The organism is Rhizobium sp. BK377 (assembly GCF_014193935.1).
Classification (GTDB): Bacteria; Pseudomonadota; Alphaproteobacteria; order Rhizobiales; family Rhizobiaceae; genus Rhizobium.
On sequence record NZ_JACIAC010000001.1, the window covers coordinates 680,783 to 900,926 of the forward strand.

At 60.7% G+C, this 220,144-nt stretch carries 229 protein-coding genes, 2 tRNA genes and 3 pseudogenes (2 of these 234 cut by a window edge); 107 read left to right on the top strand and 127 right to left on the bottom strand.

Annotated features, from left to right (window positions below; translation table 11 throughout):
- Window positions 1–44, bottom strand: the 5' portion of a protein-coding gene (locus FHT92_RS03365; RefSeq protein WP_183822511.1) for an ABATE domain-containing protein. Its footprint begins 577 nt before the window's first position; only the first 44 of its 621 coding nucleotides appear in the window; it begins with the start codon at window positions 42–44; the stop codon falls past the left edge of the window.
- 239 nt (window positions 45–283) lie between these two features.
- Here FHT92_RS03365 and FHT92_RS03370 point away from each other — a divergent pair, with 239 nt between their 5' ends.
- Window positions 284–1,123, top strand: coding sequence for an alpha/beta fold hydrolase (locus FHT92_RS03370; RefSeq protein ID WP_183822513.1), 840 nt, complete (start codon window positions 284–286; stop codon window positions 1,121–1,123).
- Between the two features lie 10 nt (window positions 1,124–1,133).
- Here the strand turns inward: FHT92_RS03370 and FHT92_RS03375 are convergent, their stop codons facing one another.
- From FHT92_RS03375 to FHT92_RS03390, 4 genes are all read right to left on the bottom strand, one after another.
- A complete protein-coding gene (locus FHT92_RS03375) occupies window positions 1,134–1,508 on the bottom strand; it encodes a VOC family protein (protein ID WP_183822515.1) in 375 nt (124 codons plus the stop codon).
- A 6-nt stretch (window positions 1,509–1,514) separates the two neighbouring features.
- Window positions 1,515–1,691 carry a hypothetical protein gene (locus FHT92_RS03380; protein WP_183822517.1) on the bottom strand — a complete coding sequence of 59 codons (177 nt, stop codon included), beginning with the start codon at window positions 1,689–1,691 and terminating at the stop codon, window positions 1,515–1,517.
- A 91-nt stretch (window positions 1,692–1,782) separates the two neighbouring features.
- Window positions 1,783–2,217, bottom strand: a complete 435-nt coding sequence (locus FHT92_RS03385; protein WP_409527142.1) for a DUF1801 domain-containing protein — start codon at window positions 2,215–2,217, stop codon at window positions 1,783–1,785.
- A gap of 10 nt (window positions 2,218–2,227) precedes the next feature.
- The gene (locus tag FHT92_RS03390; protein ID WP_183822519.1) at window positions 2,228–2,668 is read right to left on the bottom strand and encodes a DUF1801 domain-containing protein; all 441 of its coding nucleotides are present in this window, start codon (window positions 2,666–2,668) and stop codon (window positions 2,228–2,230) included.
- Between the two features lie 165 nt (window positions 2,669–2,833).
- Here FHT92_RS03390 and FHT92_RS03395 point away from each other — a divergent pair, with 165 nt between their 5' ends.
- Window positions 2,834–4,456, top strand: coding sequence for an ABC-F family ATP-binding cassette domain-containing protein (locus FHT92_RS03395; protein WP_183822520.1), 1,623 nt, complete (start codon window positions 2,834–2,836; stop codon window positions 4,454–4,456).
- On the opposite strand, the gene FHT92_RS03400 is transcribed toward FHT92_RS03395, so the two are convergent.
- Window positions 4,453–5,409 carry an SDR family NAD(P)-dependent oxidoreductase gene (locus FHT92_RS03400; RefSeq protein WP_183822521.1) on the bottom strand — a complete coding sequence of 319 codons (957 nt, stop codon included), beginning with the start codon at window positions 5,407–5,409 and terminating at the stop codon, window positions 4,453–4,455. The genes FHT92_RS03395 and FHT92_RS03400 overlap by 4 nt on opposite strands.
- A 115-nt stretch (window positions 5,410–5,524) precedes the next feature.
- Here FHT92_RS03400 and FHT92_RS03405 point away from each other — a divergent pair, with 115 nt between their 5' ends.
- Together FHT92_RS03405 and FHT92_RS03410 are read left to right on the top strand one after the other, a co-directional pair.
- Window positions 5,525–6,436, top strand: coding sequence for an AraC family transcriptional regulator (locus FHT92_RS03405; RefSeq protein ID WP_183823811.1), 912 nt, complete (start codon window positions 5,525–5,527; stop codon window positions 6,434–6,436).
- Between the two features lie 129 nt (window positions 6,437–6,565).
- Window positions 6,566–7,471 (top strand): S1C family serine protease, encoded by a 906-nt coding sequence (locus FHT92_RS03410; protein ID WP_183822522.1) that lies wholly within the window; start codon window positions 6,566–6,568, stop codon window positions 7,469–7,471.
- A 62-nt stretch (window positions 7,472–7,533) separates the two neighbouring features.
- On the opposite strand, the gene FHT92_RS03415 is transcribed toward FHT92_RS03410, so the two are convergent.
- Window positions 7,534–8,262: an esterase family protein gene (locus FHT92_RS03415; RefSeq protein ID WP_183822523.1), complete on the bottom strand. Its 729-nt coding sequence runs from the start codon at window positions 8,260–8,262 to the stop codon at window positions 7,534–7,536.
- Window positions 8,259–9,224: an acetylxylan esterase gene (locus FHT92_RS03420; RefSeq protein WP_183822524.1), complete on the bottom strand. Its 966-nt coding sequence runs from the start codon at window positions 9,222–9,224 to the stop codon at window positions 8,259–8,261. Before FHT92_RS03420 ends, FHT92_RS03415 begins: the two co-directional genes overlap by 4 nt.
- A 322-nt stretch (window positions 9,225–9,546) precedes the next feature.
- On the opposite strand from FHT92_RS03420, the gene otnK reads away from it, so the two are divergent.
- The gene (otnK, locus tag FHT92_RS03425; protein ID WP_183822525.1) at window positions 9,547–10,809 is read left to right on the top strand and encodes a 3-oxo-tetronate kinase; all 1,263 of its coding nucleotides are present in this window, start codon (window positions 9,547–9,549) and stop codon (window positions 10,807–10,809) included.
- Complete coding sequence (locus FHT92_RS03430; RefSeq protein WP_183822527.1) at window positions 10,802–11,437, top strand: aldolase; 636 nt, start codon at window positions 10,802–10,804, stop codon at window positions 11,435–11,437. The genes otnK and FHT92_RS03430 overlap by 8 nt, the downstream gene beginning before the upstream one ends.
- Here the strand turns inward: FHT92_RS03430 and FHT92_RS03435 are convergent.
- Window positions 11,434–12,237, bottom strand: coding sequence for an endonuclease/exonuclease/phosphatase family protein (locus FHT92_RS03435; RefSeq protein ID WP_183822529.1), 804 nt, complete (start codon window positions 12,235–12,237; stop codon window positions 11,434–11,436). The genes FHT92_RS03430 and FHT92_RS03435 overlap by 4 nt on opposite strands.
- Window positions 12,238–12,338: 101 nt before the next feature.
- Here FHT92_RS03435 and FHT92_RS03440 point away from each other — a divergent pair, with 101 nt between their 5' ends.
- A complete protein-coding gene (locus FHT92_RS03440) occupies window positions 12,339–12,542 on the top strand; it encodes a hypothetical protein (protein WP_183744687.1) in 204 nt (67 codons plus the stop codon).
- Window positions 12,543–12,657: 115 nt separating this feature from the next.
- Here the strand turns inward: FHT92_RS03440 and FHT92_RS03445 are convergent, their stop codons facing one another.
- Window positions 12,658–13,572 (bottom strand): SDR family oxidoreductase, encoded by a 915-nt coding sequence (locus tag FHT92_RS03445; protein ID WP_183822531.1) that lies wholly within the window; start codon window positions 13,570–13,572, stop codon window positions 12,658–12,660.
- A gap of 103 nt (window positions 13,573–13,675) precedes the next feature.
- Here FHT92_RS03445 and FHT92_RS03450 point away from each other — a divergent pair, with 103 nt between their 5' ends.
- The 3 genes from FHT92_RS03450 (at window position 13,676) to FHT92_RS03460 (ending at window position 17,145) form a co-directional block, all read left to right on the top strand.
- On the top strand, window positions 13,676–14,245 hold the full coding sequence (locus FHT92_RS03450) for a TetR family transcriptional regulator (protein WP_183744694.1): 570 nt from the start codon (window positions 13,676–13,678) through the stop codon (window positions 14,243–14,245).
- Window positions 14,246–14,342: 97 nt separating this feature from the next.
- Window positions 14,343–15,500: a class C beta-lactamase gene (gene ampC, locus FHT92_RS03455; protein ID WP_183822533.1), complete on the top strand. Its 1,158-nt coding sequence runs from the start codon at window positions 14,343–14,345 to the stop codon at window positions 15,498–15,500.
- Window positions 15,501–15,636: 136 nt separating this feature from the next.
- Window positions 15,637–17,145, top strand: coding sequence for a mechanosensitive ion channel family protein (locus FHT92_RS03460; protein WP_183744700.1), 1,509 nt, complete (start codon window positions 15,637–15,639; stop codon window positions 17,143–17,145).
- Between the two features lie 3 nt (window positions 17,146–17,148).
- Here FHT92_RS03460 and FHT92_RS03465 read toward each other — a convergent pair whose 3' ends face one another.
- Window positions 17,149–17,634, bottom strand: a complete 486-nt coding sequence (locus FHT92_RS03465) for a YcgN family cysteine cluster protein (RefSeq protein ID WP_183822535.1) — start codon at window positions 17,632–17,634, stop codon at window positions 17,149–17,151.
- A gap of 187 nt (window positions 17,635–17,821) precedes the next feature.
- Here FHT92_RS03465 and FHT92_RS03470 point away from each other — a divergent pair, with 187 nt between their 5' ends.
- The 3 genes from FHT92_RS03470 to FHT92_RS03480 all read left to right on the top strand — a co-directional run bounded on the left by FHT92_RS03470 (window position 17,822) and on the right by FHT92_RS03480 (window position 21,277).
- Window positions 17,822–20,005, top strand: a complete 2,184-nt coding sequence (locus FHT92_RS03470; protein ID WP_183744706.1) for a transglycosylase domain-containing protein — start codon at window positions 17,822–17,824, stop codon at window positions 20,003–20,005.
- Window positions 20,006–20,148: 143 nt separating this feature from the next.
- Window positions 20,149–20,736, top strand: coding sequence for a DUF1214 domain-containing protein (locus tag FHT92_RS03475; RefSeq protein ID WP_183744709.1), 588 nt, complete (start codon window positions 20,149–20,151; stop codon window positions 20,734–20,736).
- Entirely contained in the window at window positions 20,729–21,277 is a 549-nt protein-coding gene (locus FHT92_RS03480) for a DUF1254 domain-containing protein (protein ID WP_183822537.1), read from the top strand. Before FHT92_RS03475 ends, FHT92_RS03480 begins: the two co-directional genes overlap by 8 nt.
- Before the next feature lie 15 nt (window positions 21,278–21,292).
- On the opposite strand, the gene FHT92_RS03485 is transcribed toward FHT92_RS03480, so the two are convergent.
- Window positions 21,293–21,463 carry a hypothetical protein gene (locus FHT92_RS03485; RefSeq protein ID WP_183822539.1) on the bottom strand — a complete coding sequence of 57 codons (171 nt, stop codon included), beginning with the start codon at window positions 21,461–21,463 and terminating at the stop codon, window positions 21,293–21,295.
- Window positions 21,464–21,994: 531 nt separating this feature from the next.
- Here FHT92_RS03485 and FHT92_RS03490 point away from each other — a divergent pair.
- Both FHT92_RS03490 and FHT92_RS03495 read left to right on the top strand, forming a co-directional pair.
- Window positions 21,995–22,201: a hypothetical protein gene (locus tag FHT92_RS03490; RefSeq protein ID WP_183744717.1), complete on the top strand. Its 207-nt coding sequence runs from the start codon at window positions 21,995–21,997 to the stop codon at window positions 22,199–22,201.
- 256 nt (window positions 22,202–22,457) lie between these two features.
- A complete protein-coding gene (locus FHT92_RS03495; protein WP_183822541.1) occupies window positions 22,458–23,507 on the top strand; it encodes a DUF2336 domain-containing protein in 1,050 nt (349 codons plus the stop codon).
- A gap of 125 nt (window positions 23,508–23,632) precedes the next feature.
- Here FHT92_RS03495 and FHT92_RS03500 read toward each other — a convergent pair whose 3' ends face one another.
- The 4 genes from FHT92_RS03500 to FHT92_RS03515 all read right to left on the bottom strand — a co-directional run bounded on the left by FHT92_RS03500 (window position 23,633) and on the right by FHT92_RS03515 (window position 28,240).
- Window positions 23,633–25,219, bottom strand: coding sequence for an ABC-F family ATP-binding cassette domain-containing protein (locus tag FHT92_RS03500; protein WP_183822543.1), 1,587 nt, complete (start codon window positions 25,217–25,219; stop codon window positions 23,633–23,635).
- Window positions 25,220–25,343: 124 nt separating this feature from the next.
- A complete protein-coding gene (locus FHT92_RS03505) occupies window positions 25,344–25,682 on the bottom strand; it encodes a DUF1491 family protein (protein ID WP_183822544.1) in 339 nt (112 codons plus the stop codon).
- Window positions 25,683–25,719: 37 nt separating this feature from the next.
- The gene (locus FHT92_RS03510) at window positions 25,720–27,168 is read right to left on the bottom strand and encodes a methyl-accepting chemotaxis protein (RefSeq protein ID WP_183822546.1); all 1,449 of its coding nucleotides are present in this window, start codon (window positions 27,166–27,168) and stop codon (window positions 25,720–25,722) included.
- Window positions 27,169–27,265: 97 nt separating this feature from the next.
- Complete coding sequence (locus FHT92_RS03515; RefSeq protein ID WP_183822548.1) at window positions 27,266–28,240, bottom strand: oxidoreductase; 975 nt, start codon at window positions 28,238–28,240, stop codon at window positions 27,266–27,268.
- Window positions 28,241–28,293: 53 nt separating this feature from the next.
- On the opposite strand from FHT92_RS03515, the gene FHT92_RS03520 reads away from it, so the two are divergent.
- Window positions 28,294–29,358, top strand: coding sequence for an AraC family transcriptional regulator (locus FHT92_RS03520; RefSeq protein WP_183822550.1), 1,065 nt, complete (start codon window positions 28,294–28,296; stop codon window positions 29,356–29,358).
- A gap of 90 nt (window positions 29,359–29,448) precedes the next feature.
- Here the strand turns inward: FHT92_RS03520 and FHT92_RS03525 are convergent, their stop codons facing one another.
- A complete protein-coding gene (locus tag FHT92_RS03525) occupies window positions 29,449–30,402 on the bottom strand; it encodes a peptidoglycan-binding domain-containing protein (protein WP_183744738.1) in 954 nt (317 codons plus the stop codon).
- A complete protein-coding gene (locus FHT92_RS03530) occupies window positions 30,374–31,912 on the bottom strand; it encodes a HAMP domain-containing sensor histidine kinase (RefSeq protein ID WP_183744741.1) in 1,539 nt (512 codons plus the stop codon). The genes FHT92_RS03525 and FHT92_RS03530 overlap by 29 nt, the downstream gene beginning before the upstream one ends.
- A 450-nt stretch (window positions 31,913–32,362) precedes the next feature.
- Between FHT92_RS03530 and FHT92_RS03535 the strand changes: the two genes are divergently transcribed.
- A complete protein-coding gene (locus tag FHT92_RS03535) occupies window positions 32,363–32,881 on the top strand; it encodes a DUF5330 domain-containing protein (RefSeq protein ID WP_183745362.1) in 519 nt (172 codons plus the stop codon).
- 210 nt (window positions 32,882–33,091) lie between these two features.
- Window positions 33,092–33,514 (top strand): SufE family protein, encoded by a 423-nt coding sequence (locus FHT92_RS03540; RefSeq protein ID WP_183822552.1) that lies wholly within the window; start codon window positions 33,092–33,094, stop codon window positions 33,512–33,514.
- 91 nt (window positions 33,515–33,605) lie between these two features.
- Here the strand turns inward: FHT92_RS03540 and FHT92_RS03545 are convergent, their stop codons facing one another.
- From FHT92_RS03545 to FHT92_RS03590, 10 genes are all read right to left on the bottom strand, one after another.
- Window positions 33,606–34,031: a YciI family protein gene (locus FHT92_RS03545; protein ID WP_183744747.1), complete on the bottom strand. Its 426-nt coding sequence runs from the start codon at window positions 34,029–34,031 to the stop codon at window positions 33,606–33,608.
- Between the two features lie 304 nt (window positions 34,032–34,335).
- A complete protein-coding gene (locus tag FHT92_RS03550; RefSeq protein WP_007821525.1) occupies window positions 34,336–34,767 on the bottom strand; it encodes a MucR family transcriptional regulator in 432 nt (143 codons plus the stop codon).
- A gap of 439 nt (window positions 34,768–35,206) precedes the next feature.
- Window positions 35,207–35,539, bottom strand: a complete 333-nt coding sequence (gene mnhG / locus FHT92_RS03555; protein WP_183745365.1) for a monovalent cation/H(+) antiporter subunit G — start codon at window positions 35,537–35,539, stop codon at window positions 35,207–35,209.
- Window positions 35,539–35,859 (bottom strand): cation:proton antiporter, encoded by a 321-nt coding sequence (locus tag FHT92_RS03560; protein WP_183744750.1) that lies wholly within the window; start codon window positions 35,857–35,859, stop codon window positions 35,539–35,541. Before FHT92_RS03560 ends, mnhG begins: the two co-directional genes overlap by 1 nt.
- Entirely contained in the window at window positions 35,856–36,335 is a 480-nt protein-coding gene (locus FHT92_RS03565; RefSeq protein WP_183822554.1) for a Na+/H+ antiporter subunit E, read from the bottom strand. Before FHT92_RS03565 ends, FHT92_RS03560 begins: the two co-directional genes overlap by 4 nt.
- The gene (locus tag FHT92_RS03570; protein WP_183822557.1) at window positions 36,332–37,879 is read right to left on the bottom strand and encodes a Na+/H+ antiporter subunit D; all 1,548 of its coding nucleotides are present in this window, start codon (window positions 37,877–37,879) and stop codon (window positions 36,332–36,334) included. The genes FHT92_RS03565 and FHT92_RS03570 overlap by 4 nt, the downstream gene beginning before the upstream one ends.
- Window positions 37,880–37,938: 59 nt before the next feature.
- Window positions 37,939–38,316 carry a Na+/H+ antiporter subunit C gene (locus FHT92_RS03575; RefSeq protein WP_183822559.1) on the bottom strand — a complete coding sequence of 126 codons (378 nt, stop codon included), beginning with the start codon at window positions 38,314–38,316 and terminating at the stop codon, window positions 37,939–37,941.
- A complete protein-coding gene (locus FHT92_RS03580; RefSeq protein ID WP_183822561.1) occupies window positions 38,316–38,735 on the bottom strand; it encodes a Na(+)/H(+) antiporter subunit B in 420 nt (139 codons plus the stop codon). The genes FHT92_RS03575 and FHT92_RS03580 overlap by 1 nt, the downstream gene beginning before the upstream one ends.
- A 283-nt stretch (window positions 38,736–39,018) precedes the next feature.
- Window positions 39,019–41,376, bottom strand: coding sequence for a putative monovalent cation/H+ antiporter subunit A (locus tag FHT92_RS03585; RefSeq protein ID WP_183822563.1), 2,358 nt, complete (start codon window positions 41,374–41,376; stop codon window positions 39,019–39,021).
- A gap of 132 nt (window positions 41,377–41,508) precedes the next feature.
- Complete coding sequence (locus FHT92_RS03590; protein WP_183744768.1) at window positions 41,509–41,712, bottom strand: hypothetical protein; 204 nt, start codon at window positions 41,710–41,712, stop codon at window positions 41,509–41,511.
- Window positions 41,713–41,927: 215 nt separating this feature from the next.
- On the opposite strand from FHT92_RS03590, the gene msrB reads away from it, so the two are divergent.
- Window positions 41,928–42,341, top strand: coding sequence for a peptide-methionine (R)-S-oxide reductase MsrB (gene msrB, locus FHT92_RS03595; RefSeq protein WP_183822565.1), 414 nt, complete (start codon window positions 41,928–41,930; stop codon window positions 42,339–42,341).
- 46 nt (window positions 42,342–42,387) lie between these two features.
- On the opposite strand, the gene FHT92_RS03600 is transcribed toward msrB, so the two are convergent.
- Window positions 42,388–43,455, bottom strand: coding sequence for an NAD(P)/FAD-dependent oxidoreductase (locus FHT92_RS03600; RefSeq protein WP_183822567.1), 1,068 nt, complete (start codon window positions 43,453–43,455; stop codon window positions 42,388–42,390).
- Window positions 43,456–43,528: 73 nt separating this feature from the next.
- Here FHT92_RS03600 and FHT92_RS03605 point away from each other — a divergent pair.
- A pseudogene (locus FHT92_RS03605) lies at window positions 43,529–44,066 on the top strand (GNAT family N-acetyltransferase).
- 150 nt (window positions 44,067–44,216) lie between these two features.
- Here the strand turns inward: FHT92_RS03605 and FHT92_RS03610 are convergent.
- The 5 genes from FHT92_RS03610 to FHT92_RS03630 all read right to left on the bottom strand — a co-directional run bounded on the left by FHT92_RS03610 (window position 44,217) and on the right by FHT92_RS03630 (window position 47,149).
- Window positions 44,217–44,915, bottom strand: a complete 699-nt coding sequence (locus tag FHT92_RS03610; protein WP_183744779.1) for a pentapeptide repeat-containing protein — start codon at window positions 44,913–44,915, stop codon at window positions 44,217–44,219.
- Between the two features lie 104 nt (window positions 44,916–45,019).
- Window positions 45,020–45,529, bottom strand: a complete 510-nt coding sequence (locus tag FHT92_RS03615) for a GNAT family N-acetyltransferase (RefSeq protein WP_183822569.1) — start codon at window positions 45,527–45,529, stop codon at window positions 45,020–45,022.
- 88 nt (window positions 45,530–45,617) lie between these two features.
- A complete protein-coding gene (gene trhA / locus FHT92_RS03620; RefSeq protein ID WP_183822571.1) occupies window positions 45,618–46,286 on the bottom strand; it encodes a PAQR family membrane homeostasis protein TrhA in 669 nt (222 codons plus the stop codon).
- A gap of 120 nt (window positions 46,287–46,406) precedes the next feature.
- A complete protein-coding gene (locus tag FHT92_RS03625; protein ID WP_183822573.1) occupies window positions 46,407–46,727 on the bottom strand; it encodes a TraR/DksA family transcriptional regulator in 321 nt (106 codons plus the stop codon).
- 11 nt (window positions 46,728–46,738) lie between these two features.
- The gene (locus tag FHT92_RS03630; protein ID WP_183744789.1) at window positions 46,739–47,149 is read right to left on the bottom strand and encodes a universal stress protein; all 411 of its coding nucleotides are present in this window, start codon (window positions 47,147–47,149) and stop codon (window positions 46,739–46,741) included.
- A gap of 198 nt (window positions 47,150–47,347) precedes the next feature.
- On the opposite strand from FHT92_RS03630, the gene FHT92_RS03635 reads away from it, so the two are divergent.
- The gene (locus FHT92_RS03635; RefSeq protein WP_183822575.1) at window positions 47,348–48,304 is read left to right on the top strand and encodes a VOC family protein; all 957 of its coding nucleotides are present in this window, start codon (window positions 47,348–47,350) and stop codon (window positions 48,302–48,304) included.
- A 117-nt stretch (window positions 48,305–48,421) separates the two neighbouring features.
- Here the strand turns inward: FHT92_RS03635 and FHT92_RS03640 are convergent, their stop codons facing one another.
- Complete coding sequence (locus tag FHT92_RS03640; protein WP_183822577.1) at window positions 48,422–49,507, bottom strand: aldo/keto reductase; 1,086 nt, start codon at window positions 49,505–49,507, stop codon at window positions 48,422–48,424.
- A 98-nt stretch (window positions 49,508–49,605) separates the two neighbouring features.
- Between FHT92_RS03640 and FHT92_RS03645 the strand changes: the two genes are divergently transcribed.
- Together FHT92_RS03645 and FHT92_RS03650 are read left to right on the top strand one after the other, a co-directional pair.
- The gene (locus FHT92_RS03645) at window positions 49,606–50,505 is read left to right on the top strand and encodes a LysR family transcriptional regulator (protein WP_183744798.1); all 900 of its coding nucleotides are present in this window, start codon (window positions 49,606–49,608) and stop codon (window positions 50,503–50,505) included.
- 82 nt (window positions 50,506–50,587) lie between these two features.
- Window positions 50,588–51,754, top strand: coding sequence for an AI-2E family transporter (locus FHT92_RS03650; RefSeq protein WP_183744801.1), 1,167 nt, complete (start codon window positions 50,588–50,590; stop codon window positions 51,752–51,754).
- Between the two features lie 102 nt (window positions 51,755–51,856).
- Here FHT92_RS03650 and FHT92_RS03655 read toward each other — a convergent pair whose 3' ends face one another.
- Complete coding sequence (locus tag FHT92_RS03655; protein ID WP_183822579.1) at window positions 51,857–52,639, bottom strand: polysaccharide deacetylase family protein; 783 nt, start codon at window positions 52,637–52,639, stop codon at window positions 51,857–51,859.
- 161 nt (window positions 52,640–52,800) lie between these two features.
- Window positions 52,801–53,193, bottom strand: coding sequence for a DUF930 domain-containing protein (locus FHT92_RS03660; protein WP_183822581.1), 393 nt, complete (start codon window positions 53,191–53,193; stop codon window positions 52,801–52,803).
- 230 nt (window positions 53,194–53,423) lie between these two features.
- Here FHT92_RS03660 and FHT92_RS03665 point away from each other — a divergent pair, with 230 nt between their 5' ends.
- Entirely contained in the window at window positions 53,424–55,532 is a 2,109-nt protein-coding gene (locus FHT92_RS03665; RefSeq protein ID WP_183822583.1) for a S9 family peptidase, read from the top strand.
- A gap of 50 nt (window positions 55,533–55,582) precedes the next feature.
- Window positions 55,583–56,110, top strand: coding sequence for a DUF1697 domain-containing protein (locus FHT92_RS03670; RefSeq protein ID WP_183822585.1), 528 nt, complete (start codon window positions 55,583–55,585; stop codon window positions 56,108–56,110).
- 96 nt (window positions 56,111–56,206) lie between these two features.
- Here the strand turns inward: FHT92_RS03670 and FHT92_RS03675 are convergent, their stop codons facing one another.
- Complete coding sequence (locus FHT92_RS03675; protein WP_183822587.1) at window positions 56,207–57,634, bottom strand: DHA2 family efflux MFS transporter permease subunit; 1,428 nt, start codon at window positions 57,632–57,634, stop codon at window positions 56,207–56,209.
- 260 nt (window positions 57,635–57,894) lie between these two features.
- On the opposite strand from FHT92_RS03675, the gene FHT92_RS03680 reads away from it, so the two are divergent.
- The 4 genes from FHT92_RS03680 to FHT92_RS29180 all read left to right on the top strand — a co-directional run bounded on the left by FHT92_RS03680 (window position 57,895) and on the right by FHT92_RS29180 (window position 63,027).
- On the top strand, window positions 57,895–59,397 hold the full coding sequence (locus tag FHT92_RS03680) for a protein adenylyltransferase SelO (RefSeq protein WP_183822589.1): 1,503 nt from the start codon (window positions 57,895–57,897) through the stop codon (window positions 59,395–59,397).
- A 43-nt stretch (window positions 59,398–59,440) separates the two neighbouring features.
- Window positions 59,441–59,989, top strand: a complete 549-nt coding sequence (locus FHT92_RS03685; RefSeq protein ID WP_281412851.1) for a glutathione peroxidase — start codon at window positions 59,441–59,443, stop codon at window positions 59,987–59,989.
- Window positions 59,990–60,110: 121 nt separating this feature from the next.
- Entirely contained in the window at window positions 60,111–62,450 is a 2,340-nt protein-coding gene (locus tag FHT92_RS03690) for a glucose/quinate/shikimate family membrane-bound PQQ-dependent dehydrogenase (protein WP_183822591.1), read from the top strand.
- Window positions 62,356–63,027 (top strand): hypothetical protein, encoded by a 672-nt coding sequence (locus FHT92_RS29180; RefSeq protein WP_246735122.1) that lies wholly within the window; start codon window positions 62,356–62,358, stop codon window positions 63,025–63,027. Before FHT92_RS03690 ends, FHT92_RS29180 begins: the two co-directional genes overlap by 95 nt.
- Before the next feature lie 120 nt (window positions 63,028–63,147).
- Here FHT92_RS29180 and bla read toward each other — a convergent pair whose 3' ends face one another.
- The 3 genes from bla to dmeR form a co-directional block, all read right to left on the bottom strand.
- Window positions 63,148–64,032, bottom strand: coding sequence for a class A beta-lactamase (gene bla / locus FHT92_RS03700; RefSeq protein ID WP_183822593.1), 885 nt, complete (start codon window positions 64,030–64,032; stop codon window positions 63,148–63,150).
- Between the two features lie 71 nt (window positions 64,033–64,103).
- A complete protein-coding gene (gene dmeF, locus FHT92_RS03705; RefSeq protein ID WP_183822596.1) occupies window positions 64,104–65,063 on the bottom strand; it encodes a CDF family Co(II)/Ni(II) efflux transporter DmeF in 960 nt (319 codons plus the stop codon).
- A 30-nt stretch (window positions 65,064–65,093) separates the two neighbouring features.
- Window positions 65,094–65,366, bottom strand: coding sequence for a Ni(II)/Co(II)-sensing transcriptional repressor DmeR (dmeR, locus tag FHT92_RS03710; RefSeq protein ID WP_183822598.1), 273 nt, complete (start codon window positions 65,364–65,366; stop codon window positions 65,094–65,096).
- 113 nt (window positions 65,367–65,479) lie between these two features.
- On the opposite strand from dmeR, the gene FHT92_RS03715 reads away from it, so the two are divergent.
- The 5 genes from FHT92_RS03715 to FHT92_RS03735 all read left to right on the top strand — a co-directional run bounded on the left by FHT92_RS03715 (window position 65,480) and on the right by FHT92_RS03735 (window position 68,906).
- Window positions 65,480–66,121: a MarR family winged helix-turn-helix transcriptional regulator gene (locus tag FHT92_RS03715; RefSeq protein WP_183822600.1), complete on the top strand. Its 642-nt coding sequence runs from the start codon at window positions 65,480–65,482 to the stop codon at window positions 66,119–66,121.
- A 40-nt stretch (window positions 66,122–66,161) separates the two neighbouring features.
- Window positions 66,162–66,878: a hypothetical protein gene (locus FHT92_RS03720; protein ID WP_183744829.1), complete on the top strand. Its 717-nt coding sequence runs from the start codon at window positions 66,162–66,164 to the stop codon at window positions 66,876–66,878.
- A 152-nt stretch (window positions 66,879–67,030) separates the two neighbouring features.
- Window positions 67,031–67,576 (top strand): TlpA family protein disulfide reductase, encoded by a 546-nt coding sequence (locus FHT92_RS03725; protein ID WP_183822602.1) that lies wholly within the window; start codon window positions 67,031–67,033, stop codon window positions 67,574–67,576.
- Window positions 67,577–67,792: 216 nt separating this feature from the next.
- Window positions 67,793–68,287: a GNAT family N-acetyltransferase gene (locus FHT92_RS03730; RefSeq protein ID WP_183744835.1), complete on the top strand. Its 495-nt coding sequence runs from the start codon at window positions 67,793–67,795 to the stop codon at window positions 68,285–68,287.
- A 40-nt stretch (window positions 68,288–68,327) separates the two neighbouring features.
- Entirely contained in the window at window positions 68,328–68,906 is a 579-nt protein-coding gene (locus FHT92_RS03735) for a type 1 glutamine amidotransferase family protein (protein ID WP_183822604.1), read from the top strand.
- A gap of 17 nt (window positions 68,907–68,923) precedes the next feature.
- On the opposite strand, the gene FHT92_RS03740 is transcribed toward FHT92_RS03735, so the two are convergent.
- The 4 genes from FHT92_RS03740 to FHT92_RS03755 form a co-directional block, all read right to left on the bottom strand.
- The gene (locus FHT92_RS03740; RefSeq protein ID WP_183822606.1) at window positions 68,924–69,202 is read right to left on the bottom strand and encodes a hypothetical protein; all 279 of its coding nucleotides are present in this window, start codon (window positions 69,200–69,202) and stop codon (window positions 68,924–68,926) included.
- Window positions 69,203–69,241: 39 nt separating this feature from the next.
- Window positions 69,242–70,156 carry a c-type cytochrome gene (locus FHT92_RS03745; RefSeq protein WP_183822608.1) on the bottom strand — a complete coding sequence of 305 codons (915 nt, stop codon included), beginning with the start codon at window positions 70,154–70,156 and terminating at the stop codon, window positions 69,242–69,244.
- Window positions 70,157–70,280: 124 nt separating this feature from the next.
- Window positions 70,281–70,724, bottom strand: a complete 444-nt coding sequence (locus FHT92_RS03750; protein ID WP_183822610.1) for a c-type cytochrome — start codon at window positions 70,722–70,724, stop codon at window positions 70,281–70,283.
- Window positions 70,725–70,859: 135 nt separating this feature from the next.
- A complete protein-coding gene (locus FHT92_RS03755) occupies window positions 70,860–71,495 on the bottom strand; it encodes a LysE family translocator (RefSeq protein ID WP_183744850.1) in 636 nt (211 codons plus the stop codon).
- 127 nt (window positions 71,496–71,622) lie between these two features.
- Here FHT92_RS03755 and FHT92_RS03760 point away from each other — a divergent pair, with 127 nt between their 5' ends.
- Complete coding sequence (locus FHT92_RS03760) at window positions 71,623–72,324, top strand: YafY family protein (RefSeq protein WP_183744853.1); 702 nt, start codon at window positions 71,623–71,625, stop codon at window positions 72,322–72,324.
- Window positions 72,325–72,429: 105 nt separating this feature from the next.
- On the opposite strand, the gene FHT92_RS03765 is transcribed toward FHT92_RS03760, so the two are convergent.
- The 5 genes from FHT92_RS03765 to FHT92_RS03785 all read right to left on the bottom strand — a co-directional run bounded on the left by FHT92_RS03765 (window position 72,430) and on the right by FHT92_RS03785 (window position 75,091).
- Entirely contained in the window at window positions 72,430–73,275 is an 846-nt protein-coding gene (locus tag FHT92_RS03765; protein WP_183823813.1) for a metallophosphoesterase, read from the bottom strand.
- Window positions 73,276–73,350: 75 nt separating this feature from the next.
- On the bottom strand, window positions 73,351–73,572 hold the full coding sequence (locus FHT92_RS03770; RefSeq protein WP_183822612.1) for a hypothetical protein: 222 nt from the start codon (window positions 73,570–73,572) through the stop codon (window positions 73,351–73,353).
- Between the two features lie 35 nt (window positions 73,573–73,607).
- Complete coding sequence (locus FHT92_RS03775) at window positions 73,608–74,018, bottom strand: SRPBCC domain-containing protein (protein ID WP_183822614.1); 411 nt, start codon at window positions 74,016–74,018, stop codon at window positions 73,608–73,610.
- Complete coding sequence (locus FHT92_RS03780) at window positions 74,015–74,338, bottom strand: helix-turn-helix transcriptional regulator (protein ID WP_183822616.1); 324 nt, start codon at window positions 74,336–74,338, stop codon at window positions 74,015–74,017. Before FHT92_RS03780 ends, FHT92_RS03775 begins: the two co-directional genes overlap by 4 nt.
- A gap of 150 nt (window positions 74,339–74,488) precedes the next feature.
- Window positions 74,489–75,091, bottom strand: coding sequence for a superoxide dismutase (locus FHT92_RS03785; protein WP_183822618.1), 603 nt, complete (start codon window positions 75,089–75,091; stop codon window positions 74,489–74,491).
- Between the two features lie 272 nt (window positions 75,092–75,363).
- On the opposite strand from FHT92_RS03785, the gene FHT92_RS03790 reads away from it, so the two are divergent.
- Complete coding sequence (locus FHT92_RS03790; RefSeq protein WP_183822620.1) at window positions 75,364–76,014, top strand: class I SAM-dependent methyltransferase; 651 nt, start codon at window positions 75,364–75,366, stop codon at window positions 76,012–76,014.
- Between the two features lie 60 nt (window positions 76,015–76,074).
- Entirely contained in the window at window positions 76,075–76,806 is a 732-nt protein-coding gene (locus FHT92_RS03795; protein ID WP_183822621.1) for a sulfite exporter TauE/SafE family protein, read from the top strand.
- Here the strand turns inward: FHT92_RS03795 and FHT92_RS03800 are convergent.
- Complete coding sequence (locus tag FHT92_RS03800) at window positions 76,803–77,150, bottom strand: nuclear transport factor 2 family protein (protein ID WP_183822623.1); 348 nt, start codon at window positions 77,148–77,150, stop codon at window positions 76,803–76,805. The genes FHT92_RS03795 and FHT92_RS03800 overlap by 4 nt on opposite strands.
- Window positions 77,151–77,338: 188 nt before the next feature.
- Between FHT92_RS03800 and FHT92_RS03805 the strand changes: the two genes are divergently transcribed.
- On the top strand, window positions 77,339–78,568 hold the full coding sequence (locus tag FHT92_RS03805) for an MFS transporter (protein WP_183822625.1): 1,230 nt from the start codon (window positions 77,339–77,341) through the stop codon (window positions 78,566–78,568).
- Window positions 78,569–78,571: 3 nt separating this feature from the next.
- Here the strand turns inward: FHT92_RS03805 and FHT92_RS03810 are convergent, their stop codons facing one another.
- Entirely contained in the window at window positions 78,572–79,180 is a 609-nt protein-coding gene (locus FHT92_RS03810; protein ID WP_183822627.1) for a TetR/AcrR family transcriptional regulator, read from the bottom strand.
- Window positions 79,181–79,289: 109 nt separating this feature from the next.
- On the opposite strand from FHT92_RS03810, the gene FHT92_RS03815 reads away from it, so the two are divergent.
- Window positions 79,290–79,973, top strand: coding sequence for a glutathione binding-like protein (locus FHT92_RS03815; RefSeq protein ID WP_183822629.1), 684 nt, complete (start codon window positions 79,290–79,292; stop codon window positions 79,971–79,973).
- A gap of 150 nt (window positions 79,974–80,123) precedes the next feature.
- On the opposite strand, the gene FHT92_RS03820 is transcribed toward FHT92_RS03815, so the two are convergent.
- Complete coding sequence (locus FHT92_RS03820; protein ID WP_183822631.1) at window positions 80,124–81,011, bottom strand: branched-chain amino acid aminotransferase; 888 nt, start codon at window positions 81,009–81,011, stop codon at window positions 80,124–80,126.
- A 251-nt stretch (window positions 81,012–81,262) separates the two neighbouring features.
- Here FHT92_RS03820 and FHT92_RS03825 point away from each other — a divergent pair, with 251 nt between their 5' ends.
- On the top strand, window positions 81,263–82,303 hold the full coding sequence (locus FHT92_RS03825; protein WP_183744880.1) for a zinc-dependent alcohol dehydrogenase family protein: 1,041 nt from the start codon (window positions 81,263–81,265) through the stop codon (window positions 82,301–82,303).
- A 98-nt stretch (window positions 82,304–82,401) separates the two neighbouring features.
- Window positions 82,402–83,316, top strand: coding sequence for an adenylate/guanylate cyclase domain-containing protein (locus FHT92_RS03830; RefSeq protein WP_183822633.1), 915 nt, complete (start codon window positions 82,402–82,404; stop codon window positions 83,314–83,316).
- A gap of 3 nt (window positions 83,317–83,319) precedes the next feature.
- Here FHT92_RS03830 and tetR read toward each other — a convergent pair whose 3' ends face one another.
- Entirely contained in the window at window positions 83,320–83,931 is a 612-nt protein-coding gene (gene tetR, locus FHT92_RS03835; protein ID WP_183822634.1) for a tetracycline resistance transcriptional repressor TetR, read from the bottom strand.
- A gap of 77 nt (window positions 83,932–84,008) precedes the next feature.
- Between tetR and tet the strand changes: the two genes are divergently transcribed.
- The gene (gene tet / locus FHT92_RS03840) at window positions 84,009–85,187 is read left to right on the top strand and encodes a Tet(A)/Tet(B)/Tet(C) family tetracycline efflux MFS transporter (RefSeq protein WP_183822636.1); all 1,179 of its coding nucleotides are present in this window, start codon (window positions 84,009–84,011) and stop codon (window positions 85,185–85,187) included.
- A 41-nt stretch (window positions 85,188–85,228) separates the two neighbouring features.
- Here the strand turns inward: tet and FHT92_RS03845 are convergent, their stop codons facing one another.
- Window positions 85,229–86,047, bottom strand: coding sequence for a sugar phosphate isomerase/epimerase family protein (locus FHT92_RS03845; RefSeq protein ID WP_183822638.1), 819 nt, complete (start codon window positions 86,045–86,047; stop codon window positions 85,229–85,231).
- 269 nt (window positions 86,048–86,316) lie between these two features.
- Between FHT92_RS03845 and FHT92_RS03850 the strand changes: the two genes are divergently transcribed.
- From FHT92_RS03850 to FHT92_RS03870, 5 genes are all read left to right on the top strand, one after another.
- Window positions 86,317–86,781: a cupin domain-containing protein gene (locus FHT92_RS03850; protein ID WP_183822641.1), complete on the top strand. Its 465-nt coding sequence runs from the start codon at window positions 86,317–86,319 to the stop codon at window positions 86,779–86,781.
- Window positions 86,782–86,919: 138 nt separating this feature from the next.
- Entirely contained in the window at window positions 86,920–87,507 is a 588-nt protein-coding gene (locus tag FHT92_RS03855) for a hypothetical protein (RefSeq protein ID WP_246735124.1), read from the top strand.
- An 848-nt stretch (window positions 87,508–88,355) separates the two neighbouring features.
- A complete protein-coding gene (locus FHT92_RS03860) occupies window positions 88,356–90,695 on the top strand; it encodes a PBP1A family penicillin-binding protein (protein WP_183822643.1) in 2,340 nt (779 codons plus the stop codon).
- A gap of 173 nt (window positions 90,696–90,868) precedes the next feature.
- Window positions 90,869–91,639, top strand: coding sequence for a trans-aconitate 2-methyltransferase (tam, locus tag FHT92_RS03865; protein ID WP_183822645.1), 771 nt, complete (start codon window positions 90,869–90,871; stop codon window positions 91,637–91,639).
- 224 nt (window positions 91,640–91,863) lie between these two features.
- Window positions 91,864–92,520, top strand: a complete 657-nt coding sequence (locus FHT92_RS03870; protein ID WP_183822647.1) for a hypothetical protein — start codon at window positions 91,864–91,866, stop codon at window positions 92,518–92,520.
- A gap of 57 nt (window positions 92,521–92,577) precedes the next feature.
- Here FHT92_RS03870 and FHT92_RS03875 read toward each other — a convergent pair whose 3' ends face one another.
- The gene (locus FHT92_RS03875; protein ID WP_183822649.1) at window positions 92,578–93,195 is read right to left on the bottom strand and encodes a LysE family translocator; all 618 of its coding nucleotides are present in this window, start codon (window positions 93,193–93,195) and stop codon (window positions 92,578–92,580) included.
- 157 nt (window positions 93,196–93,352) lie between these two features.
- Between FHT92_RS03875 and zwf the strand changes: the two genes are divergently transcribed.
- Window positions 93,353–94,861, top strand: coding sequence for a glucose-6-phosphate dehydrogenase (gene zwf / locus FHT92_RS03880; RefSeq protein ID WP_183822651.1), 1,509 nt, complete (start codon window positions 93,353–93,355; stop codon window positions 94,859–94,861).
- A gap of 34 nt (window positions 94,862–94,895) precedes the next feature.
- On the opposite strand, the gene FHT92_RS03885 is transcribed toward zwf, so the two are convergent.
- The 3 genes from FHT92_RS03885 to FHT92_RS03895 form a co-directional block, all read right to left on the bottom strand.
- Window positions 94,896–95,186, bottom strand: a complete 291-nt coding sequence (locus FHT92_RS03885) for a hypothetical protein (RefSeq protein ID WP_183744910.1) — start codon at window positions 95,184–95,186, stop codon at window positions 94,896–94,898.
- Window positions 95,187–95,443: 257 nt separating this feature from the next.
- Window positions 95,444–96,802, bottom strand: coding sequence for a metallophosphoesterase (locus FHT92_RS03890; RefSeq protein ID WP_183822653.1), 1,359 nt, complete (start codon window positions 96,800–96,802; stop codon window positions 95,444–95,446).
- An 85-nt stretch (window positions 96,803–96,887) separates the two neighbouring features.
- Window positions 96,888–97,283 (bottom strand): hypothetical protein, encoded by a 396-nt coding sequence (locus tag FHT92_RS03895; protein WP_183822655.1) that lies wholly within the window; start codon window positions 97,281–97,283, stop codon window positions 96,888–96,890.
- A gap of 226 nt (window positions 97,284–97,509) precedes the next feature.
- Between FHT92_RS03895 and FHT92_RS03900 the strand changes: the two genes are divergently transcribed.
- A complete protein-coding gene (locus FHT92_RS03900; protein ID WP_183822657.1) occupies window positions 97,510–99,072 on the top strand; it encodes a helicase HerA-like C-terminal domain-containing protein in 1,563 nt (520 codons plus the stop codon).
- Window positions 99,073–99,174: 102 nt separating this feature from the next.
- On the opposite strand, the gene FHT92_RS03905 is transcribed toward FHT92_RS03900, so the two are convergent.
- Both FHT92_RS03905 and FHT92_RS03910 read right to left on the bottom strand, forming a co-directional pair.
- A complete protein-coding gene (locus FHT92_RS03905) occupies window positions 99,175–99,477 on the bottom strand; it encodes an alkylphosphonate utilization protein (RefSeq protein ID WP_183822658.1) in 303 nt (100 codons plus the stop codon).
- Between the two features lie 124 nt (window positions 99,478–99,601).
- A complete protein-coding gene (locus FHT92_RS03910) occupies window positions 99,602–100,105 on the bottom strand; it encodes a GNAT family N-acetyltransferase (RefSeq protein WP_183822660.1) in 504 nt (167 codons plus the stop codon).
- A gap of 380 nt (window positions 100,106–100,485) precedes the next feature.
- Here FHT92_RS03910 and FHT92_RS03915 point away from each other — a divergent pair, with 380 nt between their 5' ends.
- Window positions 100,486–102,012 (top strand): ABC-F family ATP-binding cassette domain-containing protein, encoded by a 1,527-nt coding sequence (locus FHT92_RS03915; protein WP_183822662.1) that lies wholly within the window; start codon window positions 100,486–100,488, stop codon window positions 102,010–102,012.
- Between the two features lie 279 nt (window positions 102,013–102,291).
- Here FHT92_RS03915 and FHT92_RS03920 read toward each other — a convergent pair whose 3' ends face one another.
- From FHT92_RS03920 to FHT92_RS03930, 3 genes are all read right to left on the bottom strand, one after another.
- Window positions 102,292–103,068 carry a VOC family protein gene (locus FHT92_RS03920; RefSeq protein ID WP_183822664.1) on the bottom strand — a complete coding sequence of 259 codons (777 nt, stop codon included), beginning with the start codon at window positions 103,066–103,068 and terminating at the stop codon, window positions 102,292–102,294.
- A 52-nt stretch (window positions 103,069–103,120) separates the two neighbouring features.
- Window positions 103,121–103,585: a DUF1579 domain-containing protein gene (locus FHT92_RS03925; protein WP_183822666.1), complete on the bottom strand. Its 465-nt coding sequence runs from the start codon at window positions 103,583–103,585 to the stop codon at window positions 103,121–103,123.
- A 129-nt stretch (window positions 103,586–103,714) separates the two neighbouring features.
- Window positions 103,715–104,443, bottom strand: coding sequence for a thioredoxin family protein (locus FHT92_RS03930; protein ID WP_183823815.1), 729 nt, complete (start codon window positions 104,441–104,443; stop codon window positions 103,715–103,717).
- A gap of 105 nt (window positions 104,444–104,548) precedes the next feature.
- On the opposite strand from FHT92_RS03930, the gene FHT92_RS03935 reads away from it, so the two are divergent.
- The 3 genes from FHT92_RS03935 (at window position 104,549) to FHT92_RS03945 (ending at window position 106,467) form a co-directional block, all read left to right on the top strand.
- Entirely contained in the window at window positions 104,549–104,992 is a 444-nt protein-coding gene (locus FHT92_RS03935) for a MarR family winged helix-turn-helix transcriptional regulator (protein WP_183744928.1), read from the top strand.
- Between the two features lie 109 nt (window positions 104,993–105,101).
- Window positions 105,102–105,509, top strand: coding sequence for a MerR family transcriptional regulator (locus FHT92_RS03940; protein ID WP_183744931.1), 408 nt, complete (start codon window positions 105,102–105,104; stop codon window positions 105,507–105,509).
- Entirely contained in the window at window positions 105,478–106,467 is a 990-nt protein-coding gene (locus FHT92_RS03945; protein WP_183823817.1) for an aldo/keto reductase, read from the top strand. Before FHT92_RS03940 ends, FHT92_RS03945 begins: the two co-directional genes overlap by 32 nt.
- Window positions 106,468–106,561: 94 nt before the next feature.
- On the opposite strand, the gene FHT92_RS03950 is transcribed toward FHT92_RS03945, so the two are convergent.
- Window positions 106,562–106,984 carry an organic hydroperoxide resistance protein gene (locus FHT92_RS03950; protein WP_007818814.1) on the bottom strand — a complete coding sequence of 141 codons (423 nt, stop codon included), beginning with the start codon at window positions 106,982–106,984 and terminating at the stop codon, window positions 106,562–106,564.
- Window positions 106,985–107,112: 128 nt separating this feature from the next.
- Here FHT92_RS03950 and FHT92_RS03955 point away from each other — a divergent pair, with 128 nt between their 5' ends.
- Window positions 107,113–107,589 carry a MarR family winged helix-turn-helix transcriptional regulator gene (locus FHT92_RS03955; protein ID WP_183822668.1) on the top strand — a complete coding sequence of 159 codons (477 nt, stop codon included), beginning with the start codon at window positions 107,113–107,115 and terminating at the stop codon, window positions 107,587–107,589.
- A 60-nt stretch (window positions 107,590–107,649) separates the two neighbouring features.
- Here FHT92_RS03955 and FHT92_RS03960 read toward each other — a convergent pair whose 3' ends face one another.
- Window positions 107,650–109,050, bottom strand: coding sequence for an MFS transporter (locus tag FHT92_RS03960; RefSeq protein ID WP_183822670.1), 1,401 nt, complete (start codon window positions 109,048–109,050; stop codon window positions 107,650–107,652).
- 123 nt (window positions 109,051–109,173) lie between these two features.
- On the opposite strand from FHT92_RS03960, the gene FHT92_RS03965 reads away from it, so the two are divergent.
- Complete coding sequence (locus FHT92_RS03965; protein WP_183822672.1) at window positions 109,174–110,136, top strand: LysR family transcriptional regulator; 963 nt, start codon at window positions 109,174–109,176, stop codon at window positions 110,134–110,136.
- A gap of 153 nt (window positions 110,137–110,289) precedes the next feature.
- On the opposite strand, the gene FHT92_RS03970 is transcribed toward FHT92_RS03965, so the two are convergent.
- From FHT92_RS03970 to FHT92_RS03990, 5 genes are all read right to left on the bottom strand, one after another.
- Window positions 110,290–111,015 (bottom strand): L,D-transpeptidase, encoded by a 726-nt coding sequence (locus FHT92_RS03970; protein WP_183744941.1) that lies wholly within the window; start codon window positions 111,013–111,015, stop codon window positions 110,290–110,292.
- Between the two features lie 175 nt (window positions 111,016–111,190).
- Window positions 111,191–112,003, bottom strand: coding sequence for a L,D-transpeptidase (locus FHT92_RS03975; RefSeq protein WP_183822674.1), 813 nt, complete (start codon window positions 112,001–112,003; stop codon window positions 111,191–111,193).
- A 148-nt stretch (window positions 112,004–112,151) separates the two neighbouring features.
- A complete protein-coding gene (locus FHT92_RS03980) occupies window positions 112,152–113,075 on the bottom strand; it encodes an alpha/beta hydrolase family protein (protein ID WP_183822676.1) in 924 nt (307 codons plus the stop codon).
- Between the two features lie 115 nt (window positions 113,076–113,190).
- Window positions 113,191–114,816 (bottom strand): cisplatin damage response ATP-dependent DNA ligase, encoded by a 1,626-nt coding sequence (locus FHT92_RS03985; protein ID WP_183744948.1) that lies wholly within the window; start codon window positions 114,814–114,816, stop codon window positions 113,191–113,193.
- A gap of 175 nt (window positions 114,817–114,991) precedes the next feature.
- Window positions 114,992–116,002, bottom strand: a complete 1,011-nt coding sequence (locus tag FHT92_RS03990; protein WP_183823819.1) for a ligase-associated DNA damage response exonuclease — start codon at window positions 116,000–116,002, stop codon at window positions 114,992–114,994.
- 128 nt (window positions 116,003–116,130) lie between these two features.
- On the opposite strand from FHT92_RS03990, the gene FHT92_RS03995 reads away from it, so the two are divergent.
- On the top strand, window positions 116,131–116,727 hold the full coding sequence (locus tag FHT92_RS03995) for a DUF922 domain-containing Zn-dependent protease (RefSeq protein WP_183744954.1): 597 nt from the start codon (window positions 116,131–116,133) through the stop codon (window positions 116,725–116,727).
- A gap of 5 nt (window positions 116,728–116,732) precedes the next feature.
- Here the strand turns inward: FHT92_RS03995 and FHT92_RS04000 are convergent, their stop codons facing one another.
- Entirely contained in the window at window positions 116,733–117,299 is a 567-nt protein-coding gene (locus FHT92_RS04000) for a dienelactone hydrolase family protein (protein ID WP_183822678.1), read from the bottom strand.
- A 140-nt stretch (window positions 117,300–117,439) separates the two neighbouring features.
- Here FHT92_RS04000 and FHT92_RS04005 point away from each other — a divergent pair.
- Window positions 117,440–118,402: pseudogene (locus FHT92_RS04005) on the top strand (glycerophosphodiester phosphodiesterase family protein); the annotation flags it as partial.
- Window positions 118,403–118,410: 8 nt separating this feature from the next.
- Here FHT92_RS04005 and FHT92_RS04010 read toward each other — a convergent pair.
- On the bottom strand, window positions 118,411–120,708 hold the full coding sequence (locus FHT92_RS04010) for a putative bifunctional diguanylate cyclase/phosphodiesterase (protein ID WP_183822682.1): 2,298 nt from the start codon (window positions 120,706–120,708) through the stop codon (window positions 118,411–118,413).
- A gap of 221 nt (window positions 120,709–120,929) precedes the next feature.
- Here FHT92_RS04010 and FHT92_RS04015 point away from each other — a divergent pair, with 221 nt between their 5' ends.
- Window positions 120,930–122,312, top strand: coding sequence for a TIGR03808 family TAT-translocated repetitive protein (locus FHT92_RS04015; protein WP_183822684.1), 1,383 nt, complete (start codon window positions 120,930–120,932; stop codon window positions 122,310–122,312).
- Between the two features lie 96 nt (window positions 122,313–122,408).
- Complete coding sequence (locus tag FHT92_RS04020) at window positions 122,409–123,074, top strand: glutathione S-transferase family protein (protein ID WP_183822686.1); 666 nt, start codon at window positions 122,409–122,411, stop codon at window positions 123,072–123,074.
- Window positions 123,075–123,077: 3 nt separating this feature from the next.
- Here the strand turns inward: FHT92_RS04020 and FHT92_RS04025 are convergent, their stop codons facing one another.
- The 3 genes from FHT92_RS04025 to FHT92_RS04035 all read right to left on the bottom strand — a co-directional run bounded on the left by FHT92_RS04025 (window position 123,078) and on the right by FHT92_RS04035 (window position 126,361).
- A complete protein-coding gene (locus tag FHT92_RS04025; RefSeq protein WP_183822688.1) occupies window positions 123,078–123,974 on the bottom strand; it encodes a LysR substrate-binding domain-containing protein in 897 nt (298 codons plus the stop codon).
- A gap of 371 nt (window positions 123,975–124,345) precedes the next feature.
- The gene (locus FHT92_RS04030) at window positions 124,346–124,963 is read right to left on the bottom strand and encodes a DUF4142 domain-containing protein (protein ID WP_183822690.1); all 618 of its coding nucleotides are present in this window, start codon (window positions 124,961–124,963) and stop codon (window positions 124,346–124,348) included.
- 9 nt (window positions 124,964–124,972) lie between these two features.
- Entirely contained in the window at window positions 124,973–126,361 is a 1,389-nt protein-coding gene (locus FHT92_RS04035) for a cytochrome B6 (protein WP_246735155.1), read from the bottom strand.
- A 209-nt stretch (window positions 126,362–126,570) separates the two neighbouring features.
- On the opposite strand from FHT92_RS04035, the gene FHT92_RS04040 reads away from it, so the two are divergent.
- Window positions 126,571–126,924, top strand: coding sequence for an MmcQ/YjbR family DNA-binding protein (locus FHT92_RS04040; RefSeq protein ID WP_183822692.1), 354 nt, complete (start codon window positions 126,571–126,573; stop codon window positions 126,922–126,924).
- Here the strand turns inward: FHT92_RS04040 and FHT92_RS04045 are convergent.
- Together FHT92_RS04045 and FHT92_RS04050 are read right to left on the bottom strand one after the other, a co-directional pair.
- Window positions 126,921–127,541, bottom strand: a complete 621-nt coding sequence (locus tag FHT92_RS04045) for a glutathione S-transferase family protein (RefSeq protein WP_183822694.1) — start codon at window positions 127,539–127,541, stop codon at window positions 126,921–126,923. The two genes, FHT92_RS04040 and FHT92_RS04045, sit on opposite strands and share 4 nt — an antisense overlap.
- A gap of 104 nt (window positions 127,542–127,645) precedes the next feature.
- The gene (locus tag FHT92_RS04050) at window positions 127,646–128,002 is read right to left on the bottom strand and encodes a DUF4406 domain-containing protein (protein WP_183822696.1); all 357 of its coding nucleotides are present in this window, start codon (window positions 128,000–128,002) and stop codon (window positions 127,646–127,648) included.
- Window positions 128,003–128,125: 123 nt separating this feature from the next.
- Between FHT92_RS04050 and FHT92_RS04055 the strand changes: the two genes are divergently transcribed.
- Window positions 128,126–128,881, top strand: a complete 756-nt coding sequence (locus tag FHT92_RS04055; protein ID WP_183822698.1) for a DeoR/GlpR family DNA-binding transcription regulator — start codon at window positions 128,126–128,128, stop codon at window positions 128,879–128,881.
- A 60-nt stretch (window positions 128,882–128,941) separates the two neighbouring features.
- Here FHT92_RS04055 and FHT92_RS04060 read toward each other — a convergent pair whose 3' ends face one another.
- Window positions 128,942–129,946, bottom strand: coding sequence for an asparaginase (locus FHT92_RS04060; RefSeq protein ID WP_183822700.1), 1,005 nt, complete (start codon window positions 129,944–129,946; stop codon window positions 128,942–128,944).
- 197 nt (window positions 129,947–130,143) lie between these two features.
- Here FHT92_RS04060 and FHT92_RS04065 point away from each other — a divergent pair, with 197 nt between their 5' ends.
- Window positions 130,144–131,355 (top strand): MFS transporter, encoded by a 1,212-nt coding sequence (locus FHT92_RS04065; protein ID WP_183822702.1) that lies wholly within the window; start codon window positions 130,144–130,146, stop codon window positions 131,353–131,355.
- Window position 131,356: 1 nt separating this feature from the next.
- Here the strand turns inward: FHT92_RS04065 and FHT92_RS04070 are convergent, their stop codons facing one another.
- Window positions 131,357–131,980, bottom strand: a complete 624-nt coding sequence (locus tag FHT92_RS04070) for a helix-turn-helix transcriptional regulator (RefSeq protein ID WP_183822705.1) — start codon at window positions 131,978–131,980, stop codon at window positions 131,357–131,359.
- A 101-nt stretch (window positions 131,981–132,081) separates the two neighbouring features.
- Here FHT92_RS04070 and FHT92_RS04075 point away from each other — a divergent pair, with 101 nt between their 5' ends.
- Entirely contained in the window at window positions 132,082–133,506 is a 1,425-nt protein-coding gene (locus tag FHT92_RS04075) for an MFS transporter (protein ID WP_183822707.1), read from the top strand.
- Here the strand turns inward: FHT92_RS04075 and FHT92_RS04080 are convergent.
- The 4 genes from FHT92_RS04080 to FHT92_RS04095 form a co-directional block, all read right to left on the bottom strand.
- Window positions 133,487–134,485 carry an NAD(P)H-quinone oxidoreductase gene (locus FHT92_RS04080; protein WP_183822709.1) on the bottom strand — a complete coding sequence of 333 codons (999 nt, stop codon included), beginning with the start codon at window positions 134,483–134,485 and terminating at the stop codon, window positions 133,487–133,489. The genes FHT92_RS04075 and FHT92_RS04080 overlap by 20 nt on opposite strands.
- A 78-nt stretch (window positions 134,486–134,563) precedes the next feature.
- Window positions 134,564–136,369: a GGDEF domain-containing protein gene (locus FHT92_RS04085; protein WP_210278342.1), complete on the bottom strand. Its 1,806-nt coding sequence runs from the start codon at window positions 136,367–136,369 to the stop codon at window positions 134,564–134,566.
- A gap of 153 nt (window positions 136,370–136,522) precedes the next feature.
- Window positions 136,523–136,765 carry a type II toxin-antitoxin system ParD family antitoxin gene (locus tag FHT92_RS04090; RefSeq protein WP_183744993.1) on the bottom strand — a complete coding sequence of 81 codons (243 nt, stop codon included), beginning with the start codon at window positions 136,763–136,765 and terminating at the stop codon, window positions 136,523–136,525.
- 212 nt (window positions 136,766–136,977) lie between these two features.
- Window positions 136,978–137,526, bottom strand: coding sequence for an HdeD family acid-resistance protein (locus FHT92_RS04095; RefSeq protein WP_183822711.1), 549 nt, complete (start codon window positions 137,524–137,526; stop codon window positions 136,978–136,980).
- A gap of 141 nt (window positions 137,527–137,667) precedes the next feature.
- On the opposite strand from FHT92_RS04095, the gene betI reads away from it, so the two are divergent.
- The 3 genes from betI to betA are packed head-to-tail and all read left to right on the top strand — an operon-like array spanning window position 137,668 to window position 141,458.
- Window positions 137,668–138,255 carry a transcriptional regulator BetI gene (gene betI / locus FHT92_RS04100; protein WP_183822713.1) on the top strand — a complete coding sequence of 196 codons (588 nt, stop codon included), beginning with the start codon at window positions 137,668–137,670 and terminating at the stop codon, window positions 138,253–138,255.
- A 34-nt stretch (window positions 138,256–138,289) separates the two neighbouring features.
- Window positions 138,290–139,753 carry a betaine-aldehyde dehydrogenase gene (betB, locus tag FHT92_RS04105; RefSeq protein ID WP_183822715.1) on the top strand — a complete coding sequence of 488 codons (1,464 nt, stop codon included), beginning with the start codon at window positions 138,290–138,292 and terminating at the stop codon, window positions 139,751–139,753.
- Between the two features lie 52 nt (window positions 139,754–139,805).
- Window positions 139,806–141,458, top strand: coding sequence for a choline dehydrogenase (gene betA, locus FHT92_RS04110; RefSeq protein WP_183822717.1), 1,653 nt, complete (start codon window positions 139,806–139,808; stop codon window positions 141,456–141,458).
- Window positions 141,459–141,656: 198 nt separating this feature from the next.
- Here betA and FHT92_RS04115 read toward each other — a convergent pair whose 3' ends face one another.
- From FHT92_RS04115 to FHT92_RS04130, 4 genes are all read right to left on the bottom strand, one after another.
- The gene (locus FHT92_RS04115) at window positions 141,657–143,813 is read right to left on the bottom strand and encodes a methyl-accepting chemotaxis protein (protein ID WP_246735125.1); all 2,157 of its coding nucleotides are present in this window, start codon (window positions 143,811–143,813) and stop codon (window positions 141,657–141,659) included.
- Window positions 143,814–144,168: 355 nt separating this feature from the next.
- Window positions 144,169–144,639, bottom strand: a complete 471-nt coding sequence (locus tag FHT92_RS04120) for a DUF6644 family protein (RefSeq protein ID WP_183822721.1) — start codon at window positions 144,637–144,639, stop codon at window positions 144,169–144,171.
- A 9-nt stretch (window positions 144,640–144,648) separates the two neighbouring features.
- Window positions 144,649–145,035: a DUF6152 family protein gene (locus tag FHT92_RS04125; protein ID WP_183822723.1), complete on the bottom strand. Its 387-nt coding sequence runs from the start codon at window positions 145,033–145,035 to the stop codon at window positions 144,649–144,651.
- A 102-nt stretch (window positions 145,036–145,137) separates the two neighbouring features.
- Window positions 145,138–145,584 (bottom strand): RrF2 family transcriptional regulator, encoded by a 447-nt coding sequence (locus FHT92_RS04130; protein ID WP_183745013.1) that lies wholly within the window; start codon window positions 145,582–145,584, stop codon window positions 145,138–145,140.
- Window positions 145,585–146,002: 418 nt separating this feature from the next.
- Here FHT92_RS04130 and FHT92_RS04135 point away from each other — a divergent pair, with 418 nt between their 5' ends.
- The 4 genes from FHT92_RS04135 to FHT92_RS04150 all read left to right on the top strand — a co-directional run bounded on the left by FHT92_RS04135 (window position 146,003) and on the right by FHT92_RS04150 (window position 151,169).
- Window positions 146,003–146,746: a phosphoadenylyl-sulfate reductase gene (locus FHT92_RS04135; protein ID WP_183822725.1), complete on the top strand. Its 744-nt coding sequence runs from the start codon at window positions 146,003–146,005 to the stop codon at window positions 146,744–146,746.
- Window positions 146,747–146,763: 17 nt separating this feature from the next.
- The gene (cysD, locus tag FHT92_RS04140; RefSeq protein ID WP_183822727.1) at window positions 146,764–147,717 is read left to right on the top strand and encodes a sulfate adenylyltransferase subunit CysD; all 954 of its coding nucleotides are present in this window, start codon (window positions 146,764–146,766) and stop codon (window positions 147,715–147,717) included.
- 1 nt (window position 147,718) lies between these two features.
- Window positions 147,719–149,203 (top strand): sulfate adenylyltransferase subunit CysN, encoded by a 1,485-nt coding sequence (cysN, locus tag FHT92_RS04145; protein ID WP_183822729.1) that lies wholly within the window; start codon window positions 147,719–147,721, stop codon window positions 149,201–149,203.
- 463 nt (window positions 149,204–149,666) lie between these two features.
- A complete protein-coding gene (locus FHT92_RS04150) occupies window positions 149,667–151,169 on the top strand; it encodes a DegQ family serine endoprotease (RefSeq protein WP_183822731.1) in 1,503 nt (500 codons plus the stop codon).
- A gap of 51 nt (window positions 151,170–151,220) precedes the next feature.
- On the opposite strand, the gene FHT92_RS04155 is transcribed toward FHT92_RS04150, so the two are convergent.
- Window positions 151,221–152,639: a PLP-dependent aminotransferase family protein gene (locus FHT92_RS04155; RefSeq protein WP_183822733.1), complete on the bottom strand. Its 1,419-nt coding sequence runs from the start codon at window positions 152,637–152,639 to the stop codon at window positions 151,221–151,223.
- A 106-nt stretch (window positions 152,640–152,745) separates the two neighbouring features.
- On the opposite strand from FHT92_RS04155, the gene FHT92_RS04160 reads away from it, so the two are divergent.
- Both FHT92_RS04160 and yghU read left to right on the top strand, forming a co-directional pair.
- The gene (locus FHT92_RS04160) at window positions 152,746–153,411 is read left to right on the top strand and encodes a GNAT family N-acetyltransferase (protein WP_183822735.1); all 666 of its coding nucleotides are present in this window, start codon (window positions 152,746–152,748) and stop codon (window positions 153,409–153,411) included.
- 163 nt (window positions 153,412–153,574) lie between these two features.
- The gene (gene yghU / locus FHT92_RS04165) at window positions 153,575–154,453 is read left to right on the top strand and encodes a glutathione-dependent disulfide-bond oxidoreductase (protein WP_183745030.1); all 879 of its coding nucleotides are present in this window, start codon (window positions 153,575–153,577) and stop codon (window positions 154,451–154,453) included.
- Window positions 154,454–154,786: 333 nt separating this feature from the next.
- On the opposite strand, the gene FHT92_RS04170 is transcribed toward yghU, so the two are convergent.
- Both FHT92_RS04170 and FHT92_RS04175 read right to left on the bottom strand, forming a co-directional pair.
- Window positions 154,787–154,972 (bottom strand): hypothetical protein, encoded by a 186-nt coding sequence (locus FHT92_RS04170; RefSeq protein ID WP_183745033.1) that lies wholly within the window; start codon window positions 154,970–154,972, stop codon window positions 154,787–154,789.
- 212 nt (window positions 154,973–155,184) lie between these two features.
- Window positions 155,185–155,261, bottom strand: a tRNA-Pro gene (locus tag FHT92_RS04175).
- Between the two features lie 262 nt (window positions 155,262–155,523).
- Between FHT92_RS04175 and FHT92_RS04180 the strand changes: the two genes are divergently transcribed.
- Window positions 155,524–155,934 (top strand): hypothetical protein, encoded by a 411-nt coding sequence (locus tag FHT92_RS04180; RefSeq protein WP_183822737.1) that lies wholly within the window; start codon window positions 155,524–155,526, stop codon window positions 155,932–155,934.
- A 127-nt stretch (window positions 155,935–156,061) separates the two neighbouring features.
- On the opposite strand, the gene FHT92_RS04185 is transcribed toward FHT92_RS04180, so the two are convergent.
- Window positions 156,062–156,136: transfer RNA gene (locus FHT92_RS04185), tRNA-Gln, on the bottom strand.
- A gap of 158 nt (window positions 156,137–156,294) precedes the next feature.
- Between FHT92_RS04185 and FHT92_RS04190 the strand changes: the two genes are divergently transcribed.
- Genes FHT92_RS04190 through FHT92_RS04200 form a run of 3 tightly spaced genes read left to right on the top strand, consistent with a single transcriptional unit; the run spans window position 156,295 to window position 157,966 of the window.
- Window positions 156,295–156,591 carry a cupin domain-containing protein gene (locus tag FHT92_RS04190; protein ID WP_183822739.1) on the top strand — a complete coding sequence of 99 codons (297 nt, stop codon included), beginning with the start codon at window positions 156,295–156,297 and terminating at the stop codon, window positions 156,589–156,591.
- 2 nt (window positions 156,592–156,593) lie between these two features.
- Window positions 156,594–157,508 (top strand): MBL fold metallo-hydrolase, encoded by a 915-nt coding sequence (locus FHT92_RS04195; protein WP_183822741.1) that lies wholly within the window; start codon window positions 156,594–156,596, stop codon window positions 157,506–157,508.
- Between the two features lie 2 nt (window positions 157,509–157,510).
- On the top strand, window positions 157,511–157,966 hold the full coding sequence (locus FHT92_RS04200; protein WP_183822742.1) for a thiol-disulfide oxidoreductase DCC family protein: 456 nt from the start codon (window positions 157,511–157,513) through the stop codon (window positions 157,964–157,966).
- Between the two features lie 167 nt (window positions 157,967–158,133).
- Here FHT92_RS04200 and FHT92_RS04205 read toward each other — a convergent pair whose 3' ends face one another.
- Entirely contained in the window at window positions 158,134–159,039 is a 906-nt protein-coding gene (locus FHT92_RS04205) for a DUF1499 domain-containing protein (protein ID WP_183822743.1), read from the bottom strand.
- A gap of 331 nt (window positions 159,040–159,370) precedes the next feature.
- Here FHT92_RS04205 and FHT92_RS04210 point away from each other — a divergent pair, with 331 nt between their 5' ends.
- Complete coding sequence (locus FHT92_RS04210) at window positions 159,371–159,760, top strand: hypothetical protein (protein WP_183822744.1); 390 nt, start codon at window positions 159,371–159,373, stop codon at window positions 159,758–159,760.
- Between the two features lie 210 nt (window positions 159,761–159,970).
- Here FHT92_RS04210 and FHT92_RS04215 read toward each other — a convergent pair whose 3' ends face one another.
- Window positions 159,971–160,216, bottom strand: coding sequence for a hypothetical protein (locus FHT92_RS04215; RefSeq protein ID WP_183745064.1), 246 nt, complete (start codon window positions 160,214–160,216; stop codon window positions 159,971–159,973).
- 108 nt (window positions 160,217–160,324) lie between these two features.
- On the opposite strand from FHT92_RS04215, the gene FHT92_RS04220 reads away from it, so the two are divergent.
- On the top strand, window positions 160,325–160,522 hold the full coding sequence (locus FHT92_RS04220) for a hypothetical protein (RefSeq protein ID WP_183822745.1): 198 nt from the start codon (window positions 160,325–160,327) through the stop codon (window positions 160,520–160,522).
- A 70-nt stretch (window positions 160,523–160,592) separates the two neighbouring features.
- Window positions 160,593–160,868, top strand: coding sequence for a hypothetical protein (locus FHT92_RS04225; RefSeq protein ID WP_183822746.1), 276 nt, complete (start codon window positions 160,593–160,595; stop codon window positions 160,866–160,868).
- Here the strand turns inward: FHT92_RS04225 and ppdK are convergent.
- The 4 genes from ppdK to FHT92_RS04245 all read right to left on the bottom strand — a co-directional run bounded on the left by ppdK (window position 160,862) and on the right by FHT92_RS04245 (window position 168,887).
- A complete protein-coding gene (gene ppdK / locus FHT92_RS04230; RefSeq protein ID WP_183822747.1) occupies window positions 160,862–163,528 on the bottom strand; it encodes a pyruvate, phosphate dikinase in 2,667 nt (888 codons plus the stop codon). The genes FHT92_RS04225 and ppdK overlap by 7 nt on opposite strands.
- Before the next feature lie 437 nt (window positions 163,529–163,965).
- Entirely contained in the window at window positions 163,966–167,424 is a 3,459-nt protein-coding gene (locus FHT92_RS04235; protein ID WP_183822748.1) for a chromosome segregation SMC family protein, read from the bottom strand.
- Window positions 167,425–167,496: 72 nt separating this feature from the next.
- Window positions 167,497–168,189: a DsbA family protein gene (locus FHT92_RS04240; protein WP_183745076.1), complete on the bottom strand. Its 693-nt coding sequence runs from the start codon at window positions 168,187–168,189 to the stop codon at window positions 167,497–167,499.
- A gap of 212 nt (window positions 168,190–168,401) precedes the next feature.
- Window positions 168,402–168,887, bottom strand: coding sequence for a DUF721 domain-containing protein (locus tag FHT92_RS04245; RefSeq protein ID WP_183822749.1), 486 nt, complete (start codon window positions 168,885–168,887; stop codon window positions 168,402–168,404).
- 97 nt (window positions 168,888–168,984) lie between these two features.
- On the opposite strand from FHT92_RS04245, the gene mutY reads away from it, so the two are divergent.
- The 3 genes from mutY to FHT92_RS04260 are packed head-to-tail and all read left to right on the top strand — an operon-like array spanning window position 168,985 to window position 171,062.
- A complete protein-coding gene (gene mutY / locus FHT92_RS04250; protein ID WP_183822751.1) occupies window positions 168,985–170,076 on the top strand; it encodes an A/G-specific adenine glycosylase in 1,092 nt (363 codons plus the stop codon).
- Between the two features lie 2 nt (window positions 170,077–170,078).
- Window positions 170,079–170,693: an HAD family hydrolase gene (locus FHT92_RS04255; RefSeq protein WP_183822753.1), complete on the top strand. Its 615-nt coding sequence runs from the start codon at window positions 170,079–170,081 to the stop codon at window positions 170,691–170,693.
- A gap of 3 nt (window positions 170,694–170,696) precedes the next feature.
- Window positions 170,697–171,062 carry a nuclear transport factor 2 family protein gene (locus tag FHT92_RS04260; protein ID WP_183745087.1) on the top strand — a complete coding sequence of 122 codons (366 nt, stop codon included), beginning with the start codon at window positions 170,697–170,699 and terminating at the stop codon, window positions 171,060–171,062.
- A gap of 122 nt (window positions 171,063–171,184) precedes the next feature.
- Here FHT92_RS04260 and FHT92_RS04265 read toward each other — a convergent pair whose 3' ends face one another.
- The 3 genes from FHT92_RS04265 to FHT92_RS04275 all read right to left on the bottom strand — a co-directional run bounded on the left by FHT92_RS04265 (window position 171,185) and on the right by FHT92_RS04275 (window position 173,152).
- Window positions 171,185–172,315 (bottom strand): site-specific DNA-methyltransferase, encoded by a 1,131-nt coding sequence (locus FHT92_RS04265; RefSeq protein ID WP_183822755.1) that lies wholly within the window; start codon window positions 172,313–172,315, stop codon window positions 171,185–171,187.
- A 151-nt stretch (window positions 172,316–172,466) separates the two neighbouring features.
- Entirely contained in the window at window positions 172,467–172,826 is a 360-nt protein-coding gene (locus tag FHT92_RS04270; RefSeq protein ID WP_183822757.1) for an antibiotic biosynthesis monooxygenase family protein, read from the bottom strand.
- Window positions 172,823–173,152 carry an NIPSNAP family protein gene (locus FHT92_RS04275; protein WP_183745096.1) on the bottom strand — a complete coding sequence of 110 codons (330 nt, stop codon included), beginning with the start codon at window positions 173,150–173,152 and terminating at the stop codon, window positions 172,823–172,825. Before FHT92_RS04275 ends, FHT92_RS04270 begins: the two co-directional genes overlap by 4 nt.
- Before the next feature lie 70 nt (window positions 173,153–173,222).
- Between FHT92_RS04275 and FHT92_RS04280 the strand changes: the two are divergent.
- Window positions 173,223–173,898 (top strand): annotated as a pseudogene (locus tag FHT92_RS04280) (ArsR/SmtB family transcription factor).
- Here the strand turns inward: FHT92_RS04280 and FHT92_RS04285 are convergent.
- The 3 genes from FHT92_RS04285 to FHT92_RS04295 form a co-directional block, all read right to left on the bottom strand.
- Window positions 173,795–174,283: a DUF1284 domain-containing protein gene (locus FHT92_RS04285; RefSeq protein ID WP_312858750.1), complete on the bottom strand. Its 489-nt coding sequence runs from the start codon at window positions 174,281–174,283 to the stop codon at window positions 173,795–173,797. The pseudogene FHT92_RS04280 and the gene FHT92_RS04285 sit on opposite strands and share 104 nt — an antisense overlap.
- Window positions 174,284–174,315: 32 nt before the next feature.
- Window positions 174,316–174,906 carry a biotin transporter BioY gene (locus tag FHT92_RS04290; protein WP_183822761.1) on the bottom strand — a complete coding sequence of 197 codons (591 nt, stop codon included), beginning with the start codon at window positions 174,904–174,906 and terminating at the stop codon, window positions 174,316–174,318.
- 185 nt (window positions 174,907–175,091) lie between these two features.
- The gene (locus FHT92_RS04295) at window positions 175,092–175,763 is read right to left on the bottom strand and encodes a GntR family transcriptional regulator (protein WP_409527130.1); all 672 of its coding nucleotides are present in this window, start codon (window positions 175,761–175,763) and stop codon (window positions 175,092–175,094) included.
- A gap of 160 nt (window positions 175,764–175,923) precedes the next feature.
- Here FHT92_RS04295 and FHT92_RS04300 point away from each other — a divergent pair, with 160 nt between their 5' ends.
- A complete protein-coding gene (locus tag FHT92_RS04300) occupies window positions 175,924–176,613 on the top strand; it encodes an HAD family hydrolase (protein ID WP_183822765.1) in 690 nt (229 codons plus the stop codon).
- 150 nt (window positions 176,614–176,763) lie between these two features.
- On the opposite strand, the gene FHT92_RS04305 is transcribed toward FHT92_RS04300, so the two are convergent.
- Entirely contained in the window at window positions 176,764–177,450 is a 687-nt protein-coding gene (locus FHT92_RS04305) for a hypothetical protein (protein WP_183823823.1), read from the bottom strand.
- Window positions 177,451–177,724: 274 nt separating this feature from the next.
- On the opposite strand from FHT92_RS04305, the gene thrC reads away from it, so the two are divergent.
- The 5 genes from thrC (at window position 177,725) to FHT92_RS04330 (ending at window position 184,392) form a co-directional block, all read left to right on the top strand.
- On the top strand, window positions 177,725–179,125 hold the full coding sequence (gene thrC / locus FHT92_RS04310) for a threonine synthase (RefSeq protein ID WP_183822767.1): 1,401 nt from the start codon (window positions 177,725–177,727) through the stop codon (window positions 179,123–179,125).
- Between the two features lie 27 nt (window positions 179,126–179,152).
- Window positions 179,153–180,451 (top strand): M16 family metallopeptidase, encoded by a 1,299-nt coding sequence (locus FHT92_RS04315; RefSeq protein WP_183822769.1) that lies wholly within the window; start codon window positions 179,153–179,155, stop codon window positions 180,449–180,451.
- Window positions 180,452–180,481: 30 nt separating this feature from the next.
- On the top strand, window positions 180,482–181,096 hold the full coding sequence (locus FHT92_RS04320) for a GNAT family N-acetyltransferase (protein ID WP_183822771.1): 615 nt from the start codon (window positions 180,482–180,484) through the stop codon (window positions 181,094–181,096).
- Window positions 181,093–184,005 carry a sensor domain-containing phosphodiesterase gene (locus tag FHT92_RS04325; RefSeq protein WP_183822773.1) on the top strand — a complete coding sequence of 971 codons (2,913 nt, stop codon included), beginning with the start codon at window positions 181,093–181,095 and terminating at the stop codon, window positions 184,003–184,005. The genes FHT92_RS04320 and FHT92_RS04325 overlap by 4 nt, the downstream gene beginning before the upstream one ends.
- A 78-nt stretch (window positions 184,006–184,083) precedes the next feature.
- Window positions 184,084–184,392 carry a Dabb family protein gene (locus tag FHT92_RS04330; protein ID WP_183745126.1) on the top strand — a complete coding sequence of 103 codons (309 nt, stop codon included), beginning with the start codon at window positions 184,084–184,086 and terminating at the stop codon, window positions 184,390–184,392.
- Between the two features lie 12 nt (window positions 184,393–184,404).
- Here FHT92_RS04330 and FHT92_RS04335 read toward each other — a convergent pair whose 3' ends face one another.
- From FHT92_RS04335 to FHT92_RS04355, 6 genes are all read right to left on the bottom strand, one after another.
- A complete protein-coding gene (locus FHT92_RS04335) occupies window positions 184,405–185,304 on the bottom strand; it encodes a metal ABC transporter solute-binding protein, Zn/Mn family (protein WP_183822775.1) in 900 nt (299 codons plus the stop codon).
- A 15-nt stretch (window positions 185,305–185,319) separates the two neighbouring features.
- Window positions 185,320–186,192, bottom strand: coding sequence for a metal ABC transporter permease (locus tag FHT92_RS04340; RefSeq protein WP_183822777.1), 873 nt, complete (start codon window positions 186,190–186,192; stop codon window positions 185,320–185,322).
- A complete protein-coding gene (locus FHT92_RS04345) occupies window positions 186,189–186,929 on the bottom strand; it encodes a metal ABC transporter ATP-binding protein (RefSeq protein ID WP_183822779.1) in 741 nt (246 codons plus the stop codon). Before FHT92_RS04345 ends, FHT92_RS04340 begins: the two co-directional genes overlap by 4 nt.
- Complete coding sequence (locus tag FHT92_RS29610) at window positions 186,926–187,054, bottom strand: hypothetical protein (protein ID WP_281412852.1); 129 nt, start codon at window positions 187,052–187,054, stop codon at window positions 186,926–186,928. The genes FHT92_RS04345 and FHT92_RS29610 overlap by 4 nt, the downstream gene beginning before the upstream one ends.
- Window positions 187,055–187,211: 157 nt before the next feature.
- Entirely contained in the window at window positions 187,212–187,697 is a 486-nt protein-coding gene (locus FHT92_RS04350) for a peroxiredoxin (RefSeq protein WP_183745137.1), read from the bottom strand.
- A 70-nt stretch (window positions 187,698–187,767) separates the two neighbouring features.
- Complete coding sequence (locus FHT92_RS04355) at window positions 187,768–188,607, bottom strand: protein-disulfide reductase DsbD domain-containing protein (RefSeq protein ID WP_183823824.1); 840 nt, start codon at window positions 188,605–188,607, stop codon at window positions 187,768–187,770.
- A 141-nt stretch (window positions 188,608–188,748) separates the two neighbouring features.
- On the opposite strand from FHT92_RS04355, the gene FHT92_RS04360 reads away from it, so the two are divergent.
- The 3 genes from FHT92_RS04360 (at window position 188,749) to FHT92_RS04370 (ending at window position 190,803) form a co-directional block, all read left to right on the top strand.
- A complete protein-coding gene (locus tag FHT92_RS04360) occupies window positions 188,749–189,354 on the top strand; it encodes a YqgE/AlgH family protein (RefSeq protein ID WP_183745141.1) in 606 nt (201 codons plus the stop codon).
- A 93-nt stretch (window positions 189,355–189,447) separates the two neighbouring features.
- Entirely contained in the window at window positions 189,448–189,639 is a 192-nt protein-coding gene (locus FHT92_RS04365; protein ID WP_183745143.1) for a CsbD family protein, read from the top strand.
- Window positions 189,640–189,726: 87 nt separating this feature from the next.
- Window positions 189,727–190,803 carry a putative zinc-binding metallopeptidase gene (locus FHT92_RS04370; protein WP_183745144.1) on the top strand — a complete coding sequence of 359 codons (1,077 nt, stop codon included), beginning with the start codon at window positions 189,727–189,729 and terminating at the stop codon, window positions 190,801–190,803.
- On the opposite strand, the gene rnhA is transcribed toward FHT92_RS04370, so the two are convergent.
- The 5 genes from rnhA to FHT92_RS04395 all read right to left on the bottom strand — a co-directional run bounded on the left by rnhA (window position 190,804) and on the right by FHT92_RS04395 (window position 194,475).
- Window positions 190,804–191,256, bottom strand: a complete 453-nt coding sequence (gene rnhA, locus FHT92_RS04375) for a ribonuclease HI (RefSeq protein ID WP_183745146.1) — start codon at window positions 191,254–191,256, stop codon at window positions 190,804–190,806.
- Window positions 191,253–192,218 carry a homoserine kinase gene (locus FHT92_RS04380; protein ID WP_183822781.1) on the bottom strand — a complete coding sequence of 322 codons (966 nt, stop codon included), beginning with the start codon at window positions 192,216–192,218 and terminating at the stop codon, window positions 191,253–191,255. Before FHT92_RS04380 ends, rnhA begins: the two co-directional genes overlap by 4 nt.
- 65 nt (window positions 192,219–192,283) lie before the next feature.
- Entirely contained in the window at window positions 192,284–193,288 is a 1,005-nt protein-coding gene (ispH, locus tag FHT92_RS04385) for a 4-hydroxy-3-methylbut-2-enyl diphosphate reductase (RefSeq protein WP_183822783.1), read from the bottom strand.
- 61 nt (window positions 193,289–193,349) lie between these two features.
- On the bottom strand, window positions 193,350–194,102 hold the full coding sequence (locus FHT92_RS04390; protein WP_183822785.1) for an SURF1 family protein: 753 nt from the start codon (window positions 194,100–194,102) through the stop codon (window positions 193,350–193,352).
- A complete protein-coding gene (locus FHT92_RS04395; protein WP_183745157.1) occupies window positions 194,095–194,475 on the bottom strand; it encodes a DUF983 domain-containing protein in 381 nt (126 codons plus the stop codon). Before FHT92_RS04395 ends, FHT92_RS04390 begins: the two co-directional genes overlap by 8 nt.
- A 222-nt stretch (window positions 194,476–194,697) precedes the next feature.
- On the opposite strand from FHT92_RS04395, the gene FHT92_RS04400 reads away from it, so the two are divergent.
- Window positions 194,698–195,339, top strand: coding sequence for a chloramphenicol phosphotransferase CPT family protein (locus FHT92_RS04400; RefSeq protein WP_183822787.1), 642 nt, complete (start codon window positions 194,698–194,700; stop codon window positions 195,337–195,339).
- Window positions 195,340–195,413: 74 nt separating this feature from the next.
- Here the strand turns inward: FHT92_RS04400 and FHT92_RS04405 are convergent, their stop codons facing one another.
- The 6 genes from FHT92_RS04405 to coxB form a co-directional block, all read right to left on the bottom strand.
- Window positions 195,414–196,292, bottom strand: a complete 879-nt coding sequence (locus FHT92_RS04405; protein ID WP_183745163.1) for a cytochrome c oxidase subunit 3 — start codon at window positions 196,290–196,292, stop codon at window positions 195,414–195,416.
- A gap of 57 nt (window positions 196,293–196,349) precedes the next feature.
- The gene (locus FHT92_RS04410) at window positions 196,350–196,955 is read right to left on the bottom strand and encodes a cytochrome c oxidase assembly protein (protein WP_183822789.1); all 606 of its coding nucleotides are present in this window, start codon (window positions 196,953–196,955) and stop codon (window positions 196,350–196,352) included.
- Window positions 196,956–196,959: 4 nt separating this feature from the next.
- Entirely contained in the window at window positions 196,960–197,097 is a 138-nt protein-coding gene (locus FHT92_RS04415; RefSeq protein WP_183822791.1) for a hypothetical protein, read from the bottom strand.
- The gene (locus tag FHT92_RS04420) at window positions 197,097–198,053 is read right to left on the bottom strand and encodes a heme o synthase (RefSeq protein WP_183822793.1); all 957 of its coding nucleotides are present in this window, start codon (window positions 198,051–198,053) and stop codon (window positions 197,097–197,099) included. The genes FHT92_RS04415 and FHT92_RS04420 overlap by 1 nt, the downstream gene beginning before the upstream one ends.
- A gap of 65 nt (window positions 198,054–198,118) precedes the next feature.
- Window positions 198,119–199,822 (bottom strand): cytochrome c oxidase subunit I, encoded by a 1,704-nt coding sequence (gene ctaD, locus FHT92_RS04425; RefSeq protein WP_183745172.1) that lies wholly within the window; start codon window positions 199,820–199,822, stop codon window positions 198,119–198,121.
- A 17-nt stretch (window positions 199,823–199,839) separates the two neighbouring features.
- Window positions 199,840–200,733 carry a cytochrome c oxidase subunit II gene (gene coxB / locus FHT92_RS04430; RefSeq protein WP_183745175.1) on the bottom strand — a complete coding sequence of 298 codons (894 nt, stop codon included), beginning with the start codon at window positions 200,731–200,733 and terminating at the stop codon, window positions 199,840–199,842.
- Window positions 200,734–201,047: 314 nt separating this feature from the next.
- Here coxB and FHT92_RS04435 point away from each other — a divergent pair, with 314 nt between their 5' ends.
- The 3 genes from FHT92_RS04435 to FHT92_RS04445 all read left to right on the top strand — a co-directional run bounded on the left by FHT92_RS04435 (window position 201,048) and on the right by FHT92_RS04445 (window position 203,717).
- Window positions 201,048–201,710 carry an invasion associated locus B family protein gene (locus tag FHT92_RS04435; RefSeq protein WP_183745178.1) on the top strand — a complete coding sequence of 221 codons (663 nt, stop codon included), beginning with the start codon at window positions 201,048–201,050 and terminating at the stop codon, window positions 201,708–201,710.
- A gap of 81 nt (window positions 201,711–201,791) precedes the next feature.
- Window positions 201,792–203,207, top strand: a complete 1,416-nt coding sequence (gene tldD, locus FHT92_RS04440; protein WP_183822795.1) for a metalloprotease TldD — start codon at window positions 201,792–201,794, stop codon at window positions 203,205–203,207.
- Window positions 203,208–203,219: 12 nt separating this feature from the next.
- The gene (locus tag FHT92_RS04445; protein WP_183822797.1) at window positions 203,220–203,717 is read left to right on the top strand and encodes a GNAT family N-acetyltransferase; all 498 of its coding nucleotides are present in this window, start codon (window positions 203,220–203,222) and stop codon (window positions 203,715–203,717) included.
- Here the strand turns inward: FHT92_RS04445 and FHT92_RS04450 are convergent.
- Together FHT92_RS04450 and FHT92_RS04455 are read right to left on the bottom strand one after the other, a co-directional pair.
- Window positions 203,690–204,034, bottom strand: a complete 345-nt coding sequence (locus FHT92_RS04450) for a pyrophosphatase (RefSeq protein ID WP_183822799.1) — start codon at window positions 204,032–204,034, stop codon at window positions 203,690–203,692. The two genes, FHT92_RS04445 and FHT92_RS04450, sit on opposite strands and share 28 nt — an antisense overlap.
- 62 nt (window positions 204,035–204,096) lie before the next feature.
- A complete protein-coding gene (locus tag FHT92_RS04455) occupies window positions 204,097–205,398 on the bottom strand; it encodes a D-alanyl-D-alanine carboxypeptidase family protein (RefSeq protein ID WP_183822801.1) in 1,302 nt (433 codons plus the stop codon).
- 234 nt (window positions 205,399–205,632) lie between these two features.
- On the opposite strand from FHT92_RS04455, the gene FHT92_RS04460 reads away from it, so the two are divergent.
- Window positions 205,633–206,667 (top strand): polysaccharide deacetylase family protein, encoded by a 1,035-nt coding sequence (locus tag FHT92_RS04460; RefSeq protein ID WP_183822803.1) that lies wholly within the window; start codon window positions 205,633–205,635, stop codon window positions 206,665–206,667.
- 5 nt (window positions 206,668–206,672) lie between these two features.
- Here FHT92_RS04460 and pdxH read toward each other — a convergent pair whose 3' ends face one another.
- On the bottom strand, window positions 206,673–207,293 hold the full coding sequence (gene pdxH, locus FHT92_RS04465) for a pyridoxamine 5'-phosphate oxidase (protein ID WP_183822805.1): 621 nt from the start codon (window positions 207,291–207,293) through the stop codon (window positions 206,673–206,675).
- 64 nt (window positions 207,294–207,357) lie between these two features.
- Between pdxH and FHT92_RS04470 the strand changes: the two genes are divergently transcribed.
- From FHT92_RS04470 to FHT92_RS04485, 4 genes are all read left to right on the top strand, one after another.
- Complete coding sequence (locus tag FHT92_RS04470) at window positions 207,358–207,816, top strand: RT0821/Lpp0805 family surface protein (RefSeq protein WP_183745198.1); 459 nt, start codon at window positions 207,358–207,360, stop codon at window positions 207,814–207,816.
- 289 nt (window positions 207,817–208,105) lie between these two features.
- Window positions 208,106–209,314 carry a DnaJ C-terminal domain-containing protein gene (locus FHT92_RS04475; protein WP_183822807.1) on the top strand — a complete coding sequence of 403 codons (1,209 nt, stop codon included), beginning with the start codon at window positions 208,106–208,108 and terminating at the stop codon, window positions 209,312–209,314.
- Window positions 209,315–209,436: 122 nt separating this feature from the next.
- Window positions 209,437–210,255, top strand: coding sequence for an enoyl-ACP reductase FabI (gene fabI / locus FHT92_RS04480; RefSeq protein ID WP_112573377.1), 819 nt, complete (start codon window positions 209,437–209,439; stop codon window positions 210,253–210,255).
- A gap of 30 nt (window positions 210,256–210,285) precedes the next feature.
- On the top strand, window positions 210,286–210,876 hold the full coding sequence (locus tag FHT92_RS04485; protein WP_183745204.1) for a histidine phosphatase family protein: 591 nt from the start codon (window positions 210,286–210,288) through the stop codon (window positions 210,874–210,876).
- Between the two features lie 23 nt (window positions 210,877–210,899).
- Here FHT92_RS04485 and FHT92_RS04490 read toward each other — a convergent pair whose 3' ends face one another.
- Window positions 210,900–211,160 carry a DUF1344 domain-containing protein gene (locus FHT92_RS04490; protein WP_112542941.1) on the bottom strand — a complete coding sequence of 87 codons (261 nt, stop codon included), beginning with the start codon at window positions 211,158–211,160 and terminating at the stop codon, window positions 210,900–210,902.
- A 246-nt stretch (window positions 211,161–211,406) separates the two neighbouring features.
- On the opposite strand from FHT92_RS04490, the gene FHT92_RS04495 reads away from it, so the two are divergent.
- The 3 genes from FHT92_RS04495 (at window position 211,407) to ribB (ending at window position 216,961) form a co-directional block, all read left to right on the top strand.
- Entirely contained in the window at window positions 211,407–214,580 is a 3,174-nt protein-coding gene (locus tag FHT92_RS04495) for an EAL domain-containing protein (protein ID WP_183823827.1), read from the top strand.
- 169 nt (window positions 214,581–214,749) lie between these two features.
- The gene (aroC, locus tag FHT92_RS04500; RefSeq protein ID WP_183745210.1) at window positions 214,750–215,847 is read left to right on the top strand and encodes a chorismate synthase; all 1,098 of its coding nucleotides are present in this window, start codon (window positions 214,750–214,752) and stop codon (window positions 215,845–215,847) included.
- 10 nt (window positions 215,848–215,857) lie between these two features.
- Window positions 215,858–216,961 carry a 3,4-dihydroxy-2-butanone-4-phosphate synthase gene (ribB, locus tag FHT92_RS04505; RefSeq protein WP_183822809.1) on the top strand — a complete coding sequence of 368 codons (1,104 nt, stop codon included), beginning with the start codon at window positions 215,858–215,860 and terminating at the stop codon, window positions 216,959–216,961.
- A gap of 29 nt (window positions 216,962–216,990) precedes the next feature.
- Here ribB and FHT92_RS04510 read toward each other — a convergent pair whose 3' ends face one another.
- Window positions 216,991–218,181 (bottom strand): winged helix-turn-helix domain-containing protein, encoded by a 1,191-nt coding sequence (locus FHT92_RS04510; protein WP_183822811.1) that lies wholly within the window; start codon window positions 218,179–218,181, stop codon window positions 216,991–216,993.
- Between the two features lie 126 nt (window positions 218,182–218,307).
- Between FHT92_RS04510 and FHT92_RS04515 the strand changes: the two genes are divergently transcribed.
- The 3 genes in view from FHT92_RS04515 to FHT92_RS04525 are tightly spaced (at most 23 nt apart) and all read left to right on the top strand, a layout consistent with a single transcriptional unit that may run on beyond the window.
- Window positions 218,308–218,982: an energy-coupling factor ABC transporter ATP-binding protein gene (locus FHT92_RS04515; protein ID WP_183822813.1), complete on the top strand. Its 675-nt coding sequence runs from the start codon at window positions 218,308–218,310 to the stop codon at window positions 218,980–218,982.
- Complete coding sequence (locus FHT92_RS04520; RefSeq protein WP_183745222.1) at window positions 218,982–219,590, top strand: energy-coupling factor transporter transmembrane protein EcfT; 609 nt, start codon at window positions 218,982–218,984, stop codon at window positions 219,588–219,590. The genes FHT92_RS04515 and FHT92_RS04520 overlap by 1 nt, the downstream gene beginning before the upstream one ends.
- 23 nt (window positions 219,591–219,613) lie before the next feature.
- Window positions 219,614–220,144, top strand: the 5' portion of a protein-coding gene (locus tag FHT92_RS04525) for a biotin transporter BioY (protein WP_183745225.1). 33 nt of this gene lie beyond the right edge of the window; only the first 531 of its 564 coding nucleotides appear in the window; its start codon is at window positions 219,614–219,616; its stop codon lies beyond the right edge, outside the window.

Here is a 220,144-nt window from a genome sequence, read left to right on the forward strand (position 1 = left end):
GCCGGTGCGTCACCCAGAAAAAGGGCGGGAGAGGGGTTAGCCATCACAGGTCCTATTCCGGCTGCCGGTTGCAATCGAAAGCAGCCTCTTTCGAAACGTGATTAACACGTAACCACTCAAAAGGCCGTTGACAAGTTACTTTATTCGAGAGTAACCGTTCTATATCGATTTAAACAGTTACAAGCTGAAAACGAAGAAGAAGGTCATCCGCGAGCGGCGGCAACAGTGGCCCGCAACCCGAACGACCGACATATCGCCCCTCACCTCAACCGAAGGAAACATGATGACCAAGATCAGCTACCGCAACACCACCGTCGACGGCATCAAGATCGCCTATCGCGAGGCCGGCCCCAAAGGCGCGCAAAAGCTCCTGCTGCTGCATGGCTTCCCGACCTCCGGCCACATGTTTCGCGATCTGATCCCGCTGCTGGCCGACCGTTACCATATTATCGCACCCGACCTTCCAGGCTTCGGCCAGTCGGACGATCCCGCGGTTAACAGCTTCGACAGCATTGCAGACACGATCGACCACTTCACAGAGATCGTCGGCTTCGATCGCTACGCAGTCTATGTCTTCGACTATGGCGCTCCGACCGGCTTCCGCCTGGCTGTGAAGCACCCAGAGCGGATCACGGGCATCATCTCGCAGAATGGCAATGCCTATGTCGATGGCCTCAGCGATGCATGGAACCCGGTGCAGGCCTATTGGCAGGACGCCAGCGCAGAAAACCGTGCCGTGCTGAAGGCGTTCCTCGGGCCGGAAACGACGATCTGGCAGTATACGCATGGCGTTGCCGATACGACCAGGATTTCGCCCGACGGTTATTCGCTCGACAATTTCTATCTCTCGCGTCCGGGCGCGGAAGACGTACAGCTCGATCTGATGGGCGACTACAAGAGCAATGTGGCGCTCTACCCTGCCTTCCAGGACTATTTCCGCACGTACAAGCCGCGTTTCCTCGCCGTTTGGGGCAAGAACGATCCCTTCTTCCTGCCGCCGGGCGCGGAAGCCTTCGCCCGCGATATTCCCGACGCCACGATCAAGTTCTTCGATACGGGCCACTTCGCGCTCGAAACGCATGCGGACGAGATTGCCGCTGCGATCCGCGATTTCCTCGGCTGAGGTTGACTGATTAGTCGGAAGTGACACAGAAATTGTTGCCTTCGGGATCGTTCAGCACGGTGTAGTCAGCCGTCTCCCGCACGAAGGTCGCGCCCAGGGATATCAGGCGCGCGACCTCTTTTACCCGGTCGTCGGCAGCGATATCGAGATGAACGCGGTTGCGAGCGGGCCGCTCTCCTTGGCGAAGGTGGAAGCACAGGCGCGGGCCCGGCCCCTTCACCATTACCACCGGGTCGGTCTCGGGTGTCAGGCCGAGCGCTGCAAGGCGGGCGATTTCCTCGTCGTCGTAAGGCAGCACCGCGTAGCCATCGAGTGCGGCGGCCCAGAAGCGGGCGACGCGGGAGGGCACATCGCAGTCGATGACGATTTCCTTCAGCCGCCCCATCGGTTCCTACGAATTGCCGGAGCGGCGCTGAACGAGATGTTCAAGGACCGCACCGCCGGCGGCCGGCAGCAGGGCGAAAACGATGAGCTGTGGCGTTCCCGTCAGCGCCAACAGGCTGGACAGGAGAATGGCGACGAGCATTCCCGCCAGTCCGCCGATCAGATAGGGAAGATAACCCTTCAAGAGAGCCTCCGTCTTATCGGGTTTCAGTGAAAGTGAACTCGCATCGTCCCACATAGGATGGCCCGAGGAATCGACGCTTTCGCCCACGAAACTAGGCGCTCGCTTTCTTCGATGCCGGTTTGCGCGCCGTGTTCAGCGCCACTGCCGCCTGCACCAACGCCTTCAATGCCGCTTCATTAATCTCCTCCCCTTCGTGAATATCGATCGCGCGGCGCGTATTGCCTTCGAGGCTGGAATTAAAGAGGTTGGACGGGTCTTCCACGGAAGCGCCCTTGGCGAAGGTCAGCTTGACGACCGCCTTATAGGTTTCGCCGGTGCAGATGATGCCGGCATGTTCCCAAACGGGGACGCCGCGCCATTTCCACGTTTCCTCTACCTCCGGGTCAGCCTCGCGGATGATGGCCCTGATGCGGGCGAGCGTTTGGCCGCGCCAGTCGCCGAGCTCCTCGATCTTCGCATCGATGCGCTCGGAGGGAGAGGCTTCCTTCTTCTCGGTTTCCTTTTTCGTCGTCGCGGCTTTCATCAGACTCTCTTCCTTACATTTTCTCGCCGGGCAGCAGGCTTGCCTGTTTCACCCATGATGTAAACTGCGCCTCGTCAATCTCATCCTGTTCGTGGATGTGGAAATAGCGTGTTTGCGCTGTCCTGGATTCTTCTGGCGGTACAGGCTGCAAGGCAGCGCCGCGGAAGAAGGCGACCTTGATATATTTGTTGTAGCAATGGATGCCGAGGAACCAGCCGTCGCCCTTCACGCCGTAGAACGGCGAGTTCCATTTGACGGCCTTGTGGGCATCGGGAACGGTTTGCATGATCAATGCATCGAGGCGTCGGCCGACATCACTTTTCCAGCCGGGCATCGCGGCGATATAGGCCTGCACCGGGCCATCGCCCTCGCCTTTGACGATCTGCGGATTGCCGCCGAATAGCAGCTTGGGCTCTGCCGGTTTTGCCGGTTTGGCGGATATCTTGTTGGTCATAGGCACCTCCCCTTGGTGATAATAAGGAAGGATGTCTCGATTTCCAGTCGTGCGTAATGGACACAGGCTGCAAAGATCACAGCTTGCTGACGCGGAAAACCTGCGACACGGCGGCGAACCCGTGGCATAAGGGCGCCAAAATTCTCCCAAGCTTCCGCGTTAGACATGATCCGTATCGAAAATATCAGCAAGCAGAACAGCCACCGCATCCTCTTCATTGAAGCCACAGCCGCCCTCAATCGCGGCGAAAAGATCGGTCTCGTCGGTCCGAACGGCGCCGGCAAGACGACGCTTTTCCGCATGATCAACGGCGAAGAACTGCCGGATGAAGGCCAGGTCTCGGTCGAAAAGCATGTGACCATCGGCTATTTCAACCAGGATGTCGGCGAAATGTCCGGCCGCAGCGCGGTTGCCGAGGTGATGGAGGGCGCCGGCCCGGTCAGCATCGTTGCCGAGGAACTGCGCGAGCTGGAAGCGGCCATGTCCGACCCGGATCGTATGGACGAGATGGACCAGATCATCGAGCGCTACGGCGAGGTGCAGGCGCGCTACGAGGAACTGGATGGCTATGCGCTGGAAGGCCGTGCACGCGAGGTCCTGGACGGCTTGAGCTTCAGCCAGGAAATGATGGACGGCGATGTCGGCGCGCTCTCGGGCGGCTGGAAGATGCGCGTGGCGCTCGCCCGCATCCTGCTGATGCGCCCGGACGTCATGCTGCTCGACGAACCGAGCAACCATCTGGATCTCGAGAGCCTGATCTGGCTCGAGGAATTCCTGAAGACCTACGAGGGCGCGCTCTTGATGACCTCGCACGACCGCGAGTTCATGAACCGTATCGTCACCAAGATCATCGAAATCGATGCCGGCTCCCTCAACAGCTATTCCGGCGACTACGGCTTCTACGAACAACAGCGGGCACAGAACGAAAAGCAGCAGCAGGCGCAGTTCGAGCGCCAGCAGGCGATGCTTGCCAAAGAAATCAAGTTCATCGAGCGCTTCAAGGCGCGTGCCAGCCATGCCTCGCAGGTGCAGAGCCGCGTCAAGAAGCTGGAAAAGATCGAGCGCGTCGAGCCGCCGAAGCGCCGCCAGACGGTGGCTTTCGAATTCCAGCCGGCGCCGCGCTCGGGCGAAGATGTCGTCAATCTCAAGAATGTGCACAAGAAATACGGCAGCCGCACCATCTATGAAGGGCTGGACTTCATGGTGCGGCGCAAGGAGCGCTGGTGTATCATGGGTGTCAATGGCGCCGGCAAGTCCACGCTTCTGAAGCTGGTGACCGGTACGGCCGAACCGGATGCCGGCAGCGTGGCGCTAGGCGCCAGCGTCAAGCTCGGCTATTTCGCTCAGCATGCCATGGATCTGCTGGACGGCGAGCGCACCGTGTTGGAATGGCTTGAAGATTCCTTTCCGCTTGCCGGCCAGGCGCCACTGAGGGCGCTTGCCGGCTGCTTCGGCTTTTCGGGTGATGATGTCGACAAGCGCTGCCGCGTGCTGTCCGGCGGCGAGAAGGCGCGCCTCGTCATGGCCCACATGCTGTTCGACCCGCCGAACTTCCTCGTGCTCGACGAGCCGACCAACCACCTCGACCTCGACACCAAGGAAATGCTCATCAAGGCGCTCGCTGACTTCGAGGGCACGATGCTCTTCGTCTCGCACGATCGCCATTTCCTGGCAGCACTTTCCAACCGGGTGCTGGAACTGACACCCGATGGCATTCACCAGTATGGCGGCGGCTACACGGAATATGTCGAGCGCACCGGCTACGAGGCGCCCGGCATCCACGCCTAGGATCTAGCGAAGGCGTCTACACCGGTCAGTTCCGCCGAGAGCGCCCAGAGCCGGGCCGCCTCGTCGGGATCGACGGCGTAGGCGCGCACGCTGGTTTCGGCGCCGTCATCCGAGATGACAGCGACATCACAGTCTGCGCAATAGAGGCCGCCGAGCCCTTCGAGCTGCGGCGAGGTTGCAGCCCAGACCTGTGTGGCGGCACCCTGTTCTGGGGTCTTGAAACTCGGGTCGTTGGCATTGCCCTCGGCATCGATCCAGCCGGCGGCGACCATATCCTCTTTCTGCAAATGGCGCTGCAGCGGCGTCAGGATCTTGCCGGGATGCAGTGAGAAGGCGCGTATGCCGGCATCCCTGCCCAGCCTGTCGAGATGCACCGCAAAGAGTGCGTTTGCGGTCTTCGATTGTCCATAGGCCTGCCACCGGTCATAACCCTCCGAGAACTGGATGTCGTTCCAGCGGATAGGCGTGATGCCATGCGCACCGGAGGAGACGGCAACCACACGGGCTCCCCTTGCAATTGTCGGCCGGAGACGGTTGATGAGCGCGAAATGGCCGAGATGATTGGTGGCGAACTGCGTCTCCCAGCCTGGACCCACCCTTGTCTCACGGCAGGCCATGATGCCAGCGTTGTTGATGATAATGTCGGCCTTGCGGCCGGAAGCGACGAAACGCTCGGCAAACTGCCGCACACTTTCGAGATTGGAAAGATCGAGCCTGTCGACCTCGACATTGGCGACGCCGGAGAGCGCCTTGGCCGCCGCTTCCGGCTGACGCGCGCCGACCAGCACATGGGCGCCCGCCCGCGACAGCGCCTTCGTCGTCTCCAGCCCAAGGCCGGAATGGCCGCCGGTGACGATTGCCAGTTTGCCTGTGAGGTCGATGCCGGCGAGCACGTCGTCGGCCGTCGAACGGGCGCCGAACCCGGAGCCGATCGGGTGTTGTGCGTTTTCCATTGATGTCTCCTTTTTGCTTCTGTCGGAGACTAATGCGGTGGCGGCCATACGATCTATGCGTTAAAGTCCATGAGATGTTTGCGATCGTCCGGATTTCCGCATGAGTTCCGTTTCCATGGATCCCCTCTCCGATGTGCTGGCGCTGTTAAAGCTCAAGAGTTATGTCTCGGTCGGGCTCGACGCCGGTCGCGACTGGGCGATCGATTTTCCGCCGCCGCAGGGCATCAAGTTCAATGCCGTGCTGTCGGGCAGTTGCTGGCTGGAGATGGATGGTATCGCTGAACCTATCCGGCTGGAGGAAGGCGATTGTTTTCTGCTGACGCAAAGCCGGCCCTTCCGGATGATGAGCGATCGCGGCCTGCCGACGATCCCGGCCCATGACATCTATGCGCATGCGAAGGACGGGATTGCCACCTGCAACGGCGGCGGCGCCTTCTTCCTGGTCGGCAGCCGCTTCGGCTTTGCCGGCGTCGGCGCGGACCTGCTTGTCGGCATGTTGCCGCCGCTTGTCCATATCAGCCAGCATTCGGAGCAAGCCTCGGTCTTGCGTTTTGCCATCGACCAGATGGCACGGGAACTGCGCGGCCGGCATCCCGGGGGCTTCCTGATGACCGAACATCTTGCGCATATCATGCTGATGCAGATCCTGCGGCTCTATCTTTCAGCACCTGAGACGGAGGGCACGGGCTGGCTCTTCGCGCTCGCCGACCGGCAGATCGGCATGGCGATCGGCGCCATGCATGCCGAGCCGGCGCGGCGCTGGACACTGCAGCAGCTTGCTGCGATGACCGGCATGTCGCGTTCCTCCTTCGCCGAGCGTTTCAAGGAAAAAGTCGGCAGCGCGCCAATGGATTATCTCACACGCTGGCGTATGATGCTGGCGGGTGAGCGGCTGGCAAACAGTCGCGAGCCGATCGGAACGATTGCGCTTTCGCTGGGCTATGAGTCAGAAAGTGCCTTCAGTACCGCCTTCAAGCGCGTGATGGCGCGCTCGCCGCGGCAATACGGCCGAGACGCAGCAGGATAAAAGACGCAAGCCGCGGTCTTGCAGAAACGGCAGTCGTTTCATACCTATAGAAGGAATGGTATGCGTCCGGCCCTTGCCGGCCCTCGCAGCATTCCAGGCCTTTGTGCCGCGCCTTACGAGGATGAAACCATGAATATCGACAGGATCCTGCGGTCAGTTGTGGCCGTTCGCGCCTCCATCCCCGAAGATGCCTTCACCGCGAATACGCTAGGCACCCGCCGGGAAGGCAGCGGCGTCGTCATCAGGGAAAACGGGCTGGTGCTCACCATCGGCTATCTGATCACCGAAGCAGACGAAATCTGGCTGACGCGCCATGACGGCAAGGTCGTACCCGGCCATGCTCTGGCCTATGACCAGGAAACCGGCTTCGGCCTCATTCAGGCTCTCGCCCCTCTCGAGCTGCCGGCCATCGAAATCGGCGACAAGGTGAAGACCACCGTCGGCGATGCAGTCGTCTTTGCCGATGGTCTCGGCGAATTCGTGCAGGCCCATATCGTCGCCAAGCAGGAATTTGCGGGCTACTGGGAATATCTGCTCGACGAAGCGATCTTCATCGCGCCCGCCCATCCCTCCTGGGGCGGGGCAGCACTCATCAGCGATGAAGGCAAGCTGCTCGGCATCGGCTCGCTGCGCCTGCAGATGGTGCAGGACGATGAAGTCGCCGACATCAACATGGTCGTGCCGATCAACCTCCTGCCGCCGATCCTCGACGATGTGCTCAACCGCGGCCAGATCGACCGGCCGCCGCGACCCTGGCTCGGTGCTTTTTCGGCCGAAAGCAATGGCGAAGTGGTGGTCATGAGCGTTGCTCAGGGCAGCCCGGCCGCACAGGCCGGCCTACAGCAGGGCGACGTGATCTCGGAAATTCGCGATGGCGAAGTGGACGGGCTTGCCGATTTCTACCGCAAGGTCTGGAAGAGCGGCCCGGCAGGGGCGGAAATTCCCATGCGTGTGCTGAGGAACGGCCGCGAAGCCTGGCTGCGCATCAAATCAGCCGATCGCAACAGCTTCCTCAAAAAGCCGCTGATGCAATAAATCAGATACAGAGCGGCGCCATTCGGCAGCGTTTAGATATAAAGCGGCGCCATCGGCGGCGTTTAAATATAAAGCGGCGCCATTCGGCGCCAGGCACCGGCGCGGTGCGCCCTACCATCCCAGAAATGCAGCCGATGGCCGACACCCTTGTCCGCAAGCAGGCGGCTGAGATAGCGGTTATTGTCGAGGAAGGGATCCTCGTTGCCGATCGTCAGGACGATCTCGACCTGCCGCAGCTTCTCCAGCCGCCAGTCAAAGGAAAGACCCGGCAGGAAATGGGTCGGCATGTGGAAATAGACCATCTCGTCATAATAGCCATCGAAAAGATCGCCGAAGGACTCGACCTTCATCGTCAGGTCATAGCGCCCGGAAAAGGCCACGAGCTTGCGGAAGAGATGCGGGTGGCGGAAGACCAGGCTGGCGGCCTGGAAGGCGCCGAGGCTGCAGCCGTGGACGATGGTGCATTCGTGGCCGTTGCGGCTCTGCATCAGCGGCAGAACCTCGTTCAGCACATATTCCTCGAAAGCGATATGGCGGCGGATGCGATCGGCCGGATGGCGGCCGAAATCGTAGAAGCTCTCGCCGGCCAGACCCTCTATGCAGAAAAGTTGCAGATGACCGGCCTCGAGCTTTTCGGCGAGGCTGGCGACGATCCCGAGATGTTCATATTCCCAAAAGCGCCCTTCCCGCGTTGGGAATACCAAGACTTTGGCGCCGGCATGCCCGAACACCAGAAGCTCCATGTCACGATGGAGCCGATCGCTGTACCAGCGCAGATATTCCCGGTTCATAGATTCCTGAAAAACCGCCCGACTCGCTCCTGCAGTGCAGCCTGTTGCACTGCACTGTCAGCATAGTCGAAATGCCCGGCATCCAGGATGAAGATTTCATTAAATTCTGATTTCGGAAGAGCGTTCGCCACCGCGAACTGACAGGGGGGTGCCACCGCCGGATCGAAGAGCGCAACAGCGGCCAGCATCGGCACAGTGATGCGGGCCGCAGCCGTTGCGGCATCGAAAAGGCGCAGCTTTTCAAAGACATCCGGATGAGCCTTCGCATATTCCTGCACCGAATGGGCGCTGCCCACCGTCGGCAATGTCAGCCAGAGCTCTCGGGCGCCGAAAGTCGGTACGGTCAGATGGCCGCGTTTGATCCTGATATCGAAGGGAATGCCGAGCGCGCCGATGCCGCCGCCGAAGCTGATGCCGCTATAGCCGATGTGGCCATCAAGCACGGGATAGAGCGACAGCAGTGTGGAAACGGCAACCCAGAGATCCTCGACGCAGCCACCGATCACGTAATGGTCGGGATCATCAATATCATGCAGAACATGGAAGGGAGCGTCAGGCGAAATTGGCGGATGAGCGCTGCGCGACAAGCCGCGGAAACAAGGAAAGAGGATTGCTGCCTCCTCGACAGGAATATCGAATTCCGGCTGATCGCGCCCGCCATAACCATGGCCGACGACGAGGCCACGCTTGACCTCGCCCTTGCGGGGCGTGAGCAGCCAGCCGCCGATGCTGATATCATCCGTGGACGTGTAGACGATATCGCGTACCTGCCAGTTTGGATGGGTATGCTTGCTTGGGCTCAGGCGCGGCTCCGGCTTTATCGCGAGAGCCCTGGCATAGCGCTTCTGCCAGAAGAGATCGAATCCCGAGGGCGATTCCGGTGGGCGGATCGCCTCCAGGTCGGCAAGCGTCATGCCGTAGGTGGGATCGAAGTCGAAAGGATAGTCCGTCGGGATGCTCATGCAATGCTTGTTGCCGTGAAACCAGCCAGGGAGCAAGGCCTGCGGCCAGCTCCAGCCCACAATCAAACCGCCCTCTCCCTGAAATTGCGTGACAGCCCTGCTCGGCAGGTTTTAACTATGATGCGCCGTCCATGCCGACTCGGGCGGCGCTCATTCGTTTTGCGTTCACTTCATCGGTCGGAGGAACCGCTTCAAATGAAAATCTCTGTCAACGGCGCGGCCGCGATGATCGGCCGGAAACTCGTCCGTGCCTCGTGCGGGCACGGGATCCGCGTCCATATCGAGCATGAATTGAGCAACAGACCACCGGAGCGCACCTGACATGCTGCTTGGAGCCATTGCCGACGATTTTACCGGCGCCAGCGATCTTGCCAATACCCTTGCCCGCGGCGGCATGGCGACGATGCAGTTCGTCGGCCCCGGCCGCGGCAAAGTCAATTGCGAAGCCGGCGTGGTGGCGCTGAAGACGCGCTCGGCATCGGTCGAGGACGCGGTGTTGCAATCCATGGATGCGGCGCGCTGGCTGCTGGATCAGGGCTGCGAGCAGATCTTCTTCAAATATTGTTCGACCTTCGATTCCACACGTGAAGGCAATATCGGCCCGGTGGCAGAAGCGCTGCAGCGGCTGACGGGCGCCGATGTCACCGTCGTCTGCCCGGCCTTTCCGGCAACCGGAAGGCGGGTGTTCATGGGCCACCTCTTCGTCAAGGACAAGCTGCTCAGCGAATCCGGTATGGAAAACCATCCGCTGACGCCGATGACCGACCCTGATATCCGCCGCTGGCTGCGGTACCAGACGCGCGGCGGCGTCGGCAGCATCACGCTCGATACGGTGCGCGAAGGTTCGGGCGCCATCCGCAGCCGGTTGCGCGACGAGCTCACCGATGGCAACCGCCTCGTCGTCGTCGATGCGATCGAGGATGAAGATCTCATGACGATCGGAGAGGCCGTCGCCGACCATGCGCTTGTGACCGGCGGGTCGGGGCTGGCGCAAGGGCTGGTCGGCAATTTCGCCAAGCGCGGCAAGCTTTCCGGCATTCCTGCCGACGTACCTGTCGTCACCGGACCGGGCGTCGTCCTCTGCGGCTCCTGCTCGCTGGCCTCGCAGAACCAGGTCGCCTGCCATCTGCAGAACCATCCCGGTCTTTCGATCGACCCGGCCGCCATCGTGCGCGGCACCATGTCGGTGGAGATCGCCGCCCGCTGGGTCGCTTCCAATGCGGCCGACAATCCGATCGTCTATTCCACCACTTCGCCCGATGTCGTGAGCTTCGTGCAGCAGCGCTTCGGCCGCGATGAATCGGCAAAGATCCTCGAAGATTTCTTCGGCAGCCTCGCCAAACGGCTTGCCGATTCCGGTACGCGCCAGATCGTCGTCGGCGGCGGGGAAACATCCGGCGCGGTCGTGGAGGCACTCGGCCTCAAGCATATGACCATCGGTGCGGAGATCGATCCCGGCGTGCCGGTTCTGGTGTCGGAGCACAGCCGGCCGATGCGCCCGATCGGGCTTGCGCTGAAGAGCGGCAATTTCGGTTCACCCGATTTCTTCGCCAAGGCTCTCGACAGGATTGCCGGCCATGAATGAGACGGCACTGCGCCAAGCCATCGTCCGCTGGGGAAAATCGCTCTTCGAGCGCGGCCTGACGGCCGGGTCCTCCGGCAATATCTCGGTGAAGACCACAGACGGCTACCTTGCGACGCCCACCAATTCCTGCCTCGGCTTCCTCGATGCCAACAGGCTTTCGAAGCTCGACAGCGACGGCGAGCATCTCTCCGGCGATGCGCCGACCAAGGAACTGCCGCTGCATTTCTCCTTTTATGAGAAGCGGCCGCAAACGGGTGCCGTGGTGCATCTGCACTCCACCTATGCAACGGCCCTTTCCTGCCTTGCCGATACCGATCCGAAGGATGCCATTCCGCCGCTGACGCCCTATGTGGTGATGCGGGTCGGCAAGGTTCCGATCGTACCCTATACCCGGCCGGGTTCGACAGAGGTGAAGCCGCTGATTGCCGAAATCGCCGGCCAGCACAGCGCCGTGCTTCTGGAAAACCACGGGCCGATCGTATCGGCCGCCACGCTCGATTCCGCCGTCTTCGCGATCGAAGAGTTGGAAGAGGCAGCAAAGCTTTCGATCATCACCCGCGGCATGAAGGTCAGACAGCTCAATGCCGAGCAGATCGGTGACCTAGAACGGCATTTCAAGCTGCGCTAAGCGAGGTCAATCAAGAGAGCCCGGTGATCGGAAACTTCGGGCTGCTCCACCACCTCGAAGCGCTCCACCACGATATCCGGTGTCGCCAGCATATAATCGGCAAAGCGTCCCTCCTTCGGATAGAGCGAAGTGCGGGTATCCGAAAAACCCTTGCCGGTGACGAGATCGTTGAGGCCGAGGCGACCGAGCTTTTCGAAGGTGATACTCTCAGGCAGCACGTTGAAATCGCCACAGACGACGAGGCGTTCATCACCGGGCCAGACGCGTTCGATCAGCTCGACCAGCGCATCCGCCTGCGTATGGCGAGCTGGAATATCGCCCTTGCCGGCGGGATCACGCAAGCCGTGGAGTTGGGCGATGGTGACCGAAAAGCCGCCGGTATAATCGAACAGCCGGATGCAATGGGCGTTGCGGGAGCGCGGATGCTCGCCCCAGCCATTGGGCGAAAAGCGGCCATGAATAAAATCCACCGCCTGGCCGATGACCGGATACGACTTGCGAACGAAAGTGGCGATGCCGAATTCGGTGGCAAACACCCTCCCGCCGTGAAAGAGATCGCCCCGCGCAAACGGGCAGAAGAAGCCGTCATGATCGGGCAGAACGGCGGCGATCTCGTCATAAAGATGGGCGCGCTGCGGCAGCACGACGTTCCCATCGCGGTATTCCAGCCACTCCGGCGCATTGGCGGCCGATCGCACCACCTCCTGCAGGCATAAAACATCGGCCTCGGCGCCCGCGAGGTAAGTGATCAGCGGCGCATGGATGCTCCCGCCCCAGACATTCAGTGAAATAATCCGCAAACCCGTGCCAGCCCCTTTCCGGTGGGAAACTAGCAGATTCTTGCGAGGAACAAATGCCGGTCCTGCCCTGTTGTTGCCTTTGGACAGCAAGGAGAAACATCATGGCATCGAACAGCCCCAAGGATGGTGCACCAGGCACTACGGATCAGTCGCCGCGTTGGGAAGGGCCTCAGGGCACAAAGCCATCAGGCTATCTGCCTGCGAAGGATGATCCGGAAAAGGCCCGCGACGCGCATGGCGAGAACCTCAACCACCCCAAGGTGAAGAAGGTTTCCGACGCCATGAAGACGAAGGAAGACGAGTAGAAAAAACGGGCTGCGGTCAACCGGCAACCTTTCATGACACCCGGAGACGGTGCCCCGCTCATCATCCTTCGAGCGCGGCCCGCGAGGCGGTGGATGTGTAACCTCAACAGCTCGATCAGCGATAGCCGGTTTCATCAGCCGGCCTGCCGGGTTCTTGTACCTCGGCCAGGTAGCGCCAGCAATCCGGCCGCGTGCCGTCGAGATCGGTTAAGTCGTAGGCTTCTGCGAGTTGGAAGCTTGAAAGCGATTGGCCGTTCCATCTGCTGCGATCGGGATCGGCGGCAAGGGCAGCTACCCCCCGGCCGGTGAAACGCGGCGTTTCGGAGATAGCGAAATGCGGCTGGACTTTGGTGGCGTCGCGCCAATTTTCTTCCTTCACGCCATAGTTATCCAGCATCATTTCCGATCGCATCCAGCCGGGAGAAACCGAGACTGACGTCGCGCCGTGGGGCGCAAGATCCCTGGCGTGCGCCCAGGCCAGGCGGTTCGTGCCCGTCTTGACGAGATCGTAGTAGGGGCAGAGCCGGTAATGCGTGGCATTGTATTGCGCCGTGCCATCGGTCATCTCCACCAGCAGGCCGCCAGGCTTTTCGATCATTAGCGCCAAAGCGTAATGGGCGGTGATGAAATGGGTGTCGATCGCAAGCCGCAGCATATGCAAGCCCTTGTCGAGAGAATGCTCCCAGACCGGCTTGTCCCACTCCGTCAGGTGCTCACCGCCCCAGATATCGTTGACGAGGATATCGAGCTTGCCCTCCTCCGCCCGGATGCGGGCAACCAGCGCTTCGACTTGCTCGGGCACCAGATGATCCACCTGCACGGCAATGCCACGACCACCCTCCGCGTTCACCAGTTCGCCTGTTTCCTCGATGGTCTCAGGCCTGCCATATTCGGATTGCTGCGTGCGAGTCGTACGGCCGGTCACATAGACCGTCGCGCCTGCCGCGCCGAGTTCCACCGCAATGCCGCGACCGGCACCGCGCGTTCCGCCGGCAACAAGCGCCACCTTTCCCTTCAAGTTCACTGTCACTTCGCTGTCCTCCCCGCTACAAACAATCAACCGGCCTGGTAGGCTTACTTGTATATAAACGAATGTTCGTTCATAAATATGGCGAGCGCAAGGGAAAAATTTCATGCCGCGTCCGCGCACGCTTTCAGATGAACAGCTACTTTCGATGGTTCTCGATGTGATCCAGTCCGAGGGGCCGGATGCGGCGACCTTTGCGGCGGTCGCCAAGGCGAGCGGGCTTTCCGGTTCGACGCTGGTGCAGCGCTTCGCCACCAAGGCCGGCATGTTGCGCGCCGCGCTGCTCCACGCCTGGGATCGGCTGGACGCGGAAACGGCGCGGCTTGCCGAAACCCTCCCGAAGACCGCGGAGGGTGCGATCGCGCTGCTGACCGGTCTTTCCCAGGACTATGGCGACAATCCCGTTTCCTACGCGGAAGGCCTGCTCCTGCTACGCGAAGATTTCCGCGATCCGGTGCTGCGCGCCCGCGGCGGGGCCTGGGGGTCCGTGCTTATCTCGGCACTTGCCGAGCGCTTCGAGGGGCACAGTCAAGCACAGACCATTGCCCGGCTGATGCTTTCGCAATGGCAGGGATCGCTGCTCTGGTGGGGGTTCTCGTCCGATGGCGCGGTCGCCGACTACGTGGAGCGGGAACTGCGGCTCTTTCTTGCCGCTCTCGAGCCCAAATTAAACTAGGGTCTCCTGCGAGTTCTTATCGTTTGTGGAGGGGCAAAGGGCCAAGCTATCGAGCGTGTGTCGGCGGTATCGCCGGATGCGCTAGGAGGAACTACCCATGAACACAAGATATTGCCTTATCGCCCTCGCCTTGTCGGCAAGCCCGCTTCACGCGGCAGACCTGACGGACAAGGCGTTCCAGGAGACGGCAGATCGCGTTTTTCAGCCGGTGATCAGGGAATACGACATCCCGGGACTAGCCGTCGGCGTGACGATCAATGGCTCGGAATTCTATTATACCCGAGGGGAAGCCTCGCGCGAAACGAAGGCGCCTGTGACCAGCGACACGATCTTCGAACTCGGCTCCGTCAGCAAAATTTTTAATGTCACGCTTGCCGCCGTTGCCGAACAACGCGGCCTGCTGTCGCTCAATCAGCCGGTTTCGACCTACCTGCCGGAGCTTAGGGACAGCGCCTTCGACCAGATCACCCTCCTCAATCTCGCCACCCATACATCGGGCGGCCTGCCGCTGCAGGTTCCCGATAGCGTGACTGATGATGCCGGGCTGATGACCTATCTCAAGAGCTGGAAGCCGGCCTACAAGGCTGGCACCATGCGCTCCTATTCCAATGTCAGCATCGGCCTTCTCGGGCGCATTGCCGGAGAGCGTTTCGACAGCACCTACAGGCAGGCCGTCGAAGGGCAGCTGTTTCCCGCCCTCGGTCTCAAAAGCACCTTCATCGCGGTTCCGTCTGATGCCATGGATCGCTACGCTTTCGGTTATGGCAAGGCCAACAAGCCGACCCGTGTTGGACCCGGCGTCCTCGACGATGAGGCCTATGGCATCAAGACCACGGCGCGTGACATGGTGCATCTGTTGGAGCTGAATTTGAAGCCGGATGCTCTGGCGCCCGAATTTAAGGCGGCGATCGAGAAGACACATACGGGCTATTTCGATACGGCCTATTACACGCAGGACATGGTCTGGGAGCAATATGCCTGGCCCGTCGCGCTCAAGCAACTCCTCGACGGCAACTCCGCCAAGATGAGCCTGGAAAGCCAGCCGGTCAAAAAGCGGACAAAGCCGCTTGCGCCGCAGACATCAGTGCTGATGAACAAGACTGGATCGACGAACGGCTTCGGCGCTTATATCGTGCTGGTGCCGAAGGCGCATATCGGGCTGACGATGCTGGCGAACCGCAACTATCCGAATATCGCACGCGCCGAAGCAGGACGGAAGCTCATCCAGGCACTCGAGGCCTACGCCGCTAAATAGCCGTCACGTCGGCCGGTCGCAGCAGCGGTTGCGGCCGGCCGACGTCACCGGTGGCGATACCCTATCCATTCGTGTCAGAGGACAGAACTTCTTCATCCGTGATATAGGGTCGAACGCCCCAACCAGGATGCAATGCATGTCATGGACTATGCTGGACGATCCGCTGTATCAGTTTATCGCTCTCGTTCTGCTCAGCGCCGTGGCACGGTTCATCTTCGGACGAAACCCGACCTTCCGGCTGATTGCCAATTTCGTCTTCTTTGCACTGCTGACGCTGCTGCTCGTTGAGAACGAGATTGCGCCCTATACATCAGACATGGGCAAAGCGACGGATCTTTTCCGGCGCACTTTCGTCGGGGTCGCAAAGGCGGTCTGGTGGATCGGCGGCGCGATGGTGCTGGCAAGCTCGGTGCGGCTCTTCCTAATCTTCGAGCGCAAGCCGCGCGAGGCGCGTCTGCTGCAGGATCTCGTCGTCGCCATCATCTATGTCGGCGCAGCACTTTCAGTCGTAGCCTATGTCTTCGGTGTGCCCGTTGCCACGTTGATCGCCACCTCGGGCGTCTTCGCCATCGTGCTCGGCCTGGCGCTGCAGAGCACGCTGAACGACGTCTTCTCGGGTATCGCACTCAATCTCGGCAGGCATTACAGCGTTGGCGACTGGATCGTCCTCGATGACGGCGTTCAAGGCCGCGTGGTGGAGACGAACTGGCGTTCAACCCACCTTTTGAACGGCACGAACGACCTCGTCATCGTTCCCAACAGCGCGCTTGCCAAGGCGCGGCTGACGAACCTGACGAGCCCTGAAGAAGCCCATGGCGTGTCGCTGAAGATCCGGGTCATGCCCTCAAGCCCGCCGGCGACCATCGAAGAGACGATGCGCACGGTGCTGCTCAGCAGCAACGCCATCCTGAAATCCCCAGCCCCCGTCGTCAGCATCACAGGGCTGGACAGCAGTGCCATCGAATTCGAACTCTCCTTCCGCGTCTCCGGATTGGGCGAAGCGACCGCCGCCCGCAACGAAGTCTACGATCTCGTCTATCGTCACATCAGGGCGGCCGGCCTGCAGCTTGCCACATCCGCGGGCTCGCCGGCCGTACCGGTTGCCGATCCGCCGGAGGAAACCGGGAAACATCCGAACTCGGCCTGGCGTCTGCTCAATGCCATCCCGCTCTTTTCGACGCTGACGGAAGACGAGAAGGAGTCGCTCGCCGCCGACATGAAACGGCTGACCTTCCGCAAGGATGCATTGATCGCGACACAGGATTCGTCGCTGACATCGCTGATGATCGTCAGGCGCGGGGTGGCCGTCGTCGAACGCAAGGAAGGCGAGGAGACGATCGAACTTGCGAGAATTGCACCGGGCGATCTGTTCGGCGAACGCGGTGTGCTGATGGGGGCGCCGGAGCCAGCCAATATCCGTGCGCTCACATCCGTCGTTGTTTATGAGATCGCCAAGGATCATCTTGCCGCCATCATGCAAGAGCGGCCGGCACTTGCCGAAGAGCTCGGCCTGCTGCTGTCGCGCCGGATCGAATCCGAGAAACATCGTTTCAGCGCCGGTGTGTCGGCCGACGCCAGTCATCCGACGACGCTGACGACACGTATAAGGCATCTGTTCCAGATCCCTCACAGCACCTGGTCGTGACGCTCAGCCGGCCTTTCCCGCAGGTTCTTCGGCGCCTTCGCCGACCGTCAGCGGCCAGTCGACGACATAATCCTCGAAATCATCGATATCGACGTCGTTTTCGCTGATGGTGCGGCCGCGGGCAGAGATGCCGGCAGCGTGGACGGTTTCAGGATCCCCTGATACCAACGGGTGCCACCAGTAGAGATCACGGCCCTCATTGACGAGGCGATAGCCGCAGGTCGGCGGCAGCCATGCAATCTCGGAGACGTTCTCCTTGGTGAGCTGAACGCAATCAGGCACGAAATCCCAGCGGTTCGGATAGCTGGAACAGCGGCAGCTTTCGCTGTCGAGCAGCTTGCAGCGGACCGAGGTGAAATAGACATCGCCGCTATCCCATTCCTCGAGCTTGTTGAGGCAACAGAGACCGCAGCCGTCGCAGAGGCTTTCCCACTCCTCGGCATTCATTTCGGCAAGCGTCTTGCGCTTCCAGAAGGGCAGATCGTTCATCGCTCGTTTCTTGCAACAGCCGCCCGCAAATTCGCGTGACGACCGTTCAACTCTCTTGTTCTTGTGCGCAAAATCAACCAATTATTCAACTTGCTCCGGCTATCCGGAGAGTGAGGCGGCCCATTCAGGCCCGCTCCGGCGTCCGGAATCCGACGGCGGCAAGCGTGTTCAAGCGGGAATACAGGACGTGCAGGATCCGGACAACCCCGAAAGCGGGCCAGATAAACCCGAAAGCGGGCAAGGCAAGACGCCAGATAAGCGGGAGGCCAGGAACCGCCACCTGCTGCTGCGCATCGATTCGTGGATCGACTCGACCGTCTGGAACGCCGGCTTCCGCGCCGCCGAAATCTGGGAAGACACCACCATCTTCTTCCGCCGCTTCCGCGTTCGCGGCTGGAAACGTATGGTTTTCGAACTCGCTGGCGAGGGATTGACGCTCGGTTCCGTCGGCATGGTGCTGATGCTGGCGCTCGCCCAGCCGGCTTTCGAGGCCACCAAGGAAGACTGGCGCAATCGCGGCGACTTCGCCGTCACCTTCCTCGACCGTTATGGAAACACCATCGGCCATCGCGGCGTCATCCATCAGAATTCCGTGCCAATCGACGAACTGCCGGATTCCCTGATCAAGTCCGTTATCGCGACCGAAGACCGCCGCTTCTTCGACCATTTCGGCATCGACGTCATCGGCCTCTTTCGCGCCATGGTCACCAATGCCCAAGCCGGCGAAGTCGTCCAGGGCGGCTCGACGCTAACGCAGCAGCTCGCCAAGAACCTGTTCCTGTCCAACGAGCGCTCGATCGACCGCAAGATCACCGAAGCCTTCCTGGCGCTCTGGCTGGAAGCCAACCTCTCCAAGAAAGAGATCCTCGCGACCTATCTCGACCGCGCCTATATGGGCGGCGGCACCTTCGGCGCTGCGGCTGCGGCGCAATTCTATTTCGGCAAGAACATCACCGACGTGAACCTTGCCGAATCCGCCATGCTCGCCGGCCTCTTCAAGGCGCCGGCCAAATATGCGCCGCATGTGAATCTGCCGGCGGCGCGCGCGCGCGCCAACGAGGTGCTGACCAACCTCGTCCAGAGCGGACTGATGACCGAGGGACAGGTGATCGCCGCGCGGCGCAATCCCGCCACCGTCGTTGACCGCAACGAGGTGGAGTCACCCGATTTCTTCCTCGACTGGGCCTTCGACGAGGTGCAGCGCCTTTCACCGCGCTTCCATCAGCGCTCGCTGATCGTGCGCACCACGATCGACATGGGCATCCAGCAGGCGGCGGACGACTCCATCGAGACGTCGCTGCGCGAATATGGCGAGGCTTATCACGCCAAGCAGGGCGCGATGGTGATGATCGAAAATGGCGGCGCCGTGCGCGCCATGGTTGGCGGACGCGACTATGGCGAGAGCCAGTTCAACCGCGCCACCAAGGCGCTACGCCAGCCGGGCTCCTCCTTCAAGGTCTATACCTATTCGGTAGCCATGGAGAGCGGGATGACGCCGAAGACGACGATCATCGATGCGCCGATCTCCTGGGGCAACTGGAGTCCGCACAATTACGCAAACCGCTATGCCGGGCGCATCACACTGGAAACTGCGATCGCCCAGTCGATCAATACTATTCCGGTCCGCCTTGCCAAGGAAAAGCTCGGCATTCAGCCGATCCGCGCCATGGCGAAGGCCATGGGTGTCGAAACGCCGATCCGCGACGACGTGACAATCCCGATCGGCACGTCCGAGGTGACGGTGCTCGACCAGGCGACCGCCTATGCCGTTTTCCCGGCCGGCGGCTTCCAGTCGCGCCGCCACGGCATCACCCAGGTCCTCGATTACGACGGGGACGTTCTCTACGATTTCGATCGTGACGAGCCACCCGCCCAGCGGGTGCTTTCCGAACAAGCCGACAGCTATATGAACCAGATGCTGTCGCGGGTGCCCTATGTCGGGACGGCGCGCAAGGCCGCGCTGGACAACGGCGTCGTCACCGCCGGCAAGACGGGAACGACGCAGGCCTATCGCGATGCCTGGTTCGTCGGCTTCACCGGCAATTACACCTGCGCCGTCTGGTTCGGGAACGACGACTATACCTCGACCAACAACATGACCGGCGGCTCGCTGCCAGCGATGACCTTCAAGCGCGCCATGGACTATGCCCATCAGGGCGTCACGCTGCGCCCCATCCCCGGCATCGAAAACCCGCTGCCGTCCGAACAGGATGTCGCAAAAGCCCAGGCCAACAAGCCGAAGGACGGCACGCCGGCCCTCATTCGCCCGCGCATGCTCTCGGTGCAATCGACAAACACCCTCAAGCGCATCGGCGAGAAGCTGAAGGATGCCGCACCGCTTGAAGTGCAGAAGGTCGCGAGCGCGGAGTGATGTTTCACCTGTTTTAGCAAAACCGGCATGGCTGGTTCCTCAAGACAGGGGGACACATCGCCTCATGGCATTCCACCCTGCCAGAATCAGTGGTAACCCTTTCAACTGATTTGATCTTCAAGTTTGATCTTCAAGGGCGCAAGGTGTTTCGGTTCCCCCTTTTCATCCTAATCACGCTGATCGTCGCCTTCGGCGGCGGGATCATGATTTCGCTTTATGCGCTGGATGCGACGCAGGGGTTCGGGGCGATCAAGCTCGGTGCCTGGGAGGCTTTTCCGGAACTCCAAACCGTCGACGCTGATCCCTATGCGAAGTCGCATCGTGCGCGTGCAGGCAAGCTGCTCTATGGCAGCGCGGAAGGGCTGATATTTATAGCAGGTGTGGACGATAGCGGCGAGCGGCTGAACGCCGCCTGCCACTACCGCATCACCGGCCAGACGCCGCCGGCGCGGCTGTGGACGCTGTTTACTGCAGACAATGCCGGCAATCCCGTTTCCCTGCAGGCGAGCCTGCCGGCGGCGCTGAATTCATGGACGGTGCTGCGACAGCCCGACAGCAGCTTCGCCATCGACATCGCCGCACGGGCTCAGCCCGGCAACTGGCTGGCACTGCCGCAGGCCGGCTCGTTCCGGCTGGTGCTGACGCTGTTCGACACGCCGACGGCCGGCAGCTCCGGCGTGATCGACCTTTCCATGCCGAAGCTGACCAAGATCGGATGCGGCAATGCTTAGGGTGTTCTTCGCCCTCCTCGCCGGGCTTTTCGGCGCAGCGCTTCTGCACCTCGTCATCATTCTCGCGCTGCCACACTTCACCGGCCGTGATGCGGCGACGCGCGTGGAGGCGGAAGGCGATCCGAACAATTTCTATCTGCTCAGCAGCCGATATGACGAGGCGGGGCTCGCCAATGGCGATCCCTTCGTGCGCACCGCCGTCTGCTCCTTCGATGTGGGCGAGGCTCCGGTGCATTTCACCGCCAAGGGCAATGTGCCTTTCTGGTCGATCGCGATCTACGACCGCGCCTCGAACGAGGTCTTCAGCATGAACGACCGCACCTCCGTCGGCGGCGCGCTCGACGTTCTCGCAGCAAGTCCCATCCAATTGACGGATCTCCGCAAGAACCTGCCGCAGGCGCTGGAGCAGACGATCATGGTGGAGATGGCGCATCCCGAGGGTTATGCGGTGCTGCGTACGTTGGCGCCGCAGTCAAGCTTCGACGAAGCGGCTCGGGCTTTTCTGACGGAAGCCGGCTGCGATGAACTCGATGCCCGCTAGGGTTGTCTTCGTGGGTTACTTGTTGTTGACGCGCGGCGCAGAATGCGTCGGGCTTTTATCAGGGGTTTCGACGATCCGTTCATAGCGGACGCCGGTGAACCAGAGGATTTTTGCTTCGCGGGGCTCCTTGCCCGTGCGGCGCGGCTCCTCACGCAGCCGGTCCGCCAATGCGACTACAATTGCCATTCTCGTCTCCTTGCACTGCCCGAGACGGATGAACTTGCGATGGATTTCACCCTGCCCGCCATGTTGCGGGCCAGCGCGTCCTCAAGCGCCGGATGAACCGGATCGAGGGCATTCGCGCCTTTCTCACGGCACCTGACTGAAATACCGTGATGTTGCGGAGCTTCCACGATCGATATTCCCAAATCGCGTCGTTCCTGTCCGAATTGAGACACACGACAGTTAACAGATTACTAATATTCTGCCATTGCTTGAGCAGTCTGCTCGGCACCGAGATAACGCGCAGAATGGTTGTTTGGTTGCAGCCGCGGAAAAGAAAAGCCAAGGCGACGTCTATCCGATAGAGTTGAAGGCAATTCAAATGGTTAGGGGTCAAAGCCGCAAGCGGGGGGCAGGTGTTGCAAATATGCGTCATGAAAATATTAATTGCAGCAGGGTTGGATCGGTGTATCCTCCTCCCATCGGCCAAAAGGGTTAAGGCGACGGCCGCTCGGGAGATCATACGTGCTCTTGCTGTCATTCGGAGCGCAGCCCATGTCCTTTCTCTATAATTCGGCCTTCACGTCAGAAGACCTGGATGTGTTGCGCGATGCACTGGATGCTTGGTGCGCGGAAAAGCGTATCGACATCAGAAGTGTCGAAGCACAATTCGCCGCTTCCACGGCGCTCGACCTTTACCAGTCCGGCCATGACGATCACGACAAACTTCTGTCGGCGCTCAGAAGCCGCAAGAGCCTTTAGATTATTGCCGGCTATTTACCTCCATCTTTAAATGCTGAGGATCGCCTCACCTCCGGCGCGGTAGATTTTATTTTGCCGGCTCATCAAGCTGCAACACGCAAAACGTGTACATTTCTGTTGCATTTTAATAAAATCTTCAGCATGCATTAACCGTACCGGTGTAGGATTTGTTCATAACCGTATGGTCCGACATGCGTTCCGCCAGCGCTTGTCAGCCCACGGTCTCCCGCTTGTTCTGCGTTTTCAGGGTGTGCTTGTGCGTGACCGGTTTCGAGACCTAGAAGGCCCCATGGCCGTCAGGAAGAAGGACGTGGTGTTAATGGCGACTGTCAGCAGTTTCGAGAACCTGTCATATCCGACACGCTCCGAACTGCGCCAGTTTGCCGAACTCTTCATGCCGCTGTTTCAGGCCTCCTCCGAAGAGGCAAGGCGTCAGGCCGTGGCAGCCCTTTCCCAGTGCGAGAACATGCCGGCAGCAGTCGCACTCTTCATCGGCAACCAGCCGATCGAAGTCTCCGCCCCTTTTCTCACCGCCTCCAAGGCGATCAGCGACGACACGCTGATCACCATTGCCCGCACACAAGGTGCTGCACATCTAAAGGCTATCGTCAGCAGGGATTCCCTCTCGCCTGCAGTCATCGATGCGCTGGTGGCCTTGCGCCAGGCAGAGCTGCGGCCGGTCGCCGCCGCACCTGCCGAGCAGCCGGCGATGCCGCTTTCGCCGATGCCTGCCCCGCCCGAAGTGAACCGGGAGGAAGCGCGGCGTCTTGCCGATGAAGCGGCGCTGCGCGAGCGCATCCGCAGCCTTGCAGGCCATCTCCGCCGCAATGATGAGGACCGGCTCGGCCTTCGCTCGTTGTCCGACATTCAGGAGGCGCTGCTGGTGCGCTTTGCCCGCTCGCGCGAGGCCACGCATTTCGCCACCGCACTTGCCGATGCGCTGTCGGCCAGCCGATGGCTTGCCGAGCGCATCATGCTCGACCTCTCGGGCCAGCAGCTCGCCATCACGCTGACCAGCCTCGGCATGAACTTTCTCGATTCCGTCTTCGTGCTGGAAAAGCTTTATCCGCATCTTGCCGAGGTACAGCACAATGTCAGCCGCGCCTTCCTCGTACTCGATGCGCTGGACCCGGAAGAGTGCCATGCACGCGTTGAGGCCTGGTGTCGGGCCGACAGCTACACCTATAATCCGGTCAAGCCGGCCGCAGCACAGCCGGTTCCCGCGGCCCAGGCGCAGGCTCCATCCTATCGCTTCATCCGGCAGGCGCCGCTGCGCGACCTCAAGAGCGTCAACCGGGCGCGCTAGCCGTTTAGCAATGAGCGCTGGCTGCGCGACGAGCCCCGGCTCGACGTCATGACGCCTATCGCGAGGTCTGCGACATTGCCGAGCTACTGTCTGCCGAGAACCAGCTCGGCATCTCCTTCGCGTGATTATCTTGCCGCCAGTTCCAGCCGGCGCGAGATGCCGACCATCTCCAGGAACACCTCGTCGTGGCTGACGATCAGCAGTGCGCCGTCATATGCCCCGAGACCTGCTTCGACGGCAGCGACGGAATCGATGTCGAGGTGGTTCGTCGGCTCGTCGAGGATCAGCAGCGACGGCGGTGTCGCGCCGCCGAGAACGCAGGCAAGGCCAGCGCGCAGAAGCTGGCCGCCAGACAAAGTGGAGACGATCTGCAGCGCCGCATCTGCCCGGAACATGAAGCGGGCAAGTGCTGCGCGGCAGGCATTCTCATCCGATTGCGGATTCAGGCGCCGGAAATTGTCGCGGATCGAGGTTTCGGGGTCGAGCAGGCTGACGCGCTGGTCGAGCATCGAAAAAGAGGTCAGCACTCGGACCGTTCCTTCCCGCGGCTGCAGATCGCCTGAAATCAGCGCCAGCAAAGTCGTCTTGCCCGAGCCGTTGGGGCCGGTCACAGCGATACGTTCGGGACCTGTAATCTCGAAGGACAGTTTGCGGATGACGGGCTCATCCGCCTCGTAACCGGCCGTGACCGCATCGATCTTCAGCACCGATCTGCCCGGCGGCAGGCCGGTCGAAGGCAGTTTGACGGAGAGCGGCTGCAGGATCTCGATGCGTTTGCGCGCCTCCTCGGCATCCGCAAGCGCCTCCGCGCGACGCCGTTCGGCGAGGCGGGCATTCTCGCCGCTGGTATTCTCCGCCTGCCGTTTCAGGCCGCCGGCAACGATACGGGGCATGTCGCCCCTGGCCGCTTTCTTCTGGCCGGCGCTGTCCTTGCGGGCCTTGCGCTCGGCCGTTTCCTGCGCGCTGCGGGAAACCTCGGCCACGCGTTTTTTGGCGTCCGCCAGATCGTGCTCGGCGGCGGCAAGTTCAAGCGCTTTGCGGGCGCGATAATCGCTCCAGTTTCCGCCGTAGCGGGTGGCGCCTAAGGTCGTCAGCTCGACGATGGCGTCCATCGTCTCCAGCAGTTCGCGGTCATGGCTGACGACCAGAGCGCCGTGGCGCCAGCCACCGAGAAGCGAGAGCACTGCCTCACGCCCGTCCCGATCCAAATTGTTGGTCGGTTCGTCGAGGATCAGAAAATCCGGATCTTCGAAGATCAGGGCGGCGAGTGCTGCGCGGGTGCGCTGGCCGCCGGAGAGCGCAGCCAGCAGCGTCTGCGGCGCGGCGGCGAGGCCGGCACGTTCCAGCGCGGCTTCGATGCGGGCTTCGAGCGTCCAGTCGGCAACGGCAAGTTCATCGGCACTCGCTTCGCCGCCTTCGGCACGACCGAGAATGGCAAGCGCCTGCGTTGCGCCGAAGAGGTCGGCGACCGTTTCATCCGGCCCGACCTGCACACTCTGGCGCAAGATGCCGATAGTGCCGGATACGGTGACGGAGCCAGTCTGCGGCTGCAACTCGCCGGCCACCAGCTTCAGAAGCGTCGTCTTGCCGACGCCGTTGCGACCGACAAGACCGGCGCGCTCAGCGTTGAAGCTCAGATCGATATTGGAAAGAAGTGGCCGGCCGTCAGGCGTGGACCACGAAAGATTGGCAAGTGTGATAAATGCAGGCATGGAAATCCCCGATGGCAAGGCGAATTGGCATTGCGATCAGGTTGGAATCCATTTTGCACCGTCCTGTTGGTATTGCGGATGGCGGTAAACTAGGTGGCAATTGGCGTAAATTCAAGGCAGACCGTCAGCCGGCCATCGGGACGAGTTCCGAGACCTTGTCTGTCTCCAGCTCGACAATCCACAAATCGGGGTCGAACTTGCGCTCGCGGTCCAGCATATCCCGCACTTTGTCCGGCTCAGCACGCTCCAGCCTGACTTCGAACAGACGGTCGCCGCTGCTCTCCTCGTCGAAGAAGCTCTGGGGGGCGGGCGCATAGAGGGTTTCGAGCCCGTCGCGGAAGCGCTGGCGGATGAAGATCGCGCCGGCTTCCTCCGCGCCCTTCTTCTCCACGGCAGCAAAATCGCCGGCGGAAAACACCCTGCGGACGAGTGCGGAGACGTAGATATCGGCGCGTAATCTCATGGGCGCGGTATAGACCGCCTAGCTGGTCGCGGCAACGCTATACCTTGATCGCCAGCCGCAGCCCGCCCCAATGCCTGCCGCGGACGGTGATCGGCGCGGAAATATCCTTCATCATCACAAAATTGCCGCCACCCATGTCTCGTCGATAGGTCTGAACGAGGAAGGGCGCGGTGCTTCTGCCGGCAGCAAGGCCGACACGATCGTTGAAGATGCGGCGGTTGCGGCAGTTGGCGGTATTCCAGACGATATCGCCCGGCCGCTGCGGCTGCGAGAACTTCTTGTTATGGGTCGGCAGGTAGCCATTTTCGTCGACGGCGGCGCAGAAGGCGATGCGCTCATCCGAGCCGGCAACCGGTTCCTGGATCGGCGGCAGCAGGCGGTCGGCGAGGCCTGTGAAGGGAACCATCATCTGCACCGGGTCGGTGCCGGGAATGGGCTGATACTGTCGATTGAACAGGCTTTCCATACCGATTGCGCCTTCGGCCACCGCACGCTCCAGAGCATGCGATATCTGGGTAGCGACGGATTGCGCCTGTTCGATCCAGCGGCGGTCGGCGGTTTCCACACCGGCGCTCGCGGTCAACTGGATCAACGTTTCCGACAGGCCGACGACGCTGTCGACGCGTTTGGCCGCCTGCTGCAGCCGGCCGTTGGAATCCAGCACCTCCGCAGACATTTCGCCGAGCTGAGCGACGAAGCCGGCGCAGTCGCGATCCACGGCCTCGGTCGTATTGGCCATGACGGCGGATGAATCGAGGATGCGGGTAATGACATGCTCCATGCTTTCGAAGGCGCCGCGCATAGCCTCGGACTTTTCGCTGACGCCGGCAGCACTCTTGCGGGCCCCGCCGCCGACAGTCGAGAGACGATCGATCTTGACGCGAAGCTGCTCCAGCGTTTCCTGAATGGAGCCCGTCGCCTTGGACGTCTGCAGCGATAAAGCCCGAATCTCAGAGGCGACGACGGCGAAGCCCTTGCCCGCCTCGCCGGCGCGGGCGGCCTCGATCGCCGCATTGAGTGCCAGAAGGTTAGTCTGGCGAGCGATGGTGCTGATTTCGGCGGCCACCTTGTCCACGTCGGTGAGCGAGCGGGAGAAGCCGGAGATTTCCGTGCTGATCTCTTCCGAGGACTGGACCATATGGCGGATTTCCTGGACCGAGCCGGACAGGCGATCGGCCGATTCCTTCAGCATGTGACGCGCCTGGGTGGCGGTGCTGTCCGTCTCGCGCAGCGAAACGGCAACGGAGCGGTTGGTCTCGGCGATGGAAAGGGCTGTGCGGGTGACATCGTCGAAGGCGGCGGCATGGCGGGCGGACATCGCCGCCATGTCCTGAATGGCGCCGGCTATATCGACGAGGTCTACTCCAAGCGTGGAGGCTTCTTCGGCGAGGCGCGAGAGAATATGGCGCAGGGTGTCGCGATCCGGTCCATCCGGCGCATGGGCTGGACCTCCCGCATTATCCTCTACGGCCTTCAGCGCCTGCATGATCGAGCTCCCCCAAGCTATATTAGAGAAGCTTCAAGCAACATGATTAACAATTGCCTAAGAATATGGCAGCTTATACTTAGGTCTTACGTGGCCTTCAGCTCGGCGTCAGGCCCGTCAGCCTTTCGCTCATCTGCCAGAGGCGCTCGGCAAGTTCCGGATCGGTCGCCCAAGGGCGCACGCCGAGCAGCTCCTGGGAATCGGAGGGTACAGCCTTTGCGATGTTGCAGTTCTCGCAATAAACGCCGCCCATGCCTTCCAATTCATCGCTGACGGCGCACCAGACGGTAGTTGCTGCGCCCTGGGCAATGGTTTTCTTGTTATTTTCGGGGTCGATGACCGGATTACCGCCCGCATCTACATAGCCGCTCGCCTGCAGATATTCGCGCGACTGGTGGCGGACGAGATCGGTCGTGACGATGCCGCCCGGATGCAGTGAGAAAGCGCGTACGCCCTCCCTTGCACCCAAAGCATCCAGCGAGACGGCAAAAAGTGCGTTGGCCGTCTTCGACTGGCCGTAGGCGATATAGGGCTGATATTCGCGGTTCTCAAACATCGGATCTTCGAAATCGACGCCGGAGCGGACATGGCCGCGCGAGGAAACGGCAACGACACGCGCGCCCTCCGCCTTCGCCAGCGCCGGCCAGAGGCGGGCGGCGAGCTGGAAGTGGCCGAGGTGATTGGTGGAGAACTGCGATTCATAGCCGCGGCTGTCGCGCGTCAGCGGGTTGGCCATGACGGCAGCGTTATTGATGAGGAAATGCAGCGGCTCACCGTCCTCGAGGAAGCGATCGGCGAAATCGTCGATGGAGTCGGGATCCATCAGATCCATGTAATCGAGCTTCAGGCCGGGGACGATTTCGCCGGCGGCTCTGGCCTTTTCGATATTGCGGGCGGGCACGATGACCTTGGCGCCGGCGGCCGCCAGCACGCGAGCGGTCTCAAGGCCGAGACCCGCATAGCCGCCGGTGACGATCGCCACCTTGCCCGTGAGATCATGGCCGGCAGCCACCTCTTCGGCCGTAGACGCCGCGCCGAAACCGGAGCCGATAGGAGCTTGTGGAGTGGACATCGAATGTTCCTTTCTGGTCGGGGAACATTTATCTCCGGCCTGCGGGATTTTGAATGCTTTTAAATCCCAATTTCTTGCGCCATCGTACAAGAATGATCAGCGACCCCCTCTCCGAAATGCTCAGTCTGCTCGATGCCCGCTGTCTGATTGCCGGCGGGCTGATTGCCGGTGGCGCCTGGGCACTTGCCTTTCCGCAGCCGAACCGCATCAAGATCAGCGCCGTCGCGAAAGGCCGCTGCTGGCTGGCGCTCGATAACGGCAGCGCACCGATCCTGCTCGAAGCCGGCGACGTCGTCCTGCTCAACGGCAAGCATTCCTTCGTGCTGACAACCGATCTTGCGGTGAAGCCGGCCGATGCCGTCACGGCTTTCAAGGAGAGGAAGGTCAACGGTATGACGCGATACGGCCTGGGCGAAGATTTCCTCTATATCGGAGGGCATATTGCGCTTGGAACGACCGGTACGGCGCTGTTGCTCGACGTGCTGCCGCCGGTCATCCATGTGCGGGCGACCCTTGCCGAGGCTGGCGTGCTGCGCTGGCTGCTGGATCAGTTGGTGCGGGAAATGGCCGCCGGCAAGCCGGGCGCGTTGCTTGCCTCGGCCCAGCTTTCGCAGCTCATCTTCGTGCAGGTGCTGCGCGCCCATATCATGACGTCGGAACCGCTGACGGTCGGCTGGCTGCGTGCCTTCGGCGACGAGAAGATCGCGCCGGCGCTGCGACTGATGCATTCGGAGCCGGCACATGACTGGCAGCTTGGAGAGCTCGCGAAGGCGGCCGGCATGTCGCGCACCAGCTTCGCGCTGCGCTTCAAGACGGTCGCAGGCGTCGCCCCACTCACCTATCTCACGGCCTGGCGCATGCGGCTCGCCGAACGGGCGCTACGGGAGGGCTCGATACCGGTTTCTGCACTGGCGCTTTCACTCGGCTACACCTCCGAAAGCGCCTTCAGCAATGCGTTCAAGCGCGTGACCGGCATCGCGCCGAAGCGCTACCGGACGTCGGCGGCCATCAATGCCGGGCCGATCGAAGAGGTGGTCGATGTCGAAGGACGGGTGCCGGTGGACTACCGGCTCCTGCGGCTGGCGAACCGGCCGTCAAGCGTGACACGGCAAGGTTAAAGACGGTCGGCGGCATGCCGGACTGGGGCTCATCGTCTGCAATTCGACGGCAACGGAAAGCGGAGACGACCTGTTTTCCTCAGGGCGCGGTCAGAGCGCGCCGATTTCCTTGAGTTTCTTCAACACGGCTTCGCTCGGTTCACCGTTTTCCGGAAGATTATAGTGCTTCTGGAAGTGCCGGATAGCAGCGCGGGTCTGTTCCCCGGCGACACCGTCGACGCCGACATTGGCGTAGGCCATGTTGACCAGGCCCTTCTGGATCTTCAGCACCAGATCGACATTGGAGATGCCTGACAGCGGTACCTGTTTCGGCCCTGATGGAGCCGTCTTGACGGTCTTTTCGGCGCTGCGGATGGCAGCTGCAACCGGGTCTTCCTCCGTCGCCTTCGACGTCACATCCTCCCGCGGCTTCTCGACAGGAACGGTCGAAGGGCCGGCGGCATCGGTTTTGAGCGCTGCGAGCACATCGGGCGTCGCTTCGCCGTTTTGTGCCATGCCGACAGTTTCCTCGAAGAAGAGGATTGCCGCACTGGTACGCGGTCCGATAACGCCGTCTGCATTGCCGTTATAAAGACCGCGGCGGATCAACTCCTTCTGGATATCCATCACGAGCTGGCTCGGCTGTGGGGCGGCCACGGCAGGCGGCGGCGTGGTTTGCGTCGTTGCAGTGGAATCGTCCGGCCGCTCGATGCGGAACGTGGTGACATTGCCCTGCAGCTCGGCCTGCGGATGGAAGCCGATGGCGTTCGGCGCACCCGGATCGCGCGTGCGGAAGATCGGATGGGGATGCGCGCCCGGCTGATACCAGAGCGCATTGGCGGCGACGAAGGAGAAGATGACGACGAAGGCGATCGTACCGCCGGCAACAGAGGGATTGCGGCCGATGACACCGCCAAGCGCACCGGCGCCCTGAAGACCCAGGCCGCCGAGCGCGGCCGCGCCTTGCAGGCCGACGCCGCCGAGCGCCGCCGCACCGGTCATCAAAAGGCCCGGCTGCTGCCGCCCCTTCCTGCCCTTAGGCGATTTTCGCTTGCGCGCGGCCATCGAAAAGCCCCTCTTCCAGTTCTGCGGTACCCACCGCGCCCTTCAGCCGCGGCGGGAATTCGACCGTTTCCGCCTGGCCGACATCTTCAACAGCCGATGCTCCGGAACCATCCGCCGCGATCTCGATGGTGATGATCGTGCCCTCGCCCGGCTGGCTGGCGATGGCGAAATGGCCACCATGCAGGGCGACGAGGCCTTTGACCAGCGAGAGGCCAAGACCCGTGCCCTCGAATCGGCGGGTATAATCATTCTGGATCTGGACGAAAGGTTGGCCGAGCGTGGCGAGCCTGTCGGCGGGAATGCCGATGCCGGTATCGCTGACCGTCAGCTTGAGAATACCGTCGCGCATGGCCGCATCGACGGTCACCACGCCGCCGGCTTCGGTGAATTTCACGGCATTCCCGACGAGATTGATGAGAACCTGCTGCAGCGCGCGCTGGTCGGCCACGACCTCTCCGATACCGCGCTGGACGCGGCTCGTGAGCGTCACGCCCTTGCTCTTGGCCTGCAGGGCCAGCATCGATTCGCAGGAGCGGATCGATGCGCCGATATCGAAAGGCTCGAGCATCAGTTCGTAGCGGCCGGCCTCGATCTTGCTCATGTCCAGCATCGTGTTGACGACGGAGAGCAGATGCGCGCCGGACTCACGGATCAGGCCGACATATTCACGCTGACGTTCGTTTTCGAACTTGCCGAAATATTCGCCGATGAGGATATCCGAAAAACCGAGAATGGCGTTCAGCGGCGTGCGCAGCTCGTGGCTGACTGCAGCAAGGAAACGGGATTTGGCATCGTTGGCCGATTCCGCATCGGCCGCGCGGGTCTGCGCCTCGGCGCGAAGCCGCTGTTCTACCGACACGTCATGCAACTGGGCGATGACGGCCGAAAGCACGCCGTCGACATCGCGCCGCGCGGTCATATCCATGCGCAGGTAAGCGAACTGCCTGTTATTACGCGAGACCGAGGGTCGCTCTAATCTCAGATCGACGATTGCCTTTTCCTCGCCCTGGCGCAGCGCATCGAGCGCCTGCAGGAAAAGGATGCGATCGGAAACATGCACCTGCTCGAAGAAGCCACGGCCCTTCAGGTCGCGCATCCAGGCGAGATAATCGCGCTTGTCGCGGCCGCCCGTCATCGTCACGCTGCCGTGCGGGTCGAGGAAGAGCACCAGGCCCGGGCTCATCTCAAGGAAGAGATCGTCGGCACTGGCTGCCGTCGTGTGCTGCGGGATAGCCTGGCGGGCCAGCGCGATGCTGCCGACAGCGGAAAAGAGAAAGGCGGCGCAGACGGTGGCGACGCCGGCCGGCAGCGCAACGGCGGGGCTGGTGACGATGGAGAGGCCGACAGGAGCGGCGATGAGAGCGGCAGAGGACAGGAAGACGAGGCGGCGCAGAATGGCGAGTTCGCTCCCGCGCACGGCTTCGCCGCCGTTCGTCCGGGAGAGCCAGCCTGCCGCTGCCCGGTCTACGAGGGCTGTCGCCCGGCCGCCAATGTCACTCAATACACGCACGCAATACCTGCCCGAAAAGGCCTTTCGTTGACCTGGACAATAGGCCCCGGCGGCTTAAGGAAAGGATAAGGCAAAGTCGCCTTCCACAGCGCAAAAACGCCAAAAGTCCCGTTTTGGGCCATCTGTGCTGCTCTTTGAATTTCGTGGTTAATAGCAGGTAAGCGACGGATTTTCCTCATATTTCGGCATTGCGTTAACTCTTGTGGCAGAGCGGCGGGCCAAAAGCCCAGCAATTGCAGGCGGCGGCTGCCACCATGCTTAACGACATCAGGTAGAATTTGACTGAAATGTTCCGAAAATACCGATCATTAAAATTTGAGACAAATTTGCCGCAAATGCCGGTGAGTTTCGAAAAGCGGCATTCGCAACTTATCGGTAGGGTGCAGACACACCGGACAACCGGCCCGATTCGGCGACAAGACCGGACGGGAAAACAGGATGGGCAAGACAATGTGGTTTCTGATCAAAGGATCATTCTGGTTTGGCCTCGTGCTCGTCGCTCTCTCCGTTTTCAGCTCGGAGAGTTCCGACAATGGCGGCCACCCGCAATTGCAGCTTTCAGACGCCTTTACGGCGGCAAGCGGCGCCTATGACTATATGACCGGCATGTGCTCCGAAAAGCCCGAGGTCTGCACCAAAGGCGGGGAGACGCTGACGGCTCTCGGCTATCGGGCTCGCGAAGGCGCCCGTGTCGCCTATGAACTGCTCGACAGCCAGTTCAGGGATGACAGCACCAAAGTGGCTTCCGCAAAGACGGCGGTGCAGCCTGTGGGGCTCGCCGCGCCTTCCCTGCCGGAAGCGGTCACCAATACGATGCGCGAGGCAGAGACTGCACTGAACCAGCCGATGCCGCACCTGCCGCAGCCCTACCGCGCGCCTGTCGATGACGACGCCTCGGCCGAACAGGTCGTAACTGGTACCATTCCGGCCGGGTCGATCCCGCTGCCGACGCCGAAACCGGCAATCTGACGAATTTCGCGGGCACCTTGCCCGTGCCCAAGCTTGCATCGGCGGTCCGCATGACGCGGAAATGCCCCATGCCTGACGTGCCTGCCCTGTTTATTTCAGCACTTTGCTGCGCCGTGAGGATGCCCATCCCTCACGGCGTTTCTTTTTGACGGGTTCAAATCTGCGGTCATTTCACCTATATCATCCGGTAACAGTGAAAGGCCTGACAGCATGGCGACCCTCGACCAGATCATCGACGACTTCTCCTTCCTGGACGATTGGGAAGACCGCTACCGATACGTCATCGAACTCGGCAAGGCGCTGCCTGATTTGGCAGACGAGAAGAAGACTTCCCAGAACAAGGTGATGGGCTGCGCCAGCCAGGTGTGGCTGGTAACGCATACGTCAGGCGATCCTGACGATCCGGTCATGACATTCGAAGGCGATTCCGATGCGCATATCGTGCGTGGCCTGGTCGCCATCGTGCTTGCCACCTATTCCGGCAAGACGGCGTTGGAAATCGCTTCGCTGGATGCCTTGGAGATCTTTTCCAGGATCGGGCTCACCGAAAACCTCTCCTCGCAGCGCTCCAACGGGCTGCGTTCGATGGTGAACCGCATCCGCGAGGAAGCACGTGTCCACGCTGCAGCCTGAAAGGCGTGAGCGGCATATTCCAGAGCTGCAATGACATTCGGCCGAGCGCCCGGAGGACATCCGCCGGGCGCCGAAGGATGATATTCCTGAATTATTTGCCGTCGGCCATCTTTTCGCGCAGGCGTTCTTCCTGTTCGGCAAGCTCCGGCGTGAAAGCCTCACCGAAATCGGCAGCTTCGAAGACCTGGCGGATCTCGATCTCGCTTGGGCCAGGCATCGGATTGGGGCAGCGCCTGACCCATTCCAGCGCCTCATCCATATCCTTGACCTGCCACAGCCAGTAGCCGGCGATGAGTTCCTTGGTTTCGGCGAAGGGGCCGTCGATGACGAGCCGCCTAGGGCCATCAAAGGCGACGCGCTTTCCCTTGGAAGACGGATGCAGGCCCTCGCCCGCCAGCATGATGCCGGCATTGACGAGATCCTCGTTATACTTGCCCATGGCCTCCAGAAGCTCGGTCGAGGGCATGACGCCCGCTTCACTGTCTGCAGTCGCCTTGACGATAACCATTACACGCATGTCTCTTCTCCTCTTATCAGCGGCGGCATGAGCGCCTGCCTGTCTTGAGATCTTCGTTTTATTCGAACACGAAGATGCTCGATCTTTTTGCTTTCACGCAATTCCGGACGCAAACTGCTACGCACTTTTGCTGGAATTGCTTTAGAGACGGATGAGCAATCGCCGGGCCGACATTTTTTGCCGCGCTTTTTGAACATAGCTGACAGAGGTTGGAAGTCATTCGAAGAGGCAACGCCACTTTGAGGACGAATAAAAAAAGCCGGGTCCCAGGCCCGGCTTTTTGTTATCCAGCGGCGCTTGAAGCTCAGCCGCGACCGCGCTTGCGACGCTGCCCCAGGCCCATTTCCTTTGCGAGGCGCGATCGCGCTTCGGCGTAGGCCGGGGCCACCATCGGGTAGTCGGCAGGCAGGTCCCACTTCTCGCGATATTCTTCCGGCGCGAGATTGTGATGCGTCATCAGGTGGCGCTTCAAGGACTTGAAGTTACCGCCGCATTCCAGGCACGTAATCTGCTCGTCCTGTACGGACTTGCGGACAGAGACTGCGGGCTTCTGCTTTTCGACGACCGCTGCCACCGGCTGCGGTACGGATGTGTTGCTCAATGCCGAGTGTACGTCGGAAATCAGATTGGCCAGATCACTGACCGGGACAACGTGGTTGCTGACATAGGCCGCGACGATATCGGCCGTCAGTTCCACAAGCAGCTCCGGCGCATTGCCGGTCGCCATATCCGTCATATTCTTTCTCCTGTTAGCATGCTCAAACGGTCCTTCTCTCAAGAGACAAAGAACCCTCGTCGTAGAGCAAAACAGCAAAAGAGCAGGTGGCAGCCTTTTGTTTCGAAAAACCGGAAATCCACCCCTAGATTCCGAAGACCGTATTCTGCACCAATACTGCCTGAAGGTGGGTTACTACGTATTCTTCCAGGCCGTTACCCAGTTAGACATTGGCAATCAAGGCAAAGGGACTTAGAAGCAGTACGATTCTAATTCACAATCAGAACTCTACTTGATTTTTCAAATAGCATCGTTTTCGCAAAAGGCCAATTATTAATTGTGATTTTCCTAGAAAAAAAAATCCCTCACAAAGAATTGGTCAGCAGTTCAGCAAGCTTTACTCGTGCTTCCGGTGCATAAGTTTGGGTAAAATTGCTTAAAATTCTGAGTAGCCCCGTCCTCAGCGCATTCGCATATCGTCACGTACTGAGATATCGGCCGGAAAGTGCCCGGTTTTATGCGCAGCTTTCGCAAGAAGGTGTGCAGAAACAGGTGCCGTCAGGATGAAAAAGAGGAAACCCGCCAGCGCTCTTGCAAGCACGGCAAGTTCGCCCGAGTAAAGCCCGGCGGCAAGCAGCAACAAGCCGGAACCGACCGTGCCGGCCTTGGAAGCGGCGTGCATGCGCGTGTAGAGATCCGGCAAGCGCAGGATACCGATCGCTGCCACCAGCGCGAAGAAGGCGCCTGCCAACAGCAGCACGGCGGTGACTATGGCGAGTGCATAGTCCATCATCATTCGCTCCTCCTTTGCGCCCCAGGCCCGGTATCTCCCACCTGTCCGCGCGAGAGCACGAAGCGAGCGAAGGCGACGGTTGCCAGGAAGCCGACGAGACCGAGCGCAATGGCAATATCGATGTAAAGCGAGAAGCCGGTACGCACCGCGACGACAGCGATGAAGCCGATGGCGATACCCGTCAGCATGTCGAGCGCCAGGATGCGATCCGGCAGGCTGGGGCCGGCAATGACCCGCCAGACCGTTATCAAGAGCGCTACGCAGAGGATGCCAAGCGCTGCGATTGCGGCAGTGGAAACGATTGCGGCGGGCGTTATCATCCGAAGGCCTCCATGATACGGCGCTCGAATCCGTCAGCAATATCGCGTCTGATAGCCAGCGGATTGGCACAGTGCAGCGCGTGCACATAGAGCGTGCGCCGATCTGCGGAAACATCGACCGAGAGTGTGCCGGGCGTGAGCGTGATGAGGTTGGCAAGCAGAGTGATCTGGAAATCATCCCTCATCGTCAACGGGAATGCGAGAATGCCGGGAGTAAGCTGCATACGCGGCGAAAGCACCGTCAGCGCCACCCGCCAGGCCGAAAGCGCCAGCTCCTTCAGGAAAAGGCCGGCAAGGAGGAGGATATGCAGCGGGCGGATACGGCGCGGCGGGGAACGGTGGGCAAAAGCCTCGCGCACGACGGCGAGCGACAGCAGCGACAGGGCCAGGCCGAAAACGAAATTATGCGGCGAGGCGCTGCCGGTCACGGCGACCCAGGCAATGGCGAGCGGCAGACTGAGGAACAGGACGCTCATCGTATAGTCCCTTCCGGAAAGACGGAGAAGATATAGGCGGAGGGATCGGCAAGCCCATCGGCGGCGGAGCGCGCGAGTTGCAGCAATTGCTCCGGCAGGACGCCGAAGCCGACGACCAGGATCGTCAATGCAGCAAGCGGCAGACCGGCCGTCCAGCCGGTCCGCACCTCCGGGAGCGCGATGAGCGCGGGACGCCAGTATGCAAGCAGGAAGACGCGGCCACAGGCGATCGTCAGCAGGAAGCCGCCAAGCAGGATCGCGCCTGCCAGCCACCAGGCGCCGACATCGAGTGAGGCCTTGACCAGCAGCACCTTCGGCCAAAAGCCGGAAAAGGGCGGCAGGCCGCAGGCGGCCAGAAGCAGCATCAGCGAAATCGCCGCGAACCAGCCGTTCTGGCGATAGAGGCCGGCGAGCGCAGCAATCGAGAAGGAGCCGCCCCGCCTGCCCGCTTCGCCGGCCAGAAGATAGAGCGCCGTCATCAGCACCACCGAATGCAGTGCATAGAAGACAGCACCGGAGAGACCGTCGGCGGTGCCGAGTGCCGCACCGACCATCATGTTGCCGATGCCCGAGATCACCACGTAGCCGAGCAGACGGCGCAGGTCGGTTTCTGCAAGCGCGCCCAATGCGCCGACGATAACGGTCAGGACCCCGACGATCGCGATCAGCAGGCTGAGTTCATCGCGCTCGGCCGGTAGCAGCATGACAAGAACACGCAGCAGCGCATAGATGCCGACCTTGGTCAGCAGGCCGGCAAAGAGCGCGGAAACAGCGATGCGCGGCGTGTGATAGGAGGCCGGCAGCCAGAAATTCACCGGAAAGGCCGCGGCCTTCATGGCGAAAGCAAGCAGGAAGAGACAGGCGAGCGTCATCAGCGGCGCCGTGCCGCTCAAACCTGCTGCCCGCTCGGCGATATCGGCCATGTTGAGCGTGCCGAAGCTCGCATAGAGGATGCCGATCGATATCAGGAACAACGTCGTGGCGATGAGGTTCAGCACTGCATATTTCAATGCGCCATCGATCTGCGCCCGCTCGGAGCCGAGGATCAGCAGGCCGAACGAGGAGATGAGCAGCACCTCGAACCAGACATAGAGGTTGAAGATATCGCCAGTCAGGAATGCGCCGGTGACGCCTGCTATCAACAGCATCAACATCGGAAAGAAACCGTAACGCCGGCCGCTTTCAGTGGTATCAGAGAGCGCATAGATGCCGGCCGAGAGGGCAGCGACCGCTGCGGCGAGCGCCATCAGCGCGCTGAAGACATCGACCGTGAAAGCAATGCCGAAGGGCGGCAGCCAGCGGCCCATGACCATGGTGAGCGGGCCGTGTTCGACGACCTGCCGCAGGAGCGCGGCGTCGAGAAACAGCAGGACGGCAAGGCCGGCGATGGCGATCCATGCCTGCAGGCGGGGAAGGCTGCGCAGCATCAGGAGCAGCGCGCCGAGGCTGATGCAAAGCGCGACCGGCAGGATCGCCAGCCAGTGGGCCGGCGGGATCGGGGTGGTGACCATAGCGGTGGCAAGATTGGAGACGGGCGCGGCCATTTAGTGGGTGCCTCCCGTGAAGGTCAGTGGATGGGTGAGCATACGCATCTTACTCACCATCAATATCCCAACGGCGGCAGCGGCCGGTCGTCGGGTTCGGCATCGTGCATGCGGGTCGTATCGTCGGTGCCGAGCTCCTGATAGGCGCGATAGGTCAGCACCAGCAGGAAGGCAAGGAAAGAAAATGAGATGACGATCGCCGTCAGGATCAGCGCCTGCGGCAACGGATTGGCGGCACCTGATGGCAGCATGTCGGCCCTGGTGGCTATGATCGGCGGCACTTCCCGCGTCACCCGTCCTGCCGTGAAAATCAACAGGTTCACGGCGTTACCGAGAATGGCGATGCCGAGCATGATGCGGATCGAGAAGCGCGACAGGATCAGATAGACGGCCGCCGAAAAGAACAGGCCGACGAGAATGGCAAAGAGCGCTTCCATCAATCCATCTCTCTTTCTTCCAGCGCCAGCGCAATCGAGGCGACGGCGCCGAGCACGACGAAATAGACGCCGAGATCAAAGAGCATGACGCTGGATAGCGGCACCTCCACGCCAAAGACGACAGGATAGATCCAGAGGCCGGTCATGAAGGGCACGGCAAAGAGGATCGAGGCCAAGCCGGCAATGCAGGAAAGCAGCAGACCGAAACCGGCAATGGTCAGGGGGTGGAAGCGGATTGCCCGGCGCACCGCTCCCACGCCAAAGGCAATGCCGTAGATCGCCAAAGCCGAAGCGGCGATCAAGCCGCCGATGAAGCCGCCACCCGGCTCGTTGTGGCCGCGCAGCAGGATGAAGACGGAAAAGAGCAGCATCAGTGCGGTGATAAAGGGCGTGACCGTGCGGAAGATGACTGTGTTCATGGGGCGCCCCTGCTTATCGGTGTGGCCGGGCGGGCAGACACAGGAAGGCGGACGCTGGTCGATCTGACTTGCCGAAACCTATTCCCTCTCATCAAGTCAACAAATGAGGAAAGCGGTGCTCGTGGCCCCCTCACCCTAACCCTCTCCCCGGTGGGTAGAGGGGACGTGCCCCACGATGCCCTTGAGAGTGCGCCGACGGTGCGGAAACTCCCCTTCTCCCCGCGGGGAGAAGGTGCCGGCAGGCGGATGAGGGGGCGGAACCGCGGTACGTCAACTACTGTGCTCATGCCTCCTCCGCATCCGGATCGTTCGTTGCCAGCCGGCGCTCCGTATTGCCGCGGATGCGGATAAGCGCGAGGATGGCGAGGCCTGTTACCGCGACGACGGCGATTTCGCCGAGCGTGTCCGTGCCGCGGAAATCGACGATGATGACGTTGACGACATTGGCGCCGTGGGCGATCAGCTTCGAATGAGCGTTGAAGAAATCGGTGAGCGCCGTGTTGAACGGTGCGTCGGTGGCGCGCATCAAAAGCAGCGCAAAGCCGAGGCCGCAGGCCAGCGAAAGGGCGATGTCGAAAAGGCGGCGGGCGCCATGGCGCGGATCGGTCGGCGACAGGCGCAGACGGGTCATGACGAGAGCGAGGATAACGACTGCGAGCGTTTCGACCATGAACTGGGTGAAGGCCAGGTCCGGGGCGCCGAAGAGCAGAAAGATCAGCGCGACAGCAAAACCCTGAATCCCGAGCGAGACGATCGCGGTGAGCCGGTCGCGGGCGATCAGCACGGCGGCAAGGCCGAACATGGCGATCAGCATGATCCCCGCTTCGTGCAGGCGCAGATCTGCAGGCCAGACAAAGCCCAGCGGCAGTTCGTCATGGCCGATCAGCGGGACGAACAGGATCGCGGCGACACAGAGGAAGGTGCAGGCGACGTAGACATCCAGCCGTTTTGGCTGGACGATTCCGATGACGTGGTACGCGAAACGGACAACCCCGGCGATGACATGATCGAAACCACGATCCGGGCCACGAACGGAGTGCAGCAAGTACGCGACAAGAGTGCGGGCACGGTCGAGCTGCCAGTAGACAGCGATGCCGAGCAGTATCGTCAGCAGCGACAAGGCAAGCGGCACGCCGATATGCGGGACAAGCGAAATGGAGACAGCCTTGCGAGTGCCGGCAACGGCGGAGGCCATGGGCGAGGAAATAGCGCCATGAATGACCCCGGAAAAGACGGCGGCAAGCAGGCCTGCCAGAGCAAGAACGGCAGGTCCGAGCCAGAGCAGGACCGGCGCTTCGTGCGGAGGTTTCGGCGTTTCCACCGGCCGGCCGAGAAACGGCCTCAACGCCACGCCAAAGGCGATCGCGAACATCAAGGCATTGCCGAAAACGGCGATGGTCGTGGCGAGGATGGAATAGAGATCGCCGCCGACGAGAGCCGTGTAGATTTCCTCTTTGGCGAGGAAACCGAAGAAGGACGGCAGGCCGGCCATGGAAAAGGCGGCAGCCATGGCGATCGCAAAGGTTAGCGGCATGGCTTTTCGCAAGCCCCGTAGCCGCGTGATATTGCGCGTGCCGGTCTCATGGTCGATGATTCCGGCGACCATGAAAAGCGCACCCTTGAAGAGCGAATGCGCCACCAGATAGAGCACCGCCGCTTCGATGGCATAATCCGAACCGAAGCCGGTCAGCAGCACCAGCAGGCCGAGAGAAGAGACGGTCGTATAGGCAAGCTTCAGCTTCAGATCCGTCTGGCGGATCGCAAGCACCGAACCGGTAACGAGCGTCAGGCCCCCGAAAATGGGCAGCAGGACCTCCCATGCGGGCGTCGCGCCCATGACCGGGTTCAGCCGCATCAGCAGATAGACGCCGGCCTTTACCATGGTGGCGGAATGCAGATAGGCCGAAACGGGTGTGGGCGCCTCCATCGCGTTCGGCAGCCAGAAGTGGAATGGAAACTGAGCCGATTTGGTGAAGGCGCCGCCGAGCACCAGCAACAGGGTGGCGAAATAGAGCGGGCTGCCCCTGATAACATCGCCGAATTGCAGCAGCTCGGATAGCTGCGCAACGCCTGTCTGCCCCCAAAGCAGGAGCAAGCCGGCAAGCAGCAGCAGCCCTCCTCCGCCTGTGACGACGAGGGCCTGCAAAGCGGCGCGACGCGCCGCCTCGCGTTCATGGTCGAAGCCGATCAGCAGGAAGGAGGTGATCGATGTGAGCTCCCAGAAGATGAAGAGCATCAGAAAGCTGTCCGACACCACGACGCCGAGCATCGCACCCATGAAGAGAAAGATGAAGGAGAAGAACCGGCCCTGATCCGCATGGCCTTTCAGATATCCGCCGGCATAGAGCACGATCAGCGTGCCGATGCCGGTAATGAGCAGGGCGAAGGTGAGCGACAGCCCGTCGAGGAACCAGGAAAAACGCAGGCCCAGGCCCGCCACCCAGTCATAACCGCCGGTTATGATTTCGCCATGAGCGATCTGCGGCAGGAGACGCAGGAAATGCAGGAAGGCGAGCAAAGGGACGACGGCGAGCAGCCAGGCGCCGCCTGCACCGAAGGCGCGAATGACGAGGGGAGCCGCAAGAGCGCCGATCAACGGCAGGCACAAGGCCAGAAATGTCAGAGCCGTGACATCGGCCATGTCTCCTCCCCGTGAGCACGGATGAAAGCCGGCAATCAGCCTTTTCCAAGGCTTAGGTGAATCGGCTGTAAGCCTCAAGCAATTTCGGCAACCCGCAATGGATGCAGGCGGCGGTTTTCACAGGCTTGACGTTCAGGAAAGGCGTGTGGCGAGACGGGAAATGGAACCGTGCAGGATGAAGAAAGCAAGCGGCAAAGGCCAGAGAATGCAGGCGATCAGCCCGCCAACGCGATGCACCGTCCAGCGGTCATGGTTGACCCAGCCTTCCAGCAGGGTGATGCCCAGGGCAATCGCGGCTACTGCGCCGTACAGAACAATCATCAGAGTATGAAACACCGTTTGTCCCCGAAACACGCAGCATTAAGCTTAATGGCACACTAAAGATAAAGCACGGGTGATTCGCCGTCTTCCCCCGAATTGGGTAGATGGCAATTGGGGCGTTGAAGCGGCGGGTTTGATCGTGAAGCCCGATCACAGACTTGATCAATCGTGCTCAACGCACCACATTTGCGCACGAAAAGAGATTGCCCCATCGGCGAAAGGAGCACTCCATGGCCGAAACGACCGCTACCCCGAAAGTTCACAAAACCGATGCCGAATGGAAGGAACTGCTGACTCCCGAGCAGTATCGCATCACGCGCCAGCACGGCACCGAACGCGCTTTTACCGGTCCCTACTGGGATTCCTTCGAGACCGGTCTTTACCGCTGCGTCGGCTGCAACGCGCCGCTCTTCCGCTCCGACACGAAGTTCGATGCCGGATGTGGCTGGCCGAGCTATTTCGAGGCGGTTTCTCCCGATGCGGTGACCGAACACCGCGACACGACCTACGGCATGGTGCGCACAGAGATCCGCTGCGGTACCTGCGAGGCCCATCTCGGTCACGTCTTCCCCGACGGACCGCCGCCGACCGGCCTGCGCTACTGCATCAACGGGCACGCAATGGTTTTCGAGCCCGGCAAGTAAAGGCTTGTAAGTAAAAGGAAAGCGGATCCCAGCCGATCCGCTTTTTTCATATCAGGCCAGCCGATGGGATGAGTGGCGAGCGCCGGTCTTCCAGTATGTGCTCGGCGGCGAGCCGTCCAAGCAGCGGTGCGAGAATGACGCCGGGATGACCGACGGCGACATAGGCGCCCTCGATGCCGGGCAGGAAACCGAGCCGAGGCATTTCATCGGGGAAGAATGGCCGGTAACCGGCAGCAGCCTCGACCAATGAGACGCCTTCGGGCAGGCGCAGGCGCTCATGCATGATCTTCAAGATCCGCTCACCAACTCTTTCCGGTGCGTTCTCCTCGCGATCGTCGATATAGCCCTTGGCGACGTGCAACATGTTGTCCGCCGACTGGCGAATTTCCAGGCCAGGGCCGCGGAGGATGCGGTTCGCGACAGGCTCTGCGCACCTATAGCGCAGGATGATCGCGGGCGAGGCTTCGACGCCGGTTCGGAAGCCCAGGCTTTCCGTCAGACGGTCGACTGCTGTTCCGCCGGCGAGGATCACGAGATCGGCATCGATCGTGTCGTCGGCCAAGCGCACGCCACGCACCCGGTCACGCGAAAGGATGAGGCTTTCGACCGTCCGGCCGAAGGTGACAGTTACGCCGGCGGCATCGATCAGGTCCCGCGCCAGCCTCGCAGGATCGAGCGCGAGATCGCGTGGCGAGACGATCGCGCAGGCAGGGGGCTCAAGCAGATTGGGCTCCCATCTCGCGATCCTTACGGCATCGACCAGCTCGACATCCGTCCCTTCGGCGCGATGGGCTGCCGCGAAGGCTTCGGTTTCCGCAATACTCTTGAGCCAGAACAGGGAGCCCGGACGCGCGGAGAGAAATGCATCCTGCAGATCGGCCTGCAGGCGGGTATAGTCGGCGAGCGCCTGCTGCACGAGACCGTAATTTGCGGCTCCCGGTATGACGTTGATGATGTTCACCCAGCCGAAGGCACGCGCCGTCACGCCGCTGCCGGCTTGCACATTTTCATCCACCACATGGACAGTGACTCCACGCCGGGCGAAATGGAAAGCCAGCGAAGCGCCGACAATGCCGGCACCAACGATGATGACGCCTATCTTTGCAGATGCCATGGCGAGAACCCTCGTATAAAGGGAGAAAGAGTGGACGCGGCTTAGGCCCGCTCCATGACAGAGGGATGAAACAATGTCCATCGTCCGGGAGATCCTGCGCAGCGACCGGCTGGTGTTGCGCGAAATCACCGTCGCGGACATGCCGACGCTCGAGCGCATCTTCGGAGATCCGCTGTGCATGCGGTATTACCCTTCCGTGAAGGATGCCGCAGCAACGCGCGATTTCTTCAACAGGCTCGCCTTCGGAAGCTATGAGAAAAATGGCTTCGGCCTCTGGGCCGTGATCGATCGCGAGAGCGGCGGTCTGCTCGGCGACTGCGGGATCACGCTGCAGGATACATCGCGTGGAATGGAGCCGGAGCTCGGCTACCATCTCTGGCCGGATTACTGGGGCAAGGGCTACGCCACCGAGGCCGCTTGCCTGCCGCGACCATGCCTTCTCAGTCATGGGACTGTCGCGCCTCGTCAGTATCGTCAGCCTGGAAAATCTTCCCTCGCAGAAGGTCGCCGGGCGGGTGCATCAGCGACGGGAGGTCTTCAGCAAGAAGAATGCGGCCGGCGAGACGGTGGAACGCTATCTCTACATCAGCGAGAAGAATTCAGGCGCATGAGCACGATCAGCCACCCCGAAGGATCGGGCATCTTTCCGGCAGGATCGAACGCGATCGGCTCGGACGTAGCGAGGGGTACTCTTCTGCGTCAGCCTTTGCCCTGGCAAAAGCCTGCTCCAGCAGAATGCTGCAATCTAACCAGGAAAGGCTCTAATCCTGCTCCTGCGGGCAAGGCCAGTTCGAAGGGACAGAAAGCCCCGAAGGCAGCTTAGTGGAGGAATCGCCGCAGGCAAGGTCGATCTGCGCCTGCTGCAAGCCGGTGGTGGCGGACAGATCCAGCCCCTCGATGCGGGTCAGAAACATGAAGGCTCGGTCGAAGCTGATCGGACCTTCAAAACTTGCGCCCGTCAGATCGGCGCGGGAGAGATTGGCGAGCGCGAAGCTGACGCCTGTCAGCACCGCCTTGTCGAAATTGGCCCGGCCCAGTTCGGCCTTCTCGAAATTGGCCCTGGTCAGCTGCGCGCCGGTAAAATCAGCCCGCTGCAACTCTGCACCGACAAAACTTGCGCCGTCAGCGATGGCGCCCGCAAAGGTGGAGCGGTAGGCTTCGATCTTGCCGAAGTTGGCGCCCTGAACGCTTGCCCCGGCCAGCGAGGCGCGTACGAGGGTTGCCTTTTCGGCATTGGCGGATTTGAGGTTGGCGCCCCCGAGGTCGGTCAGCGAGAAATCGGTGCCGGCCAGATTGGCGCCCTGGAGGTCGCTGCCCTGAAGCATCAGGTTCTTCTTGTTGCACTCCTGCCAGTCGAGCTCCGGCGAAGCCGTGCTGCCGCAACTGGCCGCCATCACCGGCAGCGAATAGGCTGCCATGGCCAGGAAAGCCGAAAGACCGAGCACTGAGCGTCCAAACATCAACCTCTCCTCTGCGAGTCGCGCCACCAGAGATTTCTAGAAGGCGCAGACTACGATAAAAATATGGTTAGTCCCGGCCGGCAATCAATCTGGAGATGGCCCCGTCAGGCTTTTGGTACGCGCAATTCCATGCAGGTGAGATCCAGCCAGCGGCCGAATTTGATACCGACTTCGGAAAATGTGCCGGCGATGCGGAAACCGAGTTTCTCGTGCAGTCTGATGGAAGCGGTATTTTCGGCCTCGATGCCGGCGATCATGACGTGAACATTGCCGGCGCTCGCACGCTCGATCAATGTGCGCATCAGCTTTTCGCCGATGCCGGCGCCGCGGCAATCCTTGTCCACATAGACGGAATGCTCGACCGTGTGGCGGTAGCCATCGAAGGCGCGCCAATCGCCATAGGAGGCGTAGCCGACGACCTTGCCATCCATTTCGGCGACAATGACCGGAAAGCCCCTGCCCCTGCGCGCCTTGAACCATTCCAGCCGGTTGTCGAGATCGACGAGCGTCTCGTTCCAGATCGCCGTCGTATGCTCGACCGCGTGATTGTAGATATCCCTGATGGCTGGAATGTCGGCTTCGGCAGCGTTCCGGATGAGAACGGTATCGGTCATGTGGCAGGCCCGGTTCGGAATGGTCTTGTTCGAATTAAGCTTGTTGGCGGGGCATACGCCGGGTGCGGGCCGATGTAAACGCCAGAAATCAGAAGCTGGGAACCGACAGGCTGAAGCAGGTCAGCACGGCTGAATAATGCACGGCGGCGGCGGCGACCACGAAGCCGTGCCAGATGGCGTTCTGGAAGCGCAGCCTCTCCCAGACATGGAAGATGACGCCCAACGAATAGATGATGCCGCCGATGACGATCAGCAGCATGGAAGCATAGGGAATGCGCGAGGCGACGGGCTCGGCCACCAATACGCCGCTCCAGCCCATCGCGAGATAAAGCAGGATCGCCAGCCGGTCATATTTGCCCGGGAAAACACATTTGACGAAGATGCCGAAGGCGGCAATCAGCCAGATGACGATCAACATGCCAGACAGCAGCGGATCGTCGGCGCCGCGCTCCAGGAAGGGGGTGTAGGTGGCGGCGATGAGGATGAAGATCGCCGAGTGATCGAGCCGGCGCAGATACCATTTGGTGCGCGAAACCGGCCAGATATTGTAGGAAAAGGAAATGCCCAGTGTGAGCACCAGTCCGACACCGTAAACCCAGGCGGCAATCAGCGCGCCGGCGGGGCTCCAGAGGGTAGCGTAGAAGATCAGCACGGTCACGCCGATCAGGGCAAAGAACATCCCGACGCCATGGACGATGCCGTCGGCGATCAGTTCATATCTGTCGTAAGCCCAGCGAATGCCATTGATTTCGCCCATGCGCTCACCCTTACTCAGAGTGAGAGGATCGTCGCATTGATTTGGCCAAGGCGCAACCGAACGCCCGGTGGCGTCAGGTTAAATCTTTGTGACGAGCCATGCTCGTTTTTGATGAAGCACCTACTTGCCCGCCGCGCAATCCTCGCAGAGCGGCGTCTGCGGCAGCACCGCGAGGCGAGCTTCCGATATCTTGGCGCCGCAGCGTGCGCAGGTGCCGTAAGTGCCCTTGGCGATGCGTTCGAGGGCGGCGTCGATGGCGCGCAACTCATCCTCGCCAGCCTGGCCGAGACCTTCCAGCACTTCGTCATTCTCGTTCTCGATGGCGCGGTCGTCGTCATCGGCAGTCTTGGTGCGGCTAAGGTCCGTGTCGATCTTTCGCAGGCGCGCTGTCAGTTCGTGCCAGCGATCGCGCAGAATCTTTTCCTGAAGTTTCGTGTCCATGGCTTCACACCCTACCGATCCACCAGCACCGAGCACTTGGCGTGGCGCACCACGCGATCGGCGGTCGCACCGATGAAATAATTATAGATATCGGGAATGTGCGAGGCGATGATGATGAGGTCGGCGCGACGCTCTTCGGCCGCAGCGATGATTGCCGTAGCAGGCGAACCGTTGCGGACTTCGACGGCGGCCGGAATGCCGGTCTTGGCAACGAGGCCGCCCAGCCGCTCGCGGCTTTCCTTCATGGCATCCTCGACGATGTTTCCCGGCAATTCGATGGCGACATAGGTCGGAATATCCTCGACGACATTGAGGAGGATGATCTCGCCGCCGTTGTCGAGCAACTCTGCCGCCTTGCGGAAAATCTTCTCGCCTTTTTCGATGCTGCCGATTTCAATCGGAACGATGATTTTCTTGTACATGCGATCCTCCTTGAGGTGTTGCCCTTCGCGGTCAACTTCCTCCTCGGATAGATAAAGCGCATTGACTGATATCAAGTGGGGCACGAGCCATCGTCAATGTTTACAGAACGCTTCATCGTCAAAAACTAGCCTTCTGTGAACAATGCGAATGGGCCATATAGGGATCAAGTACAGCAGCCGAGGGGAGCTTACAGGCGAATGGACCGGCGAAAATTCCTCGCGCTCGCTACGGGCGGCACATTTGCCGCCACCGCCGGTACGCCTTTCGATTCAAGGGCAGGAGAACATTTCATGACGTCATCTGAAACATCCTATGCGCTGACGCGCCCTGCCTATATCGACCAGTCGCATCTCGTCGTGAAGGACCTGTCAGCTGTTTCCGGTTTCTATCAGAAGATGCTCGGCCTTTCGGTGCTCGAAGAGAACGCAAGCGGCGAAGTTCTTGGGGTCGCCGGCCTGCCGCTGCTGACGCTGACGACCGACCGCACCGCGCGCGAGGCGCCCCGCAACGCCGCCGGCCTGTTCCACACCGCCTTCCTCATGCCCAACCGCACCGAGCTTGCACGCTGGCTGCGCCATGCCGCGCACAATAATGTCACCCTCGAAGGGGCGTCCGACCATCTGGTCAGCGAGGCGATCTATCTTTCCGATCCTGAGGGCAACGGCATTGAAGTCTATGCAGACCGGCCGCATGAAAGCTGGAAATTCCATCCGGACGGCATGGTGGAAATGGCGACGCAGCGGCTCGACCTGCAGGCGCTCTACAACAGCGCGCCAGAGGATGCATGGACCGGCATGGCTGACGGTACCGCGATCGGCCACATCCATCTGCAGGTCGGAGACATTCCGCAGGCAGATGCCTTCTATCGTGACGTGCTTGGCCTGAAGGTGATGGCACGTTATCCGAGCGCGAGCTTCTTTGCGAGCGGCGGCTATCATCACCATCTCGCCGCCAATATCTGGAACAGCCGCGGCGCCGGCCTGCGCGCCGACCACATGACCGGCCTTTCCGACTATAAGATCCGTTTTAACGACAAAGAAACGCTCGACAAGGCCGTTGCCAAGCTCGATGAACTGGAGATCAAGAGCGAAAAGCGCGACGGCGGCGTCTTCCTGAGAGATCCCTGGGGTATCGGGCTCACGCTTTCGGCCTGAAGGAATATTCCGAGACATCGAAAAGGGCCGTTTGGTTTCACCGAAACGGTCCTTTTTTACGCATCCAGACGACAATGGCGCCGTTTCCGCCGCCATTTGCATTTGCAGACTCATTATTTAACGACGGGGCTCGATGGTCACTTCGCCGAACATGACACCGCGCGTCAGCGGCTTGGCGAGGAAGTCATGCGGGAAGCCGAGAGCGACGGCGCTTGCCTCGGCCAGCCGGGCACGATGCTCGTCCGACAGCACAACGTCGAGCGCACCGAGATTGTCTTCGAGCTGGGCCATCGTCTTCACACCCATGATCGGCGACGTGATGGCCGGATTGGTCAGTGTCCAGGCAATCGCCACCTGTGCCGGCGTCTTGCCGATTTCGGCAGCGATCTCTTTCACGACATCGGCAATGCCGAGATTGCGTTCGGTCAGCGAACCGTTGCCGGCAGCGACATTCTTGCGAGTACCGACCGCGCTTGCGTTGCCGGCACCGATATCGAGATCGGAGCGGCTGTATTTGCCGGTCAAGACGCCCATGCCAAGCGGCGACCAGGGAATGACGCCGAGGCCGAGTTCAGCGGCCATCGGGATCAGTTCGCGCTCAACCGTGCGCTCGATCAGGCTGTATTCGATCTGCAGCGCCACAAGCGGCGCCCAGCCGCGCAGGTCGGCCAGCGTCTGCATGCGCGCCACCTGCCAAGCCGGCGTATCGGAAATGCCGGCATAGACGATCTTGCCAGCGCGCACGAGGTCGTCCATGCCGCGCATCACCTCCTCGACCGAGGTCGTGAAGTCCCAGGCGTGCAGGTAGAAGAGGTCGATGTAATCGGTGTTCAGCCGCTTCAGACTATCTTCCAACGAACGGACCATGCTGCGGCGGTGATTGCCGCCGGAGTTCGGATCCTTCGGGCGCGAGGTGATGGTATATTTGGTGGCGATGACAAGTTCGTCGCGGCGGCCTTCGGCAAAGCGGCCGACGAGTCTTTCCGAAGTGCCGCCGGTATATTGATTGGCAGTATCGATAAAATTGCCGCCGCGATCGACATAGGCGTCGAACATGCGGCGTGCCTCCTGCTCATCGGCGCCCCAGCCCCACTCGGTTCCGAAAGTCATGGCGCCGAGCGCAAGCGGCGAGACGCGCAGGCCTGAACGGCCGAGGAGACGGTAGCGGTCAAGGGACAGTGCGTTGGCTGTTTTAACTGTCATGAGGGTAAATCTCCTGTGTTGCAGACAGAAGATGCGCCTTGCCGATACTGACAACAATGCTACATTATCAGCATGGCTTCTTTAGAAAATAGAACATAATGCGCGGCAGCGACTATGCAGAACTCAGGGCCTTTGCAGCAGTCGCCGAGCACGGCAATTTTGCCCGTGCGGCCGCCCGGCTCGGCATGTCGGCCTCCGCACTCAGCCAGACGATCCGCACACTCGAAGAACGGATGGGTATCCGGCTGCTCAACCGCACGACGCGCAGCGTAGCGCCGAGCGAGGCGGGCCAGCGGTTGCTCGCGCGGCTTCTGCCGGCACTTGCCGATCTCGACCGGGCGGTGGCCGATGTCGCCGCATTGCGCGATACGCCCGCCGGGCTGTTGCGCATCAACGCGCCGCGGGTCGCAATCGTCCACAGGCTGGCGCCGCTGATTGCGCCCTTTCATGCCGCCTATCCTGACATCGTCATGGATGTCGTGGTCGATGACAAACTGACCGATATCGTCGCCGGCCGTTTCGATGCCGGCATCCGGCTGGGTGAGATGGTGGAAAAGGACATGGTAAGCGTGAAGCTCGGCAGCGAGATGCGGCTCGTCGTCATTGCCTCGCCCGATTACATCGCGCGCCACGGCGTGCCGGAAACGCCGCGCGACCTGCGCGACCACTCTTGCGTCGTCTCCCGCTGGCCGACAGATGGCAGCCTCTATCACTGGGAATTCGAGCGTGGGGACGAAAAGCTCGAAGTGGCCGTCTCAGGACCGCTCAGCACCACCGACAACGACCTGATGCTGCGGGCCGTGCTCGATGGCGTGGGCATCGGCTATCTCTTCGATTATCACGTGGCGGACCATCTCGTCGCCGGCCGGCTGGTCAGCATGCTCGACGACTGGACACCCCCCTTTCCCGGCTTCCACCTCTATTATCCCAGCCGGCGCCAGATGCCGCCGCCGCTGCGTGCCTTCGTGGATTTCATAGGGCGGCAGCGAGCGGCCTAGATGCCTTTATCCTCCCGGGGAACCGGCGGCACCCCCTACGCGTTGATTGGCGAGGCAATGGGGCTTCGGGGACATATCGCACATGGGCATCGCCAACGGCATCCGAAAACAGGCAAACAATCTCCGCCTCGGCGAACGCCATACCAGCGCATGGGCACGAACGCTTCAGGAAGCTGCCGAAGAGCTTCCACAGGCACCGATGCGGCGTGTCGAGAAGGACGGGCTCGATGTCAGCATGGCATGGGCCATCATCGGCATTTTCGGTATACTTGGACTAGCGGCGGTCTATCTGATGTCGCTGATCCTGATCCCCATCACGCTCGCAGTGGTCGTGGGCATGATCCTCGGCATGGCGGCGGAAAAGCTCTCGAAGATGGGCGTCCCGCGGCTCGCGAATGCGGTGATCCTCTCTACCGGCGTCGCGCTCGTCATCGCCCTGCTGATCAATTCGCTTGCTGGACCGCTGGCGATGCTTGCCAATGAGGCGCCTGACTTCATCGGGCATACCACCCAGCGCATCATGCCGTATCTGGAGCGAATCGAATGGCTGCACATCACGCCCGCGACCTTTCAGAGCGGGCCGATGTCCATCGATGCACTACTGGAAAACACCGGCAACGTGCTGCATGTCGTGACGACGAACCTGACGCCGGCGCTGGTGCAGGGGCTGATCTTCTTTGCGGCGCTGCTGCTCTTTCTGGCAAGCCGCGTTAGCCTGCGCAAGACGATCATCATGACCTTTCGCACCCGTGCGCAGCGGCTTGCGGCCATCCGCGTCATCAACGCGGTGGAGCAGGCGCTCGGCTTCTATTTCGCCACGGCTTCGCTGATCTATGTGGCGCTCGGCTTCATGATGACCGTTATCGCCTATGCGGGCGGGCTATCCATGCCCATCCTTTGGGGTTTCTTCGCCTTTCTTTCGAGTTTCATTCCCTATCTCGGCATAACGATGATGACCCTTGCGGTAGCCATCGCCGGCGTTATTACCCATGATGCCATCATTATCGGCCTTATGCCGGCTGCAGCCTTCTTTACTGTCCACCTCGTGATGGAGAACCTGATCTTTCCCGCTGTCATGGGCAGGCGGCTGGAGATCAACCCATTCATCGTCTTCCTGGCGATCATCTTCTGGACATGGATGTGGGGGGCAGTCGGCGCGATGCTGGCACTACCGCTCTCGCTCATCGTCATGACCATCATCGAGGAGCTGGTAATCGAGGAAAGACCGCAGCCGCAACTGCCGAAGTAACGACAGCGACCGGGGACCGAAGACCAGTTGAGGTAACCCCGCCCCATTCTTGTTTCACGCGATTCCGATGTAAAGCCGCTGCACGCTGCTGCTGGAATTACCCTATTCGGTCGTCTTGTCGTCACCCGTATCGGCAACATCCTGCAGCCGGACGAATTCCGTACCCTTGGCCTTGAGATCGACAAGCGCCCTGGCAACGCCCGCACCGGCCGCGTGGGTCGGTTGGTTGATGTGGGAAATGACGACATCGCCGTCCTTGGCCGAGGAAATGCGCTTTTCGGTGATCGCAGCACCGAGCAGTGAACCGCCGTCGCCATTCACGGAATAGCCGGCGATACGATAACCCATGGCGCGGATCTGGCCGATGGCCGAGAGGTCATACTTGGCGGTCGAGCCACGGAACCAGTGAGGCGCCGGAATGCCCGACGCGACCATCGCGGCAGCACCGCCTTCCACTTCCTGCCTGACGGCATCGGGCGAGCCGGCAGCTGCGATGCCATAGACCAGCACCGGCGTGTCGACGGCCGGGATATGCTTCTCGCCGTGATTTTCCAGTTCGAAGAGATCGGGATTCTGCAGGAAGATGGCAACCGCCTTCGGATTGCGCTTCAGCCAGCGCGCCGTGACGAAAATGGTCGCGGGAATGCGCTCATTCACCAGCGTCGAGAGAATGCGCTCATCGGCCTCGCCCATGCAGGCATCGAAGGTGAGCGCAACGCGGGCATGGCCCGTGACGTTCGAGCGGGCGATATGCAGGTGCGGTTCCACGAGCTTCGGGCCGGCGGTCACGAGCGGAGGGGCGAGCACAGCAGGTGGAACTTCCGCGGCAAGCGCCGAAGAGGCAGCAGCAAGCAGCAGTGCAGATCCAAGGAGAAGTCGGTTCATGAAGAATCAGATTCAGTTGATCTTTTAGCTGATGTTAAAGCAAACCCATGAACCGATCCATGTGGCCTGATGCCGCCCGCCAAGGACGGCTCATGTCTCAATCTGCCCGCATTGCTTTGCCTGGCACAGGGAATGCGAAAGAGCGGGAAAAGAGCGAGGACTCAATCGTAGAGGAAATATTTGGTCCACTTATCCTTCGGCACCTTGTCGCCGATCTTGTACTTCAGGTCGCGTACATTGATGTGCTGCGGACCGGTGACGCAGGTATAGGACAGATGATACCAGTCGCCCTTGCTTCGGAAGACGGCGCCGGGCGCTTCGAGGCGATCGTCGCTCGGTATCGGATCCTTGAACGTATAGGCGATGACCTTGTCCGGCCGGAAGCCGGTGCCGTCCTGGTTGATGCGGCTCATGGCTTCGGTATCGCAGCTCTGCTCGAGGCGGGTGGCCGGGTCCAGTTTTTCGAGCTGCTTCTTGATCGTGGAATCGACCGCAAGGGCGGACGAGGCGGCAAGGCCTGCGAGCGACATAAACAGGACCAGACGTTTCGGCATGATGGAGAAACCTTTACTGTTATGTATTCGTCATACCGCCGCCGGCAGCTTGCCGGGGCCTGATGCGGATGCAATTTTCGTGCGGGGCTAGCGGACATTCTCAAACAATGTGGTGACATCAAGGCGACGCGCCGGCCATTTGTCCCACGAAGGTTCACCGACCGACGCTTGATCATGACCTGCAGCACCTCTATCTCTTGCCCACCGACACCGCCCTTACGGAGCCTTCCTTGACCCCTTTCAAGAACCTGCCTACCCCGCCCGCCGCCGAAAAAAGACCCGTCTCCGACACGCGCCACGGCATCACGCGGACTGACGACTACGCCTGGCTGCGGGCCGACAACTGGCAGGCGATGTTCAAGGATCCTTCTATCCTCGATCCTGACATCCGCGCCCACCTGGAAGCCGAAAACGGCTACATGAATGCGGCCATGGAAGACACCAAGCCGCTGCAGAAGACGTTGTTTGCGGAGATGCGCGGCCGCATCAAGGAAGACGACAGTTCCGTACCGGTTAAGGATGGTGCGTATGCCTACGGCACTTCCTTCGTCACTGGGGGCGAGCAGCCACGCTATTTCCGCATCCCCCGCGACGGCGGGGTGATGGACGAGAGGATCCGCACCATCCTGCTCGATGGCGACAAGGAGGCTGCCGGCAAGGCCTATTTCCGCCTCGCCGGGCTCGATCATTGCACCGACCACAGCCGCGGCATCTGGGGCTATGACGACAAGGGTTCCGAGTTCTTCACGCTGAGGGTTCGCGACCTCTCGACGGGTGCGGATCTGCCCGATCTCATCGAGAATACGGGCGGCGGCGGCGTCTGGGCGCCTGACGGCAAGAGCTTCTTCTATTCGGCGCTCGATGAGAACCACCGTCCGTCGAAAGTTTTCCACCATATTCTCGGCACGCCGCAGAGCGAGGACCGCCTTGTCTACGAGGAAGCGGATGCCGGCTTCTTCATGGGCGTCGGCGGTTCGCTGCTCGACGATTTCATTTACATCGACATCCACGACCACGAAACGAGCGAGTATCGCCTGCTCTCGACCAAAGACCTGACCGCCGAGCCGAAGCTGGTGGCTGCGCGCGAGGAAGGCATCGAATATTCGCTGACGGAGGGCGGCGATGTTTTCTATATCCTGACCAACGACAGCGGCGCCAAGGATTTCAAGATCATGGAAGCACCGGTTGACAAGCCGGGCAAGGAAAACTGGCGCGAGGTCGTGCCGCACAAGCCCGGCACGCTCATCATCAGCCATATGGCCTATGCCCGTCACCTGCTGTGGCTGGAGCGCAAGGACGGCCTGCCGCAGATCATGATCCGTGACCGCCGCAGCGGCGAAGAGTATGCGATCGCCTTCGACGAGGAAGCCTATTCGCTCGGCCTTTCGGGTGCCGCCGAATACGACACCGACGTCATCCGCTTCTCCTATTCGTCGATGACGACGCCCTCGCAGCTTTACGACTACAACATGGTCACCCGTGAGCGCACGCTCCTGAAGACGCAGGAAGTCCCATCGGGCCACAATCCCGACGATTACGTCACCCGCCGCGTCTTCGCGACGGCATGGGACGGCGAGAAAGTGCCGGTCACACTGCTCTACCGCAAGGACACGCCGCTTGACGGTTCCGCGCCCTGCCTGCTCTACGGCTACGGCGCCTATGGCATCACCATTCCGGCCGGCTTCAACACCAACTGCCTGTCGCTTGCCGATCGCGGCTTCGTCTATGCCATCGCTCATATCCGCGGCGGCAAGGACAAGGGCTTTGCCTGGTACGAAGACGGCAAGATGGACAAGAAGACCAATACCTTCAAGGACTTCATCGCTGCCGCTGACTATCTGAATCAGGAGAAGTTCACATCCTACGCGAACATCATTGCCGAGGGCGGATCGGCCGGCGGCATGCTGATGGGCGCAGTCGCCAATATGGCGCCGGAAAAATTCGCCGGCTTCATCGCTGCCGTCCCATTCGTCGACGTGCTCAATACCATGCTCGACGACACGCTGCCGCTCACCCCGCCGGAATGGCCGGAATGGGGCAACCCGATCGAGAGCAAGGAAGAATACGAGCAGATCGCCGCCTATTCGCCCTATGACAATGTCGGCGGCAAGCCCTATCCGCCGATCCTGGCGCTCGGTGGTCTGACCGACCCACGGGTCACCTACTGGGAGCCGGCGAAATGGGTCGCGAAGCTGCGCGACAAGACGACGGGTGCCGCGCCCATTCTGCTCAAAACCAACATGGATGCCGGCCACGGCGGCGCTTCCGGCCGCTTCCAGCGGCTCGAAGAGATCGCGTTCGAATATGCGTTTGCGGTCAAGGTGGCGGGCAAGATGTGAGATTGGATGCGGCGTGTTCTCAGCACGCCACTCAATCAACGGAGGGAGAAATGGCTGTCTATATCGCGCTGCTGAGAGCCGTGAATGTCGGCGGCACAGGCTCCCTGCCGATGGCGGAGCTGAAGGCGATCTGCGAGGAGCTCGGTTTCACTGACGTGAAGACCTACATTCAGAGCGGTAATGTGCTGTTTCGCTCGGATGAGGCCGAAAAAGCGATTGAAGAACAGCTCGACGAAGCGCTGGGCAAGAAGATGGGAAAGCGGCCGGGCGTGATGGTGCGTAGCCGTAAGGAACTCGATGGCATCGTCGCCCACGCTCCCTTCCTCGACGCCAAGCCGAATTTTCTGCTGGTCTATTTCCTGCCAGAAGCGGCACCCAAAGATGCCCTGGAAAAGATGGTGGCGCCCGATGGCGAGGAAGCGAAGCTCGCCGGGCGTGAGATTTATGTGCACTATCCCATCGGCTCAGGTCGGTCGAAGCTGAAGCTGCCGGCGCTGAAGGCGGGGACCTCCCGCAACCTGAACACCGTGCGCAAGCTCGCCGGCCTGGCGGCCGAGATGGAAGACGGCGAGGTTTAAAGCTGGCTGCTCCGGCTCATCGCCCCATAGACCGTGCCTGACGGCGACGAGCGGCGGCTGGATGGCTGCAGAAGAGCATCCTCACCAAGAGAACGCCTACTTGGCCTTGTAGCCGCTGATCTCTTCGCCTGCGGTCGGCGAGAAGCGGAGGTTCCAAATGGTGGCGGTGATTGAGATGATCGCAACTACGATGAAGGCGGTGGAGAAATCGCCAAGCTCAGGTGTTTCGACACCGTTGAAGGCCATCGAAGCATGCAGGGCCAGCGCACCGATGCAGATGCCGAGCGAGAGCATCAGCTGCTGGAAGGTAGTGTAGAAGCTTGTGGCCGAGCTCATGCGTTCCTGGCCGATCTCGTCATAGGCGATGGTATTGTAAGCCGTGAACTGGAACGACATGAAAAAGGCGCTGAACACCAATGCGATGAAGATCAGCGGCATCGGCCAATCCGGCCGGAAGGCGGCGCAGAGGCCGTAGCCGATGGTGCCGAGAATACCATTGATAATCAGGCTTCTGCGGAAGCCGACACGGCGGAAGACGGCACGCGCCAGCGGCTTCATGAACAGCGCGCCAAGCGCGGTGGAAATGACGATCTGCCCAGCGGCGGCCGCCGAAAGGCCGAAGCCGATCTGGAAGAGCAGCGGCAGCAGGAAGGGCTGCGCGCCCTGCGTGATGCGGGTCAGCGAACCGGCAATGACCGAAGTGCCGAAGCTCGGCACTCTCATCAGTGAGAAATCCATGATCGGCGCCGGATGCCTGCGGGCATGGCGCAGATAAGCGATGCCGAAGAGCAGACCGATCGCGATGAGGAAGATCGAAAACGAGCCCTGCCCTTGATGGCTTGACAGTTCGAAGCCGAAGAGCAGCGAGCCGAGTGAGATGCCCGACAGGATGAAGCCGATCGTATCGAAAGGACCGGCCGCCTTGCCCTTCACTTCGTCGATGTAGATCGAGACGAAGATCATGCCGATGATGCCGATCGGCACGTTGATGTAGAAGATCCAGCGCCAGTCGAGATAGGTGACGATGAAGCCGCCGAGCGGCGGGCCGACGATCGGGCCGATCAACGCCGGCACCAAAAGCCAGGACATGGCGCTGACCATATCCTTGCGGTCGACGCTACGCATCAGCACCAGACGGCCGACGGGCATCATCATGGCGCCGCCTATGCCCTGCAGCAGGCGGGCAAGCACGAGGAACGGCAAGGTCGGCGCGAAGGCACAAAGGATGGAGCCGACCACGAAAACGGCAATCGCCGAACGGAAGACGGTGCGCGAGCCGAAACTATCCGCCACGCGGCCGCTGGCGGGGATGAAGATCGCAAGGCTGAGCAGATAGGAGGTCAAGGCGATCGACATGGCCGGGGCGTCGACGCCGAAATCGCGGGCCATGGTCGGCAGCGCGGTCGCCAGCACCGTTGCGTCGACATTTTCCATGAGCATGGCGCTCGCGACAATCATCGCGATCACCCGGAAATTGGGTGCTGCACGCCGAGCCAACGGCGCATGATAAATCTGATCCGACATCGTCAGGGATCACTCGCAGTGGCGCAGCGGAGCACACGGGGCGACAGGGCCGCGGGAGAAGACATGGCAAAAATGCCAAGGGGAGATGATTTTGCTATACGCCGGCAATCATGGCGGCGCTATGTCTTTTATGGCAAATCTGCTTTGACGAAAGGGAAAGGCAGATCACCATTCCTTGCACTTTTTTGCCCTTCGTGAAGGGAGTAGTTTGGCACGAAGATCGGCTTGCGTGATCGCACCTGCGGCCCTACCTATTAGCCATGACCTCCGCCCTGCAGAAAAACCGGCCGGACACGGCCTTCGGCTTCGACAATAGCTACGTGCGGCTGCCGCAGAACTTCTTCGCCTTACAGGCGCCGACGCAGGTGGCCGAGCCATGGCTCATCAAGCTCAACGAGCCGCTGGCCAGAGAATTGGGACTTAATGTCGACATTCTGAAGCGCGACGGGGCTGCGATCTTTTCCGGCAACCTCATCCCCGAAGGTGCCGAGCCGCTGGCGATGGCTTATTCCGGCCACCAGTTCGGCCATTTCGTCCCGCTGCTCGGCGACGGGCGCGCGATCCTGCTCGGGGAGGTGATCGACCGGAACGGCAAGCGCCGGGATATCCAGCTCAAGGGTGCGGGGCAGACGCCCTATTCACGCCGGGGAGACGGGCGGGCAGCGCTTGGCCCAGTCTTGCGCGAATATATCATCAGCGAGGCGATGTTTGCACTCGGCATTCCCGCCACGCGGGCGCTTGCAGCCGTGCTGACCGGTGAAGGCGTTCGGCGTGAGGATGTCTTGCCGGGCGCCGTCTTCACGCGCGTTGCTGCAAGCCATATCCGCGTCGGCACCTTCCAGTATCTTGCCGCTGGTGGTGACGAGGATGGCATCAAGGCGCTTGCCGACTATGTGATCGAACGGCATTATCCCGAGTTGCAGGCGGCAGAGAATCCTTATCTTGCGCTCTACGAGGCTGTCTGCGACCGGCAGGCGGCGCTGATCGCCCGCTGGCTGCAGGTCGGCTTCATCCATGGGGTGATGAATACTGACAATATGACGATCTCGGGCGAGACGATCGATTTCGGTCCCTGTGCCTTCATGGACGCCTATGATCCGATGACGGTCTTCTCCTCCATCGATCAGCACGGGCGTTATGCCTATGCTAACCAGCCGGGCATCGGGCAATGGAACCTGGCGCGCCTCGGCGAGACGCTGCTGCCACTGATCGATGTTGACAGAGACAAGGCGATCGAACACGCCAACGCCATCATCAAGGCCTATGGCGAGCGGTTTCACGCCCATTGGCTGCAGGGTATGCGCGGCAAGATCGGCCTTGTTTCCGCCGAAGACGGCGATCTTGAACTCATTCAGTCGCTGCTGGCGCTGATGCAGGCACAGGCTGCAGACTTCACACTGACATTCCGGCGGCTTTCGGCCCTTGCAGGCGATCCGGAGGCAGAGAGCGCTTTCGCATCGACATTCCGCGAACCGGCTGCCACCGCCGATTGGCTCGCACAATGGCGCGAGCGGTTATCGCGCGATCCGCAGATGCCCGCAGATCGGGCCGCTGCCATGAAACGGATCAACCCGGCCTTCATTCCGCGCAATCACCGCGTCGAGCAGGCAATCGAGGCTGCCGTTCAGGATGGCGATTTCTCGTTGTTCGAGGCGCTGCTGGCTGTTCTTTCGCACCCCTATGATGAGCGGCCGGCATTTGCGGCATATACGGAGCCGCCGAAACCCGAAGAGCGGGTGCTTCAGACCTTCTGCGGAACCTGATTTCAGTGAATTCCATAACAATTGGCCATACTAAATGGAGATAATGATGACCGACCTTCTCGATATCCCGGTCAAGACCGTTCAGGGGCGTGAGACGACACTTAACGAATATCGCGGCCAGGTCCTGCTCATCGTCAACGTCGCCTCCAAATGCGGATTGACCGTGCAGTATGAAGGGCTTGAAAAGCTCTATGCCGACAAGCGCGAACGCGGCTTCGTCATCGCCGGCTTCCCGGCCAATGACTTCAAAGGCCAGGAGCCAGGCACAGATGCGGAAATCCTGGATTTCTGCACCAGTACCTTCGGCGTCGATTTCCCGATGTACTCCAAGATTTCCGTCAAAGGGCCGGACAAACATCCGCTCTATCAGAACCTGACCAGCGCAGACGTAGAAACGACGGGCGAAGGACCGATGCGCGAACGGCTGAAGAGCGCCGGCCTTGCCTCCGACGACAAGGAAATCCTCTGGAACTTCGAGAAATTCCTCGTCGGTCGCAACGGCAAGGTCGTTGCCCGTTTCGCCCCCGACGTGACGGCTGACGACAGTCGTCTGGTCTCGGCGATCGACCGCGAGCTTGCAAAAGCGAATTAGTGCGACAGTTTCAACCGCCGCGAATTGCGGCGGTTGAAAGGCAGCCCTTCCGCTCTACCTGCCTGATCGGCGTATGTTTTTCGCCATCCTCCGATCCGGCTAACCAGCGGGAGACTGCCGTATGGCAATCGTCATTACCTCCATCCTTTTCATCATTTTCGGACTGGCCCTAGGCGCCGGCGGGCTCTGGCTCGTCACGCTCGGCGGCAGCGTCTTCTATCTCTTCGCCGGACTGATGTTCCTGCTGACGGCAGGCCTGCTTCTCATGCGCAAGGCAGTGGCGCTCTGGGTCTATGCCGTGCTTGTGATCGTGGCCCTTGCCTGGGCGATCTGGGAGGTCGGATTCGACTGGTGGCAGCTCGGTCCACGCGGCGGGCTCATCATCCTCTTCGGGCTCTGGCTGCTGACACCGTGGATCCGCCGGCCGCTCGGCTTCCGCAGCCCGACCGGTACCTACTACGGCGCCAATCCCTGGCCGCTCGCCATTCCTGTTATCGCCGCCATCATCGTCGCTGTCTATTCGATGACGACGGATCCGCACGACCTCGCGGGCGACCTGCCGACGCAGGCGGTTACCGCCACGCCGACCTTCGGCGGCAATGTGCCTGATGGCGAATGGCACCAATATGGCCGTACGCCCTACGGCCAGCGCTATTCGCCGCTCGACCAGATTACCGTTCAGAATGTCTCCTCCCTTAAGGAGGCCTGGCGCTATCAGACCGGCGACGTGAAACGGCCCGACGACGTCGGCGAGACGACCTATCAGGTGACGCCGCTGAAGGTCGGCAACACGCTCTATCTCTGCACTCCGCACAATTGGGCGATCGCGCTCGATGCCAAGACCGGCCAGCAGAAATGGAAATATGGCGCCAATTCCGGCATGAACCCGGACCGGCAGCACCAGACCTGCCGGGGAGTGACCTATTACAGCGATGAGGCGACGCCGGCAGGCCAGCCCTGCAAGGAGCGCATCTACCTGCCGACTTCGGATGCGCGGCTGATCGCGCTCGATGCCACCAATGGACAGGTCTGCACGGGCTTTGCGGAACAAGGCGTGCTGCAGCTACAGGCCGGCATGCAGTACAATCCGGCCGGTTATTATTACTCCACCTCACCGCCAGTTGCCGTTGCGGGAAAAATCATCATCGGCGGGGCGGTCAACGACAACTATTCAACGAAAGAACAGTCCGGCGTCATCCGCGCCTATGACATCAACAGCGGCGCACTGATCTGGAACTGGGATTCCGGCAATCCGAACCAGACGACGCCATTGCCGGAGGGACAGCATTACACGACGAATTCGCCAAACAGCTGGTCGGTCTTCAGCGTCGATGATCAGCTCGGCATGGTCTATATCCCGCTTGGCAACCAGGTGCCGGACCAGCTCGGCATGAACCGCAGCGAGAATGTCGAGAAGTTCTCCTCCTCCGTCGTGGCGCTCGACATCAATACGGGCCAGCTGCGCTGGGTGCAGCAATTCGTCCACCACGATCTCTGGGACATGGACGTGCCGGCCCAGCCGGTGTTGCTCGATCTGACCAAGCAGGACGGAACGGCGGTGCCGGCGCTGGTGGCATCCACCAAGCAGGGCGATATTTACGTGCTCGACCGGCGCACCGGCCAGCCGATCATTCCCTTCAAGGAAATCCCGGCACCTGACGGAGCGATCCCGGAAGATCACACGGCACCGACGCAGCCGATCTCCGATCTTACCTTCTCGCCGGAGCCACTGCAGGAAAAGGATATGTGGGGTGTCTCGCTGTTCGACCAGCTTGTCTGCCGCATCGATTTCCACCGCTACAAATATGAGGGCCGATATACGCCGCCCTCGCTGCAGGGGACCATCGTCTATCCCGGTAATTTCGGCACCTTCAACTGGGGCTCGGTCGCCGTCGACCCGGAGCGGCAGGTGATGTTCGGCATGCCAACCTACCTCGCCTTCACCTCGCGCCTGGTGCCATCAGCCGATATTCCGCCGCGCGGGCAGGATGAGAAAGGCAGCGAACAGGGCCTCAACCGCAACGACGGCGCCCCCTACGGCGTATTCATGGGTCCGTTCCTCGGGCCGCTTCAGATTCCATGCCAGGCGCCGCCATGGGGCTATGTCGCCGGCGTCGACCTGCGTAGCGGCCGTATCGCTTACATGCACAAGAACGGCACGGTCCATGACATGACGCCGTTGCCTCTTCCCTTCAAAGTGGGCGTGCCCGGCATCGGCGGGCCGATGGTGACCAAGGGCGGCGTCGCGTTCCTCGGTGCAGCCGTCGACAACTATCTGCGCGCCTATGACGTGACGAACGGCCGCCAGCTCTGGGAGGCGCGTCTTCCGGCCGGCGGACAGGCAACGCCGATGACATATACGACCGATGACAACAAACAATATGTTGTCATGGTCGCCGGCGGGCATGGGTCTGTTGGCACCAAGCCCGGCGACTATGTCATCGCATACACGCTGCCGTAGTACGGCAGCGGAGAGACACAAGCTCCGGGCAGGTTTGCCCGATCATGCTGCTGCCGTTTTTCAAGGGGATTTTTTCATGGAAATCGGTAGCAGCCTTTCAATTTATTCCGGCCTTGGTGCGCTTTTCGAGCAGGGCAAATCCAAGAACAAACAGACCGACGAATTTGGCGGCAGTGTGCGCAATCAATCCGGCGCCGGCCTAGAGCCTAGCACGACGCCGCCGTCCATCGCCAATACGATGTGGGCGGTGCAGGCCGGCAACGAAACCTACATCAATCCGCCCTCCGATGAGGAGGCAACGATCAAGGAGGCAAATAAACGCGTCGCTGCTGAATTCAGCGAGTGGAGCAGCATGACGCCCGAAGAATTCATCCGTGCGCGTTATCTCGCGGCACACAATCTCACCGAGGACGACCTCAAGGCGATGTCCGCGGACGAGCGCGCCGCAATCGAGAAGGAAATCGCTGAACAGATCAAGCGCGAACTTGCAGGTATCGAGGATGGCGGAGACGGCAACAAAAAACCCGCCGCTGCGCAATCGACGAGCACGCAGGGCGAAGAAAACTCAGCCACCTGATCGCTACGCAAGTTCAAAAAGCCGCGAGTATGCTGCGCCGCGGCTTTTCAATGATCGACGTCCGGCCTGCTCCGATCCGCCGACCCCGGCGGAAGATCGTAGAAAATCAGGCGGCCTCTCCTACACCATCTCGGTGATCATCTTGCCGATTTCGGCGAAGACGGGATTGAATTCGTCCATCTTCACGGTTGTTTCCCCGATGTAGACGGCGGCGACGATCGGGCCGCGTTTGGGGGGCCAGATGATGGCAATATCGCCGGCAGAACCATTGTCGCCCGTGCCGGTCTTATCGCCGATCTTCCAATCGCCGGGCATGCCTGCGCGCAGGCGCGCGCCGCCGGTCGTGTTTGCAATCATCCAGTCGATCAGCTGATTTGCAGAGGTTTCCGCCAGAACCGAGCCGAGGGCGATATTGCCGAGAGAATCCAGCATTGCATCGGGTGTCGTGGTGTCGCGCGGATCGCCTTTCGCGGCCTCGTTTAGTGCGGTTTCCATGCGGTCCAGCCTTGTCGTGCCATCACCGATGGAGCGCAGCCAGTCGGTGAGTGCAGCCGGACCGCCAAAGCTTTCCAGCATCAGGTTGCCGGCGGTGTTGTCGCTCAGCGTAATGGCTGCCTTGCAGATCTCGGCTATCGTCATGCCGTCACCGCCCGCATGCTTTTCGGTCTCGGGGGAATAGGTGACGAGCTTGTCCTTGCCGTAGGTGATACGCCGGTCGAGGCTGTCATCGCCCTTGTCGACACGGGCAAGAACGAGGCCTGCAGCCAGGACCTTGAAGGTGCTGCACATGGCGAAGGGCTCGCTGCCGCGATAGCCGAAGGATACATTCGTGTCGCTGTCGAGAACGGAAACCCCGAGGCGCCCGCCAATGCGCGCTTCAAGCGCTGCGAGCCGCTTGTCGATATCGTCATTCTGCTGCTCGGCGCGCAAGCGAGGTGCAAAGCCCAGCGCAGGCAGCAGCAAGGCAGAGCCAATAAAGCTGCGGCGGGTGAGGCTGTGATTCATGAAGACCTCCGGGGAATCAGGATCACAGGCGTAAGGCCCGATTGCGGCGGCATCTCGGCTTTTTGGCGGGATCAGGCAGCGCGCGTGACCTCCACCGTCACATGCGACAACTCGCCCAGGCTCGCCAGCCTCTCCTTGTAGAAGGCGGTATCGCGCGACTGCGGCGTCAGCACCGCGACGATCGCTGCATGGTGACCGGGACCGACCTGCCAGACATGCAGATCGGTGATGCGGTCGCCATCGCCTTCGATCGCGTCCCGAATCTCGTCCGGCAGTGTTTCCCCTTCCGAGAGCACATCAAGCAGCACGGCGCCTGACGATTTCATCAGCCCCCAGGCCCATTGCGCGATGATGAGAGCGCCGACGATGCCCATCAGCGGATCAAGCCACAGCCAGCCATAGAGGCTACCGAAGGTGAGTGCGGCAATGGCGAGCACCGAGGTCAAAGCGTCGGCGATGACGTGCATATAGGCGGAGCGAATATTGTTATCCGCATGACCATGGTGATCATGGCCATGGGCATGATGATGATTGTGATGGTGATCATGCCCGTGACCGTGATGGTGGTGATCGTGGCCGCCACCACTGAGGAGCCAGGCACTGACGAGGTTGACGGCAAGGCCGATGACGGCCACGGCAATCGCCTGGCTGAAGCTGATCGGCACCGGCGACGTGATGCGCAGGAAGCTTTCCCACCCCATCAGCAGGGCAATCATCGCCAGAATGATGGCACTCGCGAACCCGGCGAGATCGCCGAGTTTGCCGGTGCCGAACGTGAAGCGCGGATTGCGGGCCTGCTTCCGGGCGAAGAGATAGGCGAGCGCAGAAATGAGCAACGCGCTGGCATGGGTGGACATGTGCCAGCCGTCGGCCACCAGAGCCATCGAGCCATAGATCGTGCCGGCGCCGATTTCGACCACCATCATGACCGCCGTCAGCGCGATTACAAGCCAGATGCGGCGTTCGTTGCGGGCATGGTCCTGCCCCAGGAAGACATGCTCATGTCCGTAGCTATTCGTTCCTGATATCATTTGCCAACTCCTTACCGATATCGATCCGGCTCAGCGGATATAGGTTCGCAATACTTCCGATATTTCCTCGACCGCCTCCGCCCTCGCCTTCTCGTCGGCTGCATGCAGCACGTGTTCGTGCAGATGGTCGTCCACCACTTCGCCCGTGAGACCCGTCAGCGCGCCGCGCACGGAGGCTAGAAGCTGGAGGATCTCGCCGCAGGGGCGCTCGCCCTCCAGCGCACGTTCGACCGCCTCGAGCTGCCCGCGGATACGGCTGACGCGGGCAATGAGCTTCTTCTTCTGATGGGTCGTATGGGACATGGCAGTCTCTGATGTAGTATAGGGGAGTACCCTATATTGCCTTCACGAAAAACGAAAGCGGCAATCCATCGAAGCCGCCTTGAATTTACATAGGACTCCTATATATTGCCTCTATGGAAACGCCAAAAGACCCAACATCGATCGACAACCGCATCAGCGAAGGCCTGACCCGCATCGCGATCGCGATGCGCAGCGACGAATGGTCAAAGGCCGAAAAGGCCGGACTGAAGCCGACGCAGCTTGCGATCCTCGAATTTCTCGCCGGCCGCGACAGTGCGCGGGTTAAGGAGATTGCGGCGCATCTCGGTGTCTCGCAGCCGACGGCGACGGATTCGATTGCGGCACTGGAGCGCAAGGGGCTCGTCGCCAAGGCGAGCGCTCACGGCGACAAACGTGCCACCGCGATCCGCATCACGGCGGAGGGAAAGGCGGCGTTCGGCTCCGTTTCGCCGATCGAAACGGCAGCGATGGAAGCAGCCCGATCGCTTTCCCCAGGCGAGCAGGAAGGCCTGCTGCTGTCGCTCGTCAAGATGATCCGGCATCTGCAGGAGGCAGATGCCATACCGATCCAGCGGATGTGCACGAGCTGTCGTTACTTCCGTCCCTACCAGCATTCCGGTGCGGCCAAACCGCACCACTGCAATTTCGTGAACGCGGCCTTCGGCAGCAATGAGCTGCGCATCGACTGCCGCGACCATGAAACCGCCGATCCGGCAACCCGGGCTGCCACCTGGGATGCCTTCGAAAAAGGATAGGCGCACTCTCCAGGCAACCTAGAAAGAGAAGGAAATCAAAATGTTGAGAAAATTGATAACTGGCGCGGCCATCGCCGGAGCGCTATCCCTTTGGCTCGGCTCAGCTATGGCGCATCCCGTCAAGGCCGAACCGTCCGAAGGCGTGAAAGCCTCGTTCGACATCATCGAAACCAAAATCGTCACCAAGGGCGACAAGGCGGTCTTCTCGACCCGCGTACGCGGCGAGGCCGGCGCAGAAAAGCCCCCTGCGACAGGCAAGTTCGAAGGCTCCGGTGTCTATGCCTATGTCTGGCCGACCTCGCTCAACAGCGGCGATATCGGCTTCGAAAGGGATCAGGGCATCGTGGCGCTGGCCGTGACTTTCCATCCTGACTTCGACGATGCCGCCAATAAGGGCAAAAACCGCGATGTCTGGCATCCGCACTGGGTCGTGCTCAATGAGGACAAGGCATGCGCCGGCGGATTGAAGGTGACCGACATCCCTGACGGCGCCAAGCCGAAGCTTCCCGCCACATGGCCGGGCGTTCCGCTGCTGATCGACAGCCCGAATTATCCGACGGTGCTGAAGGGCGACCGTGTCGATGTCGCCATCCCGCTGTCGCTGCTCGGCGGAATTACCGGCGCTTCCTATGACGGCGTGACCGCAGGGCTGAAGGTCAACGGCAACCTGCATGCGCCGCTGCTTTGCGTGGACAATGTCTTCAAGGTCGCCTCCGGCAATCTCAGCCTGCCGGGCAAGGTCATGCCTGCAAAGTGAGCGGGTCGCCGGTCCGGCGACTGCCATCGCCGGACCGGCTCTTTCCTCTCTCCAGGCAAATAGAGAAGAGAAAACACCAGGCAGGTTTAATCCTTTGCGCCCCGGATGCAACTGATGACGCAAGCACCTGCCCAAAGAGCAAGGATTTCGCCATGTCCGACCTGATACTCGCAGCGGAACTTTCCGTCAGCGATTGGTTCAACACACCGCAGCCGCTCTCCATCGCCGGACTGCGCGGCAAGGTGATCTTCCTGCACAGTTTCCAATTGCTCTGCCCCGGCTGCGTGGCTGAAAGCCTGCCGCAGGTGCGCCGCATCGAGCGCATCTTCGCCAACACGGATCTCCAGGTCATCGGCCTGCACACGGTCTTCGAACATCGCGAGGCGATGACGCCAACCGTGCTCAAGGCTTTCATTCACGAATACCGGCTGACCTCGCCCATCGGTGTCGATCAGGCCGAGCAGCGCTCCGACATACCGGTGACGATGCGCCGCTATGGTTTCAGGGGAACACCCTCATCCGTCCTGATCGGCCGCGATGGTGCGATCCTGCATCATGCATTCGGCGTCGAGGATGATATCGCACTCGGCGCTCGCATCGGCATGGCGCTTGCAGCATCCGTTCGGGCGGCGACATCAGATGAAAATGCAGAGGGCTGTGTGGCAGGTATCTGTGCCGCGCCAGCAGGTGCCGCCTGATCGCCTCCGATCTGAGGCCAAACTGCCATTGACAATCATGCGGTTTCGGAGAATCTATGGCGCATGATCAAGAACGCACACCATAACCGCTCGTATTTTTGGCTGTACCTGTAAAGGGCGGCCGAGACAGATCATAATGTCAACAAGCCGCCGTCAGGCGGCTTTGTTGTATCAGCAGCGTCCTGGCGGCATAAACGTAAAAAGGACGCGAAGGCCATGCTTGAAATCGAAGACAGCGAAATATCACTCATGCGCCCGCCGGTGGTGACGATCCGCACCGCCAAACCCCGCGACATCTGCGAACTCCATGAAATGATCGGCCTGCTTGCCGCCCATCATGGCGACATATCGGCCTCGACGCCGGAACAGCTCGAGCGCGACCTCTTCGGCCCGACGCCCTGGATTTCTGCCATTGTCGCCGAAGGCAGCGAGGGACTGATCGGTTACGCGATCCTCGTTCCGCTCTACAGGGCGCAGGAAGGCAAGCGCGGAATGGACCTGCATCACCTTTTCGTGCGCGACGGCCATCGCGGTCATGGCACCGGCCAGCTTCTCGTCGACCGCGCCCGCGAAACGGCGCGCATTGCGGGCTGCGATTACCTCTCCGTCAGCGCTGCGACCGGCAATCTCAAGGCTCACCGCTTCTACGAACAGATGGACTTCACCCCTCGCCCGGTCACCGGCATGCGCTATATGCAGGCTCTGTCGTGAGTGGCTCCAGCCGCTCGGCCATCTTGCAAGGGAGGAAGGCATGACCCGACTGGCGGTGGTTCTGACCGAAGGCTTCGCGGACTGGGAAGTGGGGCAGCTTGCTGCCTCCGCCCGCACCCATTTCGGCTTCGATGTGGTGACGGCAAGTCCCGGCGGCGCGGAAATCCGCTCCATGGGCGGCATGCGGGTGGCGGCCGATACTGTGGCCGAGAACCTGCATGGCGACGCTTTCGATGCGCTTGTTATCTGCGGGGGCACGATCTGGGAAACCGAAAGGGCGCCCGACCTTTCATCCGTCATCGATGATTTCATCTCGCGTGGCAAGGTCACTGCTGCGATCTGCGGCGGGACGCTCGCCCTGGCGCGCACGGGCGCGCTGAACAATATTCCGCATACCAGCAACGCGCCCGACTTTATTGCCAGTGCTGAGGGCTATCGCGGCCAGGCGCATTATCGCGACGGTCCGCAGGCCGTAAGATCGGGCATGATCGTGACTGCGCCAGGTTCGGCGCCGATTACCTTTACGGCTGAAATCTACCGGGCGCTCGGCTTCGGCAGTGAAGAACTCGACACCTATGTGCAGATTCTCGGCGCGGAGCATCAGCCGAAGGCGGCCTGACGCCCCAAGCATGCCAATCATTTGAGCCGTCGAACCTCTTTCGGCAGGCTGTCTCCGGGCGCCACCTCATGCACCGGGCGGGTCGCCCATTGGTGCAGTGCTCTCCTCACGAACAGGAAGGCTGCGGTCCTCGCCTGCGCCAGATCGCGGGGATCATCGAGACGGCTGGCAATCTTTGCCTCCATCACGGCGAGCGTATCGGTGAACCAGCGCGCAAGAATCGCGTTGCGCGCGGCGAGCCGTTCACGCACGCGGGCAATTGCGGCGTCTGTTTCCTCAAGGGTCGGGTGCTTCATTGTGCCAGTGTGGCCGGCTGTGCTTGTGCCAAACAGACGCTACTTGCTCGGAACCGCCTTCAGATAGGCGGAAATCGCCTCGATGTCGGACTGCGGCAGATGGGCGATGTTCCGCTGCACGTCAACCATCTGGCCGCCGGCAGAGTCGAAATCGGGGGTGAAGCCGGTCTGCAGGTAGTTGGTGATATCGGCCTCGCTCCAGGAGCCGACGCTCTTCGAGCCCGGCGTGATGTCTGGTATGCGACCCTTGCCTTCCGGGTTCGGCGCCCCGGAAAGCCACTGGTCACGGACGAAGCCACCGAGGGAATCGCGCGGGGTGTGGCATTCGCCGCAATGGCCGAGACCTTCGACCAGATACTGGCCACGCTTCAACTTGTCGTCGGCATTGGCAAGCACGACGCGGGGTTGATCATTGAAATAGAGGAGTTTCCAGCCGCCGAGCGCCAGGCGGATGTTGAAGGGGAACGGCAATTCGTGCGGCGGAGTGACATTGCTGCTCTTCGGCAAGGTTTTCAAATAGGCGAAAAGGTCGTTGACGTCCTTGTCGCTCATGCGCGTATAGGAGCCGTAGGGGAAGGACGGATAGAGATGCTGCCCGTCGGGGCCGACGCCGCGCTTCATGGCGTTGCCGAACTGAGCGAGCGTCCAGCGGCCGATGCCGGCCTGCTCATCCGGGGAAATATTCGGAATATGGAAGGTGCCGAAGGGGCTTTTGAGTGCAAGGCCGCCGGCAAGGATCAGCTTCGCATCGCCTTCCGCTCCGGGCGTGGCATGACAGCTGACGCAGCCGCCGGTCCAGAAAACCTTCTCGCCATTCGCAACGTCGGGAGCGCCGAGATTGGCCCAGTGGCTTTCCGGCAGCGCATCGGGCGCCGTGACGAAATAGAAGGCCGCGCCGCCGAGCACCACCACGCCGATGAGACAGAGCAGAATGCGGATGAACCTGCGGACCATGCGCCGCCTCTCCTTACGGTCGATATCAAGGGCTTGCCGGCCCGGCAGCCGGAAGAATAAGGCAATCCGCACCGGCGGCAAGACCAGTGCGGATCATGGGATCATGCGAGAAGCGCTCTATCGCTTAGTCTTTTTTGATGCGATAGAGCTGATGACAGCCACCACAATTGCCGCCGACCGCGTTCAGCGCAGCGCCGACGCCGGCAGCATCGGCCGGAAGCCGAGCGAGAACGGTTTCGGTGTCGGCAGACAGCTTCGCGGCGCGTGCCTTGAAGTCGTCCATGTTTTCCCAGATCTTCGGACTGGCTTCGCTGTCGCCCGTCTCGGTACCCGGCTTGAACTGGTCCGGAAAAGCCTTCGCCGTTTCGGCGATCGTCTTCAGAGCCGTCTTCACGGCTTCGGCATCATAGGGCTTGGTGCCCTTGGCGATGGCAGCGAGAGAACCTGCTGCGCCGCCGATCTGCTTCATCATTCCAATGCGTGCGTCGTGCGTGCCGTCGGCGGCCACAACCGGGCCAAGGGCGATGCCGGCGAACGCCATGGCCGCAGCCACTGCTTTCCAATTCATATTCTCTCTCTCCATTGTTCCGCCGGCGAAGCCGGCCGAGGGCAATCTGCACCGTGATCATGACAAAATCCATGTCGCCGAATAGTCACGTTTAGCCGGATCCTCATAAAAACAATGTGATAAGAAGAGGCAGGATCAGGCCGCCTTCCACCCTTGCCATAGACTGACCGCGGAGATGACAACCAGCAGCAGGCCAGCGAGGCGGCCGATGACGGCCGTCGTCTTCGGGTTGGACACCAGGAGATCGCGGCTGCGGCCGGCCGTCATCGCAAGCGTGCCGTAGACGGCAAACTGTGTGAGCACAGTCATAATGCCCATGATCAGCCCCTGCAGCCAGATCGGGCCATATTCCGGCTTTATGAATTGCGGATAGACAGCGAGCACGAAGATATAGGCCTTGGGATTGACGAGGCAGGTGACCGCACCCTGCCGGAACGCCTTCCAGGTGGAGCGAGCCGTGCTGGGGCCGACCGTTTCGACCTTGACCGAGCTACGCATCAGCGAGATGCCGATCCAGATCATATAGGCGACGCCGGCAAAGAGCAGCACGTTGAAGACACCAGGCAGCATGGCGACGAGAATGCCGACGCCCGCCGCACCATAGGCCGAATGCACCGCCCCGCCGAGCATGATGCCGCTGGTGGCGGCCAGACCCCGCCTGGTGCCGCCCGTCAGCGAATTGGCGAGCACGAAGAGCATGTCCATACCGGGCACGATGATGATGCCGAAGAGAAGGGTGAAGTAGAGCCAGAGGCTTTCGTGGTAGTCCATGTCAGTTGTCCATCTTCCTTTCAGGCACGCTTCTGACGAAGCGCGTTGAATTTCAATTCGATAGACGACTCTATACGGCAAGCCAACTGACAGTGTATTGTCAGGAGCGTGGGAGAAAGGGCGGCAAATGCGCAAGGCCTCCAGGCTTTTCGAGATCATCCAGATATTGCGGCTGGCGAAGAAGCCGATGACCGCCGCGGTCATGGCTGAAAAGCTGGAAGTGACCGTACGCTCGATCTACCGCGATATCGCCGCGCTGCAGGCGATGCGGGTGCCGATCGAGGGCGGGCGGGGCATCGGCTATATCATGCGGCCGGGCTTCGACCTCCCGCCGTTGATGTTTTCGATCGAGGAGACGGAGGCGATCGTGCTGTCGCTGGCGTTGCTGGAGCGCACCGGTGACGAGGAGTTGAAGCTCGCGGCCCGACGTGTCAACCAGAAGCTTGCCGGCGCCGTGCCGCCGCCGTTGCGGCAGGCGATGGAGACCAAGGCGCTGTATGCCTGGGGCACGGTCGCACCGGCACCTGCAGGAGTGGACCTTGCCATTGTGCGCCGGGCGATCCGCGACGAACGCAAACTCAAGCTCAACTATCGCGACGAAATGGGACGCGCGACTGAGCGGATGATCCGCCCCATCGCGCTGATCTATTATTCCCAGACCGCCAATATCGTCGCCTGGTGCGAACTCAGGCAGGCGATCCGCAATTTCCGCGGCGACCGGGTGGAGGTCTGCTCGGAGGCCGACACCTTTTTCAAGGGCGAAGGTGACGGGCTGCGCTCGCTCTGGACGCAGAGCTGGATGGAGAAGCCGCTGGCCGCGAATGCTTGAGTACGCGATACCCTGCAAATAGGCGTTCACCACCGAGGGCGGAAGCGCCGGAGCAGCGAGCACAGAAACCGACGCTTGCGCCAGGAGGACGGAAGGCCGCCGAATTCAGTAAACCAACGTGCGGCTATCCTCGCGGCCGAAACCGCGAATCTCCATCCGGTTCGCATACACATCGACGATGGCGAAGGTGTTTTCGCTCTCGGTATCGACCACGCCCTTGAAATTGACGAAGTGGCAGCCACCGACCTCGCCGTAATTGCCGACATGGTTGTGACCGTTGAGATAAGCGACGACGTTTTGCTGCGGGGACAGGAGTGCGATGATGCGCTCGCGGTCCCACATATCATGTTCACAGGGTGGATAGACGGGGAAGTGATTCATCACAATCACCTTCTCGCCCGCGACCTTCGCCGCTTCGATTTCGCCAGCCAGCCAGGCGAACTGTCCGTCACTCAGCGACGCGTTCCATTCATGGGCGTTATTGGCGCCGGCTGCCAGCAGAGCCGCCAGACGCTCGCGACCAAGCGCACGATGGGGATGGTCTTCCGGCGGCGCGAAGGTGCTCACCTCATTGCCGTTGAGCACGATGAAGCGGAAACTATGGCGCTGGAAGCTGTAATAAGGTGCTGGCATGCCGACCCGTTCCGCGACCTTCTCCAGATGCTCAGGAGCGACTCCGAAGTCGTGATTGCCGAGCAGGAAGTGCGCCTCGTGCCGCAGCTTTTCATAGACCGGGAGGATATCGTCGAAGCTATTGAAATCGCGGTCGATAATATCGCCGAGTGTCATGACGAAACTCAGTTCCTCGCCATTGAAGGTCTCGATCGCAGCGCCGACCTTGGCGAGGCTGTTGGCATAATAGCGGCCCATCTCGACTTGCGGTTCGATGGCAGCATATTGCGGATCGGCGATGATTCCGAAGCGGAAAAGCGGATGATCGGCTGATGACATGCCGCGTGATGTAGAGGCCGCGGATGACAGCGATGTGACGGCTGCCAGCCACGGTCTCCGCGGAAAACGCATTCCCTACCCTGCATCCGATACCCGCTCGCTGCGACCGGTGAAATAGGGCAATGCGAACATGTAGAGGCCACTGAACAGCAGCAGGAAAAGCGGCGGCAGCGGCGAATAGACCAGCCAAGCGGGCGGCGTGCCGAAGGCCATGGTACCGAAATTGGCTATGACAGTCAGCGTGAAGATGATGGACAGCCAGCGGTGAAGCTGGCGGATAGACTTGTTCCAATTCAATGCTATTTCCTCCTCAACAGGCCGAAGCCTTTGTCTCAGTCTTCGCGCCGCAGAACTTCCTGCAGATTGTCCAAGAAGCGCTGCCAGCCGAACTTGGCGCCCTGGTAGGCCTGTTCCTGGTCCGGGCGGAAACCTGCCTGCTCCATGCGCAGACGCGTGCCGGAACCGGCGGGGGTCAACGTCCAGGTGACGGTGCTTTCGAGGCCGTAGGCATCCCATGTGTAGGAAAGGGTCCTGTTCGGCTCGATCTCCAGTACCTTGCAATTGACGGAGCCCCATTCGGCGGTGAACTTGAAGCCGTGATCGCGCTCGGGCTTGAAATCGCTTTTCATCAGCCACTCCGCAATCAGATGCGGCTGCGTCAGCGCACGCCAGATCTTCTCCGGCGGGAACGCGATCTCCCGCTCGACGATGACGGAGCGGACTTCAGTTGCGGTGTCGTTCATTGGTCCATCCTTTTGAGCAAGTCTTCCAGAGCGTCGAACCGGCCTTCCCAGAAGCCGGCCATCTCCGTCGCCCAGTCCGCCAGAGGAGCAAGCGCCTTGATCTCGGCGCTGTAATGAGTCTGGCGGCCTTCATGACGGTCGCGCACGAGGCCGGCAGCTTTGAGCACCGCCAGGTGCTTCGAAACGACCGGCTGGGAAACACCGGCGCCGACCGTCAGAATGCCGACCGTCTTCTCGCCTTCACGGCACAAACGCTCGAAAATGGCGCGCCGGGTCGGATCGGCTAGCGCCTTGAAAAGTGCGTCCTGAACATTCGACATCAGAATTCATACCTGATTGGCTATGGGTCAACTTATAGCCATACGGGTATGAGTGAGTCAAGCAGCTTCGAAGGTATTTGTTTCGGCAGAAACGAAAACACCCGGCGCTTGGCGGCGCCGGGTGTTAAAAAACCAAAGCTTTATAAATGTTTATTTCGTTGCCGCTTCGTAACGTTCCAGGACGTAGTCCCAGTTGATCAGGCTGTCGATGAAGGCTTCGAGATACTTCGGACGAGCGTTGCGGTAGTCGATGTAATAGGAATGTTCCCAGACATCGACGCCGAGGATCGGTGTCGCGCCGTGCACGAGCGGGTTTTCGCCGTTCGGGGTTTTGGAGATTTCGAGCTTGCCGTTCTTGACGGAAACCCAGGCCCAGCCGGAGCCGAACTGGGTGGCGCCGGCATTTGCGAAATCGGCCTTGAACTTGTCATAGCCGCCGAGATCGGAATTGAAGGCTGCTTCGAGCTTGCCCGGCAGCTTGTTGCCGCCGCCGCCCTTCTTCATCCACTTCCAGAAATGGATGTGGTTGTAGTGCTGGGCAGCATTGTTGAAGAGGCCGGCATTGGTGCCGAAAGACTTCTTGACGACCTCTTCCAGCGAGAGATCGGCCATGCCGGCTTCCGCTGCAAGCTTGTTGCCGTTGTCGACGTAAGCCTTGTGGTGCTTGTCGTGGTGGAACTCCAGCGTCTCCTTCGACATGAAGGGAGCAAGGGCTTCGTAGTCATAGGGAAGTTCAGGCAATTCGAAAGCCATATCAGATCTCCTCTTGGCAATAGATTGCGTCATCGGCAGGTGAGGCGGAACATAGGAGGGGAAGCACAGACAGGCAACCGGCGAATTATCAAAAAACAACGACTTCGAGGAAAAAACACCTCTCGCCACAGGCTCTCTTCGAAAGCGCAAACCGCGGGGAGTATCGCGCTTTGCGGGACATGAAAGCGGCGTGGCCACAAGGAATTGCAATGCCGCCGGAACCGGAGCCTGCCTTCATGAGTTTGAAGGCAGGGTCTGGAGGAGGCGCGCACGTGGGACAAGTTCACAATCAGGCGGAAGACCAGCAGAAAATTTACCAGCGCTGGGCGCCGGTCTATGACCGGCTCTATCGTGGTCTCCTGCGCGACGGGCATCGCACGCTGGCGCAGCTTGCAGCTAGGGCCGGTACGGACATTCTGGAAATCGGCGTCGGCACCGGGCTGGTGCTTTCCCACTATCCCCGGCGCTCCAGGGTGACGGGCATCGACATTTCCGAGCATATGATCGCCAAGGCGCGGGAAAAAATCGCCCGCGACAAGCTTTTCCATGTGCGGCAATTGCAGGTGATGGACGCGCACGCGCTGGCTTTTGAAGATAAATCTTTCGATGCTGTCTGCCTGCCTTTCGTCATTACGCTTATTCCCGAGCCGGAACGGGCGCTGGACGAATGCGCCCGTGTTTTGCGGCCGGGCGGCGAGATCATCCTGGCCAGCAAGCTCGGCGACGGTGCAGGACTTCAGGGCGCGATCGAGGAGGTGGTGGCGCCGCTTGCCCGGCGGATCGGCTGGAGCTCGTCTTTCCGGATCAGCCGGATCACCGACTGGGCACGCAGGAGCGGTTTCGATGCAATTGAAATATTGCCGGTTTTCCCGAACGGCTTCTTCAAGGTCATGCGCCTCAAGCAGCGCTTTCCAAACGTCTGAGACGGAACCTTTTCGTGCTCGACATGTTTGCGGCCAAGCCTTCGCTCGTCAGGGATTTTCATGAGCACGGATTTCTTCCTCTTCGTCATCGTCGGTTTCTGCGCGCAGATCGTTGATGGCGCCCTCGGCATGGCCTTCGGTGTGCTGTCCACGACCAGCCTGCTGACGCTCGGCGTGCCTGCTGCCAACGCCAGCGCCATGACGCATGTGACGGAACTGTTCACGACGGCGGCGTCGGGCATCTCCCATGTCTGGCATCGCAATGTCGACTGGAAGCTGGTGGCGCGGCTGGCGCCGGCCGGCATGATCGGCGGGGCGGTTGGCGCCTTCCTGCTTGCCAGTGTCGACGGCAAGGTGATCGAGCCCTTCGTCTCGGCCTATCTGATCGCAATCGGCCTCCTCATTCTCTGGAAGGCCTTCCACCCGACGCCGAAGCGCGATGTCCGCGACTGGATGGTGCCGCCAGTCGGGCTTTGCGGCGGCGTGCTGGACGCTATCGGCGGCGGCGGATGGGGGCCGGTCGTCACCAGCTCGCTCGTCGGCCGTGGTCACGATCCGAAGCGGGTGATCGGCTCGACCAATTTCACAGAATTCGCCGTGACGCTGATCATCTCGATCACCTTCGCGCTGGCGCTCGGCTGGTCGGAACTCGGCTCGGCGGCGGGCCTGATCATCGGCGGGGTTATCGCCGCGCCGTTCGGAGCGATCCTCGTCAAGCGGCTGCCGGTGAAACCGCTGATGATCGCAGTTTCCATCGTCATCATCGCGACATCGGCCGTGCGGCTCTTCTAGGTCGTGTTGCGGCCGAAATAGACATCGACCGAGGCTATCCTGTCACCGTCGAAACGGAAACTTTCCATGTTGCGGAAGGCCTTGCCATCAGTCATTTCGGCACGGTAACGGACGACCGCCTCATCACCCTGAACCGTGAGGAACTCGATGTCGAAGGCCTTCAACGCCGGCTCGTTCGGCCAGCATCGCTCAAAATAAGCGGTGCGGTCGATATGATTGTCCTGTGGACTGGAGAAAGTGAAATCCTCAGCCAGCATCGCGCCGACGAGATCCTTGCGGTGACCGATATAGGCTGCGTAGAGATCGCGCAGCATCTGTGCGCGGTGTTGATCGCTATTAATCATGTCTGCTCCTTCATATTACTGATTGCATATTGCAATCAGTAAGCGGCGAAACCATGGCATTCAAACTGCCGTCCCCTTGTCGACAGGTCTGATCGGGGGGAATTCGTCCTTGGCAGGATTCCGGTCGGTGCGTAAAGTGAGGATCGCTTCATCTTGGCCGCGCCAGACTGTACCGAAGAAGATCCGCAATGACAGACACTCGATGGGACGCCGCGAAGGTGGTGCCCGGATCCGCCTACTGGAAACGCAATCTCGTCATCTCATTGCTTGGTTCGTTCACGACCATCGTGGCGATGACGCTGCTGCTTCCGTTTCTTCCGCTTTATGTGGAAGAACTTGGCGTGAGCGATCATGCGGCGATCGTGCAGTGGTCGGGCATCGCCTATGGTGCGACCTTCTTTGCTGCCGCCTGTGTGGCGCCGCTCTGGGGCCGCCTGGGAGACATCTACGGGCGCAAGCTGATGCTGGTGCGCGCCAGCCTCGGCATGACCATCGCCATCTCGCTGATGGGAATGGCCGGCAGCGTCTGGCAGTTGGTGGCGCTGCGCCTCTTCGTGGGCCTGGCGGGCGGTTATGCCTCCGGCTCGATGGTGCTGGTGGCGACGCAGACGCCGAAGGACCGGTCTGCCTGGGCGCTCGGCGTGCTCTCGTCCGGCATCATGGCCGGCAATCTCGTCGGGCCGCTGATCGGCGGGGCACTGCCGCCCATCATCGGCATCCGCGGCACGTTTCTGGCCGCAGGCGGCATGATCTTCATTGCCTTCCTGGCAACCACGTTCCTGATCAAGGAGGAGAAATCGGCAGCCCGAAAGCAGGCGGCTAAGGCCTCCGGCGGCTGGAAATCCATTCCAGACAAGGGGCCGGTGGTCGCCATGCTCGCGACCGGCCTGCTGCTGATGCTCGCCAACATGTCGATCGAGCCGATCATCACCGTCTATGTGGCGCAACTCGTCCCTGATCAGGATCAGGTGACGATGGTGGCCGGCATCGTGATGTCGGCGGCAGCGCTCGGCAGCATTCTCTCCGCCTCGCGGCTCGGGAAGCTTGCCGACCGGATCGGCCACTGGCCAGTCATTGCGGGCGCGCTCGCAATCGCGGGACTGCTGCTCATTCCGCAGGCCTTCGTGACCGCCTCATGGCAGCTGATCGGCCTGCGCTTCCTAATGGGCCTGGCGCTCGGCGGGCTGCTGCCCTGCATCACTGCCGTCATCCGGCACAATGTGCCGGATAGTGCCGCCGGCAGCATTCTCGGACTGTCCATTTCTTCGCAATATGTGGGACAGGTCACCGGGCCTATCCTTGGCGGTTTCGTCGGCGGCCATATCGGCATGCCGGCGGTCTTTCTCGGTACCAGCGTCCTGCTGCTGGCGGGCGCGGCCTTCACATGGCTGGTGCGGACGAAGGAGGAGGAAGCCTGAACCTCAGGCTTTGCCGCAGATCATATCTACGCCGGACCGTGCCAAAGCCTCCAGCGTCTTCCGGCTGTCACCGGCCCGGGCGCGCACGGCGAGCGAATGCATGACGGCCGAGGCGAGCCTCGCAAGCATGTGGACATCGCTGCCGTCAGGCAGTTCGCCTCGTTCGACGGCGAGCGCCATGCGCTGTTCGATCGCACCGTCAAAATCCTCAAGACTGCGGCTCAGGAGGTCACGAACACGCTCATGCTGGATCGCCTCGGCCGTCGCGGTGCTGATAAGGAAACAGCCCCGCGCAGAGGTCTTACCGTGAAGATAAATCTCGAGCGCGCTCTTATAAACCCTCGCGAGATTGTCGCGCAGCGGCAGTGACGGATCAAGTGCATCCGCCAGCACATCCATGCTTTCGGCCCGATATGCCTCCATTACATCGAGATAGAGGGCCTCCTTGTCGCCGAACGCACCGTAGAGGCTCGGACGATTGAGCTGGGTGGCAGCGCTCAGCGTATCCAGCGACGTGCCGGCAAAACCGCGGTCCCAGAATACGTCCCTCGCCTTTTCCAGGGTCACTTTAGCATCGAAGGCTCTCGGGCGGCCACGCTTCTTCTCGCTCATTTTGTACCGTTTCGCATAAAATAATTGACCGAGGAAATTTTATGCGAAATAGTACAAATGTCCAACGGATTGATGCGGCCGGTCTCGAGCCGCCGCAGGAGGAGAAGCCATGAAGCTTTATATGCATGCAGCCGCCTGTTCGCTGTCGCCGCACATTATCTGCCGCGAACTCGATATCGATATCGAGCTCATCACGGTCGATCGAAAGACGCACAGGACCAGCGAGGAAGACGACTATTTTTCGATCAACGGCAACGGCTATGTTCCGGCGCTGGTGCTTGACGATGGCAAGGTGCTGACGGAGGGACCGGCGATCGCCCAATTTCTCGCCGACAGTTCCCCTGATGGACGAAGGATGCTGCCGGAATTCGGCAACTTTGCCCGTAACCAGGTGCAGTCTCTGCTGAACTTTATCACATCGGAACTGCACAAGCCGATGGCGATGCTTTTCAACGCCGACTATGCGACGGCACATGACGCGATGCGGGAGGTCGTCCACAAGCGTCTCGATTGGATCAACGGAAAGCTTGCCGGCCCCTATCTCACCGGCGAGGATTTCACGGTCGCGGATGCTTATCTTTTCGTCTGCCTTAACTGGTCGCCATGGATCAAAATCGATCTCGACCGGTTTCCGGCGCTTCCCGCTTTCATGAAGCGTGTCGGGTCGCGGCCGGCAGTGCAGACGGCATTGAGAGAGGAAGGGCTGATGGCCTTCGATGCTGGCGGGAATTTCTTTGCACCGATCGCCTATATCCAGTCCGCCGGTTACATCGGCTCGCCGGTCCGGCCGTGATAGAGTGCCGATCCGGCAGCGCCGTCGATTGCCGGGCCGGCCAAGCGGCGCCTGGCCCTTCGCGTGGCTCAGGGCGTTCGAGCCTGCAATCGATCCACTGGATCGATTGCTGCCGCTACGCGGCACCGGCTCTCACCACCACCACCACCACTATTCATCGCTCGCAGAGCGGCCGTAGGCCCAGTCCATGTAGAGTTCCAGCGCCTTGCGTGTGACCGGGCCTTCCTGGAAATGACGGCCGTCGAGCCTGTTGACGCCGACCACCTTGGAATAGTTGCCACTCGTGAAGACCTCGTCGGCACCCATGAAATCCTCAACCGACAGCGTTGCCTCGCGCACCTCAAAGCCTGCCTTGCGTAAAAGGCCCATGACGCGCAGCCGCGTGATGCCGGCGAGGAAGGTGCGGTTGGCGATCGGTGTGAAGACCACGCCGTCCTTGACCATGAAGACGTTCGAGGAAGCGGTTTCGGCCACATTGCCATTCATGTCGCGCATCAGGGCATTGTCGAAGCCGCGGCTTTTCGCTTCGGCGATGGCGCGGCCGCTATTCGGATAGAGCGAACCTGCCTTGGCGTCCGTCATTGCCGTTTCCGGGGTCGGGCGACGGTAGGGAGAGACAGTGAGCGAGGAGCCGCCGTGTCCGCCCATGGCCGCCTCGAACAGGCAGAGCGCAAAACGGGTGGATTCGCCGTCGACGGTCACGACGCTGCCCGCCGAACCGTGCTCGCCCCAATACATCGGCTTGATATAGATTGGCGTCTTGCCGTCGAACTTCTCGACACCTTCCCAGGCAAGCGTTTCGATCTCCTCAGCCGTCTTGACCGGTTTCAGGCCCATGGCGACGGCGGAGCGGTTGATGCGCTGACAGTGCAGGTCGAGATCGGGCGCGATGCCATTAAACCAGCGGGCGCCGTCGAAGACGGTAGAGCCCAGCCACATGGCATGCGAAGTCGGCCCGATCAGCGGCGGGTTGCCGGCAATCCACTCTCCGTCGACATAAGTCCAGGTGGTCGTGCGGGGTGATGTATCGACGGGCATTTTGGGCTCTCCTCTGAAGTCGGCAAAGCAAAATCCTCCGTACGCGGACCGGTCAAGCGCAAATTGACGGTTGAAACATCGAAGCAACAAAATGCCGGAGACCGCGCTGCGATTGAAATATTGATGCGCGTGTCACGGTACCAAAGCGATGGGTCCATAACGGAAAATGATGGAAGGACGACTGGATGAAAACCCTCACCGCATGGCATCATGGATGAAGACAGCCCCGTGCCGCCCGAGGAGAAGAACAAATGAAAGCCATGTACTATGAAGCCTTCGAGCAGGCGCCTGATATCCGCACCGTGCCGGATCCGACACCGACTGAAGATGGTGTGGTGATCAAGGTCGGCGCGACCGGGCTTTGCCGCAGCGACTGGCACGGCTGGATGGGCCATGACCCGGATATCCGGCTGCCGCATGTGCCGGGGCACGAGCTTGCCGGCAAGATCGTCGCTGCCGGCAAGGGCGTGGTACGCTTCAAGGTCGGTGACCGAGTGACGGTGCCCTTCGTTTCCGGCTGCGGCCATTGCAGCGAATGCCATTCCGGCAACCAGCAGGTCTGCCCCAACCAGTTCCAGCCGGGCTTCACCCACTGGGGCTCGTTCGCCGAATATGTGGGCATTGATTATGCCGATACCAATCTGGTGCATCTGCCGGAGAGCGTGGACGATGCCACCGCGGCGAGCCTCGGCTGCCGCTTCGCCACCTCCTTTCGCGCTGTCGCCGACCAGGCGCGCACCGGCCCCGGCGAATGGATCGCCGTGCACGGCTGCGGCGGTGTCGGGCTTTCGGCGATCATGATCGCGAGCGCACTTGGGGCCAATGCGATCGCCATCGATATCTCCGAGGAGAAGCTTGCCTTCGCGCGCGAATGCGGAGCGGTGGCGACGATCAATGCCTCCGCAGTCGCCGACGTGGCAGAAGCCGTGCGCGAACTCACCAAGGGCGGCGCGCATGTTTCCATCGATGCACTCGGCCATCCCGTCACCTGCTTCAATTCGATCAAGAACCTGCGCCGGCGCGGCCGGCACGTGCAGGTGGGGCTGATGCTCGGCGAGCATTCCACGCCGCAGATCCCGATGGCGCAGGTGATCGGCCACGAGCTGGAAATCTACGGCAGCCATGGCATGCAGGCCTGGCGCTACGACGCCATGCTTTCGATGCTCGCATCCGGCAAGATCGCGCCGCAGAAACTAATCGGCCGGCGCATCAGCCTTGCCGAGGCCGTGCCCGCGCTGATGGCGCTCGACAGGGCCGAGGGGACCGGTATCAGCGTGATTACGCAGTTCTAGGATCGTGGGATGGGTTCGAAGCGAACTACCGGGCTAAAGATTGCGATCCCACCTATGGTAGATGAGGCCGCGGGTTCGCCGGCGGCATGGGGGATTTCATGAGCGAGACGCAACGCAAGCTGACGACGATTTTTGCAGCCGACGTGCAGGACTATACGCGCATGATGGGCGAGGACGAGGAAGGGACGCTCGCGATGCTGAAGCATTACCGCGATGCCATGTCCCGCCTGATTGCCTCGCATGGCGGACGAGTGATCAATACGTGGGGTGACGGGCTGCTTGCCGATTTCCCGAGTGTGGTCGAAGCCGTCCGGGCAGCGATCGACGTGCAGAACGAGCTTGCCGGCAAGAATGCGGCGCGGCCCACAGATGGACGGATGCTCTTCCGCATCGGCATCAATCTCGGCGACGTCATCGTCGAAGGTGAGGATATCTATGGCGACGGCGTCAATATCGCTGCCCGCCTGCAGGCCTCCGCGCCGGCCGGAGGGATCGTAATCTCGAACACTGTCTACGATCAGGTGCGAAACAAGGTCGCTGTAGGGTTCGACTTTCTGGGGCCGCTGGAGATGAAGAATGTTGCCGATGCCGTGCCGAGCTACGCCGTGCGCATCGGCGATATCAGCCTGGAGCCGCGGAAGCCGGCAGCCGCTCCCGAACGGTCCCTCGAAACGCCGACGTCAAAACCCGGCCCGGCGCTGCGCCCGCGCGGCAGGCTGCGCAAGCTCGGTGGCATTCTCGCTCTTATCGGCGCGGTACTCATCTTCATCAACATCGTCACTTGGGAAGGCGAGTTTTGGGCGGTTTGGCCGCTGCTTGCCTTCGCCTTCGTGGCGGCAATGATATGGGTGCGGAGGCAGGACCGGTTCGATCAGCGCGTCGCCGCGCTTGCCGTCATAGGGGTTGGCATCGTGGCCATCAACATGCTGACATGGCACGGGACATTCTGGGCAATATGGCCGTTGCTGGGGCTGTCTGTCGCCGCCGGCATTCGCTGGGCGATGCGCGACTGAGCCTCAGGCGCTTTCTGCGAGCCGCCGTTCAGCGCCATCGATTATCATCTGCAAACCGGCTTCGAAAAAGGCTTCGTGGCCCGATTTTCGGTAATGCGCAATTGCTCGGTGTGTCAGCGGGAAATCGGCTGCGGCAGCGTCGAGCTTTTCCTGCTCCGGCGGCGGTTCGGCCTGTTCCTCGATGACGCAGCCGACAGTGTAGCGGGCGACAGCGACGAGCAGCTCCATGGCGAATTCCGCTTCGATGCCAGCTCCAACAAGGACGGCGATATGGGCTTCGACATTGGGAAGATCCTGCGGGCTGGTTTCGGTGCCGGCGTGGACGCGGGCGCCATCGCGATAGCTCAAGAGCGTGCGACGGAAGTCACGGGCGTTTTCGAGCATGAATTCCCGCCAATTCTCAGGTACGACCGACCAGTCGTGGGTGTGACCTCGCGCCATGATCTCCTCGGCCATGGCCTCCACCAGCGCTCGTTTGCTCTTGAAATGCCAGTAAAGGGCGGGCTGGCGCACATCCAGTCGCTCGGCGAGCATTCGTGTGGAGAGCGCATCGATGCCCACCTCGTTCAAGAGCTTCAGCGCTTCGTCGACGATTTGCGCGCGGTCTACCTTCATCCCGGTTCCATTCCCTGTTGCCATTTCGATTTATCAGCGATAAGGAACTTATCAGTGATAAATTTTCAGACGATCCCATGAAAAAAGCGCTCGCAGTCGTCTATGCCACCGTGATCCTCGATGCCGCCGGAATTGGGCTGACCCTGCCGATCTTTCCGCGGCTGCTGCAGGATGTCGGCCATACTGACGATCTCGGATGGCGGTTCGGTGCCTTTCTGGCACTTTATGCGCTGATGCAATTCATCTTCTCCCCGGTGCTGGGTTCACTGTCGGACCGGTTCGGCCGCAAGCCGGTGTTGATGGTGTCACTCGCCGGCGCCGCAGTCGACTATGTCTTTATGGCCGCAGCACCATCGCTGTGGCTGCTCTTCGTCGGCCGGGCGATTGCCGGTATTACCGGCGCCAGCAACGCGGTGGCCGCAGCCTGCGTGACCGACCTCACCGAGGATGCCGAGCGCACCCGCCGCTTCGGCCAACTCAGCGCCTGCTTCGGCATCGGCTTCATTGCCGGCCCGGCGATCGGCGGCGTTCTGGGTGAATTCTCGGTGAGGCTGCCCTTCATTGCTGCTGCTGCACTCAATGCTGCCAATCTGCTGATGGCGCTCTTCATGCTGCCGGAGACGCGCATGACCGGTGCGGAAGCCGAGAAACAGGAGTTTTCACCGCTCGCGCATTTCCGCTGGCTGATGGGCTACCGGCTGCTGCTGCCGCTTGCCGGCGCCTATTTCATCCTTGCCCTTGTCGGCGAGGTTGGCGGCACGATCTGGGTTCTCTACGGTCAGGACAAATTCTCCTGGTCGCCGATGATGGTCGGCCTTTCACTTGCCGCCTTCGGCTTTTTCCATGCGGTCGTGCAGGCCTTCATCGCCGGGCCGATCAGCGAGCGATGGGGAGAGCACCGGACGCTGCTGATTGGCATCGTCGCCGACAGCGCGGCCTATATCACCATCGCGCTGGTGACACAGGGCTGGATGGCCTTCCTGCTCATGCCGCTCTTCTGCCTCGGCGGCATCGGGGCGCCGGCCCTCCAGTCTCTGGTGACAGGGCGGGTCAATGGCGATCATCAGGGACGCGCACAGGGGCTGCTGGCGAGCATGACGAGCCTTGCCTCGATCGTCGGGCCACTGGCGATCAGCACGGTCTATTTTGCCTCGCGCGATGTCTTTCCGGGGCTGGTCTGGGTGTTGGGCGCAGGTCTCTATGTACTCTGCCTGCCGGTCGCGTTCACGCAGCGGCCGAAAGATGCCGCGGCCTGAAGGGTTGCGGCGGCGAGACATCACTCGCCGCCGATCCCGATTTACTGTGCTACGCCGATCGAAGTCAGATATTCGGCCGAAGCGATGATCTTCGACTTGTCCTTGATCTCGATGATCAGGCGCGGGTTGCTTTCAACCTTGGCAAGGGCTGCAAAGACCGCACGCCAGTTGACGGTGCCTTGGCCGAGCGGCCAGTGGCGATCGGCATAACCATCGGCGTCCTGCAGATGAACATGGCCGAGGCGGTTGCCGGCGGCATGGACGTAATAATCGACCGGCGGGGCGCCGGTGGAGCCGTGAGCGTAGTGCGCATGGCCGGTGTCTATGGAGACGGCGACGGTCGGCGAACTGAAACTCTCAGCCAGCGCCACACGGATATGCGGATCCTTATCCTCGATGTTTTCGATGACGAGAGTGCAGCCGATTTCCTCGGCACGCTTCACGGCTTCCCGCATCGTCTGATGGCAATAATCGATGATACTCTCGCGCTCGCCGGGATTGTTGTCGAGATTGTTATAGCCCCAGGTCGTGTAAGGGCTGTGGATGACCATATGCGTGCCGCCGATCGCAGCGCAGACATCGAGGCCCTGCAGCATGCGGCGGGAGACAACCGCGCGGATATCCGGATCCTGAGAGGCGATGACAAAGCCCCAGAACGGGCCATGGATGCCGACGCGACCCTTGAAGCCATCGAGCAGTTTCCTGGCGCGATCTGCGCGCGCCGTCCAGTCGCCATTCAGAACGTCGGCATCGATGAAGCTCTGCAATTCGAGGTCGCGGGACTTTTCGAAGAGCCAGTCACGATGGTTTTCGAGTTCGTCGATCGTCGTGGCGGCGCCGACGACGGGAAGAGAAGACATGGGGTTGCTCCGCTGGTGGTATGCCGATTGGCGGGAAGGATCGGCGCGTTCTATGCGCCTCTTCTGTGTCGCCGATATTACAGGAATGGTGGTGGCCAACCTGTCGCACTTGCGAAGAGAAGAAGCCATACCGATATGATCGCGGTCGGTTTCAGGGCCTGAAAGCACGCAAAAGCCGCTCTTTCCTTGCCCTCCCCGATTTTGCGGCGGTTGCCAAAACCGCCGCGAAGGTCTATCGGACCGCCCCGCAAGAACAAGAAAGAGACATCATGTCCAACTCATTTGTGAAAACAGATGCCCGTTCGAAGGCAAAAAGCTTCTTCGTGCTGGGCGACAAGGTCGAGCGACGGGCTCGCCTGACAGGCAACTGGCTTAACATCTTCGACGTGACGGTCGAGCCCGGCGGCAAGACGCCGCGCCACGCCCATGCAAGCCCGGAAGTCTTTCGGATCATCGAAGGTACACTGACGATCTGGCGGCTCACCGATACAGGGCCGGAAGAGATCGAGGCGAGCGAAGGCGATATCGTCACTATCGCGCCCTTCATGGTGCACGGCTATTCCAACAATGGAACCGTCCCCACAGTCTTTTCCGCCATCGTCGATCGCGACATGGCCGAATTCATCGAAACCGAGGGTGTTACCGAGCAGCCGCCGGGCAGCCCGTCACCGGAAACCGTGGCCCGTATGCGGGCCGCTGCAAACGCCCACGGGATCACCATACTGGCGGCGTAAGCGCCGTCAGTTTCTCCCGATGCTACGGAGCGACCAGCGAAGAGGTCGTCCTCAAGGCGTCGCCCGCGTTGAACACATTCGCTATTTGACTGCCTAAGCACCGCTTTCAGTATTGTGCGCAGCGGTTGATCCGTTAGCATGTATTTTGCGGTGTCTGGGGATTTGATCGTGTTTCTGCGTACTGTCGTTTTAGGGGTCTTGACGTCCACATCCTGGTTCGGAACTGCATGCGCAGACATCGCACTACAGCGCGTGCCCGCCGCAGTGTCTTCCGCAATCACGGTCGAGCGGCCAAACGCAACCGACTTTCCGGTTCAAGGCCGGTTTACCGGAAAGACGGTGTTGCCGGATTTCAAAAGGCGTGACCGTGACTTCAATAGTTTCAGAACGCGCATCCGCGAGGGAATGCGTCAAGGACCGAATTTCGCTGGACACTATACGCTTATCCAGATTGGTTGCGGCGCCGGGTGTTCTTTCGCCATAGTCGCCGACAACCAGACAGGTCGTCCGGCATCTTTCCCCCGTGGTGGCGAAGATAATATGTATCTGGACCTGGATTATAGCCCGGACAGCCGGCTCGTTGCCGCCCAGTGGCTGAGCTACGAGGTCAACAAGTGTTTCATCGAGTTCTTCGACTTCGATCGGAATACATGGAAGCCCATCAGCAAAACCGAGATCGGCGACACCGATGCCTGCTACAAGCCGATAAAAGAAAATCTTCGCTGACCCCGCCGACATTCGTCGAGATCTGAAATGTGCAGGTGTTGGTGCGGCGGTCCTGGTCGCCTGAATCGGTCGGCCTGCGCGGCCGATCCTCTTGCGCCGACGGATGCACGGTCCAACGTTCACGGGGAGATAGGACCTACGCTCTGAATACCCTCAGAGATAACCACCATCATCGCGTTCGGAAGGATGCCGACGCTTTGCGGACGCCGTAGCTCCCGCAGGTCTCAGCGCGCCCAGAGGATTGGACCCGCCTTCCCGGCCGATAGTAACATCGGGCAGCGCTTAAAAGGCAATGGACTCTACGCGCCGTGATTGCAGCCTGTGGCAACAGAGTCTAGTCGCAGACGGTCCTGTATCGTACCACGCGGTGGTGATGCCTATATCCGTAGTATCTCTGTGTCCAGCACCGGTCGCGATGGCGATACCTCGGGCGGTCATAGTCGTCATCGTAGGCGTAGCGTGGCGGATAGCGATAGTACCGTGGTTCTGGGCGATCGTAATAGCGAGGGCCGGTCCCATACTCGAAGTAGATCTGAGAGAATGCCGGCGACGCTGTTAACGCCGTCGCTAAGGCCAGAGCTGCGATAATGAGCTTTTTCATGTCTTCTTCCAATTCCGATTCATGCGCACTCCGTTGAAGGCAATCTCCCCACGCCTGAATCTTAATATGTCGTCTGCACTATGTCTGGACACTGGACCTAGGTCCCGCTCGAACAAGGACTTAGGTCCGATGACATAAAGCGGGGATCCTCGGCGAACGCATTACGCGTCCGTTTTGCGATGGATCATTTGGCATTGCCGCGTTATAAGCGCGCGCTATTTCGGGAAGAGCCTTTTAGCGGTAACCGATGCCAAGTCCTCCCAAATCCCCAACGCAAAGTGCCGGTGGCCCAAGCACGGGTGCCGATCAATCGGCAAATATGGGGCTTCCGACTGACGATGCTGGGGCGCAGGCGCCCGCCACGGACCCATTGGACGGAACCAGTTCACCCCCCCAGACCGACCAACCGCAACAACCCGTCAAGTCCTTCGGCCAAAGCAAACAGGCGGCGCACAATTTACTGCATGCCCTGGCTCATGATTTGCGGGTGAGTTCAACCTGGGCCAAGGCCAAGACAGTCGCAGCCGCTTCGTATTTGAGGACGAAATTCAAGGGATCAATCCGGCCGGAAACCACAACGACGATCGGCAATCTTGGCAAGTGGTTTGCGACTGCTCTGGCTAAAGCAGGACGCGGTATCTGTGCGATGCCCTTCAAAAATCGCCGACGCGGCTCGCATGCAGGATGGTGGAAAATCGCTCTGGGATCGGCCTTTCTTGTCTGCCTCCTCCTGACGGGAAGCCTGCTGGTGTGGGCGCTAAAGGACGTTCCCTGGGGCGAGATCCGCGATGGAACCTTGAAGCCTGTCGTGGTGCTGGAAACCGCTGACGGTGCACCGTTGGTCAGGCAGGGGCCGTATCAAGGAGCCTATGCGCAATACAGCCAGTTTCCGCCGTATCTGATCGGCGCCGTCCTCTCAATTGAGGATCGGCGGTTCATGCATCACTTTGGCATCGACGTCAGAGGGATCGGAAGAGCGCTCCTGCGGAATTTCCAAGCCGGCTCGGTGGTAGAGGGCGGCAGCACGATCACCCAGCAGCTTATCAAGCTGCAGTATCTCGACAGCGATCGGACAATAAAACGAAAGATACAGGAGGTCGTCATCGCCCTCTGGCTGGAGTGGAAACTCGGCAAGCAAGAAATCCTGACACGCTATCTCAACAGCGCTTATCTCGGCGCCGGCGCGACCGGCATGCCTGCGGCCGCACGGATCTACTTCAACAAGGATATCGCCTCCCTGGATCTGCCGGAATCGGCAATGCTGGCGGGATTGCTGCGGGCACCGAGCCAGTGGAATCCGATCGATAATTTCGAAGGCGCCCGGCAACGCACCGCCGTTGTTCTTGACGCGATGGTGGCCAATGGCAAGATCACCGGACCGGAGGCGGAGAAAGCCAAGACGAGTTTCGCCAAGCTGCATCCCACGACACCGACACCGCGCTCCGGAAGCTGGTTTGCTGACTGGATTTCGCCGCAGGCGAGCGAGATCGCCGGCTCCTCGCCAGGATCGACGACGGTGCGCACCACCCTCGTGCCGCATCTGCAACAGATCGCTGAAAGCGTCGTAAAAAGAGCCTTAGACAAGGAAGGAACGGCTGCTGGAGTATCGCAGGCAGCGTTGGTTGCGATGACACCGGACGGCGCTGTCGTTGCCATGGTCGGCGGCCGCGACTACAAGGCAAGCCAGTTCAACCGCGCCGCCACGGCGATGCGGCAGCCGGGTTCCACCTTCAAGCTGTTCGTCTATTACGCCGCCCTGAAGGCTGGGCTCACCTTGTCTGATTGGGTTCTCGACGCGCCGATCGACATCGACGGCTGGTCGCCGGAAAATTCCGGCGGCCGTTATCACGGCTGGGTAACACTCGCCGAGGCTTTCGCCCGGTCGCTCAATGCCGCGACTGTCAGGCTTGCCGAACAGGTGGGGCTCGACAATGTGATTGCCGCCGCACGCGAGCTCGGCATCGATGCGCCGCTTGCCAATACACCATCCCTGGCACTCGGCACATCCGAAGTGAACCTGCTTGACCTGACCAGTGCCTACGCATCTGTCCTTTTTGGCAAGGCGCCCGTAAGGCCCTGGGGTATCATCGACTTTCAGGCGGCGGGGCAGCCAAAGGCGTTTCGGGTTGGTTCACAAGCCAGGCCGAATATCGACCTTTCTCCCTATCAATCCGATCTTCTCGGGCTCTTGCAGTTGGTGGTCGAGCGCGGCACCGGAAGGGGCGCCGACCCCGGGACGTTCGCGGCCGGCAAGACCGGCACCAGCCAGAACAACCGCGATGCCTGGTTCGTCGGCTTCACGAAACCGCTCGTCGCCGGCGTCTGGGTGGGCAATGACGACGACGCACCGATGAACGGCGTCACGGGCGGCGCCTTGCCGGCACGGATTTGGCGTGACTTCATGCGGGAGGCTATGACCGAGCCTGCCCCGAATGCGGCGAAGTCGCCAGGAACAATGACTGACGGTCAAGGCGCACCGCCGCAGTCCTGCAACATCATCGCCTGCTCCCGCAGCTACCGTTCCTTCCGGCCGTCGGACTGTACTTACCAACCCTACTCTGGCGAGCGCCTGCTTTGCGAAAAGTGATCTTCGCCTCGACGCAGGAACTCTGCTGGACGGCCCATTCGAACCGGATGGCAGCAAGTGAAATTATCGGAAATAGGTCGTTCGAGTTCGAAATAGTCAAGCTCGATGGCTGCAATCGACAAGGTTCGCATTCGCCACGTCCCAAGACGTGGCCCGACATCAGGAGAAAAATGATGGCATGGTCAGCAGGCCAATATGTGAAGTTCGAGGATGAACGCACCCGCCCGGCGCGCGACCTGCTGGCGCAGGTGCCGCTGACGGAATTGCGCCACGCGGTCGATCTCGGCTGCGGGCCGGGAAATTCAACAGAACTGATCATCGACCGCTATGGCGCCGCCAATGTGTCCGGTCTCGACAGCGACCTCAACATGCTGGAGGCGGCCCGCAAGCGTCTGCCGGGCACGGCTTTCGTGGAGGCCGACCTTTCCACCTGGCAGCCTTCCGAGCCGGCCGACCTGCTCTTTGCCAATGCAGTGTTCCAGTGGCTGCCCAATCATCTCGACATTTTCGACAGGCTGATGGACGGGCTGGCGCCGGGCGGCGTGCTCGCAGTGCAGATGCCCGACAATCTTGGCGAGCAGAGCCATCTTATGATGGAGGAGACGGCGCATGCCGGCCCTTGGAGGGCGGCCTTCGAGACGAAGAGCATGCGGCGCAATGGGCTTGCGCCGCCATCGACCTATTACAGCCGGCTGACCGCCAAATCCTCCCGCGTCGACATCTGGCATACGATCTATAATCATCCGATGGACAATGCCGCTGCGATCGTCGAGTGGGTGAAGGGAACGGGCCTGCGTCCCTATCTCGATCATGCCGGCGAAGAGCATCGCGAGGCATTTCTGGCCGACTATCTCGAACGCATCGAGCGAGTCTATCCGAAGACTGCCGACGGCAAGCTTCTGCTCAAGTTCCCGCGGCTCTTCATGGTGGCCGTAAAGGCCTGATCGCACAGTCCCGGTTTATTGCCCTGAATGCCGGCGGCGGTCCTTGTGGTTACTGCCGTCGCAGCTTTGCCGCCATCGGCAAGCCACACGCAAAGTTTGAAGTGTAGTGATCAGCCCTGTGTTTCTCCATCCAGACGTGCTTTTGCTGGCGTCATCGATGCCAATCCCTATCCGTTAAACGCCTTTGCGCCGCCATGTGCGAGGCCTGATAAAGAGATTTTGAGATGGTTTCTTCTGTTTCGAACATGAAGCTCATGACGGCGCAGATCGCGTTGCAGACGATCAAAGGCAATTCTTCTGACGGCGGCTCCAGCAGCCCGAGCGATCACGACTATTCCAGCCTTCCCTCGCAGTCCCGTTCGGCTCTGTCGGTCATGCTCGACAGGATCAATGCCGGCAAGGCAGGATCGACAGACGCATCCGGCGACACCACCGCCAGCACCGATATCACCACCGCCTCTTTCATGGCGCTGCTGCGGCAGAACATGACGGCTGCGGCAGACGCCAAGGGCGAAGGCAGCCAGGAAGCCGCCATGCTTGCCGCCTTCAAGAAGGGCCAGCTGACGGTAACCGATCCGACCCAGGGCGTTTCGATCAAGGCCTGGGACGTGACCGACCCCAAGGAAGCCGATATCGACCAGAAGAAGGGCACTGATATCAAGACCGACGACTGGAACGACTTCCCGCGCGACCATCTCCAGCGCGATTCGCACGGACGCCTGGTCCGAAGCGAAAATGGCAGCTTCATCGAGAAAGGCACCGGCAATGAGGTCTACTTCGGACAGGTGGGCACGCAGAATTATTACATTACCTGGCCGGTAAAGACCGAAACGAAGCCGGCCACCGGTACGACAACGGACAAGTCCTCCTCCAAGGCGTAAATTGTCATCACCTAAAAACGGCCATTACGGAAAGCTCTTCCGCAATGGCTTATTGTCTCAGGTGCCGACAAGTTCGACCAGCGACACTATCGCAGTCGCGAGAATGACGAGGCCAAAGCAGATGTTGAGCGCCCGCTCGCTCGATTGTTCCAGCTTCGCCTTGCCCAAAGCAACGCCCAGCCATAGCCAGAAAATATCGACCACGATCATGACCAGGACGCAGAGCGCCCATTTGGCCTGCATGTCCAGCGCGCCATCCTGCGAAAGCCGGTAAGCAGCAAAAAGCGAGGCGAAAGCAATATAGGCCTTGGGGTTTGTGAGGCCCAGCACGACACCGCCGGCAAGGGTCGGAGACGTCTCGCGCCGAGCAACGGATAGATCGGCACCGACTGGCGCCGAGGCAATCTTCCAGGACAACCAAACGAGATAGAGGGAGGCGGCAACCGTCATCACCAGCATTGCCAGAGGGATTGCCTCGATCAACGACAGCAGGCCGGCCGCAGCCGCTGCGGCCGCAATCGCGAGGCCGATCTGCAAACCGAGATAAAAGCGCAGGCCGGTCGCCATGCCGTGCAGGCGGCCTATTGCGAGAAGGGCGGCGATCGCAGGCCCCGGCGAGCCGAGAAGTGCGAGAGCGGCCATGACGAAGAAGCCGGCGCTGACAATGTCGATCAATGGCTACCCCCCCCCCGAATGACATAATGACATCTTTATGTCTTTATATATTTGGCTCACCATGTCAAACGCTTGTTATCGTTGAACCGCAAGGTGCTTGCGACAAAGCCGGAGCGCTTTATATTCGGCGGGGACAATTCAGCAGGAGATGGCACGTATGGACGCACACCCCACCCCGCCCGTCACTCTCGTCATCTTCGGCGCCACCGGTGACCTGACACGGCGATTGCTTGTTCCGGCCATCATCAATCTCACCCGTAGCCGCCTCGTCGGCCAGGATCTGAACATCCTCGGCGTCGGCATCGAGCCCGGCGACGATGAATTCCTGCGCCAGCGGCTGGATGCTTTTCTTGCTCATCTCGAAGGCGAGGAGGCGAGCGCGAAGGATGAAGCCTGGGAGAGCCTGCGAGCGCGCATCTCCTATCTGCAAGGCGATTTCACCAAGGACGATATCTTTCTCGAAATCGGCAAGCGCCTTGGCACGACCTGCAATGCAGCCTTCTATCTCGCCGTGCCGCCGAGCTTCTTCGGCCCGATCGTCGAGAAACTCTCCGATCTCGGGCTGATGGACGAAAGCGGCGGCTGCTTCCGCCGTGTGGCGATCGAAAAGCCCTTCGGCACCGACCTTGCCTCGGCCCGGGCCTTAAACGCTCGCATCCTCGCACGCGTGGACGAAAGCCAAGTTTACCGGCTCGACCATTTCCTCGGCAAGGAAACGGTGCAGAACCTGATGACGGCGCGTTTCGCCAACATGATGATCGAGTCGCTATGGAACAATCGCTATATCGATCACGTGCAGATCACCGCCTCGGAGATCGTCGATGTCGGCACGCGCGGGAAGTTCTACGATGCAACCGGCGCGCTGCGTGACATGATCCCCAACCACCTCTTCCAGCTTCTGGCGATGATCGCCATGGAGCCGCCGAACAGCTTCGACGCGGAGGCGATCCGCAACGAGAAGAGCAAGGTGCTGAAGGCGCTGCGCATCTATACGCCGGAAGAAGCCAAGGCGAATGGCGTGCGCGGGGCTTACACCGCCGGTCCGCTTAACGGCACCAGCTTGCCCGCTTATCGCGATACGAAGGATATTTCACCCACGAGCAAGACCGAGACATATGTGGCGTTGAAACTCTATGCCGATACCTGGCGCTGGGCAGGCGTTCCCTTCTATTTGCGCACCGGCAAGGCGATGACGGCGCGCGATACCGAAATCGTCATCACCTTTCAACCCGTTCCTTTCGCGCAGTTCCGCGAGACGGAGGTTAACCGACGGCTGCCGCCGAACAGGCTCGTCATCCAGGTGCAGCCCGATGAGGGCATGAGCATGGAGATCTCCATCAAGTCACCGGGGCAATCCGTCGACACCGTACCGGTCTCGCTCGATTTCCGCTATGCCGACAAATTCGATATCAGCAAGACAACCGGCTATGAATCCCTGCTCTACGACCTCTTCATCGGCGACCAGACGCTATTCCAGCGCGCCGACGGCATCGAGGCCGGCTGGGCGGCGGTGCAGCCCTTCCTGGACGAGTGGGCAAAAGATGACCGCATTCCTGATCCCTATGCTCCGGGCAGCATGGGACCTGCCTGTGCCGACGAACTGATTCAGCGCGACGGCCGCGAGTGGCATGAACTGGGCGTGATCCTGCACAGGAACGGGAAATAGCCGTTCCTGCTCTATCTAACCTGAACTTATTCCGTCAGCGGCAGGCGGCTGCCAGCGTGCCATCGCGCTCGGCCACGCGATATGCCCGCGTGCCATGCTTTGGGCAAACCGTCCGATCGGACGGAACGACGACGGTGATGTTCTCGCTTTCGACCGGGTCGAGCGGAATGGAGATGCCGCCGCCGCTGGCGTCAGCATCAGGCACGGTTCCAGGCGGCATGCCGCCGAAACGACCGGAATAGTCCATATCGCCAAGGGTTTGGGAGAAGACCGGTGCGGCGAAACCGAGGAGAATGATCGAGGCTGCTGCAATGACCGTACGCATGACCATATTCCTTCTTATCTGGCCGATATGAAACGGGATCTGGGCATCCATCGTTCCAGCCGATCCGGCCGTCGGTGAAAAAATCCGGCATGCACTTATCTAGGAAGAGTCGGTGCGGATTTCCATCCGGCGACTGACGCCGCCGGATGGTTTGCTTTGATCTCAAAAAACAACCGACCATTGGCGAATAAGGTGCTCTCATCACCGACGATGATCGATCATTCGTGTTCATCGAGACAAAAACCGCCCTGCGCCTCTCAACCTGCAATACTCAGCCTCAGGCTCTCGCCCATGAACGGGCGGTCGCGCTTACCTTTCTGACCATGGCCGACACTCCAGCAAGACGGCCAGACGAGGCGTTCAAGCCCTGCCGAGGCGATCGCCTCCAAGGAGGACCAGGCCGCGCTGCCGTCGCATCGCCAGAGTACGCCGCCCGGTCCCATGCCGCCATGCAGGAGGATGTGGAGATCGAAATCCTCGCCCGGCGGCAGGTCCGGACCGAAGAAATAATAGGGGCTGCGACCGGGATCGCGACCGAGGATGAGCGTCAATTGCTGCCGCCTGCCGCGCAGGCCAAGCCATAGGGGCGCCAAGCCTTCATCGCCGAAAGCCGAGAAGATCGTCTGCGGAGGGGTCCGGGCGTCCGATGCCATCCGGCCGCTCAGGCGCAGTTCGATGATCCGGTCGGCACCCATCGGCCCAGTCCAGAGAGCGTCGCCCACGCCATGGGGAAGGCTAAGCCATCTATCCTCGCGCGCAAGGACAGGCGGCCATTGCAGGCTTTCCCGCACAATGCCTTCGGTATCGAGAACCTGATAGCAAAGGCCCTCTTCATCGAGGGCTGCCTGGATGCAATGGAGATATTCGACGCCCTCGGGCATTCTGTGGGCGGTTCCGGCCCCTGCCGTGCATATCTGCAGCACGCCGCGATGGACCTGCACATCGAAAGCCAGGATATGGCTGCAACAATAGGCAAGAACACCAGCCTCCACGAGAATATCCCAGAAGCGCTTGGCATATTCATGGCCGATCTCGCGCTGATAGGTGCCGGCGTAGCCATTGACCGGAAAGACCGGATGATGGCCAAGCACAAGCTTATAGCGAGCATCAGCATGGTCGTTCAGCGTCGCCTCCAGCCACTCCGTTTCGACGTGACCTTCCCCGCCAAGACCGCTCCAGAGTGTATGTACGAAGACCATAAGCAGATCGCCGCGGCGAACCCAATAGGCGAGCCCCTCCTGCCCCGCCGGCCCGTTTGCCGGAAGGCCGAGCACGTCGCGGAAGACGGCCTCGCTCATCTCGTCATAGGTCGTATGATTGCCGGTCGTGTGCCACATCGGAATGCTCGCCCGGTCGAGCCAGGCCATCTCGACATCGAACCAATGCCGCCACTGGGCGCGCAGCGATGCTTCATCCGTCGTCAGGCCGATGATCTCATCGCCCGGAAAGAGAATGAACTGCGGCTGGGGTTCAAGCCTGCGCAAGACAGCATTAACGGATGCAAAAGTACGCTCGTGCAGAGCGCCGGCAACGCCCGAGCAGGAATCGCCATAGAGCACGAATTGGTGGCCGCCCGACTTGGGCAGCAAAGCTTTGATCGGGAATGTGTCGGCCATGAAAAACATACAGAGAAAAGAGGGAAAGGCTTTAAAAACAAAGCCCCCGGACGATGCCGGGGGCCCCAGGAAATGATGAGTCGCCTCAGACGAACTGGCTGAGGCCGGGTACGGAGGCGACGACCTGATCGACCACCTCTTCGCCGGCATGTTGCTTAGCGATGGCTATGGTTTCCTTGGCGAGCGAGGTGATTTCGCTCATGCCGAGGCCTTCGCTCATCAGCTGCTGGCCGAGGCCCATGATGCCGCCACCACCGAGCGCGCTCATCAGGCCGCCGAGCAGGCCACCGCCACCGCTGGAACCTTCGCCATTGAACTGGGCGACGAGTTCGGTGGCGCCGGGGAACTTCTCGATCATCTCGGCAACCGGGCCGTCGGCCGCTTCGCGCTGCAGGAAGCCGAGCATCATGCCGAGCGCTTTTTCGGCCAGATCAGGCGCAATGCCCACACGATTGGCGATTTCAGTCACAATCTCATTCATCGTCTGCCTCCTATTTGACGTTAACGTCAACGTAATCGAATCAAGGCGGCAACTCAAGCGGCTCCGTTGGAGAGTGCCCGCTCCTGCTTTTCCTTTTGACACAGACAGTTGTCCGTCTCCCGTCGCCTGCTTATAACAGAGAAACGATATTTGCATGACTGTGCGGAAAGAGCATCCCGCATATTCTGGAATTGAGCGGCGGCATCGACCGAGGGAGACATTCTACATGCTCGAGGACGGCAAGATTTTCATCGGCGCAAGCCGCAATCCCGACGACAGCATCAACAAGGGCGAATATCTCGACCTCAAATTCGGCAACCGGCACGGCCTGGTGACCGGCGCAACCGGTACCGGAAAGACGGTGACCCTGCAGGTGCTGGCGGAGGGTTTTGCAAGAGCCGGCGTGCCGGTTTTCGCTGCCGATATCAAGGGCGACCTTTCGGGCATCGCCGCCAAGGGCGAGCCGAAGGATTTCCTCACCAAACGGGCCGAGCAGATCGGCTTTACCGACTACGAATTCGACCAGTTTCCAGTCATTTTCTGGGACCTCTTCGGCGAGAAGGGTCACCGGGTGCGTACGACAGTTGCCGAGATGGGGCCGCTGCTGCTGGCCCGCCTGATGGATGCTTCCGAGCCGCAGGAAGGCGTCATCAATATCGCCTTCAAGATCGCCGACAAGGCCGGCCTGCCGCTGCTCGACCTCAAGGACTTCACGGCGCTGCTCAACTATATGGGCGAGAATGCGTCAGAGCTTTCCAGCCAGTTCGGGCTGATTTCCAAAGCCTCGGTCGGTTCCATCCAGCGTGCGCTGCTGGTGCTGGAACAGCAGGGGGCGGAACATTTCTTCGGCGAACCGGCCCTTAAGATCACCGACATTATGCGCACGTCGAACAATGGCTACGGGCAGATCTCCGTGCTTGCCGCCGACAAGCTGATGATGAACCCGCGCCTTTACGCCACCTTCCTGCTGTGGCTGCTCTCCGAGCTCTTCGAGGAACTGCCTGAGGTCGGCGACCCCGACAAGCCGAAGCTGGTGTTCTTCTTCGACGAAGCGCATCTGCTCTTCAACGATGCGCCGAAGGTGCTGGTCGAGCGTGTTGAGCAGGTGGTGCGCCTCATCCGCTCCAAGGGCGTCGGAGTCTATTTCGTGACGCAGAACCCGCTCGACGTGCCGGAAACGGTACTCGCCCAGCTCGGCAACCGCCTGCAGCATGCGCTTCGCGCCTATTCGCCGCGCGAGCAGAAGGCGGTGAAGACGGCCGCCGATACGTTCCGCCCCAACCCGGCTTTCGATTGCGCCACGGTCATCACCACTCTCGGCACCGGGGAAGCGTTGGTCTCGACGCTCGAAGCCAAGGGTGCGCCTTCGATCGTCGAACGCACGCTGGTCCGCCCGCCATCCGGCCGCGTCGGACCGGTGAGCGATGCCGAGCGCCAGCAAGTGATGGACCATAGCCCCGTTCTCGGCGTCTATGACGAGGATATCGACCGCGAATCCGCTTTTGAAATGCTCGCCGCACGTGCCAAGAAGGCGGCTGATTCCGAAGCCGCCAAGCGGGCGCAGGAAGAGGCCCCGGCGCCACAGGAGGGCGGCACGACGTCCGGCTGGACGCTGCCGGGCTTTGGCGGCGCCGACGACGACCAGCCCGCCCGCGGCCAGTCTCGCGGCCGCGCCGGCTACCAGCGTGAAACCGTCATGGAAGCGGCGATGAAGAGCGTTGCGCGCACGGTGGCGACCCAGGTTGGGCGGGCGCTGGTGCGTGGCATCCTCGGCAGCCTAAAGCGCTAAGACTAAAGCGTGGGGCAATCTTTCAGATTCGCTTGCCACGCTTTAAATTCCTGTTTGACGCATGTTGCGCAAAATCGCTGCGCTTTGCGCAACTTGCCTTGATCAGCGCTTGCGGACAAATTCCGTGCGTAGCACGAGGCCCTTGATCGTATCGTGACGGCAGTCGATCTCTTCCGGATTGTCCGTCAGACGGATCGAGCGGATGACCGTGCCCTGCTTCAGTGTCTGGTTGGCGCCCTTCACCTTCAGATCCTTGATGAGCGTGACGGAGTCACCGTCCTTCAGCACATTTCCGGAGGCGTCGCGAACCTCGGACGCAGCCTGTGCGGCTGCCGTCATCTCGGAGGCAGGGCGCCATTCGCCTGTCGCCTCGTCGTAAACATATTCGTCGTCACCGCCGGCCATGATACTCGCCCTCGATCAGGAATTGTCTCAATCTATCGACCGCCGCTTATACGATCACACACTGGTGCGCAACCGCAGTGGCAAACTGGCAGGCGTAACGCGTCAGGCCAGAATCCAGGCGAGATCAAAGCGGCCGGGACATGAAGACTTCGGTATGGCTGATCTCAGCTGGAACCTCATGAAAAGGCGGGCAATGGACGAAGCCAAAGGCTTCGTAGAGGGAGACCGCATTCTTCAGATAGGCAGCGGTATTGACGAGCATAGTGGTGCGTCTGCTCTTCTTTGCCTCATCGAACACCCTTTGCATCAGCAGATTGCCGATGCCCCGGCCGCGAAAGGCGGGATCCACGTAGAATTTATGGATCTCCATGGCATCGGTCTCGAAGGGTGCGAGCGCGATACAGCCTGCCGGTGCTCCCTCCCATCTGGCGAGGAACATCGCCGCTTCATTGGAGCCGTATTTCCGGGCGAGGCTTTCATGATTCTCGCCGTGAAAAAGCGTCATGACAATCTCGGCAGGAACGCCATGATCACGTCCCATCTCCACATCCAGGGCACCGAGCGCCTCGCAGAAGCCGGCGGCGATGACGAAATCCTCTGTGCTGCCTGCCCTTGAAACGGAAATCATCCCGCGTTCCCGGTCCCGGATGATGAAGGTCCTTTATACCATCTGAGCGTGTTTACTGCCATCGTAATCCCTTGTTTCCAGACGCGAGCAATGATATTTCCCTCGTGCAATCGAGAAAGAAAGGAGGGCTGCGCGTGAATATGTATTTCCGGCATCATCGCCAGCGTGGCCCAGTCAACGCCCTGCAGATGCGTTTGCAGGGCTGACCAGAGACCGTTTCTCGTAAATCTCTTCCTGGTCTGCCCCCAGTGGCACTGCTGCACCTGAATGCCCGCCGTTCAAGCTGCAGCATTTCATAATCCGCCAAGCATAACGCGCTTTCCGTCGATGGCTGCAAGCCCCGGATAGGCGCGATCGCTTGGCAAGACCAGGATCCGATCATGACCCTCATCAATATCCGCAATCTCGGCATCGTTCTGTCCGCCCCGCTGTTTTCGAAACTCAATCTCGTCGTCAATGCCGGCGACCGGATCGGCCTCGTGGCGGCGAACGGGCGCGGCAAATCCACCCTGCTCCACCTCATGACGGGCAAGCTGGAACCGACCGAAGGCGAGATTACGCGGGCGCGCGGGCTCACCATCGGCCATGTGGAGCAGAATATGTCACCGGCACTTCTCGACGCCAGCTTCCGTGACGCCGTGCTTCTCGCCCTTCCTCCTGACCAGGCTGACGGCGAAAGCTGGCGTGCGGATGTCGTGCTGGAATCGCTCGAAGTGCCCGAGGAATTGCGCGAGCGGCCGCTCCGACAGCTCAGCGGCGGCTGGCAGCGGCTGGCACTGATTGCCCGCACATGGGTGAACGAACCTGATGTGCTGCTGCTCGACGAGCCGACCAACCATCTCGACCTCGAAAAGATCGCGCAGGTGGAAAACTGGCTGAACGCATTGCCCCGCGATACGCCCGTGATCATCTCCAGCCACGACCGCGCCTTCCTCGATGCGACGACCAACCGGACGCTCTTCCTGCGGCCGGAGCAATCGCCGGTCTTCTCCCTGCCCTATAGCCGGGCGAGAGCGGCACTCGACGAGGCGGACGCCTCCGATGCGCGGCGCTACGAGAAGGACATGAAGACGGTCGAGCAGTTGCGGAAGCAAGCGGCCAAGCTCAACAATATCGGCATCAATTCCGGCAGCGACCTGCTGGTGGTCAAGACAAAGCAGTTGAAACAGCGCGCCGAAAAGCTGGAGGAAACGGCAAAGCCCCCGCATCTGGAGCGTTCAGCAGGCGCGATCCGTCTCGCCAATCGCGGCACGCATGCCAAGGTGTTGGTCACGCTTGAGGATGCAGAAGTCACCACGCCTGACGGCATGCTGCTCTTCCGAACGGGAAAGCAGTTCATCTGCCAGGGCGACCGCATCGTGCTGCTCGGCCTCAATGGCGCCGGCAAGTCGCGGCTCGTCTCCATGCTGCGCGCGGCGATCGCCGAGCCTGAAACGGCAAAGGCCGGCATCAAGGCGACACCCTCGCTGGTGCTCGGCTATGGCGACCAGTTGCTTGCCGATCTCAGCGATGCCGACACGCCGCTGCAAACGATCATCCGCCGCTTCGATGTCGGCGACCAGCGGGCGCGCTCACTGCTTGCCGGTGCCGGCATGACGATCGAGATGCAGAGCAAGCCGGTCAAACTGCTCTCGGGCGGGCAGAAGGCACGGCTCGGCATGCTGGTGCTCAGGCTGACGCAGCCGAACTTCTACCTGCTCGATGAGCCCACCAACCATCTCGACATCGAGGGGCAGGAAGCACTGGAAAGCGAGTTGCTGGCCCATGAGGCAAGCTGCCTGCTCGTCTCCCACGACCGCAGCTTCGTGCGCGCGGTCGGCAATCGCTTCTGGCTGATCGAGCGGAAGAAGCTGGTGGAGGTGGAGAGCCCGGAAGGCTTCTTTGCGAGCGTTGGCGGGGCTGGGTAACAGGGTTTGAAGGCTACAATTCGTCGCCAGCCGCGTCGTGTGCCCTCTCATCCGCCCTTCGGGCACCTTCTCCCCAATGGGTAGAGGGGAGTTGCGGCAATAGCCTATTCTTGCCGCCGCCATTTGTGATGGAGAGGCAGTGCAGCATATCCCTTCTCCCCAGCGGGGAGAAGATGCCGGCAGGCAGATGAGGGGGCCACACGGCACATGTTCCAAGTCTTCGTTCCTGCCGTTTTCAGGAACGAAGAAGCGCGAGATGCATGCGCCCTATTTTGCGACTTATCGCTTGCCCGCCGAAAGGCAGAAATAGGCGCCTTGCGGGTCCACTGCCTGGCAGACCCAGCCGCCGGGGACTTCCATGGGGCCGTTGACGACCTTGCCGCCGCCGGCATTGGTGCGCTCGATCGCGGCATCGAGCGCCGGCACGGTGAAATAGTGGGACCAGAAGGCCATCTTGACTTCGGGCGGGCGGGTCATCATGCCGCCGGTCTGTTTTCCATGTTCGGCGAAGATGTGGTAGACGCCCATCGGCCCCATGTCGAAGTCCTGATCCTTCGTCCAGCCGAAGAGCTTGGAATAGAAGTCGAACGCCTTCGCCCCGTCATTGGCGTAGAGCTCGCGCCAGCCGACATGGCCGGGCGTGTCGAAGGGCAGTTCCGGCGGCGGATTTTCCATCGGCAGCGGCGTCATGATGCAGAGCACAGCTCCGTCAGGATCGGCTACCACGGCAAAGCGTCCTATGCCTGGAATATCCGCCGGCTGGCGGCGGACGGTACCGCCGTTTGCCGCGAAGTCGCGTGCCGACTGATCGACATTGTCGACGGCGACATAGCCGGTCCAATTCGGCGGAATGCCCTGCCCTTCCAACTCTGCGGGAAAAGGCATCATGCCGGCCACTCTGACGCCGTTCGCTTCGAAGATCACGTATTCCGGCTGGTCTTCGGCCGGCATTTTACTGGACGTCCAGCCAACCACCGAGCCATAGAATTTCGCCGCCGCATCCGGATCCGGCGTCATCAGTTCGCACCATATGAACTTGCCATGCGTATTGGACATCGTGTTCTCCTCGGTCCACGCTTGAGTTCTGTCTCCTGGCTTTCATGCAATTTCAGCCCTTGCGGGTATATCTGGCTTCCATGAACTGCTTCCAGGTGCCATCAGGCTCCCTGGTGCTCGATGTGAAGGTTCTGACGTCGTGGTCGAGGAAGGTGATCTGCTCGCGATAGTCAGCAAGGCCGCTGCAGTCGAAGGCCGGCCCCCTCGTATACAGCGACAGCACGTTGCCTGACGGCTCGACCTCGCCCTCATAGGTCCACATGTAATCCATCATGGAGCCGATCCAGCTGCCGACGTACTTGCCTTTGCTCGGGTCGTAGCCGAGGGTCAGGATCGTCGTCGCCTGCTTGCCGTCAGTCATTTCGCCGCTGCCTTCAGCGACGAACCAGATACCCTGCAGGGAACGAACGGTCTCTTCCCAAGGCTTCTGACCGGTCATGTCTGGAGCGTTGACGGTCCATTGGCCGACCATTCTCTCCAGAAAACTATGCTCCTTCAGCACTTCTGCAGTCTTCATCGTCCTTCTCCTGCGGATGATGGCTGGCTAGAGCATTTCCGTGTTACTTCGAGTCCCGAAACTGCTCTGTCTCACTGCTTTCACGCAATTCCGGATGCAAGACCGCTGCGTACTTTAGGTTGAATCGAATTAGTGGCAGCTGGATGAGGCCTTGGGGGCTTCCTCATATTCGTCGTGGCGCTTCACGAAATCCATGGTCGAATCTTCGTTGCGACCCTTGGGGGCGTGATCCAGGATCATCAACGTACCGAGCAATTCTTCCGCACCTCGGGCATAGCTCGAATAGGTATGAAACACTTCGCCCTTATCATTTTTGTAGAAGGCGGAAAGTCCCGGCAGTTCGTCATTGGCATCAGGGGGCGCTATCGGAGAGAAATTATAAAAGACCTTGTCCTTGGCAAGGTCTTCAGGCGTGAAAGATACGTGATAATGGAAGTTGAAGTCGCTGCCGAAGGACGAAACCCAGGGGAACTTCCATCCCATGCGCTGCTTGTAGGCCTCGATCTTGGCGAGCGGCGCGCGGGCGACGGCAACGAGAGTGACGTCGTGGTGGTTGAGGTGAGGCAGTGTGCCGTCGAGGTGATCGGCCAGGAACGAGCAGCCAGGGCAGCCGGCTTCCCATTCGGGGCCGAACATGAAGTGATAGACCATCAGCTGGCTGCGGCCGTCAAAAAGATCCGCGAGCGATTTCGGGCCGTCGGGGGTGTCGAACGTATAGTCCTTGTCCACCTTCACCCAGGGCAAAGCCATGCGCTCGGCATTCAGCTTGTCCCTGAGATGGGTTGCCTCCTTCTCCTTCAGGAGAAAGGCGCGGCGGGCTTCGAGCCACTCCTCGCGGGAAACGACGGGATTTTGAATCACCTTGTTCAACATGGTCTGCGCCCTCCTCCGGCGCGGCCGGACTTTTCCGACGGACAGTCTCCTCGTCTTGACTAAATACATTGATATCAATAGAAATAGGCTATGTCAAACGTGACGATTCCTTTCTCTACGACGCTTCTGGTGCGGGATACGTGTCTGTGCCTGCATGTGCAGCGTGCCGCCCGTGCGCTCGCAAGGCTGTTCGACGATGCGCTGCGGCCTGTCGGCCTTACCAACGGCCAATTCTCCCTGCTGATGTCCCTGAACCGGCCGGAGCCACCGCCCATGGGGCCGGTGGCGAACCTGCTCGCCATGGACCAGACCACGCTGACGGCGGCGCTGAAGCCGCTGCAGCGCAAGGGTTTCGTCGATATCGTGGCCAACCCGAGAGACCGGCGCGGCCGCCTGCTCCGCCTGACGGATGACGGGCGAGCGGCACTGCAGAAGGCCTTGCCGATATGGGAAAGCACACATGCTGCTCTGGAAACGAAGCTGCCGAACGGCAATGCGGATGAGCTGAGGCGGGACCTGCAGTACCTGGCTTGATCCTGCAAACCGGAATCTGACGACCGCAAAATAAGCAACAAAAGCCTCTTGACTTAGAGTGCGCTCGAAGCCGTAGCTTCGTTGGCGTCGTGACGAGAACAGGTGTCTCATGAAGATCAGTGACCTCGCGAAACGGTGCGGTTTGTCGGCTCATACGCTGCGTTATTACGAGCGTATCGGCCTGCTACCCTATGCCGACCGCGACCGATCCGGACAACGCGACTACGACGCTTCCATCCTTTCCTGGATCGAATTTCTCGGCCGTCTGAAGACGACCGGCATGCCGATCCGCGACATGCTGCTTTATGCAAAGCTTGCCGACAGCGGGAAAGCCACTTTCAGCGAGCGTCGCCAGATGCTCGAGGAGCATCGCGAGCGTGTCCGGGCCCATGTGGCCGATCTCGAAGCCTGCCTTCGCGTCCTCGACGGCAAAATCGCCTCCTATGCGGAGGCGGAAGAAAGGACGAGAGATGAGAAACGAAACATTGCAGACACGCCGGCTCGGGCACGGACTTGAGGTCGGATCGATCGGCCTCGGCTGCATGGGCATGAGCTGGGCCTATGGCGCGACGAAAGCGGACAGGGGCGAGGCGATTGCGACAATCCATCATGCGCTCGATCGCGGCGTAACCCTGCTCGATACGGCCGATGTCTACGGCCCGCATACCAACGAAGAGCTAGTGGGTGAAGCGATCAGAGGCCGGCGAGAGCAGGTGGTGCTGGCAACCAAATTCGGCATCGTACGCGGATTGGAAGCAATACCTGGCACCCAGACGGTCAACGGGCGGCCCGACTATGCCAAAGCTTCCTGCGAAGGATCCTTGCGGCGCCTCGGCGTCGGCCACATCGACCTCTATTATCTCCATCGCGTCGACCCCCACACACCGATCGAGGAAACGGTCGGCGCGATGAAGGAGCTCGTCGAAGCAGGCAAGGTCAGGTATATCGGCCTGTCGGAAGCCAGCCCTGAAACGATCCGCCGAGCGCATGCCGTGCATCCCGTCACGGCTGTCCAAAGCGAATATTCGCTGTGGTCCCGCGACCCTGAAGGTGGCGTGCTGCAGACATTGCGTGAACTCGGGATCGGGCTCGTCGCCTATTCGCCGCTCGGGCGCGGCTTCCTGTCGGGCGCCATCCGATCCATCGACGATCTTGCGCCTGACGATTACAGGCGGACCTCGCCCCGGTTCATGGGTGACAATTTTGAGCGTAACCTCGAACTGGTCGCTGTGGTCGAAGAGATTGCGCATCGCAAGGGCGTAACACCGGCGCAGCTGGCGCTTGCCTGGGTGATGGCGCAGGACGAGAACATCGTTCCGATCCCCGGCACCCGCCGCCGCAGCCGGCTGGACGAGAATCTCGGTGCGGCCGCCCTTGATCTGACGGCGCAGGATCTCGAGGAAATCGCCAGTGCCCTGCCCCGCGCGGTCGGAGATCGCTACGGCGAAATGGGCATGCGCGAAGTCAACGGCTGAATTCCGAAACAAAGGAACAGCAGGCGGCGTATTGAATTCAAACGAAAAGGCCGGAGCGCTGCCCCGGCCCTTCTCAATCGATATTACAGAATAATCAGGCGACCGTGACCGGAACTTCGGTCGAAGTGCGCATCGCGTGGCTGTAAGGGCAGACAATATGGGCGGCCGCCGCAAGCTTTTCGGCGGTTTCGCGGTCGACACCCGGGATGTTGACGGTCAGGGCCACTTCGATGCCGAAGCCGCCGCCATCTTCACGCGGGCCGATGCCGACGGTTGCGGAGACGGTGGTTTCCTCGGGAATCTTGACCTTTTCCTTGCCGGCCACAAATTTCAAGGCACCGAGGAAGCAGGCGGAATAACCGGCCGCAAAGAGCTGTTCGGGATTGGTGCCGGTTGCGCCGTCGCCGCCGAGTTCCTTCGGTACGGTCAGCGTGACGTCGAGAACGCCGTTTTCGGAAACGGCGCGGCCTGCGCGGCCACCGGTGGCGGAAGCTTTGGTCGTGTAGAGAATAGGCATGATAATCTCCTTTGGTTGGCCCTGTTCGTTCGGGTTGAGTTTTTAATAACGTCCAATTAAATTGCACGCAAGTGAATTTTGCAAATTGCATTCGGAATTTGAAAAGAGGACAATGAAGACGTCTAGGGATGGCAGCGATGAAAGCAAGAACGGCGAAAGTGATGGAAATACCGGAAGAGGAAAAGCGGCTGGAGAAGCAGCTCTGTTTCGCGGTCTATGCGACGGCGCATGCCTTCACCCGCGCCTACAAGCCCATACTCGACAAGGTGGGCCTCACCTATCCGCAATATCTCGTCATGCTGGTTCTATGGGAAAAGGCCGAACTGCCGGTCAAGACGATCGGCGAGCAGCTCGACCTCGATTCCGGCACGCTCTCCCCTCTCCTCAAACGGCTGGAGCAGAACGGTCTCATCAAGCGCACCCGCGATTCCCGCGACGAGCGGCAGGTCATCGTGTCGCTGACGCCGAAAGGTCAGGCGATGAGGGGCGAGGTCAATACGATCATGTCGTCGATCGGCGAGGCGATCGGCTGCACGCTGGAGGAAATGGCGGTCATGCGCGACATGCTGACCCGGCTGCGCGGAAATCTCAACGCAAGCACATAGGCCGCGACTGAGCACGGCCTGAAAGAGGATGCCCGCGCCACCCGGCGCGGGCAATTTGCATTATTCTGCTGCCTGATAGGCCTGCGGGCGAAGCGTTGCGGTCTTCGGGCCGACAGCGGCAAGCAGGGTGATCAGGATCGCCAGCAGCGCCACGAAGACGATGCCGCCGACATAGGGATCCCAGCCGAAGTGCGGGGCCGCGGCGAAGATGGCGGAAGCGGCCGCAAGCACGATGCCGCCGCCGATCTGGAAGGAAGCGAAGAGCAGGCCGGAGGCAAGGCCGGACTTGTCTTCCTCGACATCAGACAGTGCTGCAACCTGGATTGCCGGATAAGTCATGGCATAGCCGACGCCGAGCGGGATCTGGTTGAGGGCAACCAGGATGATCGGATCGATGTGGCCGACCAGAGCAACCCAGAGGATATAACTCGTCGCCTGCAGCCCGAAACCAACCGCCATCAGGCCTGTCGTGCCGCGGTTCTGCGCCACAGTTGCAAAACGCGGCGCAAGGAACATCACGCAGACACCGCCGAAAGCGAAACAGAAGCCGGTGGCAAAGGCCGACCAGCCGATCACATCCTGATAGTAGAGCGTCGCGATGAACTGGAAGCCGACATAGGCGCCCTGGAACAAAGCGGCGATGGCATTGGCATGGCTGAGCTTTGCCCGGCGGAAGATATGCAGCGGCACCATGGGATCGGCATGGCGCGATTCCACGATCAGGAAGAGCGCGATCAGCACTGCGGAGGCGACGAGCGAACCCCAGGTGAAGAAGTCATTCCAGCCGGCTGCGGCAGCGTTGGTAATGCCGAAGACGAAGAGCAGCAGGCCGGGGGTGATCGTCAAGGCACCCGCCCAGTCGAAATGCTTGCGTCCCTCGCCGCGCCGAGCATCCGGAGGCAGGACAAAGGGAGCGATCGCCAGCGTGAGGATCGCGACCGGAGCGCCCATGACGAGCGTTGCCCGCCAGCTCACGAGGGTGGCGGCACCGCCGAGCACCATACCGAGCACAAAGCCGGTGGCACCCGTCGAGGCGAAGACGCCGAGCGCCTTGGCCCGCTTTTCGCCCTCGCCGAAGACGGAGAGCAGCAGGGCGAGTGCCGCCGGCGCGGTGAAGGCGGCAGCAATTCCCTTCACCAGGCGGGCAGCGATCAGCGTCGGCCCGCTATCCACGAAGCCGCCGGCAATGCTGGCGGCCGCGAAGATGCCAAGCGACCAGAGAAAGACGCGGCGGTGGCCGAAGAGGTCGGCGACGCGGCCGCCAAGCAGCAGGAATCCACCGTAACCCAGCACATAGGCGCTGACGGCCCATTGAAGCGAGGTTGCCGGCATACCAAGTTCGGTCTGGATGGCAGGCAGGGCGACCCCGATGGTGGACACATCCATGGCGTCAAGGAAGTTCGCAGCGCAGAGCAGCAGCAACGCCAGGCCGGCTCCGCGTGGAGATGGGGAATTGGTCATCAATCTCGGTTCCTTCTTTGCTGACGCCTTCACCGGGAGGCTGGCGGGCGGCAGGGAACGAGAAAATGTACAGCTTCAAACTCTATTGCAAATTGATAGTAGCCATGTCAGGTATTACTCATAATGATGAATGACGCTGTCCTTCGCAAAATCGATCTGAACCTTCTGCTTGCCTTTTCAGTGCTGATGCAGGAGCGCAATGTCAGCCGTGCAGCCGAAAGGCTGTTGCTCGGCCAGCCCGGACTTTCCGCCGCGCTCAAGCGATTGCGCGAGGCGCTGGACGACGAGTTGTTCATACGCGTCGGCCGCGGCCTGCAGCCGACAGCGCGGGCGCTGGCCATCGCACCGGCGATCGAGGATGCTCTTTCCGGCATCGAACGGGCGATCCGCCCGCCCAAGGGTTTCGACCCATCGACCTGGCAGGGTGAATTCCGCGTCGGCATGTGCGACAATCTGGAAACCGCCTTCTTCGGCCCGCTGGTTGCGCGGCTGCGTCAGCTTGCGCCGGGCGCGCGGCTCGTTGGCGTGGCAGCCGACAAACGCGATGCGGCGCAGATGCTTGATGACGGCGCCTACGAATTCAGCATTTCCGTGCATGGCGAACCCGCCTCCTGGCATATCCGCAAGCCGCTGTTCGAGCAGTGCTCGATCGCCATTTACGATCCGCAGCAATTGAAGCTGAAGCCGCCGATCAGCGTCGAGGATTTCGTCGCCGCACCGCATATCGCCATCTCCTTCGTCGGCAGTGCAACGACGGCAGTCGATGCCGCGCTCGACAAGGTAGGCTTGAGCCGCAATGTGGTGGCGACCGTTCCCCGTTATTCGGCCGTGCCGCCGGCGCTGAGAGCCATGCCGTCGATCGCCATCGTGCCGGAATCGCTCGGACGCTGCATGGCGCAGCTTCACAATCTCGAGGTCTCGATGCCGCCGATCGAACTGCCGGCCGATCCCGTGTCAATGCTGTATCGGCGGGTTGACAGGGCGGATGAGCGGGCGTCGTGGTTTCGGCAGTTGTTTGTCGACGTGGCGGACAAGGCGCTGCTTGCTTCGGGGTGCAAGGCTGGGATTTGCGCCGAGGCGGCATAATTTGATTTCGAAGCCAAACAAAAAGCCGCCCGTTTGACGAGCGGCTTTTTTGTTTTTGGTCGGGCACCCTTCCAGCCCTTCGCTTGGGCTCAGGGCGTTCGTCGTTACAATCGATTCACTGGATCGATTGTTGCCGCTCCGCGGCATCACTCCTCACTGCCAAACAACGATCGGGGTTTTGTTGGGGACGCGATCGTAGAGGTCGATGATGTCTTGGTTAAGCAGGCGCACGCAGCCCGATGAGACGGCCTTGCCGATGGAGCGCCATTCGGGATTGCCGTGCAGGCGGTAGAGCGTATCTTCACCGTCGGAGAAGATGTAGAGCGCGCGCGCACCGAGCGGATTCAAGAGCCCTGGCTCCATGCCGCCACGCTCGATCGAGTATTTCGCAAGCTCCGGCTGGCGGGCAACCATCTCATTCGGCGGCTTCCAGCGTGGCCATTTCTGCTTCCACTGGATGACGCCATTGCCCGACCACGCAAAACCTTCGCGGCCGATGCCGACGCCGTAGCGCATCGCCATGCCGCCGGGCTGGACGAGATAAAGGAATCGCGAGGGCGTATCGACGACGATGGTACCGGGCGGTTGGCCGGTCGGATCCACGACCTGTTGGCGATAGTAGCGCGGGTCGATCTGCTGGTAGGGAACGGCGGGGATGAGGAAACCGCCGTCTTCGATTGGGCCGTACATGACGGCAAGTTCTGCTTCGCTGGGTACGCTCGTCGTCTGGAACGCGCGGAAGGGCGAACGGTAGCTGATCGACATGCCACCATTTTCGACCGTGTTCGAAGTGGAGGCACAGCCTGCCAGCGCGGAAGCCGCTGTCAAAGCCGAAAAGGAAAGGAAGCTACGACGGGAGAGGGGTTTATCGAGGCTCATGACGCGGGACTGATTTCCTTCGTGATGCGGGGCTTGCCATAAACGCAGCTCACCCCTGATTCGTCCAATGCCGAAATCGACAAAGAAAGATCTATCGGCTTATGCTGAATAAACCATAGCATCACGCAGACGTGTGCGGCTTCGGACAGACGATCTCGCCCGCTCTGTTGCAGCCCTACATCACCACGATCTCGGACTTGGCTGGCACGCGGTCATAGAGGTCGATTACATCCTGATTGAGCATGCGCACGCAGCCGGAGGAAACCGCCTTGCCGATCGACTGCCAGTCGGGCGTGCCGTGGATGCGATAGAGCGTGTCCTGGCCGTCCTTGAAAATATACATGGCGCGGGCGCCGAGGGGATTTGCAAGGCCCGGATTCATGCCGCCATTTTCCGCCGAGAAAGGGCGAACTTCCGGCTGGCGGGAGACCATTTCGACCGGCGGCGTCCAGCGCGGCCACTTCTGCTTCCATTGGATGACGCCACGGCCTTTCCACGCGAAGCCCTCCCGGCCGAGGCCGACGCCGTAGCGCATCGCCTTGCCGTTGCCTTCGACGAAATAGAGGAAGCGGTCCTTGGTATCGACAACGATCGTGCCCGGTCGCTCGTTGGTCTGGTAATCGACCTCCTGGCGCAGATATTCCGGATGGATGCGAGTGGCGGGAATGGCCGGCAGCGTGAAATCGCCGTCCCTGACCTGGCCGTACATGCCCATATCCAGGTTCAGCGGGTTGCTGACCGGCAGGCCGTAAGTCTGATGGAACTGCGTCTTGTAGAGTTCGCGCGTCTGCGGCACCGGCTGATCAGGGATCGGCTTGACGCGGCGCGGGTCGACGCCGGGCGGCTCGTAAAAGACCGGCGAGATTTCCTGGACGAAGCGCGCAGGCGAATCGGCTGCGACATCGGGAACGAGAATGTTGCAGCCGCTGAGCGTCATTGCGGCAGCCGCGAGCCCGGCAAAGGGAAAAGCCCGGCGCAGAAAATTCATCAAACCACCCTCATCAGCGATAACAGAGACAGCATAATCTGCTCGCAGGATGGCATTCGCGGCTGGCGCGAGGCTGGTGGCCGACGCTAAAAGCCGGCTGAAAAAGCATGATGATGCGGGGCCTTGCCGGACCCGCACCCGACAGTCATCACGCCGCCACACCGTGGAAGAACTGGATGCTCTGAGCGATCTCGGCCGGCAGTGCCGAGGTATGGTTGCCGACGACAGTATTGGCTTCGATATGCGTGCCCGCCGCGCGAGCGCGAGCGACCAGCAGATCGGCGCGATCGTTGAAGTGAGACTCTTCGGTGCCGTGCAGCACCCGCACCGGGCATTTGAAGCTGTGCGCGTAGCAAAGCGCCGTGCGCACCTCGAATTCATGTGCGTTGGAATCGTCGAAGCGGATGTCCTCAGGGTAGCGGTTGAAGAAGCGGAAGGCATCTGCGTTGCCCGAGATTGGCACCGCAGCCCGGAACTGGCGGGTACTCATCGCTGTCAGCATGGTCAGCGTGCCGCCGATGCTGTGACCTGCGATGAAGAGGCGCTCGGGATCGACGCCCGGCAGGTGGCGCAGGCGCTCGGTCGCGGCTAGCACGTCGTCTACCTCGTCATAGAAGCCTGAGAAATTTCCCATCTGGCCGTTTTCGCCGCGCAAGGACGGCATCATCACGACATAATCGGCATCGATGTAAGGTTTCACGAGCTGCCAATGGCCGATACCCATGGCATTGCCGCCATGAAGAAAAAGAATACCGGGCTTCGCCTTGTGCTCACGCTTGTATTTGGACACCCAGGCGGTCAGCTCCAGCTCCCCGCCATAACCGGAGCGGTAAAAGATCCGATCGGCATCGGCGGGTGCTGCCAGCGGCTCGTATTTGTCCGGCGCCGGCCCCTTCTGCAGCAGCTTCGTGCGGAAGTGACGACGAACGCTGGCATAGTCATGCTTAGCGAGCCTCGGGACGTCGGGCACGTCGAAGGCTTTCGCAAGGTTTGGCAGCAGAAGAGAGCCGGCCATGCCTGCAAGCAGGCCGCGGCGTTGACGGAAAAAGGCATTTCGTTCTTGCGAGCTCATACGCGGCACCCATCGTTTCCCCGGCTCAAAAAACCTGCACCGGAAGAGCGCTGCCGCCAATACACATGCTGTTGAAAACGTGGTGTCTGCGTCATTTTTGCGCAGGCAGATAATATCAGCCCGCTTTGGCGTCGATCATGGCAATGAGCGTGCGCAGGCGATCGGCCTCGTAGGACGGCTTGTCGGGACGCAATCTCGCGATGCGGGGGAAGCGCATGGCGACGCCTGACTTGTGGCGGGTGGAGCGATTGATCCCCTCGAAGGCGACTTCCACCACGAAGCCGAACTCCTTGTCCGCACGCACTGCCCTGACTGGGCCGAAGCGTTCGGTCGTATTATTGCGCACGAACTTGTCCAGCACTTCGAGCTCGGCATCGGTGAAGCCGAAATACGCCTTGCCAACCGGGACGAGCTGTTCCCCATCCTCGTCCTCCGCCCAGACGCCGAAGGTGAAATCCGAATAATAACTGGAACGCTTGCCGTGGCCGCGCTGGGCATACATCAGCACGGCGTCGACATTATAGGGGTTGCGCTTCCACTTGAACCACGGCCCCTTCATGCGACCGGCCTGATAGATGCTGTCGCGGCGCTTGATCATTACGCCTTCGATGACGGGATCGGGCGGCGCGGCCCGCAGATCGTCCAGCTGCTCCCAGGTCGAGAAAGGCACGAGCGGTGAAAGATCGAAGCGATCATGGGGCGCGTGCTCGATGATTTCGGAGAGACGGTCGCGGCGCTCGACATAATTCCTGCCGCGCACATCCTCCTCGCCGTCGAAGAGCATGTCATAGGCGCGGATGAAGGCTGGGTATTCGTCCAGCATCTTTGCCGTCACCGTCTTCCGGTTCAGGCGCTGCTGCAGATCGGAAAAAGTGCGGGTCGGACTATTGGAGCGCGCCGTGCCGCCGACCAGAAGCTCGCCATCGATGACACCGGAAAAGCTGATCGATTCCAGAATGTCCGGGAAGGCACCGGAGATATCGTCGCCGGAACGGGAGTAAATCTTGCGTGTCTCTCCAGCGCGCGACAGCTGGACGCGGATGCCGTCCCATTTCCACTCGGCAGCGTAATCGGCAGGGTCGAGGGCACTCAGATCACCCTCCTCCACCGGATTGGCAAGCATGACGGAATGGAAGATGGCGGGCGTTGCAAGCACCGGCTTTCCTTCTCTGCCCTCAAGCCATTTGAAGAGCGATTCATAAGGCGGCTGCAGGCCGTGCCAGAGGGTCTCGATCTCCGTGACATCCTTGTCGCCAAGATCGGCGAGCGCCTGCTTGGCAAGCCGGGCGGAAACGCCAATGCGCAGCGCTCCGGTCGTGAGTTTGATGAAGGCGAAGCGACCGGAGGAATCGAGGCGGTCGAGCAGGTCGCGCACGAAGCCGCGCACCTCGGTGCGGCCGAGCGAATTCATCCTGACGACTACTTCGCCGAGGCGCGGCTGGGCAAATGCGGAGCGGTCGATATCGCGCTCGTTGTCCCAGACCAGCGAGATGGTTTCGGCGAGGTCGCCGACATAATCATAGGAATAGTGGAAGAGCACCTCGTCCATGCGCTCCAGCACCAGATCGCGCAGCATGGCGGGCTTGACGTCGCGCACTTCGAGCGTGCCGGCGATGGCGGCAAGGCCGTAACCGCGGTCAGGGTCCGGCGTATCGCGGAAATAGTCGGTCAGAAGCTTCAGCTTGCCGTTGCGGCTGGGGGTGAGAACCAGGCGGTCGAGGAGATCGGCGAAAGCCTTCATGTTGAGCCTCCGACCAAGGGAAAAGTCCCCTCCCCAACCCCTCCCCACAAGGGGGAGGGACTAGACTGCCGATGCCACCGGATCGCTTCAAAGGGAGCACCGAGGTTGAGGCGAAGAAGCCCCTCCCCCTTGTGGGGAGGGGTTGGGGAGGGGGTTTCAGCCACGAACTCCATCCTCAATCCCCCTCATCCTCATAGCCGACCAGATGCAGCGGCTTGGCCTTGATGCCCTGCAGCTCGCACCAGCGCACCAGAGCCTCCTCACGGCCGTGGGTGACCCAGACCTCCTGCGGGGCAAGTTCAGTGATCGTCTCGGTCAGTTCCGGCCAATCGCAATGGTCCGAAATGACGAGCGGCAGTTCGACGCCGAGCTGCTTGGCGCGCTGGCGCACCATCATCCAGCCGGAGGCGAAGGACGGCAGCGGGTCATTGAAGCGGCGCGCCCAGCGGTCGGCGAAAGCAGAGGAAGGACCAATAACGACAGCACCTTTGAAGATGGACTTGTCGCGGCTTTCGACAGTGGCCGGCAGAAGTTCGCCGAGATCGATGCCCTGGCTCACGTAATAATCGCAGAGCCTTTCCATGGCGCCGTGAATATAGATCGGCTCGCCGTACCCGGCATCGCGCAGCAGGCGGATGACGCGCTGCGCCTTGCCGAGCGCGTAGGCGCCGACGAGATGCGTGCGTTCCGGGAACTGGCGCAGCGATGCGAGAAGCTTGCCGGTCTCGTCGATCGGATCGGGATGGTGGAAGACCGGCAGGCCGAAGGTCGCCTCGGTTATGAAGACATCGCAGGGCACCGGCACATAGGCTTCGCAGGTCGGGTCGGGGCGGCGCTTGTAATCGCCCGATACGACGATGCGTGTGCCGTTCTTCTCGATGGCGATCTGCGCCGAGCCAAGTACATGGCCAGCAGGATGGAAACTCACCTTCACGCCGTTGACGAGGAGTTCCTCCCCGAAAGCGACAGGCTGTTCGCTGGCTGAAAAACCGTCGCCGTAGCGGATGCGCATGATATCAAGCGTCTGAGCGGTGGCGAGCACATTCACATGGCCCGGACGGGCATGGTCGGAATGGCCATGAGTGATGAGCGCCCGCTCCACCGGCCGCACCGGATCGACATAGAAGCCGCCTTCCGGGCAATAGAGCCCTTCGGGGGCGGGATAGAGCAGCGCGTCTGGTCTCATGACAGCAAAGATAGTGGGAAATGTGTTTTGCGCCAGAGGGATGGCGCGTGTCACCTTTTCCTTCGTTGCATCAACCCATCAGTCTCGCTAGCTTCGCCCGCGCTGCAACAAGGAAGCGATCGAGGCGCATGCGGACTGTTTTCGGATTTGGACTACTGGCGCTCGGGCTGATGCTGCCTGCCGTGGCCTCGGCAACCGACTGGCAGCCGAGCGAAGAAGTGAAGGCCTATGCGATCACCGGCCGCACCGGCATGGAACTTTACCGGTCCATCGGCGAACACGGGCCACAGGCTGGGCCAGGACGGGTGATCGCGCATACGACTTTCAAACTGACCTGGACGCGCAAATACGAACAGCAGGGGAGCGCCTGCACTCTTACCTATGCGAAGCCGAAGCTCATCATCATCTACACATTGCCGAAAGCGCCAAGCGACCTCCCGGCCGCAACCAAGGCAAGCTGGGAGAGCTTCATCTCCGGTGTGCGCACCCATGAGCGCTGGCATGGCGAGACGATCATCGAAATGGTCAAGGAGATCGAGACGCTGAGCAACGGCTTCTCCGTGCCCGACGATCCCGGCTGCAAGAAGATCAGACCGGAGCTGACGGTGCGGCTCGGAGAGCTCTCCAACAGGCAGCGGCAGCGCGGCCGGGATTTCGACCGCGTGGAAATGAGCGAGGGCGGCAATATCCAGCAGCTCATCCTGAAGCTGGTGAACGGTCCCTGACCGGTTCAGAGCGCGGCGAGGAAAGCGTCGACGCGGCTCCATGTGGCTTCCGCCGCCTTTGCGTCATAGTCAGGCAGCGACGGATCGGTATAGAGATGACCGACGCCGGGATAGAGGAAGACCTCAAGGGCGATATTGGCTCTTGCGGCATGCGCGCGCCACGGAGCCACCTCGTCCGCCGGCGCGAACTCGTCGGGCTCTGCCAGGTGGACCTGAAGGGGAATGCCTTCGCGCGCATTGGCAGGAATTTCTGCGATACCGTGCAGCAAGAGAATGCCGGCCGCTTGCGGTCGGCCTGGCCAGAGGCTTGCCGCTACGCCTGCTCCCATGGAGAAGCCGGCGAGGACGGCCGAGGACGGCAAGTCGGCGACCGCTTTTTCAGCACGCTTGCAAAGTTCGGGCCAGCCAATCTCTTTCTTGAAGGCGAAGCCTTCTTCGAGGGTGCGCCCTACCCTGCCCTCATAGAGATCGGGCGCAATCACCTGATGGCCCGCCGCGCGCAGGCGCTCAGCCGCGTCCCGCTCAAGCGACCGAAATCCGTAGACCGAATGAAAAAGGACAATCGCCGCCATCGTTACCTCCCTGTTTTGCGGGGCCAACATAGGGTTTTTGCAACGTGAAGGCGAGCCTTTACCCACAAAAGCCCTGAATGAGCCCAAGAACCACCGGAATCGCTTTGTAGCCATTTGCCGAGGCAGGAGCGGAGGGGATGATGGGACGGAAGCTCAAATATACCGGCATGGCGGTTATCGCCTTTGCAGCCGCAGTTTATGTCAACAATACCAGCTTTTTAGCCGAACATCGCGAGGGTAAGCCATTGCTTCTGGCGCATCGCGGCATCGCCCAGCGTTTCGACGAAACGGACCTCAAGAACGACACCTGCACTGCCGCGCGCATGCTGCCGCCGAAACATGACTATCTGGAAAATACCATCCGCTCCATCCAGGCGGGATTCGATGCCGGCGCCGACGTTGTGGAGATCGACGTGCATCCGACGACGGACGGACAATTTGCCGTCTTCCACGACTGGACGCTCGATTGCCGCACGAACGGTCATGGCGTCACGCGCGAACATTCCATGGCTGAGATGAAGACCCTCGATATCGGTTACGGCTATACGGCCGATGGCGGCAAGAGTTTCCCGTTCCGCGGCAAAGGCGTCGGCCTGATGCCCGCCCTTGACGAGGTTCTTTCCACCTTCCCGGACAAACATCTGCTCATCAATGTCAAAAGCCGCGATCCCTTGGAGGGTGAAAAACTCGCGGCCGTGCTGAATGGCCTGCCGGCTGAGCGGCGCGCCAGGATCATCGTTTATGGCGGCAACGAGCCGATCGGTCGGCTCCGGCAATTGGCGCCCCATATCCGCACCGCCTCACGCGCCAGCCTGATGGGCTGCCTTACCGGCTATATCGGCTACGGCTGGACGGGTATTCTGCCTGGCGATTGCAAGAATGCGATGATGCTGGTTCCGATCAACTACGCGCCATGGCTGTGGGGCTGGCCGGACAGGTTCCTCAACCGGATGCAGGGTGCCAATACCCAGGTCTTCGTCATCGGCCCCTATCACGGCGGCGGTTTTTCGACAGGTATCGACAATGCCGAACGCTTCGCGCAACTGCCTGCCAGTTATTCCGGCGGCATATGGACGAACGAGATCGAGACAATCGCCGATCTGATGAGTGATCAGGCGCCTCGCGCCAGCAGCATGACGACGATATCTTCCCGTGCGACAGGCCTGGAGAAGCGATAGCCCTGCGCCTCTTCGCATCCGGCATGACGCAGGAACTCCAACTGCGCATCGGTTTCCACGCCTTCGGCGAGCACCGAGAGTTTGAGCGTCTGGGCGAGCGAAATGACGGCCGAGGCAATGGCGACGGCGGTCTTGTCCGCAGGCAGAGCCTCGACCAGCGAGCGGTCCATCTTCAGCCGGTCGAAGGGGAAGGTCTTCAGCGCCGCAAGCGAGGAATAGCCGGAACCGAAATCATCAATCGACAGGCGCACGCCGAGAGCACGCAACGACAGCATCATGGAGAGCGCGCGCGCAGCATCCTGCATGATAACGCTCTCGGTCACCTCCAGCTCGAGCCAGTGCGCGCTCAGGCGGTGGCTGTCGATCGCCTCGGCGACGTGAGAGGCGAAATCCGGATCGGCAAACTGCTTGGGCGAAACATTGACGGCAATAGTCAGCGGCGTCAGGCCCATATCCTGCCAGGCGCGAGCCTGACGACAGGCCTCGTTCAGTACCCAAAGACCGAGCGGCACGATGAGACCGGTTTCTTCGGCAAGGGGAATGAAATTGACGGGCGGTATCACACCCTTCGCCGGATGGTTCCAGCGCACCAGAGCTTCGAGGCCGGTGATGCGGCCGGTCGCGACATCGACCTGCGGCTGATAGAGCAGGAAAAGCTGGTTGGAAACGATCGCTTGGCGCAGCTCCTCCTGCTCGCTGAGCGGCAGGTCGACGGGATTGCTCACGACGCCGTCGTGATATTGCAACGTATTCCCCCCAAGCTGCTTGGCGCGGTACATGGCGCGGTCGGCATTGGTGAGCAATTCTTCCGGTGTTGCGCCATCCCATGGGAAGGCGGCGATGCCGATGCTGGATGTGACAGCGATTTCCCCCGCCTCGGAGCGGACCGGCTTGGAAATCGCCTTCTGCAGCTCGCGCAGACGCCGCATGATGCCAGCATCATGGCCGGACTGGTGGACGAGCACGACGAGGAATTCATCGCCGCCGAGACGCACGACCATATCGGAGGCGCGCACGCAGTTTGCCATGCGGGCAGCGGTCTCCTTGAGCACCTCGTCGCCGACGGTGTGCCCGCTCGTGTCATTGATTTCCTTGAAATTGTCGAGATCGATGTAGGCAACCGTGACCTTGCGGTTGTTGCGCCGGGCCTGATCGAGGATCTTCGCCATGCGCTCCTTCAGGAAGGCGCGGTTCGGCAGACCCGTCAGATCGTCATGATGGGCCATGAAATGGATGCGGTCATCGACGCGCTTGCGCTCGATAGCAATGCCGGCGATATGGGTGGCGAGCGCCACCAGCGTCATCTCGTGTTCGGTCGGGCGGCGCGTCTCTTTCGAATAAAGCGCGAAGGTGCCGAGCACATTCTTCTGCGAAGTGCAGATCGGCGTGGACCAGCAGGAGCGGAAGCCGAACTGGCTGACCATCGCCCGGAAATCTTCCCAGAGCGGATCGGCCATGACGTCCTCAACGATGATGGTTTCGCCACGCCAGGCTGCCGTGCCACAAGAGCCCACCTTCGGGCCGATGGCAACGCCGTCGATCATACGGCTGTAGGCGCCGGGCAAATTGGGAGCCGCGCCGTGGTAGAACCGTGTGCCGTCGCTGTCGAGCAGCAGCACGGAGCCGGAAATGCCGGTCATCTGCCGTTCGATCATCAACACCAGCGCCTCGAGTATCATCGGCAGCGGCTCATTGCGGGCGATCATTTCCAGTAGGTTCGCCTGACCGCGATAGAGCTCCTCCTGTCGCTTGCGCTCGGTGATGTCACGGGACACGCCAATCAGGCCAACCACCTCGCCGTTATCGTTGCGCAACGGTATCTTCGAGGTCAGGCGACACACGGTGCCGCCACCTGGCAGGGGCACGAGTTCTTCCATGTCGATGCGGGGCTCGCCGCTCGACATGATTTCCTGCTCGATATCGAAATACCGGCGGGCCGTTTCAAAATCGAACATATCGAAATCGCGTTTGCCGGCGATCTCGGCAGCGTTCTCCAGCCCGTGGCTGCGCGCCACGACGGCATTGGCGAAGACGAAGCGGCTGTCGCGGTCCTTGACGTAAAGAAAATCGGGAAGCTCGTGGACGATCGCCTTGAGGCGGAGGTTTTCTATGCCTTCGGAAATATGATGGGCAGTCGCCGCCATCAAGGCTTCGGTGGCAGCCACGATACGCTGTGTCTCGGCACTGAAGCTGTCACCAGATTCCCAACGCCGGGCACCCATTCCATTCATGACGCTGTTCTCCCGGTAACCGCAGCTGTCCACAATAGTCATAATTGAAACCGCTTTCTAAAATAACGGGCATTTCCTTCGGGGTGCTTAAATGGAAAGGTGAACAAGACGACAATATTGGAACGGTTGTGTTTGCTACTCGACCGATGATTATTCTTCCCCTGCGGATATGCGTCAAAAAGAGACATTTCTGCTGGCATGAATCCTGCGTGGACACCGCTATGAAGAAGGATTTCACCGAATTCTCCCGACGGGATATACTTGGCATGGCAGCAGCCACCGCAGCAGCCATGCTGGCGCCGCGCGCTTTTGCTGCTCCGCTCGGTACGGACCAGTCTGACCTGCGCGGTGCGATCGATACGGTGCAGTATCGCGCCATTCCCGAAAGCGGCGAACAGACGAACCGTAACCTGCAGCAAATGATCGGGAAAGCGGCGCGTGAGAACGTGCCGGTCTTCCTGCCGCCAGGCACCTACCGCATCTCCAACCTGACGTTGCCGGACAATACGCGCATCATTGGCGTGCCCGGTGCGACGCGGATCGTCTATACCGGAGAAGGTCACCTCTTCGCCGCTGAAAATAGCGGCCGTATCGAACTTTCCAATCTGGTCATCGACGGATCGAACCGCTGGCTCGCGGACTATGCCGGCGCTCTCATCCAGTTCACCGGCATCAGTGAGGTGCTGATCGACAATTGCGAGATCGTCGGCAGCCGGAAGCATGCGCTGCAGCTCGAGCGCTGCAGCGGGCGGATCGAGCGCAGTAGGATCTCCGGCGCAGGGCAGTCTGGCATCTATGCCGTAGAATCTTCGGGGCTTTCGATATCAGGCAATACGGTTTCGGACTGCGCCAATGGCGGCATTCTGGTCCATCGCTGGAAGAAGGCCGAGGATGGTACGATCGTTTCTGGCAACCGTGTTTTCAACATCCGAGCCGATGACGGCGGCACCGGCGAAAACGGCAATGGCATCAATATTTTCCGCGCCGATGGCGTGACGGTGACTGATAACCAGATTTCCGATTGCGCCTTCACCGCGATCCGGGCCAATTCCGGCTCCAACATCCTCATCAGCAACAACCAGTGCCGGCGCTCCGGCGAGACGGCGATCTATGTGGAATTCGAGTTCGTCGGCGCCGTCGTTTCAGGCAACATGATCGACGGGGCGGCAAACGGCATCTCCATTGCTAATTTCGACCAGGGAGGCCGGTTGGCGAGCGTGACGGGAAATGTTATCCGCAATCTGACGCTCAAAGGCCCCTACAAGCACGAGGTCGGCTTCGGTATCGGCATTGCGGCGGAGGCTGATACGCTCGTATCAGGCAATGTCATCGAGGATGCGCCGCGCTGGGGGTTGCAGATCGGCTGGGGGCCTTATCTGCGCAATGTCGTCGTCAGCGGCAATGTGGTGCGCAAGTCGCCGGTCGGTTGCGCGGTCTCCGTTGCTGAAGGCGCGGGTTCGGCCGTCATCTGCGACAATATTTTTCAGGAGATGGGCAAGGGCGCCGTCATGGGGTTCGAATGGGACAAGCAGGTTTCGGACGAGCTTGCCGACAACAGCTCCCGCTATAAGCAGCTGACAGTCGAACGAAACCGGACTTCCTGAGCGCTATCAAAAGCTTTCATCGACATATCATCCGCAGGCGCTTTCTTCGCGGCGGTGCTGGCTTTAGGGTCTGCGCATCGAGGAGAGGACAATGCCATGCTGACAGTCTATGGGGTTTATCGCTCGCGTTCCGCACGTGTTTACTGGATGCTCGAGGAACTGGGGATCGAATTCCGTTCCGTGCCGGTGCTGCAGGTCAATCGGCTTGCCAATCCGCTATCCCCGGATGCACCCATCAACACGCTCTCACCGGAATTCCTGGCCATCAATCCGATGGCGATGATCCCTGCCATCAAGGATGGCGACCTCGTCATGAACGAGTCGCTGGCGATCAATCTCTACCTCGCGCGCAAGTACGGTGGCGGTCTCGGCGGGAAAACCGTCGAGGAGGACGGTTTGATGACGATGTGGACGATATGGGCCGTTTCCGAACTCGATTCAAATACAGGCAAAATTGTTTCGACCTACGACGACGGCAAGGAAAACACCGAAGCGGGACGCGCCGTAATCGATGTCGCCTGCCGTACGATGAAGCGTCCGCTTTCGGTTCTCGAAAAGCATCTCGACGGCAAGGACTGGATCGTCGGCGGGCGCTTCACCGTCGTCGACCTCAATATCGCGGAGGTGCTGCGTTACGCCCAGAGCGAAACCGCTCTCTTTGAGGCGCACCCGAATATCAATGCCTGGATCACGCGCTGCCAATCGCGCCCGGCCTACCTGGAAATGCAGCGCAAGCGTTCGCTCGAGCCAGTCGAAGTCTAGTGGTCAGCCGAAGATTGCGGCGGTTGCGGCCATTTCCTGCCGGATCCAAGCCTTGAAGTCGCGCACCTTCTTCTGCTCGCGGCTGCCTTCGGCGGTAACGAAGTAATAGCCATCGCCGGTACTGGCGCGGATGCCGAAAGGCGCGACCAGCCGCCCTTCCTGCAGCGAAAAGCCCGCGAGCGTCTGCCAGGCGAGCATCACGCCCTGTCCGGCAATTGCTGCATCGAGACAGAGCGAGGCGTCGTTGAACACGTGGCGCACGGTTGGCGGCGGGCCTGAAAGGCCGGCGGCTCTCATCCAGACATCCCATGTGAACATGGCATGGGCATCGATGACGGCGGGGAGTTTCGTGATATCGGCCGGCTCCTTCAGCTTTGCGGCCATTTCGGGAGAGCAGACCGGAAACACCTCCTGTTCCAGGAGATGCTCGACCTTGACGCCCGGCCAATGGCCTTTGCCGACACGGATCGCGACATCGATGTCGGAGGCGGCCAGATTGACGAGCCTGGTGGTCGCATCGAGACGCAGGTTGATTTCCGGGTGACGCTCCATGAAACGGTCCAGCCGGCAGACCAGCCAGCGGGCGGCGAGAACAGGCGCCACCGAAATGGTCAGGATGCATTCGTCCTTGCGTTGTGCCATCGCGACGGCTTCAGAAAGCCGAAGGAAGCCTTCGTTCAGCGCGGCAAGAACAGCGATGCCGGCTTCCGTTACCAGCATGCCCTTCGATGTGCGCTCAAAGAGCAACCGGCCGAGTTGGGCTTCAGCCTTTATGACCTGCTGGCTGACGGCGCCGACGGAGACGCCGAGCTCATCCGCGGCCGCCTGAAGCGAGCCCAGCCGACCGACCGCTTCCACGGCGCGAAGGCCGTTGAGATGTACGGAACTGAGGTTTCTCATATAGCTTTTCTATAGCAGGAAATTGGTAATCTCAATTGAAAACCAACCCAGCCGCCGCCAATATTGATATCACAAGAGTGGTGCAAGCAGTTCAGAATCTATAAACGAGCCGGCGCAGCTATGTCTCTGCGCCGCGAGCCGAACACGACCCCCAGAAAGCGAGAGCAAGATGTCGCTACTGAAGTTTTTCTGGAGCCAATCGACCCCTAGGTGGGTCGCTCAACGCAAATATGACGAGGACGAAGATTTCCTCGATCATCCCGATATCGCCACGATGTCGCAGCGGGAGCTTGCGGACCTGCCTTTGCCGATACCTGCGCCAAAATGCTCGACGCAACCGCAATCAGGCTCAGGATCTATCGGTTGACGGCTTATGGCCCGCTCTTTTTTGCCATCTCTTGCGGAAGTCTAATCGCCGCACCGGTCAGGACGTTGTTGAGTTCCTGCGCCATCCGGAGGTGATCCAGCACCTTCGGAAGAAGGGCCGCCGCCAGCCGCTGCATGTCCGCATCCTCGCCCATAGAGATCTCCCATGAAAGCAGTTGCGCGGTTTTCTGATGGTCGACAATCTGGGATTTGACGTAGGCGGCGTCAAAGTCGTCGCCATTCAGCTTCTGAAGCCGGTCGCGCAGGATTGAGTGCTCTGCGTCGAGCTGGTCTGGGAAAGGGATTTTGGCGGCGTCAGCCAGATCCTTCAGCTTGGCGTTGGCATCGGAATGATCCCGGACCATCATCTCGGCGAAGCGCTGTACGGCGTCTGCCTTCGCCTTTTCACCGGCCAGTTTTCCAAAATCGACTTCAGCGACGCCGCCGGCTATCGCGAGCTGCGCGAACAGCCTGTCCTGGTTGTTGGTCTGATGCGGTGCGGGAAATCCCGGCTTCGTCATGCGGGTATCGACGCCCATGCCGGCCGGGTTGCCCATTTGCGCCGCGGCGGCGAGCGGCGTGACGCAGAGTACGGTGTTTAGAATTGCGGTGCGGATTTTCATCGCCGTCTCCTATAACGTCAGCATGTAAGCAACGAGGTCCTTCTTCTCCTGCTCCTCCAGCTTGGTGCCGAGAACGAGGTTGAAGAACTCGACGGTGTCGGCAAGCGTCATCAGGCGGCCGTCGTGCAGGTATGGCGGCGAGTCTTTGATGCCGCGCAGCGTGAAGGTCTTGATCGGGCCATCGGGGAGTGTGACGAGGTCGTTGAAGACTTGGCCGACCTTATAGAAACGCTCGAGCTTCAGATCGTGCATGTTGTTGTCCATGAACTCCGTCTGCGGCACGTGGCATTCGGAACAACGCCCCTTGCCCATAAAGATCTTTTCGCCTGTCAACTCCTGTGGAGCGGCAAGTGAAGGATCAAGCCGATTGAACGGGTCGAGCTTGGGCGCCGGGGGAAAGTCGATAATGTTTTGCATCTGCGCCATCATCGCGACCTGGTTCGTCCGGTCCGGCAGGTTGGGGCCTTTGCGAGTGGCGCTGACATGGTCGCCATTAAAGTAGGCCGTCCGCTGTTCAAATTCACTGAAATCTTCGACGGACCGCAAGGAGCGCTTTGATCCATGGATCTGCTGGTTGAACAGACCTCTTATGCTTGTCGTATCGAGACGGAAGCGGTCTGCCTGCGGCCTTACATCTGGCGTCAGATGAAAGGCCGCGTTGGTGTGAAAATTCGAATGACAGTCGAGACAGGCGACCCCGGTGCTCTGATCAGCCACCTTCCGGTCTTCCGTCTGGTTGAACTCCTCTTGCGGGAACGGCGTCAGCAGCAGGCGCAGTCCTTCCATCTGCACCGGCGTCACAATCCCGTTCATGATCTCGTAGAAGTTCTTGATGGTGAGGAGCTGCCCTCGGGACACGTCGCCGAGTTCCGGATGAGTGGTCAGGAAGATCGGCGGCGGAAATTCCGGCGTGAGATTGTCGGGCAGATCGAAATCGACGTCGAAACGACGAAGGTCGCGCATCTCCTGCGCATGAATCTCGTCTATCTGCCGGTTAGGAAACACTTGGCCGCCAGTCGCCTGCTTGACGTGAGGCAGGGGCAGGAAGCCTTCGGGCAGGAGGTTTTTGTTCCTGATCTCGAGCGGCTTCATCGTTGCGAGGTCAGTCCAGCTCGTACCAGGGGCGAGTTTGACGCGGACGCCGTCTTGAACCGGTTTCAGTCCGCCGGACATCATTACGCCTGCCATCGGCCTGTCGGAAAGATCGTAGCGCCTTTCGAGCAGGTCGCGCTGGCGCTTCATGACCTCGGGCTTCTGGGCCTCGTCGATTTGACGAGCCTGGGAAAACGGCATCGTCGGTAACGGCCGGTATGTCGTGTCGGGAGGCAGCGGATCGGAAAAGGCTCCGACCGCAAAAATAGAGACCCCTACTGACAGAGATCCAGCAATGAGCATCATAAAGATTCGCGAATTGGACATGATTTCCCCCTGCGTCGAGCGCACGTCCAACTCCGAAGAATTCAAAATGTTCCCGTTAAGGCATCATTGATCCAGCGCCGCAGGCTGAAGGGCGCATGCGCAAGCGGCGGCGAGACAAAAGCCAATCCTGAACGTGTAAGGTAGCTGAAGACGTGATAGATTTTTGCGGGGGACAATCGGCGGACACCATGACCGAAAGCGTGGAATGCATTCTGGCGCGACTGAAGCGGCTGGCAAAGGAGGCTGGCCTGCCCGGCATCGAGGAAAGTACGTCCTATGGCAGCCTGGCGCTGAAGGTCGGCGGCAAAAGCTTCGTCTCGGTCAAGAACGACGATACGGTGGTGATCTCGATCCCGATCGACCACAAGGAACATCTGCTGACCATGGCGCCTGACATTTATTTTCAAACGAACCATCATGTCGGCTGGCCACACCTGCCCGTCCGGATCGCCGTCATCGGCGACGACGAACTCAAGCAGCGGCTGATCGACGCCTGGACTTACCGGGCGCCGAAGAAGCTGATTTCGGCCTACCGCGCTTAGGCTTTTTCGCGTGCCAATGCTCGCTGGACGGCCGGGCGCTCCAGCATGCGGGCGTAATGCTCACTGACCTTGGAGAAGCGCGCGGGATCGACGCCATCGGATGGCAGCCAGCCGGTCATGACAAAGAGATAGGGATCGGCGACCGTATAGTTGTCACCCATCACCCATGGTCCCTTAAACATGGTCGCCTCAATCAGCTCGAAGCTTTCGCCCATGGTCTGCGGCACCTTGGCCTTCATGGATTCCAGCGCAGCTTCATCATCGGCCCAGCGGGAACCGCGCGGGCGGTGGGCATGGTTCACATGGACGGTCGAAGATATGTATCCGTTGAACGCCTGGAGGCGGGCAAACTCGAACGGGTCGTCGAGCGGGGCAAGCTTCGCCGCTGGCGCCGTCTGAGCGATGTAGGCGAGGATCGCCGTCGATTCCGTCAGCACGCCGCGATCGGTGGCAAGTGCCGGAACGCGGCCCTTCGGATTGATCTTCAGATAGGCTTCCGAGCGCTGCTCGTTCTCCCGCGTATTGACCTTCTTCGTATCGAAGGAAAGGCCAGATTCCTCGAGGGCAATAAGGCTTGCAAGAGCGCAGGTACCCGGTGCGAAATAGAGTGTGATCATGGTGAGACTCCCCTTTCGGGGAGCCTTATAGCGCGAGTTTCAGGACCGGCGAAAGACGCCAGGGGCGCTTTCTCTTCTCCCCGTTGGGAAGAGGAGACAGGGCCTCAAGCGCAACCCGGCACGTCCTCCAGCCGGTACCAGACGGGAATGCCACGCTCGGTGGCGATGCGCACGTCATTATCGGCACCCTTGGAGTCGCCCGGCAAGCGCAGCACGCCTTCGCAAAGCTGCAGCAGCCGGCCAGCGACCGGATGAAAGATCTCCTCGTAGAGATCGTCACCCACCTGCTTGCCGCCGGCTGCATGCCAGACCGGCAAGGCCACCCATTCGCCGATCATCGGCACATGGCCTGCCTTGAAGAGCGCGTGCGACGGCGCCTCGAGGCGCTTGAGGTTGGCAGCCATCTTTGTTGGGTCATCGCCCGTTCCGGACCTGTAAGGCCCGGCAATCAAAATCAACATGATCTACTCCATCAACTCCCGACGTCATGCACGGGATTTCGCGAAAATGCACGATATTTCTTGAATGTCGAGTCAATTCATGCATATTCACGATGTTTCGTAAATTTTCGTGCAGGAGCATTCATGCTGACCAGCCAACGCAAGGCCCTTATCCTCGATATCCTGCGCCGCGACGGGCAGGTGATCGCCAAGCGCGTGGCGGAGGATTTCGAGCTCTCGGAGGATACGATCCGCCGCGATCTGCGGGAGATGGCCGCGGAAGGGCTGCTGAAGCGCGTGCATGGCGGGGCCTTGCCCATTGCCCCCGAGCTGCCCGACTTCACGGCCCGCCGCGACGTCGCTTCCGACATCAAGGCGCGGCTCGGCGCGAGAGCGGCGCAGATGGTGAAGGCCGGGCAGATGGTATTTCTCGACGGCGGCACGACCACCGCGGAAGTTGCCCGTCGCCTGCCTCGCGACATTGCCTTCACGATCGCCACCCACAGCCCGACGATCGCCGCCGAGCTGGAGCATCACCCAACCGCCGAGGTGATCCTCTGCGGCGGCAGGCTCTACAAGCATTCCATGGTGGCGACAGGAGCAGCGGCGGTGGCGGCAATCTCGCAACTGCGCCCCGATCTCTTCTTCCTCGGTGTCACGGCTGCCCATCCGGTGCATGGACTTTCCACCGGCGATTTCGAGGAAGCGGCAATCAAACGGCATATCGCCCGCTGCTCGGCCGAAACCCATGTCCTGCTAACCGAAGAGAAGTTCGACCTCGTCTCACCCTGCCCGGTGCTTGCCGTAAGCGACGTGGCGGGGTTGATCGTGCCTGCAGAAACGCCGGCTGAACGGCTTCAGCCTTACGCCGAGCTCAATGTCGCAATTACCGCAGCTTGACCTGCATTCGGCGCAGCGAAGGAACGAGGCCTGGTGGCAAATGCTTGATTGGGGCAGCGATCAGGCGAAGGCCTCGGTTACCCTGATATCGCCGACATGGATGCCGTTCCAGTTGCGCATTGATTTATTCGCCATCGCCATCAGCGCAACCTCTTCCTTTCCGCCCTTCTCGAAGAAGCGCGCAAGCGTGGCAGCAACCATGGCTTCGGCGGCGCGGGTGGTGCCGTCATCACATTTAAGCGCAATCGCAATGCCCTGTTCTGGTATCGCGGCGCAGAAGACGCCTTCCGCACCCGTCTTGCAGAAGATCCGGCCGGGGGCGATCTGCATCAGCACCGTGCAGGCGCGGCCTGAGCCGGCAACATAGAAAGGCTCTGCCATGCAGGCTTCGACGAGCCGGCGCGAAGCTTTCGCACGCTCGCGGCCAAGGCCGTTGCCCGTCGCCATTTTCGCAAAGCCATGCGCAAGTGCTTTCAGCGGCACGGCATAGGTCGGAATGGAGCAGCCGTCAGTGCCGCAATTATCATGTCCGAGTACGGCACCCGTGAGGCTTCCCATAACGTCGCGGATCTGCTGCTGCAGAGGATGGTCGTAGCCGACATAACCCTTGGTATCGATACCCTGATGACAGCAAGCACAGATGAAGCCGGCATGTTTGCCGGAGCAATTGTTGTGAAGCGCCGTCGGCCTCTCCAGCGTGCGGGCCTGGTGGATCAGCGTCTTCTGGTCCGAAGACCAATGCGCGCCGCATTCCAGCGCTTCCATATTACGGCCGGCCCGCGACAGCATGGAAGCGGCAAGCGCCACATGTTCGTCCTCGCCGCTATGCGAGGAACAGGCGAGCGCAAGCTCCTTGTCACCGAACCCATAGGCATCCGCCGCACCGCTTTCAATCAATGGCAGCCCCTGCATGGCCTTGCAGGCCGAGCGCGGGAAGACATTTGCCTCGATATCGCCGAGCGAAAAGGCGACACGGCCGTCGCCATCCACGACCGCAACCGAACCGCTGTGGCGGCTTTCGACGAGCGAGCCCCTGGTGACTTCGACGAGGACAGGATTGAACATGGGCAAGAATCCGGATTGTGGGCAAGGATGCTGCAGGCATAGCCCCTCCATCTCTGAAAGCCAATGGAGTTTGCGCCGAATGACGGCCGATCACAGCATCTAAACAGCCATCACATGAAGTGACTGCCGGTGCGGCAAACTATCGTTTTGCGTGTAGGCGCGATGCGGCTAAAGGTTTGACGTCAGGACTCATTCTCATGCCATCCTTATTTTCTTCCATCATCCGCGACAGCCGCATCCGCATTCCAACCGTCACGCTGGTTGCGCTCGCCTTCACCTATGCCTCCACGGTTCCCTACCAGTCGATCATCGGCATCAGCGAACTCGGTATGAGTGACGGCGCCTATTCGGCGCTGGTCTTCTTTGCTGCTATCGTCAATGTCGCGATCAGCTTGACGCTCGGCATATGGTCGGACAGGCTGACGGAAAGACGGCCACTGGTGCTGGCGCTTTCCATTGCCGGCATAATCGGCTTCGGATCGATCGCGCTCATTCATAGCCCTGCCGTCTTCATCTTCTCGGTGCTCTTCCTCGTACCGATGAGCAACTCCACCTATTCGCTGCTCTTTGCGAGTGTCAGGGCGCGCACCAATCAGCTGGCCCGCAGCGAAGCGGTCGCCATCACCTCGACGGTGCGGGCGCTCTATTCCGGCTCCTGGGCGGTGGCGCCGGGACTGGTCGGGCTTGCCCTCGTCACTTCGCCATCGATGACGCCGGCCTATGGGGTGGCGGCGGTCGCAAGCCTTATCTGCTTCTGCCTCTATTTCTTCTTCGCGCCCGGCAACGGCCCGGTGCGCGAGACGATCCCGAACCAGCCGGGATTCTTCGCCTCCCTGAAACGCGTCTTTGCCCCCGATGTCTTCATCCGCGTCTTCGTCATGTCCCTGTTGCTCGGCCTGCAGCGGCTGAACGGCATGGTTTCGCCGCTCATCATCGTGCATAAGATCGGCGGCAGCGTCGTCGATGTTGGCTTTCTCTCAGGCCTGACGGCCTTCCTCGAGATGCCCTTCATGATGATGTGGGCCCTGGTGCAGCGGCGCTTCCAAACCGCGCATGTGCTGGCATCAGGCACGGTGCTCTATTGCCTCTATCTGGTGCTGCTTGGCTTTGCCACCGCGCCCTGGCAGCTCTATGCGCTGCTCGGTCTCAACGCCTGCGGGGCAGCAGCCATCCTCAGCCTGCCGATCACCTATCTGCAAGACCTCATCGCCGACCGACCGGGCCTGGGCAGCTCGCTGATCTCTCTCAACACCTTCATCGGCATTGGTGTGGCCGCAGGCCTTTTTGCGCTGGGAACAGCCGTGACGGATTATTCCGGTACGGCCTTCGTCGGCGCCGCCGTCGGCACCATAACCATCGTGATCCTGCTCTATCTGGAAAGCGGCAGTCGTGTGCGCCAGCCCGCTTAAATTACCTTGGTGTAATCCGATAAGCACAGCGGCGCGCGCCGAGCAGGATATGCTCGCTGCGCTCGACATTCGCCGAAAGCACACTGCGGAAGGTTTCGATTTCCGAACGGCAGAAGCCGGCGCAGACCGCCGCCGCCGCACAGATCGGACAATGGTTTTCGACAAGCATCAATGATCCATCCTCCTCCTGCCAGCTATCAGCCATATAGCCCTCACGGCTTCGGATGGCGGCCAGCCCCTCGACGCGGGCGGCAAGATCCGCCCTGCCAGTCAGTTCGTCGCGATAGCGCTGCAGCGTTTCGTTTTCGCGAGCGGCAATGACAGTATCGAGCGCGGCGGGACCGAGCTGCGTGGCAACGGTCGTCAGCAGGTTCGCCGTCAGTTCGGCATGACCGTCCGGGAAATGCCTGTTACCTTCGACCGTCAGGTGCCAGAGCTGCTTCGGACGTCCCCTACCCTTTGCCGCGACCGTCACAGGTTCCACCAGTCCCTCTTCCGCCATTTTGGCAAGTTGCTGGCGGGCGGCCTCGCCTGATATGCCGAGTGCATCACCGACCGCAGCGGCGAGCTGCGGCCCCTCGGTCTTCAACAGGATCAGGATGCGGTTGACAGGAGACTGGCGCATATTTTTCCAAGTTATTTCTTGTTTTAATTCGATGCCCATGTAATTTTCCAATTCATAACTTGGAAATAATCATAGGTCAGGAAAAACGCAAGGATTTCATTATGTCCGAGACCGCATTGGAGCCACCTCGCTCGTCAACCTCCGTCTTCGAACTCTTTTCTCCATCGTTACTGCCGGCGACATTGATGCTTGGCGGCGGCGTGACGATCTCTGCCGTTGAAAGCTACATCACGGCGACGATTGCGCCGAGCGTCGTGCGCGACGTCGGCGGGCTGGAGTTGTTTTCGCTCGTCACGACGCTCTACGTCGCCGCCACCATACTGGGTTCGATCTTCATGGCGATGCGGCCGAGAGGTATAACGCTGCGCAGCGTCTATGTGCTGGCGACCGTAGTCTTTGGCGTCGGCAGCCTGCTTTGCGCGGTGGCACCGTCGATGCCGGTCGTGCTGATCGGACGAACGGTGCAAGGGTTCGGCACCGGCGCGCTTGCCGCCCTCTGTTACGCCTTCATCCGCTTTGTCTATCCCGAGCCGCTCTGGCCGAAGGCTTCGACCCTCTATGCGGCGATCTGGGGTGTTTCGACCGTCATAGGCCCGACGCTCGGCGGCTTCTTCGCGCATGACAGCGCCTGGCGTTACGCCTTTGCCGTGCTCGTTCCTCTCAGTGTGCTGATGGCGGTGCTGGCGCCGCGGCTCTTGCCGCAGGCCGAAGATAACCGCGAACAGACGAAAATGCCCGCCGTACAGATCTGCCTGCTGCTTGCGGCGGTGCTGCTGGTCAGCACAGCAGGGACAACCGAGATGGCGGCGGCCAAGATCGGGCTGATCGCCGTTTCGGTCGTCGCCGTCGGCGCCATGCTCGTTATGGAGCGCAAAGGCAACAACCGGCTGCTGCCATCAGGCGCGGTGACGCTAAGCCAGCCGATATCACGGGTCTATCTGACGATGCTCGGCCTCAACTTCGTTCTCGTCAGCGATATTTTCATTCCCTATTTCCTGCAGGTTCTGCACGGGGTAACGCCGCTGATTTCAGGCTATCTGGTGGCTCTCGTCGCCCTCGGCTGGACGGTGGCCGCCTTCCTCAGCGGCTCCTTCTCCGGCAGGAAAGCCAACGCCGCGATCGTTGCGGGCTGCTCAACCGAAGCCGCAGCGACGGCCTTGCTCGCCATCTTCCTTGCCCGCGAGAATCCCGAGGCACATCTAATTATCCTCGGACCGGCGGCAGTCGCCATGTTCATGATGGGTTTTGGCGTAGGCCTCGGCTGGGCACATCTCGTCGCCAAGGTGCTGAAGCTGGTAGCCGACAGCGAGCAGGACAAGGCTTCAGCCGCTATCCCGACCATAAGCTCGCTCGGCAGCGCCTTCGGCGCGGCTTTCGCCGGTGTCATTGCCAATGGCGCTGGACTGGTCGAGCCGGGCGGCATTGCAGGCGCGCTATCGGCGGCGAGCTGGCTCTATCTCGTCATGGCACTGCCGGGCGTGATCGCCATCGGCGCGGCGCTGTCTCTCAACCGAGCTTCAGCATGATCTTGCCGATATGGTTGCTGGTTTCCATCAGCCGATGGGCAGCGGCCACGTCCTCGAATGCAAAGGTCCTGTAGATGACGGGCGCGACCGTGCCGGCTTCCAGAAGCGGCCAGACCTCGGAGAGAAGATCATCGCGGATCGCCCGCTTCTCCTCTGCCGTGCGCGGGCGCATGGTGGAGCCGGTCACCGTCAGGCGCTTGACCATGATCGGCGCCAGATTGACCTTTTCGGCAACCGCACCCTGCAGGAAGGCGATGATGGACAGGCAGCCGTCCTTCGCCAAGGAGGCGATGTTCTTTTCGAAATAGGCTGCGCCGATCATGTCGAGCACGATATCGACGCCCTGGCTGGTCTCTTGCCTGATGACGGCGGCGAAATCCTCTTCCCGGTAGTTGATGGCCCTCGTGGCTCCGAGCTTCTGACAGGCCTCGCACTTCTCCTTGGAGCCGGCGGTCGCATACACCTCGGCGCCGAAAGCTTTGGCGAGCTGAATGGCGGTTGTGCCGATGCCGCTGGAGCCGCCATGGATCAGCACTTTCTCGCCTTCTGTCAGGCCGGCCATCTGGAAGAGATTTGCCCAGACGGTGAAGAAAGTCTCCGGAAGGGCCGCCGCCTTCACTGCATCGTAGCCCTTGGGGAAAGGCAGCGCCTGACCGGCCGGCAGAAGGCAATATTCTGCATAGGCGCCGCCATTGGCGAGCCCGCAGACCTTGTCGCCTAGCGAATAATCGGTCACGCCGGGACCGATCGCGACCACCTCACCGGCGAGTTCCAGGCCGAGAATGGGGCTTGCATCGTTTGGCGGCGGATAGCTGCCCTGGCGCTGGGAAATATCGGGACGGTTGATGCCGACCGCTTCGGTACGGACGAGGATCTGGCCTTCTGAGGGCACCGGCACTGGTCCACTTGCAATGACCATTGCCTCCGGCCCGCCGAAAGACGGCAGATCGACGAAACGCATTTGCGACGGCAAAGACATGGCTCGGCTCTCCCTATTCCGAAGCAAAGGAGATAAATCAGGGTCCCGAGCTTGGGAAGGCCGGAAGTGCCAGAGGCGTCAATTCGCCTCGCCTAGCGTATGGAATACGAGGCCTTCGTCGCTTTCCTTGGCGCTCGACTTCACCTGAGCGATCTCGGCGCTGACGCGATTGATGTCGTCGATAACGAGACCTTCCGGCAGTTCGAGAACGCCGATCGAGCAGCGCATCAGCGGGAAGAAGGTTTCCGCGCCGGTGCGATCGTGCCCACGGATCCGGCCGGCGGCGCGGTCCTCATCCGAATAGAGGTCGAGCACGTCGTCGTGGAAATCGCTGATGAGACGATCGAGGATTTCCGTCAGTTCCTCCTTCGTCCAGCCGACGACACCAATGAAGAAGTCGTCACCGCCGACATGGCCGAGAAAGTGGCGCTCGGCGAAGAAGTAACGGCGCATCAGCGCGGCAAAGAGCGAGATCGCATGGTCGCCGAGATGGAAGCCGTAAGCATCGTTGAAGGGCTTGAAGTTATCGAAGTCGCAATAGCAGAAATGGCGCACGTCATCGCCGTCGCGGCCGGAATGGCGCATGAAATCGCGGATGGCGCGATTGCCCGGCAAGCCGGTCAGCGGATTCTGGTCCTGCGCCGTCTTCAATTGCTTCTCGTTTATGACCTTGATCAGCGAGGCAGCGGAGACGACGCCGGCGTAGCGCATGTTGTCGGTGAGGATCAGGCAGTTGCTGCCTTCCATATTGGCGAAGATCACCATGAGCTGATCGGCATCGCTGTCGAGGCCGACAATCGGCGCACGCTCGACGAAATGCGAAATGGTGCGCTCGTAGTCCTTGTTCTTCAGAAGGTCGCGGCCGAAGGGCTGATAGATGTATTCCTTGAGGTGATGCTCGTGGATGATGCCGCGCGGCTCGCCATTGGCATTGAGAACAGGGAAATAAGCCTGACGCGGATTGCGGCGGAAGAGTTCGAAGACCGTATCGATCCCATCGCTCTCATAGACGGTCGGCAGCATTTCGATCTGCTTGCGGATGAGGATTTCGTCGAGCGACTGGCTGTTGCCTTTGTTCTTGCCGAGTTCCTGCAGGTGCGGGAAGGCAGGCACGAGTTCGGAGAGATGTGTGGACGGACGCGAGATGAACCAACCCTGTACGAGGTCCACGCCATAATCGCGGCACACGATGAATTCGGCTTCCGTCTCGATGCCCTCGGCGATCACGCGGGTGCCGAGCACATGAGCCATGTTGACGATGCTCTTCAGCAGGTGGCGCTTGCGCGGACTGCGATCGATATCCTCAACGAAATGGCGGTCGATCTTCAGGTAATCGACGGAATAATCGCAGAGCAGTTTCATTTCGCCGTGGCCGACCCCGAAATCGTCGATCGCCAGCTTGAAACCCGCCCGGCGCAAACGCGAAACGAGTTCGGCGAATTCGGGCACGCTGGTATTGTCGAAGCGTTCGGAAAATTCGAAGCAGACGGAGGATGGCGGGATATTCGCCGTTTTCAGCTGCAGCAGCAGGCTCTCGACCAGACGATTGCCATGTGGGATGAGGCGGACGTCGAGATTGAGAAACAGCGTTGCGGTTGCGAAGTTCGACAGCGTGGCGAATTTGGCGAGCGCGCGGTTGGCGACCATCTGCTCGAGTTGCAGGAGCTGGCCGTGCTCATGGGCTTCGTCGAGGATTTCGATCGGCGTTTCAAAACCGATGCGCTCCTGTCCACGCATGAGGGATTCATAACCAAAGACCGTGCCGGTGCCGGCTTCGACGATCGGCTGAAACGCATTTTCGATGACGAGTTTGGCAAGGGTAACGATCTGATCGCTGGCGTAACGACGCACGACACCCGGTTCGACGCTGGCAGCCAAAGACATGCCAATCTCCACTGTGACCTTTTCTTTTTCGGCCGGACAATGGAACAGAAGGGTCAACGAACCCTTTCGTCAATGTGAAACTTTTATGAACGCGCAAGCGCTCATGCACGCCGAGCGCTTATTCGATTTCCGATTTTTCAATCAACAGCTTATTCAGGCCGAGCGGCGATGCTCGGCTTCATGATCGGCGAACATATCGGCGACGCATCTGCCACCGCTCGGTGCGCTTTCATCGGCCGGGACTTCGCTGCGATATTCGCCCAGTTTGCGGGCCGCATCCCACAGGCGCAGTGCCTCGCGCACGACTTCGCTGCTCGATGCATATCCGCCTTGATCGACAGCATCGCGGATGCCGGCTGCCTGAAGCGGTGAGATGGAAACGGTGACCATCGGCATGGAATTCTCCTCCCATTCTATTTCGGCAGAGACTGCCTCGGGGGTCCATTTTCGGCTTCTCAAGGCGACATGCGCCAATGCCGAAGTGCCTCAGCACAGGAGGCAGCCCTTCTCCGGAGCCGGCCTTCAATCGCGGAATTTTAGTACCCAGTCATGTTCTTGTCAAAAAAGAACGGCCGAAACGGACCATCCGGCAGCCTCTCTCCACAGTTTCAAGAACGGATACCTAGGCCGAAAGCGAGCATTGTCCAGCCCTGAACAATGAGATCGACCGCCAGAAAGAGGCCGAGAATCCAGAGGCTGTTGACCGGCCAGCCGAGGGCGATCACGAAGCCTGCAAGGGCGGTGATGACACCGCTTGCGACGATCCAGCCCCAACCTTTGAGCGGTCGCATGCGCCTGCCGACGAAGACGCGGAAGACACCGGCAACGAGCAACGCGATGGCCAGAAACAGGGTCAAGGCAGCCGAGGTGAGGATGGGATTAATGAAGGCGCAGATGCCAGCGAGCACATACAGCACACCGCTCAACGCCCAGAAGAGCACATGATCCCAGCCGCGCACCTGGAAGGCGTGGATCAGATAGATGACACCGCCTGCCAGCATCAGCATGCCGACATAAAAGACCGAAGCGACGGTTGCCATCAGCAGATTGCTGAGGGCGATGAGGCCGCAGATGAGAAGCAACACGCCGAGACCGACGAACCATACCCATTTCGACCGCAATGGGGATTCGGGCATTCCGTCGTAAATATTGGCCATTGGCGCACCTCCTGATTGCTGGAGATATGCTGCAGCAATTTCTCGTGAAAAGAGGTGATCCGGATCAATCCGGCGAAAGATTTTTGTTGATTGATCAGTCAATCAAAAATACGCTTCAATCCATTCTCGGGAGAACTGAGCTTGCCGAAGGTCGGAATGGAACCGGTGCGCCGCAAGGCGCTTGTGGATGCAGCGCTGCGGGTCATCGGCGATCACGGTTCGCTGACCGTCACCATGTCCGATATTGCCCGGCGGGCCGGGGTCTCGCCCGCCCTTGCACACCACTACTTCGGCAGCAAGGAACAGCTGCTGATCGAGTCGGTTCGTTTCCTTTTACGCCAGTTGCGCGACGACGCTGTGGCGGCACTGCGGCAAGCGGCGACACCGCGGGAGCGGGTCTCGGCCATCATCCGCGTCAGCTTTAACGCCGACCAGTTCGCGCCGCAGACGATTGCCGCCTGGCTTGCCTTCTATGCCGACGCACAGCGATCGGAGGAGACACGGCGTTTCCTCGTCATCTACGCGCGACGCCTGCGCTCCAACCTGCTTGGGGCGCTCAAGGCGCTGTGCCCTGACGATGCCGCAGAACGCATCGCCGAGGGCGCGGCCGCGATGATCGACGGGCTCTATATCCGGCAAAGTCTGAAATCGGCACCGATCGGCATTAAAGCCTCGATCGCGCTGACGGAGGATTATGTGACGATGCAGCTTGCCCGCATCGGCAAATGAATAACACCAAGACAACCAGCCAGGGACCAGCGACATGAAAGCCCAGCCGAAAGCATCGCACTTCATCGACGGGGAATATGTCGAGGATGACAGTGGCACCCTCATCGAAAGCATCTATCCGGCAACCGGCGAAGTGATCGCCCGGCTCCATGCCGCAACGCCTGCTATCATCGAAAAGGCGATCGCGGCGGCCAAACGCGCGCAGCCGGAATGGGCGGCACTGAGCCCGATGGCGCGCGGGCGCATCCTGAAGCGCGCGGCCGAGATCATGCGCGAGCGCAACCGCGAGCTTTCGGAGCTGGAAACGCTCGATACCGGCAAGCCGATCCAGGAAACCATTGTAGCCGACCCGACCTCCGGCGCCGATGCCTTCGAATTCTTCGGCGGCGTGGCACCCGCCGGCCTGAATGGCTCGCACATCCCGCTCGGCCAGGATTTTGCCTATACGAAACGCGTGCCGCTCGGCGTCTGCGTCGGCATCGGCGCCTGGAACTATCCGCAGCAGATCGCCTGCTGGAAAGGCGCGCCGGCCCTGGTCGCCGGAAATGCCATGGTCTTCAAGCCCTCGGAAACCACGCCGCTCGGTGCGCTTGCCATTGCCGAGATCCTGCATGAGGCCGGCCTGCCGAAGGGGCTTTACAACGTCATCCAGGGCGACCGGGACACCGGGCCGCTGCTCGTCAACCACCCCGATGTCGCCAAAGTGTCACTGACCGGCTCGGTCCCGACCGGGCGCAAGGTGGCTGCGGCGGCTGCAGGCCAGCTTAAGCACGTGACGATGGAGCTTGGCGGCAAGTCGCCGCTGATCGTCTTTGACGACGCCGATCTCGACAGCGCCGTCGGTGGCGCGATGCTCGGCAACTTCTATTCCACGGGCCAGGTCTGCTCCAACGGCACGCGCGTCTTCGTGCAGAAGAAGATCAAGAGCGAATTCCTGAAGCGATTGAAGACGCGGACTGAGGCGATCCTCATTGGCGACCCGATGGATGAGGCCACGCAGCTCGGCCCCATGGTTTCCTGGGCGCAGCGCGAAAAGGTGTTGTCCTATATCGAGAAGGGCAAGGCCGAGGGTGCGACACTGGTAACCGGCGGCGGCATTCCGAACCATGTGACGGGCGAAGGCTATTATGTGCAGCCGACTGTCTTTGCCGATGTCAATGACGGCATGACGATCGCGCGCGAAGAGATCTTCGGCCCGGTCATGTGTGTACTCGATTTCGACGATGAAGCCGAAGTCATTAAGCGCGCCAATACGACGGAATTCGGCCTTTCCGGCGGCGTCTTCACCGCCGACCTGACGCGCGCACACCGCATCGTCGACCAACTGGAAGCCGGCACGCTCTGGATCAATACCTACAATCTCTGCCCGGTGGAAATTCCGTTCGGGGGCTCGAAGCAATCAGGCTTCGGGCGGGAGAATTCGCTGGCAGCGCTTGAGCACTATAGCGAGCTGAAGACGGTTTATGTCGGCATGGGGCCGGTCTCCTCGCCTTACTGACCTCATCAGAAGTCGATACGGCAGTTGCACACGACAATCCAAAGGGAACAGCATGCAACAGGCAGATTTCGTCATCGTCGGCTCCGGCTCGGCAGGCTCGGCACTGGCTTACCGGCTTTCGGAAGACGGCAAGAATACCGTCATCGTCATCGAGGCGGGTGGTTCGGATTTCGGGCCGTTCATCCAGATGCCGGCGGCCCTTGCTTGGCCCATGAGCATGAAGCGCTATAACTGGGGCTATCTGTCGGAGCCTGAGCCCCACCTCAACAACCGGCGCATTACAGCCCCGCGCGGCAAGGTGATCGGCGGCTCTTCCTCCATCAACGGCATGGTATATGTGCGTGGCCACGCGGAAGACTACAACCGATGGGAAGAGCTCGGCGCCAACGGCTGGGCCTATGCGGACGTGCTGCCCTATTTCAAGCGCATGGAGCATTCGCACGGCGGCGAGGAAGGCTGGCGGGGCACGGACGGGCCGCTGCATGTGCAGCGCGGCGTACTGAAGAACCCGCTGTTTCACGCCTTCATCGATGCCGGAAAACAGGCCGGCTTCGAGACGACCGAGGATTATAACGGCTCGAAACAGGAAGGCTTTGGGCTGATGGAACAGACCATCCATCGCGGCCGGCGCTGGTCGGCTGCAAGCGCCTATCTGAAGCCGGCGCTGAAGCGGCCGAACGTTGATCTCGTTAAGGGCTTTGCGCGCAGGATCATCATCGAGAACGGCCGCGCGACCGGCGTGGAAATCGAGCGCGGCGGCGCAACCGAGATCGTCAGAGCCAGTCGCGAAGTAATCGTCTCGGCCTCCGCCTTCAACTCTCCGAAGCTCTTGATGCTGTCAGGCATCGGCCCGGGCGGGCATCTGCAGGACATGGGCATCGAGGTAAAAGTCGACCGGCCGGGCGTCGGCGCCAATCTGCAGGACCATATGGAATTCTATTTCCAGCAGATCTCGACCAAGCCGGTGTCGCTCTATTCCTGGCTGCCGTGGTTCTGGCAGGGCGTGGCCGGCGCGCAATGGCTGCTTTCCAAGGGGGGGCTCGGCGCTTCCAACCAGTTCGAGGCCTGCGCCTTCCTGCGTTCGGCACCCGGCCTGAAACAACCCGATATCCAATATCATTTCCTGCCGGTCGCCATCAGCTATGACGGCAAGGCGGCGGCCAATACGCACGGCTTCCAGGTGCATGTCGGCTACAATCTGTCGAAATCACGGGGCAATGTCACGCTGCGCTCCGCCGATCCGAAGGCCGATCCCGTGCTGCGCTTCAACTATATGAGCCATGCCGAAGACTGGAAGAAATTCCGCCACTGCGTGCGCCTGACGCGCGAAATCTTCGGCCAGAAGGCTTTCGACCACTATCGCGGCCCGGAGATCCAGCCGGGCGAGAAGGTTCAGACGGACGATGAGATCGACGCTTTCCTGCGCGAGCATCTGGAGAGTGCCTATCACCCTTGCGGCACCTGCCGCATGGGCGCGAAGGACGATCCGATGGCTGTGGTCGATCCCGATACACGGGTGATCGGCGTCGATGGCCTGCGCGTTGCCGACAGCTCGATCTTCCCGCATGTCACCTACGGCAATCTGAATGGTCCGTCGATCATGACGGGCGAGAAAGCCGCAGACCATATTCTTGGCAAACAGCTGATGGCACGATCCAATCAGGAGCCGTGGATCAATCCGCGCGCGGCGGTGAGCGACCGGTAGTCAGTGGTGGTCGTCTTCGCGGTGGTACGGACGGCGAGCACGATGACGGTCGCTTTGAAAGAGCGATGACATACCCGGCCGAGCCGAATGGTAAAAAACTAGAGCGGGATGCCAGAAAGTGTGCGCGGTTTTCGGCATCCCGCTCTTATCTTTATTGAGAGACAGGTTCAGATTTCAGGTCTATTCGACTTTAAGTCATCAGGCCGCGCGGGATACCTTTCGGCCTTGCTCTCTCTGCGTTCGCATCTGGAACTGGGCCAGCAGTTCGGAAAGACGACCGCTTTCTTCCGCGAGACCTGCTCCTGCGGCGTTCATCTCTTCGACCATCGCGGCGTTCTGCTGCGTGACCTGATCCATATGGTTCACGGATGTATTGATTTCGGAAAGACCGGATGCCTGTTCCTTGGCGGCAACTGCGATCGCTTCCATATGCTGGTTTATCGCCACAACCAGTTGCGCGATTTCCTTCAAACCGTCGCCGGTATTGTTGACCAGAGTAACACCCTGATTGACCGCAGCCTCGGAGTTGCCGATCAGCGTCTTGATTTCCTTGGCCGCCTGGGCCGAACGCTGGGCAAGCTCACGAACCTCCTGAGCCACAACCGCAAAGCCCTTACCGGCTTCGCCCGCCCGGGCTGCCTCGACACCTGCGTTCAGCGCAAGAAGGTTGGTCTGGAATGCGATTTCATCGATGACACCGATGATGTTGCTGATCTGGTTGGATGCGGTTTCGATCTTCTGCATGGCATCGACAGCGTTCGATACCACTTCCCTGGAGGTTTCCGCACGAGCGCTCGCATGACGGACCATCTCGCGTGCTTCGCTGGCGCGTTCCGATGTCTGCTTGACGTTGGTCGTGACTTGCTCCAGCGCGGCGGCCGTTTCTTCCAGCGACGCAGCCTGCTGTTCGGTGCGCTTGGAAAGCTGGTCCGAGGCGGTCGAAATTTCGCCGCTGCCGCTGCGAACGCTGCGCGCGGTATGGCTGACACTTTCAAGCGTAGTACGCAACTGGCGCACGGAATCGTTGAAGTCGTGGCGAAGCGTCTCGAATTGTTCGCTGAAGACCTCGTCGATTTCGCACAACATATCGCCGGAGGCGAGACGCTTGAGACCGTCGGCAAGTCCCGATGTCGCCTGCGTCAAACGCTCTTCCGCCTCGCGTTCCACCTTTTGCTGGATGGCAATCCGCTCGATCTCTGACTCTTGGCGCGAACGCTCCGCTTCTGCTTCCAGGTTCTTGTTGTGAAGCGCGGCCTGCTTGAACACTTCGACCGCGCGGGCCATCTCGCCGATCTCGTCCGTTCTGTTGGCGCCGGAGACGACAACCGAAAGGTCTCCGCTTGCGAGCTTGCGCATGACCGCCGTCAGCATGCTGATCGGATTGGCGACACGAAAAACTACCGTCATGATTCCGGCGATCGATAGAGCAAATGTCAGGAGTGTGGCGACACCGTAAATAATGATCGATTGCGTTGCGGCGGAAACATTTTCAGACGTTGCGTTCGTCATCTCCGTCAGCGCCGCTGCTGCGATGTCTGCGAGCGAAGCCTGCGCAGGGGCAGCAGGTTTGCGCCACTCGTCGACAGCGATATTCATCGGCTGACTGGCCTGGAAAGATTTGATCGCTGCTATCCGCTGATCCGCAAAGGGTCCGGCAAAGTAGGTCGTCTGCGCGGTGTCGTACAATTTCACGAGCCGCGCAGGCGTTGCCGGGCTGCGTACTATCTGCGTAATGACACTCCATGCAAAATTGACCTTCGCATCCAGGAGAGCGACTTCCGCAAGCTTGCCGGCGGGCAAAGCTTCTTTGGCGATAATCGCACCCACAAATGTCGAGTTTGCCGATCCGGCGTTGGTGCGGGCCGACCATGCAAGCGAGCGAAGCTGCGTGAACATCATCATTCCAGGCTCGCGCGCATTGATGGCAGCCTCGACGTCGTTGGCGGCCTTTTCGAGGTCGCCCAGCATCTTATCCGCGAGTGGCAGAACCTGTGCGGCCAGGGCGGGGTCACGATTAGCGACCGGCATTTTCAGGGCCGCGTCGATCTGTTGACGGAAGGACATCCATTGACTGTACCCCTGAAGGACAGGGGAAAGCGAGGTCCGCAGCGCGGTCGACTCGCTGTCGTCATTCAGGTCTTTGATCGCTGCAAACGCGGGATCGACACTCTTTCGCCCCGCTTCGAGGTTGACCAGGCTGGATTGCGTTTCAGAGGGCTCGAGTTTGATGGCCGACGAAATAGCGCCGCGCTCGCCGCGCAACCCAAGCAGTGCATCGAACAGCCTCGCGTCGAGCTCAGCGAGCTCCGAAAGCCGTGCGGAATTCTGATAGACGTGAACTTCCCGCTGCAACATGCTGCCGACAAGCCCAATGACTGCAAGACTTAATCCCACCAAAGTTAGAACCAAAGTGTGCTTGATCGAAATTTTCACTTTAATTACCCCAAAAAGATAGCAATTACGGCCTGAATTATGCTTCGTCGAAGCTCAACAAATGCTTCCTGCAGCAACCGAATTGCCTACCCGCAACCCGTTGCGTTCAAAGATATTATGAGCCTGCGCGAAAACGATAAAAATTGAATTAAACGCTTGCAGGCTACAATATGACTGGCTGGCAGCTCTGAGTTTTTTCGCCAGATGCCATACGCAGGGACCGACGCAACTTTTCCCCAAGACGGCGCAGCTGAGCGACATCAGGCGGACCGCCGCGTCAGAGAAAACCGATCCACCTGCCGGCGACGACGGCAGCGATCCATATCATCGCCGAAAGAGTCGCGGAGAACCGCATGGCGGGACGGACGATGCCGATCGTCATCGCCGCTCGCCACCCCTTACCGGTATGAATCAGGAGCACATTGAGCACACCGAGGCCGATCAGCCCAAGCTTGGCGAGAAAGGCAGGATTTACGGCATATTCAGTCGGGCGGACACTGAACAGGCAAAAGCCGGTGAGCAAAGCCAGGGCGAGACCGATGCCGGCCAAACGGGACAGGAATGGCGCAGCGACCTCCACCGGCACCTTGCCGAACAAACCTGCAAGCCTGAGATCGAGCGGCAGAATGGCACCTATCAGAAGGCCGATCGCCAGGATGTGGGCGGCGTTGACGAACATGTAGAGCGTCGCGGAGCGCCTGAGCCCGACCGCAAGCGTGGTGGCCGACAGCCGTTCGAGAAACTCCATAACGGGGCGTCAGTTCGTCTGGATGCGTTCCGGATAAATGTCGTAACGCTTTTCACCGATCGTGATGCGCACGACCTTCAACCGTTTCTCATTGCGGTCCTGCGAGCGGTTTCCGAGTGCTGTGACCTGATCGCCGGGCTTTGCGACGCCCTCCACGAAGCCGGAGCGCTCCGTCTGGCGCGGATTGCCGAGCTCGACGCGCCACACGCCGTCATCAACGGTTGCGACATCGAGCGTCGGATGCGGCCCGCCCATGGATATCTGCTGGATGACACCGCGGAGCTCGATCTGGTGGGCTTCCGCCCATGACCAGCCATGATGCGCCGCTGCACCCGTTGCGAATGCGGCCGAGAGCATGGCAGCCGCCAGCACTCGCTTGCCTGAAAGTGCAAACATGATCTTCTCCCTACCCGAATGCACGGGCAAGTGGAGTATGGACGACATAGAGAAAAGAGCACTCACCGAATCTTGAAGACCGGTGAGTGGGAGGAAAACGGATCAGGCGAGCAGGCGCGTGACCTCGGCACCCTGCTTGGTTCCCACAGCATCGGCGATGGTCGTGGAGAAGAGCACCTTGCGGGTGGCGTCGGCTACCTTGGCGAAGACGTGGCGGATTTCGCAGGTCTGTTCGCCGTCGCAATCGTCGCACTTGCGGTAAGCGGTGATCGACAGGCACGGCAGCGGCGCGATGGGACCGTCAATGATGCGCAGAACCTCGCCGAAGGTGATGCTGTGGGCCGGCTTCAGCAGCAGGTAGCCGCCCTGCTTGCCGCGACGGCTGACGACGATGCCATGATGTTTGAGGTCGAGCAGTATCTGTTCCAGAAACTTCTTCGGGATCTTCTGCTGTACGGCAATGTCGGAAATCATGACGGGTTCGTCGGCCGTAGCTTCCGCCAGAACCGTCAGCGCCCGCAGCGCATATTTTGCCTTTTGCGTAATCATCTTGGACCGTCGACACACACAAAGCGATCCCGAATCCCGACATCGCACGAAAGCTATTCGCCTCTATTGCACAGCCAGCATGAACGGAATTTGAACGCGCCGGAAAAAGCCTTGAGAGACAAGTGTTTTGGCCCTGTTTTTTACCCTCGGCCAACGCTTGATAATTTACGTCATGAGACGGCAATTTTCATCCTCCCTGCCATCAATTCAGATTTCCAATTGACAGGCGCCGTGTAACACTACTATTTCTATAGACATTAAACCGAGGCGTCATTTCTGCGCTGGCGGCTGCTTTTCTGCATTGCGGCAGGATGAGAGAGATATTTGCTCCGCTAAGCAGCCCTTTCGAAATCCCTTTTTCTGTCCGATCCGTCCTTCAGCTGTAATACTCCGGCCAATATCAAGGACAGGATCCCCCATGACTGTTATCAATCCGATCGAAGAAGCCGAGGCTTTGGCTGACAAGCTCTCGGGCCTCGACCTCGCCGGCCGGCTTTCGTTCGTCGCAGGCCTTGGCGGACGTGTGGTCTTCACTACTTCACTCGGCATCGAAGACCAGGTCATCACGGCAGAAATCGGAACGCATCGCCTCCCGATCGATGTCGTGACGCTGCAGACAGGCCGGCTTTTCAAGGAAACGCTTGATCTGATCGGCGAGACCGAGACCCAGTACGACATTCACATCACCCGCTACGAACCGGAACAGGCCGATATCGACGCCTATGCAGCCAGATATGGCATGAACGGTTTCTATGAGAGCGTCGAAGCTAGGCATGCCTGTTGTGGCGTGCGCAAGCTGAAGCCGCTTTCGCGAGCGCTGGCAGGCGCCACGATCTGGATCACCGGCCTGCGCCGCGGGCAGTCGGCCAACCGCGCCGAGACGCCGTTCGCCGAATATGATGCCGAGCGGCACCTGCTGAAGGTCAATCCGCTCGCAGACTGGGACATCGACAAGATCAAGGCCTTCGTCGCCGACAACGGTGTGCCAATCAATCCGCTGCACGCCCGCGGCTACCCCTCGATCGGCTGCGAGCCTTGCACCCGCGCCATCAAGTCCGGCGAATCGGAACGTGCCGGCCGTTGGTGGTGGGAACAGGATGAGAAGCGCGAATGCGGCCTGCATGTCGCCGAAGAGGCGGCTGCGATCGCCGTGCAGCAATAAGAAGTCTGGAGTACGAAATGCCCGATACCCGTCAGGATACGGAACTGACCAATCCGCAGAGCGCCAAACCGCCGCTCGACCCGCATCTGAAAGCCCTGGAAAACGAAGCGATCCACATCTTCCGCGAAGTCGCCGCCGAATTCGAGCGTCCGGTGATGCTCTATTCAATCGGTAAGGATTCTTCGGTGCTGCTGCACTTGGCACGCAAGGCCTTCTACCCCGGCCGCGTGCCCTTCCCGCTGCTGCATGTGAATACCGGTTGGAAGTTCGCGGAGATGATTACCTTTCGCGACGAGATCGTGAAGAAGTACGATCTCGACCTGATCGAGTACATCAATCCACGCGGCGCGGCTGAAAACATCACGCCGTTTACCTACGGCTCTGCCCGCTACACCGACATCATGAAGACGGAGGCGCTGCGCAATGCACTTGATGCCGGCCAGTTCGACGCGGCCTTCGGCGGCGCACGGCGCGACGAGGAGGCCTCGCGCGCCAAGGAGCGCATCTATTCCTTCCGCACACCCGACCATCGCTGGGACCCGCGCAACCAGCGCCCGGAACTCTGGAACGTCTATAACGGCCAGATCCGCAAGGGAGAGAGCGTTCGCGTGTTCCCGCTGTCGAACTGGACCGAGGTCGATATCTGGCGCTATATCCAGGCCGAGGAAATCCCGATTGTGCCGCTCTATTTCGCGGCCAAGCGCCCCTATGTCGAGCGTGACGGCATGATGATCGCCGCATCTGATCCGCGTCTGGAACTGCTGTCCGGCGAAAGGAAGCAGGAAGATTTCATCCGTTTCCGCACGCTCGGCTGCTTCCCGCTGACCGGCGCGATCCGCTCGACCGCCACCACCCTTGAAGACATCATCGCGGAGCTCGAAATCGCCACGGTTTCCGAGCGCCAGGGCCGCGCCATCGACCGTGACCAGTCCGGCTCCATGGAAAAGAAGAAGCGTGAAGGATATTTCTGAGATGACTGCAGCAGTTCCCGCAAACGCCGTCGCCGTGCCCGCCGCCGAGCCCCTGAAGGCCGTGCGCGACTCGCGCCCGTTGCGCCTCATCACCTGCGGCAGCGTCGATGACGGCAAGTCCACCCTGATCGGCCGCCTGCTGTGGGACACCAAGGCAGTCAAGGAAGACCAGGCTGCAACGCTTCGCCGCGATTCCACCGGCAAGCAGAACGATCTCGGCCTGCCCGATTTCGCGCTGCTGCTCGACGGGTTGCAGGCCGAGCGCGAACAGGGCATCACCATCGATGTCGCCTATCGCTATTTCTCGACCGACAAGCGCTCCTTCATCGTGGCCGACACGCCCGGCCACGAGCAGTATACCCGTAACATGGCGACCGGCGCTTCGACCGCCGATCTTGCCGTGCTGCTGGTCGATGCCCGCGCCGGCATTCTCGAGCAGACGCGCCGTCATGCTACGATCGCCTCGTTGCTCGGCATCAAGCAGTTCGTACTCGCCGTCAACAAGATCGACCTGACGAACTATGACCGTGCCGGCTTCGACAAGATCACCCACGAGTTCAAGGAATTTGCGCTGTCGCTCGGCGTCAAGCAGATCACCGCGATCCCGATGTCGGCATTGAAGGGCGAGAACGTCGTCTATTCCGGCCAGGCAGCCATGCCGTGGTATAACGGCCCGACGCTGGTCGAGACGCTGGAGCACGCAACCGTCCGTTCCGGTCAGTCGACCGGCTTTCGCCTCTCTGTCCAGCGCGTCTCGCGCCCCGGCGAAAGCTTTCGCGGCTACCAGGGCACGGTTGCCGGCGGTTCGGTGAAGCCTGGCGACAGCGTCATGATCCTGCCGTCCGGCATGGTTGCCAATGTCAGCAAGATCGTCACCTTCGACCTGGTGCGCAATGCGGCTGTTGCCGGTGACGCGATCACGCTCGTTCTCGACCGCCAGGTAGATGTGGCGCGCGGCGACATGATCGTGTCGATCGACAGCCAGCCGCAGACCGGCCTTTCCTTCGATGCGCAGGTCGTTGCCCTGCAGCCTGAAGGCATTGAAGCCGGCAAGCGCTACTGGCTGAAGAGCGGCTCGCGCCGCCAGCGTGTTCAGGTTGAGCCTGTCAGCCAGCTCGAATTGAAGACCGGCACCTGGAATTCCGCCCAGCGGCTTTACATGAACGCCATCGGCAAGGTGCGTCTCATATTCGACGAAGCGGCGATCTTCGACCCCTACGAGCAGAACCGCGCCACCGGCTCCTTCATCCTGATCGACCCGGAAACGAACAACACCATCGCCGGCGGCATGGTGACCGGCAAGCGTGCGGATGTCAGCGGTCTCCATGGCAATGATGCTCGCGTCATTCTTTCGCTCCCGGCCGATCTCGCAGAGCAGATCATGGCGAGCGAGATTTTCGCCAACCGACGCCACGAAGCGGAGGTGCGACGCATGACGGCGTCAGAAGCGGCCGAGCTCTGGTCGAGCGCGGCAAGCGATATCTAAGGAAAAGGGGCCGAATGGCCCCTTTTTTGTTGCGTTGGCTTTGAGCGCCTCGAATCACGCCCACTCGGGAAAGGTCCCGAGTCGCTCTTGCGTTTATACAGCGGCAGGCCGGCAGATCATCACGGGAAAATTGAACATATTTTAGCATTCGGGACGCCCGCGGTGCGGCAACAGCCGGCGCCGGAAGAATTGCGGCGATGCTTGGCCACGCAAGATTAAATTATAGTAATGTCTTACGATACCGTAATATAAACATGATCAATGTTTAATTTGTAAACCCCGCGGAACGTGCCATATAGATATTAAGCGCCATTTCTTCTATTGCATAGTATTTTCCACCCCATATATGGCGAGATACAGGCAATAGAGAGCTATAATTGGCGGCAATACTCGCTGACGCCAAGTTCCATGGCATGGAACCAAGACGCCATTCAATGCCAACGCTCTCGCAAGGGACTTCCACATGTCAAACATTCTTCGCAAGCATCGGGCCGCAGCACTTGTCGGAGCGGCCATCGTTCTCGGCGCGGCTTCCATGCCCTTCGCCCTCTCCTCTTCCTCGACGGCTCTTGCTGCACCGGCTGAGACTGGCGGCATTCTCGCCTCCAGCGGCTCGTTTGCTTCCGTCGTCGATGCCGACAAGCCGGCCGTGGTGACCATCACCACCACGATGAAGGCGACCAATGCCAGCGCCGACAACTCGCCGATGGACGAGCAGTTCCGCCAGTTTTTCGAACAGCAGGGCATTCCTCTGCCGCACCAGGCACCGCAGCAGCACGGGTCGCAGCATGCCATGGCGCTCGGCTCCGGCTTCGTCATCAGCCCCGACGGCGTGATCGTCACCAACAACCACGTTATCGACAATGCCATCGACATCAAGGTCACGCTCGATGATGGTACCGAGCTGCCCGCCAAGCTGCTTGGCGCCGATGCCAAGTCGGACCTGGCCGTTCTGAAGGTTCAGGCTCCGCATCCGCTTTCGACCATCGCCTGGGGCGATTCAGACAAGCTGAAGCTCGGCGACCAGATCCTTGCCATCGGCAACCCGTTCGGCATCGGCACGACGGTGACGGCCGGCATTGTCTCGGCCCGCGGCCGCGACCTGCATAGCGGTCCCTATGACGACTTCATCCAGATCGATGCACCGATCAACCACGGCAATTCCGGCGGCCCGCTCGTCGATCGTGACGGCAATGTCGTCGGCATCAATACCGCCATCTACTCGCCGAACGGCGGCAGCGTCGGCGTGGGCTTTGCCATTCCCTCGGATGAAGCCAAGACGATCGTCGCCAAGCTGCAGAAGGACGGTTCGATCGATCACGGCTATCTCGGCGTGCAGATCCAGCCGGTTACGCAGGATGTCGCCGATGCTGTCGGCCTCTCCAAGCCTGAAGGCGCGCTGGTAGCCGCCGTCTCCGACGGAACGCCTGCCGCTCATGCCGGCGTAAAGATCGGGGATATCGTGACTGCCGTCGGCAGCGAAAACGTCAAAACGCCGAAGGATCTCTCGCGCCTCGTTGCCGACCTGTCCCCAGGTGCGAAGGAAACGCTAACCGTTTGGCGCGGCGGCAAGACGGTCGATGTCAACGTCACCGTCGGCGGCAATGAAGACACCCAGAAGCAGGCCGCCGTCGAAAGCAGCGGCGACCTGGGCCAGGCCGCCGGCCAGCCGAGCCTCGGCATCGGCCTTGCCGACCTGACGCCCGATATCCGCCAGCAGCTCAACCTGCCCCACGGCGTCGCCGGCGCCCTCGTTGCCAACGTCAAGCCCGACAAGTCTGCCGCTGCTGCCGGCATCCAGCCCGGCGACGTCATCGTCTCGGTCAACGACAAGCCGGTGCACGACGCTCGCGATGTCAAGACTGCCGTTGCCGACGCCGGCAAGTCAGGCCACAAGTCGGTGCTGCTCCTGATCGAACGCGGCGGTAACAAGACCTTCGTGGCCGTGCCCTTCGCCGCCGCTTGAAGCGCACCCACGTGAGCGCTGCGCCCGGACCCGCTCCGGGCGCATGCGTTTCTAACCCAGCACCAGTCTGAGATCGGCGGCCAGTCTTTCGACGGCCACGGTTTCCGCCCGGGAGATACCGAAGAGGATGCCCGGAGCGGACCTTCCGATAAAGAAATCCGACATCGGCATCAGGCCATATCCTGATGCATTTACCTTCGCGACGACCGCCCGGTCATCCGCCGTCTCATCGCAAAACCAGGCCGCAAGCTGCAGACCGCCATTGCCGCCGGAAATGACAAGCCTTCCGCCAAAATGGCTCTGTAGCATTTCGATCGTACGGCCCATACGCTCGGCATATTGCTGGTTCATGCGCCTCAAATAGGCACGCAGACGGCCCTCGTTGATGAAATCGGCAAGTGCTGCCTGGATATGGGTGGAGACGGCGACGCCCCTGCGATGCAGCATCTCCGAAGCCTCCGATACCAGCCAGCGCGGCACGATGGCATAGGCGACACGCAGGCCGGGTGCCAGTACCTTCGAGAAGGTCCCGACATATGCCACAACCTCCGCCCTGTCGATGCCCTGCAAGGCGGCAATCGGCCGCGAGCCGTATTGAAAATCGCTGTCATAGTCGTCCTCGACGATAAGGCTTTCATGACCGCGCGCTGCCTCCAGCAGCGCCAACCGCCGCGGCAGGCTCAGCGTGGCGCCGGTCGGATATTGATGGGATGGCGTCACGTAGATCAATGCTGGAATCAGCGCCGGCTCCCCGCCGTCCACCCTGGAAACATCGATACCCTGATCATCGCAAGGGACCGGCACGACCTCGGCGCCTGCATCGCCGAGCAGCAAGCGCGCGGCGGGATAGCCGGGGTCTTCCATCCATGCCGTCTTGCGCCCGTTTCTTCTCAACATGGTTCTCGCCAGCATGTCGATCGCCGCGCGTGTGGAGGGCATGATCATGACCTGCTCCGGCTCGGCGATGACGCCGCGCGTCACAGAAATATGCTCAAGGATGGCTTCGCGCAGCTCGCGGATACCGGTCGGGTTCTCATAGCCGAGGTGATGGATGCGCAGCGAGCGGCTGCGTGCGGCAAGATGACGGCTCCAGGCGGCATGCGGGAAATCCGATACATCGGGCACACCGGGCCGGAACAGGCCGCGGTAGGAAGGCTGATCCGATCTCTTTTCCTCCACGGGAGCCCGGTCGTTCCTTTGGTGCTCGGGCCGCATTCGCTCGAGCGCGGCAACCCGCGTCGCGGCACCGGCAGACGCCTCGATATAACCTTCGGATCTCAGGCGGTCATAAGCCTCTACTGCCGTGGAGCGTGCAACACCCAGCGAAGCCGCAAAGGCACGAGTCGATGGCAGCTTGTGGCCGGCCGGAAGCTGGCCAAGCAGGATACGGTCTCGCAGGCTTCGGTAGATCTGCCCGGTCAGGTCACCACCGTTTCGATCGAGGCTCAGCCAGGTAGGTGCCGATGTCATGCGTCAACTGGTCTGCCAGAAAGTTCAAAACTGGACTTTTACTCCAGTCCATTCACAAGGCAAGAGCAATCGGAGTTCGATGCATAAGTTCAATGGAATGACGGATATGACAAAGGATCTTGCCGACTGGAAGGGCGTTGCCCGCCCCGCCCGCGCCCCGATCGAAGGCCGCTACACCCGCCTGGAACCGCTGAATTCGGCAAAACACGGCGCCGATCTGCTCCGCTCGGCGCAGCAGCCGGGCGCGGAAGACCGCTTCCGCTATCTCTTCGAAGTGGCGCCCGCCGACATGGCAGCCTTCACGCCCTGGCTGGAAAGGTCCGTCGCAAGCGAAGACCCGCTGTTCTTTGCCGTCATCGACAAGGCAACGGGACGCGCTGAAGGCCGGCAGGGGCTGATGCGCATCGATACCGCCAACGGCGTCATCGAGATCGGCAATATCCTCTGGGGACCGGAGATCGCCCGCAAGCGTGTTGCGACCGAAGCGCTCTATCTCTGCGCGGCTTATGTCTTCGACACGCTCGGCTACCGGCGCTTCGAATGGAAGTGCAACAATCTCAACGAACCGTCAAAGCGCGCCGCACAGCGCTTCGGCTTCGCCTTCGAGGGCGTTTTCCGTCAGCATATGGTGCAGAAGGGCCGCAACCGGGACACCGCCTGGTTTGCCATGATCGACAGCGACTGGCCGAAGCTGAAGGCCGGATATGAGGGATGGCTTTCGCCTGAGAACTTCGATGCCGACGGCCAGCAGAAGAGCAAGCTCAGCTTCTGAATCGCGGCGCACTTTTGCGCGGCACGCTGATAGCGGCAGCGATTAAAAAGCCGCTGCCCCGATGACAAGAACTTCATTGCTACCAATATGTTCATGGGTCCCAATTGAGGTTAAGGATTGGGGCCTTCATTCAAAGCACGAAGTTATTCTGTCAGGAGCTCACATGACCAGTTCGTCCGAATATACGCCCCCAAAGATCTGGACCTGGGACAAGGAAAACGGCGGCCAATTCGCCAACATCAATCGACCGATCGCCGGGCCGACCCATGACAAGGAACTGCCGGTCGGCCGCCATCCGCTGCAGCTTTATTCGCTGGGAACACCGAATGGCGTGAAAATCACCATCATGCTCGAAGAGCTGCTGGCGCTTGGCCATAGCGGCGCGGAATACGATGCCTGGCTGATCAGGATCGGCGATGGCGACCAATTCGGAAGCGGCTTTGTCGAAGTCAATCCGAACTCCAAGATCCCGGCCCTGATGGACCGCAGCGGTGAGAAGCCGGTGCGCATTTTCGAATCCGGCGCGATTCTCACCTATCTCGCCGAAAAATTCGGCGCCTTCCTGCCGACCGATCCGGCAAAGCGCGCCGAATGTTTCTCCTGGCTGTTCTGGCAGGTGGGCAGCGCGCCCTATCTCGGCGGCGGCTTCGGCCATTTCTATGCCTATGCGCCGACGAAGATCGAATATGCGATCAACCGCTTCGCCATGGAAACCAAGCGCCAGCTCGACGTGCTCGACCGGCGTCTGGCCGAGAGCGAATATATCGCCGGTGGCGAGTTCACCATCGCCGACATGGCGATCTGGCCCTGGTATGGCGGCCTTGTGAAGGGCTGGATGTATGGCGATTCCGCCGAATTCCTGCAGGTGCAGGAATACAGGAACATGAAGCGCTGGGCCGACCTGATCGGCAACCGCCCCGCCGTCCAGCGCGGCCGCATGGTCAACCGCGTCAGCGGCGAGCCCTCCAGCCAGCTCCACGAACGCCATGACGCCAGCGACTTCGAGACGAAGACGCAGGACAAGCTGCAGGCCGTCGGCTGACATCGGAAAGGCAGGCGCGCCGTTCCGACGGTGTGCCTCAGCTCCAAGAAAAACGGTGCCGGGCGGGAATCGCAAATTTTCCCACTAAAAATTATGGGTTTTTAAGCGAACTGTACCGAATCCAGCAAAAGTGCCCTCGCCTCATCCTTTCAGTCTTGCTGAAATGCAAAAGCTCTCCTGCCACCTTTCGGAGAGCTTTCCCCATCTACCCCGCCGAATGCCACCGGCGGGGCTTTTTATCTCAGGCATATGGGGAATCATAAATCTCTCAGCTGCACCAGAGCGGACCGGCGCCGACGATCATGGCAAAGCTTTGGTGAGAACAGCTTCCAGTTAGCGCCACTTCGGCTGAGGCGTCGGAGCATTCGCCTGGATCTCATGGAGCGGCGCCCGATGGCCAAGGAGCTTCTTCAGCTTTTTCTCCTCGGCGGGGCCAATCCCGAATTTTCGGCAATGCTCGGTGATATCCTGATCTTTCGGGCCGGGAATTCGAACCTGTCGATTGTCCATCTTCTTCATTGACGTTTCCTCCTCCGAAGAAAACCATCGTAGCGTCTGTTTGTTCGTTAGAAAATTCTAAAATTTAGATGTTTGAGTGTTTCAACCGATGTGTTGATGGAGAACACAGTCCCCGAGCGGCGGCTAGCGAATGCCACCAGAGGGATAAACTGACGTGTAAAGAACGGAGAAAGCCACAAAAGAAAAAAGCCCGCTTCCGCGGGCTTTTCGGCTGGTCGGAGTGGAGTGATTCGAACACTCGACCCCCACGTCCCGAACGTGGTGCGCTACCAGACTGCGCTACACTCCGTGACCAGCGGCGCCTCTATAGACCGGCCTATCATGTTGCGCAAGCGCCAAAATTCAAAAAGGCATCGGAATTTTGGACAGGCTCGTGACAGGGCCTTTCGAGCCGGCTGTGCAGCAAAAAGCCACACCCCCTGCAAATTTTTCAGAAGCCGCCAAGTGGTAATTTTCTTTTGCCGGGTTACGCGCTAAAGCGCTTGACGGGACAGGCGAAACCGCCGCGAGGGCGGCTTCGCAGCCACTGGCTAAATATCAGGGACGACACCATGAAACTCCGCACCATGACCGGGGCCGCCGCGCTTGCTATTACGCTTGCCGGATGCACCACCATACCTTCTGCCGGCAATCCGATCGAGGCACGCTGGGTTGGCCAATCGGCCGGCAAGTTCTTTGCCGCCTACGGCCCGCCGCTCAGCGACCGCGACGAAGGTTCGTCCACGATCTACAGTTGGAAGGGCGGCTATAAGACGGTGCGCGTACCCGCAAAATATGCCGAAGGTGCCGACGGCAAGCGCGGCAAGCAGATTGCTTCGGCCCGCACGCTCTACCTGCGCTGCCAGGCCGAAATCACTACGAATTCCGACTACACGATTCGCGACATCCGCACCGTCAACGATATTCCGGGCGTGAACGGTTCTTCCTATTGCGCCGAGCTCCTGGCGCCGGAACAGAAGTAAGTTCGACTGCTTGAGTTTTTTGACTTACGCCCGCCGGAAAAAATCGGCGGGCTTTTCTTTGTCGTGAGGGCAAGAAGTGTGAAGGCCTCGTGAGGCTTCACTACATGGATATTCGATTAACCGGATGTGGCTGGGGCGCCTGGATTCGAACCAGGGGATGGCGGTACCAAAAACCGCTGCCTTACCGCTTGGCTACGCCCCACCAGAGCTGAAGCGAATGCCGCTTCGCCAAAACGTGGCCTGATTAGCAAAGGTCGGTCTGCCCCACAATCACTAAGTTCACTGCGACGTCATATTTGTATGCGCCGCCATGCCGGCATGGTAGGACTTCAAGCATCGACACAGCCAATGGAGACACCGTTGAGCCAATATCGCGCCCGTCCACCCGCGCTTGCGACGCTGCTCCTCGATGATGCCGTTGTGCGCATCACCCAGTGGGATTTCGAGCCGGGTGCCGATACCGGCGTTCATACGCATGGGTTCGGTTATGTGGTCGTGCCGATGACCGACTGCCAGTTCCTGATCGAAGATGCCGAGGGCAGCCGGCGGGTGGATGTTGCCAAGGGGGCCGCCTATCGCCGTGAGGCCGGCACCGAGCACAATGTCGTCAATGCCGGCGACCAGCCCATGTCCTTCATCGAGATCGAATATAAATAGACATGTCCGGCGCGAACTTCGATCTCTTCTTCGAGCCGGCTTATGGGCGGGCGGTTCCGGTCGCCGAGAGCGTTCAGCGCCTGACGGCGAATAATCCGAGCCCCTTCACCTTCCGCGGTACGAACAGCTATATCGTCGGCGGCTCGTCGGTCGCAGTCATCGATCCGGGGCCGGAGGACGAGGCGCATTTCGAAGCGCTCATGGCAGCGCTTTCCGGCCGGCAGGTGACGCATATTTTCATCAGCCACACGCATCGGGATCACTCGCCGCTCGCAAGACGGCTGAAAGAGACAACGGGAGCGCTGACGGTCGGCGAAGGGCCGCACCGCCCGTCGCGGCCGCTGCGCGAGGGCGAGATCAACCTCTTTGCCGAGAGTTCGGATACGGATTTCGTACCCGACATCGCCATCGGCGACGGAGAGACGATTTCGGGTGACGGTTGGGCGCTGACGGGGGTGCTGACGCCCGGCCACACCGCTAATCACGCGGCCTTTGCGCTCGAGGGCAGCGGCATCCTGTTTTCGGCCGACCATGTGATGGCCTGGGCAACGACGATCGTGGCGCCCCCTGACGGTTCCATGGCGGACTATATGGCTTCGCTCGACAAGCTGATCGCCCGCGACGACAATCTGCTGCTGCCCGGCCATGGAGGGCCGGTGAAATCGCCTGCGCCTTTCGTGCGCGGGCTGAAGACGCATCGGCGCCTGCGGGAGCGCTCGATCATCGAGCGCATCCGGGCCGGAGACGGCACCATCCCCAAGATCGTCGATATGATCTACCGCGATACCGATAAGCGGCTGCATGGAGCGGCGGCACTTTCGGTGCTGGCGCATATCGAGGACCTGATGGAACGCGGCGAGGTAACGGCCGACGGGCCGCCTTCCCTCGTTGCGCATTATCAATTGGTGGGAGCCTGAAGATGGCGGCGCATTCGGATTACAGCTATCGCGACGACCCTTCGGTACCGGCCTTTGCGGACGACAAGCCGCTGATCCTCTTCGATGGCGAATGCGTCTTCTGCTCCGGCTGGGTGCAATTCCTGCTGAAGCGGGATAGGGAAAAACGCTACCGGTTCATCGTCGCCCAGACGCCGCTCGGCGAAGCGCTCTACCGGCATTACGGACTGGAGACGCGGGACTATGAAACCAATCTGCTGCTCGACAAGGGTCGCGCCTATTACAAATCGGACGCGACGATCCGGATGCTGGAGGGGCTCGGCATGCCGTGGGCTCTGGCCGGTGTGCTGCGGATCGTGCCGCGGCGGATTGCGGATGCGGCTTATGGGTTGGTTGCGCGCAACAGGTTCAGGATTGCCGGGCGGCGGGAGAGCTGTATGGTGCCGACGGTTGAGGTGCGGGAGAGGTTTTTGGGGTGAGGTGGTTCTGCACTCCTTCGTTGGCGCCAGGTGCTCGATATAGGACAGGTTCGCGGTAAGGGCGTTTTCGTGTGCCTCACCGTATCCCGGCCCTTCGCATGGCTCAGGGCGTTCGCCCCTGTAATCGATCCACTGGATCGATTACTGCCGCTTTGCGGCACCGGGGCTCACCCACCCGCGATCCCCAGTAGTTCGGAGTCGAGAGCACCAAGATACTGCTCGGCCACTTCGGCGCTGAAGCCGAGGTCGTGCTGGCCGTAACGGGAGGCGACGCGCACGTCGACAAAGGTGGTTTCGGCCTCTTCGCGCAGGCGGATGATGAAGTCGAAACGCAGGCCAAGGATGAAGGTGCGGGTCGTGCCCTGCAGAACCACGCCATTGGCGCCGCGGATCAGCTTTGCCACATCATCCACATAAGGGCGCGGTGTCGGCACGGGGATGACATCGGGCGAATCGGCGACACCGCTTTCCGGCTGGTTCGGAACGGGCTTGTCTTCCAGTTCGCGGCCGGGCGTCGTGTCGCCTTCACTCCTGGTGATGGTGATGCCGTTCTGCTTGGCGACCTTCTTGACTGCTTCGAGAACACGGTCGAGCGCGCCATCGTAGCGGCGGCCGGTAAGCTCCGGATAGGCGGCAAGCTGCCGCTCACGATCGCCTGATGTCACGACGGGATCACGCGGCAGCCAGATCTGGTCGGCCTGCGGCTGCGACAGCCAGTCGGGTATGGAGGCCGTATCCGTAGTCACGTCATAGATTGCCGGCAGGGTGACATAACGCTCCGCCGCAAAAACGCCGATACCGAGCGGAAAGGCGGCATAGATGAGGGCCGCCAATGCGTTCAGCCCGCCTTCGGCACCCGTCATCCAGAGGCTGCGCAGGCCGATAGCGGCAAGCAGGACGGCGAGAATCGCACAGCCGATGGAAACGAGCAGCAGCAGGACGAGATAGGGTGTCGCCAATCCGCCGAAGCGATGGGCAATCAGCACCGCCACCGAAAGCACAAGCGCAAACGCCCCGAAGTGTCGCGAAAAGCGGGCAGCGCTGGAAACGGGACGATCGAAACGGATGGCCATCAAAACTACCGGTTGGTCGGCGACGACGCATCGAATGGCGCCTGCTGCCAATGACTTTCCTACCGCATAATTCCTTAAATCGGAATCGATTTAAGGATGAAATCATGCGGTAATTCAAAGTGCTACAGCGTCCTTTACGCATCTGAAAAGACGCGCGGCGCTGTAGTGCAAAATTTGTCTAAATTGAAACTCTTGTCTGAGCATTGCCGACGCAATTCACGTTAAAGGTCCATGCCAAACGCTGGGCCACTTCCATAAGCTGTTGCTCATGCGCCGTAAAAAGGCCATTCTGCCGGGGTTTCATGCATGTCCCACGAAACAGGAGAGACAAATGATCTCGTCCGAGACGATGGAAAGGCAGCAGACATCCTCGCTTGGCGGAATTGAGCGCGGCGAACCGCTCTTACCGCTGGAGCTTCTCGAACTCGAACTCTCGCTGGAAGGCTATGCGGGCGGCGAGCCCGGCTTCTGTGAAGTTGTGCGCAAAGCGGCGATCGAAACCGGCGGCGAATTTCTCTTCGACCTGCCGGCGGCGGGCCTTGTGGAGGATTGCCGGCGAATCGCGGTCCTGCGCATCCCGACTTCGGACAAGAAGATGCGGGTGGTTCTGGCCCTGCTCGACCAGAACGGCACGGAGATCCGCATGCAGGCGCCCGATGAAAACAGCGAACATCTGGTGCGTTTCGCCGATGCCTTTGTCGAGGTCCTCGAACGGATCTGAATTCTAAAGCGTGACGCGATCTTACAGGTTCGCTTGCCCACGCTTCAGATCTTTGTTTTACGCATGTCGTTACCTCAAAAACCGCTGCATACTTTTGCGCGACATCCTAAAGCGCGTCGCGATCTTTCAGATCCGCTCGCTCCGCTTTAGGTCTTTGTTTTTACGCATGTCGTTGTCGCAAAACCGCTGCACACTTTTGCGCGACATGCTTTAGTTGCGCCCGGCTGCGGCTTCCGCCAGCGAGCGGAAGGGAAACTTGCGTCCGCATTCGCATTTCAACATGAACGTTTCCTGATGGACCGAGGGGCGCTGCACGAAGAAGCCGCGCGGCAGCTGATCCACCTTGAAGTCCGGATTTCTGCGTTTGGCGTCGTCGATCTCGGAAGCTTCGGCAAAGCCGCTATTGCCGCATTGCGGACAGGTGAGTTTCTTCGAGAATCGGTCGCGGATCGCCATGGTGCTCTTTCCAGTGCTGCTATCTTTGCTCTTACATAGGAACGCAAGGCGGCGAAATTGGAACCAAGCATGCATCCTGCCGTTCCTTTCCTAACGAAGGAGGCAATCATGCCGAACAGAGATCCAGTTCCCACACCAAGCGCCGAACCGCCGCTTGGTCCGCAGCCGACCCCTGATATTCCCGACCGAATTCAGAAAAAGCCGCCGGTGGATCCGGCGCAGGACCCGAACGAGCCGAAGAACCCGGAAGGCCGGCCGCTTGATCCGGCGCTGCTGCCGATTGGCGACCCGGCGGGAGCGGCCTGATATAGGTCGGTTGACGACAGCAGGCAGATGGATTTTCTTGGCGAGAGGTTCATGCTCAAGGAATAGACCGATGCGACCCTATGTTCTGCCGCTTCTTGCCGTCCTGGCCGCCGGGCTTGCCGCCTGCCAGACCCTGACGCCCGAGGAGCGCCGGGCACGTGATGAACAGACCTGTCTCGGCTACGGCTTCAAGCGTGGAACGGACGGCTTTGCCAGCTGCCTGCAGCGCATCGATCTCGACCGCCGCGCCCAGGCCCGCTACGATAGCGACTGGGTTATGGCGGACATGGCTTATAATCTGAACGGTCCCTACGTTTATCCGCGCTATTATCGCTACCGTCACTGAGCGCCCGAGATCACGGCCTGGGCTGCTGCAAGCCGCGCAATTGGCACGCGGAAGGGTGAGCAGGAGACATAGTCCAGGCCGATCGTCTCACAGAAACGGATCGAAGCGGGATCGCCCCCATGTTCGCCGCAAATGCCGAGCTTCATATCGTTGCGCGTGCGGCGGCCGCGCTCGGCTGCGATGCGGATCAGCTCTCCTACTCCATCGAAATCCAGAGATATGAAGGGATCGTGCTCGATGATGCCCTTACGCTGGTACGTGGGGATGAAGGCGGAGGCATCATCGCGTGAAATGCCGAAAGTGGTCTGCGTCAGGTCGTTGGTGCCGAAGGAGAAGAATTCGGCGGCCTCGGCGATAACGTGGGCACGCAATGCCGCACGCGGCAGCTCGATCATCGTGCCGACCAGATAATCGATGCGCATGCCGGCTTCCGACATGACGTCCCCTGCCACGGCATCGATCTTCGCCTTCACGTAATCGAGCTCGGAGCGTAGGCCGACGAGCGGGACCATGATTTCGGGAACGACCGCGGCCCCAGTTTCCTGTGCTGCGGCAACCGCCGCCTCGAAGATGGCGCGGGCCTGCATCTCGACGATTTCAGGATAGGAGATGGCGAGGCGGCAGCCGCGATGGCCGAGCATGGGATTGAACTCGTGCAGCGCATCGACACGCTGGCGGAGTGCTGCAGGTTCCATCCCCATGGCATAGGCGACTTCGGCCACCTCCTCATCCGTCTTCGGCAAGAATTCGTGCAATGGCGGATCGAGCAGGCGAATCGTCACCGGCAGGCCGTGCATGACGTTGAACAGGCCGGTGAAATCGCTCCGCTGCATGGGCAGGAGCTTGTCGAGCGCTACCCGCCTGCCCTGCTCATTGTCGGCCAGGATCATCTCACGCATGACATGGATGCGCTCGCCCTCGAAAAACATATGTTCGGTGCGGCAAAGGCCGATGCCTTCGGCGCCGAAGGAGCGGGCAGCGCGGGCATCTGCCGGCGTGTCGGCGTTGGTGCGCACGGTCATGCGCCGCGCGCGATCCGCCCAGGCCATGATGCGGCCGAAATCGCCTGACAGTTCCGGCTGGATCATCGGCACTTCGCCCTTCAGCACCTGGCCGGCGGAGCCGTCGATGGTGATGATATCACCTTTCTTCAGCGTCACGCCAATGCCGATCAGCCGCTCGTTGCGGGCATCGATACGCATGGTGCCGGCGCCAACGACGCAAGGGATGCCCATTCCGCGCGCAACGACGGCTGCATGGCTGGTCATGCCACCGCGCGTCGTCAGAATGCCTTCAGCCGCATGCATGCCGTGGATGTCTTCGGGGCTGGTCTCGACGCGCAGCAGGATTACCTTGCGACCTTCCGCCTCTGCCTCGACGGCCTCCTCCGCCGTGAAGACGATCTCGCCGGTGGCCGCCCCCGGCGAGGCCGGCAGGCCCGAGCCGATCACTTGGCGGCTGACGCGCGGATCGATAGTGGGATGCAGGAGTTGATCGAGCGTCGACGGCTCGATTCTCAGGACGGCCTCGTCCTCGGTAATGACACCTTCATCCACCATGTCGACGGCGATCTTCATGGCAGCCCGTGTCGAGCGCTTTCCCGAACGCGTCTGCAGCATCCAGAGCTTGCCGCGCTCGATGGTAAACTCGATGTCCTGCATGTCGCGGTAATGGGATTCGAGTTCGGCGCAGATACGGCCGAATTCGGCAAAGGCCTCAGGCATCAGCTTTTCCATCGAGGGCTTCTCGGAACCTGAGGCGATCCGCCCCTCCTCTGTGATGCTTTGGGGGGTGCGGATGCCGGCGACCACGTCTTCGCCCTGCGCATTCACCAGGAATTCACCGTAGAGGATCTTCTCGCCTGTCGAAGGATTGCGGGTGAAGGCAACACCAGTCGCAGAGGCATTGCCGAGATTGCCGAAGACCATGGCCTGGATATTGACGGCCGTGCCCCAAGCTTCCGGAATATTGTGAAGCTGGCGATAGGTGACGGCACGTGCGCTCATCCAGCTTGCAAACACCGCGCCGACTGCGCCCCAGAGCTGCACCGCAGGGTCCTGCGGGAAGGCCTCGCCGAGTTCTTCCTCGATCAGCGCCTTGTAGAGCGAAACGACATGCTGCCATTCCGTCGCGCTGAGCTCAGTATCGAATTCGTGGCCAAGGCGCGCCTTCTCGTCTTCGAGAATTTCTTCGAAGAGATCGTTGCCGAGTCCCATGACGACATCGGCATACATCTGGATGAAGCGGCGATAGCTGTCCCAGGCAAAGCGTGCGTCGCCGGCATCATGACCGAGCGCCTGCACCGTCTCGTCATTTAGGCCGAGGTTGAGCACCGTATCCATCATGCCCGGCATAGAGACGCGCGCGCCTGAGCGAACGGAGAGCAAAAGAGGTCGGTTGCCCGCGCCGAAACGTCGTCCGGTTATCTCCTCGATACCGGCAATGCCTGCGAGCACCTGCTTTTTCAGATCAGGGTCGATCTTGCGGCCGTTCTTGTAATAGGTGGTGCAGGCTTCACTGACGATGGTGAGGCCGGGAGGAACGGGGAGGCCGAGGCTGCACATTTCGGCGAGATTGGCGCCCTTGCCGCCAAGTATCTCCTTATCTCGCGCCCGGCCTTCAGCCTGCCCGTTGCCGAACGTATAGACCCACTTGGTCATCTTCCCCCCAACACTATTTCGGGAACCAGCTTAATCCCTTGGTGCTGAAATGAAAATCGACAAATGCGGCGAAATGTTGCGCTGCACAATAAATCCTGGCAGGCTATGAAATCAAACGATTGAAACTCATGAGGCGCAGCGAATGCGCACAAAAAAAGCTTTGCGGGACTGCAACAACGGTCCCGCAAAGCCTTGTTTCCGTCCGGCCAGGAAAACCGGACGGGGGGTCCAATATGGATTGTGACTTCGGTCCCCACCCCAGCCCGAAGACAGCGTTGCAAATTCCACAGTACGCAACGACCGATTGCTACTTCTCCGCAACGGCCCGGTTGCGATAAAACAACTTCTAATGCAATGCGCATAAAAGAGCATCACCCAAATGGGGTACGTACCCTATGTCAGGGTGACCTTTTTTGGTCTTTAATTAAAATGCCGCGTCAAGCCGTTTCGCGGAGACGCTCTGCAGTCTGCAAGTCGACCGAGACGAGCTGAGAAACACCCTGCTCAGCCATCGTGACGCCAAAGAGGCGATTCATGCGGGCCATGGTGATGGGGTTGTGGGTGATGATGACGAATCGCGTCTCGGTCGAGGCCGCCATCTCGTCCATCAGATTGCAATAGCGCTCGACGTTGTGATCGTCGAGCGGCGCGTCGACCTCGTCCAGCACGCAGATCGGCGCGGGATTAGTGAGGAAGACGGCAAAGATCAGCGCCATGGCCGTCAGCGCCTGTTCGCCGCCTGACAGCAGCGTCATGGTTTGCGGCTTCTTGCCCGGCGGACGGGCGAGAATTTCGAGACCGGCTTCAAGCGGATCGTCGGATTCGATCAGTTGCAGTTCTGCCGTGCCACCGCCGAAGAGGTGGGTGAAGAGGCGCTGGAACTGAGCATTGACGACATCAAAGGCGGCGATCAGGCGTTCACGGCCTTCGCGGTTCAGGCTCTGGATCGCACCGCGCAGCTTTCTGATGGCGTCGATGACGTCATCACGTTCCCTGATGAGCGCTTCCAGCTTCTCGCTGAGTTCCTTCTGCTCCTCGTCGGCGCGAAGGTTGACGGCGCCCAAGCGCTCCCGCTCGATCCGCAGCCGCTCAACCTCGCGTTCGACCTCGCGCGGATCCGGCAACGTCTGCAGTCCCGGCCGGTCGGCAAGGCGCATCGCCTCATGGGGCTGGACGTTCAGTGTCTCACGAATGCGCTGCTCGCTCTCCTGCCGTTTCTCGCGTGCGGAGACGAGGCGCTCCTCGGCCCGGCCGCGGCGCTCGCGGCTTTCGGCAAGTTCAGAGAGCGCGGTTGCCGCCTGGTGGTCGGCATCGCGCTGCAGCAGTTCGGCTTGCGCAAGGAGATCGGCAGCATGGCGGCGGGCTTCGTCGGCCTTCTGCAGCTCTGTCAGCAAGGCGCGGCGCTTGTCGTCGAATTCATCAGGCGCCATTTCGAGTTCGGCAGCCTCCTCTCGGGCCTCCTCCTCGCGCTCACGCAGCGTGGCGATGTGGTCCTCGGCGCTGGCTGCACGCTGGCGCCACGTCTCACGCTCCTGGCCAATGGCGGCGATGCGGCGCTGGCGGGCCTCGTTTTCACGGTTCAGGCTCTCGTGGCGGGCGCGGGCTTCAGCGAGCGCGCCGCGATCCGTTGCGACCTCGGCTTGCTGGAAGCGCAGCCGGTCGTCGAGCGCGGTCAGATCAGGTGCATCTTCCAGCTCGATGCGGGCATTTTCCTCCTGAACGGCGACATCCTCAAGCTGCGCCTGCAACTGGCTGACGGCTTCGGCGATGACATCGCGGCGGCGAATGAGATCGCCAGAGGCACGCTCGGCAACAGCCAGCGCCTCTCGCGCCTCGGCCAGATGGCGGGCGGACAAGCGGCTCATATCGCGGGCTTCGGTGAGCCTGCGCTCCTGCTCGCGAATGGTATCGGCGGCAGCGGCAAGACGCTCCTCAGCCTCCGTCAGAACGTCGCGGGCAACCTCCACCTCGCCTTCCAACTCGGCAAGACGATTCTTCTGGGCAAGGCGCAAGGCTGCAGCGCTCGGCGCGTCCGCGCCGGCGACGTGACCATCCCAGCGATAGACGGCGCCGTCCTTGGTCACCAGGCGCTGGCCGGCCTTGAGTTCCTTCACCAGACGCGGCGCGTCGGCATCAGCCACCAGACCGATCTGGCGCAGGCGGCGGATCAGCGCGGCGGGCGCGCGGACATGGTTCAGCAGCGGCTCGGCGCCAGTGGGAAGCGCTGGATCGCCAGAGCCATCGCCGTTCTCCGACCAGTGGGCAGGCGCATTCGGATCAAGCGGGGATTCGAGATCGTCTCCGAGAGCGGCACCAAGTGCCGTCTCGAATCCGCGATCGACCTTCAGCTCCTCGGCGACGGGCGGAAACTCGCCTGCTGCAGCGCCGGCCAGCATGCGCTGGATGGTGCGGGCCTCCGTTTCCAGCGCGTTGAGCTTGCCGCGCGCCTGCTCGACCGGAGCGCGGGAGAGCGCTTCCGTCTCGCGTGCCATGGCAAGTGCCTGCTCGACGGAGTGGATTGTCGTCTCGGCCTCGGCTAGGGCCACTTCGCCCGCCTCGACCATCGCTCGCTTCTCGTCCGGGTCCGGCAGAACTGCGATCTTCTGCTCGATGCCGGCAAGTTCGCGGTTTGCTTCGTCCATCTGGCGCTCAAGTCGCAACTTGCGATCGGCGAGATCACGGATGGCGCGCTCCAGCTGATTGCGGCCGGCAGCGGCTTCAGCACGTTCTGCCGTCAGGCTGGTGAAGAGGCGTTCGCTGTCGGCGAGCTTTGCGGCCGCCTCTTCGAAAGCCTGCCGCGTCTCTTCGGCATAACGGCCGGAATCGGCGAGGATTTCGACGATATCGGCCTCTTCGGCATCGAGTCTTGCCAAGATAGCGGCATTGTCGACAACGAGCCGTTCCTCGCGCCTGATGTCTTCGGAAAGCTGCGCGAGACGGCGCGTAAGCTCGTCGCGACGGCGCAGGATGCGGTTGGCATCCTCTTCGAGCTGGCTGCGGGCGATCTGCAGGCGCTGGAGTGCGGCAGCCGCCCTCGCCTCGCCTTCGCGCAATTCGGGCAGCTTCAGGGCGGCGATGCCCTGATTCTTTGCCGCATCCATCTGGATCTGCGCCTTTTCGGCGACGGCCACGGTTGCCTGGTTGAGCGCGCTATCGGCCTCGGCTTCAGCCTCCTTCGCCTGCATCCAGCGGATATGCAATAGCATTGCCTCGCGGGCGCGGATATCGGCAGAGAGCGTCTTGAAGCGGTTTGCCTGGCGGGCCTGCCGCTTCAGGCTCTCGATCTGGCTTTCGAGCTGCGAGGTGACATCGTCGAGACGCTCGAGATTGCTTTCGGCGGCACGCAGACGAAGCTCGGCCTCGTGACGGCGGGAATGCAGGCCGGAGATGCCCGCCGCTTCTTCCAGGAGCTGGCGACGAGCCTGTGGCTTTGCAGCGATCAACTCGCCGATGCGCCCCTGCCCAACCATGGAAGGAGAGCGGGCGCCGGTGGAGGCATCGGCAAAGAGCAGCTGCACATCCTTGGCGCGGCTTTCCTTGCCATTGATGCGGTAGATCGAGCCCTGTTCGCGCTCGATACGGCGGGTGACCTGAATTTCATCGCTGTCGTTGAAGGCCGCAGGGGCGGTGCGCTCGCCATTGTCGAGATAGAGGCCGACTTCAGCGGTGTTGCGCGCCGGCCGGTTTCCCGAGCCGGAGAAGATCACGTCGTCCATGCCTGACGCGCGCATGTTCTTGTAGGAATTCTCGCCCATGACCCAGCGCAAGGCCTCGACGAGATTGGATTTGCCGCAACCGTTCGGGCCGACGACGCCCGTCAGGCCGCGCTCGATGATGAATTCGGTCGGTTCGACGAAGGATTTGAAGCCGACAAGGCGGAGCTTGTTGAACTTCATGCTACGGCCTCACCAAACGAAAAAGCGGGCGCACGGCTTTCGCCGTCGCCCGCCTTCGCAAAACGGCACGGATCAGAGGAGGCTGTCGATGAGGGCCGACATGGTGTCAACCGGCATGTCTCCAGAATAGCGCTTGCCATTGATGAGGAACGTCGGCGTGGCGTTGACGCCAAAATCCTTGGAACCCCGTTCCCGCGTGGCATTCACTTCATCCAGCAGCTTCTGGTTCGTCAAGCACTTCGTGAAGCTATCCTCAGTAAATCCGGCAAGCTTCGACATCTGCAGCAGCGCGGCGCGGCCATCATCGGCGGCAGCCCAGACCTGCTGCTGCTTGAAGAGCATTGCGACCATCGGGAAATACTGTTCCGGCGTTGCCAGCTCTTCAGGCTTCTGCGGATTGCAGCGGGCGAGCATGAAGGCGGCGGCAGCGCGCGGATCGAAGGGGAATTCGCGCAGGACGAACTCGACCTTGCCGGTGTCGACGTATTTCTGCTTGATCGTATCGAAGGTGGTGTTGTGGAAGTGGGCGCAGTGCGGGCAGGTCATCGACATATATTCGACGATCTTGACCGGAGCATCGGTCTTGCCCAGCGCCATTTCCGGTAGCGCGCCAGGGGTCATGACCTTGGCCATGTCGACATCGCCATCCGGCTTCGGGATTTCGGCGGCTGCCTGCGCCGTACCGTATACCGCCATGGACGCGGTTGCGGCGGCGACACCGCCCAGAAGCTGGCGTTTCGTCAGTTGCATTTCAGAGATGCGCATGGGTTCCCCATAAACAAGTGTGGCAGCTAGTTGTGCGATATAACGGCAGCAAGCCGCGAACAAGGCACGCTTCGCCAACTTTCTTCAAAGAATTGTGACCTGCGAAAGACGAAGCCGCAGATCAGTGGACAAATCAATCATTCCCGGAAGGCATATTTCGCCCCGCCTCGACGCTTTTCTGCTGGTAGCCCAAGGTGACCGTCATGGGCTTGCTACGGCTTTTTACCGAGAACCGCCGTCCCGAGGCGAGCAATCGCCTGTCTGATTTTTTCGTCCTCCAAGCCCTGCATCATATTCTCCAGTTTCCGGGCAGCCTCGCCCTTCAGTGGCGGCGGTGTTCGGGAGCGTTTGACCGGCTGATAGACCGGCTTCTGGACGATGCGGAGCTGGTGGACGGCGGCGAAGCCGAAGAAGCTGTTGATGCGCTGAATGAGCTCGCCCTGCGCATGGGTCAGAAAAAGGGCGCGTGCGCCTTCGCAGGCGACGGTCAGCACGCCGGGGCGAAAGCTGCCGTCATCGCCACCGCGCGCCCAGGCGATTTTTTCGGGCCGGGTGCAATCGGCGAAATCCTCGCCGGCGATTTCGTCCCAGGAACCGAGGAGCGCGCTGTTGATGCCGGCACGGCGGGCGAGAACGGGATCGATGATGCCGTTCGTCAGCTCGGAAATCTGCTTCCCATCTTTGCGTGGATTACTCATTGAAACCTTGGTAAACGGCATCCAGTCGCGGTGGCCGGCTTGATCCCATCGCGTTGCTTCGCCAAGTATAGAGCACTTCCCCCGATCGCGGCAAATAATGACGATACGCACACCGGACGCGCCGACCGCCTCCCCTCTTCTCGAATGGTACGACCGCCATCATCGCGACCTGCCCTGGCGGGTTTCGCCGCCGATGGCCAAGCGCGGCGTCAAGGCCGATCCCTATCACGTGTGGCTGTCCGAGGTGATGCTACAGCAGACGACGGTGCAGGCGGTAAAACCCTACTTCGCCAATTTCCTGGCGAAATGGCCGTCGGTGACGGATCTCGCCGATGCGCCTGTTGAAGCGGTGATGGCCGCCTGGGCGGGGCTTGGCTATTATGCGCGTGCGCGCAACTTGAAGAAATGCGCCGAAGCCGTTGCGAGCCAGCATAGTGGCGTCTTTCCCGATACCGAAGAGGGCCTGAAAGCCTTGCCCGGCATCGGCGATTATACGGCGGCGGCAGTGGCGGCGATTGCCTTCAACCGGCAGGCGGCCGTGATGGACGGCAATGTGGAGCGGGTGATCTCGCGGCTCTATGCCATCGCCACGCCGCTTCCAGCCGCCAAGCCGCTGATGCGCCAGAAAGTGGCTCTGCTGACGCCAGCCGACCGGCCCGGCGATTTCGCTCAGGCGATGATGGATCTCGGCGCCACGATCTGCACGCCGAAGCGAACGGCCTGTTCGCTCTGTCCCTTCAACGGATCGTGCGAGGCGCTCAGGCTCCATGATCCTGAGCAGTTTCCAGTCAAGGCCGCCAAGAGGGAAAAGCCGATCCGGCGGGGTGCGGCCTTCGTGGCGGTCACCTCCGATGGCGATATCCTGCTTCGGCGGCGGATCGAAAGCGGCTTGCTGGGCGGCATGACGGAAATTCCGACGACGGCATGGACTGCGCGGCAGGACGGCGAGACCTCAGCCGAAGCGGCGCCCTTCAAGGCCGATTGGGAGAGCGCCGGCAGCGTCACCCACGTCTTCACGCATTTCGAGCTCAGGCTTTCGATCTTCCGCGTAACAGTCCCTGCCCCTGTCCAGACCAATAACGGATGGTGGGAGCCGGTTATAAATCTTGAAGCTCAGGCGCTGCCGACCATCATGAAAAAAGCGATCGCAGCGGCTATTCCTCTCGCGTTCAAAACAGCCAAGGGATGACTATGGCAAACGACATCAAGCATATCGTTTTCGATATTGGCAAAGTTCTCATTCATTACGATCCGCATATTCCCTTCAGCCGCCTTATTCCCGACGAGGCCGAACGCAACTGGTTTTTTGCCAATGTCTGCACGCACGACTGGAACATCGAGCAGGACCGCGGCCGCACCTGGGCCGATGCCGAGGCATTGCTGATCGAACAGCATCCGGCCCGCGAAGAGCATATCCGCGCCTTCCGCAAGAACTGGCACGAGATGGTGCCGCATGCCTATGAAGACAGCGTTTCGATCATGGAAGGTTTTATCAACGAGGGCCGGGACGTGACGATGCTGACGAACTTTGCCTCCGACACGTTCCGCGAGGCGCAGGAACGCTTCCCCTTCCTCAAGAAGCCGCGCGGCGTGACCGTTTCCGGCGATGTCGGCCTCATCAAGCCCGATATCGCGATCTATGAGACGCATGTGAAGAGCTTCGATCTCGATCCGGCCGCGACGATCTTCATCGATGACGCACCTGCCAATGTCGAGGGTGCCAAGGCTGCCGGCTGGAACGCAGTGCTTTTTACCGGCGCCGACAAATTGCGCGCCGATCTCGCCACCTATGGACTGAAGGCCTGAGCCATGTCTTTCGATCCCGCTAAGGCCATCGACCGTTTCCACGCGGCGATCAACGATCTCGATTTTCCCGAGATTGAGAACTGGTTTGCCGAAGACGCGACCTACGTCTCCAACGGTGTCGGCAGCCTTGCCGGCCGGGCCGAGATCATGGCCGCCTTCCGCCGCTACTTCGATGATTATCCTGATCAGACCGCGGAGAATTCGCTGGTTGAGACGTTGACGCCGCTTTCAGGCCGGGCCGTGTGGTCCGTTCGGGCAACGCACAGCAAAACCGGAAAGCCGTTGATCCGCGAAGGCGAGGAGACGATCACCTTTAACGAGGACGGTAAGGTCACGCGCGTCGACGTGACTGATTACCAGGAGTTTTGAAGCGGCAAGAGCCTGGAAACAGGAGGCCCGGGGTTTTTACTGCCCCGGGCCTCTTATTGCCTCTTCCGTAACTGGAGGTACAAACCGGAAGAAGAGGTCGTTCGGCCTTGCAAGGATGTCGCTCAACCCACCTTTGCTAGGTCACTGCGGATGACGGACCTGAGATCATCGATCGGGCGCAGCGATTGCCCGTCGTCGAAGTGCCAGAAAGTCCATCCGTTGCATGCGTCAAGGCCTTGCACTTTCGCGCCAAGGCGATGAATTGAGCCTGCCTCGCCGCCGGCGGCGACCGTGCCATCGGCGCGCACCACGGCGCTATAGCGCCGCTTGGCATCCGTCAGCACCTGGCCGGGCTTGATGAGGCCGCTTTCGACCAGCACGTTAAAGGCGACGCGCGCCTCGGCCTTCTTGCCGGTCATCACAGTCAGTTCTGCCTTGCCGAGCGGCTCGACGGCGGCGATGCGGGCGGAGGCCGCGTCGATATAATCCTGCTCGCGCTCGATTCCGACGAAGTGGCGCCCGAGACGCTTGGCGACGGCGCCCGTCGTTCCCGAACCGAAGAAGGGATCGAGGATGATATCACCAGGCTTGGATGAAGCCATGATGACGCGGGCGAGCAAGGCTTCCGGCTTCTGTGTCGGGTGGACTTTCTTGCCGTTGTCGCCCTTCAGGCGCTCGTTGCCGCTGCAGATCGGAAAGAGCCAGTCGGAACGCATCTGCACGTCGTCATTGGCAGCCTTCATGGCATCGTAATTGAAGGTGTAGCCCTTGGCCTTGGCGTTCGGGCTTGCCCATATCATCGTCTCATGGGCATTCTGGAAGCGGCGGCCCTTGAAATTCGGCATCGGATTGGTCTTGCGCCAGACGATGTCGTTCAGGATCCAGAAGTTCAGATCCTGCAGCGTGGCACCGACGCGGAAGATGTTGTGATAGGAGCCGATGACCCAGATCGTGCCCGTCGGCTTCAGCACGCGGCGGCAGGCGAGCAGCCAGGCGCGGGTAAAGGCGTCGTAGGCCTCGAAGGAGGCGAACTGATCCCAGTCGTCATCGACGGCATCGACCAACGACTGGTCCGGCCGGTGCAGCGTGCCGCCGAGCTGGAGGTTGTATGGCGGATCGGCGAAGATGACGTCGACGGACTGGCTTGGAAGAGCCTCAAGGGCTGCAACGCAATCACCCTTGATGATCGTGTCGATCCAAGAGCCCGGCTTGACGGAAGTCTTGAGGTCGGCAAGCGGAAATACAGACGCCATGTGGATACTCACTCATACGCTTTACGCTTAACTATCCGTTATGGTTACGCAAGTTGGTTACCAAAGCCTGAAGCACCGACCCGTTTTGGGAAAAAACTATTCCACTTGGCTAAAAGTGAGAGGTGGACCGACGGATCGGCCCGCTTCGAATTCATTCCGCCGCCTGCTGTATGTGAAACTGCCTGCTATCGTCAGGGGCCTCCGTGCGATCGCTCATGCCGTAGTCCCTGACGACATGAGCAATGCGCAAGCGATAATCGGCGAAAATGCCGTTGCGGCCGGCTTTTTGCGCGGCCCGATGGACTTCGCGGTTGCGCCACTTCTGCACCGCCTCTTCATCCCGGAAGAAGGGAAGCGAGAGGATCTTGCCGCGCATTGTCAGGCTCTCGAAGCGCTCGATCGAGATGAAGCCGTCGATCTTTTCGAGTTCGGATGTGAGCTCGCCGGCGAGATCAAGATATTTGTGGCGCTCGCCGAGATAGGGGATGACTTCGAAGATGACGGCGATCATGGCAGCACCAGCATCGCATGCGGGGCCGAGACGTTCTTCAGAAAGATACGGTCCTCCTTCAGGATGAAGCGTTCGCGGCGGGCGAATTCATAGTTCTCCTTGCCGAGCGGATCGGCTGTAAGCCGTGCGCGATAGGCCTCGTAGGCGGCGAGGTTTTCGATGTTGTAGACACCGTAAGCCGTTGTTGCCGAGCCCTCGTGCGGGCCGTAATAGCCGATCAGATCGGCGCCGTTTTTCGGAATCGCCTGCCCCCAGTTGCGGGCATATTCGGCAAAGGCATCCTTGCGGAAGGGGTCGATCTCGTAGCGGATGAAGCAGGTGATCATCGGTTTCTCCTTTCGTATGAGAGGAGTTTCGCATATTGCCGTACGAGAATGCTTCGGTTACGATCGAAGTATGAAAGAAGGACCCGACATTGCGCAGATCGGCGCGCTCATCGGCGATCCGGCGCGCGCCAATATGCTCGCGGCGCTGACCGGCGGCCGCAACCGAGCTTGCGGCAGCTGGCGGCATCACGCTGCCAACGGCAAGCACGCATCTTTCGAAGCTGGAAGGCGGCGGCTTGCTTGCCCAGCGCAAGCAGGGGCGGCACCGCTATTTCACGCTTGCCGATGAGGCCGTGGCGCGGCTGATCGAAAGCATGATGGGATTTGCGGCTAGCCGGGGGCATCTGCGCCACCAGCCCGGCCCGAAGGATCCGGCGCTGCGCAAGGCGCGCATCTGCTACGACCATCTCGCAGGCGATTTTGGCGTGCGCATGCTGGACAGCCTCGTTGCGTCGGGATCGATCGATGCCATCGGCGACGGGCTCGCGGTGACGGCCAAGGGCGAGAGCGATCTGCAGTGCATCGGCATCGATGTCGGCAGCCTCAAATCCTCGCGCCGGCCGCTCTGCCGCTCCTGCCTCGACTGGAGCGAACGCCGCGCCCACCTCGCCGGCAGTCTCGGCAAGGCGTTGCTTTCGAATTTCATGGAAAAGGGTTGGGCGCGGCGAATGCCGGAAAGCCGCTCGGTGGTCTTTTCACCGGAAGGCGAGCGTCAGTTTCTGAAGTTGTTTCCGCTGGAAAACTAGCAGGCGCAACCAACGTGTTCCTGAAGTGATTGCGCGCGACGGTGCCGCAGAGCTCGCTCCATTCGCAATCTTCGCAAGCATTACGGATAGTATCGGCAGCGAAGGCGCGGCGTAATCTTTTCAGCAGCGCTTCATCCGGAATAAGGCGACTTCCCTGCTCTATCCGGACGCCTAGAAGTTTGCCTACGGCCTCGGCGGCAGCTTCATCCCTGGCCTTCGGACCAGGCAGGAGGCAATGCGCAGAAGCCTCGGACAGCAGGGGCGCGCAGATATCGTCTGGGCCGGAGAGGATTTCGATCTCCTCTCCGGCCGAGAGGCGCTCTGCGATGCGGCGGTAGTTGGCGGTGAAGGCCGGAGTGTAGCCTTCGCCGACAAACGTCAGCATGCAGAGCAGATGATGGGCGCGCAGCCTGACGGTCAATGCAGTTCTGTCCGGCCGCCGTACATGCGGATGCCTTTGAGCACCGCCGCAGCGAGTGCGGACTTCAGCACGCCGCCGAGGATGAAGGGCGCAACGCCGAGCAGCCAGCCTTTTTCCGCGCCGATCAGAGAGGCGAGATAGAGGCCGCCGAGGGCGAGGCAGAAGATGTTTGCGGCAAGATGCGCGGTGAAGCTGCGCACGACGTTGTCACCGGTCCAGCCGCGCTCGGCGAGCCAGCCGACCATCAGCGCCATCAGCGGAAAGGCGACGAGATAACCGGCGGTCGGGCCGGCAAAGGGCGCAAGACCGCTGGAGCCGTTTGCCAGTACCGGTGCGCCGAGCATGGCTTCGCCGAGCCAGGCGAGGACGGTGAGCGCACCGAGACGCCAGCCATAGAGCGCACCGATCATGGTGACGGCAAAGGTCTGCATGGTGATCGGCACCGGCACCATCGGCACCGAGATCTGCGAGGCAAGGGCCAACACCAGCGTGCCGGCGAGAACGAAGAGATATTTGACGACAATCGACCGTGCGGACAGGCGCAACGGATCAAAAGCGATTGTACGGGACTGGTCAGAGAGGGACATGAATTCTCCTTTTCAAAATTATAGATAATTTTTGACTCCCATCTATTTGATGACGGAGATTCTTACACAACGCAAGAGCAGGCGTGCGGATTCGAATGCAGCCGAGCCATAGATGAGCGCAATAGCGCCAAAACGGCCGTAAAAATGAGCACACTTCGTTCTGAAATTATCTATAATTTTGGAATTCAGCCGACGATAGCAAAGGCTTCCCGCTCGCCGCTCTTCTGAGCGGGCTGCGGAGCGCGCCCGATCCATTGCACATGCTTCTGCAGGATGACGGCAGCCTCATCGGCTCTGCCCTGGCGAAGTGCAGCAAGGATAGCACGATGGTCGTGATCGGTCCGCTTTTCCCAACCCGAACGCCAGGCTGAAAACAGGAAGCGGGCGCTTGCCGCATGCAGGTCGTCGATCGAAGCCAGCAGGCGCGGCATGGCGCAAGGGGTGAGGATCAGGCGGTGGAAGCGGCGGTTTGCGTCTTCCCAGGCGTGGACATCGGCAGCGGCATCCCCCTCGCGTGTCGCCTCTTCCGCGGCATCGAGGATGGCGGGCGTCAGGTGGCGGCCGGCGTGCTTCAGGGCAAGAACTTCGAGGGCGGCGCGCATTTCCGCCACTTCGCGCACTTCGGCGAGATTGAAGGACGCGACGCGCACACCACGGCGCGGCTCGCTAATCGCCAAGCCTTGCGCTTCGAGCCGGCGAAAGGCCTCGCGCACCGGCACATGGCTGGTCTCGAATTCCTCGGCGATGTGGTCCTGCCGGAGACGGGCGCCGGGAGCGAGTTCACCATGCACGATACGATCTGCAAGCACGCGGGCAATACGCGCGGCGATGGTGTTGTCTTCGGGTTCGCTGCTCATTGTCATCCAGTAGCGAGCCCTGCAGGGCTTGTCGAGGTGGCATGAAAGCTGCTCTCCGCAAAGCTGCCCGCGCCGCGCAATCCAGCCATGCCCCGTCGCCGGTTGAGCTTTCGGCTATCATCGTGTAAAGCCGCATCATCCCCGAACAAGGCATGAGTACATGGACGGCTTCGACCTCATCATCTTCGACTGCGACGGCGTTCTGGTCGATTCCGAAATCATCGCAGCGGACGTCGAATCCAAGCTGCTGACGGAGGCGGGCTATCCGATCAGCGTCGAGGAGATGAACGAACGTTTTGCTGGCCTCACCTGGCAAGACATCCTCTTCCAGATCGAACGGGAAGCCAGCATCCCGCTCTCTGCATCGCTCATCGATCAGTCGCAGAAGCTTCTGGACATCCGGCTCGAACAGGAAGTCCAGGCCATTCCCGGCGTCGAATTTGCTGTCAGCCGCCTGTCGATGAAGCGCTGCATCTGCTCGAACTCCTCGAGCCGGCGGCTCGACATGATGCTGAGCAAGGTCGGCCTGAAGAAGCTTTTCGCGCCCAATATCTTCTCAGCAAAGGATCTCGGCCCCGACCGCGCCAAACCGAAGCCAGATATCTATCTGCACGGCGCCAGCCAGATGGGCGTTCCGCCCTCCAAAACGGTCGTCGTCGAAGATTCCACCCATGGCGTCCATGCCGCGCGCGCTGCGGGCATGCGAGTGATCGGCTTCACCGGCGGCTCGCATACTTACCTCTCGCATGCCGACAAGATGACGGATGCGGGCGCGGAGACGGTCATCTCGCGGATGAACGATCTGCCGGGCGTGGTCGCCGCGCTGGCGGAATGGGAAGGCGTGCTTTAGGGCACAGCCTTCTAGTCTTTACACAAGCTGAACGTCGAACTCGTAGACCTACGGGGCTCTTTCACATCCAAATGATCGCTAGCCACGCAGCCGCACATCCCGCGTCGCCACGGTGTCTCCAACTGCATTAGGTCGCGAGCAACCGATTGCTTAGCTGCTCTTCTTTTTGGAATTTTTGGCGTTCTTGGCTGGCTGGGTATCGAAGCCAACGTTGACGCGAACCAGCGCGCCCGAGCCGACCGGCATCTTGACGCCTTCGTGGCGGAAGATGACCTGAGCTGCCGGCGCGCCCGGCGGAATTTCGGTCGGGAAATTGATGACTTCCGACGACAGCACGTCCTGGCCGTCCAGCACGGAGATGCGGATCGGCAGGGTAACCGGACCCGGAGTACCGCCCGGACCGGCGACGAGGCGAAGCTTGGCCACGACAGTCATCGAAAGCGCTGTATCGTTCAGGGTGCACTGGCGGGTGTAGTCGCTAAAGGACGCCTGGAAGACGACCTGCTGCGGATCGCCGGTCTTTGCGCCCTTGGCATAGGTGCGATAGATCGCGTCCTGGTCACGCATGAAGATCTGCGGGCAGGCGCCTTGCACGACGGGGGCGACGTTGCCTCGTGCGGTGACGCCGGTGCCGATCGGTGCCTGATTCGACGAAGGGTTGGTCGGCGCGACCGGCATGATCTGGGCTTTGCCGTTCGGTTGAAGCGGAGCGGGGCCGCTGCTCGCAGCTGCGGCTTCAGGCTTGCTGTCGCCGCCAAGGCCGAGCGAATTGCAGCCGGCAAGAGCCGCAAGAAGCGATGCGGAAACGATGAGACGAGAGACCTTGCCGAGCACGATATTCCACCCCTTGCAAACGCTTTTCTTCTAGGTTCCTGCAGGTTATTGCGACTTTCGCGCAAGGCCTTTCATGACAGTTGGCGATGGTCTATATCAGCGGCGCAAAGAAAAATCGATTGGGTAAGCACCGTTTTGATGCACTTTTCGGCGCCGGATGCGGGCAACTTCAATAGGATACCTGCGACACTGCCCCGACAGGCCGTTAAGCCTCCTCTTTTCGGCGGAACGGCAGCGTCCCGTTTGCGCGCCGAATTTCTCCAGCCATAGATCAAGGATGACGACCGTGGACTATATCTCGACCCGTGGCGAGGCCCCTTCCCTCGGCTTTTGCGACGCCCTTCTGACGGGTCTGGCGCGCGACGGCGGGCTCTACGTTCCCCGCAAATGGCCGAGCTTTTCCAAAAAGGAAATCCGGGCGCTGCGCGGCAAGAGCTATCAGGAGATCGCGTTTACCATCCTTTCGCCCTTCACCAATGGAGAAATCCCCGACGAAACCTTCCGGTCGATGATCGATGATGCCTACGGCACCTTCCGCCATCCGGCGATCGCGCCACTGGTGCAGACCGGCCCGAACAGCTTCGTCATGGAACTCTTCCACGGCACGACGCTCGCCTTCAAGGACGTGGCGATGCAGCTTCTTGCCCGCCTGATGGATTACGCTCTGGAAAAGCGCGGCGAAAGAGCGACCATCGTCGGCGCCACCTCGGGCGATACGGGTGGCGCTGCGATCGATGCTTTCGCCGGCCGTGAGCGCACCGACATCTTCATCCTCTTCCCACATGGCAAGGTCTCACCGGTACAGCAGCGGCAGATGACGACGTCAACTGCCGGCAATGTGCATGCGCTGGCTGTCGAGGGCAATTTCGACGATTGCCAGACCCTCGTCAAAGCCATGTTCAATGACGTTACCTTCCGCGACAAGGTGAAGCTTTCGGGCGTCAACTCGATCAACTGGGCGCGCATCATGGCCCAGATCGTCTATTATTTCACGACGGCGGTGGCACTCGGGGGACCGGACCGGAAAATCTCGTTCACAGTGCCTACAGGGAATTTCGGCGATATCTTCGCCGGCTACTGCGCCAAGCGCATGGGCCTGCCGATTGACAAACTCGTCATCGCCACCAATGAGAACGATATCCTGGCGCGGACGCTGAAGACCGGCCGCTACGATATGAAAGCGGTGAAGGCTACGACTTCGCCTTCCATGGATATACAGATATCCTCGAACTTCGAGCGGCTGCTGTTCGAAGCCTATGACCGGGACGCCTCCAAGGTTCGCGCCGCAATGGAAAGCCTCAAGCAATCCAATGGTTTCGAAATTTCGCCCGAAGCACTGAAATTCATCAGGAAGGATTTCCGGGCCGGCCGCGCGAGCGAACGCCAAGTGGCGGAAACGATCCGCAAGACCTATGCTGAAACCGGCTATCTGCTCGATCCGCATTCAGCGATCGGCGTCTTCGTCGCCGCCAAGCGGGAAAAGCCTGATACCCTCATGGTGACGCTTGCGACTGCGCATCCGGCGAAATTCCCCGCTGCCGTAAAATCCGCCTCCGGTATTGACCCGGCGCTTCCGACGTGGCTTGCTGATGTGATGCACAGGGAGGAGCGCTTCCAGATCATCGAGCCCGAGCTCAAAGCGGTTGAAACCTTTATCGGCAAGCATGCCCGCAGCTAGATGACGGCAAGCGCAGAAAGATAGCACATGACAGTTGAGTGCACCCGGCTCAAATCCGGGCTGACAGTAGTCACACAGACCATGCCGCACCTTGAAAGCGCTGCGCTCGGAGTCTGGATCAAATCAGGTTCGCGCAACGAAACAGAAGACGAGCATGGCATCGCCCACCTGCTCGAACATATGGCCTTCAAGGGAACGGCACGCCGTTCCGCCCGTGAGATCGCCGAGGAGATCGAGGATGTCGGCGGCGAAGTGAATGCTGCGACCTCCACCGAGACGACCTCGTATTATGCCCGCGTTCTGAAGGATCACGTGCCGCTCGCCATCGATATCCTCGCCGATATCCTGACGGAATCCGCGTTCGAGGAAGAAGAGCTGGAGCGCGAGAAGCAGGTCATCCTGCAGGAGATCAACGCGGCCAACGACACGCCCGACGACGTCGTCTTCGATCGCTTCTCCGAGGTCGCCTATCGTGGCCAGACGCTTGGGCGACCGATCCTGGGCACGCCGGAAACCGTCCTTTCCTTCACGCCGCAGCAGATCCGCACCTATCTCGGCCGCAACTATACGACCGACCGGATGTTCGTCGTGGCGACCGGCGCCGTCGAGCATGACGAATTCGTGCGCATGGTCGAAGACCGCTTTGCGAGCCTGCCGAGCGAGCCCAATGCGCCGCCGGTTATGGAGCCGGCGCGCTATATCGGCGGTAATGTGCGCGAACCGCGCGACCTCATGGACGCGCAGATCCTGCTCGGCTTCGAGGGCAAGGCCTACCACGCCCGCGATTTCTACTGCTCGCAGATCCTCGCCAATATCCTCGGCGGCGGCATGTCCTCCCGCCTCTTCCAGGAAGTGCGCGAATTTCGCGGCCTCTGTTACTCTGTCTACGCCTTCCACTGGGGCTTTTCCGATACCGGTATTTTCGGCATCCATGCCGCGACCGGCGGCGAGAACCTGCCGGAATTGGTGCCTGTCATCATCGACGAGCTGCACAAGTCGGCAGGCAGTATCCACCAGAAGGAAATCGAGCGCGCCCGCGCGCAGATCCGCGCCCAGTTGCTCATGGGCCAGGAAAGCCCCGCCGCCCGCGCCGGCCAGATTGCCCGGCAGATGATGCTCTATGGCCGTCCGATCTCCAATCCGGAGATGATGGAACGGCTGGAGGGTATCACCATCGAGCGCCTGACCGATCTTGCCGGTCGCCTCTTCTATGATACCGTCCCGACGCTCTCGGCGATCGGCCCTCTCGAGCAGCTTGCCCCGATGGAAGACATCACCGCCTCGCTTTCGGTTCCGGCACCGAAGACGATGCAGGCAAGCCGCTGACCGACACATACGTTGCGCCGGAGGGTATCGATGCCAAAATCGGTTTTTCGGTTCCTGTCGCGACAGCCTGAAGCGGTCGAACTCGAAAATGACAAATATCTCCTGCGCCTGCCGCGCTACCAGGATTTCAATCAATGGCACCGGCTTCGCGCCGACAGCCGCCGTTTTCTGGAACCCTGGGAGCCGACATGGCGGCGCGACGAGCTGACCGAAGGCTCGTTTCGCGCCCGCGTGATCCGCGGCAAGCAGGAATATGCTTCGGGACAGGCGATCCCACTCTTCATCTTCCTGAGGAAAGACATGACGCTCGTCGGCGGCGTCACCATCGGTTACATCCGCCGGGGGGCTGCCCAGAGCTGCATGATCGGCTATTGGATGGGCGAGCGTCACGCCGGCCAGGGACATATGTTCGCCGCACTTCAATTGGTTATTCCCTATATCTTCGCAGGGCTTGAGTTGCACCGTATCGAAGCAGCCTGTATTCCAGACAACGCACGGAGCATCCGCCTGCTTGAGAAAGCCGGGTTCCAGCGGGAAGGCTACCTGCGCGGATATTTGAAGATCAATGGTCAGTGGCACGATCACGTGATGTTTTCACGCCTGGCCACCGACGCGGATACAGGCAGGAAACCCAACAGCCGATGAACAAAGACCGCATGCTGCTGACGTCACCGTCCGGACGAGTGATCGCGGTGATCGCAGCCCTTCTCCTGTCGGTGTTCGCCTTTGCGGCGGGAACCGTGCAGGCGGCCGAACCGGTTAAGATTTCCCGCGACGATACCGCGCTGGACCTGACTGCCACGACTGAAATCTATGCCAATCAGGGCGAGGCCTTCCAGGTTTCCACCGCAGCCGGTGCCGATGGTATCCGCCGGCGTATCGAGGTGCGCGCAAGCTCGCAAAACCATCAGGGCGACTGGGCGGTCTTTGCGCTCGCCAACGTTTCGGAAGAGCAACTCGAACGCGTCATCGTCGCGCCGCACTTCCGTCTCGTCAATTCCAAGCTGTTCTGGCCCGACCTCGGCTCTCAGCGCATTATCGCGATCACGCCGAGCGAAGGCTTTGCGCTCGACCGGCAGCCGAGCGACGAGGCGGACGTTTTCCGCATCACGCTGAACCCGGGCGCCGTCATCACTTTCGTTGCCGAGCTTGCCACACCCGATCTGCCGCAGATCTATCTATGGGAGCCGGACGCCTACAAGGATACGATCAACGCCTTCACGCTCTATCGCGGCATCGTGCTCGGCATTGCCGGCCTGCTCGCCGTCTTCCTGACGATCCTCTTCGTCGTCAAGGGAACCTCGATGCTGCCGGCGACGGCGGCCCTTGCCTGGGCCGTGCTCGGCTATATCTGCGTCGACTTCGGCTTTCTCGGAAAGCTGATCAGTGTCGCCTCGGCGGATCAACGAATATGGCGCGCCTGTGCGGAGGTGGCGCTCGCCTCCAGTTTCGTCATCTTCCTGTTCACCTACCTCAATCTTAACCGATGGCATGTGCATCTCGGCTATGCCACGCTTGCCTGGGTTCTGGGCCTTGCCCTGCTGTTCGGCGTTGCGATCTACGACCCGTCGATCGCTGCCGGCATTGCGCGGCTATCCTTCGCGCTGACGGCGGCGACCGGGCTGCTGCTCATCATCTATCTCGGCTTCAACCGTTATGACCGCGCCATCCTGCTCGTGCCTGCGTGGGCGCTGACGCTCGTCTGGCTGTTCGGTGCGTGGATGACGATCACCGGCCGGCTCGACAACGATATCATCCAGCCGGCACTCGGCGGTGGCCTCGTCCTCATCGTCCTCTTGATCGGCTTCACGGTCATGCAGCATGCTTTTGCCGGCGGCGCCTTCCAGCAGGGACTGTTTTCCGATCTCGAGCGCCAGTCGCTGGCGCTGACGGGCTCGGGCGATATGGTCTGGGATTGGGACGTGGCACGCGACCGCGTCGTCACCATTCCCGATGTTTCCGTAAAACTCGGTCTTTCCCCTGGCACGATGCATGGCGCGGCGCGCAACTGGCTGCCGAGGCTGCATCCTGACGATCGCGACCGTTTCCGTGCGACGCTGGACGTGCTCTTGGAGCATCGGCGCGGACGGCTGAACCATGAGTTCCGCATCCGCGCCGAAGACGGGCACTTCCACTGGCTGCTGATCCGCGCGCGGCCGGTTCTCGGTTCCAACGGCGAGATCATCCGCTGTGTCGGCACGATCGTCGACGTGACCGAGCAGAAGAATTCAGTCGAACGGCTGCTGCACGATCCACTGCACGACAACCTGACCGGCCTGCCGAACCGGCAGGTGTTCATTGACCGCCTGCAGTCGGTGCTGACGCTGGCACCGGGCGGCGAGACGTTGCGCCCGACCGTGATGGTGATCGACATCGACCGATACAAGCTGGTCAACGATTCCCTCGGTGTCGCCGCCGGTGACAATATCCTGATCGCGCTCACCCGCCGCCTGCGCCGTCTTCTGAAACCGCAGGATACGCTGGCGCGCCTTTCCGGCGACCAGTTCGGCCTCATCCTCGTGTCCGAGCACGACCCGGCCAAGGTTGCCGATTTCGCCGATGCGATGAGCAAGGCGATCATGGTGCCGATCAACTTCTCCAACCGCGAGATCATCCTGACCGCCTCCATCGGCCTCACCTCCTGGGTAGATCAGCAGGAGAGCGCATCGGGCCTGCTCAGCGACGCCGAGCTTGCCATGTATCGGGCCAAGCGCGCCGGCGGCAATCGCGTGGAACCGTTCCAGCCGGCCTTCCGCGATTTCGGCACCGACCGCCTGCAGCTCGAATCGGATTTGCGCCGCGCCATCGAGCGCAAGGAGCTTTCGATGGTCTACCAGCCGATCGCGCGATTGGAGGATGTCGAGATTGCCGGCTTCGAAGCCCTGATGCGCTGGGAACATCCCAAGCGCGGCAATATCCCGCCGTCCGAGTTCATCCCGATCGCCGAGGCCTCCGACATCATCGGCGCGCTCGGCATCTTCGCGCTGGAACAGGCGACCAACGATCTCATGGCGTGGCAGAACCAGACCGGCGAACTGCCGATCTTCGTCTCCGTCAATCTGTCCAGCGTGCAGCTTCTGAACAACGAGCTTTACGACGACGTTCGCTCTGTGCTGGCGAAAACCCATTGCGATCCGTCACGGCTGAAGCTGGAACTGACAGAATCCATGGTGATGGAAAATCCTGAACAGGCCCGTCTCGTGCTGCAGAAACTGAAGGAAGCTGGGCTTGGCCTGGCCCTCGACGACTTCGGCACGGGCTATTCTTCGCTCGCATACCTCACCCGCTTCCCCTTCGACACGATCAAGCTCGACAGGGCGATGGTGCGCGACAACAGCGACAAGAAGACAACCGTGCTGAGATCGGTCATATCAATGGCCCGCGAGCTGGAGATGAAGGTGGTCGCCGAAGGCATCGAATCCAACGAGGACGCGATCGAGCTCGCCAAAATGGGCTGCAGCTACGGCCAGAGTTACCTCTTCGGTCCGCCGATGCCCTCAGAATCAGTGCTTCGGCTGCTGAAGGAACGGTTTCCGCTGACAAAGCGAGCCTAGCGACGGCGGAAACGAAACATCGTTGCCCTTGCCGTTTTCCTCGTTATTCTGCGCGAAAACATAATCGGGAGGTACCTTATGATCCTGCACTGCGTATTCATGCGGCTGAAGAGCGCTATGACACCTGACGATAAGCAGGCGCTGTTCGACGCCATCGTGGCGCTGAAGCAGGTGATCCCGGGAATTCTCGACATCAAATACGGGCCGAATGTTTCGCCCGAGGGGCTGCATGGCGGTTTCGTCGACGGTTTTGCCGTGACCTTCGAGAGCCCGGAGGCTCGCGATACCTATCTCGTGCATCCCGAGCATGTGGCCGTCGGCGAGCGCATCGTCTCGTCGACAGATGGAGGCCTGGCCGGCCTCCTGGTTTTCGATCTGGTTATCTAAAATCCGGTCAGCTCAGCTCGATTTCGCCATAGCTGCGGAGAGCTGGTCGACATTGTAGCGGAACATCTTTTCGTAGGTCGGGGCAGGGCCTTTCGAGTCCGAGAGAGATTCGACGTAGAGCTCACCGCCCGGCTCGGCGCCGGTTGCGGTGGCGACCTGCTTGACGAGGCGCGGATCGTTGGAGTTCTCGAAGAAATAGCTCTTCACGTGTTCCTGCTTGATCTGCTCGATCAGCTCGGAAACGTCGGCGGCCGATGCTTCGCTTTCGGTCGAAAGGCCGAGTGGTGCCAAGAAGCTAACATTGTATTCCCGGCCGAAATAGCCGAAGGCATCGTGGCTGGTCAGTACCTTGCGTCTGTTATCGGCGATCTTGTCGAACTTGGAATGCGCATAGGCATCCAGTTCGTCAAGCTTCCTGGTGTAATTCTCGGCATTTGCCTTATACGCTGCCGCATCGTCCGCATCGGCTGCAGAAAGCGCTTTCTCGATATTGGCGACCCAGACCTTTACGTTGACAGGGCTGTTCCAGACATGCGGATCGGTGACCGTTTTACCGTCCTCTTCCATCGTGCGGGTGTTGATGCCCTCTGACACCGTGACCGGCCTGCCCTTGTAGCCGGAGGCAGTGATAAGGCGGCCCATCCAGCCTTCCAGCCCCTCGCCGCTCACGAAGACGACCTCGGCCGCATTCAGAGCCTTGGCATCAGCCGGTGACGGCTCGAATTCGTGGGGATCGCCGTTCGGGCCGACAAGGCTCGTGACCTTGACGTGGTCGCCGCCGACCTGTCGGACGACATCGGCAAGCACTGTGAAGGAGGCCACGACCTTCAGCGTTTCGGCCGAAGCCGGCACCGCCGAAAGCGTCATCAGGACGGGCAAGGCGGCGGAGAGAAGCAGTCTGCGGGATATCATTGATGGCTCCTGTAATCAGCCCTTCAGATGCGGGCGGGGGAAGACGCGCCGGGCAAGGCCCGACGGTGCGAAGAAGATGGAGAGGCCGTAGAGCAGCGCCGCCGTCATGATGATCGTCGGGCCGGAGGCAAGCTCGAGGTGATAGGAGGCGATGAGGCCGAGATAGCCGGAGGCCGCTGCACTTGCCGCCGCTGTCGTCATCATGACCGGGAGGTTCCGGGACCAGAGCTGGGCGATCGCAGCCGGCAGCATCATCAGGCCGACGGCCATCAGTGTGCCAAGCGCCTGGAAGCTCGCGACAAGGTTCAGCACCACCAAGAGCAGGAAGAGAAAATGATAGACCGGCCCGCGCCCGCCGACGGCGCGCAGGAAGCCCGGATCAAAACATTCCGCGACCAGCGGGCGATAGACGATCGCGAGCGCCAGCAACGTAACCGACGTGATGGCGCCGATCTGCGTCAGCGCCGGCGCGTCGATGGCGAGGATGGTGCCGAAAAGTACATGCAGCAGATCGATGTTCGAACCGTGCAACGAGACGATGAGGACACCCAAGGCCAGTGACGCCAGATAGAAGCTTGCGAAACTCGCATCCTCCTGCAGCACGGTCATGCGGCTGACGACACCCGAGAGCAGTGCGACAGAGAGGCCGGCAACGAGACCACCGATACCCATTGCGGTCAGCGACAGAGAACCGGCAACGAGATAACCAATTGCCGCTCCCGGCAGCACGGCATGGCTCATTGCGTCTCCCATCAGGCTCATGCGGCGAAGCATGAGGAAGACGCCGATGGGACCGGAGCCGAGACCGAGACATAGGCAGGCGACGAGCGCGCGGCGCATGAAGCCATAATCGGCAAAGGGTGCGAAGAAGACATCGTAGGCCGTCATGCCGCCGGCTCGCAAGCTTCGGCATCCTCATCCCAGCGTTCGGTCATGGCGCGGGCCTGCAGAAGATTGGCAGACGACATGACCTCCTGCGTCGGCCCCCAGCCGATCAGCCGGCGGGCGAGCAGTAGGGATTCCGGGAAATGCGCCCGCACCTGTTCGAAATCATGGAGCACGGCAATCACCGTCCGGCCATCGCCGTGCCAGCGGGCGATGATATCAAGCAGATCCCTGGTCGTGCGGGCGTCGATGGCAGTGAAGGGTTCATCGAGCAGGATGACGCGAGCATCCTGCAACAGCAGGCGGGCGAAGAGAACGCGCTGGAACTGGCCAGCCGAGAGCGAGCCGATGTGACGCGCCTCGAAACCTTCCAGTCCGACGATGCGGAGTGCGGCGCGAGCGCGCATACCGTCCTGTTTCGCAACGCTGCCGAAAGCGCCGGCCGACCGCCAGCTTCCGAGCAGTACCGTATCCAGAACGGAGATCGGAAAGCGCCTGTTGATGTCAGCTGCCTGTGGAAGATAGCCGAAATCGGCACGTTGCAGCCGGTGCTCCACTCGCCCCTCGGCCGGGCGCAGTTCCCCCATGATCGCCTTTAGCAGCGTGGATTTCCCCGCCCCGTTCGGCCCGGCGATTGCCGTCAGGCTGCCGGGCTGGAATGCGCCGGAGAGATGATGGACCGCCGGGTGGCGATTATAGGAGACTGTCAGGTTGTCGAGGCGGATGACCGGCGCGCTCATGGCAGCAGGATCGCCCAATGGATCGCAAGCCACAGGAGCGCAACGACAACGATTGCGCCGCCGGCACGCTGAAGCGCCGATTGTCCAAGCAGGCTGATGGCGAAACGTTGGGGGGCAGTCGGCATTGTTCATTCCTTTTATGTAATAACATAACCGTTATGTTATAACAATTATGGCAAGAATGAGGCAAAGACGACCGCCGGCGCCATATCCCATCTGTCTCAACGAAGAATAAAAAAGGCGCCCGAAGGCGCCTTTCACGTAAGCGTCAATGGGTCCGACTCAGAGTTGCTCAAGCATCGCCGCCGCGCCAGAAACCGTTGCCTGGCCGGGCGTTTCTTCGACGTTGAGCGACTTTACCACACCGTCCTCAATCAGCATCGAATAGCGCTTGGAACGCACGCCAAGGCCACCAGCCGAGAGATCAGCATCGAGGCCGACTGCCTTGGTGAAGCCGGCATCCCAGTCAGCAAGGAAATGGATCTTGCCAAGGCCGCCCGAAGACTGCGCCCAGGCGCCCATGACATGCCAGTCGTTGACGGCGAGAACGGCGATGTCGTCAACGCCCTTGGCGAGGATGGCATCGCGGTTTTCCAGATAGCCAGGCAGGTGGTTCAGCGAACAGGTGGGTGTAAAGGCGCCGGGTACGGCGAAGAGCACGACGCGCTTGCCGGCAAAGAGCTGCTCGGTGGTGGTTTCGACCGGGCCGTCGGCTGTCTTTTCCTTGAAGGTGGCGGCAGGAAGCTTGTCGCCAATCGCGATGGTCATGGATTTTCTCCTCGGTTCTGGCTGGTTGCGGCAAGACCGCGTGGGGATTGAGAGGGACTATAAGATGCGGTCAATCAAAGGCAAGCGTGGTTTCCATGGCACGGGCGCCGTCAACGACGAGCACTCCCCATTGCTTGCCCTTGATATCGTAATTGCTCGGGAGCTTTCCGATGGCAATATCGGCGGAATAGGCCCTGCCGCTGCGCCCCACATTCATCTGCTTGGTGAAGGCATAGCCGCTCGGGCCAGTAACGATGATTTCGGGCGTTCCATTCCCCGCTTCCGGCAGAGTAACTTTCAGCGAAAGTTGCTTCAGGTCGGCTGACATCGCGTGCGCCACGACCCCGAAATCGGCAGACGGCGCTTCTGGAAGGCAGGCAGCCGCACTCTGAAGGATCGTCTGCTCCTGCGGGCGCGACTGAGCGGCAGCACCGAGACTCAGCGAAAAATGAGCCTGGAAAGGGATGCAGATATCCTTGCAAATGCCGATGAACGCCGTGGCATCTATTACGACCGGCCCTGCCTTCCAAGAAGTAAGCGATAATGGGAGGGTCACCGCCGCCGCATAGCCGATATCCTCCACCTTGCCGCTGAAGATACGTTTCGGGACGGGATAGGAAATGGCGTCAAGTGTCACACCACTTTGCGGTGCGATGGTGATCTGCGGCGGGATGCCGTTATTGCCCGGTTCACGCCAATAGGTAATCCAGCCAGGTTTCGGCTCGATCTGCAAGCCAGCCCTTATATGACCGGCAGCGTCCGGCGGCAGCACCACGAGACGCATGCGGCCGCCCTCGTTCTCCGCCCAGCCGCTCATTTCCGCATGCCCCTGACGCAACAATACGAGTATGGACGCAGCCGAAATGGCTGCAAACAACAGGGGCCGCGCAAGCGATGAAATAATTCTCATGGAACAAGGGTTTACCGAAACTTGCCAATCGCCGCCAGAAGTCCTGCCATTTAAAATCTTCATTTTCGGTTGATTGATTTGTGACATTGCCCCATGTTTCTCTTGTCGGAGCCTTTGTGCGGTCTGGCGGCAGGAGGAACCATGTCCCTAGCAACGCTGAAGAACAGACGGGAACGCGGATTTTTCGATGGTCAGTTCTTGATCGCCATGCCCGGCATGGAGGATCTTAACTTCGCACGCACAGTGATCTACATTTGCGCCCACTCCGATGCTGGGGCCATGGGCTTCGTCATCAATCGCCCGCAGAGCCTCACCTTCACCGATGTCCTGCTGCATCTCGATATGATCAAGCAGGAAGATTCCATCGTGCTGCCGAAAGATGCGCGGGAGTTTCCGATCCAGACAGGTGGGCCGGTCGAGAGCGGTCGTGGTTTCGTGCTGCATTCCGACGATTATGTCAGCGACTCCTCCATCCCCGTCAGCGACGATATCTGCTTGACGGCGACGCTCGACATCGTCCGCGCCATCTCCAAGGGCGGTGGGCCGAAGCGGGCCACCATGCTGCTCGGCTATTCCTCATGGGGTGCGGGGCAGCTCGAAAACGAAGTGGCCGCCAATGGCTGGCTCAATTGCGCGGCCAATGAGGAGCTGATTTTCGACCGCTACCTCGACGACAAGTACGAGCGGGCGCTTGCCAGCATGGGTGTCACGCCGGCCATGCTTTCCGCCGAAGCCGGCCACGCCTGACGACCGCATTGGGTCCGGAACGAAACGCGTTCATCAGCGTTTCCTGTCGGCAAACGCGGACGTTCCGTCCGCCGTCCGAGAGGAGACACGAATATGGGTAGCACCGGCGACAAGATTTCCGGCAAGGTCAACGAGATGGCCGGCAAGGCGAAAAAGACTGCCGGCAAGGCCACCGGCGACCGCGAAATGCAGGCCAAGGGCAATATCCAGGAAGCCAAGGGCAAGGTGCAGGTTGCGACCGGCAAGGCCAAGGACAAGCTGAAAGGTGCTGCCGATCGGCTCTGACGCCCTCCCCGTTTCAATACATATGCAATGCCTGTCGCATCCGCGTGCGCCGGGCATTTTCCGTCATATGCTGCCTGTGAGACTGCCATGAGGCTATTTACCTGCGACAATTGCGATCAGGGCATCCACTTCGACAACAGGCAGTGCGTGCGCTGCAACCATCGCCTCGGTTTTTTTGCTGGCGATCTTTCCATGCACGCACTGGAATCGCGCGACGAGGCGAACTGGCAATTTGTCTCCGATCCGAACCGGCTTGTGCGGTTTTGTGCTAATGCGGGCCTCGATATCTGCAATTGGCTGGTGGATGACGGCAATGATTTCTGCATTGCCTGCCGGCACAATCGATTGGTGCCGAATACCGATACGCCTGACGGTATCGCGCGCTGGCGGCGCATCAGTCAGGCACAGCGCCACCTCTTCTATTCGCTGCTGCGCTGGAACCTGCCGCATCCCGACCGGCGGGAAGATCCGCAAGGCGGCCTAGTCTTCGACTTTCTTGAGGACACCGTGCAGAATGACGGCAATGTCTTGCCGGCCATGACGGGTCATGAGGAAGGGCTGATCGCTATCCGTGCGGCAGAGGCTGACGATGTCACGCGCGAGCGGGCACGCGCGGCGATGGATGAGCCCTATCGCACCCTGCTCGGCCATTTCCGTCACGAAACCGGGCATTTCATCTGGAATAAACTGGTACGCGACCGCAATGGCTTCGACGAATTCCGCGCCGTCTTCGGCGACGAGCGGCAGGATTACGGAACGGCACTGCAGGAGCGCTATGCGAATGGACCCGCTCCGGGCTGGCAGGAGAGTTTCATCAGCGCCTATGCCTCCGTCCATCCCTGGGAGGATTTTGCAGAATGTTTCGCGCATTATCTGCATATCGTCGATACGCTGGAGACGGCACGCAGCTTCGGCATGGCGATCGATCCGCGCGGGCATGAAGAGATTGCAGCGGAAGTAGATTTCAATCCCTACCGTGCGCAGAGTGCGGAACAGCTCATCAGCGCCTGGGTGCCGCTCAGCCTTGCGATCAATGCTATCCAGCGCAGCATGGGCCAGCCGGATTCCTATCCCTTCGTGCTGTCCCCGCCGGTCGTGGCTAAGCTGGAATACCTGCACCGACTGATACAGAATGCCGCCAACGAGAAACAGCAGGCGGCATGATCAGCCGACCTTCTTGCTTCTTTTGAAAGGCTCCATGCCCTTGCGGGCAAGCTCATCGGCACGTTCGTTCTCGGGATGGCCGGCGTGACCCTTGACCCAATGGAGCGTCACCTTATGCCTGTTGCGGGCCTCCTCGAGCGCCTGCCAGAGTTCGGCATTCTTCACCGGCTTATTGTCCGATGTTCTCCAGCCGTTCTTCTTCCAGCCGAAGATCCATTTGGAAATGCCATCTTTCACATAGGCGCTGTCGGTGTAGAGATCGACCTCGCAGGGCTCCTTCAGGGCGCTGAGCGCGGAGATGGCAGCCAGGAGTTCCATGCGGTTGTTGGTGGTGTCCGCCTCGCCGCCGGAGAGTTCCTTTTCCACCTCGCCAAAACGAAGCACCGCCCCCCAGCCACCGGGACCGGGGTTGCCGGAGCACGCGCCATCGGTGAAGATATCGATGTGCTTCATAAACTCAGTCCATATTCTGCCGGCGAGGTAATCCGGCGGTGGAAGCGCAGCTTGTGCAGATATTCCAGCGGATCCTTTTTTGTCACCATCGCCCCCTGAGGCGTCGTCAGCCAGTCGTAAAGACGGGTCAGGAAGAAACGCAAGGCCGAGCCGCGGGAGAGAATCGGCAGGGCAGCGATTTCCTCATCATTCAACGGCCGTACGCTCTGATACCCTTCCAGCATCTGCATGCCTTTGGTGATGTTGTAGGCACCGTCCTTCTCGAAGCACCAGGCATTGAGGCAAATCGAGACGTCATAGGCGAGAAGATCGTTGCAGGCGAAATAGAAATCGATGAGACCCGACAGTTCGTCACCGAGGAAGAAGACGTTGTCCGGGAAAAGATCGGCGTGGATGATGCCATCAGGCAAATCCTTCGGCCAATAGGCCCGCAGGAAATTGAGCTCGCTGCGGATCTCGTTCTGCAGCCCGGGCTCAACTTCGTCGGCGCGTGATTCCGACTTATCCCATAGTGTCTGCCAGCCTTCCAGCGACAGGGCATTCGGCCGCGTCAGTGCAAAACCTTCGCCAGCGACATGCATCTGCGCCAGCGCCTTGCCGACTTCGCGGCAATGTTTGGCTTCCGGCTTTCTGAGCCACATGCCTTCCAGAAAGGATATAAGCGCGGCCGGCCGGCCCGACAGCGTGCCAAGCAGCGCGCCATCCTTGCGCGGCAACGGCAGCGGGCAGGACAGGCCGCCGGCCGACAAATGCTGCATCAGGCCGAGGAAGAAGGGCAGATCGCTCTTTTCCACCCGCTTTTCGTAAAGCGTCAGGATGAGCGGCGCCTTGGATGTGTGCAGCAGGAAGTTGGAATTCTCTACTCCTTCCGCGATGCCCTTATAGGAAAGCAGCTGGCCGGCATCATATTCAGTGAGAAACCATTTCAGCTCGTCTTCGGCGATATCGGTATAAACTGCCAAGGTGGGTATCTCACTGTAGTAGCGGTGTTATCGGGTAGGCAGGGCAGAGAGGGCAGCCCCTCACCTCATTCCCCGTTCACGAATGCCATGTCCGCCGTCGTCAATTCAAGGCTGCGCAGTTCGCGATTAACGAGGAAATGCTCGTTTTCCTGCACGGTTTCAGCAAGCTCGACGCGGGCATCGAAGCGGGTGCGGAAGGCCTCGATGATCTCGTTGACGATCACTTCAGGGGCGGAAGCACCGGCGGACAGACCGAGCGTGGCAATCGGGCCGATCTCATCCCAGTCGAGCTCGGAAGCGCGCTGCACGAGGATCGACTTCGTCGCGCCGGCCCGGAGCGCCACTTCGACGAGCCGCTTGGAATTGGAGGAATTCGGCGCGCCGACAATGATGAACAGATCGCAGCCGGGGGCTGCTTCCTTCACTACCTCCTGGCGGTTGGTCGTGGCATAGCAGATGGAATCAGCAGCCGGCGCCTGCAGCTTGGGGAAGCGCTCTTCCAGCCGTTTGATGACCCCGGCGGTATCGTCGACCGAGAGCGTCGTCTGCGTGACATAGCCGAGATTATCGGGATCATCGGGCTGATAAACGTCTGCATCCTCGACAGTTTCGATGAGCGAAACAGCGCCTTCGGGCAACTGACCCATGGTGCCGATCACTTCGGGATGACCGGCGTGGCCGATCAGGACGACATGGCGACCGAGGCGATTATGGCGCATCGCCTGCTTGTGGACCTTGGAGACCAGCGGACAGGTTGCGTCGAGATAAAAGAGGTTGCGGGCATTTGCATCCGCGGGCACGGATTTCGGCACGCCATGGGCGGAAAAGACGACCGGCTGGGCACGATGTTCTGCCGGAATCTCGTCAAGCTCCTCGACGAAGACGGCTCCCTTGGCTTCCAACCCTTCCACGACATAACGGTTATGGACGATCTCGTGGCGGACATAGACAGGCGCGCCATAGGCCTTCAGCGCCAGCACGACGATCTGGATGGCCCGATCAACGCCGGCACAGAAGCCGCGCGGACCGCAGAGCCTGATCGTCAACGGAGGTTTTGCCGCAATGTTCATAACATATCCAGGTTAAGCTTCAGGGACCTCTAACCCAATATGGGTCGGAATTGAAGCGATACTATTGCGCTGCACCTTTGCAGGGACGAAACCAGGAGATGGCAACGACAACGACCAGCACCGCAGCCAGCCCGTACCAGGTGAAGGCATATTGCAGATGGTCGTTCGGCAGATCGACCTGCGTCACGCCGCCGATCGGAAAGCCCGCCGGGTTGGGCGTGGAATCGGCATCGACGAAGAAGGGCACGACATCAGCCTTGTTGAGATCGACGCTCGATGCCATTACATCGAGATCTTTCCAATAGAAGATGTTCTTCGCCACGTCATTGTCAGGCACGAGCGAGGAGGGTTTGCCGGGGAGTTTGGCACGCGCGAGGCCGGTAACCGTCTGCTGGCCGGTCAACTGGCCCTGCATACGCATTTCCGGCTCCTTGTTCTCATAGGGAACGAAGCCTCTGTTGACGAAGAGGTACCGCCCGTTCGCAAGCTGCAGCGGTGTATAGATGTAATAGCCGGTCTGGCCGCGCCAGGTGGCGAAGAAATGGCGTTCCTTGTTATTGATGTAGCTGCCAGTGGCAGTGACCGTGCGGTATTCGATATCGCCGCCCTGAGCGGCCATCGTCTCGATATCGGCAAGCGGAACCGGAGCTGCGGCTCGGCGCTCGGCAATATCTGCGAGCAGCCCCTCCTTCCAATGAAGACGCTCTACCTGCCAGGTACCGAGCGAGATCAGGATAGCGAATGCGATGAGAACGGCAGCGCCGGTAAACACCGGCAACTTGCGACGCGGGACCGGACTCTCGATGTCAGTCACTCAGGCGTCCCTCCCGAGCATTATGGCGATATTGCATGGCGATGAGAATGCCTTTGCACCAGCGCAGCGCCAGCAGGGAAAGTATGATTGTGAGCGGGGCAAAGAGCAGAATGTGAACCCAGATCGGCGGAGCATAATTGACCTGCAGCCAGAGCACCGAACCGATAATGATGAAGCCGACGATGAGGATGACGAAGACGGCGGGGCCATCGCCTGCATCGGCGAAGGAATAGTCGAGCCCGCAGGCTGAGCAGTGCGGCTTGAGGCTCAGCACGCCATCGAAAAGCTGCCCATGACCGCAGCGCGGACAGCATCCCCTGATGCCGGTCTTGACCGGATCGAGCGGTGGAAATTGCACGTTGTCTTCACTCATGCCCGTCTCCCATGCCGACGCTTTTGCCGTCTGCCTTAACTCTCCCATAAAGTATTCGCATCCCGAATGGAAATGCCTGCGCGGTTTCGCCGCCGCATAATTCCTCAGATCGAAATCGATTCAGGGAATTATGTAGCAATTCAAAGTGTTACAGCGTCCTTTGCTCGTCTGGAAAGACGAGCGGCGCTGTAATGATTCGCGCCAAACAGAAGAAGGAGACTGATGACCAACGATAGCCATGCCGGACAGATCATTATCCTGAACGGCGCGCCGCGAAGCGGCAAATCCAGCATTGCGCGCGCAATCCAGGAAGAATTCGAGGGGCCGTGGATCAACCTCGGCGTTGATACCTATAATGCCATGACACCGAAGCGCTACCTGCCCGGCATCGGATTGAGGCCCGGCGGAGAGCGGCCGGATCTCGAAGAACTGGTGCCGTTCTTCTATGCAGCGCTTTATGAATCGATCGCCATCCATGCCGGTTTCGGGCTCAACGTGGTCGCCGATCTTGGCCATCACGACAGCTATTCGCAGCCACTCGGCATTCTCGGCGACTGCGCCCGCCGCCTGGAAGGCTTTTCCGTGCTGTTCGTCGGCGTCAGATGCCCGATCGAAACGATCATGCAGCGGCGCGAGATCAACCAGGAAGGGCGCGAGGCCCTCTACCTGCGTGCTACCGAGGAGACACCTGTGCCGGAACCGGTGCAGCGCTGGCAGGACGAGGTGCACCGCCCCGGCCTCTACGACATGGAGGTCGATACATCAGTGCTGACGGCGCTCGAATGCGCCGAGGCCATCCGCCACCAGCTCGATCTCGGCGTTCCCGAGCCTTCGGCCTTCGAGAGCCTGGCCGCCCAGCGATAAGCCGAGAACCATTTAAGTAAAGAAAAAGGCGGGGCCGATGGCGCCCGCCTTTTCTGATTTCTATCCGGCCTCGATCAGCCCGCAGCGACCGGAGCACCCCAGCCGCCCCAGACATAGATGCAGAAGAACAGGAACAGCCAGACGACGTCGACGAAGTGCCAGTACCAGGCAGCCGCTTCGAAGCCGAAGTGCTGCTTTGGCGTAAAGTCGCCGCGCAACGCCCTGATGAGGCAGACCAGCAGGAAGATGGTGCCGACCAGAACGTGGAAGCCGTGGAAACCGGTCGCCATGAAGAAGGTCGCGCCGTAGATCGAGTTGCGGAACTCGAACGGAGCGTGAGCATATTCATAGGCCTGGACGGAGGAGAAGAGAACGCCGAGCAGGACCGTCAACGTCAGGCCCTGAATAAGGCCCTTGCGGTCGTTGTGCAGGAGAGCGTGGTGAGCCCAGGTCACGGTCGTGCCCGACAGCAGCAGGATGACGGTGTTATAGATCGGCAGGTGCCATGGATCGAGAACTTCGATGCCCTTCGGCGGCCAGACACCACCGGTATAGGCTAGGCGCGAAGCCTGGATGGCTTCATGCGGATAGAGGCTGGCGTCGAAATAGGCCCAGAACCAGGCTACGAAGAACATCACTTCCGAAGCGATGAACATGATCATGCCGTAACGCAGGTGCAGCGACACGACGCGCGTATGAGCACCCTCATGAGCTTCCTTCACGGTGTCGGACCACCAGCCGTACATGACGTAGAAAACGACAGCCAGGCCGATGAAGAAGACCCACGGCTGAGCCCATTCGATACCGAAAACATGCAGCGAGCCGCCGTTCAGGTAGCGCATGTAGCCGACGCCGCCAAAGGCCATCAGGAATGCGCCGAGCGAGGCCAGTATCGGCCATGGGCTCGGAGCTATGATGTGATAGTCGTGATTCTTCTGATGAGCATCGGCCATGTCAGATCCCCGGTGTCTTCCTTCTCCGCTTCCGGCAATGCCGGAAACACTCCTCAATCAAAGTTTCTTTTCAGTCTTTTCCGTTCCACCTTCATTCGAAGCCACCGGCTTCGGACCCTCTTTGGGGTAGAACGTATACGAAAGCGTGACCGTGCGAATGCTTTTCGATTCAGCGGCCTTGGTAATTTCCGGATCGATGTAGAATACGACCGGCATTTCAAGCTTTTCGCCCGGCTTCAGGTCTGTCTCATTAAAGCAGAAACATTGCACCTTGTTGAAATAGGCGCCCGCCTCGCCCGGCGTCACGTTGAAGATCGCCTGACCGCGCTGGGTTTCGTTGGAACGGTTTTCGGCGATGAAATTGACCTGGATGGTCTCGCCGATCTTCGGATTGACCTCGCGCTCCACCGGCTTGAATTCCCATTGCAGGCCGGGAGCGACGTTGGCGTCGAAGGTGACGCGCATCGTCCGGTCAAGAATGACGCTCGAGACCTGATCCACACGCTGCGTCGTGCCGTTATAGCCGGTCACCTGGCAGAAGAGCCGGTAGAGCGGCACGGCAGCATAGCTCATGGCGCCCATACCGACGACGAAGCTCAGGCACATGAAGACGACGGCAGCATTGTTGCGCGGCTTCTTCGGTGCGTTGACGGCGTCGCTCATTCCGTCACCCCCCATGTCCCAGGAACTTGACGATGGTGATGGTGTAGAAAAGAATCACCAGACCGGCGAGCGCGACACCCAGTGCGATGTTGCGATTGCGGCGCGACTTGCGCTGCGCTTCGGTAAGCTTGACCAGCTCCATCAGAATGAGCCTCCTGCATACGAGACCAGCATGGCCACCAGCCGGTCGAGCAACAGCACGGAGAACACGGCGAAGAGGTAGAAGATCGAGAATCCGAACAGCTTCTTCGCCGGGATCATCTTCAGATCGCCGTCGGGCATACGCCAGACGGCGATGGAACAGTATATGAAGACCACACCGAGTGCTGCGGCGACGACCCCATAGCCGACGCTGGCAAAGCCGAGGAAGGTCGGCAGCACCGCGCAGACAGCAGTTAGCATGGCATAGGCGACGATCTGATGCTTGGTGGTGCGCTCACCCGATACGTTCGGAAGCATCGGCACACCGACGGCTTCGTAATCCCGCATCTTGAAGAGCGCGAGCGCCCAGAAATGTGCCGGCGTCCACAGGAAGATGATGAGGAAGAGGACCGTGCTTTCGATCGTGATGGAATTGGTTACACAGGCCCAGCCGATCATCGGCGGGAAAGCGCCGGCCGCGCCACCGATGACGATGTTCTGCGGCGTCGAGCGCTTCAGCCACATCGTGTAGATGACGACATAGAAGAAGATCGTGAACGCGAGGATAAAGGCCGACAGCCAGTTGACCGCAAGGCCGAGGATCGCCACCGAGAAGCAGGAGAGAACGAGGCCGAAGGCCAGCGCTTCCTTGGGCAGGATGCGTCCGGCCGGGACCGGGCGCTTGGCGGTGCGGCTCATGACGGCGTCGATGTCGGCGTCATACCACATGTTCAAAGCACCGGACGCCCCTGCGCCAACGGCAATGCAGAGGATGGCGGTCAGGCCGAGGATCGGATTGATGTGACCCGGCGCCAGCACCAGGCCGGCAAAGGCCGTGAAGACCACGAGCGACATGACTCGCGGTTTCAGAAGCTCGAAATAATCGCGCGCGCTAGCTTCCGACAAGCGAAAATCCCCGTCGTTTGCAAGAGCCTCGTGATTGTCGAAAACCGTCATCATTCAGTCCTGAATTCCTCAATCGCCAGACGCCGCAGAAGCCTGCAGCGTCTGGATCCGGCATTTTACTTGATCCGCGGGAGCTGTTCCCACTGATGGTAGGGCGGCGGCGAAGGCAGCTGCCATTCCAGCGTCGTTGCGCCCTCACCCCACGGATTATCGCCGGCAATGCGCTTCCTGGCGAAGGCTTCCCAGACGCCGATGAGGAAAATGATTACGCCGACGAATGAGATGTAGGAGCCGATCGAGGAAACGTAGTTCCAGCCGGCGAATGCATCCGGATAGTCGATGTAGCGGCGCGGCATGCCGGCGAGGCCGAGGAAGTGCTGCGGGAAGAACACGAGGTTCACACCGATGAACATGACCCAGAAGTGCAGCTTGCCAAGGAACTCGTTGTACATATAGCCGGTCATCTTCGGGAACCAGTAGTACCAGGCAGCGAAGATGGCGAAGACGGCGCCGAGCGACAGAACGTAGTGGAAGTGAGCCACGACGTAATAGGTGTCATGCAGCGAGCGGTCAAGGCCGGCGTTGGCGAGCTGGACACCCGTCACACCACCGACGGTGAAGAGGAAGATGAAGCCGATCGCCCAGATCATCGGCGTGCGGAAGGTGATAGAGCCACCCCACATCGTTGCGATCCAGGAGAAGATCTTCACACCCGTCGGGACAGCGATGACCATCGTCGCGAAGACGAAGTAGCGCTGGGCGTCGAGCGACAGTCCAACCGTGTACATGTGGTGAGCCCAGACCACGAAGCCGACGGCACCGATGGCGACCATGGCGTAGGCCATGCCGAGGTAACCAAAGACCGGCTTCTTCGAGAAGGTCGACACGATGTGGCTAATGATGCCGAAGCCCGGCAGGATCAGGATGTAGACTTCCGGGTGACCGAAGAACCAGAACAGGTGCTGGTAGAGGATCGGGTCACCGCCGCCCTCCGGCGCGAAGAAGGCCGTGCCGAAGTTACGGTCCGTGAGGAGCATGGTGATCGCGCCGGCCAGAACCGGCAGCGACAGCAGCAGCAGGAAGGCGGTGATCAGCACGGCCCAGGCAAAGAGCGGCATCTTGTGCAGCGTCATGCCCGGAGCGCGCATGTTGAGGATCGTGGTGATGAAGTTGATCGCACCGAGGATCGACGATGCGCCGGCAATGTGCAGCGCGAAGATCGCAAGGTCGACCGCCGGGCCAGGGTGACCGCCGACTGCGAGCGGCGGATACATGGTCCAGCCGCCGCCTGCGCCATATGCGCCGGCTGGGCCTTCGACGAACATCGAGATGACCAGGAGTAGGAAGGCCGGAACGATCAGCCAGAAAGAGATGTTGTTCAGGCGCGGAAAGGCCATATCCGGTGCGCCGATCATGATCGGCACCATCCAGTTGGCGAAACCGCCGATCATCGCCGGCATGACCATGAAGAAGATCATGATCAGCGCGTGAGCGGTGGTGAAGACGTTGAACATGTGCTTGGCGCCGTCGATGGCGGCATCACCTTCGAAGCCGTAGACCATGGAGGCCAGGCCGTGGAAGATCTGGATGCCCGGCTCCTGCAGCTCCATGCGCATGGCGACGGAGAGAAGGCCGCCGACGATACCGGCGAAGATCGCGAAGATCAGGTAGAGCGTGCCGATATCCTTATGGTTCGTGGAGAAGAACCAGCGGTCGGCAAAGCTCGGCGCATGAGAGTGATCGTGATGGTCGTCATGCGCGTGAGCGTCATGAGCGTGGTGATCATGAGAATGATCGTCGTGAGCGGAAGGTCCAGCCATTGTCCCGATCCCCTATCTTACTTTGCGACGTTTTCAGCGACATCGACGGTCTTTGCAGGACCATCGGCAGCGGCGATCAGTGTCTTGTAGGCGCCGGGCAAGTCGCTGGCGGCCGTGGTCAGCCACTGCTTGTACTTGTCCTCGGAGACGACGCGGATAGCGATCGGCATGAACGCATGGTCCTTGCCGCAAAGCTCGGAACACTGGCCGTAGAAGAGGCCTTCGCGCTCGGCGCGGAACCAGGTTTCGTTGAGACGGCCCGGAACCGCGTCGATCTTGATGCCGAAGGACGGCATGGCAAAAGCGTGGATAACGTCGGTCGGCGCGGCAGTGACGAGAACACGAACGGTCTTGTTGACCGGCAACACCAGCTCATTGTCGACGGCCAGAAGACGCGGATAGACAGCAAGATCGGCCTTGCCCGCAGCAGCGCGATCCGGTTCCTTCAGAAGATAGGAGTCGAAGGCGACAGGTGTTTCGCCCGAGCCTTCATATTCATAGTTCCACTGCCACTGGGTCGCGGTCGCCTTGATGGTCACGTCAGGGTTTTCCGGCAGCGTCAGCTGCGCAGTGAGCAGGTTGAAAGAGGGAACGGCGAGAAAGAGAAGCACGAGGACCGGTCCCACAGTCCAGATGACTTCGATCAGCGTGTTATGGCTCGTCCTGGAGGGAACCGGGTTTGCAGAAGCCCGGAACTTGAAACAGACGACCAGGATGAGAACGAGAACGAACAGCGTGATCGGAACGATGAACCACAGCGTGTATTGTTCGAACCAGTGGATCTCCCGCATGATCGGCGTCGCTGCCGGCTGCAGGGTGGCCTGCCACGGCGTCGGCTGATCGGCATATGTGCCGGAAGCAAAAAGCAGACAGACCAGCGCGGTCAGAGCTGCAAAAGCCTTCTTAATCACCTTGTAATCTCCCTCGAGCGCTGATCTACATCAAATCGGACGCAGAATCCTTGCCATCTTCTGCGCTTCAAACCACAGTTTGGCATCCGCCGCAACAGGCAGAAGCAATTGTCTATGCGGCATTTTTGCTTAAAGACTGCCTGCTCGGCGGCGGCAAAACATTGCAAGCTTTTCATCAGCATACGAAAAACGCGCTTCAGGGCCAATCCGTCTGCCGCACATTCTTTTGGCGAGGTCCTATTTCTGCCGCAGTCCCCCGGTTTTCACGGGGTGGGGCTTTTCATTTTCCGTGGGCAGCTTCAACAATAGCGGCAATGATTCGATATCCAGAGGTTTTCATGGGTTTCCGTTCCCTCGCGCGGTCTTTTGTTCTGACCGCAGGCATCGCGGCCGCCGCGACGAGCCCCGTTTTCGCTCAACAGACGCCGACGCCCGCGCAGTCGCGTCCTGCCGCGCCTGCTCCGAAGCCCGCCCCGGCACAGCAGCCCGCACCGTCTACGACGCCGAACGTCGAGCAGGTGACGCCCGGCCAGACCCAGCCTGCGGCTCCCGGCACGGTCCGTTCCAACCATGGCGCATGGTCGGTCGTCTGCGACAAGCCGGCAGGGGCTTCGACCGAGCAGTGTGCGCTGATGCAGAATGTCATCGCCGAAGACCGTCCGGAAGTGGGCCTGTCCGTCGTCGTCCTGAAGACAGCCGACCGCAAGTCCAAGATCCTGCGTGTGCTGGCGCCGCTTGGCGTGCTGCTGCCGAACGGCCTCGGCCTCAATGTCGACGGCAAGGATATCGGCCGCGCCTATTTCGTGCGCTGCTTCGCCGATGGCTGCTACGCCGAAGTCGTTCTCGAAGACGAACTGCTCAAGACCTTCCGCAGCGGCGCCCAGGCGACCTTCATCGTTTTCCAGACGCCGGAAGAAGGCATCGGCATCCCCGTAGACCTCAAGGGGTTCGCGGAAGGCTACGACGCCCTGCCCTGATTTGGCGGGGCTTGCTCGCGCAGCACAACAGACCTACATCGGCTATTGAGCATTCCCGCTCTTCTTGCGGAGCAAAAGACCATGACCAACGATCTCCTGACGCTTTTCGATGCCGATGAAGCGACGATGCGCAAGCATGTCGCTGAAGCGCTTTCCGGCGCCGATGACGGCGAACTCTTCATCGAGCACGCGCAGGCGGAATCGCTGACCTTCGACAACGGTCGCCTCAAGGGCGGCAGCTTCAACACCGAACAGGGTTTTGGCCTGCGAGCAGTCGCGGGCGAGGCTGTCGGCTACGCGCATGCGGGCGATCTTTCCGTCTCGGCGCTGAAGCGGGCAGCCGACGCGGTCAGCGCCGTGACACGTGGTCATTCCGGCTCTTACGCGGCAGCGCCGCAGCGCACTAACCGCAAGCTCTACACCGACGACAACCCGATCGGCTCGCCGACCTTCGAGGAGAAGGTGAAGGTGCTGACGAATATCGACGCCTATCTGCGCGGCAAGAATGACAAGGTGCGGCAGGTCACGGCATCGGTCGCGGCAAGCTGGCAGGTGGTCGATATCCTGCGCGCCGACGGCCACCGCGTGCAGGACATCCGGCCGATGACGCGTATCAACATCTCCGTCATGGTGGGCGAAGGCGACCGGCAGGAGAGCGGCTCCTACGGTCAGGGCGGACGCATCGGTTTCGGCGATTTCATCGCAACCGGAAACTGGCAGCACGGGGCCGATGAGGCGCTGCGGCAGGCACTTGTCAATCTCGAAGCGATCGATGCGCCGGCGGGCACGATGGATGTGGTGCTCGGCTCCGGCTGGCCGGGCGTCATGCTGCACGAAGCCGTGGGCCATGGCCTCGAAGGTGACTTCAACCGCAAGAAGACGTCCGCATTTGCGGGCCTCCTGGGCCAGATGGTAGCGGCACCGGGCGTGACCGTCGTTGACGACGGCACGATCGACAGCCGCCGCGGCTCGATCACCATAGACGACGAAGGCACACCCTCCGCCTACAACGTGTTGATCGAAAACGGCAAGCTCGTCGGTTACATGCAGGACCGGCAGAACGCCCGGCTGATGGGCATGGCGGCGACTGGCAACGGCCGCCGCCAGGGCTATGCGCATGTGCCGATGCCGCGCATGACCAACACCTATATGCTCGGCGGCGACAAGTCGCCGGAAGAGATCATCGCTTCGGTCAAGAAGGGCGTCTACGCTGTCTCCTTCGGCGGCGGTCAGGTGGATATCACCTCAGGCAAGTTCGTGTTCGGCTGCACCGAGGCCTATCTCATCGAAAACGGCAAGATCGGCGCGCCGATCAAAGGCGCCATGCTGATCGGCAACGGCCCGGATGCGATGAAGCGCGTATCGATGATCGGCAACGATATGAAGCTCGACACCGGCATCGGCAATTGCGGCAAGGCAGGCCAGTGGGTGCCAGTCGGGGTCGGCCAGCCGCATCTGCGCATGGATCAGGTGACCGTCGGCGGCACACAGACCTGAGGCGGTGCGACCATGGCCGAGATCGAGATCAGAACCTTCGCCCCTGACGATGCCGATGGCGTGATCTCGGTCATCCTGCCGATCCAGCGCGAAGAATTCGGCATCGACATCACCGCCGATACCCAGCCCGACCTGCGCGTCATTCCCGACTTCTATCAGTCGGGCAAGGGCCAGTTCTGGGTCGCAGTGAAAGATGGCGTGATTGTCGGCACGGTCGGCCTCAAAGATATCCGCAACAATCAGGCAGCCCTTCGGAAGATGTTCGTCGCCGCTGAGGTGCGGGGCCGCGAACATGGTGTGGCCACCCGCCTGCTCGAGGCGCTCCTTGCCCATGCCGGCGAAGTCGGCGTGATCGATATCTTCCTCGGCACGACCGAGAAGTTTCTTGCCGCACACCGGTTCTATGAAAAGAACGGCTTTTCCGAGATCCCCACTGAGGACCTGCCAGGAACCTTCCCGCGCATGGCCGTCGACAGCAAATTCTACCGGCGTAAAGTCTCTGCCCTCTGACCATCAAACGGCTCAGGCGCCGGCCTGAACTTCCATTTCCGTTCAATAGCGGCCACCAAATCAATGTCATGACGCCGAGCGAAGAGCAGCACGTGACCGAGGATATCGGCAGTCTCGTCTGCGAGGTCGCGCTCCATCTCCTCGGGTGACCGTCCCTTGGCCCGGCCGCGGCCGGTCAGACGGTTCCAGGCCTGGGTTAGCTCACCCATCTCCTCCTGCAATTTCAGCAGGAACCAGTCGGCATCACGCTCGATGTCGTTGGCGGCGGCGTAGGTGGACGATGAGGTCTCGAACTGATCGGCGAGCCGTTGCAGCATGACGTTCTCCTTTTGTTTATGAGGAGAGCGCCGATTCCCGAAAATTGTCCAGAGTGTGGAAATCAACCCTGGTTCGGCAGGAGCATGCAGTCATAGGAGCGCTTCTTCAGGGCATCGCAGGCAGACGTCGCATCTTCCTTGCTCCTGAAGCCGACGAAACGGGCGCGATAAACCGCATTGGCGCCCTTGCCGACAGCTTCCGTGTAAGGCGAGGCGGAAACGAGCGGCGCGCCGGCCTCGGACTGGGCCTGCGCAAGAAGTGCGCGGGCAGCATCGGCGCTCGGGGCGGCCGAGATCTGGATCTGCCAGCCACCTGCCTTGTCGGCTGGTGCCTTGCCGACTGGCGCTTTCGGCGCCTTGCCGGCATTCATGATCTCGTCCATTGCCGCCGGGCGCTCCAGCGGGATAACGCCATCGTCGGCATAACCGAGCGTCTTCGGTGCCGGTGCTGCTGCCTCATCCACAACGCGCGGCGCGCCTGCCGGCACGGGAACATCGGCGTCATCCGCGGCCGATGCGACCTCGACCTGCTGCTTCGCATTGATGCTGGCGGTCAGCTTGGCGGCGCCGGAGGCGGCACGTTCCATATAGCGGTCGAACAATCCGGCCATTTTGGCATCACGGCTGCGGGCGGTGCGGCCGCCGAGCACTACGCCGACCACGCGGCGGTTGCCGTCTTTCACGGCGCTGACGATGTTGAAGCCGGAGGCATTGGTGTAACCGGTCTTAATGCCATCCATGCCCTGGTAGCGATACATGAGATTGTTGTGGCCGCGGATGGTCCGGCCGCGGAAATTGAAGCTCGCAGTGGAGAAGAGCCGATATTCGCTAGGATAGTTCTTCATCAGCGCCACGGCGAGTGTGGACATGTCACGCGCCGTGGTAACCTGGCGATTGTCCGGCAGGCCGGAAGCATTGACGAATACCGTGCGGCTCATGCCGAGCTGGCGAGCCTTCTGAGTCATGCGCCTTGCGAAATTACTTTCCGAGCCGCCGAGCTTTTCACCGATGGCGGCAGCAGCATCATTGGCCGATTTGACGATCATGCCATAGACCGCCTCACGCACGGTGATGGTACCGCCCGCCTTTACGCCGAGCTTCGTCGGCGGACGGGAGGCCGCATATTTCGACATCGTGATCGGCGTATCCCAGGTGAGCTTTCCACGGTTCAATGCCTCGAAGGTGAGATAAAGGGTCATCATCTTCGTGAGCGAAGCCGGATGGTTCAGCGTATCGCCGTTTTCGGACGCGAGGACCTTACCGGTGCGGGCATCGAGCACGAGGGACGCACTGCCGGCGAAGGCCGAAACGGGTGTGGAAAGAGCCAGCGTCGCAGTCAGAATGGCAACCAAAAGCGTCTTCATGCACGTCCCCTCGAATGTTCCGGCAGTTCAACACGACCGGCATTTTGTCCCGTATTGTGACACATGCCCATAATCTGGCGCGACTTTGAGGCAACGGCCAAGAGTTTTCCAAGCTTTTGTGCCGCTCGGTTAACGGGCGGTAAAAGCATCCTTTTTCCGAGCAGGATTCAGCAAGGTTTAACGGCGGTATTGATAACCTCTGTGACACGAATACCGAGCGGGGTCACGGAAAAAATGGGGCAGTGGAAGCGGCGTCTGAAGCGCATCGCGATCGGCGGCGGTCTGGAAGGGGCGTGGCTGGCGAACGCCGCCGGGCTCATGAAAGAAGCCCGCGGACGCGGTGTCATCTTCACCCTCCACCATGTGCGCCCGCATATCGCCCAGCCGTTCGAGCCCAACCGCCATCTCGAAATCACTCCTGAATTTCTGGACGCCGCGCTCCGGCGGCTGAAGCGGATCGGCTATCGTTTCGTACCGCTCGATGCGGTGCCTTTCCTCTTGTCAGACCCGCGGGACGATTGCCTGTTCGCCGCTTTCACGCTGGATGACGGATACCGCAACAATCTGGTCCACGCCCTGCCTGTTTTCGAACGGCATGGCGCACCCTTTACCGTTTTCATAACGCAGGGCTTTGCCGAGGGCTCGCACAGCATCTGGTGGGAAACGCTGGCACTGCTGCTGCGCAGAGAAAACAGCATCGAGTTCAACTTCGGCCGCGGCAGAGAGAGACTGCCGCTTGATACGCCCGTCCGCCAATGGGAAGCCTTCGACCGGTTCGCCGCATTCGTCCACAGCCACGATGAAGCCCGTGCCGTTTCCAACTTGGACGCGATGGCGCGACATTATGGCATCGAACCGACGGATATTACCCGCGATCTGGTGATGGGGCCGAAGGACTTGCGGGCGCTTGCGGCAAGTCCGCTTACCACCCTAGGCGCCCACACGATCAGCCACCGGGCGCTTGCCCGCCTGCCCTGGGCCGAGGCCAGGATCGAGATGGAAATTTCGGCTGACTATATCGAATCGATTACAGGAACTCGTCCCCGGACAATCGCCTATCCCTATGGCTTGCCGGCGACCGCGACCGCCCGCGAAGCGGGCATTGCAGCCAATCTCGGCTTTGCCGTCGCCGTGACGACGCAGCCGGGTTTGCCGGCGGCAGGACAGCCCACTTATATGCCGCGCATTTCGCTCAACGGCTTTTACCAGAAGCCGCGCTATGTCTCGGCGCTGGCTTCCGGCATTCCCTTGAAACTACTCGGGAAATAAGCCCTTTACGGGTACATCCGCACCTTGCCCCAGGCCCCCTCTGGCGTCGGCCGGTGAAACTCGATCCGGTCGTGCAGCCTGAATTTCTGGTCTTTCCAGAACTCGATCGAGGTCGGGCGGATCCGGAAACCGGACCAGTAAGACGGGCGTGGAATCTCGCCGATGGCATAGCGCGCCGTATATTCGGCAACGGCTTTTTCCAGTGCGAAGCGGCTTTCGAGCGGCCGCGACTGCTTGGAAGCCCAGGCACCGATACGGCTGCCGCGGGGACGGGTCGCAAAATACGCGTCGGCCTCGGCATCGGTTACAATTTCGACAGGACCGCGAACGCGCACTTGACGGCGCAGCGTTTTCCAGTGGAAACACATGGCGGCTTTCTTCTGTCCCAAGATTTCGCGACCTTTCCGGCTCTCGAAATTCGTGTAGAAGACGAATCCGTCGGTATCGAAACCTTTCAGGAGAACCATGCGGACATTGGGCAGCCCATCTTCATCGACCGTCGCGAGTGCAACAGCATTGGGGTCGTTGACTTCGGAAGCCTCCGCCTCCTTCAGCCATTCCCCGAAGAGCTTGAAGGGCTCTTCACTTTCGGTAAAGTCACGACCTGTTAACCCGTTTGCCGACATATTAATTCAAATCCCGCGGTTTATGAAAACTGACCCGGCCTCCAGGACTGGGGAAGGACACAGGGTGGAAGTCATAGCAAAGACACATCTCCATACAAAGGGTTCGCTGCGCCGCAGCTGCAGACTCTCCATCGTCGGTATGGCGATCCTGTCACTCTCCGGCTGCGTGTCGGGAGGGTTCGATTTCCTGAGCTCAGCAAAAGTGGATCGTTCGGTGGCGACAGGAACCGTTCCGCAGCCAGCACCCAGCACCGATACGCTGTCCGACGAAATGACGGTGCGCAACGCCGTGACCTCTGCCGATATCCAGAAGCTCGAGGGACAGCCGCTTCCCTGGGCCAATGCGTCTACCGGCAGCGCCGGCATCATCGATACGATCGTCGAGAATAATGATGCCGGCCAGGTTTGCCGCCAGTTCCGCACCACACGGCATTCCTATGTCGGCATCGCCAAATTCTACGGTAAGACTTGCCTTGTCGGCGGCGGCAACTGGCAGCTTCTGAGCTTCCAGCCGGAAAGCTGATCCCACCCGTCCACCTGTTTCGGCACGATGCGTCCCTGACACGTCAGGGTTAATGCGCCTTGCCGATTCGCCTCAATGTTTAGCGAAAGGCTAACCATTCACGGTAAAACATCCCATATCCAGCTTCGGAAATAAGAAGTGATTAGCAACTCTCCCGCACGATCGCCCAACGAGCGGGCTTTCCTGTCGCGAGAGCGGACCGGACGGCGCGCCGTGAATTGAGATTCGGTTTTCGGGAACGGCCACGAGGAACATGCCTCCCGGATTGCGGCAGCGGCGGTGCGAACTAATGCGTGATCCATACAAGATCCTGGGCGTCAAGCGCGACGCGGATGCGGACGAAATCAAAGCGGCCTGGCGCAACATGGCCAAGGCCGTGCATCCCGATCACAATCAGGGTGACCCGACGGCGACCGCACGTTTTGCCGAGATCGGCCGCGCCTATGAAACGCTGAAAGATCCGAAGAAGCGTAATCTCTTCGACAGCGCCGCGCGCATGGCGGAAGCCAAGAAGCAGGAACAGACGATCATGCAGCAGCGCCAGGCTGCCCGTGAGGCCGCCGCTCGGGCCAAGGCCGCACAGGCCAATGCCGAGCGCGTGATGGAAGAGCTTGCACGCGCCAATGCCAATGCGCAGAAGGCCGCTGCGGCAGCAGGTGCCAAACAGCAGCAGCCAGGCGCAACCGAAGCTGCAGAAGAGATGGTCGAGCGCATTTTTGGCGCGCAGGCAACCCGCGCCGCCGGCCCACAGCAACCACACGCCCCGCAGGCGCATTCTCAACAAGCACATTCCCAGCAGGCGCAAGCCAAGCCACATGCAGCCGAAGCGGCCAGGCAACCGGAACAGGAAACAGCTGAATCAGAGACCGCCAAGGCGGAGGACGAGCAGACGGAGGCCACTGCAGGCGCTGGCGCCAACATGTCGCTGCCGCTCAGCCTACTGACCTCGCTCGTGCGCCGCTTCACCGGCGCAGGCCAGCCTGGTCTTGAGAAGGCCCCGGATGAAGTGGCAACCGCGACCGTGACGATCGAAGATATCATGAAGGGAAGCTGGACGACGGTTTCCCTGCCGGAGGGCCGCGAAGTCGGCTTTGCCCTTCCGGCTGGCACGACTGAAGGCCATCAGATCCGGCTCAAGGGCCAGGGATTCAAGCTGCCGGGCATGCAGCGCGGCGATGCCGTCATCAATATCCACATCGCACCCGATCCGCGCTTCACCGTCGATGGTTTCGACGTGCATGCTGTGCTGCCGCTCAACATCGAAAACGCGGTGCTCGGCACCGAGGCGCGTGTTGACGGTCCGCAGGGACCACTCAATGTAACGGTTCCGGCCTGGTCAGGCTCCGACAAGACGATCCGCATTCCCGATCAGGGTCTGCCCAACGACAGCGGCGGAAAAGGCGATCTCGTCGTTGAGTTGCGTATTATGTTGTGGGAAAAACCCGACGCCAAAGTCACTGATCTCATGCGCAGCATGCGTGAAGGGCTGTTTTTATGAAATTTTAGTGACAATCGCACCCTTTGTTACGATCCCTAACAGTTGATGATCTTGGGCCTGCTTGAACCGATTAACGGCCTATGCCATAGGCAGGATCATCAGAATTCCTAGGGAAGCGAAATATGGCTCAAGCATCCGGCCTCATGGCAGGCAAACGCGGCGTCATCATGGGTGTCGCCAACAATCGTTCGATTGCGTGGGGTATTGCCAAGGCCATTCATGCGCAGGGCGGAGAAGTTGCATTCACCTACCAGGGCGATGCCCTGAAGAAGCGCGTGGAGCCGCTGGCCGCCGAAATCGGCGCCGTCATGGTCGGCCATTGTGACGTGAGCGACGAATCCACGATCGACGCCGTTTTCGAGAATGTCGAGAAGCTGTGGGGCAAGATCGATTTCATCGTGCACGCCATCGGCTTTTCCGACAAGGACGAGTTGACCGGCCGTTACGTCGATACGACGCCTGACAATTTCGCGAAGACCATGCAGATCTCCGTCTACTCCTTCACCTCGGTCGCTCGCCGCGCCGAGAAGCTGATGACGGAAGGCGGCTCGATGCTCACCCTCACCTATTACGGTGCAGAAAAAGTGATGCCGAATTACAACGTCATGGGCGTCGCCAAGGCTGCGCTCGAAGCCAGCGTCAAGTATCTCGCCGTCGACCTCGGGCCGAAGAACATTCGCGTCAACGCCGTTTCGGCGGGCCCGATCAAGACGCTTGCCGCCTCCGGCATCGGCGACTTCCGCTACATCCTCAAGTGGAACGAGTACAATGCACCGCTGCGCCGCACCGTCACCATCGAGGAAGTGGGCGATGTCGGCCTCTACCTTCTTTCGGACCTGTCTCGTTCGGTGACCGGCGAAGTGCATCACGCCGACAGCGGCTATCATGTCATCGGCATGAAGGCTGTGGACGCGCCTGATATTTCCGTCATCAAGGACTGATCCGTCCTCCCCGAAGCGGAGCCGATACCCGTGCTCATCTATGTGATCAGACACGGCCAGACCGACTGGAATGCGGAGCGCCGCCTGCAGGGGCAGAAGGATATTCCGATCAACGCGATCGGACGCGAACAGGCAAGACAGAACGGGATCGCCCTTGCGGCGATCCTGGAATCTCAAGTCATGGAATTCGATTTCGTCGCAAGCCCACTCGGGCGCACGCGGGAGACCATGGAGATCATGCGGTCAGCCATGGGGCTTGCGCCCAACGATTACCGAACCGACGAACGTCTGGTCGAAGTCTCCTTCGGCGACTGGGAAGGCCATACGCTGAAACAGCTCAGGGCATCGCAGGCCGACCGGGTAACGGAACGCAACATCAACAAGTGGGATTTCATTCCGCCGGGCGAGGATGCGGAAAGCTACGAGATCATGTCGTGGCGAACCGGCGCATGGCTGAATTCGGTCGACCGGCCGACCGTCTGCGTCACCCACGGCGGCGTCATCAGAAGCTTGTTCAAGATCATCTCCAACCTGCCGAAGGACGTCGCCTCCGAAGGCGAAATCCCGCAGGATCGGATTTTGAAGATCGAGACGTCGCAGAACCTGATCGGCTGGATCTAGGCAAATCGGCTTGCTTGACGATCCTACTTAACGATATCCAGATCGTTAATGACGCGCTTGCCGTCGACTTCCGTGTAGAAGATCACAACCTTGACCCCGGCTTTGAGGCCTTCGAAATCGAATTCCTCGGGCGCCTGATAGGTCTTGCCGTCATCGAGCGTCAGGACGAGATTGGTCGTGTCGACCTTCTTGATCGTCGCTTCGACATCGGCGCTCTCGGCAAAACTGCTCATCGGCGAAAGAAAATTTGCCGTGGCCAGAAGCGTAGCAATAACGAAACGCATATCGGCAATTCCTTTGAAACGCTGCCGTTGATATCGAGTGGCCACAGATAAACTCCTGAATATGGCGAAAATTGCCCGGAAGAATGGCTTTCGGCGCCCAATTGATGAATAGGATTTTACGGATAATCAAGAGGCTCGATTAACCGTATTTTTTTCTCTGTTTACGCGATTTAGCAGGCGCGAATGCGCGCAATCGTAAATTAACCCCTGCCCCCTAAAGTCAGCGTGAAGGTAGGGGTGTGTGATTTGCAATTCCGGCTGAGCAACAGCAAACAGCTGCGGCGAGTTTTGAAGAATACGCGTGTCTCGCTGCTGGTTTCCGCCCTCGTGGCCATCGTCGTTATTGCCGTCGGCTTTGCACTCGACAGTGCGAATACTGCCGCCTATCTGCGTGAGCTGAAAATCCGTACTGAAAGCCAGACGAACCTGATCCGTGCCCGCATGTCGGCGCAGATCAATATGGACATTACCGCCGTCCGCGACCTTTCCAACCTGATCTCGCTCGGCACGCAGACGAATGAGGCGGAGATGGAGCGGCAGATCAACTGGCTGCTGATCCAGAACCCGCATTTCATCAATATTGCGCTCGCGCCTGATTTCATCGTCAAATCGGTCTATCCGGCCCAATCCGACAAGGACCGAATCGGCAAGGATGTGCGTGAGCGGCTGATGGAGCGCATGTCGATCAGCCGCAATGCCGGCGACCAGTCGGCACGCTTCTACGGCCCCTTCAAGACGACGGATGCAGAAAACGCCTTCGCGATCTTCTTTCCGGTTTTCGTCAAACAGAACGGCCAGCGCCGCATCTGGGGCGCGGTCGAGGTGGTCATCGACCAGAACATGTTCTACGAGGCGACGGGCCTGAAGCCCGCACGCAACAGCGAAAACCAGGAGCGCTATCCGCATCTCGACCATCTCTCGATCGCGGTGCGCGACATCGGCATTCCGGACGAAACCGCGGCGCCCTTTTTCGGCCCTTCCAATATCTACGAGAAGGATCCGCTCCGCCGCAAAATCAGTTTCGCGGGCGGCCGGTGGGAACTGGCGGCCGTGCCGAACAGCGGCTGGAACACCATTCCTGACAATCAGCCGGAACTGCGGCTGATCATCGTTGCTGCGGGTTGCGTGATCATCATCCCGATTTTCTTCGCCACATGGCTGCTCGGTGAACGCAACCGCAACATCGCGCAGCTCGAGACCCGCGGGGGCAAGCTCCTGGAACTGTCGCAGCGCCTCAACCTGGCGCTCGAATCCTCCCGGATCGGGATATGGGAGCTCCAGGAAAACGCCACCAGCCTTGTCTGGGATTCACGCGCATCCACCCTTCACGGCCTCAAAGCGATCGAAGGCAGCCAGCCACTGGATGTGTTGCTTTCGACGATCGCGCCCGAAGACCGAGAAATCGCCGAGGTTCACTTCTTCGGTTGCAGCATCGCCGGAGAAGCCTGCACCACGCAATACAGGGTCATGCGGGAAGATGGTCGCATCCGCCATCTGCGCTCCATCGGCGCCTTCTATACGGATGCCGGCGGCACGGGAAAGACGATCGGCATCGTCTGGGATGTCACGGCCGACGTGGAACTCACCAATACGCTTCGTGTCGCCAAGGAAACGAGCGAGCTCAAGAATGCCGAGCTGGAACTCGCGTTGGCAGAACTTTCGAGCCGCGAGGCGGAGCTTGCCGAACTCTCCGGCAAGCTCGACCTGGCGCTCGATTCCTATCAATGCGGTATCTGGGAGGCAATTCTCGGCAAGCGCGGTTCGATCTGGGACGAGCGCATGCACGAGCTCTACGGATTGAAGCAGAGCAATGCCTTCGTGACCGAAGAGGCCTGGCTCTCGCGCATTCATCCCGATGATCGCGAACTGGCGCTCGAAAGCGCCCGGCATTTCAAGCAGCTCGGAGACACGCATACGCTGGTCTGCCGCGTGCCGAACGAAAATGGCGGTCTGCGCTACGTGCGCTCCGTCGGCAAGGTGCACCGCACGCCGACCGGCGAGATGAAGATCATTGGCATCGCCTTCGATTCGACTGAGGATGCGTTGATGACGCTGCGCCTCAAGGCCGCGAAGGATGAGGCGATTACCAAGAATATCGAGCTCGAGCTCGCCAAGAGCAGGATCGAGCACAACTCCCTGCACGACCCGCTCACCTCGCTCGCCAACCGCCGCAAGCTCGATATCGCGCTGGAAAACCTTACCGATGCCGGCCGCGGTGAGCCGCAGACGTTCGCGATCCTGCATATCGATCTCGACCGGTTCAAGGAAATCAACGATACGCTGGGACATGCCGCCGGCGATGCGATGCTGGTGCATGCTTCACGCGTGCTTTCCAGAAACCTGCGCGACAGCGATGTCGTTGCGCGTATCGGCGGCGACGAGTTCGTCATCCTCTCCTTCGACGTAGGCGACAAGGAAATGGCGGAGCTCGCCGGCCGCGTCGTCGAGGAAATGCGCCAACCGATCGATTTCCAGGGCTTCTCCTGCCGCTGCGGCGTATCGATCGGGATTGCGCTGGCGAGCGGCATTCACGTCGATGCGCGCAAAGTGCTGATCAATGCCGACATCGCGCTCTATCGCGCCAAGAGCCTCGGCCGCAACCGCTTCGAATTCTTCAACCATAATCTCCAGGCCGACATCATCAACAACAAACGCACGGCCGATGAGATCCTTGCCGGCATCGACAATGGCGAGTTCACGGCCTGGTACCAGCCGCAGTTTTGTGCACGCTCGATGAAGCTGACGGGGGTCGAGGCTCTGGTGCGCTGGCGCCACCCCTCCAGAGGTTTGCTCACGCCGGACAAATTCCTGCGCATTGCCGATGAAATCAATGTCGTGCAGACGCTCGACCGTATCGTCCTGGAGACCGCGCTGCGCGACAAGATGCGCTGGGCGGCACAGGGCGTCTTCGTACCGAAAGTCTCCGTCAACGTTTCGGCGCGGCGCCTGCATGATGGCAGCCTCGTGGAATCGTTGACCGACCTGCATATCCGCCCCGGCGAAATTTCCTTCGAACTGGTGGAATCGATCTTTCTCGACGAAAGCGAGGACGGGGTCTCGCAGAACCTCGAACGGATCAAGGCGCTTGGTATCGATATCGAAATCGACGATTTCGGCACCGGCCACACCTCGATCGTGTCGTTGCTGAAGCTCAAGCCGAAAAGGCTCAAGATCGACCGGCAGCTTGTCCAGCCGATCGTCACCTCCTCACAGGAGCGCGCGCTCGTCAGCTCGATCATCGAAATCGCCCGTTCGCTCGGCGTGGAGACGGTGGCCGAGGGCGTCGAGACGCTTGATCATGCCGAACTGCTGCGCGATCTCGGCTGCGATCTCCTGCAAGGCTATGCCTTTGCACGCCCCCTCTCCTTCGACGATTTCGCCATCGAGGCGCGCGGAACCGCATGGCTGCTGGCATCGTAGCTAAAGGCGAGCCTATCGTCGTTCGTGAATACGGAAATACCATTTCCCCGATCGCACCATCCGGCGCAAAGAAAGGCTTTTGCCTGAACTGTTTTTTGGCCTATGAGTGTCGCGCCTTTTGAGTAATGGCGCGGCCGACGACACCGGTCCGCGCATCCGGCGGGAACACATGTCGCATAATACATTCGGTCATCTCTTCCGTGTAACCACCTGGGGCGAAAGCCACGGGCCAGCACTCGGCGCCGTCGTCGACGGCTGTCCTCCCGGGCTGCGCTTCAAGCTTGAGGACCTGCAGGTCTGGCTCGACAAGCGCAAACCCGGCCAGAGCCGTTTCGTCACCCAGCGGCGCGAAGACGACCTAGTGAAAATTCTCTCCGGCGTAATGATGGACGCCGACGGCGAGACGATGGTCACGACGGGAACGCCGATCTCCATGCTGATCGAAAATACCGACCAGCGCTCCAAGGATTATGGCGAGATCGCCCGGCAATATCGCCCCGGCCATGCCGACTATAGCTATGACGTGAAATACGGCATCCGCGACTATCGCGGCGGCGGCCGTTCCTCGGCGCGCGAGACGGCGGCGCGGGTTGCGGCCGGGGGCATCGCCCGGCTCGTCGTGCCCGGTGTCACCATCCGCGGCGCGCTGGTGCAAATCGGAAAGTACAAGATCAATCGCGCCAACTGGGATTGGGATCAGGTCGGGCAAAACCCGTTCTTCTCTCCCGATGCCGAGATCGTGCCGGTCTGGGAAGAATATCTCGACGGCATCCGCAAGGCCGGCTCGTCCATCGGCGCCGTCATCGAGGTGATTGCCGATGGTGTCCCGGCGGGCCTCGGCGCGCCGATCTACAGCAAGCTCGACCAGGATATCGCTTCGCTGCTGATGTCGATCAACGCAGTCAAGGGCGTCGAGATCGGCAACGGCTTTGCGGCCGCCGAGACGAGCGGCGAAGACAATGCCGACGAGATGCGCATGGGCAATGACGGCGAGCCCATCTTCCTGTCCAACAATGCCGGCGGCATCCTTGGTGGCATTTCTACCGGCCAGCCGGTGGTCGCCCGCTTCGCCGTCAAGCCGACCTCTTCCATTCTCACCGAACGGCAGTCGATCGATGCCGACGGCAAGAATGTCGATATCCGCACCAAAGGCCGTCATGACCCTTGCGTCGGCATCCGCGCCGTGCCGATCGGCGAGGCGATGATCGCCTGCGCCATTGCCGACCACTATCTTCGCGACCGCGGCCAGACCGGCCGGCTGAAATAGGAATTGTCTCATGTCGTATGATCAAAAGCGCGTTGTCGATGCTATCAGGGCTTTCGAAGCCGGCGAGATCGTTGTCGTCATGGATGACAACGATCGTGAAAACGAGGGCGACCTGATCGTCGCCGCCGTGCATGCGACCCCCGAAAAGATGGCCTTCATCGTGCGCCACACCTCAGGCATCGTCTGCGCGCCGATGCCGAGGGAAGAGGCGAAGCGCCTGAACCTCAACGCCATGGTGGCGGAAAACGATTCCGCCCATACGACCGCCTTCACCGTTTCCGTCGACTTCAAGCACGGCACGACCACGGGCATCTCCGCCGACGACCGCACGTTGACGGTGCGCAATCTTGCCAATCCGAATGTCGGCGCGTCGGATTTCGTTCGCCCCGGCCATATCTTCCCGCTGGTCTCCCGCGAAGGCGGCGTGCTGATGCGTTCCGGCCATACGGAAGCGGCGGTCGATCTCTGCAAGCTTGCCGGCCTCCCGCCGATCGGCGTCATCTCCGAACTCGTCAATGACGACGGCACGGTGACGCGCGGCCCGCAGGTCGTGGACTTTGCCGAACAGCACGGGCTGAAGCTTCTTTCGGTCGCCGACCTCATCGCCTATCGCCAGCGCAAGGAAACGCTGATCGAGCTCGGCTCGAGCTTCGATATCGAGACACCGTTCGGCAAGGCCAAGGCCCATACCTACTCCCTGCCCTGGGATCCGATGCAGCATCTCGCCGTCGTCTTTGGCGATATCAGGGACGGTGTCGATATTCCGGTGCGCCTGCATCCGGAAAACGTAGCCGACGACCTCTTCGGCAAGCGCAAGCCGGTCGACTTTTATATGAAGAAGATCGCCGAAGAGGGCCGCGGCATCATCGTTTATCTGCGCGAAGGCTCTGTCGGAGTCGGCCATTACGACAATGGCCGCAAGGCGCGCGGGCAGGGCCGTGAGGCTCATGCCGAAGCACAAACGCGCGACAGTGAGTGGCTGGAGATCGGCCTCGGTGCGCAGATCCTTAGGGATCTCGGCGTCGGCTCGATCAAGCTCCTGACCAGTCGCGAGCGGCATTATGTCGGCCTGGAAGGCTTCGGGATCAAGATTTCCAGAACCGAGATCTGCTGACCAGCTAGCCGTCTCCCGCTGGAAAAGGATTATCCTTTCCAACCGTCCAAATAGACGACTTTTTCCACACCGACGAAACGCGCCAAGCGTTCGAGCTCGGCTTCGAGCTTTTCGAGCCGCCCAGCAGATGCCTTGACGCGCGGCTCCAGCCATAGCCTTTTGACATCCAGCGTACCCTTTTTGCGGTCGGCCTTCATGTCGATGCGGCCTATGAGCCTGTCGCCTTCCAGGAGCGGGAAGACATAATAACCATATTCGCGCTTCGGCTCCGGCACGAAGACTTCGATGCGATAGAAGAAACCGAAAAGACGTTCTGTCCTGTTTCTGTCGCGAATCATCGGATCAAACGGGCTGAGCACCCGGATTCGCGGCGGCGCTTGGGGAAAATTATCCATCGCGCCAAAAAAATCGGCGAAAGCCCATGAGGCACGCGGCTTGCCGCCAAGCGCGGGTTCGATCATCACTTCGATTAGTTCATCTCTGTTTTCGGCAACCCAGGTCTTGGCTTCGTCCGGCGACAGCAGATCCCAGAAGGCGGCAATTTCGCCATGTGTCGCAAAACCCAGACGAGTGAGCGCGCTGCGGCAGGCCCAGTCGACGAATTCCTCGCGGCTCACCTCCGGCTCGCGGAATTCGGTCGGAATGACGCGCTCGACGAGATCGTAGATCTTCTGGAAGTTGGAGCGGCCTGCGATGGCGAACTTGCCGGTGCGCCAGAAATATTCGAGCGCCGTTTTGTTCGGGTGCCAGTTCCACCAGCCGCCGGAAACGTGGCCATCCGCCTTCATGTCGCGCGCCAGGATCGCGCCGTCCTTGACCACGCGATCATAGGTCTCCTCGAAGGAGGCTTCGAAACCCTCGCCGCGCCATTTGCGCCAGCGCTCGACGATTGCCTTCTCCTCGTCGAGGAACTTGTGCTTCCAGTATTTGAAGAAGGCGCTCGGCAGGATGGAGGCATCATGCGTCCAATGTTCGAAGAGCGTACCTTCCTTTTCCAAAAGTGCGGTCAGGTGTTCGCGCCGGTATGTTTGGTTGCGGGAAAAGAGGATCTGATGATGGGCGCGCTCCACCGTCTGGATGCTGTCTACCTGTACGAAGCCGAGATCGTGGATGAGGTCCAGCAGGCCGGCTTTGGTCAGCGCGCGGTTCGGCGGGGCGCTCAGGCCCTGCTTGGCGAGAAAGATACGGCGGGCATCGGAATTGGAGAGCAGATTCGTCATGTCGCCATCATAGCGCGGAAAATCTTCCTAGCCACCCGATACCATATTCCAACCGATCTGATTTTGATCCTTTATCGCACGGCCGCAGCCTTATAGAAGCAGGAACTCAAACAAGGGGACCCGTACTTGGATATTCGTTTCGACAGCGCAGGCGCCAGTTTCGGAGCAAGGGTCGCGGTCGAGCCGCTGACGCTGTCCCTCACCGAAAATCGCCTCGGCGTCATCGGTCTCAACGGTTCGGGCAAGACGACCTTCGCGCGGATGATCAACGGGCTCATGAAACCCACCACGGGCAAGGTTATCGTCAATGGACGGGATACGCGCGACGAGAAGACGGCGCTTGCCGATGTCGGCTTCATCTTCCAGTCGCCGCAGAACCAGATCATCCTGCCGATCGTCAGGGACGACATCGCTTTTGGGCTGAAGGGCCGTGGCTTTACCAAGGCGGAGATCGATCGAAAGGTCGAGATGGTGCTCGCCCGCTTCAATGCCGGGGAACTCGCCAATCGCCGTGCGCATGAGCTTTCGGGTGGCGAGCTCCAGATCGCGGCGCTCTGCTCCGTGCTGGCGACCGGTCCCGATATCCTTATCCTCGACGAGCCGACCAATCAGCTTGACCTGCGCAACCGCGCGCTGGTGCAGAAGATCATCCACGGGCTCGAAGAAAATGTCGTCGTCATCACCCATGATCTCGAATTGATTTCAGGTTTCGAGCGGGTGCTGCTCTTCCATGAAGGCCGGCTGGCCGCCGATGCACCGGCGGCGCAGGCGATCGCCCGCTACAGGGAGCTCGCCGCCTGATGCAGTCGCTCTATGTCGAAGGCGATAGTGTCCTGCACCGGCTTTCGCCGCGGGCAAAAATCTTTTCGCTCTTCCTACTCGGCTTGGTGCTGTTCATCAGCAACAATATTCCGTTGCTTGCAGTCGTCATGCTGCTGACCGTGCTCGCCTATCGCACCGTCGGCATGCCGATGAAGGAATCAGCTGCTCGACTGAAACCGATCTTCCTGACAATCGCGTTCGTAGCGCTTATCACCCTTATTGTTAATCCGTGGCATCAAGCTTTGGCAACGTTGCTACGGCTGACCGCGCTAATGCTGTTTGCCGCTGCCGTGACGGCCACAACGACGATCGCCCAGTTCATGGACGAGATCACGACGCTTGTGCGGCCACTGGAACGCACCGGCTGGGTGAGCGCTGACGATGTTGGCCTGGCGGTCGGCCTCGTGCTGCGTTTCGTGCCCGAGATCATTGCCCGCTACCATGCAATCAGCGAGGCGCATGCAGCGCGGGGGTTGAAACTACGACCGACCACGATCCTTACCCCGCTCATCATTCTGACGCTCAGGGATGCGGATAACGTTGCTGCGGCGATTGACGCGCGCGGCATTCGGCGGCATGTCAGTTAACGTCTTGTGAACTGGAGATCACAATGAGCACCCGAGACCTCGTTCTTACCGCTCTTTTCGCCGCGATCATCGTGGCCCTTGGCTTGCTGCCGCCAATCTATGTCGGCATTGTTGCAGTTCCGATCACGGCGCAATCGCTCGGCGTGATGATGGCAGGTGTCGTCCTTGGCGCGAAACGCGGCTCGATCGCGGTGCTCATCGTGATTGCACTTGTCGCGATGAACCTGCCAGTGCTTTCGGGCGGCCGCGGTGGAATGACGGCCCTTGTCGCTCCTACGTCAGGCTTCCTGTATGGGTGGGTGGTCGCTGCTTTTGTTACAGGCTTCCTCAGCGAGCGGCTGGTCAACGCTGGACAGTCAGGCCTCGTGCAGACGGTGAGCTTTTTCCTTGCTGCCGTCATCGGCGGCATCTTCGTGCTCTATCCATTTGGCATTGTCTTTGCGGCTATCGTGGCCGATGTCACCTTACAGAAGGCCTTCCTCGGCAGCCTTTTCTACATCCCTGGAGACGTCATCAAGGCCTTCGTAGCGGCCCTTGTTGGCCGGGCTGTTATG

Excerpts from the sequence above, each read along its gene's own strand:
- FHT92_RS03370 (WP_183822513.1), top strand. The coding sequence starts at position 284 with ATGACCAAGATCAGCTACCGCAACACCACCGTCGACGGCATCAAGATC.
- FHT92_RS03375 (WP_183822515.1), bottom strand. The coding sequence starts at position 1,508 with ATGGGGCGGCTGAAGGAAATCGTCATCGACTGCGATGTGCCCTCCCGC.
- FHT92_RS03390 (WP_183822519.1), bottom strand. The coding sequence starts at position 2,668 with ATGACCAACAAGATATCCGCCAAACCGGCAAAACCGGCAGAGCCCAAG.
- FHT92_RS03395 (WP_183822520.1), top strand. The coding sequence starts at position 2,834 with ATGATCCGTATCGAAAATATCAGCAAGCAGAACAGCCACCGCATCCTC.
- FHT92_RS03400 (WP_183822521.1), bottom strand. The coding sequence starts at position 5,409 with ATGGAAAACGCACAACACCCGATCGGCTCCGGGTTCGGCGCCCGTTCG.
- FHT92_RS03405 (WP_183823811.1), top strand. The coding sequence starts at position 5,525 with ATGGATCCCCTCTCCGATGTGCTGGCGCTGTTAAAGCTCAAGAGTTAT.
- FHT92_RS03410 (WP_183822522.1), top strand. The coding sequence starts at position 6,566 with ATGAATATCGACAGGATCCTGCGGTCAGTTGTGGCCGTTCGCGCCTCC.
- FHT92_RS03415 (WP_183822523.1), bottom strand. The coding sequence starts at position 8,262 with ATGAACCGGGAATATCTGCGCTGGTACAGCGATCGGCTCCATCGTGAC.
- FHT92_RS03420 (WP_183822524.1), bottom strand. The coding sequence starts at position 9,224 with ATGAGCATCCCGACGGACTATCCTTTCGACTTCGATCCCACCTACGGC.
- otnK (WP_183822525.1), top strand. The coding sequence starts at position 9,547 with ATGCTGCTTGGAGCCATTGCCGACGATTTTACCGGCGCCAGCGATCTT.
- FHT92_RS03430 (WP_183822527.1), top strand. The coding sequence starts at position 10,802 with ATGAATGAGACGGCACTGCGCCAAGCCATCGTCCGCTGGGGAAAATCG.
- FHT92_RS03440 (WP_183744687.1), top strand. The coding sequence starts at position 12,339 with ATGGCATCGAACAGCCCCAAGGATGGTGCACCAGGCACTACGGATCAG.
- FHT92_RS03450 (WP_183744694.1), top strand. The coding sequence starts at position 13,676 with ATGCCGCGTCCGCGCACGCTTTCAGATGAACAGCTACTTTCGATGGTT.
- ampC (WP_183822533.1), top strand. The coding sequence starts at position 14,343 with ATGAACACAAGATATTGCCTTATCGCCCTCGCCTTGTCGGCAAGCCCG.
- FHT92_RS03460 (WP_183744700.1), top strand. The coding sequence starts at position 15,637 with ATGTCATGGACTATGCTGGACGATCCGCTGTATCAGTTTATCGCTCTC.
- FHT92_RS03465 (WP_183822535.1), bottom strand. The coding sequence starts at position 17,634 with ATGAACGATCTGCCCTTCTGGAAGCGCAAGACGCTTGCCGAAATGAAT.
- FHT92_RS03480 (WP_183822537.1), top strand. The coding sequence starts at position 20,729 with ATGCTTAGGGTGTTCTTCGCCCTCCTCGCCGGGCTTTTCGGCGCAGCG.
- FHT92_RS03485 (WP_183822539.1), bottom strand. The coding sequence starts at position 21,463 with ATGGCAATTGTAGTCGCATTGGCGGACCGGCTGCGTGAGGAGCCGCGC.
- FHT92_RS03490 (WP_183744717.1), top strand. The coding sequence starts at position 21,995 with ATGTCCTTTCTCTATAATTCGGCCTTCACGTCAGAAGACCTGGATGTG.
- FHT92_RS03500 (WP_183822543.1), bottom strand. The coding sequence starts at position 25,219 with ATGCCTGCATTTATCACACTTGCCAATCTTTCGTGGTCCACGCCTGAC.
- FHT92_RS03505 (WP_183822544.1), bottom strand. The coding sequence starts at position 25,682 with ATGAGATTACGCGCCGATATCTACGTCTCCGCACTCGTCCGCAGGGTG.
- FHT92_RS03510 (WP_183822546.1), bottom strand. The coding sequence starts at position 27,168 with ATGCAGGCGCTGAAGGCCGTAGAGGATAATGCGGGAGGTCCAGCCCAT.
- FHT92_RS03515 (WP_183822548.1), bottom strand. The coding sequence starts at position 28,240 with ATGTCCACTCCACAAGCTCCTATCGGCTCCGGTTTCGGCGCGGCGTCT.
- FHT92_RS03520 (WP_183822550.1), top strand. The coding sequence starts at position 28,294 with ATGCTTTTAAATCCCAATTTCTTGCGCCATCGTACAAGAATGATCAGC.
- FHT92_RS03525 (WP_183744738.1), bottom strand. The coding sequence starts at position 30,402 with ATGGCCGCGCGCAAGCGAAAATCGCCTAAGGGCAGGAAGGGGCGGCAG.
- FHT92_RS03535 (WP_183745362.1), top strand. The coding sequence starts at position 32,363 with ATGTGGTTTCTGATCAAAGGATCATTCTGGTTTGGCCTCGTGCTCGTC.
- FHT92_RS03540 (WP_183822552.1), top strand. The coding sequence starts at position 33,092 with ATGGCGACCCTCGACCAGATCATCGACGACTTCTCCTTCCTGGACGAT.
- FHT92_RS03545 (WP_183744747.1), bottom strand. The coding sequence starts at position 34,031 with ATGCGTGTAATGGTTATCGTCAAGGCGACTGCAGACAGTGAAGCGGGC.
- FHT92_RS03550 (WP_007821525.1), bottom strand. The coding sequence starts at position 34,767 with ATGACGGATATGGCGACCGGCAATGCGCCGGAGCTGCTTGTGGAACTG.
- mnhG (WP_183745365.1), bottom strand. The coding sequence starts at position 35,539 with ATGATGGACTATGCACTCGCCATAGTCACCGCCGTGCTGCTGTTGGCA.
- FHT92_RS03560 (WP_183744750.1), bottom strand. The coding sequence starts at position 35,859 with ATGATAACGCCCGCCGCAATCGTTTCCACTGCCGCAATCGCAGCGCTT.
- FHT92_RS03565 (WP_183822554.1), bottom strand. The coding sequence starts at position 36,335 with ATGAGCGTCCTGTTCCTCAGTCTGCCGCTCGCCATTGCCTGGGTCGCC.
- FHT92_RS03570 (WP_183822557.1), bottom strand. The coding sequence starts at position 37,879 with ATGGCCGCGCCCGTCTCCAATCTTGCCACCGCTATGGTCACCACCCCG.
- FHT92_RS03575 (WP_183822559.1), bottom strand. The coding sequence starts at position 38,316 with ATGGAAGCGCTCTTTGCCATTCTCGTCGGCCTGTTCTTTTCGGCGGCC.
- FHT92_RS03580 (WP_183822561.1), bottom strand. The coding sequence starts at position 38,735 with ATGAACACAGTCATCTTCCGCACGGTCACGCCCTTTATCACCGCACTG.
- FHT92_RS03585 (WP_183822563.1), bottom strand. The coding sequence starts at position 41,376 with ATGGCCGATGTCACGGCTCTGACATTTCTGGCCTTGTGCCTGCCGTTG.
- msrB (WP_183822565.1), top strand. The coding sequence starts at position 41,928 with ATGGCCGAAACGACCGCTACCCCGAAAGTTCACAAAACCGATGCCGAA.
- FHT92_RS03600 (WP_183822567.1), bottom strand. The coding sequence starts at position 43,455 with ATGGCATCTGCAAAGATAGGCGTCATCATCGTTGGTGCCGGCATTGTC.
- FHT92_RS03610 (WP_183744779.1), bottom strand. The coding sequence starts at position 44,915 with ATGTTTGGACGCTCAGTGCTCGGTCTTTCGGCTTTCCTGGCCATGGCA.
- FHT92_RS03615 (WP_183822569.1), bottom strand. The coding sequence starts at position 45,529 with ATGACCGATACCGTTCTCATCCGGAACGCTGCCGAAGCCGACATTCCA.
- trhA (WP_183822571.1), bottom strand. The coding sequence starts at position 46,286 with ATGGGCGAAATCAATGGCATTCGCTGGGCTTACGACAGATATGAACTG.
- FHT92_RS03625 (WP_183822573.1), bottom strand. The coding sequence starts at position 46,727 with ATGGACACGAAACTTCAGGAAAAGATTCTGCGCGATCGCTGGCACGAA.
- FHT92_RS03630 (WP_183744789.1), bottom strand. The coding sequence starts at position 47,149 with ATGTACAAGAAAATCATCGTTCCGATTGAAATCGGCAGCATCGAAAAA.
- FHT92_RS03635 (WP_183822575.1), top strand. The coding sequence starts at position 47,348 with ATGGACCGGCGAAAATTCCTCGCGCTCGCTACGGGCGGCACATTTGCC.
- FHT92_RS03640 (WP_183822577.1), bottom strand. The coding sequence starts at position 49,507 with ATGACAGTTAAAACAGCCAACGCACTGTCCCTTGACCGCTACCGTCTC.
- FHT92_RS03645 (WP_183744798.1), top strand. The coding sequence starts at position 49,606 with ATGCGCGGCAGCGACTATGCAGAACTCAGGGCCTTTGCAGCAGTCGCC.
- FHT92_RS03650 (WP_183744801.1), top strand. The coding sequence starts at position 50,588 with ATGGGCATCGCCAACGGCATCCGAAAACAGGCAAACAATCTCCGCCTC.
- FHT92_RS03655 (WP_183822579.1), bottom strand. The coding sequence starts at position 52,639 with ATGAACCGACTTCTCCTTGGATCTGCACTGCTGCTTGCTGCTGCCTCT.
- FHT92_RS03660 (WP_183822581.1), bottom strand. The coding sequence starts at position 53,193 with ATGCCGAAACGTCTGGTCCTGTTTATGTCGCTCGCAGGCCTTGCCGCC.
- FHT92_RS03670 (WP_183822585.1), top strand. The coding sequence starts at position 55,583 with ATGGCTGTCTATATCGCGCTGCTGAGAGCCGTGAATGTCGGCGGCACA.
- FHT92_RS03675 (WP_183822587.1), bottom strand. The coding sequence starts at position 57,634 with ATGTCGGATCAGATTTATCATGCGCCGTTGGCTCGGCGTGCAGCACCC.
- FHT92_RS03680 (WP_183822589.1), top strand. The coding sequence starts at position 57,895 with ATGACCTCCGCCCTGCAGAAAAACCGGCCGGACACGGCCTTCGGCTTC.
- FHT92_RS03685 (WP_281412851.1), top strand. The coding sequence starts at position 59,441 with ATGATGACCGACCTTCTCGATATCCCGGTCAAGACCGTTCAGGGGCGT.
- FHT92_RS03690 (WP_183822591.1), top strand. The coding sequence starts at position 60,111 with ATGGCAATCGTCATTACCTCCATCCTTTTCATCATTTTCGGACTGGCC.
- FHT92_RS29180 (WP_246735122.1), top strand. The coding sequence starts at position 62,356 with ATGACAACAAACAATATGTTGTCATGGTCGCCGGCGGGCATGGGTCTG.
- bla (WP_183822593.1), bottom strand. The coding sequence starts at position 64,032 with ATGAATCACAGCCTCACCCGCCGCAGCTTTATTGGCTCTGCCTTGCTG.
- dmeF (WP_183822596.1), bottom strand. The coding sequence starts at position 65,063 with ATGATATCAGGAACGAATAGCTACGGACATGAGCATGTCTTCCTGGGG.
- dmeR (WP_183822598.1), bottom strand. The coding sequence starts at position 65,366 with ATGTCCCATACGACCCATCAGAAGAAGAAGCTCATTGCCCGCGTCAGC.
- FHT92_RS03715 (WP_183822600.1), top strand. The coding sequence starts at position 65,480 with ATGGAAACGCCAAAAGACCCAACATCGATCGACAACCGCATCAGCGAA.
- FHT92_RS03720 (WP_183744829.1), top strand. The coding sequence starts at position 66,162 with ATGTTGAGAAAATTGATAACTGGCGCGGCCATCGCCGGAGCGCTATCC.
- FHT92_RS03725 (WP_183822602.1), top strand. The coding sequence starts at position 67,031 with ATGTCCGACCTGATACTCGCAGCGGAACTTTCCGTCAGCGATTGGTTC.
- FHT92_RS03730 (WP_183744835.1), top strand. The coding sequence starts at position 67,793 with ATGCTTGAAATCGAAGACAGCGAAATATCACTCATGCGCCCGCCGGTG.
- FHT92_RS03735 (WP_183822604.1), top strand. The coding sequence starts at position 68,328 with ATGACCCGACTGGCGGTGGTTCTGACCGAAGGCTTCGCGGACTGGGAA.
- FHT92_RS03740 (WP_183822606.1), bottom strand. The coding sequence starts at position 69,202 with ATGAAGCACCCGACCCTTGAGGAAACAGACGCCGCAATTGCCCGCGTG.
- FHT92_RS03745 (WP_183822608.1), bottom strand. The coding sequence starts at position 70,156 with ATGGTCCGCAGGTTCATCCGCATTCTGCTCTGTCTCATCGGCGTGGTG.
- FHT92_RS03750 (WP_183822610.1), bottom strand. The coding sequence starts at position 70,724 with ATGAATTGGAAAGCAGTGGCTGCGGCCATGGCGTTCGCCGGCATCGCC.
- FHT92_RS03755 (WP_183744850.1), bottom strand. The coding sequence starts at position 71,495 with ATGGACTACCACGAAAGCCTCTGGCTCTACTTCACCCTTCTCTTCGGC.
- FHT92_RS03760 (WP_183744853.1), top strand. The coding sequence starts at position 71,623 with ATGCGCAAGGCCTCCAGGCTTTTCGAGATCATCCAGATATTGCGGCTG.
- FHT92_RS03765 (WP_183823813.1), bottom strand. The coding sequence starts at position 73,275 with ATGTCATCAGCCGATCATCCGCTTTTCCGCTTCGGAATCATCGCCGAT.
- FHT92_RS03775 (WP_183822614.1), bottom strand. The coding sequence starts at position 74,018 with ATGAACGACACCGCAACTGAAGTCCGCTCCGTCATCGTCGAGCGGGAG.
- FHT92_RS03780 (WP_183822616.1), bottom strand. The coding sequence starts at position 74,338 with ATGTCGAATGTTCAGGACGCACTTTTCAAGGCGCTAGCCGATCCGACC.
- FHT92_RS03785 (WP_183822618.1), bottom strand. The coding sequence starts at position 75,091 with ATGGCTTTCGAATTGCCTGAACTTCCCTATGACTACGAAGCCCTTGCT.
- FHT92_RS03795 (WP_183822621.1), top strand. The coding sequence starts at position 76,075 with ATGAGCACGGATTTCTTCCTCTTCGTCATCGTCGGTTTCTGCGCGCAG.
- FHT92_RS03800 (WP_183822623.1), bottom strand. The coding sequence starts at position 77,150 with ATGATTAATAGCGATCAACACCGCGCACAGATGCTGCGCGATCTCTAC.
- FHT92_RS03805 (WP_183822625.1), top strand. The coding sequence starts at position 77,339 with ATGACAGACACTCGATGGGACGCCGCGAAGGTGGTGCCCGGATCCGCC.
- FHT92_RS03810 (WP_183822627.1), bottom strand. The coding sequence starts at position 79,180 with ATGAGCGAGAAGAAGCGTGGCCGCCCGAGAGCCTTCGATGCTAAAGTG.
- FHT92_RS03815 (WP_183822629.1), top strand. The coding sequence starts at position 79,290 with ATGAAGCTTTATATGCATGCAGCCGCCTGTTCGCTGTCGCCGCACATT.
- FHT92_RS03820 (WP_183822631.1), bottom strand. The coding sequence starts at position 81,011 with ATGCCCGTCGATACATCACCCCGCACGACCACCTGGACTTATGTCGAC.
- FHT92_RS03825 (WP_183744880.1), top strand. The coding sequence starts at position 81,263 with ATGAAAGCCATGTACTATGAAGCCTTCGAGCAGGCGCCTGATATCCGC.
- FHT92_RS03830 (WP_183822633.1), top strand. The coding sequence starts at position 82,402 with ATGAGCGAGACGCAACGCAAGCTGACGACGATTTTTGCAGCCGACGTG.
- tetR (WP_183822634.1), bottom strand. The coding sequence starts at position 83,931 with ATGAAGGTAGACCGCGCGCAAATCGTCGACGAAGCGCTGAAGCTCTTG.
- tet (WP_183822636.1), top strand. The coding sequence starts at position 84,009 with ATGAAAAAAGCGCTCGCAGTCGTCTATGCCACCGTGATCCTCGATGCC.
- FHT92_RS03845 (WP_183822638.1), bottom strand. The coding sequence starts at position 86,047 with ATGTCTTCTCTTCCCGTCGTCGGCGCCGCCACGACGATCGACGAACTC.
- FHT92_RS03850 (WP_183822641.1), top strand. The coding sequence starts at position 86,317 with ATGTCCAACTCATTTGTGAAAACAGATGCCCGTTCGAAGGCAAAAAGC.
- FHT92_RS03855 (WP_246735124.1), top strand. The coding sequence starts at position 86,920 with ATGTATTTTGCGGTGTCTGGGGATTTGATCGTGTTTCTGCGTACTGTC.
- FHT92_RS03860 (WP_183822643.1), top strand. The coding sequence starts at position 88,356 with ATGCCAAGTCCTCCCAAATCCCCAACGCAAAGTGCCGGTGGCCCAAGC.
- tam (WP_183822645.1), top strand. The coding sequence starts at position 90,869 with ATGGCATGGTCAGCAGGCCAATATGTGAAGTTCGAGGATGAACGCACC.
- FHT92_RS03870 (WP_183822647.1), top strand. The coding sequence starts at position 91,864 with ATGGTTTCTTCTGTTTCGAACATGAAGCTCATGACGGCGCAGATCGCG.
- zwf (WP_183822651.1), top strand. The coding sequence starts at position 93,353 with ATGGACGCACACCCCACCCCGCCCGTCACTCTCGTCATCTTCGGCGCC.
- FHT92_RS03885 (WP_183744910.1), bottom strand. The coding sequence starts at position 95,186 with ATGCGTACGGTCATTGCAGCAGCCTCGATCATTCTCCTCGGTTTCGCC.
- FHT92_RS03890 (WP_183822653.1), bottom strand. The coding sequence starts at position 96,802 with ATGGCCGACACATTCCCGATCAAAGCTTTGCTGCCCAAGTCGGGCGGC.
- FHT92_RS03895 (WP_183822655.1), bottom strand. The coding sequence starts at position 97,283 with ATGAATGAGATTGTGACTGAAATCGCCAATCGTGTGGGCATTGCGCCT.
- FHT92_RS03900 (WP_183822657.1), top strand. The coding sequence starts at position 97,510 with ATGCTCGAGGACGGCAAGATTTTCATCGGCGCAAGCCGCAATCCCGAC.
- FHT92_RS03905 (WP_183822658.1), bottom strand. The coding sequence starts at position 99,477 with ATGGCCGGCGGTGACGACGAATATGTTTACGACGAGGCGACAGGCGAA.
- FHT92_RS03910 (WP_183822660.1), bottom strand. The coding sequence starts at position 100,105 with ATGATTTCCGTTTCAAGGGCAGGCAGCACAGAGGATTTCGTCATCGCC.
- FHT92_RS03915 (WP_183822662.1), top strand. The coding sequence starts at position 100,486 with ATGACCCTCATCAATATCCGCAATCTCGGCATCGTTCTGTCCGCCCCG.
- FHT92_RS03920 (WP_183822664.1), bottom strand. The coding sequence starts at position 103,068 with ATGTCCAATACGCATGGCAAGTTCATATGGTGCGAACTGATGACGCCG.
- FHT92_RS03925 (WP_183822666.1), bottom strand. The coding sequence starts at position 103,585 with ATGAAGACTGCAGAAGTGCTGAAGGAGCATAGTTTTCTGGAGAGAATG.
- FHT92_RS03935 (WP_183744928.1), top strand. The coding sequence starts at position 104,549 with ATGTCAAACGTGACGATTCCTTTCTCTACGACGCTTCTGGTGCGGGAT.
- FHT92_RS03940 (WP_183744931.1), top strand. The coding sequence starts at position 105,102 with ATGAAGATCAGTGACCTCGCGAAACGGTGCGGTTTGTCGGCTCATACG.
- FHT92_RS03950 (WP_007818814.1), bottom strand. The coding sequence starts at position 106,984 with ATGCCTATTCTCTACACGACCAAAGCTTCCGCCACCGGTGGCCGCGCA.
- FHT92_RS03955 (WP_183822668.1), top strand. The coding sequence starts at position 107,113 with ATGGCAGCGATGAAAGCAAGAACGGCGAAAGTGATGGAAATACCGGAA.
- FHT92_RS03960 (WP_183822670.1), bottom strand. The coding sequence starts at position 109,050 with ATGACCAATTCCCCATCTCCACGCGGAGCCGGCCTGGCGTTGCTGCTG.
- FHT92_RS03965 (WP_183822672.1), top strand. The coding sequence starts at position 109,174 with ATGATGAATGACGCTGTCCTTCGCAAAATCGATCTGAACCTTCTGCTT.
- FHT92_RS03970 (WP_183744941.1), bottom strand. The coding sequence starts at position 111,015 with ATGAGCCTCGATAAACCCCTCTCCCGTCGTAGCTTCCTTTCCTTTTCG.
- FHT92_RS03975 (WP_183822674.1), bottom strand. The coding sequence starts at position 112,003 with ATGAATTTTCTGCGCCGGGCTTTTCCCTTTGCCGGGCTCGCGGCTGCC.
- FHT92_RS03980 (WP_183822676.1), bottom strand. The coding sequence starts at position 113,075 with ATGAGCTCGCAAGAACGAAATGCCTTTTTCCGTCAACGCCGCGGCCTG.
- FHT92_RS03985 (WP_183744948.1), bottom strand. The coding sequence starts at position 114,816 with ATGAAGGCTTTCGCCGATCTCCTCGACCGCCTGGTTCTCACCCCCAGC.
- FHT92_RS03990 (WP_183823819.1), bottom strand. The coding sequence starts at position 116,002 with ATGAGACCAGACGCGCTGCTCTATCCCGCCCCCGAAGGGCTCTATTGC.
- FHT92_RS03995 (WP_183744954.1), top strand. The coding sequence starts at position 116,131 with ATGCGGACTGTTTTCGGATTTGGACTACTGGCGCTCGGGCTGATGCTG.
- FHT92_RS04000 (WP_183822678.1), bottom strand. The coding sequence starts at position 117,299 with ATGGCGGCGATTGTCCTTTTTCATTCGGTCTACGGATTTCGGTCGCTT.
- FHT92_RS04010 (WP_183822682.1), bottom strand. The coding sequence starts at position 120,708 with ATGAATGGAATGGGTGCCCGGCGTTGGGAATCTGGTGACAGCTTCAGT.
- FHT92_RS04015 (WP_183822684.1), top strand. The coding sequence starts at position 120,930 with ATGAAGAAGGATTTCACCGAATTCTCCCGACGGGATATACTTGGCATG.
- FHT92_RS04020 (WP_183822686.1), top strand. The coding sequence starts at position 122,409 with ATGCTGACAGTCTATGGGGTTTATCGCTCGCGTTCCGCACGTGTTTAC.
- FHT92_RS04025 (WP_183822688.1), bottom strand. The coding sequence starts at position 123,974 with ATGAGAAACCTCAGTTCCGTACATCTCAACGGCCTTCGCGCCGTGGAA.
- FHT92_RS04030 (WP_183822690.1), bottom strand. The coding sequence starts at position 124,963 with ATGAAAATCCGCACCGCAATTCTAAACACCGTACTCTGCGTCACGCCG.
- FHT92_RS04035 (WP_246735155.1), bottom strand. The coding sequence starts at position 126,361 with ATGATGCTCATTGCTGGATCTCTGTCAGTAGGGGTCTCTATTTTTGCG.
- FHT92_RS04040 (WP_183822692.1), top strand. The coding sequence starts at position 126,571 with ATGACCGAAAGCGTGGAATGCATTCTGGCGCGACTGAAGCGGCTGGCA.
- FHT92_RS04045 (WP_183822694.1), bottom strand. The coding sequence starts at position 127,541 with ATGATCACACTCTATTTCGCACCGGGTACCTGCGCTCTTGCAAGCCTT.
- FHT92_RS04050 (WP_183822696.1), bottom strand. The coding sequence starts at position 128,002 with ATGTTGATTTTGATTGCCGGGCCTTACAGGTCCGGAACGGGCGATGAC.
- FHT92_RS04055 (WP_183822698.1), top strand. The coding sequence starts at position 128,126 with ATGCTGACCAGCCAACGCAAGGCCCTTATCCTCGATATCCTGCGCCGC.
- FHT92_RS04060 (WP_183822700.1), bottom strand. The coding sequence starts at position 129,946 with ATGTTCAATCCTGTCCTCGTCGAAGTCACCAGGGGCTCGCTCGTCGAA.
- FHT92_RS04065 (WP_183822702.1), top strand. The coding sequence starts at position 130,144 with ATGCCATCCTTATTTTCTTCCATCATCCGCGACAGCCGCATCCGCATT.
- FHT92_RS04070 (WP_183822705.1), bottom strand. The coding sequence starts at position 131,980 with ATGCGCCAGTCTCCTGTCAACCGCATCCTGATCCTGTTGAAGACCGAG.
- FHT92_RS04075 (WP_183822707.1), top strand. The coding sequence starts at position 132,082 with ATGTCCGAGACCGCATTGGAGCCACCTCGCTCGTCAACCTCCGTCTTC.
- FHT92_RS04080 (WP_183822709.1), bottom strand. The coding sequence starts at position 134,485 with ATGTCTTTGCCGTCGCAAATGCGTTTCGTCGATCTGCCGTCTTTCGGC.
- FHT92_RS04085 (WP_210278342.1), bottom strand. The coding sequence starts at position 136,369 with ATGTCTTTGGCTGCCAGCGTCGAACCGGGTGTCGTGCGTCGTTACGCC.
- FHT92_RS04090 (WP_183744993.1), bottom strand. The coding sequence starts at position 136,765 with ATGCCGATGGTCACCGTTTCCATCTCACCGCTTCAGGCAGCCGGCATC.
- FHT92_RS04095 (WP_183822711.1), bottom strand. The coding sequence starts at position 137,526 with ATGGCCAATATTTACGACGGAATGCCCGAATCCCCATTGCGGTCGAAA.
- betB (WP_183822715.1), top strand. The coding sequence starts at position 138,290 with ATGAAAGCCCAGCCGAAAGCATCGCACTTCATCGACGGGGAATATGTC.
- betA (WP_183822717.1), top strand. The coding sequence starts at position 139,806 with ATGCAACAGGCAGATTTCGTCATCGTCGGCTCCGGCTCGGCAGGCTCG.
- FHT92_RS04115 (WP_246735125.1), bottom strand. The coding sequence starts at position 143,813 with ATGTTGCAGCGGGAAGTTCACGTCTATCAGAATTCCGCACGGCTTTCG.
- FHT92_RS04120 (WP_183822721.1), bottom strand. The coding sequence starts at position 144,639 with ATGGAGTTTCTCGAACGGCTGTCGGCCACCACGCTTGCGGTCGGGCTC.
- FHT92_RS04125 (WP_183822723.1), bottom strand. The coding sequence starts at position 145,035 with ATGTTTGCACTTTCAGGCAAGCGAGTGCTGGCGGCTGCCATGCTCTCG.
- FHT92_RS04130 (WP_183745013.1), bottom strand. The coding sequence starts at position 145,584 with ATGATTACGCAAAAGGCAAAATATGCGCTGCGGGCGCTGACGGTTCTG.
- FHT92_RS04135 (WP_183822725.1), top strand. The coding sequence starts at position 146,003 with ATGACTGTTATCAATCCGATCGAAGAAGCCGAGGCTTTGGCTGACAAG.
- cysD (WP_183822727.1), top strand. The coding sequence starts at position 146,764 with ATGCCCGATACCCGTCAGGATACGGAACTGACCAATCCGCAGAGCGCC.
- cysN (WP_183822729.1), top strand. The coding sequence starts at position 147,719 with ATGACTGCAGCAGTTCCCGCAAACGCCGTCGCCGTGCCCGCCGCCGAG.
- FHT92_RS04150 (WP_183822731.1), top strand. The coding sequence starts at position 149,667 with ATGTCAAACATTCTTCGCAAGCATCGGGCCGCAGCACTTGTCGGAGCG.
- FHT92_RS04155 (WP_183822733.1), bottom strand. The coding sequence starts at position 152,639 with ATGACATCGGCACCTACCTGGCTGAGCCTCGATCGAAACGGTGGTGAC.
- FHT92_RS04160 (WP_183822735.1), top strand. The coding sequence starts at position 152,746 with ATGACAAAGGATCTTGCCGACTGGAAGGGCGTTGCCCGCCCCGCCCGC.
- yghU (WP_183745030.1), top strand. The coding sequence starts at position 153,575 with ATGACCAGTTCGTCCGAATATACGCCCCCAAAGATCTGGACCTGGGAC.
- FHT92_RS04170 (WP_183745033.1), bottom strand. The coding sequence starts at position 154,972 with ATGAAGAAGATGGACAATCGACAGGTTCGAATTCCCGGCCCGAAAGAT.
- FHT92_RS04180 (WP_183822737.1), top strand. The coding sequence starts at position 155,524 with ATGAAACTCCGCACCATGACCGGGGCCGCCGCGCTTGCTATTACGCTT.
- FHT92_RS04195 (WP_183822741.1), top strand. The coding sequence starts at position 156,594 with ATGTCCGGCGCGAACTTCGATCTCTTCTTCGAGCCGGCTTATGGGCGG.
- FHT92_RS04200 (WP_183822742.1), top strand. The coding sequence starts at position 157,511 with ATGGCGGCGCATTCGGATTACAGCTATCGCGACGACCCTTCGGTACCG.
- FHT92_RS04205 (WP_183822743.1), bottom strand. The coding sequence starts at position 159,039 with ATGGCCATCCGTTTCGATCGTCCCGTTTCCAGCGCTGCCCGCTTTTCG.
- FHT92_RS04210 (WP_183822744.1), top strand. The coding sequence starts at position 159,371 with ATGATCTCGTCCGAGACGATGGAAAGGCAGCAGACATCCTCGCTTGGC.
- FHT92_RS04215 (WP_183745064.1), bottom strand. The coding sequence starts at position 160,216 with ATGGCGATCCGCGACCGATTCTCGAAGAAACTCACCTGTCCGCAATGC.
- FHT92_RS04220 (WP_183822745.1), top strand. The coding sequence starts at position 160,325 with ATGCCGAACAGAGATCCAGTTCCCACACCAAGCGCCGAACCGCCGCTT.
- FHT92_RS04225 (WP_183822746.1), top strand. The coding sequence starts at position 160,593 with ATGCGACCCTATGTTCTGCCGCTTCTTGCCGTCCTGGCCGCCGGGCTT.
- ppdK (WP_183822747.1), bottom strand. The coding sequence starts at position 163,528 with ATGACCAAGTGGGTCTATACGTTCGGCAACGGGCAGGCTGAAGGCCGG.
- FHT92_RS04235 (WP_183822748.1), bottom strand. The coding sequence starts at position 167,424 with ATGAAGTTCAACAAGCTCCGCCTTGTCGGCTTCAAATCCTTCGTCGAA.
- FHT92_RS04240 (WP_183745076.1), bottom strand. The coding sequence starts at position 168,189 with ATGCGCATCTCTGAAATGCAACTGACGAAACGCCAGCTTCTGGGCGGT.
- FHT92_RS04245 (WP_183822749.1), bottom strand. The coding sequence starts at position 168,887 with ATGAGTAATCCACGCAAAGATGGGAAGCAGATTTCCGAGCTGACGAAC.
- mutY (WP_183822751.1), top strand. The coding sequence starts at position 168,985 with ATGACGATACGCACACCGGACGCGCCGACCGCCTCCCCTCTTCTCGAA.
- FHT92_RS04255 (WP_183822753.1), top strand. The coding sequence starts at position 170,079 with ATGGCAAACGACATCAAGCATATCGTTTTCGATATTGGCAAAGTTCTC.
- FHT92_RS04260 (WP_183745087.1), top strand. The coding sequence starts at position 170,697 with ATGTCTTTCGATCCCGCTAAGGCCATCGACCGTTTCCACGCGGCGATC.
- FHT92_RS04265 (WP_183822755.1), bottom strand. The coding sequence starts at position 172,315 with ATGGCGTCTGTATTTCCGCTTGCCGACCTCAAGACTTCCGTCAAGCCG.
- FHT92_RS04270 (WP_183822757.1), bottom strand. The coding sequence starts at position 172,826 with ATGATCGCCGTCATCTTCGAAGTCATCCCCTATCTCGGCGAGCGCCAC.
- FHT92_RS04275 (WP_183745096.1), bottom strand. The coding sequence starts at position 173,152 with ATGATCACCTGCTTCATCCGCTACGAGATCGACCCCTTCCGCAAGGAT.
- FHT92_RS04285 (WP_312858750.1), bottom strand. The coding sequence starts at position 174,283 with ATGCTGACGTTTGTCGGCGAAGGCTACACTCCGGCCTTCACCGCCAAC.
- FHT92_RS04290 (WP_183822761.1), bottom strand. The coding sequence starts at position 174,906 with ATGTCCCTCTCTGACCAGTCCCGTACAATCGCTTTTGATCCGTTGCGC.
- FHT92_RS04295 (WP_409527130.1), bottom strand. The coding sequence starts at position 175,763 with ATGAGCAGCGAACCCGAAGACAACACCATCGCCGCGCGTATTGCCCGC.
- FHT92_RS04300 (WP_183822765.1), top strand. The coding sequence starts at position 175,924 with ATGGACGGCTTCGACCTCATCATCTTCGACTGCGACGGCGTTCTGGTC.
- thrC (WP_183822767.1), top strand. The coding sequence starts at position 177,725 with ATGACGACCGTGGACTATATCTCGACCCGTGGCGAGGCCCCTTCCCTC.
- FHT92_RS04315 (WP_183822769.1), top strand. The coding sequence starts at position 179,153 with ATGACAGTTGAGTGCACCCGGCTCAAATCCGGGCTGACAGTAGTCACA.
- FHT92_RS04320 (WP_183822771.1), top strand. The coding sequence starts at position 180,482 with ATGCCAAAATCGGTTTTTCGGTTCCTGTCGCGACAGCCTGAAGCGGTC.
- FHT92_RS04325 (WP_183822773.1), top strand. The coding sequence starts at position 181,093 with ATGAACAAAGACCGCATGCTGCTGACGTCACCGTCCGGACGAGTGATC.
- FHT92_RS04330 (WP_183745126.1), top strand. The coding sequence starts at position 184,084 with ATGATCCTGCACTGCGTATTCATGCGGCTGAAGAGCGCTATGACACCT.
- FHT92_RS04335 (WP_183822775.1), bottom strand. The coding sequence starts at position 185,304 with ATGATATCCCGCAGACTGCTTCTCTCCGCCGCCTTGCCCGTCCTGATG.
- FHT92_RS04340 (WP_183822777.1), bottom strand. The coding sequence starts at position 186,192 with ATGACGGCCTACGATGTCTTCTTCGCACCCTTTGCCGATTATGGCTTC.
- FHT92_RS04345 (WP_183822779.1), bottom strand. The coding sequence starts at position 186,929 with ATGAGCGCGCCGGTCATCCGCCTCGACAACCTGACAGTCTCCTATAAT.
- FHT92_RS29610 (WP_281412852.1), bottom strand. The coding sequence starts at position 187,054 with ATGCCGACTGCCCCCCAACGTTTCGCCATCAGCCTGCTTGGACAATCG.
- FHT92_RS04350 (WP_183745137.1), bottom strand. The coding sequence starts at position 187,697 with ATGACCATCGCGATTGGCGACAAGCTTCCTGCCGCCACCTTCAAGGAA.
- FHT92_RS04355 (WP_183823824.1), bottom strand. The coding sequence starts at position 188,607 with ATGAGAATTATTTCATCGCTTGCGCGGCCCCTGTTGTTTGCAGCCATT.
- FHT92_RS04360 (WP_183745141.1), top strand. The coding sequence starts at position 188,749 with ATGTCCCTAGCAACGCTGAAGAACAGACGGGAACGCGGATTTTTCGAT.
- FHT92_RS04365 (WP_183745143.1), top strand. The coding sequence starts at position 189,448 with ATGGGTAGCACCGGCGACAAGATTTCCGGCAAGGTCAACGAGATGGCC.
- FHT92_RS04370 (WP_183745144.1), top strand. The coding sequence starts at position 189,727 with ATGAGGCTATTTACCTGCGACAATTGCGATCAGGGCATCCACTTCGAC.
- rnhA (WP_183745146.1), bottom strand. The coding sequence starts at position 191,256 with ATGAAGCACATCGATATCTTCACCGATGGCGCGTGCTCCGGCAACCCC.
- ispH (WP_183822783.1), bottom strand. The coding sequence starts at position 193,288 with ATGAACATTGCGGCAAAACCTCCGTTGACGATCAGGCTCTGCGGTCCG.
- FHT92_RS04395 (WP_183745157.1), bottom strand. The coding sequence starts at position 194,475 with ATGAGTGAAGACAACGTGCAATTTCCACCGCTCGATCCGGTCAAGACC.
- FHT92_RS04400 (WP_183822787.1), top strand. The coding sequence starts at position 194,698 with ATGACCAACGATAGCCATGCCGGACAGATCATTATCCTGAACGGCGCG.
- FHT92_RS04405 (WP_183745163.1), bottom strand. The coding sequence starts at position 196,292 with ATGGCCGATGCTCATCAGAAGAATCACGACTATCACATCATAGCTCCG.
- FHT92_RS04410 (WP_183822789.1), bottom strand. The coding sequence starts at position 196,955 with ATGAGCGACGCCGTCAACGCACCGAAGAAGCCGCGCAACAATGCTGCC.
- FHT92_RS04415 (WP_183822791.1), bottom strand. The coding sequence starts at position 197,097 with ATGGAGCTGGTCAAGCTTACCGAAGCGCAGCGCAAGTCGCGCCGCAAT.
- FHT92_RS04420 (WP_183822793.1), bottom strand. The coding sequence starts at position 198,053 with ATGACGGTTTTCGACAATCACGAGGCTCTTGCAAACGACGGGGATTTT.
- ctaD (WP_183745172.1), bottom strand. The coding sequence starts at position 199,822 with ATGGCTGGACCTTCCGCTCACGACGATCATTCTCATGATCACCACGCT.
- FHT92_RS04435 (WP_183745178.1), top strand. The coding sequence starts at position 201,048 with ATGATTCGATATCCAGAGGTTTTCATGGGTTTCCGTTCCCTCGCGCGG.
- tldD (WP_183822795.1), top strand. The coding sequence starts at position 201,792 with ATGACCAACGATCTCCTGACGCTTTTCGATGCCGATGAAGCGACGATG.
- FHT92_RS04445 (WP_183822797.1), top strand. The coding sequence starts at position 203,220 with ATGGCCGAGATCGAGATCAGAACCTTCGCCCCTGACGATGCCGATGGC.
- FHT92_RS04450 (WP_183822799.1), bottom strand. The coding sequence starts at position 204,034 with ATGCTGCAACGGCTCGCCGATCAGTTCGAGACCTCATCGTCCACCTAC.
- FHT92_RS04455 (WP_183822801.1), bottom strand. The coding sequence starts at position 205,398 with ATGAAGACGCTTTTGGTTGCCATTCTGACTGCGACGCTGGCTCTTTCC.
- FHT92_RS04460 (WP_183822803.1), top strand. The coding sequence starts at position 205,633 with ATGGGGCAGTGGAAGCGGCGTCTGAAGCGCATCGCGATCGGCGGCGGT.
- pdxH (WP_183822805.1), bottom strand. The coding sequence starts at position 207,293 with ATGTCGGCAAACGGGTTAACAGGTCGTGACTTTACCGAAAGTGAAGAG.
- FHT92_RS04475 (WP_183822807.1), top strand. The coding sequence starts at position 208,106 with ATGCGTGATCCATACAAGATCCTGGGCGTCAAGCGCGACGCGGATGCG.
- fabI (WP_112573377.1), top strand. The coding sequence starts at position 209,437 with ATGGCTCAAGCATCCGGCCTCATGGCAGGCAAACGCGGCGTCATCATG.
- FHT92_RS04490 (WP_112542941.1), bottom strand. The coding sequence starts at position 211,160 with ATGCGTTTCGTTATTGCTACGCTTCTGGCCACGGCAAATTTTCTTTCG.
- aroC (WP_183745210.1), top strand. The coding sequence starts at position 214,750 with ATGTCGCATAATACATTCGGTCATCTCTTCCGTGTAACCACCTGGGGC.
- ribB (WP_183822809.1), top strand. The coding sequence starts at position 215,858 with ATGTCGTATGATCAAAAGCGCGTTGTCGATGCTATCAGGGCTTTCGAA.
- FHT92_RS04510 (WP_183822811.1), bottom strand. The coding sequence starts at position 218,181 with ATGACGAATCTGCTCTCCAATTCCGATGCCCGCCGTATCTTTCTCGCC.
- FHT92_RS04520 (WP_183745222.1), top strand. The coding sequence starts at position 218,982 with ATGCAGTCGCTCTATGTCGAAGGCGATAGTGTCCTGCACCGGCTTTCG.